Source organism: Ramlibacter paludis (assembly GCF_022012305.1).
Taxonomy (GTDB): Bacteria; Pseudomonadota; Gammaproteobacteria; order Burkholderiales; family Burkholderiaceae_C; genus Ramlibacter; species Ramlibacter paludis.
Genome location: NZ_JAKLTM010000004.1, coordinates 491567 through 666753 on the forward strand (window position 1 = coordinate 491567; position 175187 = coordinate 666753).

The window sequence follows — 175187 nt, forward strand, 5'->3', positions numbered from 1 at the left end:
GTTCCGCCGGATGTTCAACCAGCCGGCCGACCCGAACAACTGCTTCCTCGACCTGCAGGCCGGCGCCGGCGGCACGGAAGCGTGCGACTGGGCGTCGATGCTGATGCGCCAGTACCTGAAGTACGCCGAGCGCAAGGGCTTCAAGACGACCGTGGAAGACGAGACGCCGGGCGACACCGCGGGCATCAAGGGCGCGACGCTCAAGATCGAGGGCGAGTACGCCTTCGGCCTGCTGCGCACCGAGACCGGCGTGCACCGGCTGGTGCGCAAGTCGCCCTTCGACTCCTCGGGCGGCCGCCACACCAGCTTTGCCAGCGTGTTCGTCTACCCGGAGATCGACGACTCGATCGAGATCGACATCAACCCGGCGGACGTGCGGACCGACACCTACCGCGCTTCCGGCGCGGGTGGCCAGCACATCAACAAGACCGATTCGGCGGTGCGCCTGACGCACATCCCGACCGGCATCGTGGTGCAGTGCCAGGACAGCCGTTCGCAGCACTCGAACCGTGACGTGGCGTGGCGGCGCCTGCGCTCGCGCCTGTACGACTTCGAGATGCGCAAGCGGATGGAAGCGCAGCAGAAGCTGGAAGACAGCAAGACCGACGTCGGCTGGGGCCACCAGATCCGCAGCTACGTGCTGGACCAGAGCCGCATCAAGGACCTGCGCACCAACGTCGAAATCTCGAACACGCAGAAAGTGCTCGACGGCGACCTGGATGCCTTCATCGAAGCTTCGCTGAAGCAGGGCGTATGAAGGCCACGCGCGCCCTGGTGTTCGACATGGACGGCACCATGGTCGACTCCATGCCGGCCCATGCGCGTGCCTGGGAGCACTTCGCGCGCTCGCACGGCAACACCATGCCGGTCGCCGAGATCCTTCGCCGCACCACCGGGCGCAACGGCGTGGAGTGCATCCGCGAGCTGTTCGGCGCCGACACGCCCGAAGACCGGGCGCTGGAACTGATCGCGCAGAAGGAAGAGATCTACCGCGAAGCCTTCTCCCGCGAGTTCCGCGAGGTGAAGGGCTTCGGTGCCTTCGCCGCGCAGGCCCGCGCGCAAGGACTGAAGATCACCGTCGCCACCGCCGGCGACAAGCACAACATCGCCTACGTGCTGCGCCACCTCAAGCTGGCGCACGCGCCCGACGCCATCGTCGGCGGCGACGAAGGCCTGCCCGGCAAGCCCGAGCCCGCCCTCTTCCTCGAAGCGGCGCGCCGCGTCGGCATCGCGCCGGCCGAGTGCATCGTGTTCGAGGACGCACCTTTCGGCATCGAGGCGGCCAGGCGCGCGGGCATGCGCGCCGTCGCCATCTGCAGCACCCACAGCCCGGAACAACTGTCCGGGCCGCACGTCGTCGCGCAGGTGCGCGACTTCGAACAACTCACGAAAACGAACTTCCTGGAGAACCTGCATGCGTGAAGGCCAATCCAAAGTGATCTACCGCAGCGACTACCAGCCGCCGGCGTTCTGGATCGACGCCGTCGAACTGGTGTTCGACCTCGACCCGGCCAAGACCCGCGTGCTGAACCGCATGCGCATCCGCCGCAACCCGGACGTGCCGCCGCAGGCGCTGCGCCTGGACGGCGAGGAACTGAACCTGTCGCGCGTGCTGGTCGCCGGCCAGGGCACGTCCTTCAAGATGGAGGACAACCAGCTGGTGCTGGAGAACCTGCCGGAGGGCAACGAGCCCTTCGAGCTGGAGATCTTCACCACCTGCTATCCGGCCAAGAACACCAAGCTGATGGGCCTGTACGTCAGCAACGATTCCTTCTTCACGCAGTGCGAGGCCGAGGGCTTTCGCCGCATCACCTACTTCCTGGACCGTCCCGACGTGATGGCCAGCTACACGGTGACCCTGCGCGCCGACCCCAAGCGCTACCCGGTGCTGCTGTCCAACGGCAACCTGGTGGAGCAAGGCACGCTGGACGACGGCCGCCACTTCGCCCGCTGGGTCGACCCCTTCCGCAAGCCCAGCTACCTGTTCGCGCTGGTGGCCGGCCAGCTGGTGTGCCGCGAGCAGCGCATCACGGCCCGCAACGGCAAGGAACACCTGCTGCAGGTCTACGTGCGCGCCGGCGACCTGGACAAGACCGAGCACGCGATGAACTCGCTGATGGCCTCGGTGGCCTGGGACGAAGCCCGCTTCAACCTGCCGCTGGACCTGGAACGTTTCATGATCGTCGCCACCAGCGACTTCAACATGGGCGCGATGGAGAACAAGGGCCTGAACATCTTCAACACCAAGTACGTGTTGGCGAACCAGGCGACGGCCACCGACACCGACTACGCCAACATCGAGTCGGTGGTCGGCCACGAGTACTTCCACAACTGGACCGGCAACCGCATCACCTGCCGCGACTGGTTCCAGCTGTCGCTGAAGGAAGGCCTGACGGTCTTCCGCGACCAGGAGTTCAGCCAGGACCTGTCCGGTTCGCCCTCGGCCCGCGCCGTGAAGCGGATCGAAGACGTGCGCGTGCTGCGCACCGCGCAATTCCCGGAAGACGCCGGCCCGATGGCGCACCCGGTGCGACCCGACCAGTACCTGGAGATCAACAACTTCTACACGGTCACCATCTACGAGAAGGGTGCCGAGGTCGTGCGCATGATGCAGACCCTGGTTGGACGTGAAGGCTTTACCAAGGGCGTGTCGCTGTACTTCCAGCGCTTCGACGGCCAGGCCGTGACCTGCGACGACTTCGCGCAGGCGATCGCCGACGCCAACCCCGAGTCGCAGCTCGCGCAGAAGCTCGACCAGTTCAAGCGCTGGTACAGCCAGTCCGGCACGCCGCGCGTGAAGGTCACGACGGAGTTCGACGCCGGCACCGGCATGTACAAGGTGACGCTGGCCCAGAGCTGCGCGGCCACGCCGGGCCAGCCGGACAAGCTGCCCTTCGTGATCCCGGTGGGCCTGGGCCTGCTGGACGCGGAAGGCCGCGAGCTCACCGGCGGCATGCACGTGCTGACGCAGGCCAGCGAGACGCTGACCTTCCCCGGCTACACCAGCGAGCCGGTGCCTTCGCTGCTGCGCGGCTTCAGCGCGCCGGTGATCCTGGAGTACGACTACAGCGACCGCCAGCTGCTGACGCTGCTGGCCCACGACACCGACCCGTTCAACCGCTGGGAAGCGGGCCAGCGCCTGGCCACCAGCCGCGCCCTCGCCTTCGTGCGCGGCGACGGCGGCAAGGACAGCTGGCGCCTCGACGAGGCCTACCTCGACGCGATGCGCAGCGTGCTGCGCCATCCCGACCTGGATGCCGCCTTCAAGGAACTGGTGCTGACGCTGCCTGCCGAGACCTACATCGCGGAACAGCTGGACGTGGTGGACCCGCAGCGCATCCACGCGGTGCGCGAAGCGATGCGCGAGCAGCTCGCCACCGCGCTGCACGCCGACTGGGAGCGTGTCTTCGAAGGCAACCAGGTGCTGGGCGCCTACAGCCCCGATCCGGTCTCCAGCGGCCGCCGCGCCCTGGCCGGCCTAGCGCTGGCGCACCTGTGCATCGCCGCACGTTCGAGCGGCGACACGGTGTGGCCGGGCCGCGCCTACCAGCGCTTCAAGGACGCGTCGAACATGACCGACCGCTTCAACGCCCTGGCGGCGCTGGTGACAGCCGGTAGCGACCTGGCGCCGCAGGCGCTGCAGCGCTTCCACGCCATGTTCAAGGACGAACCACTGGTGCTGGACAAGTGGTTCGCGCTGCAGGCCGGCGCACCCGACCGCGGCGGCAACATCCTGCCGATCGTGAAGCAGCTGATGACGCATGCGGACTTCAACATCCGCAATCCGAACCGCGCGCGCAGCGTGATCTTCAGCTACTGCAGCGCCAACCCGGGCGGCTTCCACCGCGCCGACGCGGCCGGCTACGTGTACTGGAGCGACCGCGTGATCGAGCTCGACGCGATCAACCCGCAGGTGGCCGCCCGCCTGGCGCGCGCACTGGACCGCTGGAAGAAGCTGGCCGAGCCGCAGCGCAGCGCCGCGCGCGAAGCCATTGCCCGCGTCGCCGCCAAGCCCGACCTGAGCAACGACGTGCGCGAGGTCGTCACGCGCGCCCTGGCGGATTGATGCGGCCATGGCGGCACGGAAGAACGCCTTCTACGCCCAGTCGGGCGGCGTCACGGCCGTCATCAATGCCAGCGCCGCCGGCGTGATCGAAACGGCGCGGGCCAACAAGGACCGCATCGGCAAGGTCTACGCGGGCCGCAACGGCATCATCGGCGCCCTCACCGAGGACCTGATCGACACCGGCAAGGAAAGCGCCGCCGCCATCGCGCTGCTGCGCTTTACGCCGTCCGGCGCCTTCGGCTCCTGCCGCTACAAGCTCAAGTCGCTGGAGGCGAACCGGCGCGAGTACGAGCGGCTGATCGAGGTCTTCCGCGCGCACGACATCGGCTACTTCTTCTACAACGGCGGCGGCGACTCGGCCGACACCTGCTTCAAGGTGAGCCAGCTGTCGGAGAGCATGGGCTACCCGATCCAGGCGATCCACGTGCCCAAGACCGTGGACAACGACCTGCCGGTCACCGACTGCTGCCCGGGCTTCGGCTCGGTGGCGAAGTACGTGGCGGTGTCGGCGCTGGAAGCCTCCTTCGACGTGCGCTCCATGGCCAAGACCTCGACCAAGGTCTTCGTGCTGGAGGTGATGGGCCGGCACGCCGGCTGGATCGCCGCGGCCGGCGGGCTGATCGGGGACCACGGCATTCCGGTCGTCGTGCTGTTCCCCGAGATTCCCTTCGACGAGAAGAAGTTCACCGACCGTGTCGCCGCGCTCGTCCAGGAGCACGGCTTCTGCACCGTGGTCGTCTCCGAAGGCTGCCACCATCCGGACGGCACCTTCCTCGCCGAGCAAGGCAGCAAGGACGCCTTCGGCCATGCGCAGCTCGGTGGCGCGGCGCCCGTGGTGGCCGGCATGGTGAACCGCGCGCTGAAGTACAAATTCCATTGGGCGGTGGCCGATTACCTGCAGCGCGCCGCCCGCCACATCGCGTCGAAGACCGATGCGAAGCAAGCCTACGAGGTCGGCGCCGCCGCCGTGAAGCTCGCGCTCGAGGGCCACAACGCCGTGATGCCCACCATCGAGCGCACCAGCGACACGCCCTACAAGTACCGCATCGGCATGGCGAAACTGGCGGACGTCGCCAACGTCGAGAAGTTCATGCCGCGCGAGTTCATCAGCGACGACGGCTTCGGCATCACCGAAGCCTGCAAGCGCTACCTGCGCCCGCTGATCCAGGGCGAGGACTACCCGAAATTCAAGGACGGCCTGCCGGTCTTCGCGACGCTGAAGAACGTGGCCGTGGCCCGCAAACTCCCCGCTTTCGAACTGCACTGACCTTTCAATGAGCTCCAAGATCTCCCTGACGCGCTACCTCGTCGAGAAACAACGCGTCCACAACCGCATCCCCTCGGACCTGCGCCTGCTGATCGAAGTAGTGGCGCGCGCCTGCAAGGGCATCAGCCACGCCGTCACCAAGGGCGCGCTCGGCGAGGTGCTGGGCTCGGCCGGCACCGACAACGTGCAGGGCGAGGTGCAGAAGAAGCTGGACATCATCGCCAACGAGGTGCTGATCGAAGCCAACGAGTGGGGCGGCCACCTGGCGGCCATGGCCAGCGAGGAAATGGAAGGCATCTACGTGGTGCCCAACCGCTACCCGCAGGGCGAATACCTGCTGCTGTTCGACCCGCTCGACGGCTCCTCCAACATCGACGTCAACGTGAGCATCGGCACCATCTTCAGCGTGCTGAAGAAGACCGAGAACGGCCACGGCCATGGCGTGAGCGAGCAGGACTTCCTGCAGTGCGGCCACAAGCAGGTGGCGGCCGGCTACTGCATCTACGGCCCGCAGACCACGCTGGTGCTCACGGTGGGCGACGGCGTCGCGATGTTCACGCTGGACACCGAGCAAGGCTCCTTCGTCCTGACGCAGGAAGACGTGAGGATTCCGGAGGACACCAAGGAATTCGCGATCAACATGTCGAACATGCGCCACTGGGACGCCCCGGTGAAACGCTACATCGACGAGTGCCTGGCCGGCAAGGAAGGCCCGCGCGGCAAGGACTTCAACATGCGCTGGATCGCCTCGATGGTGGCCGACGTGCACCGCATCCTGAGCCGCGGCGGCGTCTTCCTCTATCCCTGGGACAAGCGCGAGCCGAACAAGCCGGGCAAGCTGCGCCTGCTGTACGAAGCCAATCCCATGGGCTGGCTGGTCGAACAGGCCGGCGGCCTGGCCACCAACGGCAGGCAGCGCATCCTGGACATCCAGCCGAAGCAGCTGCACGAGCGGGTCAGCGTGATCCTCGGGTCGAAGAACGAGGTGGAGCGGGTGACGGGCTACCACGGGCAATAGCCCCGCCCAGTTCGCTATAATGCGAGGCTTCGCCGGAGTAGCTCAGTCGGTAGAGCAGCTCATTCGTAATGAGAAGGTCGGGGGTTCGATTCCTCTCTCCGGCACCAGGATCACCAAGGGCCTGCAGGCAACTGCAGGCCCTTTTTCCTGGGACCCTTCAGCCTTGCGCAAGCCAGGCGGCCAGGGCCGCCGTCACCGCCTGCGGCTGTTCCATGGGGCTCATGTGCCCGCTGTCCTCGATCACCACCAGCCGGGCGCCCGGGCACAGCGCCTGCATCTGCTCGTGCCGCGCGAGGGGACTCCAGGCATCCTGGCGTCCGCAGGCCAGCAGGACCGGGCACCGCAGCCCCTCGAGGACCGGACGCACATCGGGCCGGGTGAGCAGCGCCTCGATCTGCGCCTCGAAGGTCGCGGGCGTCTGGCGCTCGATCATCGCCAGGATGTCCTCGAAGAGCGGCGAGTCCAGACGGGACCGGTGGACCATGCCGCGCGCCCATTCGGCGCCCATGCTGCGCATTCCTGACCGGCGCGCCTTCTCCAGCAGCGCAAGCCGGCCCGCGCGCTCCTGCTCGCCGGCTGCGCCCGGGGCGATGGGATCCATGCCGGTATCGAGCAGCGCCACGCGCTCCACCCGCTGCGGCGCGAGCCGCAGGATTTCGAGGGCGACCCGGCCGCCCATGGAGTGGCCCGCCAGCGCGAACCGAGGGCTAGTCGCCTGTGCGAGGACGCTCAGGGCCATCGCGTTGATGCTTCGCAGGTCCGAGTAGGAGGGAACGAAGGTGGTGACCGGCGCGAGACCCGCACGCTGGCGGGTCCACACCGCTTCGTCGCACAGCAGGCCGGGGAGCAGGACGAGGTGCTGCGCTGTCATGCGCGCCTACTGCGTCGCATCCGCATTCGCCGCCCGCAGCGGATCGGAGGCCTCCATCCAGTCCAGGTCGTTCTCCAGCGTGTGGAAGGCGTCGTCGCCGATGTCGCCGCTTTCGCGCATGGCCAGCAGCGCCTCGCGCGCGCCGCGCAAGGCCGCCCGGTAGGCTGCGTAGTAGTCGGCGCCGAAGGCGGCGTGCGGACCCTCCCCCTCCTCCCGATGGATCTGTCCCAGCCAGAGCTTCATCTCCTTGCGGACCAGGTCCGCCGCCGCCGATCGGCCCTCGGGCAGCTGCGCCAATGCGGCCTCCATGAGGCGGCGGCGCGCCGCGTGCTCCTCGCGCGCGACCGGGTCGCCGTCGTGCAGGTCCAGCGCGCGCAGCAGCATCTTCAGCGTGAGGCCCTGGATCAGGAGCGTTCCCAGCACCACCGAGAAGGCGGTCAGCACGATCAGGTCGCGCGCCGGAAAGCCCGCGGGCAGCGCCAGCGCCGCGGCCAGCGTGACGATCCCCCGCATGCCGGCCCAGGAGATCACCAGCCCGCTGCCCACGCTGGCCTGCAGCATGGGCCGCGGCGGATGGAAGCCGAAGCGGCGGTCGCGCCAGCGGATGCCGGCGTTGAAGGTCATGTGCCACACGATGCGCACCAGGATCACCGTGGCCAGCACCGCGGCCGCCACCAGCAGGTACTGCGTGCGCTGTGCCGGCGCCAGCTCCACCAGGATCGGCCGGATCTGCAGGCCGATGAAGATGAAGGCGAAGATGTTCAGCGCGAAGATCACCGTGGCCCACACCGCGTTGGTGGGCACGCGGATGCGCGCCGGCGTGCGGGCAGGCGCCGTGCGGCCCAGCGTCATCGCGAAGCACACGGTGGTGAGCACGCCCGAGAGCCCCACGTGTTCGGCCACCATCCAGACCGAGAAGGTCGCCACGAACTGCATGATGATCGCGGTGGGGATGTGCTGCACCCGCTCCAGCAGGCGCTGCACCACGATGCCCAGCACCGGGCCGGCCACCAGGCTGCCCAGCACGCCGAGCAGGAAGGTCGGCGCCACCGTCTGCAGCGAGAAGCTGCCCGCCGCCACGGCACCGACGGCCAGCCGGTAGATCAGGAGCGCGCTGGCGTCGTTCAGCAGGCTCTCGCCTTCCAGGATGCCCAGGATGCGCTGCGGCGGCCGCAGCGGACGCAGCACCGCAGTGGCTGCCACCGCATCGGGCGGCGCGACGATCGCGCCCAGCGCGATGGCCGCGGCCCAGGGCAGGCCCGGCACCAGTGCGTGCGCGACGACGGCCACGGCCGCCGTCGTGAGCAGCACCGCAACGACCACCAGGCTGACCAGCGGCGCCCAGTTGTCACGCAGGTCGCGCAGCGAAGCGTCGTAGCCGGCATCGACCAGGATGGGTGCGACGAAGAGCGCCAGCACCAGTTCCGGCGGCAGGGAGGGACTGGGGGCGCCCGGCACCAGCGCCAGCAGCGCGCCGCCGATCGCGAGGAAGACGGGATACGGCGCGCCTGCCCGCCGCGCGGCGGCAGCGAGCAGCACGGCCGCCACGAAGAGGACCACGATGTGTTCGAGCGCGCGCACCGCGCGAAGTATGCCGAAACCAGCGGCGCGATGGCGCCGCCCGCGCTCCTCAGGGTCAACCCGATCCCCCTCGTTCCGGGGGGGCCGCGCCAAGCCTGCAAATCCTACGGTTGAGTCATCGAACCACAACCTGGAGGCATCGTTGGGACTCTCGAACATTCGCTCCACGCGGCGCGCCCTGCTCTTGGCCGCCACGACGCCGTGGCTGGCCGCCCGCGCCGCCACCGGCGTGCGCATCGGCCAGGTGCTGCCGCTCACCGGCCCGCTCGGCGCCGTCGTGCAACCGATCGCCGAAGGCCAGAAGGCCTTGCTGGCCGGCGTGAACGCGCGCGGCGGCGTCCATGGCGCGCCCATCGAACTCGTCACGCTCGACGACGGCGCGCAGCCGGCCAAGACGGTCGAACACACGCGCACGCTGCTCGACGATCCTTCGCTCTCGGCCTTGTTCGGCTATGCCTTCGTGCCCGGCCTGGCGCAGGCGCTGCCGCTCGCGGATGCGCGCCGCGTGCCCCTGATCGGCGTCTACAACGGCGCCGACAACCTGCGCGGCCAGCCGGGCCTGTACACCACCACGGCGAGCCTGCGCGACGAGGTGACGGCCATGGTGCAGAACCTCGCGACGATCAACACGCGCCACCTCGCCGTGGCCTACCAGGACAACGAGCTGGGGCGCTACATGCTGCCGCAGGTGCAGGCGGTGGCCGACCAGGCGAAGGTGACGATCGCCGCGGCCGTGGCGCTGAAGCCGGACGGCTCCAACGCCGACGCCGCGTGGATGCAGGTCGCGAAGGCGCAGCCGCAGGCCATCCTGCTGCTGGCGGCAGGTGCAGCGGTGCTGGGTTTCATGAAAACGCGCTCGTCCGCCGCGCGAGTTCCGGTCTACGCGCTCTCGCTGGCGGGCACCACCGCGCTGGTGGAGAGCCTGGGACCAGCGGCGCGCGGCATGGCCTTCACGCAAGTGGTGCCCTACCCCATGCGGCAGACCACGCCGCTCACGCGCAACTTCGCGGCCGCGATGGCGGCGGCCCGGCTGGAGCCGACCTATGACCGCATGTGGGGCTACCTCAATGCGAGCATCCTGGTGGAGGTCCTGCGACGCAGCGGGCCGAAGCCCACGCCGGCGGCGGTGACGGCGGCCCTGGACCGCATGAACGACGTGGACATCGGCGGCTACCGCCTCGCCTATGGCGCGCAGCAGCGCCATGGCTCCAGCTTCGTCGAGATCACGATGGTGGACGGCAACGGGAAATACTTACGCTAAAAGGCCACGGGTCGCCGCGTTCGTCACCGCCGGACGCCCGTTCGTCCGCCGCGCGCTACCGCATGGCACCAAGGCGGCGCGAGCGGAACGGCGGCGCTTCCCAGCGGCAGGCGGGCTCGTTACATTCGCGCACACGCGCTGGGAGCCAGCGACGCTGGAGCAGAACAATGAGCAGTCCCAGGGCGAAACCCCGCCCCGGCCCGACATCGACGCCCGGTGTCGAAGTGCTGGAAAAGAACTCCGAAACCGCCTGGGGGCTGTTCCACGCCCTGCAGGAGGAGCAGTCCCGCGCGCCCCCGGGCGAAGTCACGCTGGTCGACGTGCTGGAACTGATCCGGCGCAACAACCGCATCTGCCCCAAGCCCTCGGTCTGGAAGAAGCTGTACGACTATCTTCCGAACAAGACGCCGCAGCTGGTCCCCTTCCCCGGCACCGCCCAGGAATGGACCATGACGCCGCCGCTGCAGAAGCGCGCCCGCCTGCGCCAGCACATCGAATGGGCAGCGGCGCAGGGCGTGCTGAAGCAGGTGCACAAGGCGCTGGCGGCGCTGCCCGAGGAGAAGTGGGACCACATGGCGGGCTGAAGCCCGCTCAGGAACGCCACATCCCCTGCTGCGCCATCTCGCCGACGATGCGCACCAGGTGACCCGCCACCGCCGTCACGGCGCGCGACGGCCCTTTTGCCTTGGAGAAGGCCATCGCCACGGTGCGCTGGAAAGGCGGTTCGACGATGCGCGCGGCCTGCAGCTTGCCCTCCTGGACCTCCTGCCACACCGCGTGCAGCGGCAGCACCGTGTACAGGCCCTCCTGCGCGCTCAGCTGCTTCTGCAGCGGCAATGAGTCGGCCTCGATCACCGGCGCCAGCGCGATGCGCGCTTGGCGCGCGCCCGCGTCGAGGGCCGTGCGCAGCCCATTGGGCGCCCCCGGCAGGATGAAAGGCAGGCCGTCCAGGCGGGCAAAGGGGACTTCCCCGCCACCCGTCACCGCGTCGCCCCGCGGACCGATCAGGTAGCTGTCCACGATGGCCAGGCTCTCCTCGCCTTCCGGCAGGTTCGGCGTGTAGCGGTACAGGATGGCGATGTCGACCCGGGCGTCGGTCAGCCACTCCTCCACCTGGCCGCTGGAGCCCTCCAGCACCTTCAGGTTGACCCCGGGCAGCAGCGAGCGGACTTCGGCAAACAGGCGGCCGGCAAGGATGGTGCCGATCGAAGGCAGGCTGCCCAGCGTGACGGTGCCGACCGGCTCGCGCAGGTCCGCGCGGATCTCCCGTTCCAGCGCCTGGGCGCGTTCCAGCAAATCCTTGACCCGCGGAAACAGGCGCTGCCCCGCGTCCGACAACTCCACGCCGCGGCCGGTGCGGTTGAACAGCCGCGCCCCGCATTCGCGCTCGAGGGCATTGACCTGCCGGCTCAGGAAGGACTGGTTGGTGTTGAGGAACAGCGCCGCCCGCGTCAGGCTGCCCAGTTCCCCGATGGCGACGAACGAGCGCCACTTCTGCAGGTCGGCCGCGATCTGCAGTTCGAATTCGGTGGCCCTGGCTTTGTGCATCAGGCCGGATTATCGAGCCGCCGCACCCAATCGGTGATGGCACGCGCGATGGCTTGCGGCTGTTCCGGCACCAGCGCATGGCCGGCGTTCGCGATCTCGCGCACCGTGACCTTGGCCCCGAGCGCGTCGGCCAGTTCGCCGCGCGTGGCGGGCGGTCGCCAAGGGTCCTGTGCGCCCTGCAGGTCGAGCAGCGGGGCGTTGCAGCGCGAGTACCAGTTCTCCCTGGGCGGCCGCTGGCTCGCTTCGCGGTAGGCCGTCCGCCACTGCGGGTACCAGCCTTGCAGCCAGCTGCGCGCATCGTTGCCCGGCGCGAACATGCAAACGCGCAATGCAGCAAGGCGCTCTTCCTCGGACCGCTGCGGATCGGAAGCGACCGCGAGCGCCTCGGCCATCCCCGCAGGAAACTCGCGCGCGGCCGCACCCAGCACCACGACGCCGCGCACCTGCTGCGGATGGCGCAGGTCGGTGACGCGCGCCACCCAGTGTCCGTAGGCGTGCCCGACCACGACGGCGGGGCCGGGCGCGAGCCGGGCGATCACGGCGGCAACATCATCGGCCAGCGTCTCCAGCGTCATCCCGGCCGGGGGCGGACTGCTGTGGCCCATGCCGCGCGGCTGCGGACGCAGCACCAGGAAGCCCTCGGCGGCCAGCAGTGCGGCCAACGCGTCGAAGTCCTCCGAATCGCGCAGCGACGAAGGCAGCAGCACGAGCGCGGGACCGCCGCCCTCGACGATGACGTCGATGCGGGCCTCGCCGAGCTGCACAAGCTCGCGGCGGCGCGGGGCTGCGCTCATTCGACCTTGGCGCCGGACGCCTTGACGATGCGCGCCCACTTGGGAATCTCGCTGCGGATGAGGGCCGCGAATTCCTCCGGCGTCGAGCTCGCGGGCTCGATGCCCAGCGCGACGAGCTGCCGCTTCATGCCGGCGTCGGCCATCGCCCGGCCCACGGCCGCATGCAGGCCGGCGACGACTTCGCGGGGTGTGCCCGCCGGCGCCAGCACGCCGAGCCAGTTGGAGACCTCATAGCCCGCGAGTCCCGCTTCGGCCAGCGTGGGCACTTGCGGCAAGGCCGCCATCCGCGTGCGCGAGGTGACGGCCAGCGCCCGCACCCGCCCGGACTTGATGTGCTCCTCGTACACCGTGAACGAGTCGAAGGTGGCATCGATGCGGCCGGCCAGCAGGTCGGTCAGCAACGGCGCGCTGCCCTTGTACGGCACGTGCACCATGTCGACGCCGGCCAGGCTCTCGAACAGCGCACCCGACAGATGGCTGGAACTGCCGTTGCCGGCCGAGCCGTAGCTGATCTGGCCCGGCCTGGCCTTGGCCAGTGCCACCAGTTCGGCGACGCTGTTGGCCCTCACCGTGGCCGGGACCACCAGCACGCGAGGCGTGATGTGCGTGAGCGCGATGGGCGCGAAGTCCTTCAACGGGTCGTAGCGCAGCTTCGGATAGAGGGCCGGATTGATCGCCTGCGTTCCCATCGTCGCGAACAGCAGGGTGTAGCCGTCGGGCGGCGCGCGCGCCACGATCTCCGCCGCCAGCGTGCCGCCGGCGCCGCCGCGGTTGTCGATGACGACCTGCTGTCCCAGCTGCTCGCCCAGGTGCTGGGCCAGCCCGCGCGCCATCAGGTCGGCCGCGCCGCCCGCCGGAAAGGGCACCACCAGGCGCAAGGGCCGGTCGGGAAAGGCGGCCCAGGCAGCGAACGGGACCGTGGCGGCCAGCGCCAGCAGGGCGCGGCGGCGCATCCGAATAGGCATGGCTGTCTCCTGGTTTGGTGCCACTCTAGCCCTCCGCGTGTGGCGCGCCTATGCATGGCGCCTGCATAGCAGCCTTGCACGAACGGCACATAGCCGGCGCGCAGCGCGGCTCCTAGACTGCAGGCCAGAACCCAGGAGACAAACCCACCATGCTGCGCACCCGCCGCCTTCTTTCCGCCGCCCTCGCCCTCTGCGCCAGCGGCTCCCTGCTCGCCCCCGCTGCCCATGCCCAGGCTTGGCCCGCCCATCCGATCAAGCTGATCGTTCCGTACGCGGCCGGAGGCCCCACCGACGCCATCGCCCGCCTGCTCGCGACGAAGATGGCCGCGACGCTGGGCCAGCCGGTGGTGGTGGACAACCGCGCCGGCGCCGGCGGCACCATCGGCGTCGATGCCACCGTCAAGGCGGCCGGCGACGGCTACACCTTCGCGCTGGTCGCGCCCGGCCCGCTGGCCGGCATGCCCAACCTGATGAAGGCGCCTTACGGGCTGGACGACATCCAGTACCTGACCCTCGTCGCCAAGATCCCCAGCGTGCTGGTGGTGAACAGCAAGTCGGGCATCGACTCGCTGGAAGCGCTGGTGAAGAAGGCCAAGGCCGAACCCGGCAAGCTGAGCTACAGCTCGGCCGGCCCGGGCACCACGCCGCACATCGGCATGGAAATCTTCAAGGACCAGGCCGGGGTGCACCTGCTGCACGTGCCGTACAAGGGCGCGGCGCCGGCCGTGACCGCGCTGCTGGCCGGCGAAGTGAACGTGACGATGGTCGACCTGCTGCCGGTGCTGCCGCACGTCAACGCCGGCACGCTCAAGGTCCTGGCCGTCGCCGCCACCACCCGCGCCCCGCAGCTGCCGAACACACCGACCACCGCGGAAAAGGGACTGCCCGGCGTGATCATGGAAACGACCTACGGCCTGATCGCCCCCAAGAGCCTGCCGCCTGCGATTGCCGCCAGGCTGCGCGACGCCGCGGTCGCCGCCGTCAATGCGCCCGAGATGAAGCAGCAGTTCCTGGCCCAGGGCGCGCTGCCGGTCACGTCCACCCCGGCCGACTACCAGAAGCTGATGCTGGCCGAATCGGACAAGTGGAAGAACATCATCGGCAAGGCGAAGATCACGCTCGAATGAAGATCGCCGCCGCCACGCTGGCGTCCTGTACGCAGGCGCTGGCCGACCCCCAATGGAAGTTCGCGCGCGCTCAGGTGCCGCGGCTGGAGGGCTGGGCGCTGCGCCTGCGGGACGAGGACGGCCACGAGGGCCTCGGCTACTGCCACGCCATCCCGGCCATCTCCACCCACGGCGCCGGCGCCGAAGCGGGGCTGGCGTTCCTGGCGCCGCGGCTGGTGGGCCGCCCGGTCGACGACGTGGCCGCGGCCATGGAGGAGATCGACGCCACCCTGGCCTACCAGCCGACGGTGAAGGCTGCCATCGACATGGCGCTGCACGACCTGCTGGCGCGCCGCCTCGGCGTGGGCGTGCACGTGCTGCTCGGGGGCAAGCTGCGCGATGCGGTGCCGCTGTCGCGCATCCTGCCGATCAAGGCGCCCGACGAGATGGCGGCCATCGCGGCCCGGCTCGCCGGCGAGGGCTACCGGCAGCTGAAGCTCAAGCTGTCGGGCGACACGGACACCGACGTGCAGCGGGTTGCCGCCGTGCGCGCCGCCGCGGGCGACGCCGTGGCCCTGACGCTGGACCCCAACCAGTCGTACAACGCCAAGCAGATGATGGTCGCCTTCGGCCGCATGGAGCGTTACGGCATCGCCCTGATCGAGCAGCCGGTGCCGGCCGCCGACTTCGCCGGCCTCGCGCTGCTCACGCGGACGCTGCCGGTGGCGATCGAGGCCGACGAGAGCGCGCAGAGCGTGCGCGACGTGTTCCGCCTGGTGACGGAGCGCGCTGCAGATGTGATCAACCTCAAGGTCACCAACCTGGGCGGCATCCGCCGCTTCCTGCAGGCCGTGCGCCTCTGCGAGGCAGGCGAAGTGGCCTGCCGCATGGGTGCGGCTTTCGGGCCGTCCCTGCTGCAGGCAATGAGCCTGCAATGCGCCAGCGTGATCCGCCGCCTGCCGCATGCCTGCGAGCTGTCGGAACACCTGCATCTGCTCGACGACCCTTTCACGCCGCTGCCGGTGCAAGATGGACAACTGCGGCTGCCCGAAGGGCCGGGCTGCGGCGTCACCTACAGGAACCTGGAACCCGCTTGAACAAGAAACTCCGCCACACCGCCGCCCTGCTGCTGGCCGCCTGCGCACTGGGCGCGGCGGCGCAGGACTATCCGAACCGGCCGCTGCGGCTGGTCGTGCCCTTCGCCCCCGGCGGCGGCGCCGACATCGTCGCGCGCGCCGTGGCCGCGCCGCTGGCCAAGCGCCTGGGCCAGCCGGTGGTGGTCGACAACAAACCGGGCGGCGGCGCCACGCTGGGCGCCGACCTCGTCGCCAAGGCGCCGGCCGACGGCTACACGCTGCTGTACACGACGCCGGGACCGCAGATGGCCAATCCCTACCTGATGGCCAAGCTGCCCTACGACCCCGCGCACGACCTGGTGCCCGTCTCCGAGGTGGCGATCGTGCCCAACGTGCTGGTCGTGAACAAGGACCTGCCGGTGCGCAACCTGAAGGAGTTCATCGCCTACGCCAAGGCGCATCCGGGCAAGGTCAATTTCGCCAGCGCCGGCCAGGGCGCGAGCAGCCACCTGGCCGGCGAGCTGTTCAAGCAATCGGCCGGCGTCTTCATCGTCCACATCCCCTACCGCGGCACCGGCCCGGCGCTGACCGACCTGCTGTCGGGGCAGGTGCAGATGGCCATCGACAGCATTGCCGTGTACAAGTCGCACATCGACAGCGGCGCGCTGCGCGCGCTCGGGGTCGCCACCGCGAAACGCTCGCCGCTGCTGCCCAGCGTGCCCGCCATCGCGGAGGCGCTCCCGGGATTCGAGGCGGCGCCGGTCAACTACATCTCGGTGCCGGCGAAGACGCCGCAGGCCGTGATCGACCGCCTGAACCGCGAGATCAATGCGGTGCTGCAGTCGCCCGAGCTGAAGGAGCAGCTGGCCGCCGGCGGCGTGCTGCCCCAGGGCAGCAGCCAGGCCGAGATGGCCGCCCTGATTCGCAGCGAGGCGGCCAAGTGGAAGAAAGTGATCGAAGTCTCCGGCGCGAAGCTGGACTGAAGACCAGGAAGAGGACCCTGCCATGAACGACCTGACCCAGCTCGAAGTGAGCATCGCAGACTTCGTCGCCACGCTGACGATGAACGCGCCGCCCGTCAATGCGCTGACCCGCACCCTCAACGACGAATTGACGCTGGCGCTGGACCGCATCAGCGAAATGGACGACGTGCGCGCGGTAGTGCTCACCGGCGCCGGCAAGGTGTTCTGCGCCGGCGCCGACCTGAAGGGCCGCGCCGAGGTCATCAAGGGCCCGGGCGACCTGCCGGCCCATTCGCGCCGCACCCGCGAGTGCTTCCACGCCATCCGCGAATGCGCGAAGCCGGTGGTGGTGGCGATCAACGGTGCCGCGCTCGGTTCCGGCCTGGCGATGGTGGCGTCCAGCGACATCCTTGTCGCCTCCGAGAAGGCATCGCTCGGCATGCCGGAGGTGGACGTCGGCTTGCTGGGCGGCGGCCGCCATGCGATGCGCCTGTTCAGCCACTCGCGGCTGCGGCGCATGGCCCTGACCGGCATGCGCGTCCCCGGTGCCGAGCTGTACCGCCTGGGCGTGGTGGAAGCCTGCGTCGCGCCGGAGGAACTGATGCCCACCGCCCTGGAGATCGCGCGCACCATCGCCGCCAAGAGCCCCATTGCCACGCGCATGTTCAAGCACACGCTCAACACCATCGAGGACATGAGCCTGCGCGACGGCTACCGCTACGAGCAGGACATGACGGCGCAGATCGGCAAGACCGAGGACGCCCGCGAAGCGCAGCGCGCCTTCGCCGAGAAGCGGGCCCCGGTCTTCACCGGGCGCTGAGCTGTCGCTCGGGTGATCGACAAGGCCCGCGGGAGCGGGTCCAATGGCTTCGTCGTCCCCAGGAGAGCCCATGTTCGCCGAACCGTCCCCCAAGTCCGCGGAGCTGCTGCAGCGCCTGCGCGCCTTCTACGACCAGCACATCTACCCGAACGAGGAGCGCTACCACCGCGAGACGGACGAATTCCGGCGCCAGGGCAACCCCTGGCAGGTGGTTCCCGTCATCGAGGAACTGAAGCCGAAAGCACGCGCGGCCGGCCTGTGGAACATGTTCCTGCCGCACCCGTACCAGGGTAACGGCGGCGTCTCCAACCTCGACTACGCGCCGCTGTGCGAAGTGATGGGCCGCGTGTCCTGGTCGGGCGAGGTCTTCAACTGCTCGGCGCCCGACACCGGCAACATGGAAACGCTGGAGCGCTACGGAACCGAGGCGCACAAGGAGCAGTGGCTCAAGCCCCTGCTGGCCGGCGAGATCCGTTCGGCCTTCCTGATGACGGAGCCCGCGGTGGCGTCGTCCGACGCCACCAACATCCAGTGCTCGATCCGCCGCGACGGCGACCACTACGTGATCAACGGCCGCAAGTGGTTCTCCTCGGGCGCCGGCAGCCCGCGCTGCAAGATCTTCATCGTGATGGGCAAGACCGACCCCGATGCGCCGCGCCACGCGCAGCAGTCGATGGTGCTGGTCCCGCGCGACACGCCGGGCGTCACGGTACTGCGGCACCTGTCGGTGTTCGGCTACGACGACGCGCCGCACGGCCACATGGAAGTCGCGCTGGAGAACGTGCGCGTGCCGGTGGAAAACATCCTGCTGGGCGAAGGCCGCGGCTTCGAGATCGCGCAGGGCCGCCTCGGCCCCGGGCGCATCCACCACTGCATGCGTTCCATCGGCGCCGCCGAGCGCGCGCTGGAGCTGATGTGCGACCGCCTGCAGAAGCGCATCGCCTTCGGCAAGCCGCTGGCCGAACAGTCGGTCTGGCACGAGCGCATCGCCGAGTCGCGCTGCATGATCGACCAGGCCCGCCTGCTGACGATGAACGCGGCGTGGAAGATGGACACCGTGGGCAACAAGGTCGCGCGCGCCGAGATCGCGATGATCAAGGTGGTCGCGCCCAACATGTCGTGCAAGGTCGTGGACTGGGCCATCCAGGCCCACGGCGGCGGCGGGGTCAGCCAGGACTTCTGGCTGGCCGAGGCCTATGCCCACCAGCGCACCGTGCGGCTGGTGGACGGCCCCGACGAAGTGCACCGCAACGCCATCGCCAAGCTGGAGCTGGCAAAGGCCAAGGCCAAGGCGCTGTGAGAGGAGCCGGCCCGCAAGGCCGGCCCCGCATCCCTCAGTCGACCGTGCAGCGGTAGCTCGCCGCCAGCTTCGCGTCGCCCGCGACGTAGCGCGGATAGGCCGGGTAGCGGCACATCGGGCGCGTCGCGCTCACGGTGTACGGCGGCAGCGCCTGCTTGGCACTCACCTCCGGCGCGTCCGGGGGCACGGCGTTCTTCTCCACCCAGTCGGTCGACAGCCGGATCAGGTCCACGTACTGCGGTTCCGGCGTGCGGGCCGGCAGGCTCTGGACGCCGCCGTTGTGGTCGCCGTTGGGCAGCATGTAGAAGCGCACGTGGCTGTCGACGTCCTTCTGGCCGAAGCGGCCGACCAGCGTGTCGTACCAGCGCATGACCGTGTGCGGGTTCGACGAATAGTCGGAACCCTGCGCCTTGATGATGAGGCGGCCGCCGCGCGCGAAGAAGCGGCTGAGGTCGGTGTTGGTCGAATCGATGAGCGCCGACGCGTCGACGATGCGGTCCTTGAACGCGGCCACCGAGAAGTTCACCAGGTTGAAGGCCGGGTCCTTGAGGATGCCGTAGCTCACGGTCGCGCCCGGCTGCCCCAGCGCCGGCTGCGCGGCCTGCGAAGGTTGCGGCGAGATGTTCAGCCAGCCGCCCTCGGATTCGCGGCCCGCTTCGTAGCCCGGGAATTCGGTCCAGCCGTTGGCCAGCGCGAAGCCGAAGCGGGTGGGCGCGTGCATCTGGTTCAGCGTGGCGATCTGGCTGTCCGACACGCAACTGTTGCCGGTGTCGGAGCCGCCGGCGCAACGGATGGCCGCGAAGGGCTGCGCCACCTTCTGCGGGTCGAAGCGCGCGGCGCAAGCCAGGTAGTTGCCGATGACGCCGTCGGTGAGGCCGTCCAGGCTGTCGCACTGGCGCAGCACTTCGGCGCCGATGGCGGCCTGCTTGGCCGGTGGGATCCAGCCCGCGCCGGACTGCACCGTGGCCAGCAGCGTCTTGTGCACCACGTGCGCCGTGTAGCCGATCAAGGGCGAGGTCGCGACCACGCCGTCGTAGTCCTCCGGATAGCGCTGCGCCACTTCCATGGCTTCGCGGCCGCCTTGCGACTGGCCCATGAAGTAGCTGACGCGCGGCCGCGATGCGTAGAGCGCCTGGATGATCGCGAAGGCGGCGTCGTGCGTCTTCTTCAGGCCCGCGTGCGCGAAGTTGACCCAGGCTTCCTGGTTGAGGGCCCACGTCGCGGTGTTGCCCGGATCCTGGTGGCCGGAATCGCCCCCGAACATCGCATAGCCGCTGGAAAGGGGATAAGGCGCGTCCGGCGGAAAGGCGCCGGAGATCGGCGAGCCCGACGTGCCCACCGCCGCCAGGTTGGCCGGGATGGACCCGTCGAGGCCGCCGCCGCCGACCTGGATGGTCTTCTGGTTCCACTGGGTGGGCACATTGAGCTGGAACTTGATCGGCGGCGCGGCCGGATCCACCGGCCGGATCGAGCCGAGGATGCGGCAGTATTCCGGCAGCGCGCGCGTGACGCTGGTGGCACCCACCTGTTCCGGCGCGGCGGCCACGACGCTGGCCGCGTCGATCGAAACGCCGCTGGTCGGCAGCGCGATCGCCGAAGCCGGCAGCGCGGTCCCGGCCAACGACGTGCAGGAAGTGGTCGGTGTCTTCATCGCGAGCGCGCTGGTGTCGACGAACGCGGGCTGGTCGATGCCCGCGCTCGCGCCGCCGCAGCCGCTGGCGGCCAGTGCAAGAAGGGCCGCCGCGGCCAGCGCCATCTGCTTCATCGTCATGCTGTCTCCTGGGTAGTGGAGCTGCGAATCTAGGAGCGCGGCGTCGTCCGGCCTAGGCGGGTTCCGTCAAGGCTGCTATGCAGGCGGCCCGCCTAGGCGGACGCGGCCGCGAGTCCGAGAATGCAGGGCATCCAGGAGATTCCCATGAGCACCGCCGCCGGCCCGCTGTCCCACGTCAAGGTCCTCGACCTGAGCCGCATCCTCGCGGCGCCCTGGGCCGGCCAGATCCTGGCCGACCTGGGCGCCGAGGTCATCAAGGTCGAGAGGCCGGGCGCCGGCGACGACACGCGCACCTGGGGCCCGCCCTTCCTGAAAGACGCCGAGGGCCGCGACACCAAGGAAGCCGGCTACTACCTCGCGGTGAACCGCGGCAAGCGTTCCATCACGGTGAGCCTGGAAAAGCCCGAGGGCCAGAAGATCGTGCGCGAGCTGGCCGCGCGCGCCGACATCGTGCTGGAGAACTACAAGGCCGGCACGCTGGCGCGCTACGGCCTGGACGAGGCCGCGCTGCGCAAGGTGAATCCGCGCCTCATCTACTGCTCGGTCACCGGCTTCGGCCAGACCGGACCACGCCGCGACCAGCCGGCCTACGACTTCCTGATCCAGGCCATGGGCGGCCTGATGAGCGTGACCGGCGAGAAGGACGGCAAGCCGGGCGGCGGTCCGCAGAAAGTGGGCGTGCCCATCGTCGACCTGATGACGGGCATGTACACGGCCGTCTCGGTGCTGGCCGCGCTGGCGCGCCGCAACGAGACCGGCGTCGGCGGCAACATCGACATCGCCATGCTCGACGTGCAGGTGGCCACGCTGGCCAACCAGGCGATGAACTACCTGGTCTCGGGCAAGGTGCCGCGACGCAACGGCAACGCGCATCCCAACATCCAGCCGCAGGACGTGTATTCCTGCGCCGATGGCGACGTGATCCTCGTCGTGGGCAACGACGGCCAGTTCGCGCGCCTGTGCCAGGTGTTCGCCAAGCAGGAGTGGGCCACCGACCCACGCTTCGCCACCAACGCCCAGCGCGTGCGCAACATCGGCGAGCTGTCGGCGCTGCTGCGCGACGAGTTCGCCGAATGGGAGCGCGAGAAGCTGATCGCCGCGCTCGACACGGCGGGAGTGCCCTGCGGCCCGATCAACACCGTGGCGGACGTGTTCAAGGAGCCGCAGGTGAAGGCGCGCGAGATGCTGCGCCACGTGCCCCATCCCGCCGGCGTGGACGTGCCGCTGGTGGCAAGCCCGATCCGCTTCGAGGGCGAAGCCTTGCCGATCCGCTCGGCCCCGCCGCTGCTGGGCGAGCACAGCGCCGCCATCCTGGCGGAACTCGGCTACGCCGGCGCCGACATCGAGGCCCTGCGCCAGGCGGAGGTGATCTGATGGCCGGCCCGCTGATCCTGCACTGGTCGCCCAAGTCGCCTTACGTGCGCAAGGTGATGATCTGCGCCCACGAGCTCGGCCTGATTCCGCGCCTGGAGCTGGTCCGCTCGGTCGCGGCGATGCTCAAGCCGAACCCGGCCATCATGGCCGTCAACCCGCTGTCGAAGATCCCGACGCTGGTGCGCGAGGACGGCAGCACGCTGTTCGACTCGGTGGTGATCTGCGAGTACCTCAACGACCTGGCCGGCGGGCCGCTGTTCCCGGCGCAGGGCGAAGCGCGCTGGCAGGCGCTGCGCTGGCACGCCTTCGGCGACGGCCTGCTGGATGCGCTGATCCTGTGGCGCAACGAGCGCGAGCGGGTCACGCCGCTGCAGCCGCTGCTGGACGCGTTCGAGCTGAAGGCGCGGGCGTCCTTGAAGGAGCTGGATGCGGAAGCGCAAGCGCTGGCGCAAGCGCCGTTCACCATTGGGTCGCTCACCGTCGCCTGCGCACTCGGCTACCTGGACTACCGCTTCGATGCCTTCGGCTGGCGCGCACAGGCCCCGCGGCTGGCGGCCTGGTTCGCGGGCGTGAGCACCCGGCCCTCGCTGCAGGCCACGGCCCCCGTCGACGGCTAGCGCTGCCGCGGGTCAGCGGTACAGCTGTTCCGCATTGGTACCCAGCACCTGCCGCACGACGGCATCGCTGCCGGACCAGTCCATGAACATGTCCAGCAGTTGCACCGTGTCCGGCGCCGGGGCCACGCGCAGGTGCGGCCAGTCGCTGCCCCACACCAGGCGCTCGGGGTTCGCGGCCACCAGTGCCTGCTGGAACGGGCGACCCGCTTCCCAGTCGCTTTCCTGCAGCAGGTTGCGGTAGGCGCACAGCTTCACCCACACCCGGCCAGACTCGAGCAGCGCCAGCAAGGTGCGAAAGCCCGGGTCGTCCACGCCCGCCTGCACGTCGAAGCCGCCCATGTGGTCGATGACGACCGGGACCGGCAGCGAGCGAATCTGCTGCGCGATCGCCGGCAGCGCGCGGCAATCGGTCCAGAGCTCGGCATGCAGTCCCGCATCGGCGAGCTGCGGGGCGAGCGCGCGCAGGTCCTCGAAGGACGCGCTGCCGGCGAAATTGGCGCCGGCGCCGCTGCGATGGCTGAAGCGCGCACCGCGCACGCCTTGCGCGCGCAAGCCCGCCAGGGGCAACGCGCTGCCGGGCCGCACCACCACCACGCCGCGCAGCGTGTCCTGCGCAGCCAGCGCGTGCAGCAGCAGCGAATGATCGTCGCCGTAGGCGCTCGGGTGGACCAGCACGCCGTGGGTGAGGCCCAGGCGCCGCAGCAGCGCCATGTACTGCGGCTCCATCGCCTCCGGCGGCGTGTAGCTGCGCTCGGCCGCCAGCGGGAAGCGTTCGTAGGGACCGAACAGGTGGGCGTGGCAGTCCCAGCCGCCCGACACGTTGGCTTCGCTCATGCCAGCTCGCCCTGCTGCGGCAGTGCGAAGGCCGGCCGAACGCCCTCGGGCAGCGGGATCTCGTGGCAGTTCAAGGTCATGGCGACCATCGTGTAGTAGCCGATGAGGGCGGTCAGTTCCACCACGGTGCGTTCGCCGAAGCGCGCGAGCGCCGCGGCATAGGTGGCGTCGGAAACGGACTTGTGGCGATTGAGTTCGACGGCATAGCGCCAGACCAGCGCGTCGTCCGCCGTGAGGCCGGGCGGCTCGACCTGCGCCAGCAGCGCATCGAGGATCGCGGGCTCTATGCCTGCCTTCTCGCCCTCGATGCGGTGCGCATACCACTCGAAGGGCGAGTTGCAGGCGCGGCCGGTCACGAGGATGGCGATCTCCGACAGGCGCGGCGGCAGCGAGGTGCCATAGCGCAGCAAGGCGCCCAGCGCCTGCCACTTGTCGGCCAGCTCGGCGTTGTGCAGCACCGCGCGCAGCGGCCCCTGGATCTTGCCGCGCGGGCCGGAGACGATCTTGTCGTAGACCGCCTTCTGGGCGGCGTCCATCTGGCCGGGGGATGGCAAGGTGATGCGGGGCATGGATCCATCATAGGCAGCGCCCCACGCCCCCGTGGCCGCCGTCCGGCAACCCTGCTATGCGGGAAGCTGCAAGGCGGCTAGCGCGCCTTCGCCGGCGCCCGCCCCGCGATCGCCGCATCCAGCAGCGCCGTCGCCATCGCCTTCGCCGCCCCCGCCGAGGCGACGTTCCCGTCCATCTGCGCCGACACCAGCGCGCCGTCGTAGAGCATCACCAGCTGCTGCACCAGCGTCGGCACGTTGCGCGCGCCCGCTTCCTTCGCCAGTTGCGTGAAGAGCGACCGGATGTAGCCACGGTAGTCGTCGCAGACCTGGCGCGTGCGCTCGCCGCCCGGCAACTCCGAATTCGCCATCAGGAAGGCACAGCCGCGAAAACCCGGCGTGGCGAAGGTGTCCGCCATGGCGTCGAAGACGGCCAGCAGCTGCTCGCGCGGTGCCTCGTGCTGCGCGATCTTGGCTTCGATGCGCCGGCGCCGGGCCTCGCCCTTGCCCTCCAGGTAGGCGCGCACCAGTTCTTCCTTGCTGCCGAAGGTGGCGTACAGCGAAGCCTTGGCGACGCCGGCATGGGCCAGCACGCGGTCGATGCCGACGCTGTTGATGCCCTCCCGGTAGAAAAGCTCGTCGGCGGCGGCAAGCAGGCGCTCGCGCACGGGCAGCCGCTCGGCCGTGGAGGCGTTGGGGGCCGGGTTCTCGGTTCGGGTCGCGGATCTCGTGGACATGGGCTTGACATTAACAGACAGGTCTGTATAGTGCAAATAGACAGACCTGTCTGTTCAAGGAAAGTTCCCGATGACCACGACCTGCCCCGCCGCCTCGCTGCCGCCCACAGTCACCACCTCCCTGGCCGCGCCGCCGCTCGCCGTGCCGCGTGCCAAGCCCGTCGCCAAACCCGCCGCCAAACCCGCCGGCTTTTACCTGCTGGCCTCGATCACCATCTCCTTCCTCGCCGGCTCCAGCGCGCCCACGCCGCTGTACCCGGTCTACCAGGCGCTGTGGGGCTTCTCGCCCGCCACCGTCACCGCCGTCTTCTCTTCCTATGTGCTGGTGCTGCTGGCCGCGCTGCTGGTGTTCGGGCGCCTGAGCGACCACATCGGCCGCAAGCCCGTGATCCTCGCTTCGGTCGCGCTGCAGCTCGTGGCGATGGCGGTGTTTGCCGGCGCGCAAGGCGTGGCCGCGCTGTACGCGGGCCGCATCCTGCAAGGCCTGGCCACCGGCGCCGCGATTGCCGCCGTAGGCGCCGGCATGCTGGACCTCGATCGCACCAAGGGCACGATCGCCAATGCGGTGGCGCCCGCCATGGGAACCGCGCTCGGCGGCTTCGTCTCCGGCCTGCTGGTGCACTACCTGCCCGCGCCCACGCACCTGGTGTACGCCGTGCTGGCGGCGCTCTACCTGCTGCAAGGCCTGGGCATCGCCCTGCTGCCCGAGCCCGGCCAGCGCCGCGCCGGCGCCTGGGCCTCGCTCAAGCCGCAGCTCGCGACGCCGGAAGCCGCGCGTGCGCCGCTGCGCATGGCCGTCCCTATCCTGGTGGCCGGCTGGGCGCTCGCCGGCTTCTACGCCTCGCTCGGCCCGGCCCTGATCCACCGCGTCTTCGGCTTCGACGCGTCGCTCGGCGGCGGCTTCGCCCTCTTCCTGCTGGCCGGCAGCGCAGGCATCGCCGTGCTCGTGCTGAAGGACCTGCAACCGCTGCGGCTGATGCAGATCGGCGCCGCCGCGCTCGCGACCGGCATGGCCGGCGTGCTGTGGGCGTTGTCCTCGCACCAGCCCGGCGGCTTCCTGGCGGCCGCCATCCTGGCCGGCATCGGCTTCGGCACCGGCTTCCAGGGCGGCGTGCGCAGCGTCGTCGCCACCGCCAGTCCGGCGCAACGGGCGGGCGTGCTGTCGGTCGTGTTCGTCGTCTCGTACATCGCGATGGGACTGCCCGCGGTGATCGCGGGAATCGTCGCCGCGCGCAGCGGCAACCTGGTCGCCACCGGCCTCGGCTTCGGCGGCTTCGTGCTCGCCCTCGCGCTGCTCGCGCTGCGCGCCACCACTGCTTCCCCGCCCGGCGCCGGCTCGCGCGTCCTCGAATGAAAGAGTCTTCCACCATGCAACTCGCCAACTCCACCGTCTTCATCACCGGCGCCAACCGCGGCATCGGTCTCGCCTTTGCCCGCGCGGCGCTGCAGCGCGGCGCCCGCAAGGTCTACGCCGGCGCGCGCGACCCGGACAGCGTCACGCTGGCCGGCGTCATCCCGGTGCGGCTGGACGTGAACAATCCCGATTCCGTCGCGGCCGCGGCACGCAAGGCCGGCGATGCGCAGATCGTGATCAACAACGCGGGCATCGCCCAGTTCGGCGGTTTTCTCGCGCCCAACGGCCTGCAGTCCGCGCACGCCCAGATGGAAACCAACTTCTTCGGCCCGCTGCGCATCGCACAAGCCTTCGCGCCCATCCTGCAGGCCAACGGCGGCGGCGCGCTGCTGAACGTGCTGTCGGTCGCGAGCTGGATCAGCCGGCCGCAACTCGCCGTCTATGCGGCCAGCAAGACGGCGGCCTGGAGCCTCACCAACGGCCTGCGCAACGAACTGCGGCCGCACGGCACGCAGGTGCTGGGACTGCACATGGGTTTCGTCGATACCGACCTCACCACCGGCATCGACGCGCCGAAGTCGAACGCCGACGACATCGTGCGGGCGGCGCTGGATGCGCTGGAGGCCGGGGCCGAGGAAGTGCTGGCCGACGAGATCACGCGGCAGGTGAAACGCGGCTTGTCCGGCGAGCCGGGGGTGTACCTGGCCGCGCCGTGAGAGCCGGGGTGCGCGGAGCGCAACCCGGCCTGCCTGGCTAGTAACCGCGCGCCAGGCCGGAATTGCGGCGCGGGTCGTTGGCGCCGTAATAGCGGTTGGCGCCGACCGGCTTGCCCTTGAGCGAAGGCGCGCCGACCAGGATGGCGGCGATGTGGTTGGCCGGCTGCGGATTGCCGAACTTGTGGCCCATGCCTTCCAGCAGCTTGCGCGTGTCGGGGCTCACCGCGAAGCGTTCCAGGTTGGTCGTTTCGGGCAGCCATTGCTGGTGGAAGCGCGGCGCGTCCACCGCCTCCTGCAGGTCCATGTCGTAGTCGATCACGTTCAGGATGGTGTGCAGCACCGCGGTGATGATCCGGCTGCCGCCCGGCGTGCCGACCACCATCACCGGCTTGCCGTTTTGCGTCACGATCGTCGGCGACATCGAACTCAAGGGCGTCTTGCCGGGCGCAATGGAGTTCGCCTGGCCCTGCACCAGCCCGTACAGGTTGGGCACGCCGACCTTGGCGGTGAAGTCGTCCATCTCGTCGTTCAGCAGCACGCCGGTGCCGGCGGCCGTGATCTTCGCGCCGAACCAGTCGTTGAGCGTGTAGGTCACCGAAACCGCGTTGCCGTCCTTGTCGACGATCGAATAGTGCGTGGTGTTGCTGCCCTCGTGCGGCGGCACGCCCGGCTTGATCTCGGCAGAGATGCCGGCCTTGTCGGGCGCGATCACCTGGCGCAGCGACGCGGCGTACGTCTTGGAAAGCAGGCGGTCCAGCGGGTTCTTCACGAAGTCCGGGTCGCCCAGGTAGCTATTGCGGTCCATGTAGGCATGCCGCATCGCTTCGATCTGGTAGTGCACCGCCTGCGCCGAGCGGTAGCCCAGGTCGCGCAGGGGATAGCCTTCCAGGATGTTGAGGATCTCGCAGATCACCACCCCGCCCGAGCTGGGCGGCGGCGCCGAGACGATGTGGAAGCCGCGGTAGTCGCACTCCACCGGCGCCAGCTCGCGCACCTTGTATTGATCGAAATCCGCCTGCGCCAGGATGCCGCCGCCCGCGCGGCTGGATGCCACGATCGCCGCCGCCACCGGCCCCTGGTAGAAGCCCGCCGCGCCCTGCTGCGCGATGCGGCGCAAGGTCCTGGCCAGGTCCTTCTGCACCAGGCGGTCGCCCACCGCATAGGGCTCGCCCTTCTTCAGGAAGATGGCCGCCGACGGCGCGTCCTTGCGGAAGCCCTCGGTGGCGGTGCCGAAGATGTCGATGTCGCCCTGGTCCAGCTGGAAGCCGCGTTCGGCCAGGCCGATGGCGGGCGCGAGGATGTCGCCGCGCTTCATCGTGCCGTACTTGGACAGCGCGTATTCCATGCCGGCCACCGAACCGGGCACGGCGACGGCGAGATAGCCCGAGGTCGATGCACCCTTGATGACGTTGCCGTCCTTGTCCAGGTACATGTCGGGCTTGGCCGCCAGCGGCGCCTTCTCGCGGAAGTCGATGAAGCTCTTGCGCCCGTCGGCCAGCTGGATGGTCATGAAGCCACCGCCGCCCAGGTTGCCCGCGGCCGGATAGACGACGGCCAATGCGTAGCCGACGGCCACAGCGGCATCGATCGCATTGCCGCCCTTCTTCAGCACGTTCACGCCGACGTCGCTCGCCAGGTGCTGGGCGGTGACGACCATGCCGTGCTCGGCGGCCACCGGCGCCTGCGACGCGGCGAAGCTGGAGAGGCAGAGCACCGCGGCGGCGATGCCCGCCAGCGGCTTCTTCAGGAACAGGAACGGGAGGTCCGGTGCGCGCATGGGAAGTCCTTTCGCGGAGGACCCATCATAGCCAGCGCCTAGAGAAGGTGGCGCGCGGCGAGCCAGTCGCGCACCAGCTGCGTCGCCTGCGCCAGCAGCTCGGGCTGGCCGGCGTAGTAGTGGTTGGCGCCCTGCACGGCGTGGAAGGTCTTGTCGGGCGAGACGGCGGCGGCGAACAGCATCTTGGGATGCGCGGGCGGCGCGCCGTCGTCGGCGCTGTTCTCGATCACCAGCAGCGGCGCGCGCACCCGCGCAGCGGCCGCGAGGCCGTCGCCGTTGGAGTCGTCCAGCGACCACTGCGACAGCCAGGAGCGCAAGGTCGTGAAGCGCGCCAGGCCTACCGGCCCCGAGTTCACGGTCTCGGGATTGCCGAGGTAGCACCACTGCGGCTTGCGATCATTGGGGTCGAGCGTGGGGTCGAGGAAGCGCGGGTCCGCCAGCGTGCGATGGACGATGAAGCCGCGCTCCACTTCGCCGGTGTTGCGCGCCATCAATTCGGCCAGCTGCGCCTTCGCCCAGGCGGTGATGCGCCGCATGCGCGCCAGCTGCGCGGCCCGGTAGCGGCCGATGTACGCGGCGCTGTAAGGCGCCTGGTTGGGGTTGCGCGGGTCGTAGAGATCGAGCTCGACCTCGCGCCGGTCGGGATCGGCCTCGTCGATCACCGAAGGATCGATGACCTCGGCCAGCAGGTGCGCGCGCGACAGGTGCGCGGCCTGGTAGACGATGGCGTCGGCCGGAATGAGGCCCGCGCCTTTCAGGTTGACCGGATCGCCCGCAGGCGTGTGCGTGATGCGCGGATCCTCGGCCTCCGCCTGGTAGCACATCGCGAGCGAGCCGCCGCCGCTCCAGCCGACCAGCACCACGTGCCGGTAAGCCCAGACCTCCTTCGCGTGGCGGATGTAGGCGCCCAGGTCGAGCAGGACCTTCTCGAGGATCAGCGCGGTGTCGTTGCGCTGGTAGCGGCTGCCAGCGCACAGCACGTGCGCGCCGGTGGCGGCCATGGCGCGCGGCACCGGCAGCAGTTGCAGCGTCGACGAGGGATGCATGAAGACCATCAGCGTGTCGCTGGCCTGGCCTTCCGGCCGGAAGCGTATGCCTTCCAGGTTCACCGCGCCCTGGCTGCCGGAGAACCCATAGGTTTCGGTGAAGGCGGCGGGCTCCTGGTACTGCAGGTGCACCCATTCGGCCTGGATGGGGAAGGTCGCGGTCATGCGGGAACTGTAATGGAGCCCTCCCTGCGGGTTGGAGCGGCAGCGGGAATTCGTGCAAGATGGCATGCAAGCGCGGCAAGGTTCGCGTCGTCTTGAAGGAGGTTCCGATGCCCGGTGAATCGAGCCATTGGTTTCGCGCGAAGCGTTACGGTTGGGGCTGGACGCCTTGCACCTGGCAGGGATGGGCCGTCGTGGCGGTCTTCCTGGCTCTGGTGGCCGGTGGCGTGGTGTTCCTCCTGCCGTCGCGCGGGCACTGGTTCTTCGCCGGCTATGTGGCGGCTCTCACTGCGCTCCTCACCGCGGTATGCCTCGCGAAGGGGGAGTCGCCGCGGTGGCGGTGGGGCAAGTGAGCGATGAAGACCGAGACCATCACCGTGCGTCCACCTGTCGATACCCGTGAGTTGCCGCGCACCCATCCCGAACCCTGGTTCGCGCAAACGCTCGCATCGCACGGAGGCGCGAACCTCAAGTTCCGCGTCATGCGAGGCACGGTTGCGGACTTCCACGTCCACACTTCCGGTCCCGAGTGCTTCTTCGTCCTGACCGGCACCGTCACGATCGACCTGGATTCGGAATCGGTCACCCTGAATCCAGGCCAATTTTTCGAAGTGCCCGCGGGCGTGCGGCATCGATCCCGCGTGGAGGGGGAAGCCACGTTGCTGGTGTTTGATGGGCTCGCGCCTTGAGGAGCAGGCCATGATGGATTTGCCTCCATCCCAATCATGATCCACCACCTCTCCGTAGGCGTCGCGGACCTCGCCAGATCCGCAAGCTTCTACGACGCGGCGCTCGGCGCTCTCGGCTATCGGCGGGTGTTCCAGGACGAGACCGCCATCGGCTACGGGCTCGAGGACGGCAAGGACAAGTTCTGCCTGAAGGCGAGACCGGGCGCCCGGCCGCCGGGTGCTGGCTTCCACCTGGCGTTTGCCGCCTCGTCGCGGGGCGAGGTCGACCGATTCCATGCAGCCGCAATCGCTGCCGGCGGCTCGGACAACGGCCCTCCGGGACCGCGCCCCGGCTACGGCAAACACTATTACGCGGCATTCGTCGTGGACCCGGACGGCCACCGCATTGAAGCCGTGATCAACACGCCGGTGTAAAGCCGCGCCGCGGGCGACCCCCTAGCCGATCGTCATGAGCGAAGCGTTGCCGCCGGCCGCCGCCGTATTCACGCTCAGCGAACGCTCCACCACCAGCCGCTCCAGCGGGATCGCCGTATCGCCCGGGTCCAGCCGCTCGGCGCCCACGATGGGGCCGACGCGCCGCGCCAGCTTCTGGCGCACCGCCGCCAGCTCCGCGACACCGCCATGCAGCAGCACCGCATCGAAGGCCACGTTAGGCGCGCTCCAGTCGCTGGCCAGCGCGACGCGCGACTGCACCTCCGAGGGCAGCCGGTGCAGCAGCAGCTGCGCGCTGGCCGGCCACACGGCGCGGCTGTCGACGGCCAGGACGGCCGCGAGCTGCAGCAGGCGGTCGGCATCGCTCTCGGCCAGGCACAGCACCGCCTGCCGCGGCACCAGGCTGTAGACGTTGCGCTCGCCGGTCGGGCCGGGCAAGGTCTCGGCGACACCGCTGCGCGACTGCGCCGCGAACCGGCGGCTCGCCACCAGCAGCGGCATGTCGCTCTTCTCGGCCCAGCGCTGCAAGGCCCGCAGCGCGGAAGGCGGCGTCTCGTCGGCGGGCGCATCCAGCACGCGCGCGAGCACGTCGTCCGGGGCCTGCGCCAGCAGGCGGTACAGGTACAAGGGTCCGCCGGCCTTGGGGCCCGTGCCCGACAGGCCTTCGCCGCCGAACGGCTGCACGCCGACCACCGCGCCGACCATGTTGCGGTTGACGTAGACGTTGCCGGCATGCGCCGCCGCCAGCACGCGTGCGATGGTCTCGTCGATGCGCGTGTGCAGGCCCAGCGTGAGGCCGTAGCCGGTGCCGTTGATGGCGCCCAGCAGGCCGTCGATCTCCTCGCGCTGGTAGCGCACGAAGTGCAGCACCGGCCCGAAGACCTCGCGTTCCAGTTCGGCGATGCTTTCGAGTTCGACCAGCGTCGGCGGCACGAAGGTGCCTTGCGCGGCCGCTTGCGCAACATGCGCGGCCACTTGGTGCACCTTGCGGCCCTTGGCCCGCATCTTCTCCAGGTGCGCCAGGATGTTGTCGCGCGCCTCGGCATCGATCACCGGACCGACGTCGACCGCGAGCCGGTCCGGGTTGCCGACCTGCAATTCGGCCATCGCGCCCAGCAGCATCTCCAGCACGCGGTCGGCCGCATCCTCCTGCACGCACAGCACGCGCAGCGCGGAGCAGCGCTGGCCCGCGCTGTCGAAGGCGGAATTCAGCACGTCGGCCACCGCCTGTTCGGCCAACGCGGAGGAGTCGACGATCATCGCGTTCTGGCCGCCGGTCTCGGCCACCAGCGGCACCGGCTTGCCGTTGGCGCCCACGCGTCCGGCCAGCGTGCGCTGCAGGATGCGGGCGACTTCGGTAGAGCCGGTGAACAGCACGCCTTGCACCCGCGCGTCCCCGACCAGCCGGGCGCCGACGATCTCGCCGCGGCCCGGCAACAGTTGCAGGGCGGCTCGCGGCACGCCCGCGTCCCAGAGGACACGCACCGCTTCGGCGGCGATCAGTGGCGTCTGCTCGGCGGGCTTGGCCAGCACGGCGTTGCCGGCGGCGAGCGCCGCGGCCACCTGGCCGATGAAGATCGCCAGCGGGAAGTTCCAGGGACTGATGCAGACCACGGGCCCCAGCGGCAGGTGTGTCGCGTTGTCGAAATGCTTGCGCACGCGGCCGGCGTAGTAACGCAGGAAGTCGACGGCTTCGCGCACTTCCGCGATCGCATTGGGCGCACTCTTGCCGGCTTCGCGGATCAGCACGCCCATCAGGCGCGGCATGCCGGCCTCGAGGCTGTCGGCGGCGGACTCCAGGATTCGCGCGCGTTCGGCCGGCGCGACCGCCGCCCAATGCGGCGCGGCTTCCTCGGCCGCGGCGAGCGCGCGGTCCACCTCGTCGACCGTCGCTTCGCGGACGTGGCCGACGATGTCGGCATGGTCGGCAGGATTGCGCACGGGAATCGCGCCATCCATGGAAGCGCCGGGAGGTGCAGTCCACGTTGCGTCCACGGAAGATCGCAGCTCGCCCGCGAGTTGCGCCAGCGCCGCTTCGTCGGCGAGGTCCAGGCCCCGCGAATTCATCCGCGTGCTTCCATACAACGCGCGCGGCAGCGGGATCAGCTTGTGCGGCAGCCCCACCTGCCCTTCCTGCCTGGCCATGCGCTCGACCTCTTCGACCGGATCGCGCACCAGCTCCGCCAATGGAATCGTCTGGTCGGCGATGCGATTGACGAAGGAGGTGTTGGCGCCGTTCTCCAGCAAGCGCCGCACCAGGTAGGCCAGCAGCGTCTCGTGCGTGCCCACCGGCGCGTAGATGCGGCAAGGCCGCCCCAGCTTGCCGGCCGCGGCCGCGCCCACCACCTGCTCGTACAGCGGCTCGCCCATGCCGTGCAGGCACTGGAACTCGTACTGCTGCGGCGTGTAGTTCTCCGGCACGGCGATTTCGTAGATGGCGGCCACGGTCTGCGCGTTGTGCGTCGCGAACTGCGGATACACCGCGTCCGGCGCCGCCAGCAGCTTGCGCGCGCAGGCGATGTAGGCGATGTCGGTGTACGGCTTGCGCGTGTAGACGGGGTAGCCGGATTGCCCATCGAGCTGCGCGCGCTTGATCTCGGAATCCCAGTAGGCGCCCTTGACCAGGCGCACCATCAGCCGCCGGCCGCTGCGCCGCGCGAGATCGATGAGGTAGTCGACGACTTGCGGGCAGCGCTTCTGGTAGGCCTGGATCACGAAGCCCAGGCCCATCCAGCCTTGCAGCTGCGGCTCGGCGGCCAGGCGCTCCAGCAGGTCGAGCGACAGCTCGAGCCGGTCGGCCTCTTCCGCGTCGATGTTCAGGCCGATGTCGTACTGCTTCGCCAGCGCGCACAGGCGCACCAGCACCGGATACAACTCGCCCATCACGCGTTCGTATTGCGAGCGGCTGTAGCGCGGATGCAGCGCCGACAGCTTGATGGAAATGCCGGGCCCTTCGAAGATCCCCCGCCCGGCGGACGCCTGGCCGATCGCATGGATCGCCTCCTCATAGGACTGCAGGTAGCGCTCGGCATCGCGCGCCGTCAGCGCCGCCTCGCCCAGCATGTCGAAGGAATAGCGGAAGCCCTCGGCTTCGCGCGGCGCCGCGTGGGCCAGCGCCTCGGCGATGGTTTCGCCGGTGACGAACTGCTCGCCCATCATCCGCATCGCCATGTCCACGCCCTTGCGGATCAGCGGCTCGCCGCCCATGCTCACCAGCCGGCCGATGGCCGCGGAGAGGCCGCTTTCGCTGTGGGTGGACACCAGCTTGCCGGTGATCAAGAGGCCCCAGGTGGCCGCATTGACGAACAGCGAAGGGCTCTTGCCCAGGTGGGTCTGCCACTGGCCTTGCGCGATCTTGTCGCGGATCAGCGCGTCACGCGTGGCGGCGTCGGGGATGCGCAGCAGCGCCTCGGCCAGGCACATGAGCGCGATGCCTTCCTGCGAGGACAGCGCGTATTCCTGCAACAGGTTCTGCACCAGCCCGGCCCGGCCCGCCGACGCCTTGCGTTCGCGCAGGGTGCGCGCGAGCTTCAGCGCGATCGCCTGGCTCATTTGCGCCAGCGCCGGCGAGAGGCGGGCCTGCTCCAGCAGGCCGGGGACGATTTCGGGTTCGGGCGGGCGGGTGGCCGCCGTGATGGCCTGCCGCAGCGGCGTGGGGAACGGGCTGGGGCGGTGGAAGTCGGCAAAAGGCATTTCGCCATCATTGCCGGTTGCCGCTAGGATATTGCTTTGTTTTTCCCGTCATTCGCCGAATGATTCGCTAGCCGATGGCCACCGACGACGCCCTGGACCGCATCGACCGCCGCATCCTGCAGGTGCTGCAGGAGGATGGCCGCATCTCCAACCTGAAGCTGGCCGAGGCCGTCACCCTGTCGCCCACCGCGGTGCTGGCGCGCGTGCAGCGGCTCACGCGCGAGGGCTACATCCTGGGCTACGAGGCCAAGCTCAATCCGGCGCTGCTCGGCGCGGGGCTGCTGGTGTTCGTCGAGGTGATGCTGGACCGCACCACCCCCAACGTGTTCGACCAGTTCAAGGCCGCGGTGCTGGTGCACCCGGAGATCCTGGAATGCCACATGGTGGCGGGCGGCTTCGACTACCTGTTGAAGACGCGCGTCGCCGACATGGAGGCCTACCGCAACTTCGCCGGCACCGTGCTGTGGCAGTTGCCGGGCGTGCGCGAGACGCGCACCTATGCGGTGATGGAGGAAGTGAAGGACTCGACGCGGCTGCACCTCGGGTGACAATCGCCGCATGACCCAGTACCGCATCGGCAGCAAGCAACCCCAGGTCCACGCCAGCGCCTTCGTGGCCAGGGAAGCCACGCTCGTGGGCGAAGTGATCGTCGGCGAGCAATCCAGCGTGTGGTTCGGCGCCGTCGCCCGCGGCGACAACGAGCCGATCCGGCTCGGCGCGCGCTGCAACGTCCAGGAGGGCGCCGTGCTGCATGCGGATCCGGGGTTTCCGCTGACGCTGGCCGACGACGTGTCGGTCGGGCATCAGGCGATGCTGCACGGCTGCACCGTGGGCCAGGGTTCGCTGGTGGGCATCCAGGCGGTCGTGATGAACGGCGCGGTGATCGGCAAGGAGAGCCTGGTCGGCGCGGGCGCGCTGGTCACCGAGGGGAAGGTGTTTCCGGACCGCTCGCTGATCCTCGGGTCGCCGGCGAAGCTGGTGCGGCAGCTGAGCGAGGAAGACGTGGCGCGCCTGTACAAGACCGCCGCCGGGTATGCACGGCGGGCGAAGCAGTACGGCGAGGAGATGGTGGAAGTGTCATCCCGGGCTTGACCCGGGATCCAGCAACGCCGCTCGACCGTTCGCGGGCCTGGATTGCGGGCCAAGCCCGCAATGGCATGCGCGGGGCGCTCAATCCGACCGCAGCGTCTCCATCAACGCCTTCGCCTTGTCCTGGTCGTACGACCCTTGCGCCTTGGCGAGCACCTGCCCATCACGGCCCAGCACGACCACCTGCGCGTGGTCGGTGTTGAACAGGCCCATGGCCTGCACCAGGCGGCCGGTGTCGGTGGAGACGGAGAGCAGGCGATCGGCGCGCAGCCCCGCCGGCAGCGGGCGCGCCGACGATTCCATGGTCAGGCCCACCGGCCCGGCCTCGGCCGGCACCACGCGCATCTTCAGCCAGGGAATGCTCGGGTCCTTGCGCAGGCCCATGCCTTCGATCCAGCTGCGGGCTTCTTCCTTCTGGTCCTGCTTGAACACCAGCAGCGCGAGCGTGCGCTCGGCCGGCAGTTCCTGCGGCAGGACCAGCGAACGCTGGTCGCGCGCCTTGGCGGCCAGCGGGGGCAGCTGGCCCATGAGGCCGCTCTCGCTGGGCGCCACCATGCCCATGGCCACGGCGGCCGAGGCCGCACCGATCCACAGCGCGAACGAACCCTGGGACGTGTATTTCATGATGGCTGCTCCCTGAAAGGCCATTGTGCACTTGCAGCAAAAACCCCGCTAGGCGCGCGGCGCAAATCGGAGGGAGCCGAGTCCCTAGAATCGCTGCTTCCGTGTTTCCAGCCGTCACGAGCGGCGAGCGAACGCGGCTCCAACGCCCATGTCCCTCTACCTCCTCATCGGCCGCTTCCTGCGCCGCCACTGGGCGGCCTATGCCTCCTCGGGGCTGATGCTCGCCGGCATCGCCGTGCTCATCGTCTGGATCCCCAGGCAGATCGGGCACATCGTCGACGGCCTCGCCGCGGGCACGATGCGCGGCCGCAGCCTGCTGGTCGAACTGGCCTGGCTCGTTGCGGCCGGGCTGGTCGTCTACTTCCTGCGCGTCGGCTGGCGCCTGAAGCTCTATGCGGCTGCGTACCGGCTGGGTGTCGAGTTGCGGGAACGCCTCTATTCCACGCTGTCGCGGCAAGGCGCCGCCTTCTACCAGCACCGCCGCACCGGCAACCTGATGGCGATGGCCACCAACGACATCGACGCGGTCGAGATGGCCGCGGGCGAGGCGATGCTGGCCGGCTTCGACGGAACGCTCACGCTGGTGCTGGTGGTGGCGACGATGTCGCTGGGCGTCGACTGGCGCCTGGCCGCCTTCGCCATCCTGCCTTTCCCGCTGATGGCACTGGCCTTCTGGTGGATCTCGCACCACGTGCACGAAGCCTCCCGTGAATCGCTGGAGCGCTTTGCCGCGCTCAACGACCACGTGCAGGAGACGCTGGCCGGCGTGCGCACGGTGCGGGCGCTCGGCCTGCTGGCGCACAGCGAGCAGCAGTTCCAGAAGCTGGCCAGCGGCGCGGCCGACTCCAGCTTCCTGGCGCAGAAATGGGAAGCGGCCTATGAGCCGGCCGTGGGCTTCACCTTCGCGACGGCCACGATGCTGGTGCTGGGCGTCGGCGGCTGGCTGGTCTGGCAGTCACAGCTGACCGTGGGCCAGCTCACCAGCTTCAGCATGTACCTGGGCCAGCTGATCTGGCCGATGTTCGCGGCCGGCTGGGTGCTCTCCTTATTGGAGCGCGGCAAGGCGGCCTGGGGCCGGCTGCAGCCGGTGCTCGACGCGCCGCTGGCGGTGGACGACCACGGCACCGTGGCCGCCGTCGTGCCGGGCGCCATCGAGATGCAGGACGTGCGCTTCCACTACCCGGGCCAGGTGGCGCGCGCGGCCCTGGACGGCGTGAGCCTCACGCTGCGCCCCGGCCGCACGCTGGGCCTGGTCGGCCCGACCGGCGCCGGCAAGTCGACGCTGCTGCGGCTGCTGCTGCGGCATCACGCACCGGACAGCGGCTCGCTGCGCTGGAGCGGCATCGCCCTGCCCGACTACACGCTGGACACCTTGCGTTCGGCCATTGCCTGGGTGCCGCAGGAGCCCTTCCTCTTCTCCGCCTCGGTGGCCGAGAACATCGCCCTTGCCCGCCCCGACGCCACGCGCGAAGAGATCGAGAACGCCGCGCGCCTCGCCGCCGTGCACGACGACATCCGCCGGCTGCCGCAAGGCTACGACACGCCGGTGGGCGAGCGGGGCGTCACGCTGTCGGGCGGCCAGCGCCAGCGCGTGGCCATTGCGCGAGCGCTGCTGGCCGACGCTCCGCTGCTGCTGCTGGACGACGCGCTGTCGGCCGTCGACGCGGATACGGAAGCGCGGATCCTGGCCCACCTGCGCGACGCGCGCGTGGGCCGCACCGTCATCATCGTCGGCCACCGCCTGAGCGCCGTGGCCGACGCCGACCACATCGTGGTGCTGCGCGAAGGCCATCTCGCCGAACAAGGCGACCATGCCGCGCTGCTGGCGCACGACGGCTGGTACGCCCGCCAATGGCGCTACCAGCAACTCGAAGCGAGCCTCGATGCCACCGAATGAAGTGAACACGGCGGACGCCCGCAAGCTGTTGCTGCGCGCCGGCGCCCCCGAGCGCCGGCACGTGCTGCACGGCATCGGCTGGCTGGTGGTGGCCGCGGCGCTGGAGGCGCTGGGCCCGCTGGCGGGCAAGTTCCTGATCGACACCTACCTGCTGCCGCGCAACGCCGACCTCCCGGCCATCGCGGGGCTGCTGGTCGGCGCGCTGGTGGCCGGCGTGGCCGCCAGCTGGATCCGCTACCTGCAGCTGGCGCGCCTGGCCGGCGTGGCGATGCGCTCGGTGCAGCGCATCCGCGAGCGCGTGTATGCGCACGTGCTGCGCCTGCCCATGTCCTTCTTCGACCACGCCATCACGGGCCAGCTGGTGAGCCGCGTGACCAACGACACCGAAGCGGTGAAGACGCTCTACGTGCAGGTCCTGTTCGTCATCCTGGACAGCCTGATCGTGCTGACGGGCGCCATGCTGGCGATGCTGTGGCTCGATTGGCGGCTGATGCTGATCGTCGCCGCGCTGGTGCCGGCGGTGATCATCATCGTGCGGCTGTACCAGCGGTTGTCGGCGCCGGCGGTCACGCGCACGCGCGCGCTGCGCAGCGACCTCAATGCGCACGTCGCCGAGTCGATCTCCGGCATGCCGGTGCTGCAGGCCGCCAATGCCGCGTCGCGCTTCCGCGCCCGCTTCGACAAATTGAACGAGGAGCACTTCCACTCGCGCACGCGCGAGCTGCGCGCCAACGCCTGGCTGTTGCGGCCGGTGCTGGACTTCCTGCACGTGGGCCTGCTGGCGGTGGTGCTGTGGGTGTTCGGCACGCGAGCCGGCAGCGGCGCGATGGGCGCGCTGGAGCTCGGCATCCTGTACGCCTTCATCAGTTACATCACGCGGGTCGTCGAGCCGCTGGTGCAGATCACCATGCAGTTCTCGCAGCTGCAGCAGGCGATGGTGGGGGCGGCACGGGTGCACGCGCTGCTGGAGGAAGCCGAGGCGCCGCTGGCGCAGGAACACGGGCGCGTCACGCGCGGCGCGATCTCGATCTCCGATTTGGACTTCGGCTACCAGGAAGGCCAGCGCGTGCTGCACGGTTTGAACCTGGAGATCGCGCCCGGCAGCTTCCTCGGCATCGTCGGGCCCACCGGCAGCGGCAAGAGCACCTTGCTGTCGCTGCTGCTGCGCTTCTACGTGGCGCCGCCGGGCAGCATCCGCATCGACAACGCGCCGCTGGAAGCCATCGGCGAGGATCACCTGCGCGCCAGCGTCGGGCTGGTGCCGCAGGAGCCCTTCCTGCTGGCGGGCACGGCGCGCGACAACATCGCGATGGGCCGCAACCTCACGCAGGCGCAGATCGAAACCGCGGCCAAGGCGGCGCACGCGCACGACCTGATCCTGCGGCTGGAACAGGGCTACGACACGCCGCTGGGCGAAGGCGGCGCGCGGCTGTCGGTGGGGCAGAAGCAGTTGCTCGCGATCGCGCGGGCGCTCGCCGGCCAGCCGCGCATCCTCTTCCTCGACGAGGCCACTTCGCACATCGATTCGGAAACGGAGCAGCGGGTGCAGCAGGCGCTGGACGCACTGCACGGCAAGGTGACGGTGGTGGCGATCGCGCATCGGCTGTCGACGGTGCGCGACGCGGACAACATCCTGGTGCTGCACCATGGACGGGCGGCGGAGATGGGCAGGCACGAGGAGCTGATGGGGATCGAGGACGGGCTGTACCAGCGGCTGTATCTGTTGCAGCAGCTGGAGGCGGAGGATGAAGAGGACGCGCCGCCCGCCGTCATCCCCGCGTAGGCGGGGACCCAGAGCGCCCTGGATTCCCGCCTTCGCGGGAATGACAAGCGTCTACGGCAAATTCTCGCGAAAGATCACCTGGCTGCGCACCTGCTCCGTCCCGCTGTGCGGCTCGCGCCCATCGCGCAGGTTGGCAAAGATGCGCACGCAATTCATCACCGCCCCCTGCGGGTTCTGCGTGATCACCGCATCCAGGGTTCCATCGATCAACAGCGCGCGTGTGTCCGGCGTCAGGCCATGCCCGATGAAGACCGGCTTGCGCGCCAGCTTCGCCTCGTGGATCGCCCGGCCTATGCCCTCCGCCCCACCGCCGATGTTGTAGATGCCGGCCAGGTCGCCATGCTGTTCGAACAGCGCCCGCGCCTGCCGGTAATTCTTCTCCGCATCGTCCTGCCCCTCGCGCGCGCCGACCACGTGCACGCCGGGATAGTCCTCCTGGAACAGGTGCAGGAAGCCCGCCTCGCGCTCCTCGTGCGCGCGGTAGCTCAGTGAGCCCGCGATCATCGCCACCTTTGCCGTCGTCCCCAGCGCCAGCGGCCCCATGAAGCGCGCGATCAGGTAGGCCGCGGTTCGCCCGGCCGCGCGGTTGTCGAGCCCGACGTACGCAGCCCGCTTGGAGTTCGACAGGTCCGAGATCAGCGTCACCGTCGGCACGCCTTGCGCCTCCAGCTCCGACACGGCTTCGCGCACCAGCGGATGCTCCAGCGCCATGAAGGCGATGCCGTCGCATTTCTTCCCATAGCGCAACAGCGCGCGCGCCAGCGCCTCGGGGTTGAAGCTCTCGATGTATTCGGCCTGGCAGCGCACGTTGAAGGGCGCCCAGTGGTCCTGCGAATAGCCGATCAGGTCGCCCAGCATGCGCAGGAAGCGGTTGCTGCCTTCGGGGATCAGGAAAGCCAGCTTCAGCGGCTTGGGCGCGAGCGCGTTGTACGCTTCGGGCTGCGTCACGTAGCCCAGGTCGGCGGCCGCGCGCATCACGCGCTGCACCGTCGCCGCGCGCACGCCGCTGCGCCCGTGTAGCACGCGGTCCACCGTCGCGAGCGAAACCTCGGCGCGTTCGGCGACTTCTTCCATGCGTGGCAGCGGCACCTCAAAACCCCTCAATTCACCGGTTTGACGCGCCGGCCCTTGGCACCTACTCTAGCGCCACTCGAGGCCAAGGGCAACGCACCCGCCTCAGAACACCTCAGAACCCGTCAAGCAACAGGAGACAAACCCGATGACCGCTTCCTTCACGCGCCGCTCCGTCCTGCGCAGCCTGGGCGCCCTGCCCGCCGCCGGCATCGCCACCGCGCTGCCCACCTTCGCGCACGCCGCCGAGTACTCGCTGAAGTACGGCAACAACCTGCCGGTGACGCACCCGCTGAACGTGCGCGCGCAGGAAGCGGCCGACCGCATCGCCAAGGAAAGCAAGGGCCGCGTCGAGGTCAAGATCTTCCCGAACAACCAGCTGGGGGGCGACACCGACATGCTGGCGCAGGTGCGCTCGGGCGGCATCGACTTCTTCACGCCTTCCGCGCTGGTGATCGCCACGCTGGTGCCGGTGGCCGCCATCAACGCCACGGGCTTCGCCTTCGGTGACTACGGCCAGGTCTGGAACGCCATGGACGGCAAGGTCGGCGCCCACGTGCGCGCCGCCATCGGCAAGATGAAGCTGCACGCCTTCGAGAAGATGTGGGACAACGGTTTCCGCCAGATGACGTCCAGCAAGGGCCCGATCACGAGCGCCAAGGACATGGACGGCCTGAAGATCCGCGTGCCGGTGAGCCCGCTGTCGGTGAGCATGTTCAAGGGCCTGGGCGCATCGCCGGCCAGCCTGCAGTTCAGCGAGGTCTATTCCGCGCTGCAGACCAAGATCGTCGACGCGCAGGAGAACCCGCTGCCCATCATCCAGGTGGCCAAGCTGTTCGAGGTGCAGAAGAACTGCTCGCTGTCCAACCACATCTGGGACGGCTTCTGGTTCATCGCCAACGGCCGCATGTGGGACAGCCTGCCGGCCGACCTGAAGCCCATCGTGTCGAATGCCATCAACGACGCCGGCATGAAGCAGCGCGAGGACATCAAGAAGCTCAACGAAACCCTCCAGGCCGACCTGGCCGCCAAGGGCCTGGTGTTCAACAAGGCCAATCCGGACAGCTTCCGCGCCAAGCTGCGCGAAGCCGGCTTCTACGCCGAGTGGAAGGGCCGCTTCGGCGACGAGGCCTGGGGCCTGCTGGAACAGTCGGTCGGCAAGCTGGCCTGAGCGCGCGATGTCGCCCTCGCTGACCCACGACCTGGCGCAGCCGCTCCCGGCCAGCCGGCACCCGCTGGGCGTGCTGGCCGCGCGGCTGGAGTCCGGCCTGGGCGCCGCCGTCGAAGCCGCCGCCGGCAGCCTGGTGCTGGTGGAGATCTTCGTGCTGCTGGCGGGCGTGATCGCCCGCTACGTCTTCCACAAGCCGCTGGTGTGGTCGGACGAGCTCGCGTCGGTGCTGTTCCTCTGGATGTCGATGCTGGGCGCCGTCGTCGCGCTGCGGCGCGGCGAGCACATGCGCATGACGGGCCTGGTGAACCGCGTCGGCCCGCACGCGCAGGCGCTGCTGGAAACGCTGGCGCTGACCGTGCCGCTCGCCTTCCTGGCGCTGGTGATGTGGCCCGCCTTCGAATACGCGCAGGAAGAGATGCCGGTCGTGAGCCCGGCGATGGAGATCAGCAACGCCTGGCGCGCGAGTGCCATTCCGGTCGGCATCGCGCTGATGGCGGTGATGGCGCTGCTGCGCCTCTTTCGCCAGCAGCCGCCCAAGCGCATCGCGCTGGCCGTCGCCGCGACCGCCGCCGTCACGCTGCTGTTCTGGCTGGCCGGTCCCCTGCTGGCGCCGCTGGGCAAGCTGAACCTGGTGCTGTTCTTCGTGATCGTGGTGGCGGCCTGTGTGTTCGGCGGCGTGCCCATCGCTTTCTCCTTCGCGCTGGCCACCTTCGGCTACCTCGCGCTCACCACGCGCACGCCGATGCTGGTGCTGGTGGGGCGCCTGGACGAAGGCATGTCGCACCTGATCCTGCTGGCGGTGCCGCTCTTCATCTTCCTGGGCGCGCTGATCGAGATGACCGGTATGGCCAAGGCGATGATCCAGTTCCTGGCCAGCCTGCTGGGCCACGTGCGCGGCGGCCTGTCGTACGTGCTGATCGGCGCGATGTACCTGGTGTCCGGCATCTCGGGCTCCAAGATCGCCGACATGGCCGCAATCGCGCCGGTGCTGTTCCCCGAGATGAAGCAGCGCGGCGCCAAGCCCGGTGACCTGGTGTCGCTGCTGGCAGCGACCGGCGCGCAGACCGAGACGATTCCGCCTTCCATCGTGCTGATCACCATCGGCTCGGTCACGGGCGTGTCGATCGCGGCGCTGTTCACCGGCGGGCTGCTGCCGGCGGTAGTGGTCGGCGTCTTTCTCTGCGCGGTGGTCTGGTGGCGCTATCGCCGCGAAGACCTGTCGCAGGTGCGCCGCTATGCCAAGGCCGAGATCGGCAAGTTCCTGCTGGTCGCGCTGCCGGCCATCGCCCTGCCCTTCGTGATCCGCGCCGCGGTGGTCGAAGGCGTGGCGACGGCCACCGAGGTGTCGACCATCGGCATCGCCTACGCGGTGCTGGTGGGCCTGTTCATCCATCGCCAGTTCGACCTCAAGCGCATCCCGACCATGCTGGTGGAGACCGCGTCCCTCACGGGCGCCATCATCTTCATCGTGGGCTGCGCCACCGCCATGGCCTGGGGCCTGACGCAGTCGGGCTTCTCGCAAGACCTGGCCAAGGCGATGCAGTCCGTGCCGGGCGGCGCGATCGGGTTCATGGGGATCTCCATCGTCGCCTTCGTAGTGCTGGGCTCGGTGCTGGAAGGCATTCCCGCCATCGTGCTGTTCGGCCCGCTGCTGTTCCCCATCGCCAAGGCGGTGGGCATCCACGAGGTGCATTACGCGATGGTCGTCATCTTCGCCATGGGCATCGGCCTGTTCAGCCCGCCGTTCGGCGTCGGCTACTACGGCGCCTGCGCCATCAGCAAGATCCACCCGGACGAGGGCCTCAAGCACATCGGCGGCTACATCGTCGCCCTGCTGCTGGGCCTGGCGGTCGTCGCCGCGGTTCCGTGGATCTCCATCGGTTTCCTCAAGTAAGGCTTTTTCCAATGAGCAGATTCTTCGGCGAGATCCGCCAGGTGGCCTACCTCGTGCCCGACATCGAGGCCGCGATGGACTACTGGGCCAACGTGCTGGGGGTCGGCCCCTGGTTCTACAACCCGCGGGTTCCCATCAAGAACTACACCTACCGCGGCGAGCGCTACGAGCCGCACAACTCGGTGGCGCTGGCCAATGCCGGTGGCTTGCAGGTGGAACTGCTGCAGACGCGCAACGACGTGCCCTCCATGTACCGCGACTTCATCCGCGCCGGCCACCAGGGCGCGCAGCACTTCGCCTACTGGACGGAGAACTTCGACGCCGACCTCAAGCGCGCCGAAGAGGCCGGCTTCGAGGTCTGCATGGGCGGCGAGGTCGGCGAGAACGGCCGCTTCGTCTACTTCGAGGACAAGAAGCATCCGGGCCTGCACCCGGGCACCGTGGTGGAGCTCTCCGAAGTGGCCGGCCCCAAGGGCAAGCTGTTCACGATGATCCGCGAGGCGGCCCGCAACTGGGACGGCAAGGACCCGGTGCGGCCCTTCCCCGACCTCTCCAGGCTCTGACGCGATGGCCGGCGAACGCTTTTCCGCGACCTACCTGATCGAAACACCGCTGGACGTCGCGCAGGTGGCCGAAGTGCTGGCGGGCGAGCAGTCCTGCGGCACCTTCGCGCGGGTCGAGGGCGAGACCGAAGCCTTGCGCGAGCGTGCGCGGGCCATCGTCGAGTCGATCGAACTCCTCGACGTCGCGCCGCAACCCAGCCTGCCGAACGGCTGGATGCAGCGTCGCGGCATGTTCGCCAAGCCGCAGACCTGGCAGCGCGCGCGCCTGAAGGTGAGCTTTCCGGTGGCCAACGTCGGTGCGAACCTGCCTACGCTGGCGGCCACCGTGTCGGGCAACCTGTTCGACCTGGGTGAAGTCACCGGCCTGCGGCTGGAGTCCGTCGACCTGCCGGCGAACTACCGCCGCCAGTTCGACTTCCCCACGCAAGGCATTGCCGGCACGCGCAAGTCCACCGGCGTGCAAGGCCGCCCGCTGATCGGCACCATCATCAAGCCCAACGTCGGCCTGTCGGCGGAAGAGACCGGCGAGCTGGTCGGCAAGCTGTGCGCGGCCGGCGTGGACTTCGTCAAGGACGACGAGTGCAGCGGCAACCCGGACCACGCGCCGCTCGTGCAGCGCGTGAAGGCGGTGATGAAGCGGGTGCGCGCCCACCAGGACCGCACCGGCAAGCACGTGATGGTGGCCTTCAACATCAGCGACGACCTCGATGCCATGCGCCGCCATGCGGACCTGGTGCAGGCCGAGGGCGGCAGCTGCGTGATGGCGAGCCTCAACTGGTGCGGCTACTCGGCGATCCAGTCGCTGCGCCGCCATACCCCGCTGGCCATCCACGGCCACCGCAACGGCTTCGGCGCGCTCTCGCGCCATCCCTTGCTGGGCTTCTCCTATCCGGCCTGGCAGACGCTGTGGCGGCTTGCCGGCGTCGACCACATGCACGTGCACGGCCTGCAGGGCAAGTTCGCGCAGGACGACGACGAGGTCGTCGAGGCCGCGCAGGTGTCGCTGCAGCCGCTGGCCGAGGGCCTGGACGACCGCGTGCTGCCCGCCTTCTCCAACGGCCAATGGGCCGGCACCGTGCGCGCCACCTGGGACAGCGTGCGCAGCAACGACCTGCTCTTCATGTCCGGCGGCGGCATCCTGGCGCATCCGGACGGCGCGGCCGCCGGCGTCTCCAGCCTGCAGCAAGCCTGGGACGCGGTGCAGAAGGGCGAGACCCTCACCGACCGTGCCGCCCGTTCGCCCGAGCTGCGCCACGCCATCGATTTCTTCGGCAAGAAGGCGGCATGAACGCGGGCCCGCGGATCGGCTGGTACGGCGACGACTTCACCGGCGCCACCGATACGCTGGCGGTGCTGACGCAGGCGGGCCTGCGCGCGATGCTGTTCCTGGGCGTGCCCTCCACCGGGCGGCAGGCCGCCGCCGAACACGCGCTCGGTGGCGCGCTGGCGGCCGTCGGCATCGCCGGCGCCGCGCGCTCCATGGACCCGGCCGCGATGGAACGCGAACTGGAGCCGGTGGGCGCGTACTTCGCGTCGCTGCGCGTCCCGGTGCTGCATTACAAGGTCTGCTCCACCTTCGACAGCGCGCCGGGGGTGGGCAACATCGCCGTTGCGGCGCGCGTGCTGCGCAAGCACGTGGCGAATGACTTCCTGCCCATCGTCGGCGGCCAGCCCAGCCTGGGACGTTACTGCGTCTTCAGCAACCTCTTTGCTGCCGCGGGACGCGGAGGCACCGTGGAGCGCATCGACCGGCACCCGACCATGCGCAACCATCCGAGCACGCCGATGGCCGAGGCGGACCTGCGCCAGCACCTGGCCTTGCAGGGCCTGGAGCCGGTGGCGGCGGTGCATTACCCCTCGTATGCGGTAGGCGTCAAGGCGGCGGCGGGCGCCGTGCTGCTGGACGTGGCCAGCGACGACGATCTTCCCGAAATCGGCCGCTTGCTCTGGGACGAGGCGCAACGCGAGCGCTTGCTCGCGATCGGCGCGAGCTCCGTTGCGCAGGCTTTGATCGCGCACTGGCGCTTGCCGGTGCAGGCGCAGCCGGCGTTGCCGCCCGCCCAAGGGCCCGTACTGGTTCTGGCCGGCAGCCTGTCGCCGGTGACGGCGCGCCAGGTGCAGGCGGCCACATCCTTCCAGCGCTTCCAGGTCAGTCCCGCCCAATTGCTCGACGAGGCCAGTTCCAGTGCGGCCGCGAGTTCGCTGGCGCGCGCGCTGCGGGAAGGCCGCAACGTGCTGGCCGTCACCGCGCCGCCGGAGGGAAGCGCCAAGGATTCAGCCGGCGGCGCCGAGATCGCACAGGCGAGTGCCCGCTTCCTGCGGCAGGTGCTGCGCCAGCATCCGCTGCGGCGCATCGGCATTGCGGGTGGGGATACCTCGAGCCTGGCGGTGCAGGGTTTGGGGGCGTGGGGCTTGTCGTATGCGGGGGCTCTGGGGCCGGGCGTGGCGCTGAGCCGGGTGCATCACGACGAGCCGGCGCTCGATGGGCTGGTGGTGATGCTCAAGGGCGGGCAGATGGGAAGCGAGGACGTGTTCGAGCAGCTGGCGCGGTGACCCCCCGGGCGCCCTGGATTCCCGCCTTCGCGGGAATGACGATTACGCGGCCACTTCCTCCGTCGTCGCCCGCCGCAGCTCCCGCCGCTCCGCGAAATCGAACCACCTTCCGCGGTGCACCGTCGCCGTGTTGTCCCACATCACCAGGTCGCCCACCTGCCAGTGATGCTGGTACACGAACTCGCGCTGCGTCGCGTGCTCGAGCAAGTCAGCGATCAGCATGCGCCCCTCGGCCACCGTCATGCCTTCGATCTCGCAGGCATGGATGCCGACGAACAGGATCTTGCGCCCCGTGCGCGGGTCCACCTGCACCAGCGGCCAGGTGGCCGGCGGGATGCTGGTGCGCTGTTCCTCGGTGTACTGCGTGTCGCCCAGCAGGAAGCGCGAGTGCAGCGCGTAGTGCACCGCCTGCAGGCCGGCGATCTGCTTCTTGCGCCACTCGGGCAGCGCGTCGTAGGCCATGCGCAGATCGGCGAACTCGGTCTCGCCGCCGAAGCCCGGCACCGTCACCGCCGACAGCATCGAGTACTTGGCGCGCGGCTTCTGGAACGAGCTGTCGCTGTGCCACAGCTGGTTGGCCACGTTGCCGACGATCTTGGCGTGCTCGCGGTCGGCCACTTCGCCGTCGGCCTTCACGTTGGAGATGTCGGCCAGCTCCGCGTACTTGAAGCGGTGCGGCCCGCCCTTCAGCTTGCGCAGGCCCAGGTCCAGCGGCCCCAGCGACTTGGCAAAGGCGATCTGCTGGTCCTGCGTGAGCGGCTGGCCGCGGAACACCAGCACGGCGTGCTGGTCCATCGCGTCTTCCACCGCCTTCACCTGCGCGGGTGACAGCGGCTGCGTGAGATCGATGCCGCTCGCTTCGGCGGCAAAGGGATGCAGGGGTTTCAGTTGCAGCATGCTCGAGCTCATGCCGTGCTCACTGCTTCTCGAAGCCGATCTGCTTCACCATCTGGCCCCAGCGGTCGTAGGCCACGTGCATCTCCTTCATCAGGTCTTCCGGCGACGTCGGCGAGGCTTCGTAGGCGCCCTTGGCGATGAAGTCCTTCACATCGGGCGAGTTCAGCGCCTGCACCAGCATCGCGTTGGCCTTCATCTGGATGTCGCGCGGCATGTTGGCCGGGCCGACGATGGCGATCCAGCTGGTGAGGTCCATGCCGGGCACGCCCTGCTCGGTGAAGGTCGGCACTTCGGGCGCGGCCAGCATGCGCTTGGGCGCGGCCACGGCGATCATGCGGATGCGGCCACCGGCGGCGTTCTGGATCGCGGTAGGCGCGGCGTCGAAGTAGGCCTGCACGCGGCCTTCCAGCAGGTCGCGCGCGGCGTCGGCGGTGCCCTTGTACGGAACGTGCGTGATCTCGATGCCCACTGCCTTCGCGAAGGCCATCGCATAGATATGCGAGGAGGTGCCGGTGCCGAAGGACGCAAAGTTGAGCTTGCCCGGATTCGCCTTGGCCCACGCCACCAGGTCCTTGACGGTGTGCACCGGCAGCGACTGGTGCACGGTCAGCACCAGCGGCCCGCGCGCGGCGAGCGTGATGGGCGTGAAGTCCTTGAACGGGTCGTAAGGCACGCTGGACAGCGTGTGAGGGTTCTGCGCGAACACCGACGACGGTGCGTACAGCAGCGTGTAGCCGTCGGCCGGCGCGCGCATCACTTCGCTGGCCGACAGCATCATGCTGGCGCCCGGCTTGTTGTCGACGATCACCTGCACGCCCGCGATTTCGGTGAGGCGGCGCGCGACCGATCGCGCCTGGCCATCGAGCGAACCACCCGCTGCAAGGCCGACCACGAGCCGGATCGGCCGGTTCGGATAGGTGCCTTGGGCCAGCGTCGCAAGCGGCGATGCGAGCGCGGCGCCGGCGGCCAAGGCGCCGAACTGGCGCCGGGAAATGCGTGAATCAGCCATTTTGTCTGTCTCCTGCGCGGGTAAACGCTTAGTTCGAGGTGAAAGTATTGCTTATTTTGAGCGCGACGTTCAAAATATGCAATATGCAGGCACCCGAAGACAACGGCAATTCCGCCCAACGGCCCGATACCGTCAGTGCGCTGGAGCGCGGCGTCGCGGTGCTGCGCTGCTTCACAGAAACGCGTCGCGTCCTGACTTCCACCGAGCTGTCGAAGCTGACCGGCGTGCCGCGGCCGACCGTCACCCGCCTGGCTTCCACGCTGGTCACGCTCGGCCTGCTGCAGCAGGAACCGGACGGCGACCGCTACATGCTGGGCCCCGGCGTCGTGTCGCTCGCCCGCGTCTTCCTTGCCGGACTCGACGTCCGTGCCGTCGCGCGTCCCCACATGCAGGCCCTGGCCGAAGCGGTGGGCGGCTCCGTCTACCTGGGCGTGCCCGACGGCCTGGACATCGTGCTCATCGAGGCCTGCCGCCCGCGCAGCACCATGCTGGCGCCGCGCCTGGACGTCGGCTCGCGCGTGCCCATGGCCAATTCCGCGCTCGGCCGCGCCTACCTCTGGGCCCTCCCGCGCGAGGAACGCCAGGCCATGATCGAATCGCTGCGGCTTTCGCGCGGCAGCGACTGGGCCGCGCTCGAAGGCGGCCTGCAGCGCTCGCTGGGCGAGGCCGACCGCCTGGGCTACTGCATCTCCGCCGGCGACTTCCACCGCGAGATCAACTCGGTCTCGGTGCCGCTGGTGGGCCCCAACGGCGAAATCATGTCGCTCAACTGCGGCACCGCCGCCTTCATCTACACCGAGGACCACCTGCGCCAGGTGATCGCGCCCCAGCTGGCGCAGATGGCGCAGGCGCTGGCCAAGGACCTGGGCGGCCACGTGCCCCAGCCGTCCTGACACTGAGAGAGACACACGCCATGAACGCCCCCGCGCGCAAGCTGCGCAGCAATTTCCCCCGCGGCTCCTACCTCTGGGCCGTGCGCAACGCCCAGTGGCAGGCCATGGGCATCCCGGAAGAGGACTGCGAGAAGCCCAAGATCGCGGTCGTCAACAGCAGCTCGGAGCTCGCCGCCTGCTACAGCCACCTCGACCAGGTGGCCAAGGTGGTCAAGGAAGCGATCCGCGCCGCCGGCGGCGTGCCCTTCGAGATCCGCACCGCCGCGCCCAGCGACTTCGTCACCGGCGCCGGCGCCCGCGGCGCCTACATGCTGGCATCGCGCGACCTGGTCACCAACGACATCGAGGTCGCGGTCGAAGGCGCGCAGCTCGATGGCATGGTCTGCCTCACCTCCTGCGACAAGACCGTTCCCGGCCAGCTGATGGCCGCGGCGCGCCTCAATGTCCCGACCATCCTGGTCCCCTGCGGCTACCAGGCCAGCGGCGAATACAAAGGCCAGCACGTCGACATCGAGGAAGTGTTCATCCACTCGATGCACGCGCAGATCGGCGGCGGCACTTCCACCGAGGACGTGGTCGGCATGAGCCGCTGCGCGATCCGCTCGCCCGGCGTCTGCTCGGGCCTGGGCACCGCGAACACCATGCACGTGGTCTGCGAAGCGCTGGGCATGGCGCTTCCGGGCAGCGCGCCGGTGGCCGCGCTGTCGCCGAAGATGTTCGACGATGCGAAGGCCGCGGGCGCCCGCATCGTGCAGATGGTGTGGGACGACCTCAAGCCGCGCGACATCCTGACGCCGGGCGCTTTCTCCAATGCGGTGAAGGCCGTGCTGTCCATCGGCGGCTCGCTCAACGCGGTGAAGCACCTGCAGGCCGTCGCCACCGAAGCGGAGAACGGCGTCGACGTCTACGGCCTGTTCGAGAAGCTCGGCCCGCAGACGCCGGTGCTGGCCGGCCTGCGCCCCATCGGCGAGCACCTGATCGAGGAATTCGAAGCCGCCGGCGGCTGCCGCGCGCTGATGAAGCAATTGCTGCCGCTGCTGTGCACGCAGGCCCTCACCGTCACCGGCCGCGACGTCGCCGCCAATGTGCACGACTTCGTCGTCGCCAACGACGAAGTGATCCGCCCCATCGAGCGACCCGTCGCGCCGCGCCCCGCCATCATCCTGCTGCGCGGCAACCTCGCGCCCGAAGGCAGCCTGATCAAGGTCGGCATCACCGAGCGCAAGGTGCGCAAGTTCACCGGCCCGGCGGTCTGCTTCGACACGTCGGACGCCGCCGTCGCCGCGCTCAAGGCCAGGTCCATCGCGCCCGGCTCGGTGATCGTGATGCGCGGCGCCGGCGCCTGCGGCGGCCCCGCCATGGGCGGCGGCGCCTCGCGCGTCGTGTTCGCCATCGACGGCGCCGGCATGGGCGACCAGGTCGCGATGCTCACCGACGGCCACCTCTCCGGCCTGGTCTGCAAGGGCCTCGTCGTCGCCGAAGTCGCGCCCGAAGCGGCGCTCGGCGGCCCGCTCGCGCTGGTGCACGACGGCGACACCGTCACCGTCGACCTGGACACGCGCCGGGTCGACCTCGAGATTCCCGACAGCGAACTGGCCGCGCGCCGTTCGCAGTGGCAGCAGCCCCAGCCACTCTTCGACCGCGGCTGGCTGCAGATCTACCGCCGCAACGTCGGCCCGCTGGCGCAAGGCGCCGTCCTCACCCGCCAAACCGTCAAGTGAACGCGAAATGACCGACAAGCAACTTCCCGCGATGCAGCGCCTCACGCGCACCGACGAACGCATCCTGCAATCCGACATCTTCGAGCGCGACGCCAAGGAGCCGCGCCAGGACCTGGGCACCGTGCACGAGCCCGGTCGCGACGTCACCGTGTACCGAGACTGCGACGTGCTGGTGGTGGGCGGCGGCCCCTCGGGCTGCGCCGCCGCTGCGGCCGCCGCGCGCGAAGGCGCCGACGTCGTGCTGCTGGAGCGCTACAACCACCTGGGCGGCCTGTCGACCGGCGGCCTGGTGATCTGGATCGACCGCATGACCGACTGGGAAGGCAAGCTGGTGATCCGCGGCTTCGCCGAGGAACTGTTCGACCGCCTGCCGGCCGACGCCGTCGCCGGCCCGGCGCCGGAAGACTGGGGCTCGCAGGACAAGGACAAGGCGCACCACTGGTCCTTCCGCACCGCGGCCTACCACGGCATCGTCACCTGGTCGCCCACCATCGATCCCGAGCGCCTGAAGCTGCTGTCGCAGGAGCTGCTGATCGAGCGCGGCGTCAAGCTGGTCTACCACTCGTGGGCCGCGATGCCCCTCATGGAGAACGGCAAGGTCGCCGGCGCCACCTTCGAGAGCAAGGAAGGCCGCATGGCGATCCGCGCCAAGGTGGTGATCGACGCCACCGGCGACGGCGACCTGTTCGCACGCGCCGGCGCCGCCTACGTCAACGACATCGAGGAAGCCGACGTGCACCACTGCATGAACACCGCCTGGCTGTTCGGCGGCGTCGACATGGCCAGGTGGATCGCCTTCCGCTCCGGCCAGCCGGAGGAGTTCACCGCCTTCATGGCCGGCGGGCGCGAGACCTGCGGCCTGTTCGAGCGGCCCTTCGTGTCCTGGCGCGACGACATCGCCCTCTTCATGGGCCCGCGCCAATCCGGCTACTCGGCGCTCGACGTCGACGACCTCACCGCGGTCGAAGTGCGCTCGCACCGCGCCATGGCCGCCCACCTCGAGTACTACCGCGCGCACGCGCCCGGCTTCGAGAATGCCTACATGATGCTGTCGGCGCCGCAGATCGGCGTGCGCCACGCGCGCCGCCTGAAGGGCGTGGACGCCGTGCTGCGCAGCCGCTGGAGCGAAGGCACGGCGCTGCCGGACGAAGTCGCGGTCACGCCGGCCGTCTCGCCCAAGTTCCCCAACATCTCGATTCCCTACGGCGCGCTGGTGCCGGAGAAGCTCGACGGCCTGCTGGCCGTGGGCCGCCACATCAGCTGCGACCGCAACTCGCACGGCTTCATGCGCGAGATCCCGCAGTGCTGGCTGACCGGCCAGGCGGCGGGCGTCGCCGCGGCCATCGCCGTCAAGCACGGCATCGAGGCGCGCAACGTCGACATCGACGAACTGCAGCAGGCGCTGCTGGCGCAAGGCGCCTACCTGCGTCCGCGCAAGGAGGCCGTAGCCGCCGCGGCCAAGGAGCAGGCATGCGCCTGACCGACGCCGAGAAAGCCATGCGCGACGGCGCCGAGGGCGCTGCCGTCGCCAAGGCGATGGACCTGTTGATCCGCTACGGCGAGGCGCTCGGCGCCGAGGCACTGGTGGAGACCCGCAACGTCTGCGGCACCGTCACCGCGACCACGCCCTTCCTGCGCGACTTCGCGATCCAGAAGGGCGGCCTCGACGCGGTGTTCAGCGAATTCAACCTCGACAGCCAGGACGTGGTCGTCACGCCCAAGGTCAAGGCCTTCAGCTCGCACCTGCAACTGGGCTTCGATCCGCACCATCCGGTGGAGATGGGCGTGAGCGAGGAGATCGTGCAGTTCTACAAGAAGAGCGAAGCCGCCGCCGCCAAGATGGGCGTGCAGATCCTGAACACCTGCACGCCTTACCAGGTCGGCAACGTGCCCACGCGCGGCGAGCACCTGGCGTGGATGGAATCGTCGGCCGTGGTGTTCGCCAACTCCGCGCTGGGCGCGCGCACCAACACCGAAGGCCGCGAAAGCACCAGCTGCGCGATGCTCACGCAGCGCATCCCCGACTGGGGCTTCCACCGCGACGAGGGCCGGCGCGGCACCCTGGGCGTGCACCTGGACATCCCGGTGGAGTCGGTCGAGGACTGGGGCCTGTTCGGCTACTGGATGGGCGACTGGGTGCAGGAGCGCGTGCCCGTGGTCACCGGCGTGCGGCAGGTGCCCAACCTGCCGAAGCTGAAGCACTTCGGCGCCGCGGCCTCGTCGTCGGGCGGCGTCGAGATGTACCACCTGGTGGGCGTCACGCCGGAAGCCAACACGCTGGAACAGGCCTTCGGCGGCAACAAGGCCAGCGAGGTGCGGCACTACGGCGCGCGCGAACGCGCGGCCACGCTGGAGCGCATCAACGCCAACGGCACGGACCGCAAGGTCGACTACGTGATGCTCGGCTGCCCGCACTACACGATCGAGCAGATCTGGGAAGCGGCGCAACTGCTGGAAGGCCGCAAGGTGCACGCGAACTCCGCGCTGTGGATCTTCACGCCGCGCGCGATCAAGGAGATCGCCACCCGCAACGGCTACACGGCGATCATCGAGGCGGCCGGCGGCAAGATCATGACCGACAGCTGCTCCGCGATGAGCCGCGCCGTGCCGCCGGGCACCCAGGTCGTCGCGCTCGATTCGGCCAAGCAGGCGCACTACCTGCCCGCCATCCTGGGCCTGCAGGCCTGGTTCGGCACCACCGCCCAATGCATAGACGCCGCCTGCACCGGCCAATGGAACGCAGCATGAACACCGCCACCGAAACCACCATCGTCATCCGCGGCCGCTGCGTCGTGCCCGGCGTCGCCGAGGGCGAGGCGCTGGTCACCACGCAGCCGATCTCCGGCTGGGGCGGCGTCGATCCGCGCAACGGCACCGTCATCGAGACGCGGCACGAACTGCGCGGCCAGAGCTTCGCCGGCAAGGTGCTGGTGTTCCCGGGCGCCAAGGGCTCGTCGGGCTGGTCGGCGCAGTTCCACGTGGCGCGCCTGATGGGCACCGCACCGGCGGCCTGGCTGTTCAACCAGATGACCACCAAGGTGGCGCTTGGCACCGTGGTGAGCCATGCACCGGCGATGACCGACTTCGACCGGGACCCGCTGGAGGTGATCCGCACCGGCGACTGGGTCAAGGTGGATGCCGACAACGGCATCGTGACGATCACCCGCAAATAAACGGAGACAAGCGATGAAGTCCTTCCTGGCAGCGCTCGCCGCCACCCTGGCCCTGTGCACCGCAAACGCCCAGCCCTATCCCAGCAAGCCGATCCGGCTCGTCGTCGGCTTCACCGCCGGCGGCGCCGCCGACGTGCTGGCGCGCACCATCGCCAAGGGCCTGTCCGCCGAACTCGGGCAGCAGGTGATCGTCGACAACAAGCCCGGCGCCGACGGCATCATCTCCGCGCAGGAAGTGATCAAGGCGCCGGCCGACGGCTACACCTTCCTGCTGGGAACCAACACCGCCATGGTGGCCGTGCCGGCGCTGCGCCCGAACGCGCCGTACGACCCGTTCAAGCAGTTCACGCCCTTGTCCTCCGCGGGCGAGTTCTCGATGTTCCTCGCGGTGTCGCCCACCGTGCCCGCGAAGACCCTCAACGAGTTCCTCGACACCGTGGCCGCCAACCCCGCCAAGTACAGCTCGGGTTCCAGCAACAGCGCCTCCGAGCTCGCCATGCTGCAACTGCTGGCCACGAAGAACGCCAAGGTGGTGAACGCGCGCTACAAGGGCGACACGCAGGCGCTGACCGACCTGGTGAGCGGCAACATCCAGATGATGTTCTCCACCGGCACGCTGATGCCCGGCATGGTGAAGGACGGCAAGGTCAAGGCGCTGGTGACCCTGCTGCCCAAGCGCAGCCCGCTGCTGCCCGACGTGCCCACCGCCGCCGAACTGGGCATCGCGAAGAACCTCACCATCACGCCCTGGGCCGGCTTCTTCGGCCCGCCCGGCCTGCCCGCCGACGTCACCGAGAAGCTCAGCGCCGGCCTGCGCGCCGCGCTGGCGCGGCCCGACGTGCGCGACCAGCTGGTCGGCCAGGGCTTCTCCGCCTACGGCATGACGCCGGCGGAGTTCACCGTGTTCTTCAAGCGCCAGTACGACGGCTTCGTCACCACCGTGCGCGAGAACAACGTCAAGTTCGAATGATTCCTTGCAGACGATAACGAAAGAGGAGACCCCAGAAGTGAAGTTGAAGAGAAACCTGACCCTGTCCGCGCTCGCGCTCGCCTGCGCCGCCGGCGCCCATGCCCAATCCAGCGTCACGATGTTCGGCATCGTCGACGTGAACCTGCAGTGGTTCAAGGCCGACAAGGACCGCCACGGCTTCGCCGTCGGCAACGGCGGCCTGTCGACCAGCCGCATCGGCTTCCGCGGCACCGAGGACCTGGGCGGCGGCCTGTATGCCGGCTTCTGGCTGGAAGCCAGCCTGAACCCCGACAACGGCACCGGCCGCACCACCAACACCAACAACCAGGTGAGCGGCGCGGGCATCGCCAACGCCGGCAGCGCCGGCATCGTGTTCGACCGCAACTCCTACGTCGCCCTCGGCGGCAACTGGGGCGAGGTGCGCCTGGGCCACGACTTCGTGCCCACGCACTACAACAGCATCTACTTCGACCCGTTCAACGCCAACGGCGTGGCGCGCGCGGGCAACTTCACCTTCTCGGCCGCCGGCACCGGCTCGCTGCCCACCAGCATTACCGCCAGCAACAGCGTCAGCTACTGGCTGCCCAAGGGCCTCGGCGGCTTCTACGGCATGGCGATGTACGCCACGGGCGAGAACCCGAGCGGCGCCGCCAATTCGGACGACGGCAAGGTCCTCGGCGCGCGCGTGGGCTGGACCAACGGCAAGTTCGACGTGGCCGGCGCCTTCACCAAGTCGGACTTCGTGCCCGGCCCGGCCATCGGCGAACTGCGCCACGCCAACGTCGGCGCGTCGTACAACTTCGGCTTCGCCCGCTTCTTCGCGCTGTACAACCGCGTGCGGGTCGGCATCACCGGCGGCGAGGTGAACAAGGATGCGTGGGAAGTCGGCGCGCACGTGCCGGTCGGCCCGGTGGGCCGCGTCCGCCTGACCTACGCGCACCTGAACGACCGCAGCGACGCCAGCCTGCTGAACGCCAACGGCAGCCAGCGCGCGACCAACGACGCCAGCCTGTGGGGCATCGGCTACGTGCACGACCTGTCGAAGCGCACCGCGCTCTACACCACCTACGCGCACATCAGCAACAAGGGCCAGGCGAGCTACACGGTCAGCGGCGGCCTGGCGGCCATCCCCGGCGGCGCTTCGAGCGGGCTGGAACTGGGCGTCAGGCACTCGTTCTGATGCGTGGACGGTGGGGTCAGGAAGACCCCATCGTCTTCCACACCGCGTCGAAGGCATCCACGAATGCCTTCTCCGCCACGCCCATCGGCCGGTAGCGGTTGCGCAGGATGCTCACCGTCATCTTCTCCGAGGACTGGAAGGGCCGCACCTCCAGGCCGGCCAGCAGGCCGCCGGCGATGGTGACCTGGTCCACCACCGCGATGCCGACCCCGGCCTGCGCGAACCAGCAGGCCGAGTTGGAGCTGGTGGTTTCGCAGTCCCGGTGCATCTTGTCGGCGGCGGCCCCGAAGGCCCGGCGCAGCGTCTGGCCGAAAGGCGTGCTCTCGGGCGAGGAGATCACGCGCTCGCCCGCCAGGTCGGCCGGGCGGATCAGCTTGCGGCGCGCCAGCGGATGCTCGGCGCGCATCACGCAGGCCAGCCCGCAGGGATAGGACTTCACCTTGGCCAGGTTCGGGTGCTCGTGCGGCAGCAGCGCGACGCCCAGCTGCGCGCTGCGATCGAGCAAGGCTTCGTTCAAACGATCCGGCGGGTAGACCGTCACGCTGCATTGCAGGCGTGGGATCGCGTCGTAGAGCTTCGCCACCGTGCGCGACATCAGGTAGGGCGCCAGGCTGGCCGAGCAGGCCAGGCGCAGCGAGGTTCGGGCCGGTTGCGACAGCGCGCGCGAGACATCGCGCACCTTCTCCACGCCGCGCCACAGCTGGTCGACCTCCGCGTAGAGCTGGTGCGCTTCCGGCGTCGGGATGAGGCGGCCCTTGACCCGCTCGAACAGCACCAGGCCGCTGGCCTTGGCGGCTTGCGCCAGCACCTTGCTGATGGCGGGCGGCGACACGTGCAGCAGCTCCGCCGCGGTGTTCACGCCGCCGGACATCATCACCGCCCGAAACACTTCCATCTGCCGCAGGTTCATTGGGGAATCCAGGTGTTAACCGCAGTTTAACTGTGGGGAAATTCTTTTCAATTGATGGGGAGGCGATGCGCTGCGAACATTCGCCGCATGACCCTGTCGACCGTCCACAACCCGGTGGGCTACCCGCCCAAGATCAACCGCAAGCAGCCCGCCCCGCGGCTCGACACGCTGGATGGCAAGACCGTCTACCTGGTCGACACCCGCTTCGACGACGGCGTCGAGCTGCTGAAGCAGGTGCAGGCCTGGTTCCAGCGCAGGATGCCCGGCGTGAAGACAAAGCTGGTGCAGATGGCCAGCTACTACGGCAAGGACGACCCCCAGCTGTGGACCGAGATCCGCGAGCAAGGCCACGCCGCCATCATCGGCGTGGGCCACTGCAGCACCTGCGCGCCGGCGACCTCGACCCACGCGATCACCCTGGAGACGCAGTACGGCGTACCCACGGTCGCCATCCACACCGACAAGTTCGTGAAGGTGGTGCAGTCGGTCACGCGCATGGGCGGGCTGCCGCAGGCGCCGCTGGTGTTCGTGCCGCAGCCGGTGATGGGCAAGAGCGAGGCCGAGCTGCGCGCCTACGTCGAGGGCGACGACCCGTACACCGGCAAGCCGGTGATGCAGGAGATCGTCGCCGGCCTCACGCAAGGCCTGGCCGCCGCCCGCGACGAGCCCTACGAGCGCAACACGCCGCGCCTGTGCACGCCCGACACCGAAGACAACCTGCGCGCCCTCTTCGAGCAAAACCGCTGGACCGACTTCCTGCCCATCGTGTTGCCGACCGAGGAGCGCGTGCAGGCCATGCTGCGCGGCACCCGCCGCAAGCCCGACGAGGTGGTCGGCCGCATGCAGCCCACCGAGAACCGCGGCCTGTGGGAATACACCGTGGAGAAGGTCGCCGTCAACGCGGTGATGGCCGGGGCGAAGCCGGAATACTTCCCCGTGATCCTGGCGCTGGCCGCCACCGGCATCTCGGCGCGCGGCAGCACCTCGAGTTCCGCCGCCGTGATGAGCGTGGTGAACGGCCCGATCCGCAACGAGATCGGCATGAACTGCGGCATCGGCGCCATGGGCCCGTACAACCACGCCAACGCCGCCATCGGCCGCGCCTACAGCCTGCTGTCGCAGAACCTGCAGGGCGGCTCGGTGCCGGGCGAGACCTTCATGGGCTCGATCGGCAACAACTACGTCTACAACGGCATCACCTTCGCCGAGAACGAAGAGCGTTCGCCGTGGGAGCCGCTGCATGTGCAGAAGGGCTTCCAGCCGGCCGACAGCACGGTCACGGTGTTCCACGGCTGCCGCTCCACCACCTTCGGCCTGGGGCTGCGCAAGGAATACTGGCGCGAGCACGTCAAGGACATGCTGCTGGGCACGGACGCGCTGACGCCGCCGGTGCTCGTGCTGGACCCGCTGACGGCGCGCCAGTTCATCGACCGCGGCGGCTTCGACACGAAGGCCAAGCTGATCCGCTGGCTGCACGAAACCGCGGAGATGCCGGCGGCGCGCTACTGGGACCTGCAGTTGATCCAGAACTACGTCTACACGCGCGCCACCTTCGGCGAATCACCCAAGGCGAAGTACCTGAACGTGGCGCACGACGCGCCGGTGCGCATCTTCGAGGAAGAGGACATCAACGTCGTCGTCACCGGCGGCGAGGCCAACGGGTACTGGCAGATGTACGGCGCGCGCCACAAGGCGACGGTGTCGGTCGACGCATGGCGCTGAACACGGACATCGCCATCATCGGCGCCGGCGCCGCGGGCCTCTCGGCCGCAGCGGCCGCCGCCGCGCAAGGCCTGCAGGTGCTGGTGATCGAGCGCATGGGCGCCGGCGGCCAGGTGATGAACGTCGAGAACATCGCCAACTGGCCGGGCCAGCCCGATGGGATCTCCGGCTTCGAGCTCGGGCCGCTGCTGCAGGAGCAGGCCGAGGAGGCCGGCGCGCAGTTCCTGCTGGACACGGTGCTGTCGGTCACGGCGGCGGACGGCGGCGTGCGGCTGCAGTGCGAGGGCGAGACGGTGCAGGCGCGCGCGCTGATCGTCGCGGCCGGCTCGGCGCGGCGCAAGCTGGAGGTACCGGGCGAAGAGCAGCTGGAAGGGCGCGGCGTCTCGCATTGCGCTTCCTGCGACGGGCCGCTGTTCCGCGGCCAGGCGGTGTGCGTGGTGGGCGGCGGCGATTCCGCCTTCGGCGAGGCCGCGGTGCTGGCCACGCATGCAGCGCACGTCACCCTCGTCTTTCGCGAGGCGCAGCCGCATGCACAGGCCTACCTGCAAGCGGCCTTGCAAGGCCTGCCCCATGTCACCCTGCTGCCCGGCGCCGAAGTGCTCGCCATCGAAGGCACGCCCAACGTCAGCGCGCTGCGCGTGCGCGTGAACGGCGAGGAGCGCGGCATTCCTTGCGAAGGCGTGTTCGTCTACGCCGGCCTGCGCGCCGACAGCGGCTTCCTCGCCGGCACGGTGGCGCGCGACGAGGAAGGGCGCATCCGCACCGACGACCAGTTCCGCACTTCCCTGCCCGGCGTGTTTGCCGCCGGCGACATCCGCAGCGGCGCGGGCCGGCTGCTGGCCGACGCCGCGCGCGACGGCATCGCGGCGGCGCAGCGCGCCGCGCGCCATCTGAACGAGAGACAGGAGACAAGAGCATGAACCACCGCCAGAAACTCAAGGCCCTGCTGGCCTTCGCGGCGCTGCCGCTGGCCGGCCGCGTGGCCGCGCAGGACTTCCCCATCGCGGGCAAGCCGATCCGCATCGTCGTGGGCTTCCCGGCCGGCGGCGGCACCGACACGCAGGCGCGCCAGGTCGGCCAGCAGCTCGGGCAGCTGCTGAACGTGCCGGTCGTCATCGACAACAAGCCGGGCGCCGGCACCATGCTGGCCGCGATGGAAGTGATGCGGGCCGCGCCCGACGGCCACACGCTGCTGTACACGCCGTCGTCCACGCTGGCGCAGCTGCCGCACACGCTGGGCGCCGTGAAGTACGACACCTTCAAGGACTTCACGCCGATCTCGCTGGGCGCACTCGGGCCGCTGGTGCTGGTCGTGCACAAGTCGGTCCCCGTGACGAGCGTGCGCGAGCTGGTGGCCTATGCCAAGGCGCATCCCGGCAAGCTGAACTACGTGTCGCAGGGCCTGGGCACCTCGTCGCACATGTACGGCGAGATCTTCTGCAAGCAGGCCGGCATCGACATGGTGCACGTGCCGTACAAGGGCGCCAACGACGTCGCCAAGGACTTCATCGCCGGCCGCGTGCACCTGCAGTTCGCCTCTTCCTCCGCCGCGGTGGCGCTGGCCAAGAGCGGCGAGATCCGCATGCTGGCGGTGGTGGGGCAGAAGCGCAGCAGCCTGTTCCCCGAGCTGCCCACGATGGGCGAGCAGGGCGTGAGCGGCGTCGACATCGACAGCTGGGTCGGCTACTTCGGCCCCGCCGGCATGGCGCCGCAGACGGTGGCGCGCCTGAACGAGGCGATCGGGCAGGTGCTGAAGACGGCGAAGCTGAAGGAGGAGTACCGGCAAGGCGGCGCCGAGGCGCAGCCCTCGAGCCCGGAGCAGTTCGCGGCCATCGTCAAGGACACCTACGGGCAGTGGGGCAGCATGTTGCAGAAGATCGGGTTCACCAAGTTGTAGGGGTGCGGCCAGCCGCGGTTCGGGCTTCGCCGCTCACCACGGCCTACGGCCTACGGGGGAGCCGGGGTTGCCACCCCGGCCTACGAAAGCCGTGCCCGTAGGCCGGGGTGGAAACCCCGGCTTGCCACGCGCTCCACGTAGGCCGTGGTGAGCGGCGCCAGCCCGAACCGCGGCTTCCCGATTACGCCAACCCCTTCCCCTCCAGCTCCCTGCGCGTCGCCGCAATGCACGCGCGCAGCTCCTCGAGCTCGCGCCGCACATCGGTGCTTTCATCCAACCCTGCCTCGATGCCGGCCGCCATGCGCATCACCGCACCCAGCCCCAGCGTGCCCGCCGAGCCCTTCACCTTGTGCATCTGCGCATGGATCTCGGTGGCCGATGGCGTACCGGCCAGCGCATCGCAACTCGCCAGGTAGGTCGCCAGCCCGCTGCGCACCAGCGCCCGCAGCTGCTCGTCGCCCATCATCGCGCGCAAGCCTTCCAGCGTCTCCGCATCGAGCAGCGTGACCTCCGCCGGCGCAGCCGTGGGCGCGGCCATGGCCGCCAGCGGGGCAGTCGCGGCCCCACGCTGCCCATACCGCACGATCGCCGCATCCAGCTGGTCCCACTCGATCGGCTTCATCAGGCAATCGTTCATGCCGGCGCCCAGGTAGCGGTCGCGCTCGCGCGCCATCACGTTCGCCGTGAGCGCCACGATCGGGATGTCCTTCTCCGGCCCCGGCAGGCGCCGGATGCGCCGCGTGGCCTCCACGCCATCCATCACCGGCATCTGGACGTCCATGAACACCAGGTCGAAGGGCTGCTGCTGCACCCGCGCCAGCGCCTGCGCGCCATCCTCGGCGAACACCAGTTCGTGGCCCTGGCTGCCCAGGCGCGCGGCCAGGATCTGCCGGTTGATGTCGACGTCTTCGGCAATGAGGATGCGGCGCGGCTCCACGACGCGCGCCTCGGCGCGGCGCGGCTGCTCAAGCGCCTCCACGTCGCCCGGCACCAGCGGCAGCTCGAACCAGAAGCAGCTGCCCACGCCCACGCGGCTCTCCACGCCGATGCGCCCTTCCATGGCCTCCACCAGCCGCTTGCAGATCGCGAGGCCCAGGCCGCTGCCGCCGTAGCGCCGCGAGATCGAACGGTCCTCCTGCGTGAAGGCTTCGAACAGGTGGTCGAGCTGGGCGCCGGCAATGCCCACGCCCGTGTCGCGCACCTCGTAGCGCAGGCGCTGCGCCGCGTCTTCCTCGTCCTCCACCTGGCGCACGGCGATGGTCACGCCGCCGTGGTGGGTGAACTTCACGGCATTGCTCACCAGGTTCATCAGCACCTGCGTCACGCGCGTGGGGTCGCCCTTCAACACCGGCGGCGAGTGCGGCTGCAGCTCCACGTCCAGCGCCAAGCCGCGCTCCACCGCCAGCGGGTGCACCAGCGAGCGCACCTGCTCCAGCAGGTCGGGCAGGGAGTAGTCGATGGCCTCCAGCTCCAGGCGGCCGCTCTCGATGCGCGAGAAATCGAGGATGTCGTTGATCACGCTGAGCAGGTGGCGCCCCGATGCGCGCATCGCCTCCACCCAGCGCCGGTGCGTGGGCGGCAGCTGCTCCGCCGCCAGCAGGTCGATCATGCCCAGCACGCCGGTCATGGGCGTGCGGATCTCGTGGCTCATCGCCGCCAGGAAGTCGCTGCGCGCCTCGCCCGCGCTGCGCAGGTCGGCGGCCAGCTGGCGCTGCTGCCCCAGCAGCATCGCGATCGGCAGGCTGGAGAACAGCACGGTCACCAGGTACAGCTGCACCAGCGCCACGCGCTGCTCCATGCTGTTGCCGCTGCCGACGATGGCCACCAGCGCGCCGCTGCCGGAAAGCACCGAGCCCAGGGCGGCGAGCGACACTGCCACCACGCCCGCCGTCACGCCCACCAGCCCGAAGCTGGAAGCCGTCACCATCACGATGGGAAAGCTGAGGAACACCAGGGCCGGATGCGCGTCCTGCAGCACCACGAACATCGCACCGGCCATGGCGGCGATGACCGCGATCGCGCGCGCCGGCGTCAGCATGTCGAGCGCGCGCCGGCGCGTGGTGGCCGTGGACCAGCCGAGGAGGACCGGGGTGGCCACGAGCAGGCCGAGGACGGACGCGCAGTACCAGATGCGCCACGCGTCGAGGAAGCCGGCTCCCTCGGTCCAGTGCAGCAGCGCGGCGCCGGCGCCGGAGCTGAGGGCCGGCACGGCCAGGAAGGCCAGCAGCATGATGCCGGCCTGCCGGCCGTTGAGGAAGCTCGGATTGGGGCCGCACAAGCGCCGCGTCAGCGCCGCCAGCACCAGCATCTCGAACGTGTCGCACAAGGCCAGCAGCAGCGACGGACCGTCGCCGAACAGGCGCAGCGCCAGCGCGTCCCCCAGCCAGAAGACGATCAGGAACACCGCCCAGCTCCGGCCGGGATGGCGCAGCAGCACCGTGACCCCGAAGGCGTTGGCGAACCACACCGGGGCATTGGTGCCGAAGAGCGACGTGGCCACCGACGCCAGCGCCAGGTAGGCGAAGCCCGCCCAGCACAAGGTGGCGAGGGGAGCGAGTGCCAGGCCGCGGATCGTGTTCTCCCTGTGGCCGGCGGAAGGGCCGGCCCAGCGGCTAATCTAGTGCAAAAGCCGCCGGGTGGGGTCAGATGTGCAGCGCACGCCCCAGCGCGCGCAGCGCCGACTCCTGCACGGCCTCGCCCAGCGTCGGGTGCGCGTGGATGATGCCGCCCACGTCTTCCAGCCGCGCGCCCATCTCGATCGCGTAGCTGAAGGCCGCGGCCAGTTCCGACACGCCGGTGCCCACCGCCTGCCAGCCCAGGATCAGGTGGTTGTCCTTGCGGGCCACCACGCGCACGAAGCCCTCGGTGCCTTCCAGGCTCATCGCGCGGCCGTTCGCCGCGAACGGGAACAGCGCGCTCTGGCAGGCGATGCCGGCCTTGCTGGCCTGCTCCCCGGTCTGGCCGACGGCCACCACTTCGGGATCGGTGAAGCACACCGCGGGAATCGCCAGCGGCGCGAAATGCTTGCGGTGGCCCGCGATGCATTCGGCGGCCACTTCGCCCTGCGCCATTGCGCGGTGCGCCAGCATCGGCTCGCCGGTGAGGTCGCCGATGGCCCAGACGTTGCGCATCGAAGTGCGGCACTGGTCGTCGACCTTCACGGCGTTGCCCGCCATGTCCAGTTGCAGCGACTCGAGGTTGAAGCCGCGCGTCTTCGGCCGCCGCCCCACGGCCACCAGCACCTGGTCGGCCGGCAGCACGAATTCGTCCGCTTGGCGGCTGCGCACGCGCAGGCCCTTGCCGCCCTCGGCCAGGCCTTCGGCGGTGCAGCCCAGGTGCAAGGTCACGCCCAGGCGCTTGAGCGCCGCCAGCACGGGCCGGCTCAGTTCCTCGTCATAGGTGGGCAGCACGCGGTCGGTCGCTTCGACGATGGCGACTTCGGCGCCCAGCTTGCGCCAGGCGAAGCCGAGTTCCAGCCCGATGTAGCCCGCGCCCACCACCACCAGGCGCTTGGGCACTTCGCTGAAGGCCAGCGCGCCGGTGGACGAGACGACGTTGCCGCCGAAAGGCACGGCCTTCAGTTCGACCGGCTCGGAACCCGTGGCCAGCAGCAGGTGCTCGCACTGGATGCGCAGGTCCTCGCCGCTCGCGGCCTTCACGTCCACGGTCTTGCCGTCGACGATGGTGGCCCAGCCGCGCACGACCTGCGCACCGTTCTTCTTCAGCAGCGCGCCCACGCCGCCGGTGAGGCGGTCGACGATGCCGTTCTTCCAGCCCATCGCCTGCCCGAGCTCGATGCGCGGCTTGTCGACGTGGATGCCCAGCGGCGAATTGCCGGCATAACGGCGCGTGGCGTCGAACTGCTCGGCGACGTGGATCAGCGCCTTCGACGGAATGCAGCCGACGTTGAGGCAGGTGCCGCCCAGGGCCTCGCCTTCGACCAGCATCGTCGGCACGCCCAGTTGCGCCGCTCGGATCGCGGCCACGTAGCCACCGGGGCCGCCGCCGACCACCAGCAAGGTGGTTTGTTTCGTCTGCATGCGGCTACTCCACGAACAACAGGGCCGGCGTTTCCAGCAGCGCCTTGACGGCCTGGATGAAACGCGCCGCGTCCATGCCGTCGACCACGCGGTGGTCGAAGGACGAGGACAGGTTCATGAGCTTGCGCGCCGCCACGTTGCCGTTGACGAACATGGGACGCTCGACGATGCGGTTGACGCCGACGATGGCGACTTCCGGATGGTTGATCACCGGCGTGGTGACCAGGCCGCCGAGCGCGCCCAGGCTGCTGATCGTGATGGTGGAACCGGCCAGCTCCTCGCGCGTCGCCTTGCCGGTGCGCGCGGCCTCGGCCAGGCGCGCGATCTCGCGACTCGCCGCCCATGGGTCCATCGCTTCGGCATGCCGCAGTACCGGCACCATCAGGCCGCCATCGGTCTGCGCGGCGATGCCCAGGTGCACCGGCGCGTGCCGCGTGACCACGCCGGCATCGTCGTCGAAGCGGGCGTTCATCATCGGAAAGTCCGCCACCGCCAGCACGACGGCGCGCGCCAGCAGCGGCAGCAGCGTGAGCTTGCCGCGCGTGGCGCCGTAGCGGTCGTTCAAGGTCTTGCGCAGTGCCTCGATCTCGGTGACGTCGATCTCCTCGACGTAGCTGAAGTGCGGGATGCGGCGCTTGGCCTCCTGCATCTTCTGCGCGATCTTGCGGCGCAGGCCGATCACCGGCAGCGCTTCCTCGCCCTGGCGCTGCACGTAGGTGGAGCTGCTCGCGGCCGTGCGCGGCTGGCCGCGCGAAGCGAGGTAGACGTCGAGGTCGGCGTGCGTGATGCGGCCCGCGGCGCCGCTGCCGTGCACGAACTGCAGTTCGATGCCGAGCTCCCAGGCGCGCTGTCGCACGGCCGGCGATGCCAGCGGCTTCTCGCCCGGCGCGCGCATGGGCGCCGGCGTCGCCACCGGCGGTTGTGCGCGCGGCGCGGCGACGACCACGGGCTCGGGCTTCGGCTCGGGCTTCGGCTCGGGCTTCGGCTCCGGTTTCGGCTCGGGTTTCGATTCAGTCTTCGCAGGGTGTGCAGCTTCGCTGCGCACCGGCGCCACCGGCGCTTCCTTGACGTTGCCCGCGCCTTCGACTTCCAGCCGGATCAGCTCCGCGCCGACCGGCATCAACTCGCCTGGCTTGCCGCCCAGGCTCACCACGGTGCCCGCCCGCGGCGACGGAATCTCCACCGTCGCCTTGTCCGTCATCACGTCGGCCAGCACCTGGTCCTCGGTCACCGTGTCGCCGGGCTTCACGCGCCATTCGACGAGTTCGACTTCCGCGATGCCCTCGCCGATGTCCGGCATCTTGATCGTGTAGTGCCCCATATGTGTTCCTTAGGCCGCCATCGCGCGCTTGAACGCGGCGCCAACCCGGTCCGGACCGGGGAAGTAGGCCCATTCCTGGGCGTGCGGATACGGCGTGTCCCAGCCGGTGACGCGCTCGATCGGCGCTTCGAGGTGGTAGAAGCAGTGCTCCTGCACCAGCGAAGTGAGCTCGCCGCCGAAGCCGCCGGTGCGCGTGGCCTCGTGCACGATCACGCAGCGGCCGGTCTTCTTCACCGACTCGAGGATGGTGTCCAGGTCCAGCGGCCAGAGCGAGCGCAGGTCGATGATCTCGGCGTCGATGCCGGTCTCCTCCGCCGCCTGCTGCGCCACCCAGGTCATCGTTCCGTAGGCGATCACGGTCAGCTGCGAGCCGGGACGGAACACCGCCGCCGACTCCAGCGGCACCGTGTAGTAGCCCTCGGGCACGTTGCCCATGGGATGCTTCGACCAGGGCACCACCGGCCGGTCGTGGCGGCCGTCGAAGGGGCCGTTGTACAGGCGCTTGGGCTCCAGGAAGATCACCGGGTCGTTGCACTCGATCGCCGAGATCAGCAGGCCCTTGGCGTCGTAGGGGTTGCTGGGCATCACGGTGCGCAGGCCGCAGACGTGCGTGAACAGCGCCTCCGGGCTCTGGCTGTGGGTCTGGCCGCCGTAGATGCCGCCGCCGCAGGGCATGCGCAGCGTCAGCGGGCAGGTGAAGTCGGCGGCCGAGCGGTAGCGCAGGCGCGCCGCCTCCGACACGATCTGGTCGGAGGCCGGATAGAAGTAGTCGGCGAACTGGATTTCCGCTACCGGCCGCAGGCCGTAGGCCGCCATGCCGACGGCCACGCCGACGATGCCGCCTTCGCTGATCGGCGTGTCGAAGCAGCGCGGCTTGCCGTACTTGGCCTGCAGGCCTTCGGTCACGCGGAACACGCCGCCGAAGTAGCCCACGTCCTGGCCGAAGACGACCACGTTGGGGTCGCGTTCCATCATCACGTCCATGGCGCTGCGCAGCGCCTGGATCATGGTCATGGGCTTGGTCGCCTGGTCGGCGGCGAGATGCTTGTCCTGGGTTTTCGTCAGCATGTTCTTCACACTCCCAGTTGCTGGCGCTGCGCGCGCAGGTGCGCGGGCATGGTTTCGTAGACGTCGTCGAACATGGTGGCGGCGCTGGCGAACGGGCCGTCCAGCATGGTGCCGTGGCGCTCGGCTTCCTTCTGCGCTGCCGCCACTTCCGCTTCCAGTTCCTTCTGCACCTGCTCGTGCTCCTGCTCGGACCAGGCGCCCAGGCCGATCAGGTGCGTCTTCAGCCGCACGATGGGGTCGCCGAGCGGGAAGCGTTCCCAGTCGTCGGCGGGACGGTACTTCGACGGGTCGTCCGAAGTCGAATGCGCGCCGGCGCGGTAGGTGACCCACTCGATCAGCGTCGGGCCCAGGTTCATGCGCGCGCGTTCCGCGGCCCACTGCGAGGCGGCGTAGACCGCGAGGAAGTCGTTGCCGTCGACACGCAGCGAGGCGATGCCGCAGCCGACGCCCTTGGCGGCGAAGGTGGTCGACTCGCCGCCGGCGATCGCCTGGAAGCTGGAGATCGCCCACTGGTTGTTGACCACGTTCAGCACCACCGGGGCGCGGTACACGTGGGCGAAAGTCAGCGCGGTGTGGAAGTCGGCTTCGGCCGTGGAGCCGTCACCGATCCAGCCCGAGGCGATGCGCGTGTCACCCTTGATCGCCGAAGCCATCGCCCAGCCGACGGCCTGGATGAACTGCGTGGCGAGGTTGCCGGAGATCGAGAAGAAGCCGGCGCGCTTGAAGGAATACATCACCGGCAGCTGGCGGCCCTTCATCGCATCGGCCGCATTGCTCATGAGCTGGTTCATCAGCTCCACCATCGTCACGTCGTCGCGGCCCAGCAGCAGGCCTTGCTGGCGGTAGGTGGGGAAGCACATGTCGCCCGGCTCCAGCGCCAGCGCGTGGGCGATGGCGATCGCCTCCTCGCCCAGGCACTGCATGTAGAAGGAGATCTTCTTCTGCCGCTGCGCGATCACCATGCGGGCGTCGAAGATGCGCGTCTTCATCATCGTGCGCAGGCCCTTGCGCAGCACGGGGGTGTCGAGCTGCGGCGCCCACGGTCCCACGGCGCGGCCGTCATGATCGAGCACGCGGATCAGGCCGTAGCTCAGGTCGCGGGTGTCGAAGTGGGGGGTGTCCACGGGCGGCCGGCGCATTTCGCCGGCGGCGGAGACGTGGAGATAGGAGAAATCCGTCGCGCAGCCGGGCCGCCCAGAGGGCTCCGGCACGTGCAAGCGCAAGGCTTGGTGCTGGCTCATTCGCAAAAGCTCCGCGCGATCGTGTCGCGCCAGGTTGCAAGGATGGAACGTCGGCAGCGGTAGCTTGCCTGCATTTCCAGTCGTCCGGGCGGGGGTAGTGCCCGAAATGCGAGTTTAGGCGAAGGAGCGGGGCTTACGGATGAGTGAGGACCCGAGCTTGGTCATCCCCGAATGACGAACTAGCGCCGCGGCGCCATGGGATAAGCCGGATCCGTATACCCCGGCGTCGACGGATGGCCCGGCCGCACCAGCGAGTCCACCAGCGCTTCGTCCTCGTCGTTCAGCGCGAACTCCAGCGCCGGCAGGTAGTCCTGCCACTGCTGCAAGGTCCGCGGCCCGGCAATGATGGCGCTCACCGCGCGGTTGGCGAGCACCCACGCGCAGGCAAAGGCGGCCAGCGTCGTGCCGCGCGCTTGCGCATGCATCATCAGGCGCTGCGCGATCTGCAGCGACTCCTGGCGGAACTCGGTTTCGTTGATGCGCTTGTCGCCGCGGCCCGCGCGCGTGTCGGCGCCGGGGGCCTGCCCGGGCGCGTACTTGCCGGTGAGCACGCCGCGCGCGATCGGGCTGTACGAGGTGACGCCGATGCCGTAGTGCGCGCAGGCCGGCAGGATCTCCACTTCCGGCATGCGATTGAGCAGGTTGTAGTAAGGCTGGCAGACCACCGGCTGCGGCATTCCGATCTCGCGCGCGGTGCGCACGGCCTCGGCAATGCGCCAGCCGCGGAAGTTGGAGATGCCCCAGTAGCGGATCTTGCCGTCGCGGAGCAACTGGTCCATCGCCCGCAGCGGCTCCTCGAGGTCCGCGCCCGCGTTGTCGCGGTGCATGTAGAGGATGTCGACGTGGTCGGTGCGCAGGCGCTTGAGGCTGGCCTCGGCCTCGCGCAGCATCCAGCTGCGCGAGAAGCCGGTCTCGTTGGGCCGCCCGGACATCTTGTTGCCCAGCTTGGTGGCCAGCACCCATTCGTGGCGCTGGCCCTGCAGCAGTTCGCCCACCATAGCTTCCGAAGCACCGGTGGTGTAGACGTCGGCCGTGTCGAGGTAGTTGACGCCATGCGCGCGCGCGTCCGCGACGATGGAGCGTGCCTCTTCCAGCGGCGTCTGGTCGCCGAACATCATGGCGCCCAGGCAGAGGGCGGAGACTTGCAGGGGGCTCTTGCCCAGCGAACGGTATTGCATGCGCATGATCCTACGCCAGCACAGCCGTACCTGTGCGCGGCCCGGCCGTGTTGGTGCTACGCTGTCCGGACCCATGCCCATGCGCCAGCCGATCCTGACCGTCCCAGCCACTGCCCAGCACCTGGTCGCCATCCGGGCCCACACGCGGCAAGTGGGCGAGCTGGTCGGGCTCGACCACATGCAGCAGACGCGCTTTTCCACGGCCGTCTCCGAGATCGCGCGCAACGCGGTGCAGCACGGCCGCGGCGGCTCGCTCACCTTCCTGGTCGGCGAGAGCCGCAGCGGAAGCGGCAACGGCCAGGCGCTGGTCGCGCAGGTGGCGGACCACGGCCCGGGCATCGCCGACCTCGACGCCGCCATGAACGGGGGTCCGGCCGTCAATGGCCGCCTGCCCATGGGCATCGTGGGCAGCCGCAGGCTAGTGGACCACCTCAGCATCGAAACGCCTTCCGTGGGCGGCACGGTGGTGCGGCTGGAGATGGCGCTGCCGCGCAGCGCGCGCCGCCTGAGCTCCGCCGACCTCGCCCAGCTGGCCGACCGGCTCTCGCGCGGCACGCAGCAGTCGCCGATCGACGTGCTGGAGCAGCAGAACCGCGAGCTCCTGAAGACCCACCAGGAGCTGCGCGCCAACCAGGCCGAACTCGAACGGGCGGACGAATTCAAGAACCAGTTCGTCACCACGCTGGCGCACGAGCTGCGCAATCCGCTCAACACGCTGACCATGACGCTGGATTTCCTGCGCCGCATGCCGGCGATGACACCCGAGCAGCTGGCCCACCGCGTGGCGGTGATGACGCGCCAGGCCACCCAGCTCACCCAGCTGGTGGACGACCTGATGGACGCGGCCCACGTCAGCCAGGGCAAGGTGGAGCTGCGCCTGCAGCGCATCGACCTGAACGAAGTGGTAGCGGAAGCACTGGAACTCTCCGGCGGCGCCGTCTCCGCCAAGGAACACCAGCTCACGCTGCACACGCTGCCCCGGCCGCTGTGGGTGGACGGCGACCCCAAGCGACTGAAGCAGGTCGTGTGCAACCTGGTGCAGAACTCCGCGCGCTACACCGCTCCGCACGGCGCCATCAGCGTGCAGCTGCGCCAGGACGGCGGCTGGGGCTTCGTGGACGTCGAGGACAACGGGGTCGGCATCGCCGCCGACATGCTGCCGCACGTGTTCGGCCTGTTCGTGCAGGCCCATGGCGGCGCCGGCGGCGCCGAAGGCGGCCTGGGCGTCGGCTTGAGCCTCGTGCGCCGGCTGGTGCAGGACCACGGCGGCACCGTGGTCGCCACCAGCGCCGGCGCCGGCCAGGGCAGCCGCTTCACCGTGGCGCTGCCGCTGGCCGGGGCGCCGGCGGGGACGCTGGCCTGACGCGGGCGGGAGCGGACGAAGCGTGGCTTTGCGCTCCCTGGCCTCCCTCCTGCCCACCCTGCTGCTGGCCACCGCCTGCGCGGCGCAGCCCGCGGCGGCCGTGCAGCGCGAGGGCGACGCGATCGTGTTCGACGGCCGCATCGACCTCGCCTCGGCCGCGCGCTTCCTGCAGCTGCTCGGCGCGCCCGGTGTGACGCGCATCGTGATCACCTCGCCCGGTGGCCTGGTCGCCCCGGCGCTCGACATGGCGCAGGCCATCCACGCGCGCGGCCTCGCGGTCGAAGTGCCGGCCACCTGCCTCTCCTCCTGCGCCAACTACGTGTTCCCGGCGGGACGCCGCAAGCTGCTGGGGCGGCCCGATGCGGTCGGCTGGCACGGCAACATGGCGCACGTGCTGTGGCTGCAGCAAAGCGGCCAGGCCAGCTGGTCGGACGCGGAACTGGCCCAGGCCCGGCTGCTCGCCCGGCGCGAAGCGGACTTCTACCGAGCCATCGGCGTCGACGGTTACGTGGCCTGGTTCGGCAAGCTGCCGCCCCATGCGGTCGACGAGTTCTATTACCTGGCGCCCGAGGACCTGGTGCGCTTCGGCATCGGCGACGTGACGGTGCGCGCCGGCGCCGCCTCGGGCGACCCCGCCCTGCGGCTCCTCGCGGTGGACTGGCCGGTGCTGCAGGCGCAGCGTCCCGCCGTGCGGCTGGACGACTGAGCATGGACTTCCCCCAGCGCGAACCCGAGCAGCAGATCGCGCAACTGCGCCAGGGCGCGCGCCGCACGCGGCGCATGCTGCGCACGCTGATCGTGCTGCTGCTCCTGCTGCTGTGGATGACCTTCGTGGAGAACGCCAACTACGAATACCGCCAGACCCTGGCGTCGGTGGCGCAGCGCGACGCCAACCTGGCCACCGCGGTGGAACACTACGTGGTGCGCGTCATGCGCACCACGCGCGCGGTGCACCAGTTCCTCAACGGCCAGGTGCGCGACGGCGTGTCGGAGATCGGCCTGAACGACATCCTGCGCGACCGGCTGCGCGCCAACGACGCCTTTGCCGACCTCGGCCTGTGCTTTCCCGACGGCCGCGCGCTCGCGGCCACCACCAATGGCGCGAGCGCCATCGACCGCGCCCTGTGCGACGGGGTGATGGCGCGCCTGCCCCGCGACGACGAAATCACGGTGTTCGCGCCGCGCGCCACCGCGCACGGGCCGCAGGTGCCGCTGGCCATGCGCCTGCGCGGCGACGGCGGCGGCAACTACGCCGTCGCGGTCGCGATGGTCTCGGCCCCGACGCTGCTGGGCATCATGCGTTCGGTGCGGCTGCACGACGCGACCACGGTGGCCCTGTCGGCGCCGGACGGCACCGTGCTGGCCGGCTGGGACTCGCGCATCGGCGCGCTGGCCGTGCCCGCGCAAACCGGCGGTCTGGGCGAGCTGGTCGGCAGCACCGGCGGCAGCGCGCGCATCGCGGGCCAGGCGGTCCTGGTGAGCTACCGCGTGCTGCCGGACTGGGGCATGCGCGTGTCCATCGCCTCCGCCCGGGAGGACGCGCTGGCCTCGTTCGCCGGGCGGCGCTTCTTCTACTTCGTGTTCTGCGCGGTGTGCACCTTCGGCCTGGTGGTCGTCTATTTCTCCCTGATGCGCCTGCACGGCCAGAGCAGCCGGCGCGCGGAATCGCTGATCCATGCGCAGGCCGAACTGCGGGCACTGAACAAGGACCTGGATGCGCAGGTGCGCGAACGCACCGGGCAGCTGGAACGCGCCGTGCACGACCTCGAAGTGTTTTCCTTCGCCATCGCCCACGACGTCCGGGCGCCGCTGGCGGCCATCGACGGCTTCGCCGAGGCGCTGGAGCCCGCGCTCGCCGCCGGCGGCAACGAGAAGCACCAGCACTACCTGCGCCGCATCCGCTCCAACGTCCTGCACATGGCCGACCTCACGCGCCAGCTGCTGGAACTGGGCAAGCTGACGCATGCGCCGCTGCAGCTGGCCGACGTCGACGTGGGCGCGCTGGCGCACGAGGTGCTGGCCGGGCTGCGCGAGCGCGATCCGCAGCGCGTGGTGGAGACCCGCATCGAGCCAGGCATGCAGGCGCGCGCGGACCGCGCGCTGCTGCTGCAGGTGTTGGAAAACCTGGTGGGCAACGCCTGGAAGTTCAGCGCCCGCACGGCGCACGCCCGCATCGAGGTCGGCTGCCTCGCGGAGGACGCGGGCGCGGAGGGCCGCACCTTCTTCGTCCGCGACAACGGCGCGGGCTTCGATGCCGAGGCGGCTGGCCAGTTGTTCCAGCCGTTCCGCCGGCTGCATGGCGCCGATGAATTTCCGGGCACGGGCATCGGGCTGGCGATGGTGCAGCGGATCGTCGCGCTGCACGGGGGGAAGATCTGGTTCGAGGCGAAGCCGGGCGCGGGAGCGACCTTCTTCTTCACGCTGCCGCGTGCCGGCGGCTGAGGCTCACGCGCTTCCCACGCGCTTCTGCGCGGTGACGATGGCCGTCGCCAGCCCGCGCAAGGAGATCGGCTTCGCGGCATAGGCATGGAAGCCCGCCTCCAGCCCCGCCGCCACATCGCCCGCCAGCGCGAACGCACTCAAGGCCACCGCCGGCACCTGCCCGTGCGGCTGTCCGAGGCCGCGCACCTTGCGGATCAATTCCAGGCCGTCCATGCCGGGCATGCCGATGTCGGAGACCAGGAAGTCGAAGCGCTGCCGCTGCACCGCCTCCAGCGCCTCGGCGCCGCTGGTGGCCAGTTGCACGTGCGCGCCCATGCTGGTGAGGGCGACCTTCGCGACCTCGCGCGCATCGGCTTCGTCGTCGACCAGCAGCACCTTGGCGCCCAGCAGGTCGAAGCCGGGATCCAGCGCCGCCATGCTGGCGCGATGGGCGCCCTCTTCGCTGGTTGCCGCCGACAGCGGCAGCGCGATCGTGACGGTCGTGCCCTTGCCGGGCCCCTCGCTCGCGATGGCGATGGCGCCGCCATGCAGTTCGACGATGCCGCGCGCGATGGCAAGCCCGAGGCCCAGGCCGCCGGTGCGGGCCGCGGCCATGCCGTCCTCCTGACGGAGGCGATCGAACACGTGCGGCAGGAAGGCTGCGGAGATGCCGCGGCCGCTGTCCGCCACGCGCAGCACCGCCCGCCCGTCCTCCACGGCCGAAGACAGGTCCACGCGGCCGCCGGCGGGCGTGAACTTGATCGCGTTGGTCAGCACGTTGGCCACGACCTGCGCGAGCCGGCGCTCGTCGCCTTCGACGAACACCGCTTCGCAGCGCCGCCAGTCCAGCGCCAGGCCTTTCGCCTGGGCCGCGGCCAGGTGCGAGGTGACGACTTCGCGGGCGACGCGCGCCAGGTCCAGCACCTCGTGGGCCACTTCCAGCCGGCCCGCGGTCATGGTGGTCAGGTCCAGCAGGTCGTCGATGAGGCCGGTCTGGATCTGCGCATTGCGCCGGATCACCTCACCCGCCTTCGCCACCATCGGGTCGACGTGGCCCTTGCGGGCCAGGATCTCCGCCCAGCCGTTGATGGCGCTGAGCGGCGAGCGCAGTTCGTGCGACACCGCGCCCAGGAAGTCGTCGCGCGTGCGCGCCAGCTGCTCCGCATCGGCGCGCGCGCGGCGTTCCTCCTCCAGCGCGCGCTCCTGCATCTGCGCCAGCATCACGCTCTCGTCCACGTCGACCAGGCTGCCCACCCAGCGCAGGACCGACGCGCCCTCGCCCGGGATCGGCGCAGCCTGCACGTCGGTCCAGCGCTGCTTGTGCGCGCCCGGCGCCAGCAGGCGGCAGCGCAGGCGCAGCGGCTCGCCGCTTTCCAGGCTCTGCTGCCAGGCCTGCGTGATGCGGCCGCGGTCGGTCGGGTCGGCAAAGCGCGCGAGGTCGGCCACGTTCAGCGGCACGTCGCTCAGCCACGGGCGGTTGACGTATTCGAGCCGCCCTTGCGCATCGGCCACCCAGATCACGTGCGGCAGCGACTCGGCCAGCGCGGCGAACTGGCGCTCGTTGCGCGCGAGCTGCTGCTGGTTCTCCTGCGCGCTGCGCGCCAGGCGCCGCAGCGCGCGCTCCACCGCGCCTGCGTCGCTTTCCAGCGGCAGCGGCGCCGAGGGCGGCGGCAGCGAGACGGAAGCCTCGGCCGCGGCGGCCTGCTGCGCGAGGCGGGTCATGGGGCGCGCCATGCGGCCGCTGGCGATCCAGGCGGCGGCCACCACGACCAGCGCCAGCACCAGCGCGATCAACCAGAAGCGGCCTGGGGAACCGCCCGCTTGCAGGGCTTGCCCGGCCAGCAGGCCGGCGCCCAGGCAGGCCAGCACCAGCACCAGCGCAGCGGCGACCACCAGGACGCGGCTGCGCAGTCGCAGCTTCTGGGGACTGCGGGCGGTGGGCCACTCGGAGCGGCTGGGGGCAAAGGGCAGGCTGGGAGGGGACGACACCGGGCGGAGTCTAGCCGCGCTTAAGCTCGGCCTTGCGTAACGGCCCGGAAGTAGACTGGGCTGCCATGAAACTCGTCACCTGGAACACCCAGTGGTGCTGCGGCATCGACGGCGTGGTCAGCCCCGCGCGCATCGCCGAAGGCGCCCGCGCGCTGGCCGACTTCGACGTGCTGTGCCTGCAGGAGATCGCTGTCAACCATCCGCAGCTGCGCGGGAATTCGGGCCAGGACCAGCCGGCCGCGCTGGCTGCCCTCCTGCCCGGTTTCCAGGTCTTCTTCGGCGCCGCGGTCGACGACTGCGACGAGCGCGCGGGCCGGCAGCGCTTCGGCAACCTGATTGCCACGCGGCTGCCGGTGCTGCGCGTGCAGCACCACCCCCTGCCCTGGCCGGCCGACGCCGGCGTGCGCAGCATGCCGCGCATGGCCACGGTGGTGACGCTGCGCGACCCGCAGCTGGGGCCGGTGCGCGTCATGACCACGCACCTGGAGTTCTATTCGAAGCCGCAGCGCATGGCGCAGGCGCGGGCCTTGCGCGCGCTGCACGCGGAATATTCGGCGCAGGCCGCGGCGCCGCCGGAACGCAGCAGCGACGGCTCGCCTTTCCAGTCCAAGGTGCACACCGCGCACGCCGTCGTCTGCGGCGACTTCAACCTGCAGGCGCAAGAGCCGGAGTACGCCGAGCTCACCGCCGCGGGCGCGCCGGGCCGGCTGTGGGATGGCTGGCGCCTGCTGCACGCCGGCGCGCCGCAGCCGCCGACCTTCATGGTGCATGACCGCACCTACGGGCCGGAGCCGGTCGCCTGCGACTTCGTGTTCGTCAGCGACAGCCTGAAGGACAGCGTGCGGCGCATCGCCATCGACGGCGACACGCAGGTGTCGGACCACCAGCCGGTGCTGCTGGAACTGGGCTGACCTAGCGCTGCAGCCAGGCCAGCGTGTCGCGCGCCGTTTCGGCCAGCGGCCGTCCCTTCAATCCCTGCGCGCGCGCAGCCGCGGACGTGACGGCCACGATGCCGAGGTCCAGGCCCTGGTGCCACAGCGGCCAGGCCGTCTGCGAGGCCTTGGCATCCTCCACACCGATCCAGCGCAGCTGCGTGCCGGCGGGCGCGACGCCCGCGACGATGGCATCCAGCATGTCGCCGAAGCCGAAGGGCGGCTGCACGGCCGAGACGTTGTAGGTTCCGGCCAGGCGCCGCCCCACCGCATCGATGGTGAAGCTGGCAAGGTCGCGCGCATCGACGTACTGGATCGCCGCCTCGCGCGGCCCCGGCGCTTCCACCACGCCGCCGGCCGCGATGCGCTTGACCCATTCCGGAAAACGCATCGTGTAGTCGTCGGGGCCGATGATGTAAGGCGGCCGCAGGATCAGCGGCTGCTCGAAGCGCTCGCGCACCGCCTGCTCGCACAGCACCTTGAGCGGACCGTAGTTGTCGGCGTTGATGGGGACGGTGGCCAGCGTCGCCGGGGCCAGGCCGTCCGTGGGCGCCAGTGGCGCGCTCTCGTCGCTGCCGGCGGGGATGTCCTCGGCATACACCGACCCCGTCGACACGAAGCAGTAATGCCCGCCGCGGCCGCCCAGCGCGTCGGCCACCGCGTGGATGTCGCCCGGCCGGTAGCCGCAGGTGTCGATGGTCGCGTCCCAGTCGCCTTGCGCCAGCGCCGCCAGGTCCTTGGCGCGATCGCCGTGCAGGTGGCGCGCGCCTTCGAGGCCGCTGAAGGGCTTGCCGCCCCGGTGGAACAGGTCGACCTGGTGGCCGCGGCGCAGCGCCTCGCGCGCCATGGCGAGACCGGCGAAACGCGTGCCGCCGATGAAGAGGAGGTTCATGGCGCGCAGTTTAAGCGCGCGCCTGCTACTGCAGCTTGCGCTCCGGACGCTGCAGCAGCGCGTCGAGCGTGCCCACCAGTTCGGCCAGGTCCGGCTCGGTCAGGTAGGCGTCGGCCCCGGCGGCGCGGCCCGCCTTGCGGTACGGCTCCTCCACCAGCACGGACGACACCTGCACGATCGGCAACGCCGGGTGGGCCCGCCGCATGCGCTCGCACAAGGCGAAGCCGTCCATGTCGGGCAGGTACACGTCCAGCACCGCGGCGGAGCAGGCGGGCGTGGCGAGCGCATCGGCCGCATGCGCGGCCTCCACCACCAGGAAGCCGGCCGCCTGCAGCCCGCGGCTGATGGCATAGCGCTTGGACGCGTTGTCGTCCACCACCAGCACGGTGAAGTTGCGCCTTTGCGCCGAGAACAAGGGATGGTCGCCGGCGCCCGCGGGCGGGTCGGCGGCGGAAGCGCGATCGGGCAACAGGTACAACAAAGGCATGGCGTCAGTGTCCCACGCTCGACAGCCAAGGTTCAGGCGCGGATGGCCCAGGACCCTGTAGGCCTCAACGCACAGCGGCCCACAGCAGGGACACGCCCGACACCGCCATCAAGCCATCGATAAGGTGCCGATAAGCAGGCGCGGAAAGGCGCAGCACGACGAACCGGCCGACGAAGGATCCCGCCATCAGCGTGGCGCCCACGCCGAGCCCGCGCGCCGCGACCTCCAGCGACAGCGCGCCGAAAGCCTGGAAGGTCGCGACCTTGGCCGCGTACATGCCGATCGAGGAAGCCGCCTCGGTGCCCAGGAAGGCGCCGCGCTCGAGGCCGTAGAACGTGAACAGCGGCACCGTCAGCGGACCGGTCGAAGCGACGATCCCCGTCAGCACGCCCAGCGGCGCGCCGAGCAGCATGAGGTGCGTGGCGGAGATCCGGAACTCGCGCCGCGCCAGCCAGCGCCGCACCGGGATCAGGGACAGGAAGAACGTTCCGAGCGCGGTCTCGGCGACCCCCGGCGGAATCGTGAGCAGCAGGCGCGCGCCGATCATCGCGCCCGGCACCGCCGTCACGCAGAAGGCGGCGCAGGCGCGCCAGTCGATCTCGCGCCGCCAGGCCAGCACGCGGCCCAGGTTGCCCATGATCGCCGCGATCGCCATGATCGGGATCGCCTGCCGCGGGCCGAACATCACGACCAGGACGGGCATCATCACCAGCGAGGAGCCGGTGCCGACAATGCCCCCGAGCGTGCCCGCGAACAAACCGCAGACGAGCAGGAGGAGGAAATCCATCGAGGCAGTCTAGCAGCGGCACCGCTGCTGGATCTGCCACGAGTGGCCGACGATGATGGTGGTAGCTCAGGGCGAGCGCGAGCCCTCGACCTGCACATCGACGCGCCGATCCGGCTGCAGGCAGGCGACCAGCGCCGGGGTCGGCTGGTTGCCGCGGCAGTGCGCGGTGGACGGCAGGGGCTGGGTCTCGCCGGCGCCGCTGGTGACGATCTTGGCGGCGTTCAGGCCGGCGCGCGCCAGGTAGGCCGCCACGGCGGCGGCGCGGCGGCGCGACAGGTCGCCGTTGTACGCACTGGGGCCGAGGCGGTCGGTATGGCCGATGACCCGGATGCTGTCGTAGGCGACACCGCGCATTTCACTCGCGAACGCGTCGAGCTCGCGGGTTCCCTGCGCACGGAGTTCCGAGCGATTGAAGTCGAACAGGGCGTCGGCGGAGAAGTGCACCGTGACCACGGGTGTCCGCGCGGCGGCAACCGGGGGCGGCGGCGGAGTCGGCGCAGGCGGCGGAGGCGGCGGCGGGGGCGGGCTGGGTGGCGCGACGTAAGCCGGCCGGGGCGCTGGCGCAGGCGCAGGTGCCGCGCCGAAACGGTAGACCACCCCCAGCGTCATGAGGTCGATGTCGCCGCGGTTGCCGACGCTGTCATGCACGCGGATGCGCTCGGCTTCGGCCCGCAGTTCCCAGGCTTCGGAGAGCCGCCAGGCCAGGCCCAGCCCGTACTCGAAGGCGGACTTGCGCTCGCTGGTGCTGGCGCCCGGATAAGGCATCACCACCGCCCCGGTGGAACTGAACGCTCCGCGTGCCCGCACGTAGGCGCCGCCGACGCGCCCCAGCAGCGAGAAGCGATCGGTGACCGGCAGGGTCCCGACCAGGTCGAGGTTGAGGCCCTGGAAGCGGACATCCCCGACCAGCGTCCCGGCCGGCGTGGTGGACGCGGTGAAACCCATCCGGCCCAGGTCGAAGTAGCCGCCCTCGACCGCGAAGTAGCGGTTCATCTGGTAGCCGCCGAACAGCTTGTAGCCGGTCTTGCGATCGCGCTCGTCGATGTTGTTGGTCAACAGGCTTTCATTGGCCAGGCCCTGGATGATGCGGTCCCGGTCGATGGTGGACGCGGCCTGCCCGATGCCGGCCCCCGCATACCAGCCCGTTCCCTGCGCCAGGCTGGGCGTGGCCAGCAATGCGCTGCCGGCCATGCAACCGAACGCGACGACGTTTCTGGAAATGATCGTCATGACTTTTCTTTCATGGATGGAAGGCTGCGCATCACGGCGCCGGCACATTGATCACGGTGTTCACGAGCGTCACCGAAGGACCGAGCGACAGCAGCCGGCCGTTGATCGTGGTCACCCCCAGCGCGCCTGCGGTCGAGACGGCCTGCCCCGCCTGGGAAATGATCGTGCCGACCATCGTCCCGCCGCCGCCTGCGTTGATGGTGGCGGCCGAGCCCACCTGCCAGAACACGTTCCTGGCCTGCGCGCCGTTGGTCAGGATCACGCTGCTCGGGAATGCCGCACCGGGGCCACCGACTGTCAGCGAGGTGGCCATCTGGAACACCCAGGTCGCATTCGCATTGCCGCCGGCGTCGAGCGTCAGGTCGCCGCCCTGGATGCGGAACGTGCCCGCCGCGGCGGTGTACACGCCGGGCGCCAGCGTCAGGTTCGCCAGGTTGCCCGCTCCCGGATCGGGTCCGCCCGGGAGGGCCGTGAGCTGGTTGTAGGCGACCAGGGCGTCGGCGCGCGCCAGGGTGGCGACCGCCAGCGTCGCCGCCGTGCCCTCGCTCGGGCAGCTCGGCGTCGGCGACGGCGGCGCGGTATAGATCAGCCCGTTGACGGCGCCGATGTTCAGCGGCGTCTCCGTGTACGTGCAGCCCGGCCCGGCATCATGGAAGCCGGTTGCCGTGGTGGACACGCCCGTGGTGCCGATGTCACCGTTGATGACGGTGAGGATGCCCTGGTTGGTCATGCCGGCGGAGCCGCCGAACACGCCGAAGGGGGCCGCCGCGCCGAGCGGGAACGGCTGGATCACCGCGCAGCTCACGGCGTTGAAGGTCCAGGCGAAGTCGTTCACCAGGGTGTTGCCGGGCACCGCCAGGTCCTTCACGCCCGTGCTGCCGCCGCGCAGGGTCGCGGTGTGGAGGCCGGCCACGAGCGGGGTCAGCGGCGTGAAGGTCGCGATTCGCCCGGTGGCGGCATCCAGCGCCACGGACGCCGGCACCACGCTGACGTTGCCCGGGCCGGTGACGGTGAAGTTCGCGGCCTGGATGGTGGACGGGTCCATGCGCAGGCCGGATGGCACTGCGAAAGTGGCGTTGATCGCGGCATTCAGGCAGACGTTGGCTGCGCCCGCCGCCGGATTGGTGCTCTGGACGGACACGTTGGCCGGCGGCAGCGCCGCCGCGGTGGTGAACGTCCACACGTAGTTGCTCGCCGCGGGCAGCGGCGCCTGGTTGCCCGCAAGCGCGTTGCCGGCGAGGTCCTGGGCCCCCGTGGTGATGGTGGCCGTGTAGGTCGCCCCTGCCTGCAGCGGCGCCGCCGGGACAAAGGCCGCGGTGCGGCTGGCGGTGGCGTAGGTGACGCTGCCGGCCGGGGCCGTGCAGGGGGCGGCACAAGCCAGCGTGAACGTGCCGGCGCTCATGCTGGCGGGCGCCATGTCCTCGGAGAACGTGGCGGTCACGGCGGTGTTCGTCGGCACTCCCGGAGTCGGGCCCGGGACGGTGGTGGCGGGGGCGGTGAGCGTCACGCGCGGCCGGGTCGTGTCGGGGGCGGCGCCGGTCGTGAAGCGCCACACGTAAGGGCTGACGAGTGCCAGTCCGGTGGCGCTGCTGCGCGCGCCGGTGACGGTGGCGGTGTAGGTCGTCAGCGGAGCCAGCGTGGCACCGGCGGGCAGCACGTAGGTGGCGATGCGGCCCGAGGCATCCAGGCTTGCCGAGCCGCCGGGGCTCACGCAGGGCGCTGCGCACGTCACCACGAAGGTGGCCGTGCCGCCCAGAGCTGCCATGGGCTCGCTGAACTGGGCGCTGATCACGGCGTTGTTGATGGCAACCCCCGTCGCGCCGTCCAGGGGAGCCGCCGCAATGACGGTGGGAGGTGCCGGCGGGGGACGGTCGAAGCCGAGGATGGGGTCACGCCCACCTCCGCCGCCGCAGCCCGCGATCGTGGCCGCCAGCAGCAAGGCTGCCAACCGTGCGCCGAGGTACTTGGATCCGGTTTCCATGTTGGTCCTTCCGAAACTTGCCTGCATCATTCCCAGGCGCGGCAGGACCGTCTGTACGCTAGGGTACATAGCGGCTTGTGCGGACCAACACGCGGACCCGGTGGCGAATCGCGGGCAGGCTGCCGCCGAGCATTCCTTTCACCATGAGCGCCGAGCGCATCCGCGCCGAAGTCGGCGCCTGCCCGGCCGTGGCTACCTGTCGCTTCTCGGTGGTGAACTCCAGCAGGGGAACTGCGTCAAGGAAGCAGCAGCCGCTCTGCTGGCCGGCCGGTCTACGGCGCTGGGCGGCGCCTCGCTGACCGTTCCTGGAGTTGCCGCAGCCACGGCGAAGCGGCCAGCGCTTCGAATACCGGCTTGAATTCGCGCGCGAGCTCGCCTCGGGCCAGCGGGGAAGCCACCGGCAACACCACGGTCAGGCCGAAGAGGGCCAGGCAGGACAAGTGCAGCACCATCGCCATGCCCTTGCGCGTGCGGCCGGCCGGCGGCGGCGCGGCCTTCCAGCGCGGGACCGGGGAATCGAGGGAATCAGCGGGAAGTGGACGGCGGCGCGGCTGCATGGCGGCCGCGATTGTGCATGGCAAATGGTCGAGGTCGCCGGGGAATGAGCGACAGGATGTATCCCGGCCCCGAGGTCCGGGCCGCCGCCGTCGGGCAAGTCGTGGCTAGGCCGGGATGGCGGCCGGCGCGAGAGGCCGCAGCTGGCCCGAAATCGTCGCGCCCTGGTGCATCTCCAGCGCGGCGTAATGGACGTCGCCCTGGATGCGGGCCTGCGGCTGCAATTCCAGCGATTCGCGGGCGTCGACGGTCCCCTTGACCGTCCCGGCGATGATCACGCGATCGGCCACGATGCCGCCTTCGACCACGGCGCCCTCCGAGATGACCAGCAGGCTGCCTTCGGAATCCGCCTGGATGGGTCCGTACACCTCACCGTCGACCCGCATGCCTTGCCCGAACTTCAGCCCGCCGTCGATGCGCGTGCCCTGCGCGATAAGGGTCCTGATTTCCGCCTGGTCTTTCTTGCCGAACATGGTGCTCCTCGATCCTCGGTGAATGTGCATGAGAGGAGCGAGAGCATGCTGGCGAAGCGCAAGCCTGCGGGCGCGACAGAGGTGCGACTTCGTGTCGGACACCTGCCCGCCCGCGTAGGTCCAGGCGCCCTGTCCTGCGCCGTCGTCCCGGCTTCCCGCCCGGACGGTCGCTACAGGATCTCGTCCGGCGCGAACGGCGCGATCACACGGGCGAGGATCTTCTGCAGCGTCGTCGCGCCAGGCTCGTCCGCCGCGTCGCCGAAGCCCGCCCCCGGGGGCGCCTGCCAGGCGAGCCGCTGGCCGCGCAGGACCACGCGGTACGAAGTCCGGTCCATCAGGCGCTGCACGGTTTCGGTGCCGGCCAGGGTGAACGACGCGCTGCGGATGACGAGCGCGACTTCGCTGTTCTTCGCCTGCGAGCGCAGGTCCAGGTTCATCGACCCGATCACCGCGATGCGGCCGTCGATCATCACCGCCTTCGAGTGCAGGCTGGCGCGCGAGGCGCCGCTCGACGAGCCGGCGCCTATCGACCCCATGCCGCCGTGCGCGCCGATTCCCGTCGCCGGCACCGCTTCGCCCGCGCGCAATTCGTGCAGTTCGACCCCGGCTGCCAGCAGTTCCCTGCGATACCGCGCGTACCCCGCATGCGCAGCGGGCGCGTCGTTGGACGCGAGCGAATTCGTCAGGACCCGCACGCGCACGCCCCGCGCCGCGAGTTTCCGCAAGCGATCGGTGATCAGCGCGCCCGGAACGAAGTAGGGCGACACGATCAGGACCTCGCGGCGCGCGCCGTCCACGAGATTCAGCAGGCCGTCGACGACGGTATCGCCGGCGTCCGCTTCGTCATCGTCGGGCGCGATCTTGCCCGGCTCGTCCGCCAGCAGGACGGAGGGCGACCACGTGAGCCGCACGGAGGGCAGGTCGAACGCGGGGCGTCCTTGCCGCGTGACGTCGACGCGCTCGATGCCGGGGAGAACCATGCCTGCGCCGATGGGCGCGGCAATGGGGGGCGGCGCGCCGGCTGGCTCCGCTTCGACGGGTGCTAGGCCCGGCTGCCGTGTCCGCCCGCGCTCCAGCCGGTCGAGTTCGTCCGGTCCGACGAGCGCCTGCATCGGATAGGCGAGTTCATCGTTCCAGAAGCGGTCGAAGCTCGCGGACATGTCGCGCACGATGCGGCCCGCCGCCAGCACGTCGAGGTCGATGAAGTTGCTGGTGGCATCGGCGCCGAAGTACGCGTCGCCCAGGTTGCGCCCGCCGGCGATCCCCATGGAGCCGTCCGCGAGGAACAGCTTGTTGTGCATGCGCTTGCCGATGCTGCCCTCGTCGAACAGGGAGCCGGCGAGATGGCCCAGCATGGACCCGCGCGTGCCCGTCATCGGGTTGAACAGCCGGATCTCGACCCGCGGCTCGAGCGCCAGCCGCAGGACCTGCGCGTCCTTGCCGACCGTGTTGAAGTCGTCGAGCAGGATGCGCACGCGCACGCCCCGGCGGGCGGCTCGCCCGAGCTCCTCGAGCAGGAGCTCGGTGCTGTGGTCGGCATGGATCGCGTAGTACTGCAGGTCCAGCGTGTGGCGGGCGGCACGGATCAGCGCGACGCGCGCGGCGTAGGCGGAGTCCACGTCGGCCAGCCACAGGAAGCCCGAATCGCTACGCGCATGCTCCGGTCGCAGCCGTTGCGCGACAAACTGCCCCATTTCCGTCTGCTCCGGCGCGGCCAGCGTGAAGGACGATGCGCGGTCGACGTTCGGCGGCAGGCTGGAACAGGCGGCCAGCACGCCGGCGGCCACGATCGCGAGGATGCGGTGCAACAGCCGGCAAGGGCGCGGTGGCGGGAAATGCATGGGCCGCCGACTGTAGCGCCGGATTCGCGGCGCGACTGCCCGGTAGCGTACAGTCCCGCGCGCGCCGGCTACAGCGCCGGAGGGCCCCCGGTGAATTTCACCGGCACGGCAGGACGACCGTCGGGATGTCCTCGACGTACTTCATCACCTGCCTTTGCGGCAGGTAGTGCAGCAGGAGGTCGGTTTCCTTCTTCACCACGGCGTAGCACTCGCAGCTCATGGCTTCGAGCCGCCCGCGGTCGAGCACGGTGATCAGGCCGCGGTCGTAGGAGATCACGCCCAGCTGCTCGAGCTTGGAAGCGGAACTGCTCACGCCGGAGCGTCGCACGCCGAGCATGTTGCTGATGAACTCCTGCGTCATGGTGAGCCGGTTTCCGGACAGCCGGTCCATCGACAGCAGCAGCCAGCGGCACAGCTGCTGGTCGATGGTGTGGTGGCGGTTGCAGACGGCCGTCTGCGCGACCTGCGTGATGAGTGCCTGGGTGTAGCGCAGCATGAGCTGGAGCAACTCGCCGTGGCGGTTGAATTCCTCGCGCACGCGCGCCTGCGGGAGTCGGTAGGCGTGGCCCGCGCTTTGCACGATGGAGCGGGACGGCGTGCTCTCGCCGCCCATGTAGAGCGTGATTCCCAGCAAACCCTCGTTGCCGACCACCGAGATCGCGGTGGACGCACCGTTCTCCATCAGGTACTGCATGGAGATGATCGAGTCGGTGGGGAAGTAGACGTGCCGCATGGGCCGCCCGCCCTCGTACATCAGGGCCCGCAAGGGCAGTTCCGCCAGTTCGAGATGGGGAAACAGGCGGCTTTGGACAGCAGGCGACAGGGCCGCGAGGAGGTGGTTGGCCGTGGGCCCGGGGTCGTGCCCGTGTGCGGATGGATTCGTGATGGTGGATCGATCCTATGCCTCTCCCCATTGCTGAGCTGTAGGAGAGCACCGGGTTCGGATCCCGGGGCGGCCTTCGCTCACTCCCCGGTTGCGTCCCCGCCGCCGAACAGGTCGCCGAGCTTCTTCGCCGCGCCGGGATCGGCGCTCGACGTCATCGGCCGGCCCTTGGGATATTCCTCCGCGATGCGGTCTTCCCAGTAGGTCGCGGGATTGGGCGCGGCGCACAGGCGGCGGAACACTTCCTGCGGCACGTGCTTGTACGCCAGCACCGACTTGTTCTCCCAATGCAGGTCGAGCTGGCGCGAGGCCGGGTCGTAGTCGGCCTTGCGGATGCGGCCGCTGGTGAAGGTCTTGGTGGGCATGGGGACAGTCTAGTATCGTCGGGGCCGTGATCAACCGCCGCCACTTCCACCTCCAGCTCGCCGCCCTCGCCGCCGCTGCCGCCCTGCCCAGCCATGCGGAGGACAGCGCCTGGGAGGCCCTGGAGCGCGAAGCCAAGGGACGCCTGGGCGTCGCCGTGCTGCGCGCCGGCGGCGGCCTCGAAGGCCACCGCCTGGAAGAGCGCTTTCCCATGTGCAGCACCTTCAAGTGGCTGGCCGCCGCGTACGTCCTGCACCGGGTGGAGATGAACCAGGAGCGGCTGGAGCGGCGCATCCGCTTCACGCGCGACCAGCTGAAGGCCTACTCGCCGGTCACCTCGCGGCACGTGGGCGGCGACGGGATGACGGTGCGAGACCTCTGCCACGCGGCCATCACCGAAAGCGACAACACGGCGGCCAACCTGCTGCTGGCCAGCTTCGGCGGTCCGCAGGCGCTGACGCGCTATGCGCGCTCGGCCGGCGACGACGCCACGCGCCTGGACCGCTGGGAGCCGGCGCTGAACGAAGCGAAGCCCGGCGATCCGCGCGACACCACGACGCCGCGCGCCATGGCCGGCGTGCTGCATGCGCACCTGATCGGCAACGCGCTGGCGCCGCCCGGCCGCGAGCAGCTGGCCAAATGGCTGCGCGCGTCCGAGACCAACCACCTGCGGCTGCGCGCGGACCTGCCGGATGGCTGGACCATGGGCAGCAAGACCGGCACCGGCGCGCACGGCACGACCAACGACGTGGGCATCTTCTGGCCGCCGAACCGGCCGCCCATCATCGTGGCGGCCTTCCTCACGCAGACCAAGGCGCCGGAGGCGGTGCGCAACCGGACGATCGCGCAGGTGGCGAAGCGCGTCACCTCGGCGCGCTAGCATTCGGTGCTGCGCACCGGCTGCTCCTGCCCCAGCCACTTGAGCGCCGCGACGCGGTCGTTGTAGAAGATGCGGTAGTTCCCTTCGCCGAAGGCCAGGCGGGCGAAGTAGGCCAGGCGGCTGTCGGGCACCACGATCGCGCGGCGCAGGCCCATGGCGCGCCGGTCCTCATCGAGCTTGCGCTGCAGGGCCGCCAGTTCCACGGCCGGCGGATTCAGCGCCAGCACGTCGAGCAGGACGCGCGGACGCCGCGCTTGCGCGGTGAGTTGCAGCACCTGCTCCTGCAGCTGGCGTAACAGGGCTTCGGAGGCATCGCCCCACAGTCGGGCGGCGATCACGTCGCCTGCCTGCTCGACCCAATGACCGGATTCGGACACGGCTCACTCCGCCTGCGCCGCCATCTTGATGGCACCTCGCGTGCCGGTGGCCTGCTCCCAGCCGGCGACCTGCGTGGGCGTGGCCGCCCAGTCCGTACCGTAGACCCGCGGGCCGTTGCGTAGCATGGCGAGCGCGGCGCGCGCGGCGGGCACGTGGCCTTCGTCGGCCAGCTCGGCGAAGCGGCCGTAGGCGGCGGACCAGCGGCCGAACTTGTGCAGCCGCACCGCTTCGCGGAAGCGCGCGTCCTGCGCCTCGCGCGAGGTCGGCGCGACGCCCGTTTGCAGCGCCGGCTCGATCCATTGGGCCTGGGCAGCAGCGCAGCAGGCAAGCAGGGCGGCGGCGAGGACGGTGCGCAGGGAAGCGATGCGGTGCATGGCGGTCTCCTTCAATGAGTGGAAGCAAGGTTAGGCAGGCACGCGCGCGGGCGAAGTGCGATTTCGTACGGGAAAGCGCAGGGAGTCGGGCCGCGTGCGCAACAAGCCGCGGTTCGGCTGCGCGCTCACCACGGCCTACCAACGGCCGCAGGCGCTGCCCTCGTAGGCCGTGGTGAGGAACGAACCGCGGCTGCCCCGGATCGCGAAAAAAAAAGCGCCGCAATCGCGGCGCCTGGGAAACGCCCGCGGGTGCGGGCGAGGAGACAACGGGTGCTTCAGCGGGCGGCGGCCACGCGGATCGGTTGCGGCATGTCGCTGCGGGCCAGGTACACCGAGCCGCTGTCTTCGCCGTTCAGCGCGGCGACGTGGTCGCGCTCGGCGGTGTAGTCGGCCGTGACGTCGGCGCGGCTGCGTTCGCTGCGGAAGCCGGCGAGCTGGTCATAGTCCGGCGCCCAGGCGCCGGTGCCCGCGGCGCGGGCCTGCTGCATCTCGGCCCGCACTTCGGCGCGGGTGAGCGTCGAGACGAACTGCGTCGGCTCCAGCGTGATGTCGTCGGCGAAGGCAGTGCCGGCGGCGGCAGCGGTGGCGAGGACGAAGGCGAAAGCGATGTTGCGGTTCATGGTGATTCCTTGGAAGGTGAATCGTTTGCTGGATCGTCGGCTGCGCATCCGACGCCATGAACTCTAGGCAAGGCCTTGCGCCATGCATGTGCGGGAACGCACCGCGACCTTCAAGTCGCGGCGCGGAATGCAACGGATTGGGTAGGGGCGCGGATGCGCGCCGCCTAAGGGAGTTTCCTAGCGCGTGTCGGCTTATTCGGCAGCGACGAGGTCGCCCATGGCAAACACGGAGACGGGGATGCGGCCGGCGAGTTGCTCGGCGCTGTGGGTCATCCAGCTGAGTTTCTTCAGTTCTTCCACCTTGGCCAGGCGCTCCTGTTCGAGCTCCTTGGGGGTGAGGTCAGCGGCGTCCTCGATCAGGGTCACGATGGTGTCGAGGTCGGCGGCCGGGGTCAGGTTCTTGGGCATCCCTCGAGTGTCGCCGTTTCCGAGTGAAAACGCACGCAGAGACCCGGAGAGACCGCAGGAATGAGTCGGCGGACTTGACAAGCGCGGTGGGGTCGCTCCGCGAACCCACCCTACGAGGAAGCGAGGTCGAACCAGGGCCGCGTACGGTCGTGCCAGGCGTCGACCGCAAGCACCTGGCCCGGCTGCAACTGCACCGGGTCGCCGAAGCCGTACACCGTGTGCTGCCAGTTCGACACGCGGCGCTGGCGCGCCGGATGGTTCTCGAACACCACGCCTTCGCCCAGCTCGATGCGGATCCACTGGATCACGCCGTAGCACGCGCCGGCCTGCGTCGCCGCCAGTTGCAGTCGCTTGCGCTCCGCCGGATAGCTGGAGCGGCCCTGGAAGTCGAAGCGGAAGGCCTCCACGGGCTGGCTCAGCAGGAGCGGTGACAGGTCTTCGCGGTACAGCGGCCGCTTGCGCGGGTGGATCGCATTGAACTCGCGCAGGTCGAAGCCGAAGGACTGGTCGACGTGCAGGTGCTTGCCCAGGTCCTCGCCGCCCACCAGCGCCACCATGATGCTGGCCGCCGAGGGCAGGATGCGCCCGCCGGGCTTCAAGAGGCGCGCCTTGGCGTCCTCGATGGCCGGCAGCACGAACTCGCCGATCAGTTCGCTGGAGAAGATCTCGTGCACCAGCAAGTCGGCTTTCGCCGGCAGGTCCGCGCCCACGCGTACCTCGGTCGAAGGCTTGGACAAGACGGTGACCCGGTCCTGCAGGCCGTTGCGCGCCACGATCTTCGCGGCCGTCTCGGCGACCAGGGGAACGGCTTCGCAAGTGACGACCTTTTCCGCCCCGAGCCGCGCCGCCATCATCGCCAGCAGGCCGGAGCCCGCTCCGATCTCGAACACCAGCTGGCCGGGCACGACGGCGGCGCGCAGGCCGTCGTGGAAGGCCTGGTTGCGCTCCTGCTCGTTCATCATCGGCACGTGCCACAGCGGCACCTGCTGCGACAGCACCCATTCGGCGCCCAGGCGCGCCGTGAGGTTGCCGGGATCGGCCCGCAGCACTTCGCGGCACAGCGCGATCGCGTCCTGGCCGCGGCCGATCTCCAGCAGGCGCACGGTCGCCTTCTTCAGCGTGGCGTCGTCGCGCGGATCGAGCGCCAGCGCGGCGCGGTCGTGCACCGCGCCCTGCGCGCCTTGCGCGGCGTCACCGCGCGCAGCCTGCCGGCGCGCCAGTTCGCTCGCCAGCGACGGATCGAGCGCGATGGCGCGGCGGGCGGAGGCCATGCCTTCCTCGAAGGCCTGCAGCTCGAACTGGCATTCCGCCAGGCTCGCCCAGCCGCCCGCGTCCCCCGCGAAGGATTCGGTGTAGGCCCCGAATGTCGTCGCAGCCTCGGTGAAGCGGCCCAGTTCCTTCTCGCACATGCCGATGTTGAACAGCAGGTCCGCATCCGGCTTCCGTGGATCGCGCAGCGCCTGCAGCAGTTCGAGCGCGCGCGCGAACGAGCGCGTCATCACGTGCATCATCGCCAGCGTGCGGCGCGCATCCGCGCGGCCCGGCTCGCGCGTGGCCAGCGCTTCGAGTTCGGCGATCGCCTCGGCCTGGCGGCCGTCGCGGAACCGGCGCTTGATGGCGTCGAGGCTCATGCGCGCGCTTGCGCGAACCACTCGCGCGCCAGCCGGTCCCAGAAGGTGGCGCCGCGGCCCAGGTTGTCGTCGTTGAAATCGTAGGCGGCGTTGTGCAGGTTGATGCCCGGCTTGCCGTCGGGCCCATTGCCGATGAAGCCGTAGGCGCCCGGCACCTGCTCCAGCATGAAGCCGAAGTCCTCCGCGGTCATGGCGGGCAGCACGTCGAAGTGTGCGTTGCCTGCGCCCACGACCTCGCCCATCACCCGGTTCATGAAGCGCGCTTCCTCGGGATGGTTCACCGTGGTCGGGTAGCCCGGCTTGATGATCACTTCGGCGCTCGCGCGGTGCGCCTGCGCCACGTGCGTGCTGATGCGCTCCATGCCCTCGACCAGCAGGTCGAGCGTGGCCTGCCCCAGCGTGCGGCAGGTGCCGTAGATCACGGCTTCGTTCGGGATGATGTTCTCCACCGTGCCGGATTCGATCTTGCCGACGGTCAGCACCGCGCTGTCGAGCGGATCGACGCTGCGCGAGACCAGCGTCTGCAGCTGGCCGACGATGCTGCAGGCCACCGGGATCGGGTCGACCGTGGTGTGAGGCTGCGCCGCATGGCCGCCCTTGCCGCGCACGCGGATCTCGAAGCGAATGGCGGACGCCATGATCGGCCCGATGCGCACGCCCATCTGGCCGGCCGGCAGCGCCGGCCAGTTGTGCAGCGCGAACACCGCCTGCACCGGGAAGCGTTCGAAGAGGCCGTCGTCCATCATCTTGCGCGCGCCGGCGCCGCCCTCTTCCCCAGGCTGGAAGATGAAGTGCACCGTGCCGTTGAAGTCGGGCTTCTGCGCGAGCAGCGTCGCGCCGCCCAGCAGCATGGTGGTGTGGCCATCGTGGCCGCAGGCATGCATCAGGCCCGGGCTGGCGCTGGCGTAGCCGAACTGGTTGAGCTCCTGCACCGGCAGTGCGTCCATGTCGGCCCGCAGGCCGATCGCGCGCTTGGGGTCGCCGGCATCGGGACCGGTGCCGCGCAGCGTGGCCACCACGCCGGTGCCGCCCATGCCGCGGTGGACGGGCAGGCCCAGCGCCTGCAGCCAGGCGGCCACCTGGCCCGCGGTGCGGGTCTCTTCGAACTTCAGCTCGGGATGGGTGTGGAGGTCGCGGCGAAACTGGATGAGCTTGCCGATGTAGGGGGTGACGTCTGGGGAGGCTTGCATGCACGCACCCGGCGGCGCGTGGAGTGCTCGCCGGGGACGACGATCTTAGCCGCTCAGGCCAGGCGCAAGCGCAGCCGCACCGTGCCTTCGGTCTCCGGAGAGGTCTCGAAGCCCTCGCTGCGGGCCAGCGCCAGCATGCCGGCGTTCTCCTGCAGGCATTGCCCCACCACCTCGGCGGTGCCGCGCGCGCGCAGGTAGGCGAGCAGCTTGCGCAGCAGCGCGCGGCCGAGGCCGCGCCGCTGCCAATCCGAAGCGACCTGGATCGCGAACTCCGCCACCACGTTGTCGGGGTCGCAGACGGCGCGCACTTCGCCGGCGATGCGCTCGCCGTCCAGCGCCACGAAGGTCATCTCGCGTTCGTAGTCGATCTGGCAATAGCGCGCGAGTTCGCTGGACGGCACCGAGCGGCGCGACAGGAAGAAGCGCAGGCGCAGGTCGGCGGGCTCGGCGCCGGCATAGAAAGCGGCAAGCCGTTCGCCGTCCTCGGGCCGGATCGGCCGCACCGGCAGCTTGCGGCCGCCCGCGTCGATGCTCCCCTCCAGCTCGGAGGGATAGGGCCGCAGCGCCAGCCGGTCCTGCGCGTCGGCGGCGGCATCCCGCAGGCGGATGCGCGCATCGATCGCCAGCACGCCGTCGGCATCCGCGAGCAAGGGGTTGATGTCCAGTTCGGCGATCCAGGGCAGGTCGACGGCCATCTGCGCCACGCGCAGCAGCGTGTCCACCACCGCCGCCTGGTTGGCCCCGGGCTGGCCGCGGTACCCGCCCAGCAGCCGGCCCGCCTGCGTGCGCGCCACCAGCTCGCGCGCGAGCGTCGCATTGAGCGGCGGCAGTTCCATGGCGGTGTCCTTGCGCACTTCCACCGCGGTGCCGCCGGCGCCAAACAGCACCAGCGGGCCGAACACCGGGTCGCTGGCGATGCCCACGATCAGTTCGCGCGCGTGCTTGCGCGTGGCCATGGGCTGCACCGTGAAGCCCGCGAAGCGCGCGGGCGGGCGGCAGCGGGCAATCGCCTGGCGCATCAGCATCGCCGCCTTGCGCAATGCGTCGCCCGACGCCAGGTTCAGCGCAACGCCGCCGACGTCGGACTTGTGCACGATGTCCGGCGACACGATCTTCAGCGCCACCGGGTAGCCGAGGTCGGCCGCCGCGTCCAGCGCCTCCTCCAGGTCGCAGGCCTTGCGCGTGCGCAGCACCGGGATGCCGTAGGCCGCCAGCAGCGCCATGGCCTGGTGCGCGTCCAGCCATTCCTGTCCGCCCGCCAGCGCGTCCTCCAGCACGTCGCGCACGGCCGCCCGGTCGGGCCGGATGGCGCCGGGATGCGCGTCGGGCAGCTGCAGCAAGGCGGCCTGGTTGCGGTGGTAGTGCACCAGCTGCAGCCAGGCCTCGACCGCTCGCTCCGGCGTCGCGTAGCAGGGCTGGCCGCCGCGGGCGAAGGCCTCGCGCGCGGCCTGCACCGCCGGCCCGCCCAGCCAGCACGCCAGCACCGGCTTGCGCGCTTCGCGCAGCAGCGGCAGGCAGGCTTCGGCGATCTCGGCTGCCGGAACGATCGCGGTCGGCGCATGCAGGAACAGCACGCCGTCCACTTCCGGCGCGGCCAGCAGCAGGCGCAGTGCATCGCCATAGCGGGCGACCGGCGCGTCGCCGATGATGTCCACCGGGTCGCCATGGGACCACCCCGGCGGCAGGCAAGCGTCGAGGGCTTGCAGCGTCGCGTCCGACAGCTCGGCCAGCGTGCCCTGGCGCAGCGCCAGCGCATCGGCAGCCAGCACGCCGGCACCGCCGCCGTTGGTGAGGATCGCCAGCCGCTCGCCCACCCAGGGCCGCGGATGCGACAGCGTCTGCGCCGCATCGAAGAGCGCATCCAGGCTGTCCACCCGCAGCATGCCGGCGCGCCGCACCGCGGCCTCGAAGACCGCGTCGGAGCCGGCCAGCGCGCCGGTGTGCGAGGCCGCGGCGCGCGCCCCCTCGGGCGCCCGGCCCGCCTTGACCAGGATCACGGGCTTGTTGCGCGCGGCCGCGCGGGCCGCCGACATGAACTTGCGCGCGTGCCGGGCCGATTCCATGTACATCAGGATGGCGCGCGTGCCGGCGTCGCTCGCCAGGTAGTCGAGTACGTCGCCGAAGTCCACGTCGGCGCTGTCGCCCAGCGAGATGAAGTGCGAGAAGCCGATGCCCTGGCCCTGCGCCCAGTCGAGCATCGCGGTGGCGAGCGCGCCGGATTGCGTCACGAAGGCGATCTCGCCAGGGGCGGCGCTGCACGGCGCGAAGCTGGCGTTCAGGCCCACCCCCGGGACCAGCGCGCCGATGCAATTGGGACCCAGGATGCGCAGCAGGAAGGGCTTCGCCGCGTCCAGCATCGCCTGCTCCAGCGTCGTGGCGCCGTCGGCGGTCTTCTCCTTCATGCCGGCACTGAGCACGATGGCGGCCCGCGTGCCCTTGCGGCCCAGCTCCGCGATGAGCCCGGGCACCGTGGCCGCGGGCGTGCAGATCACCGCCAGGTCGGGGGCGGCCGGCAGCGCCGCCACGCCGGGCAGCACCTCCATGCCGTCGACCTCGCCGCGATGCCGGTTGACGGCCCACAGCGGCCCCGCGAATCCGCCGGCGCGCAGGTTGCGCAACACGATGGCGCCCAGATTGCCCGGCCGCGCGGACACGCCGACGACGGCGACCGAACGGGGAGTGAAGAGGCGGTCGAGGTTGCGGATGCTCATGGCGGTTCCTGCGCGGAGACGGGATGGCCTGAGCGTAGGCCTCGCAAGTCCGGGGCGGTTGCGGCAGATCAATGCGCCCGCGCGCGGGCTGCCCAGAATCGAAGCTCCACAAAGCGCGAAGGGAAAGAACCATGGCCTCCAGGAATGCCACCGCAACCCGCACGCCCGCCGGCACGGCCACGCCGACGCCCGTCAACCGGCTCGCCGAGCTCGGGCAGCAGCAGATGGCCGTCTTCACCGACAGCAGCGCGGCACTGCTGCGCGGCTTCGAGGCGATGCGCAAGATCCAGGACCAAACCAGCCAGCAGATCCTGCGCCGGCATGCAGCCACGCCGCAGGCAGGCAAGGGCGCCACGCCGGGCTTCGACGTGATGGCGGCGCAGGCCGCGCTGCTGCAGCAGGATCTCGCCGACACTGTGCGCTGCTGGCAGGACCTGGTGGGAGAGGCGATCGAGATCCACACCGAATTGCTCGGCTGCAGCGCCCGCCTGGTGAACACCGAAGACGTGTTCGCCGCGGCGCGGTTCGTTCACGCCTGAAAGACCGCGGTTCCCGAGGCGGCCCGCTTACGCGGGCTCCAGCGCCATCATCCCGGCGGCCGTGTTCGAGATCGGGATGTGGTAGTTGCCGTGCACCTTGCGCACCGGCCCGGGCACGGCCGCGCGCGCAGCCAGCCACATCAGCAGTTCGATGCCTTGCGTGCCGGCCTTCTCCACCAGCTCGGGAATGCTGAACTGCGCGGCCCATTCGGGATCGTCCACCAGGCTGTCCATGAACTGCAGGTCGAACGGCTTGTTGATGAAGCCCGCGCGCGCGCCATCGAGCTGGTGGCTCAGGCCGCCGGTGCCGATCACGACCACCCGCTGGTCGCTGTCCCAGGAAGCGATCGCCTCGCCCACCGCCTTGCCGAGCGCGATGCAGCGGCGCGCGCTCGGCAGCGGGAACTGCACCGTGTTGATCGCGACCGGCACGGTGGCGACCGGGCAGCCCTGCGGCCAGAACAGCTTGAGCGGCAACGTGAAGGCATGGTCGACCAGCATCTCCTGGCAGCTGGTGATGTCGAATTCGCGCTCCACCAGGTGCTCGATGAGGTGCCAGGACAGCCCGGGCTCGCCGCGGAAGGGCGGCAGCGTCGGGATGCCCCAGCCCTCGTCGGCGTTGCGGTACTCGGCGGCCGCGCCCACGGCGAAGGTGGGCATCTTGTCCAGGAAGAAGTTCAGGCCGTGGTCGTTGTAGAAGACCACCGCCACGTCCGGCCGCACCGCATCGAGCCAGCGGTGCACCGGCGCGAAGCCGTCGAAGAAGGGCTTCCAGTAGGGCTCGCCCTGCACGCCGCGCGCCATCGCGCCGCCGAGGGCCGGCACGTGGGAGGTGGTCAAGCCGCCGACGATCGTTGCCATGTGCGTCTCCTCAGGCTTGCGGCCGCGCGGGCTGCTGGTTGTGGCGCACGAGCATCGCCTTGAATTCCTCCTTGGCCATGCCGGTCTGGGCCGCGCCGAGGTCCTGCACGTCGAGGCCGAAGATGCCCGCGAGCTTCGCCAGATAGTAGACGTTGCCGCCGGCCGCCAGCAGGCCGGCCACGTCGCGCTCGCGGACGGCGCGGGCCTGCGGCTCGTCGAGGCCATAGCGGCGCATGTAGCCATCCTCGTCCCGGCGGAAGGCTTCGCGGTTCTCCGCGCTGTTGAAGGAGAAGCACATCTTGTTGAGCGCGTAGCCCTTGCGGGCCTGCACGCCGTCGAACAAGGTGGTGCCGGGGATGGCCGCCGCGTCGCTCATGGTTCGTCCTCTGCAAAAAACCTGCGGCCAGTCTGCGGCGCACGCGGCACGCGCCGACTGACGCAGGTCAAACACCGGCGCGATCGGCGCTCCTGCATTCGACCACCACTCCAGCGAGGAATCTCCCGTGAGCAACAGAGGGCCGGCGCCCGTGGCACCGGCAGGACCGGGCACGCCGGCCTCACGGTTGCACCGCACGGGCCACCGGCGCGGTGGGGCGGGGAAAACCGTAGATGGTGTCGTTGAGGTGCCGCGCCACCGCGTCGATGTCTTCCGCGCTCCACGGCAGGCGGGCCTCGCCCTGCCAGCGCCGCACCTGCGCCCGCAACGAATCCCAGTCGCGCGCCTGGTGCAAGGTGCGCCAGTGCATCTGCTCCGTGTGGCATTCGATGCAATGGTTGGAATACAGCAGCCGTCCGCGCTCGGCGTCGGGCTCCTGCGCGACTGCGGCCCCTGCCAGCAGGAGGAGGCAGGACATGAGCAGCGGTTTCATCCCCGCCTGCAGGTGTGGATGCCGAGCACCTGGTAGGCCGGGCAGTAGCGGAACATCGCCGTCGCCAGCGGCACCACGCCCAAGTAGCCCCAGGCGCCGATCACCCCGGTGCCGGCCAGGAAGATCAGCACGAAGCCGAGCGCAAAGCGCAGCCACTGGTCGAGGCTGCCGACGTTTTCCTGGAAGACGGATTTCATGGCCTGCTCCTTGCGGGATCCTCGTGATGCTTTCCAGTATCGGCCGCCGCCGCCGGCGCGGGCGGCACGCCGAACTGCAGCAGCGAACGCAGCGGCGGCCAGGCGATCGCGGCGCCGAGGGCGAGCGCCGCCCCGCCTGTGATCCAGAAGAGCGCGCGCTGCGCCGGCTGGCGGCGGCCGTGCGGGCCGGTGTTCACCCATACCAACATCAGGTTGCCCGCAGTCAGCCCCACCACCGCCAGCGTGCGCGCCTGCTCGGCGTCGAGCGCCTGCAGCGCGCCGGCGTAGACGGCCAGCACCACGGCCAGCAGCAGGCCGCCTTCCAGTACGCCCTGCCGCAGCATGGTCCTTCCGAGCAAGGCCTCGCGCGCCGGCCGCGGCGGCCGCCGCATCAGGCCGTCCTGTTCGGCGACCCCCTCGAAGGCGAAGGAGCACATCGGGTCGATCACCATCTCGGTCAGCACCACGTGCGCCGGCAGCAGGATGGGCGGCAGCCCGAACAGCAGCGGCAGCAGCGCCAGCCCCGCGATCGGGACATGGACGGCAACGATGTAGGTCATCGCATGGCGCAGGTTGTCGAAGGTGCGCCGACCCGCGCGCACGCCGGCCACGATGCGCGCGAAGTCCTCGTCCAGCAGCACCAGCCCGGCGGCTTCGCGTGCGACGTCGGTGCCGCGCCGTCCCATCGCGATGCCGATGTGCGCGGCCTTCAGCGCCGGCGCATCGTTGACGCCGTCGCCCGTCATCACCACGGTCTCGCCGTTGGCCTGCAGTGCCTGCACCAGCGCCAGCTTCTGCTGCGGCAGCACGCGGGCGAAGACGCGCACGTCGCGCACCGCGGCACGCAGCGCCTGCGCATCCATGCGCGCGAGCTCGGCGCCCGTCAGCGCGCCGGCGCCGACGGGGATGCCGGCCTGCGCGGCGATGGCCAGCGCCGTCGCCACGTGGTCCCCGGTGATCATGACCACCGCGATGCCGGCTGCGCGCGCCTCGGCCACCGCGGCCGGCACGCCCGCGCGCAAGGGATCCTCGAAGGCAACCAGCCCCAGCAAGTCCAGCGGCAGGTCCTGCTGCTGCGCGGCGAGGCCGGCGGCCACCGCGCTGCCACGCGCCACGGCCAGCACCCGCAGGCCCTGGCCGGCCAGTGCTTCGGCCTCGCGCAGCAGCGCCGCCCGCGGCGCGGGCGCCAGGCGGCAGAGGTCGGCGATCGCTTCCACGGCGCCCTTGGCTGCCAGTTCGATGGAACCCTCCGGACGCCGCCAGGCATGCGACATGGCCGGCAGTTCCGGCGTCAGCGCGTACTCGCGGCACAGCTCCCAGTCCGCATGCAGCTGCGGGGCGGCGAGGCGCGCATCGCCTTCGGCCAGGAGCGCCTGGTCGAGCGGGTCCGCACTGCCGCGGCGCGATGCGAGCACTGCGTATTCGAGCAGGCTGCGCGCGGACGGCGGCAACGCATCCCCCGCGGTGAGATCCAAGTCGGCGCCGCCGCTCGCCAGCCGCCGCAGGCGCTGCCGGTTCTCCGTGAGCGTGCCGGTCTTGTCGACGCACAGCACCGTGGCTGCGCCCAGGGCCTCGATCACCGCGGGCCGGCGCGCCAGCACCTGCAGCCGCGCCATGCGCCAGCCGGCCAGGCCGATGAAGATCGCGAGCACCATCGGGATCTCTTCCGGCAGCATGGCCATCGCGAAGGCCAGCGCTGCCAGCACGCCTTGCAGCCAGTCGCCGCTGCGCAGGCCGTACCACAGCACCAGCGCGGCGCTGAGCGCGAGCGCCAGCACGCCGAACCAGCGCACCAGCCGGCCCACCTGGCGCTGCAGCGGCGTGGCCTGCGTCTCGATGCCGGCCAGCGAGCCGCCGATGCGGCCCATCTGCGTTCGCGCGCCGGTGCCGGTGACTTCCGCCACGCCATGGCCGCCGACCACCAGCGTGCCGGCAAAGACGTGCGGGGAATCGTCGCCACCGGGCACCGGCTCGCCCGCCGCCGGGCCCGTGCGCTTGCGCACCGGCGCCGACTCGCCGGTGAGCAGGGATTCGTCGACCTGCAGGGCGCTGGCTTCGCGCAGCAGCGCATCGGCGCCTATGCGCTCACCCTCGCCCACCAGCATCCAGTCGCCCGGGACCAGCTCCGTGGCCGGCATGCGCACCGTGGCGCCGTCGCGCAGCACGCGCACGTGCCGCACGGCCAGTTCGCGCAGGGCCTGCAGCGCGCGCTCGCCACGGTACTGCTGCAGCATCACCAGGCCGACCGAGACGACCGCGAAGAAGGAGAGCAGCAGGCCCTCGCCGAGGTCGCCGATCGCGAGGTAGAGCGCCGCGGCTGCCAGCAGCAGCAGGAACATCGGCTCGCCGGCCACTGCGGCCAGCACGTGGCGCAGGCTGTGGTCGCGCGCTTCCGCCGACTCGTTGCGGCCGAAGCGGGCGAGCCGCTCGCGGGCTTCATCCGTGGTCAATCCCTGCGCGGCGCTGTTCATCGACCCGACTGTAGGCAGGCCGCCGGGCCGCCGCTTGACCTGCATCAAGACCCGGACCGCGGCGGGGTCTAGAGTGGGCTGGCAATGGATTTCCCACCGCCCGCGACCGTCTCCAGCCAGCTGCGCCTGCGGCGGCTGGGCATCGACACCTACCAGGAGCCGGTGCTCTACATGCACCGCGACGACCCCGTTTGCCGCTCGGAAGGCTTCGAGGCCCAGTCGCGGGTGGAGATCAGCCTGGGCGAACGCAGCGTCATCGCGACGCTGAACGTCGTCCACGGCGGCTTCGTCGCGCTCGGCGAGGCCGCCGTGTCCGAAGCCGCCTGGCGCTCCTTGCGCGGCGAGGAAGGCACGCCCGTGCGGCTGCGCCATCCGCCGCCGCTGGAGTCGCTGGGCCACGTGCGGGCCAAGGTCTACGGCCGCAAGCTGACCGAAGGCGCACTGCGCGCGGTGATCGGCGACGTCGCCGCCGGCCGCTATTCGGAACTGCAGCTTGCCGCCTTCGTGACGGCCTGCGCCGGCGACCGGCTCGACCTGGAGGAGACCGCCTCCCTCACGCGCGCGATGGTCGATGCGGGCGAGCGCATCACCTGGGAGCCGGGCGTGGTGATGGACAAGCACTGCGTGGGCGGCCTGCCCGGCAACCGCACGACCATGGTGGTGGTGCCCATCGTCGCGGCCTGCGGGCTGCGCATGCCCAAGACTTCGTCGCGCGCGATCACTTCACCGGCCGGCACGGCCGACACCATGGAGACGCTTGCGCCCGTGGACCTCGACGTGGCCGCCATCCGTCGCACGGTGGAGCGCACCGGCGGCTGCATCGCCTGGGGCGGCTCGGTGCGCCTGAGCCCGGCCGACGACGTCCTGATCCGCGTGGAGCGGCCCCTGGACCTGGACAGCCAGGGGCAGCTGGTCGCCTCGATCCTGTCGAAGAAGGCGGCAGCCGGCGCCACCCACGTCCTCATCGACATGCCGGTGGGCACCACGGCCAAGGTGCGCAGCCCGCATGCCGCGCACGTGCTCACCCACCAGCTGAAGGAAACCGCGCGCGCGATCGGTCTCCAGCTGCACGTGGTGCACACCGACGGCTCGGCGCCCATAGGCCGCGGCATCGGCCCGGCGCTGGAGGCACGCGACGTGCTGGCGGTGCTGCGCCGCGAGCCGGGGGCGCCCCACGACCTCGCGCAGCGCGCGCTGCTGCTGGCCGGGCAGCTGCTGGAATTCGGCGGCGCCGCCGTGGCCGGCGCCGGCGGCGCGCTGGCCGCGCAGGTGCTGGCCGACGGCCGCGCCTGGCGCAAGTTCCAGGACATCTGCGAAGCCCAGGGCGGAATGCGCGAACTGCCCGTCGCGGCCTACCGGCATGTGGTGACCGCGCCGCGCAGCGGCTCCGTGCAGGCGATCGACAACCGCCGGCTTTCGCGCATCGCCAAGCTCGCGGGCGCGCCGCAGGCGCAGGCCGCCGGCATCGACCTGCACGTGCGCAACGGCGACTTCGTCGAACGCGGCCAGCCGCTGTTCACGCTGCATGCCGTCTCGCCCGGCGAACTCGCCTATACGCTCGCCTACGCGCAGGCTCAGATGGAAACCGTGCACATCATGGAGGACGCGTGAACCCGCTGGTGCTGAGCCTGCCGGGCGCCGCCCCGCTGGGCGCCGCACTGGCCGAACGCCTGCGCTGTCCCGCGGTCGGGATCGAGGTCCACCGCTTCCCCGACGGCGAGAGCGGCGTGCGCCTGCCCGTGCCGGTCGAAGGCATGCGCGTCGTGCTCGCGGCGCAGCTGGAACAACCGGACGGCGCGACCTGGCCCCTGCTCTTCGCCGCCGATGCGGCGCGCGAGCTCGGCGCGGTGCAGGTGGGCCTGGTCGTGCCCTACCTGCCTTACATGCGGCAGGACATGCGCTTTTGCGCCGGCGAAGCGATCACCTCGCGCAGCTACGCGAAGCTGCTGTCGCGGGCCGTCGACTTCCTGGTCACCGTCGACCCGCACCTGCACCGCTGGCGGCGCCTGGAAGACATCTACGACGTGCCCGCGCGCGTGGTCCCGGCGGCGCCCGCCATCGCCGGCTGGCTGGCGCGCGAGGCGCCCGGCTGCATCCTGGTGGGGCCCGATGCCGAGAGCGAGCAATGGGTCGCCGACGTTGCGGCACGGGCCGGCGTGCCCTTCGCCGTGCTGCGCAAGGAGCGCCTGGGCGACCACGACGTGCGCATCCAGCTGCCGTCCGGTGTGTCGCCCGCAGGCCGCCTTCCGGTGCTGCTCGACGACATCGTCTCCAGCGGCGGCACGCTGGTGGCCGCGGCCGCCGTGCTGCGCGAGTCCGGCTGGCGCGCGCCGCTGGCGGTGGCGACGCACGCGCTGATCGGGCCGGAGGGCGTGGAGGCGTTATGCCGGGCCGGCATCCGCCGCCTGGTCAGCTGCGACACCGTGCCGCATCCGAGCAATGCGATCGGCGTGCGCGGGCTGCTGGCCGAGGCCGTGGAGGAATTGCTCGCCTGAAGGCCGCGGCCTAGTGCGCCATCAGCACCGGCAAGGTCATCGCGTCCAGCACGCTGCGGCTGGCGCCGCCCAGCACCCACTCCCGCGCGCGGCTGTGGCCGTAACAGCCCATGACCAGCAGGTCGGCGCCGAGATCGAAGGTGCGCGAAAGCAGTGCCTCGCCGAACGACGCGGGTGCCGGTCCGCCGTGTTGCCAGTCGACCTCCACGCCGTGCCGGTGCAGGTAGCCGCGCAGGTCGAGCCCGGCGCCCTCCACCGCTGCCGCCGGCTCCTCGGACCAGCACAGCACGTGGACCTTCTTCGCCCGCTGCAGGAGGGGCAGCGCCGCCGCCACGGCCCGCGCCGCTTCGCGTGTTTCCTTCCACGCGATCGCCACCGTCTCGCCCAGGCGGCCGGTGCCGCCGACGTAAGGGACGACGATCGCCGGGCGGCCGCTGGCGATGATCACCGCCTCGGCGAAGTCGGGCGGCACCGAGGCCGCCAGCGGGTCGCCAGGATGGCGCTGGCCCAGCACCAGCAGGTCGGCGAACAAGGCCTGCTGCGCGACCACCGCCTCGATCGGGAACTCGATGGCTTCGCTCCAGGCCACCGGCGCGCCCGGCGTGCGCAAGGTCTCGTCGAACATCTTGTGGGTGCGCTCCCGGCGTTCGTCTTCGATCGCGGCCAGGGCCTCGGCCATCGAAGGCACCATCTCGGGCGCGTAGGGCAAGCCGACGAAGACGGGCGTGGTCGCATACAGCGCGGCCAGTGCCGCGCCCTGCTGCTCGGCAAGTTTGCGCGCAAAGGCCAGGCGGGCCGGCGCAGCGACGCCCGGGTCGAGATGCACGAGGATCTGCTGGTAGCTTGCGGTCATGGTCTTGCTCCGGAAGGGAAAGCTCAATCCATCGGCAGCACCGACGGGAAGTGATGGACGGTCGGCTGCGGCACCGGCCTTTCGTCCAGCCGGCTGCCGAAGTCGACCAGGTCCGCCGTCGCCGTGCCGTCCTCGATCCCGCCCGCCGTGAAGGCCCCGGCGCGGATCAGGCCATGCCCGAGGATGTGGGACAGCTCGCGGAACACGTTGGGGGCGCCGCCCGAATTCATCGTGCAGATCACGCCGGCCCGGGGCAGCTTCTCCCGGTACTGCGTGGCAAAGGTGCGCATCGGGCCGGCCAGCCGGTACGCCCAGACGGGCGTCATCAGGACGACGTTGCGGAACCGGCCCGGATCCGGGCCTTCATAGCGGATGGGCGGATGCCTGCGCAGCAGGGAGTCGAACACGCAGCGCCAGGTGGCGCGGGGCTCCACATCGGTGACCTCGCCCAGGGCGAAGTCGTGCTGGGACGCCAGCAGGCGCGCCGCGCGCCGGGTGACGCCGGTGTACGAATAGAAGACGACCAGGGTGCTGTCCATGTGCGTTCTCCTCAGCCTGTCGATGCAGTCTGGAGGAAAACGCCGGCGCCGGTTTGCGCCAGGTCAAGGACAGCGTGCGGTCAGCCGATGGGGACGTCGAACGAGCCGAACTGCTGCTGCGGCGTGCGCGTCTCGGGCAGCACGTAGACGTAGGCGCCGTACTTGCGCACGGTCGGCCAGACGACGCTGCTGTAGAACTTGGGCGGCACGTTGATGCAGCCGTTGGAGATCTTGTTGTCCTCGGGATCGGGCGTGGCCATGCGGTCGCCGCGGCGTTCGGCGGCCGACACGCTGTGCATGCTGTGCATGGACAGGGAATTCTTGTAGTCGATCCAGATGATGTTGGCGCCGTGGTTGTTCTTGCCCGGCTGCGCCAGGAACTTGCCGGCGGGCGTGTTCTTCTCTTCTTCCTTCAGCTTGGAGATCGGCTTGTTGCCCACGGGGTGGACGGCATCGCCGGGCGCCAGGCCGAGCAAGACCGGCGAGGTGCTGTTCGAGACCAGCTTGCCCTTGGGGTCGAACACGTAGACCTGCGCGGACTTCTTGTCGACGAGCACGAAGGCCCGGTTGCCGGCGTTGTGCGTGTACGAAACCCAGTTGGCCACGTGCTTCACGTCGGCCGACGGGGTGACGGCGCCGAAGTCGGCCAGCGGGCCGGGTTTCTGGGGCTTGGCGGCGGCCTTGGCCGCCGGCTGGGGCTTCTTCGCGGAGGTCTTCTTGGCGCTGGCCTTGGCGGCCTTGGCAGGCGCGGCGGGCTTGTCCGCCTTGGCTGCGGCTTCGGGGGTGGCGGCGAAGGACGGCGCCGCCAGGGCGGCCGCCAGCAAGGCCGGAACGAGGAAAGTCGTCTTCATGCACCGACCTTAAGGGCCCGGCCGGCCGCCCGGGTGCGACCACGGCGGCAGCGCTTGTAGGAGGGCCGCGTCCCGCTTCCCCCGCGATTTTCGACGGTTCGTCGCGCCGCCCTGCAGTTCGTCGCACTCCGCTCGCGGCCCGGCGGCCCCGTCCCTAAAGTCCACCCCATCGCGCCACGACCGGCGCAACAGGAGAGAGAAGATGACCACCACGACCGCCGCCACCACCCGCCAACCCGCCCTGCAGCCGCAGTTGTCCGCCATCGCCCGTTTCGGCACCGCCGTCACCGTGGCCGCCCTCCTGGCGAGCGCCTGGGTGCTTGCGGAGAGCGCCAGCCACCAGGCCGTGCGCAGCGCCGCGGCCGCCTTCTCGGGCGAGTCGCAGCAAGCCGGCGCCGCGCCGGTCCTACGCGCCGCCGCCGCCCAGGCCCACATCCAGCGCGGCCGCACCGGCGCATAAAGGCCGGATGCGCTCCGCGCTCGATTTCAGTTCCTGGCACTCGCTGCTCACCACCCTGCTCGGCCTGGCGGTCGTGACGCTGATCATGGTCGGCGTCCGGCTGCTGGTGATGCAGACGGTGCAGCGCCGGCGCGAACGCGAGAACCGGCAGATCAACGAGCGCCTGCGCACGCTCATCGCCGCCTACAAGACGCTCGGCGGCTCCTTCACCGGCAACCTGTCGGTCGACCCCAGCCACCTGAAGGACCTGGCCACGCCCGCGGCCGGCTCCGAGCGGCGCCGCCGCATCCGCGACGCGGTCGAAGCCGCCCTCTCCGACATCATCCTGCTGGGCACCGCGGACCAGGTGCGGCTGGCGGTTGCGGCGGCCAACGACCTAGTCGCCGGGCGCCACGTGGAAACCGGTGAGCTGGTGGTGGCCTTGCGCGAGTTCATCCGTGAAGCGCTGGACCTCGAACCGGTGGCCGGACTGGCCGTGCCGCGGCAGGGCCCTGCGCGCATCGCAGCGGGCGGCGCGCGCGGCGGCGTCCGCGCTTCAGGCGCGGAAGGCCGCAACGGCGGCGGTGGACGCGCCGGAGGTGGCGGAGGCGGCAGTTCCGGGCTGGGCGGCGGGATGGCGGTCGGCGGCCTCGGCATGGCCGCCCACCACGACGCCGATCAATAAGCGCCTACTCTTTCGGCGTCTTCGGTTCCTTGGGATCGGCCGCCAGTTCCTTGCGGCCCTCGCGCGCCAGCCGCGCCGTTTCCTCCAGCACCTTGTCTTCGGAAGCCGCGGGGATCGGTTCGTCCTCGCGCAACTTGGGGTCGTTCTCCGCTTCCTGGCTGCGCTGGTTTTCGGTCGGCATGACTCTTCTCCTGGAGTGGAGCCCCGATTGTTGGGGTCGCCTGCGCGACGCGCGTAGTCGGGGCCCCTTGCTCGGCGTCGGAGACGGACTACCGCGCGGGTTCACAATGCGGCCATCGCCACGGTCGAGGAGAGTCCATGCAGGCCAGGAAGATCGCATTGGGGTTCGTTGCCGTCGTCGCCGTTGCGGCGGCCGCCGGCTGGTTCAGCCTGGACAAGGAGACGCGCGGGGTGCTGGCCACGCTGCCGACCAACAAGGACCTGCTGTTCTGGAATCAGGACCAGCGCGACGCCGCCTTCCGCGCGCTCGACCACTTGACCCTGGTCGCCAAGAACCACGTCGTGCCGGCCGGCCCCGCGCCCTCGCCGCTGCCGCCCGGCCCGCCGCTGGCGCTGCCGGTCGACGTCGACGCCTTCATGGCCGGCCAGCGCAGCGCCGCCGTGCTGGTCGTGCACGACGGCAAGTTGCGGCTGGAACGCTACGGCCTCGGCTTCGATGCGAGCGGACGCTGGACCAGCTTCTCGGTGGCCAAGTCCGTCACGTCGATGCTGGTCGGTGCCGCGTTGAAGGACGGCTACATCCGGAGCATGGACGACAAGCTCACCGACTACATCCCCGAGATGAAGGGATCTGCGTATGAGGTCGTGACCGTTCGCCAGCTGCTGACGATGACCTCCGGCGTGCGCTGGATCGAGAACTACAGCGACCCCACCTCCGACGTGGCGCGCTTCAACAACCACAAGCCCGAAGACGGCGTGGACGCGCTCGTGAGTTACCTGCGCCAGCTGCCCCGCGCCGCGCCACCGGGCACCCGCTGGAACTACAGCACCGGCGAAACCAACCTGGTCGGCATCCTCGTCGCGCAGGCCACGAAGAAGCCGCTGGCCACCTACCTCTCGGAAAAGATCTGGGTGCCCGCGGGCATGGAGCAGCAGGCCACCTGGATCCTGAGCCGCACCGGCAAGGAGATCAGCGGCTGCTGCCTGCAGGCGACGCCGCGCGATTACGCCCGCTTCGGCCAGTTCGTGCTGGATGGCGCCAAGGTGAACGGGCAGAGCATCGTCCCCGACGGCTGGCTCACCGAGGCGACGACCTCGCGCGTCTCCATCGACCAGCCGGGCCGCGGCTACGGCTACCAGTGGTGGACCTGGGACGACGGCACCTTCCGCGCCATCGGCATCTTCGGCCAGGGCATCTTCCTCGACCCGAAGCGGCGCCTGGTGATCGTCACCAACGCCAACTGGGCCGGCGGCGCCCGCGACAGCGAAGCCGCGCGCAAGCGCGACGCGTTCTACAAGGCCGTGCAGAAGGCGGTGGACGACGAGGCGACGAAAGCGAAGTCCCCGTAGGCCGTGGTGACGCAGGAAGCGCGGCGCCCATGAAAAGGGCAATCGGGCCAGAATCGGCCGATGATTCCGTTGTCCGTCCTCGACCTCGCCCCCATTGCCGAAGGGCAAGACGCTTCCCAATCCTTTCGCAACACCCTTGCACTCGCCCAGCATGCCGAGCGGCTGGGCTATCGCCGTTACTGGCTGGCCGAACACCACGGCATGCCGGGGATCGCGAGCGCGGCGACCTCGGTGCTGATCGGCCACGTGGCCGGCGGCACGAAGACGATTCGCGTGGGCGCGGGCGGCATCATGCTGCCGAACCACTCGCCGCTGGTGATCGCCGAGCAGTTCGGCACGCTCGAGGCCCTGTACCCCGGCCGCATCGACCTGGGCCTGGGCCGCGCGCCGGGTTCCGACCAGGTGACCGCGCGCGCCTTGCGCCGCACGCTGCAGACCGATCCCGACGAATTCCCGCGCGACGTGGTGGAGCTGATGGACTTCCTGTCCGACGAGCCGCGCCAGTCCGTGCGCGCCGTGCCGGGCCGCGGCGCCAAGGTGCCGATCTGGATCCTGGGCTCCAGCCTGTTCGGCGCGCAGCTGGCGGCGATGCTGGGCCTGCCTTATGCCTTTGCTTCGCACTTCGCGCCGCAGCAGATGCTGGAGGCGATCGAGGTCTACCGCGCCAACTTCAAGCCCTCGGCGCAGCTGGCCAGGCCGTACGTGATGCTGGGCTTCAACGTGATCGCCGCGGACAGCGATGAAGAAGCGGCATTGCTGGCGACGTCGCTACAGCAGGCCTTCGTCAACCTGCGCAGCGGGCGGCCGGGCAAGCTGCCGCTGCCCAAGCCGGGTTACCTCGAGTCACTGGGGCCGCAGGAGCACGCGCTGCTGGCGAGCGTGTTGTCGTGTTCGGCGATCGGTTCGCCCGACACCGTGCGGCGCGGGCTGCAGGCTTTCGTGGAGAAGACCGGCGCGGACGAATTGATGGTCACGTCGCAGATCCACGACCACGCGGCGCGGATGCGGTCGTACGAGATCGCGGCGTCGGTCGCGTGAGGTTTCCCGTTCAGAACGGGGAATCGGTCTCGAAGTTCGGCGGCCGCCGGCCGCGCAGCGAGGCAATCCCCTCCTTCACGTCCGGCCCCGCGAACCCCATGAACTCCAGCGCCAGCGAGCTGTCGAAGCTCGGGCCGGCCATCCGCAGCCAGTTGTTCAGCGCGTACTTGGTCCAGCGGATCGCGGTCTGCGAACCTTTCGCCAGCTTCTCCGCCACCTCGAAGGCGCGCGGCAAAAGGTCGGCCTCGTCGACCGCCAGCGACACCAGGCCGATGCGCTCGGCCTCCTCGCCCGACACCGCTTCGCACAGCAGCAGGTAGTACTTGGCCTTGGCCATGCCGCACAGCAGCGGCCAGACGATGGCGGCGTGGTCGCCGGCGGCGACGCCCAGGCGCGTGTGGCCGTCGATGATGCGCGCCGTCTTCGCGGCGATCGAGACGTCGGCCAGCAAGCCGGCGACCAGTCCGGCGCCGACCGCCGGCCCGTGCATCGCGGACACCACCGGCTTGTTGCAGTTGATGACGCCGTAGACCAGGTCGCGCGCCTCGCGCCAGACGCGGGCGCGCACGTGGAAGTCGTTCGCCATTTCCTCCACCAGGCCCAGGTCGCCGCCGGCGGAGAAACCCTTGCCTTCGCCGCGGATGATGGCGACGCGCACCTCCGGGTCCTTGTCGATGTCGGCCCAGATCGTCGACAGCTCGGCGTGCATGCGATGGTCGGCCGTGGACAGCTTCTGGTTGGCGCTCTGCGCCGCGCCCATGACGATCTCGAGGATGCCGTGGTCGTGGCGCCGGAGGCTCAGGGCCCGGTAGTTGGCGTAGCGTGCTTCGTTGCTCATGGTGTCGTCCGGTTGTTGGAGGCCGTCGCCGATTCTCGGGCACGCGCGGACGCGGCGGCAAACAGGCCGTTGCGCAGCAGCGCGATGGCGTGGCCGCGCTGCTGGCTGCCTTCGGTGGCCGCTGACGTGATGGCCACGACGAGGTCCAGCGGCGGATACACCCAGGACAGCTGCCCGCCCCAGCCGCTGGCCATGAAGGTGCGGCGCGGCGCCTCGGTGGGCAGCACCCACCACATGTAGCCATAAGGCATGGAGACGGGCGGGCCGCCGGCGTTCTGCGGGCGCGTCGCGGCCGCCACGTAGTCGGCCGGCACCAGCTGTTGCCCATCCCACTCGCCGTTGCGCAGGAACAGCTGGCCGAGCTTGGCCAGGTCGATGGTGCGCAGCATCAAGGTCCGGCCGTAGCCCGGCTCCGCCATCGCCAGCGGCTGCACCAGCTTGCGGCGCGCGTAGTCGGCGATCGGCATGCCGGTGGCCTTCTCGATGACCGCGGCCAGCACCGGGATGGTGGGGTTGTCGTACGCGAACTGCGCGCCGGGATCGGCCGCGAAGGGACGCGCCCAGGCAAGCGGCGGCTGCATCGGCATCGTGCGCGGGTCGAAGCCGGACGTCATGGTCAAGAGATGCCGCACGGTGACGGCCGCCGCGCGCGGATCGGCATTGGCGGCGCGCCATTCGGGCACCAGGTCCAGCACCGGCTGGTCGAGGCTCGCGATGCGGCCCTCGGCCAGCGCGGCGCCCGTCAGCGCCGACAAGGCACTCTTCTGCACCGACTGCACGTCGCGCAGCCGCTCGCGCTGGCCGTCGCGGTAGTACTCGTAGGCCACGCGGCCGCGCAGCAGCACGACCACGCTTTCGACGTCGGTGAAGCGCTGCGCGAGCTGCGCGTCGACGGCCGTGAACGCTGCGGCGTCCAGCGCCTTTTCCTCCGCGCTCGACTCGCGCAGCTGCGCATGCGCCTGGGACGCAGCGAGCACGCAGGCCAGGACCGTGGACAGGCAACGATGCTTCACTTGCGGTTCTCCTTCTTCGCTTGCGCCGCCGCGGACGGCAGGCGCCCGCGCTTGACCAGCGCCTCGCGCAGCAGGAACTCCACCTGCGCATTCACGCTGCGCAGTTCCTGCGCAGCGAGCCGCTCGACCTCCTCCCACAGGACCGGGTCGATCCGCAGGGGAAAGGCCTTCTTGCCGGGACTCGCCATCGGACTCGCCACCCGCGCTTCAGGTGTAGAGCGTTCCGGTGTTGATGACCGGCTGGGTCTCGTTCTCCGAGCACAGCACCACGAGCAGGTTGGACACCATCGCGGCCTTGCGCTCGTCGTCCAGCGTGACGAGGTTGCGTTCCGACAAGCCGTTCAGCGCCGCCTCCACCATGCCGACCGCGCCGGCCACGATCTGGTGGCGCGCGCTGACGATGGCCGTGGCCTGTTGCCGGCGCAGCATCACCTGCGCGATCTCGGGCGCGTAGGCCAGGTGCGTGAGCTTGGCGTCCAGCACCTCGACGCCGGCGCTGGCAAAGCGCTGGTTCAGCTCGGAGCGCAGCGCTTCGGCGACGGCGTCGAGGCCGGCGCGCAGCGTGGTCTCGTCGGGCGCGAGGTCCTCGCCCGTGTCGTAGGCATAGAGCGTGGCGAGGTGGCGGATGGCCGCTTCGGCCTGGATGCTGACGAAGGCGGTGTAGTCGTCGATCTCGAAGACGGCCTGCGCGGTGTCGTGCACGCGCCAGACGACGGCGGCACCGATCTCCACCGGGTTGCCGCGCTTGTCGTTCACCTTCAGCCGCGCGGTGTTCAGGTTGCGCGCGCGCAGCGAGATCTTCTTGCCGGACTGGAAGGGATTGGTCCAGCGCAGGCCCTCGCTGCGGTCGGTGCCCATGTAGCGGCCGAACAGCGTGAGCACGATGCCTTCGTTGGGCTGCAGCATGTAGAGCCCCGGAATGGCCGCGACGCCGAGGACGATCATCGCGAGGCCCAGCAAGGGCGGGCCCGCGCGGCCCACCAGGACCAGCAGGCCGAGTCCCAGCAGCACGAGCGAAAGAATGGCGATGCCATAGCCGTTCAGCGAGCGGTAGCGGACCTCCGTGCGCACGGGGCGGGGCGGGGAAACAGCGTCGTTGGACATGGTCGGCTCCGGTAAAAGTGATATCACTCTAATATCGGAATCGCGGCCTGTCAAACGGCATCGCGGCGGCTGCGCGGTACAGTGCGGGCATGCGGCGCGACACCCGAGAGGCCTTGCACTGGCTGGCGGCGCCGGTCGCCGTGGCTGCGGCCACCGGCCTGTGCGCCTGGCTGGACGCGCGCATGTCGGTCGCCGGCCTGGCCCTGGTCTACCTGGTGGCCTGCATGCTGGCGGCGGCGCTGCTCGCACGCGGCCCGGCCGTGGTGGTGTCGGTGCTGGCGGTGTCCGCCCTCAACTATTTCTTCGTTCCACCGCGCTACAGCTTCGCCATCGACGACGCGGAGTACTGGTGGACGCTGGCCGTGCTGCTCGCCGCGTCGCTGGGCCTCAATGCCTTGCTGGCGGCCGTGCGAGCGGGCCGCGCCCGGGCCGAACTGGGCGAAGCGCGCGCGGCCGAACTGCATGCGCTGGGCGAAGCGCTCGCCGATTGCCGCGGCTACGAAGCCGTGGCCGAACGCGCGGCGCACTGGCTGCATGCAAGTCTCGGTCATGCGTGCGCGGTGTTCCTGCGCGAAGACGCGGGCCTGCGCCACTGGGGCGCGCCGGCGGACGGCGACTTCCACGCGGGCTCGGTCACCTGGGCGCTGGAGCACGGCCGGCCCCTGGGACGCGGCTGCGACGACTGGCCCGACCTGCCCTTGTGGTGCGCGCCTTTCGCGCCCCATGGCGCGGCCGGCGCCGTCCAGGTCCTGCTGCCCTTGCGACCGCGCCCGCCGCACGACGTGCAGCAGCACTGGCTGGCGCTGACCCGCCAGGTGGGCCTGTGCCTGGAACGCGAACGCGCCACCGCGAGCGCGCGCGCCGCGCAGGACAGCGCACAGGCCGAGGCGGCGCGCAACACCTTGCTCGCCTCGCTGTCGCACGACCTGCGCACGCCGCTGGCCGGCATCGTCGGCAGCGCGAGCGCGCTGCGCACGCAAGGCGATGCGCTGGCGCCGGCGCAGCGCCAGGCCCTGCTGGCCAACCTGGAGAACGAGGCCCGCGACATGACCCTGCTGGCCGACAACATCCTGCAGCTCGCGCGCCTGTCGCAGCCGCAGGTGCAGCTGCGCACCGAATGGGAATCGCTCGAGGAGATCCTGGGCACCGCGGTCGCGCGCATGCGGCGGCGCTGGGACGGCGCCCGGCTGCAATTGCGCGTGGCGCCGGGCCTGCCGCCGGTGCGCGCCGAAGCCTGCCTGTTCGCGCAGGTGATCGCCAACCTGCTGGACAACGCCCTGCGCCACGCCGGCGGCAGCGAGCCCGTCGTCGTCACGGCGGGCCGCAGCCGCGAAGGGCTGTTCGTCGCCGTGCGCGACCACGGGCCGGGCCTGGGCGACGCCGATGCGCAGCTGCTGTTCACGCGCTACCGGCAAGGGGACGGTGACGGCGGCGCGGCAGGCATCGGCCTGGCGATCTGCAAGCTGGTGGTGGAGGCGCACGGCGGCACGATCGCGGCGCGGCGCTGCGAGCCGGGCACCGAGTTCCGCATCGGCCTGCCGCTGGCGGCGCTGGAGGAAGAAGCGCATGGATAAGCCCGCCGTCCTGGTGGTGGAGGACGAGAGCGGCATCGCCAGCTTCGTGGCGGCCAGCCTGAGCGCCGCTGGCCTGCGGCCTCGCGTCGCGGCCACTGCGGCCCAGGCGCGGCAGGAAATCGCGTCTGCGGCCTGCGACCTCGTGATCGTCGACCTCGGCTTGCCGGACGAGGACGGCGTGGCGCTGATTGCCGACTGGCGCCGCAGCCGCAGCCTGCCGATCCTGGTGCTGTCGGCGCGCACGCAGGAGGAGCAGAAGATCGCGGCGCTGGATGCCGGCGCCGACGACTACCTCACCAAACCCTTCGGCGTCGGCGAACTGCTGGCGCGCGTGCGCGCCATGATGCGGCGCGCGGCACTGGCGCCGCAGCCTGCGCCGGCGTACCGGGTGGGCGAACTGGAATTCGACCGCGAAGCGCGCGCGCTGCGGCTGCGCGGCGCCGACGTGCATCTCACGCCGCGCGAATTCGCGCTGTTCGAGCGGCTCGCGCAGTCGCCCGGCAAGGTGGTCACGCACCGGAAGCTGCTGGCCGACGTGTGGGGGCCCGGGCAGGAAGACCAGTTGCACTACCTGCGGATCTACATGGGGCACCTGCGCGGGAAGCTGGAGGACGATCCGGCCGAGCCGCGCTACCTGCTGACGGAGCTCGGCGTCGGGTACCGGCTCGCCGACGAGTAGGGGCAGCCGCGGTTCGCCTGCGGGCTCACCACGGCCTACGGGAGCAAGAGAGGGTTTCGTAGGCCATGGTGAGGAACGAACCGCGGCTCCCCGCATTTATGCGGTTTTTATGGGCGACGGCGCACAACCGGGCCATCGCAACTTCCGGATCTCCCATGGACACCGCCCTGCCGGCCGCCGCCCAGCCCCGGCACCCACGCACCGCCGCCCTCACCCTCGCCGCGCTCGGCGTGGTGTTCGGCGACATCGGCACCAGCCCGCTCTACACCGTCAAGCAGATCTTCGCGCCCGAGACCGGCGTGCCGCTGGACGCCGCCACCATCGTCGGCGCGGTGTCGGTGGTGTTCTGGGCACTGATGCTCGTCGTGACCCTCAAGTACGTGGTGCTGATCCTGCGCGCCGGCAACCACGGCGAGGGCGGCATCATGGCCTTGCTGGCGCTGGCCTCGCAGACCGCGGCCGGCCGGCCGCGCCTTCGCTCGCGGCTGCTCTGGCTGGGCGCCTTCGGCGCCTGCCTCTTCTACGGCGACAGCGTGCTGACGCCGGCCATCTCCGTGATGAGCGCGGTCGAAGGCCTGGAGCTGGTGGCGCCTTCGCTGACGCCCTGGGTGCTGCCGCTCTCGCTCGCGGTGCTGGTGGGCCTGTTCGTCGCGCAAAGCCGCGGCACCGCTGCCGTCGGCCGCTGGTTCGGGCCGGTGATCGTCGCCTGGTTCCTCGCACTGGGCGTGGTCGGCGTCTTCCAGGTCGCGCAGGCGCCGCAGGTGCTGCAGGCGCTCGACCCGCGCCACGCCTGGCACTTCCTGGCCGCGCGCGGCGCCGGCGTGTTCCTGGCCGTGGGCGCGGTGGTGCTCGCGCTCACGGGCGCGGAAGCGCTCTATGCCGACATGGGCCACTTCGGCCGCCGCCCGATCCGGCTCGCCTGGAGCTTCCTCGTGCTGCCGGCACTGGCCTTGAACTACGCCGGCCAGGGCGCGCTGCTGCTGCGCGACCCCGCGGCACTGCAGAACCCGTTCTACCTGAGCTTCCCGCCGGCGCTGCTGCTGCCGGCCGTCGTGCTCGCCACCGCGGCGACCATCATCGCCTCGCAGGCCGTGATCTCCGGCGCCTTCTCGCTCACGCAGCAGGCGATCCAGCTCGGCTTCCTGCCGCGGCTGCGCATCATCCACACCTCGGTGCGCGAGCGCGGCCAGATCTACGTGCCGGCGGTCAACTGGCTGTTGCTGCTGGCGGTGGCGCTCGCCTGCGTCGGATTCGGTTCGTCGTCGGCGATGGCCTCGGCCTACGGCATCGCGGTGACCGGCACCATGCTGATCACCACCGTGCTCACCTGGTTCGTGGTGCGGCGCGCCTGGGGCTACCCGTGGTGGGTCGCGGCGGGCGCGACGGCGTTCTTCGTGGCGCTCGACACCTTGCTGTTCGTCTCCTGTTCGCTCAAGGTGCTGGAGGGCGGCTGGTTCCCGCTGGCGCTGGCCGCGGCGCTGCTGGTGGTGATGACCGCCTGGAAACGCGGGCGCGAGCTGCTGGGCGAAACGCTGCGCGCCGACCAGATGCCGCTGCGCGACTTCGTCGCCGGCCTCGCGGCCGACGCCGCGCTGGTGCGCGTGGACCGCACGGCGGTCTTCCTCTCGGCCGCGCGCGGCCCGGTGCCGCTCGCGCTGCTGCACAACATGAAGCACAACCTGGTCCTGCACCAACGCAACGTGGTGGTGACCGTTCGCTTCCAGGAAGAGCCGACGGTGGCGCCCTCGCAACGCGCCCGGGTCGAAGAGATCGGCGAAGGCTTCTGGCAGGTGGACTTGGCCTTCGGCTTCGCCGAGCAGCCGGACATCCCGGCCGCGCTGGCCCTGTGCGCGGCCCAGGGCCTGGCGCTGGATCCGTTCGCCACCTCGTTCTTCCTCAGCCGGGAGACCATCGTGCCGCGGCCGCGCGCGGCGATGGCGCGCTGGCGCCAGAACCTGTTCGAGACCCTGTCGCGCAACGCCGGGCGCGCGGTCGACTACTTCGGCATTCCGTACAACGGGGTGATCGAGCTGGGAACGCGGGTTCAGCTCTGAGCCAGCCGCGCGAGCTCCGCCACCTGCCAGCGAAACTCACCCTGGAAGGCGGAAGGATCCATCACGGCGGATCCGGAGTACGCATAGACGGCCGCATAGGCCGCGTAGCTCGCCGCTTCCAGCGCGCGTCCGGCCAGCGCATGGGCGACCGCGTTGGTGGCCGACACCGCGGCATGCGCGGCGCCGTCGATCGAACGCGAGCCCGGGTGGCTGCGCGCGACGGCTGACGCCGCATCGCGCGCAGCGGCGAGCGCTGCGTCGTCGCTGCGCCCTTCGACATACGCCTGCAGCGTGTCGACGGCGGCGATCGCGCGCTCGTCTTCCAGCAGGTGGCGCACGCGTTGCACGCAGCCCGAGCCGAACGCGAGGCGCAGCCGGGCCTGCGACGGGTCCGAGAGCTGCAGCGTTCGCGCCAGCGCTTCCAGTTCCTCGTTCACGCCCTCTCCTTCAACCCAGCATCGCGCCCTGGGTGGCGGCCGGAACCGTTCCGTTCACGTATTCTCGCCACACCCGCGGCATGATGCCGCCGTGCCGCCAGTAGGCGACGTCCTCCTCCGTATCCAGCCGCACGCCCAGGGGCACGGCCAGCATTTCCCCGCTGGCGCGCGTGAAGCGGGCCACGACCTCCCCGCCGACTCGCGCGTGCTGGGCGAGCCCGGAAATGTCGATGCGCTCCGTGCCGTCGAGTCCCAGCACTTCGGCGTTGACCCCGGGCCGGAACTGCAACGGCAACACGCCCATGCCGACCAGGTTGGTGCGATGGATGCGCTCGAAACTCTCCGCGATGACCACTTTCACCCCGAGCAGCGCCACGCCCTTGGCCGCCCAGTCGCGCGAGGAGCCGCAGCCGTAGTTCTTGCCGGCGATCACCGCCAGCGGCACGCCCCGCCGCAGGTACTGCACGGCCGCTTCGAACACGCGCATCTGCGTGCCTTCGGGCAGCAGCCGGGTGACGCCGCCTTCCACGCCCGGCACCATGCGGTTGCGCAGCCGGATGTTGGCGAAGGTCGCGCGCACCGCCACGTCGTGGTTGCCGCGCCGCGTCGTGTAGTTGTTGAAGTCCGGCTTCTGCACGCCCTTGGCGAGCAGGAAGTCCGCGGCCGGCGTTCCCAGGCTGATCGCGCCGGAGGGCGAGATGTGGTCGGTGGTCACCGAGTCGCCCAGGATCACCAGCGGCCGCATGCCGCGCAGGTCCGTCACGGGATCCGGCGCGCGCTTCAGGCCGTCGAAGTAAGGCGGGCGGCGGATGTAGGTGCTGGCGGGCTGCCAGCCGAAGCGCTGGCTGCTCTCGCCCGCCAGTCCGTCCCAGGCCGGACCGCCATCGAACAGGTCGGCGTACTTGCGGCGAAAGAGTTCCGGCTCATAGGCGCCGGCCACCGCGGCGGCGATTTCGTCGGAGGTCGGCCAGACGTCGCGCAGGTAGACCGGGCGGCCGTCGTCGGTGTGGGCGATCGGCTCGGTGGTGACGTCGATCGTGAGGGAACCGGCCAGCGCGTACGCCACGACCAGCGCCGGCGAGCCCAGGTACGACGCGCGCACATTGGGATGGATGCGCCCTTCGAAGTTCCGGTTGCCCGAGAGGACGGCCGTCACCACGAGCTTCTCGCGCTCGATCGCTTCCACGATGTTGTCCGGCAGCGGGCCGGAGCCGCCGTTGCAAGTGGTGCAGCCGAAACCTGCCACGTGGAAGCCCAGCGCATCCAGCGCGGGCTGCAGCCCGGCCTTCTCCAGCACGGCCGCCGTCACCTGGCTGCCCGGAACGAGCGAGGTCTTCACCCACGGCTTGGTCTTCAGGCCGAGGGCCACGGCCTTCTTCGCCACCAGGCCGGCGGCCATCATGTTGACCGGATTGGCGGTGTTGGTGCAGCTCGTGATCGCGGCAATGGCGACGGCGCCGTCGTGCAGCGCGAACTCCTCGCCCTTGACGGCGACGCGGCGCGCCGGATCGAGCGGGCGGCCCGCGATCTCCAGGTGGTGCTGGTGGAACGCCTGCGCCACCTGCGCCAGGTCCAGGTGGTCTTCGGGGTTGCGCGGCCCGGCGAGGCAGGGACGGATGGTGTCGAGGTCCAGCGCAACGACGGCGTCGAATCGCGGCGCCGGCGTGGACGCGTCGCGCCAGAGCTTCTGCGCGCGCGCGTAGGCCTCGACCAGGGCGACCTGCTCCGGCTCGCGGCCGGTGCGATGCAGGTACTCGGTGGTGGTGCGGTCGATCGGGAAGTAGACCGCCGTCGCGCCGTACTCCGGCGCCATGTTGGCGATCATGCCGCGGTCGCCCAGCGAAAGCGCCTCCAGGCCGGCGCCGAAGAATTCGACGAACTTGGCCACCACGCCCAGTTCGCGCAATTGCCGCGTGATGGCCAGCACCAGGTCGGTGGGCAGCACGCCCTCGCGCAGCCGGCCCCGCACCTCGAAGCCGATCACCTCCGGCAGTGCGAGCGCCACCGGTTTGCCGACCATCACGGCCTCGGCCTCGATGCCGCCCACGCCCCAGCCCAGCACGCCCAGGCCGTTGACCATGGGCGTGTGGCTGTCGGTGCCGACGCAGGTGTCGGGGATCGCGAGTTCGCCGCCTTCGACAGGCTCGGTCCACACCACCTTCGCGATGTGCTCCAGGTGGATCTGGTGCATGATGCCCTTGCCCGGCGGCACGATGCGCACGCCCTCGAAGCTGCTGCTGCACCAGCGCAGGAACGCGAAACGTTCGCCGTTGCGTTCGTACTCTTCTTCCAGGTTGATGCGGCGCGCGTCCGGGCTGGCCCAGCGGTCGACCTGCAGCGAGTGGTCGATGATGACGTCGACCGGAACCTTCGGCCGCACCTGGGCCGGGTCGCCGCCCGCATCGGCGACGGCGTCGCGGATGCCGGCCAGGTCGACGAGCATCACCTGCGCCAGGATGTCCTGGCCGTAGACGCGCACCGGATAGAAATTCAGGCCGCGGCCGGTGCGGCGCTGCAGCAGCGCATCCACCTCCGCCTGCGTGTCGATGCCGCGGGTGGCCTGCCGCAGCAGGTTCTCCAGCATGATGCGCAGCGAGAACGGCAGCTGGTCGACGCCGGGAACTTCGGCGATGGGGACGTAGTGGACGGTGCGGCCCGGCAGGGGCAGGCGCGCGAGTTGGGGTGAAAGCTTCATGGGGCGGGATCAGCTGGCGTAGTTGGAAGGAACGAAGACCACGCCATCCATCAGGCGGCGCGCGCTGCGGCTCATGGTGGCTTTCGCGACTTGCCACTCCCCGTCGATCTCCGAGGCCGAAGCCCCGACCGTGAGCGCGCCCGAGGGATGGCCGAAGCGCACCTCTTCCCGCGCGCCGGCGCCGCCCAGGACGCGCGCCACCACGGTGCCGGGGATCGCCGCCGCCACCGCGATCGCCACCGCGCCGGTGCCGGTCATCGCGTGGTGCAGCTTGCCCATCGAGAAGATGCGGGCGCACAGGTCGATGTCGTCCACAGCGACCCGCTTGCCGCTGGCAGCGACATAGGCCGCCGGCGAGGCGACGAAAGCCAGCTTGGGTGTGTGCGGGCGCTTCTCGGTGGCTTCCTCCGCCGTCTTCGCCAGGCCCATGGCGACGGTGGCGTGGGCGCGGATGGTTTCGCAGCGCGCCAGCACGGTGGCGTCGCCGTTGACGTCCGCCTGCAGTTCGGTGCCGCGGAAGCCCAGCGCGGCCGCGTCGACGAAGATCGTCGGGTTGCCCGCGTTGATGAGGGTGGCCTCGATGGCGCCCACGTCCGGCACCTGCAGCTGGTCGACCTTGCGACCGGTCGGGAACATCGCGCCGCCGTCGCCATCGTCCTCCGCACCCGGGTCCAGGAATTCCAGCCTGATCTCCGCCGCCGGGAAGGTCACCCCATCGAGCTCGAAGCTGCCGGTCTCCTGCACTTCGCCGCCGGCCATCGGAACGTAGGCAACGATCTTCTTGCCGATGTTGGCCTGCCAGATGCGGACCGTGGCCACGCCGTCGCGCGGCGCGTCGACCAGTCCGCGCGCGATGGCGAAGGGGCCGACCGCCGACGTGAGGTTGCCGCAGTTGCCGCTCCAGTCGATCACGGGCTTCTCGACCGACACCGCGCCGAACAGGTAATCGACGTCGCTGTCGCCGCGGCTGCTGCGGCTGGCCAGCACCACCTTGCTGGTGCTGGACGTCGCGCCGCCCATGCCGTCGATGTGCTGCCGGTAGCGGTCGGGGCTGCCGACGACGCGCAGCAGGAAGGCGTCGCGCAGGGCGGGGTTGTCGCGGGCTTCGGCCGGCAGGTCGGCCGGTTCGAAAAAGACGCCTTTGCTGGTGCCGCCGCGCATGTAGGTCGCGCGGACACCGATCTGCCTGGATGTCATGGGAGTTCGCTTCTTTCCTTCGGGTTTCCACCGGGCTTGCCGGTTGGCTTGAATGTATTTTAAGATCACATACGACAAACAGTCAAACCATTCGCGTTCCCACCCATGGCCTGCCCGAAGCCCGCCGACCCGCGACCTACACTATGTTGATGCGTGTGTCCCCCCCCGCCTCCGAGCTCACTCCGCTGCAGCAGCGCGTCGCGCGCGAGATCGTTTCCCTGGTGCGGCGCGAAAGCCGCAAGGCGGGAGACCACCTGCGTGAAGTGGAGCTGGCCGAGCGCATCGGCACCTCGCGCTCGCCGGTGCAGGTGGCGTTGCGCCACCTGGCCGCGCACGGGGTCGTGCAGCAGGACGTCAACCGCGGCTACTTCATGGTGCGCGACGCCAAGGACTGGGGCCCGGTGTCCGCGGACCTGGACTCGACACCCGACGACCCGCTGTACCTCGCCATCGTGGAAGCCAGGCGCACCGGCGCGCTGCCGCAGGAAGTGAGCGAGGCGGAGCTGATGCGGCGCTTCGGCGTCGTCCGCGGCACCCTGCGCAAGGTGCTGGCCCGGATTTCCGAGGAAGGCTGGGTGGAGCAGAACGTCGGGCAGGGCTGGACCTTCATGGCCATGATCGACACGCCCGACGCGTACGAGGAGAGCTACCTGTTCCGCCAGGCGATCGAGCCCACCGGGATGATGAGCCCCTCCTTCCGGATCGATCCGCCGGGCCTCGCCGAATTGCGGCGCGAGCAGCAGCGCATCGTCGACGGCGGCTACCGCACCATGACGGCCATCGAGCTGTTCGAGGCGAACAGCCGCTTCCATGAAACGCTGGCGCACTGGTCCGGCAATCGCTTCATCGAGCAGGCGGTGCGCCGCGTGAACCAGCAGCGGCGGCTGGTCGAATACCACCAGGCCTCGCAGCGCAAGCCGCGCCAGACCCAGGCGCAGGAGCACCTGCAGATCCTGGACGCGCTCGCCGCGCACGACGTGCTGCAGGCCGCCAGCCTGATGCGCGCCCACCTCGAAGGCGCGCGCCGGGCCAAGGTCCACCCCAAGTCCTAGACACTCCGCGGGCCTCCGCTCGCGGCCTTTCCACGTCCATCAATGGCGAAAGTGATATGAAAATGCAATCCATGAATTCGAGCCGGCGCCGCCTGCTGCTTGCCGCGGGCGCCTTCGGCCTGTGCGCGGCACCCGCATTCGCGCAAGGCACTTATCCCAGCAAGCCGGTGAAGATCACCGTGGCCTTCGCTCCCGGCGGCGGTTCCGACCTGATCGCGCGCCTGCTCGCATCGAAACTCGGCGACAAGCTGGGCCAGCCGGTGATCGTGGAGAACCGCCCCGGCGCCGGCGGCATGCTGGGCGCCGACGCGGTGCTGAAGCAGCCGGCCGATGGCTACAACCTGCTGCTCGCCGCGGCGAGCTACACCGTGAACCCCAGCGTGTACAAGCAGCCCTTCGACGCCATCAAGGACATGACGCCGATCGCCCAGCTGGCGCGCGGCCCCTTCGTGGTGGCCGTCAATCCGAACGTGCCGGTGAAGACGGTGCAGGAACTGGTCGAGTTCGCGAAGAAGAACCCGGGCAAGCTCAGTTACGCATCCGCCGGCAGCGGCAGCATCGTGCACATGGTGACCGAGTACTTCCTCGACGTGACCGGCGCGCAGATCACGCACATCCCGTACAAGGGCACCTCGCCCGCCCTCACCGACACCGTGGGCGGCCAGACGCAGCTGATCTTCGGCACCGTCGGCTCGACGCTGCCCTTCGTGAAGGCCGGCAAGCTGCGCGCGATCGCGGTGACCACGCCCGCGCGCCTGCCCGCGCTGCCCGACGTGCCCACCGTCGCCGAGTCCGGCTATCCCGCCTACCAGGTGACCAACTGGCACGGCATCATTGCCCCGAAGGGCCTGCCGCGCGACATCCAGCTGAAACTGAACAAGGCGATCCAGGAAGCGATGTTCGATCCCAAGATGGAAACGACCCTGGGCGACGACGGCCTGGTGCCGGCGAAAGGCACGCCGGAGGATTTCGGCACGCTGATGGCTTCCGAGGTCGCGCGCTGGGGCGCCGTGGCGAAGAAGCGCAACGTCAGGGCCGACTGAGCGCCCGGCTCACATCTGACGGAACAGGTGCAGGTAGCTCCGGCTCACCGGCAGCACCTCTTTCCGCCCCTTCAGGTGCACGCCGGCCGTCTCGTTCTCGCTGCGCGTGACGTGGCTGATCGCGCGCAGGTTCACCACCACCGAGCGGTGGACCTGCGCGAACTGCGCGGGGTCCAGCTGCGGCACCAGTGTCTTCAGCGGCACGCTGATCAGGGCTTCGGCCGGCTTGCCGTCCTCGCCGCGCCAGGCCACCAGCGTGTACTTCTCGTCCGAGCGCAGGAAGTCGATCTCGTCGACGTGGATCAGGCGCACGGTGCCGGCGGTGCTGGCGCGCAGCCAGCGCAGCGGCGCGGGGGCACTGCCGGCCTTGAGTTGCGCGGCCAGCTGCTGCAGCAGGTCCTCGGTCAGCGACGGCGGCTGCGCCTCGCGCAGGCGCGCCTGCAAGCGCGCCACCGTGGTCGCGAGCCGCGCCGCGTCGACCGGCTTCACCAGGTAGTCGAGCGCGCCCTGCTCGAAGGCCTGCAGCGCGTACTGCTCGAAGGCGGTGACGAAGACGACGTGGGCGCGGCCACCGATCTGGCGTGCCGCATCCACGCCCGACACGCCGGGCATGTGCACGTCGAGGAAGCAGATCGCCGGCCGCAAAGCTTCCACCTGTTCGACGGCCTCGCGGCCGTTGCGGGCCTGGGCGACGATCTCCAGTTCCGGCCAGGCCTGCGCAAGCATCTGCGCAAGCTCCTCGCGCAGCAGGGGTTCGTCGTCGGCGATCAATGCGGTCGCCCGTGCGGTCGTCATGCCTGGCTCCTTTGCGCGGGAATCTCGAATTCGGCGACGGCGCCGTGCGGCGAATTGGCGGCCAGGCGCACCTGCGCGTCGCCGAACGACAGCCGCAGCCGCTCGCGCAGGTTGGCGAGGCCGGTGCCCGTCCCGCTGCCGCCTTGCTCCAGGCCGACGCCCGTGTCGACCACGCGGGCGATGCAGCGCCCCTCGCGCACGGTCACGCTGACGTCGATGCGGCCGCCCTCTTCGCCCGGGTCGATGCCATGGCGCACCGCGTTTTCCACCAGCGTCAGCAGCGCCATCGGCGGGCAGCGCAGGTCCTGCGCTTCCTCGTCGGCGTGCACCGAGAACTGCAGGCGGTCCGGCATGCGCAAGTGCATCAGGTCGAGATAGGCCCGCACCAGGGCGATTTCGCGCGCCACCGTGCCGTCGGCGTCGCCGAGCCCCGGCATGGCGGCGCGCAGGTAGGCGATCAGGCTGTCCAGCACCGCCGGCGCCCGCGGCGAACCGGCCTTGACCAGCGCCCGCACGTTGGCGAGCGTGTTGAACAGGAAGTGCGGCTGCACCTGCGCCTGCAGCAGCCGCATGCGCGCGTCCACGGCCTGCCGCTCGAGCTCGCTGCGTTCCAGCTGGAAGGCCAGGGCCTGGTGCCGCGCCTGCGCCTCGCGCTGCCGCACCAGCGCGGCGAAGGCGATCCACGGGCCGAACAGCAGGCCGGGGCCCAGCAGGCCGTAGAAGCCGGCGCGCTGCGCCGGGTCGCCCATGATCTCGTGGACGCGGGCGCCGCTGTGGACGCCGAACGCCATCAGCACGCCGATCGGGATCGCGACCAGCACGCCCAGCAACTGCAGCACCCAGCGCGCCAGCCAGCGCGGCGGGTTGCGCGGCCACTGCTCGAAGACCGAGAACGCCAGCAAGGCGACCAGGGCGACCGTGGCCGTGCGCATCGTCCACACCGCGAAGGGCGTGCGCGAGCGGTCGAACACCAGCGCGAAGCCCAGCGCCACGAGCAGCGTGAATCCCAGGCGCGGCCACAAGGTCTTGCGCCAGCCTGGCAGAGAAAGGGTTTCCATGCCCGGCAGTGTGGCAGCCGGGCGCGGGCGCGCAAGCGCGGCCCGATGAAGGACGGATGGGCCGGACGAGTTGCGTCCGGCGCGGGCTATTTCGCGCCCATCTTCCCTTCCATCACCATGACCAGGTGCCGCTTGGCTTCTTCCAGCTGCGCCTTGTCGGCATCGTGCACCTTGCGGAAGAAGGCCGCGCACTCGGGCGAGTTGGCCGCTTCGGCATCCTTGATGTACTGGTCGTAGGCCAGCAGGGCCTGCGCCTTGTTCTGCATCAGCGTGATCCAGTCGTAGGCGAGGTCGCTCAGCGGATGGGGATCGGTGGGTTTCTCTTTCATGGCGGTGCCTTTCCTGGGGGCTTTCAGGATACGGCGCAGCCGCCGCGGCGGACGTAGGCGCGCAACTACAGGAAGCGTCGCGGCACGCCGCGGCACGGGGATGCATGCGCGCGCTAGCGTAGTTCCAACCAACGAAGGAATCCACCCATGGCCCAACAAGACGCAACCGTCCTCCTCGACGAAGACCACAACGCAGTGATGCGCCTGTTCGAGCAGTACAAGGCCGCGCACGATGGCAACCGCCAGGAAGTGCTGGCCTCCCAGATCTGCCAGGAACTGCTGGTGCACATGCAGATCGAGGAAGAGATCTTCTACCCGGCCTTCCAGGCGGCGACCGGCGACATGGCGCTGCTGAAGGACGCGCAGAAGGAGCACGCGGAGGCGCGCGAGATGATCGCGAAGATCCAGGCCGACCGCAAGAACGCCAAGCTGATGCTGGAGCTGGAAGACGCGATCCTGCACCACGTGAACGACGAGCGCGAAAAGATGTTCCCCGAGGCGCGCAAGGCGCAGGGCATGGACCTGATGGCGCTGGCCGACCAGCTCGAAGCGCGCAAGAGCGAGCTGATGGAAGACCACCCCGCCTGATCGTTCAGGCGGGCACGTCCTTCTCCAGCAGCGTGGCCTGCAGCTTGCCGGCCGCGTCGAAGGAGAACACGCGCCAGCGCGCCTTCTGCGCCGTCGAGCCGCTTTCCTGCGCGACCCGGAAGCCGGCGCGCAGCAGTTCCACCGCGGCCAGCTGCCCCACCTCGTCCGGCGGGGTGGCCAGGTTGGCCGGCGGCCGGATCGACACCAGCGCCTGGAACTCGCCGTAGAAAGCGTCGTCCGGGCTCTCGCGGCTCACGCGCACCTCGAAGACACCATTGCGGCCACGGAAGTAAGTGCCGCCCGGGTAGTTGTCGCTGTCCCGCTCCTCGCCGTCGGCCACCCCCAGCGCGCCGAACACGCGGCGCGCCACGTCCGGCAGCGGGTCGGGGGTCGAGAGGTAGAGCAAGGGCATGGGCGGCTTCTCCGGTCAGCAGTCGCAAGCGTAAGCGATGTAGGGCTCGTCGAGCGCGGGGGAGGTCGACTTGTGGACGGCGGGCGTGATCTCGCGCCCCAGCTCCTCGCTCCAGGCTTCGCCCCATTCGGCCAGCTTGGGATAGGCGTCGGCCACCTTGTCGGGATGGAAGAAGCCCGTCTTGTTGGGCCGGCATTCCAGGCGCGAGTCGCTCACGATGAAGGCATCGATGTCGCTCTTGCCCTTGCCGCGGCTGTCGAAGTGCTGGCCCTTCTTGTTCGGGTTGCTGGAGGTGTAGGTGGCCGCCGAGCCGCGCACGCCGACGGTCTTGCAGGCGATGCCCTGCTTCTGCGCCGTCTGGCACAACTCCTCCATGCAGGTCTCGAACTGGTCGCGGTTTTCGAAGCCCAGGGGATAGCCGCGCTCGTCCAGCGAAGAGAAGCAGGGCTGCACCGGCTTGGAGCTGGCAGCGGGCAGCGGCTTGTCCGCCGGTTTCGGCTGCGTCTTGGCCTGGCCCGCGCCGGCCTTGTCCGGCGGGGCGAAGCTCTTGCCGGCGGGCTTGGACGGCGGCTTGTCCGCCGCAGCGGCCGCGAGTTCGGCCCAGGTTTTCTTGGGAGGCGGGCTGGACATGGCGCCTCAGGGCGTGCCGCCGGCGGCGCGCACGCGGCGCTCCAGCGTGCGGATCTTTTCCTGCGGACTCAGCAGGCTGTTGGCCAGCACGGGAGCGGCCCACTCCTGCTTCTCGAAGCCCGGTCCGTACATCAGGTGAAGCACGATGTAGCTGCCCAGGTGGTCGTCGCGCTCCAGCCCGAAGGCCGCGGCGGACTCGCGCATGCGTTCGACGGCGGCGCAGCGCTGGGCGTCGTCGCGGCCGGCGAAGACCTGCGGAAAGCGCGCGTCCACATAGGCGGCCACCCGGCGGTTGCCGGCTTCGCGCGCGTGCTCGCTGAGCACCTGCATCTGCTGGACGCTGAGTCGCATGGACGGCACCTCCGCTGCGGGGCCAGTATAGTCAGGCGATCCCATCTTGCCCATACCGATGCGCTGCGAAGACATCGCCACCCATCCCGACTTCCGCCAGCTGTGCACCCTGGAGCGCATTGCGGTCGACCTGCGCTACGCGACCCTGGACAACTTCGTCGGGCGCAACCTCTATGGCGCCCTCGATTGCGGCTGGGTGCACCACCTGGCCGCCACCGGCCTGGAGCAGGCTGCCGCGCTGCTGGAACAGGAAGCGCCGGGACACCGGCTGCTCGTGCTCGATGCCGTGCGGCCGCACCGCGTGCAGATCCAGCTCTGGGACCACCTCGATGGCACCGACCTGCGCCAGTACGTGGCCGATCCGGCGCGCGGCTCCATCCATTCCTTCGGCATGGCCCTCGACGCCACCCTCATCGATCCGCAGGGCCGCGAGCTCGACATGGGGACCGGCTACGACGAGATGACCGAGCTGTCGCATCCGAAACTGGAGGCGGCGCACCTGGCCAGCGGCCAGCTGACCGCGCAGCAGGTGCGCAACCGCGAACTGCTGCGCAGGGTGATGACCCAAAGCGGCTTCAACGCGATCGACAACGAATGGTGGCACTTCGACATGGGTGACCGCCAGCACGTGCGCAGCACCTTCACCCGCGTCGACTGATCGCGGCGCGCCGGCGGTTGCCAAGCCGCCGCTTCGCAGGCACGATGGCAGCGCTGCCCTGCGCGAGACCGCGATGTCCTTCCTGTGGCCCCACTACTTCTGGCTGATGCCGGCGCTGCTGCTGTTGCCAGCGGCGTACGTGTGGCTCCTGCGCCGGCGCCACAAGCAGGCCGTGCGCTTCAGCAACCTGGGGATCGCGCGTGCCGCCAATGCCGGCCGCAGCTGGCGCCGCCACCTGCCCCCGGCCCTGCTCTTCCTCGCCTGTTCGGTGCTGGTGTTCGCCGCGGCGCGCCCGGTGGCGCGCGTGACGCTGCCCTGGTCGCGCAGTTCGGTCATCCTGGCCATCGACGTGTCGCTCAGCATGCGCGTGAACGACGTCAAGCCGACCCGGCTCGAGGCGGCGCAGCAGGCGGCCAAGGCCTTCCTGAAGGACCTGCCCAAGGGTGTCGAGGTCGGCTTGGTCACCTTCGCGGGCAGCAGCCAGGTGGCGCAGCGCCTCACGCTGGAGCGCGAGCCGCTGGTCGCCGCCATCGATGCCTTCCAGATGCAGATCGGCACCGCCGTGGGCAGCGCCATCGTGGTATCGCTGGCGGAGCTCTTCCCCGACCACGGCCTCGACGTCGGCGACATGACCTTCGGCAGCCGCAAGCAGTCGCGCAGCATCGACAACGCCGGCAAGCCGCCGCCCAAGCCGATCACGCCAGTTGCGCCGGGTTCGTACAAGTCGGCCGCCATCATCCTGCTGACCGACGGCCGGCGCACGACCGGCGTCGACACCTTGACGGCGGCGAAGCTCGCGGCCGATCGCGGCGTGCGGATCGACGTCGTCGGGCTCGGCACGGTGGATGGCGCGGCCGCCACGCCCGAAGGCCTGCCGATCTACATGCAGCTGGACGAGCCGACGCTGCGCGAAGTGGCGCGCATGACGGCGGGCGAATACCACCAGGCCGGCAGCGCCGAGAAGCTGCGCAGCGTCTACGAGCACCTCGGCTCGCGGCTGCAGGTGCAGACGCGCGAGCAGGAGGTGACGGGCTTGTTCGCGCTGGCTGCGCTGCTGCTGGCCGTCGCGGCCGGCACCCTGTCGGTGCTCTGGTTCGGGCGCTCGATCGGGGCCTGAGCCCCGTCAGAACAGCATGGGCTCCTGCGGCGGCGGTGCCGGGGGCGTGCGCGGCGGCAGCGGCGCCGGCGTGGCATCGAGCGCGCCCTCGTACATCTGGAAGAAGCCGGATGCGGCCGCCACGTCGCAATCGAGCCAGGCGTCGTAGTCCGACTCGTCCAGGACGATGGGCATGCGTTTCTCTTCGCCGGGCTTGTGGAAGCGCGAGTACAGGGGATGCGCGTCGCAGTTCATCGTGAGCATCGCGAAGGTCCACGACTTGCGGCCGTCGGGCGCGGTCCATTCGCGGTAGATGCCGGCAACGCCCATGGGCACCATTCCGGGCCGCGTCACGCCCCAGCGCACCGGCCGCCCGCCTTCGGGCGGGTAGTAGGGCTCGAACAGGACTTCGGCCGGCACGATGCAGCGCCAACCCCTCCTCCAGCTTTCACGGAAGCTCGCGAGCTGGTGCACCGTCTCGCTGCGCGCGTTGTAGGTGCGGCGGCCGTATGCCACCTCCTTGGCGAAGCCGGGGACCAGCCCGTAGTGCCCGGTCTCCACCACGCGCTGGTGGCCCGAGCCCGGATCGGCCTTGCGGATGAAGGGCGCCAGGCCCGTCGGCCAGATCTCGGGCGGCAGCTTCGGGTCCTCGCGGAAGACACCGAAGAAGTGGAGCAGGCGCTCCTGCGAGCTGACGGCGACGTAGTTGCTGCACACGGCCCGATTCTGCCTTGCCCCGCATGGGAAAATCCCGGCGTGCCCGAGAACGACTTCCGCCTGCCCTACCTGCAGGGCTATCCGCCCGAACTGCTGGAGCAGGTGCGCAAGCTCGTCACCGAAGGCCGCCTGGCCGAAGTCGTCGCCAAGCGGCACCCGGAGCCGCACGACATCCGCAGCGAGCGGGCGCTCTACGACTACGTCAACGACTTCAAGACGCGCTACCTGCGCAGCGCGCCGCCGCTGGCGAAAGTGGCCTACGACCCCAAGCTGCACATCCTGAAGAACGTGCTGGGCACCCACAGCACGGTGTCGCGCGTACAGGGCAACAAACTCAAGGCCAAGCGCGAGATCCGCATCGCCACGCTGTTCAAGGAGGCGCCGGCCGACTTCCTGCGCATGATCGTCGTGCACGAGCTCGCGCACCTCAAGGAGCGCGAGCACGACAAGGCCTTCTACGCCTTGTGCGCGCACATGGAGCCGGAGTACCACCAGCTGGAGTTCGACCTGCGCCTGTGGCTGACGGCGCAGGACCTGGCCTAGTCGCCTAGGCGGCCGTGTGCCGCGGCAGCACCAGCCGGAAGATGGTGGCGCCCTGCGCGGAGTCCACCTCGAGGTCGCCGCCGTGCGCCTGCGCGATGGCCTTGGCGATGAAGAGCCCCAGGCCCAGTCCCTGGCCGCGGCCGCCGTGGTGGCGGCCCGAACGGAACGGCTCGAAGAGCTGCGGCAGCACCTCGAGCGCAATGGCGCCTTCGTTGCGCACCTCCACGGACACGCGCTCGGCGTCGCCGGTCAGGCGCAGGTTCACCGGCGAGCCGGGCGTGCCGTGCTGCACGGCATTGGAGGCGAGGTTGGAAATCGCCTGCAGGATGCGCTGCTCGTCCCACGCACCCTCGCCGTCGACCTGGCATTCGAACGTGACCAGGCGGTCGGTCGCGATGCCCCGCACCTCCTCGATGATGTGCTGGCAGACCTTGCGCATGTCGGTGGGGGCGGGGTGGACGGAGATGCCTTGCCCTTCGCGCTCGCGCGACAGGTCCAGCAGGTCGCCGACGATGTGGCGGATGCGGCTCACGGCCCGCGTGACGTTCTCCGCCTGCTTCCTCACGGCCGGCGTCGCATCCGGCACGCGGCCCAGCATGTGCGCGGCCAGCTGGATGGTGTTGAGCGGGTCGCGGATGTCGTGGCCGACGATGGCGAGGATCCACTTCTCGAAATCGCGCGCCAGCTCCAGCTGCTCGCGGTCGTGCTGCTGCTGCGCGTCCTGCGCCTTGCGGCGCTGGTCCACGTCGACGCAGCTGCCGATGAAGCCCGCGAACGCACCGCTGTCGTCGGTGTAGGGCACGCCGCGGTCGAGGATCCAGCGGTGGCTGCCGTCCCGGCAGCGCAGGCGGTACTCCATCTCGAAGGCCTGGCGCCGCTCGAAGTGGTCCAGGTAGAGGGCCAGGCAGCGCTGGAAGTCCTCGGGATGCACGCCCTCGGCCCAGCCGTCACCCAGCTCCTGCGCCATGGTGCGGCCGGTGTAATCGAGCCAGGTCTGGTTGAAGTAGTCGCACTTGGCGTCCAGCCCCGCGCGCCAGACCATCACCGGCGCATGCTCGACGAGCAGGCGGTATTCGGTGGCGCCGAGTGCGCGGTCCATCGGACGACTATGCGCCATCGTGCTCGTCTTTGGCAAGCCGTTATGCAGCCGCAGCCGGCCGAGCGCTCCGCGCCCAGCGCCGCGCGAACCGCGCCGCCGGGCCGGGCGGGCGCAACGCATTCGTCACCGGTCCGCAGGTGGTCGACCGCTCGTTCCAGGTCATGGGCGAATGCGCCCGCGCGCAGTGGGACCGCTTCCGGCTGTGATCCGCTAGCCGGCCGCGGCCAGCAGGCTCGCGAAGCGGGCCATGTCGACGTTGCCGCCACTGAGCAGCACGCCGACCTTCCTGCCCTTCAGCTCGCCCTTCATGCGGCGCGCCGCGGCGAAGCCGAGGCAGCCCGTGGGCTCCACCACCAGCTTCATGCGCGAAGCCAGGAAGCCCATGCAGTCCACCAGCTCCGCGTCGCTGGCGGTGAGGATGTCCGTCACGTCGCGCTGGATGAGGGGAAAGGTGATCGCGCCCAGGTGCTGGGTCTGCGCGCCGTCGGCAATCGTCTTGGGCACCTCGATGTTGACGATGGCGCCCTTGCGGAAGGACTGCTGGCCGTCGTTGCCGGCTTCCGGTTCCACGCCGTAGATGCTGCAGTCGGGCGCCAGCGCGCGCAGCGCCAGCGCACTGCCCGAAAGCAGGCCGCCGCCACCGAGCGGTGCGAAGAAGGCGTCGAGCGGACCGACTTCCTCGACCAGCTCCTTGGCCGCCGTGCCCTGCCCCGCCAGCACGTCGGCGTGGTCGTAGGGCGGGATCAGCGTGAGGCCGTGCTTGTCGGCCAGCTCGCGGCCGATCTGTTCGCGGTCCTCGGTGTAGCGGTCGTAGAGGACGACCGTGCCGCCGTAGCCCTTGGTCGCAGCCACCTTCGCGGCGGGCGCGTCCTTCGGCATCACGATGGTGGCCGGGATGCCCAGGATGCGCGCCGACAGCGCGATTGCCTGCGCGTGGTTGCCCGAGGAAAAGGCCACCACGCCCAGCCGGCGCTGCTCGGGCGTGAACTTCGCCAGCGCGTTGAAGCCGCCGCGGAACTTGAAGGCGCCCATGCGCTGCAGGTTCTCGCACTTGAAGAAGACCTGCGCGCCGAACTGCTCGTCGACGGTGCGCGAGGTGAGCACCGGCGTCTTGTGGGCGTGGCCCTGGATGCGTTCGGAAGCGGCGACGACGTCGGCGTAGGTGGGTAGGGGGTTCATCGGGAAGGATTTTGCAGCTTTTAGCGCTGCACCTTCCAGATGCCTCCCGCCTCGAAGCGCTTCACCCCCGGATCCTGCACCTTGAAGTCGACCTCGACCTCGTCGCCCGCCTTGACCTCGTCGAAGTCGAAGATGTCGCCGTCGACGTGCACGAGGCCCGTGCGGCCCTCCTGGTCGCGCAGCTGCAGCGTCTCGTCGCCGCTGTCGACGCTCACCACGGTGTAGATGCCGGGCATGGCGCCGCCGGCCACGCCGTCGCGCCAGTCGAAGCGTCCCGGCGCCAGCGGACGGATCGGCCGCGCGATGGGGTGCGCGGGGCGCTGCGCCCAGGCACCGACGGTGCCCAGCATCGCCAACGTGGACAGGAAGATGCGTCGCTGCAGCATGGCGACGATGGTTCCCGGCGCGCGCCGCCCCGGGAATTGGACCAAGGTCCCATCCGCGCAGCGTTCCGGCCTTCGAACCATGGGAGCGGGCGATTCTGCTAGAAAGGGCACAACCGCCGCCACCTGCATGACCGACCTGCTTGCCTCCACCCTGCTTGCCGCCCTGCCCGGACTGAAGGTCGAACGCGCCGAGCTGGCGGGCATCCGGCTGGCCGGTCCCTTGCAGCTCACCCCGCAGGCCGTCGGCGAACTGCAGGCCGCCGCGTGGTCCCTGGCGCCGCTGGCCGAGGCCAACGGCGAGATCCGCGCGCGGATCACCGACGCGCAGCTGTTCTTCGATGCGGACGTGAACGTCCCCATCCGCCAGGGCCGCATCGATTTCGACGACGCCAGCGTGGCCCACGTGGGGCCGGATTCGCGCATGGGCGCGGCGCCCGAGGGCGTCTACGTGGATGCGGCGAACGGCCGCAGCTACCTGTACCGCTTTCCGCAGACGCCCATGCCCGGCGTCGAATACGAGAAGCGCGCCGCCTTGCTGGGCCCTTGGGTGTCCGACCGCGGCAAGCTGGACCTGCAGCCCTTTGCCGAGGCCCTGCTGCACCAGGGCCGCAGCAGCCCGGGCCTGGGCTTCAGCGAGCAGACGCTGAGGCTGCTGGCGCGCACGGCGCTGCAGGGCGAATTGCGGCTGGGCGACGGACCCTTCGCCGTGCCGGGCCTGCAAGGTGAGCTGTTCGGCCGCGCGGAAGGCAACAACACGATTCGCCCTTATTCCGCAGCGGTCGACCGCGGCGTGGCCTTCGAGCTGCCGGCCTTCGCACTGCGCAAGGCCGTGGTCACGGCGGAGGGCACGCAGCTCGCGTGCGACGAGATCACCGGTGCGCTGTCGCTGCAGTTCGTGTTGGAGGGTCCGCGGATCGGCTACGTGCTTGAGATTGCCAGCGTGAAGCTCAAAGGCCTGAGCTACGCGGCTCTGACGGCCGCGTAGTTGCGCAGCCGCGTCATGGAGGCACGACCCGCAGGTTGAGCTGCCTGGCCAGCGCGCGGTACTTGTCGGCGCTTTGTTCGACGAACTTGTCGAGCGCGGCGCCGCTCAGGGTGAAGGGGTACATGCCGGACTGCTCGCGCAATTGCGCGAAGCCGGGGCTGGCGGTGGCGCGGTCAATGGCAGCGACCCAGGCCCTGTAGTCGGCATCCGGGACGCCTGGACCGAGGTAGAGACCGCGGACGATGGGCCACACGAGGTCGAGCCCTTGCTCGCGTGCGGTCGGAGCGGACGCGAACGGCGCGGCCAACCTGCCCTCCGAAAGCACCGCAATGATGCGTACTGCGCCGGGCTCCTTCAGCAGCACCTGCCGCACTTCCGATGCGTCGCCTGCGAACACGTCGACGTGACCGCCCCGCAATGCGGCCAGCGCCTCGCCCCCGCCCTCGAAAGAGACGAAGCGCATGGAACGATGGTCGCGGCCCGCGCCTCGCACGAGCAAGGCGGCCTTGACCCAGTCCTGGCTGCCCACGGTGCCGCCCGCGCCGAACACGACCCGCCCCGCGTCCTTGCGCAGCGCCGCCAGCAGATCCTGCAGGGAGACGATGGGAGAGCCGTTGCGCACGGCAATGACACCGTAGTCCGTGCCGATCGCCGCCAGCCAGCGGACATCGCCGGGCTTGTGGGGGCCGAACTTGCCTTGCACGAGGTTCAACAGGGAGCCGCTGGAGAAAGCAACAAGGACATTGGGATCGGACATGTTCTGGCTGACCGCTCGGTCGAAGGCGACGGCACCTATGCCCCCCGGCATGTAGGTGATCCGCATGTCGGCCCCGCGCTCGGCACGTGCAGCCCGCAACATGTCCCTGGCAAGGTGGCAGGTCATGTCGAACCCTCCGCCTTGCTTGGCGGGGACGACACACTCCGCTGCCTCGGCGGCGGCAGATGCCGGTGCGCACGCGAGCAGCATCGCCGCAGCGGCGGCCGCTCGCAGGATGTCGAGGCCTTTCATCGTGGAGCCTCTGCAAAGGTCGGCGCGGTTGCGGCGAAACCGCGCGGCCACCAGATGGAAGCGGACAGGCCGCGCCCCGCTGCCCGGGGTTCCAGGCGAAGGACGCCTCCGTGGCGCTGGGCAATGGAGCGCGCGATCGCCAGTCCGAGGCCCGACCCGGACTTCGTGCTGTTGACGCCACGCCTGAAGCGCACGCCCAGGGTCTGCCGCTCCTCTTCGCTCAAGCCCGGACCGTTGTCTTCCACGTTCAGGCTCCAACCCAGTTGATCGGCTGCAGCGGACACGGTCACCCGCCCGCGTTCGGGGACGTAGACGATCGCATTGGCAACCAGGTTGGCGAGCGCTTCCCGCATCAGCGAGCGATCCGCGGTGGCCGGCTGGGAGGCAGCTTCCACGCCCAGGTCGATCTGGCGGGCCCGTGCCTGGGGCAACAGGTCGACCGCGACCTCCTGCACCAGCTCGCGCAAATCCAGGTCGCCCACGCGCAGCTGCACGGTATCGCTGCGCGCGAGCGTCAGCAGCTGCTGCGTGCTGCGGGTGGCGCGGGCGAGCTCCTCGCGCGCGGCCTCCACCGCCGAACGCACGCCTTGCTGGTCCTGCTCCCGCAAGGCGTAATCCATCTGCATCTGCAGGGTCGTCAGGTGGGTGCGCAACTGGTGGGACGCGTCGTCGAGGAAGGAGCGCTGTTGCGTCACCAGTTCGCGCGTCCTCGCCATGTGGTGGTTCACGGCCTGCACCAGGGGCCGCACGTCGGCGGGCAGGTCGGTATCCTCCAGCGGCGTCAGGTCGCTGCCCTTGCGGGCCGCGACCTCTTTCCCCAGCCTTGCGAGCGGACGCACCGCCAGCGACACCGCCGCCGTGGCGCACAGCATGGTCAAGGCAAGGATCACCGCGTCGCGTGCGGCAGCGCGAACGACGAACGAGCGCGTGAACTCCTGCCGCGATTGCGTGCTTTCGGCGACCTGGATCATCACGTACTTGGCCGCGGACTGCGCCACCGGCCGGTCCAGCTCCCTCAGGTAAGCCGCGACGCGAACCGGCTCCCGAAAATAGGTGGCGTCATAGAAGACCGGCGTGCCCGGATTCAACTTGTCCGGGGGCTCGGGCAGGTCCGCGCTCCCGAGTTCCACCAGGCCATCGGACGTCGCCACCCGGAAGTACACCTGCCCGCTGGCCGTCAGTTCGAAGAACTCGAACATGCGGTAAGGCAGTTCCACCGACAGGCCGCCGGACTGCGTGGAAATGTTGGAGTCGATCGACTTGACGGCGCCGAGCAAGGAACGGTCGTAAGCTGCGTTGGCCGCTGCCACGGCGTCCACGTCGGTGATCCTCAGTTCGACCAGGGTCACGATGGCGAGCATCGGCAGCAAGAGCAGGAAGATACCCCTGCGCAGGCTAAGGCGCTTCAGATGCTTCCAGCGCATAGCCTAGCCCCCGCAAGGTGACGATCTGCACCCCCGAGCCCTCCAGGCGCTTGCGCAGCCTGTGCACCATCACTTCGATGGCCTCGGGGTGGATGTCCTTGTCGTCGGAGAAGATGCGTTCGGTGATCTGCTGCTTGGACAAGGGCTCGCCGCTGCGCTGGACCAGCACGCGCAGGACCGCGTATTCCCGCGGCGTGAGCTGCAGCGGTGCCGAGCGCAGGGAGAATTTCTTGGTGGTCGTGTCGTAGACGAGGGGCCCGCAGGCGAAGCGGGAGCTCTCGACGCCGCGCGCCCTGCGCACCAGCGCATTCAGCCTGGCCTCCAGTTCGGCAAGCTCGAACGGCTTGGCCAGGAAGTCGTCCGCGCCTTCGTTGAGCGAGCGGACCTTGTCGGCCAGCGAGTCGCGGGCCGTCAGGATCAAGGTGGGCAGCCGGCTTCCCCCGGCGCGCAAGGCGCGCAGCACCTCGTAGCCATCCATGTCCGGCAACCCGAGGTCGAGGACCAGGGCGTCATGGTCGCCCTTGGCCAAGGCGCGCTCCGCCATCCGCCCGTTGTCCACCCACTCCACGACGATGCCCACGCGCTCGAGCGCCCGGCAGAGCCAGGTGCCCAGGGTGTGTTCGTCTTCGGCCAGGAGGACTCGCATGGTCTTTTGGTGCGTCGCCGTTGCTACGCCGCGGCACCCGGTCTCAATCCGGTTTGATCCTGGCGCGCTGCACGACGGTTTTCCAGCGATTCTGCTCCGCGGCGATGAACTGGGCGAACTGCGCCGGGCTGCCCCCGATCGGTTCGGCGGCGTCGCCGTGCAGCCGTTCCACCGCGGCGGGAATTTTCATGGCCTTCGCGATTTCGACGGCGAGCCGTTCGACGTTGGCCTGCGGCATCGACGCCGGCGCCAGCATGCCGTACCACTGCGTCATTTCGAACCCGGGGAAACCTTGCTCCGCCACCGTGGGAAGGTCGGGAAGCTGGGCCAGGCGGCGCGTCGAACCCGTCGCGATGCAGCGCACCTTGCCGGCCTTGATCTGCGGCAGGATGGCCGAGGCGCCCACCGCTGCCGCCTCGAGCCGGCCGGCAAGCAGGTCGGTGAGTTGGGGTCCGGTACCGCGGTAAGGCACGTGCAGGAGGAAGACCCCCGAGGCCATCTTCAGGTACTCGAAGGCCAGGTGCCCCGCGCTTCCATTGCCGGCGGACCCATAGCTCATCTGGCCCGGCCTGGCCTTGGCCAAGGCCAGGAATTCCTTCAGGTTGCGCGCCGGCACGTCGGGATTCACCACGTACAGGCTCGGCACCTTCGCCAGCAGGCTGACGGGCTTGAAGTCCTTGTTGGCGTCGTAAGGCAGCTTCTCGTACATGTAGGGGTTCACGGCCAAGGTGCCGATGTGCCCCAGGATCACGGTGTGCTGGTCGTCGGCGCGAGCGACCTCGCTCATGGCGATGTTGCCCGAGGCGCCGGGCTTGTTGTCGACGAAGACGTTCTGCCCGAGCGACTTCGACAGCTCGCCCGCGACCGAGCGAGCGATGATTTCGGAACTGCCCCCTGGGGCGAAAGGGACCACGAAGCGGATCGGCTTGCTCGGCCAGCCGGGCTGGGCCATGGCGAGCGAAGGGGCGCCGAGCGAGGCGGCAAGCGCGGAAGCACCTGCGAGGAAGTGCCGGCGGGTGGGAGTGGACATGGATTCTCGGATCGGTTGGAGATGGGCCGGCCCCGCGCATTCGCAGGGCCGGGAAACAGGGGACTGGGCGCCTTCAAGGCGCCAGCCACCGCATCAGTCGTAGGTGCACTCGAGCGCGCCGGCACGCGGATTGGCGAACTGCGTTCCGGGGCCCGGGCCTTCCGCCGGCAGGCCGTACGCCGCCTTCATGGCCGTGTTCGGCGTCGTGCGCAGGCCCTTGCTGTCGTAGATCCACGCATCCCAGTAGTTGGTGGGATAGACCTGGGGCACGCCAAGCGCCACGAGCAGCTGCTTCAGCTTCGGCTGGTCATCCGGGTTGTACGCATAGTGCATCCCGTAGCGCAGGTTGAAGTTCACGCCGTTGGCCGCGCGGGCATCCAGGTGATGCGGCATGAACGTCTTGACGCCATACGCCGGAATCACCGTGCGGGCCTGGTACACCATCCGCGACTCGGGGCCGCCCTGCCAGATCTCGAAGCCGGTCAGCTTGGCATCCTTGAGCGCCGCATTCAGGTTCTGCAGTGGCGAGCCGTAAGTGACGGTCGTGGTCACGCCGTTGCTGACCGACGTGACGACACGCGGCGTCGTCAGGTCCGGGCCACCCGCCCCACTGTCCGAAGTGAACCAGCTGAGGACCTTCCCGTCCTTCGTGCGCACCGTGAACAGGAAGCCGAAGGTCTCCGGGGTGCCGGTGCCGTTGCTGAATTCGTTGCATTCGACGCTGTGCACCCAGCGCACAGCCCTCACCTCGGCAAAGTCGCTGAGCTTGATGACTTCGCCGCCCTTGAGCCCCACGCACTGCGCTGCCGGAATGCCGTAGGTCGCCACCAGGGTCGTGCAGGCGGCGGGCGGTGCATACACCATCTTCCCCGTCTGCTTGGCCCACTCCGGCAGCTGGACGGAATGGTCGGGGTGCACGTGACCGAGCAGGATCACGTCGATCGACAGCGCCGTGGTGGGCGTGCCGCCCGGGCCGCTCTTGATCGCGGTGAGCGCGGTGGTGACGCTGCCCGCGCGCGGCGTGCTGCCCGAGTTGACCACTTCGCCATCGAGGAGCACCCCCTTGTCGCCGATCTGGTAGTGCCAGTTGGTGATGCCGAACCAGGTCATGCGCACGTTCTCCGGCGCATTCGCCAGGGGATCGGGAGGAGGCGGAGCCGAATTGCCGCCACCGCAGGCGGCAAGCAGGGTGACAAGCGCGAGTGCCGCCAGATGTCTCATCCAGTTTTTCAATGTCATGGTGTCCTCGGGTTGAAAGCTGTTCCTGGTGGCACGTGCGATGCGCGCTCCTGCAGGACGGGCGGACGATACGGAAACCGCGCTTTCAGTCGGCTTTCAAAACACACTAGGGATAACGCGGACCTGCGGCTGGAATCGGTGGCGCACGCTACGAGTCCCTGCGCAGCACCCGACCCATGAACCTGCTTCCTCGTCATCCAGCCTTTCGATCGTCGTTGGTGCTCGCCACCATTGCTGCCGCCCTGGCCACCGCATGCTCGGTGCAAGAGCCGGCGGCCGTATCGATCGCGAGTCCCACACCGGTCGTCACGCAACGCCCGCTGGCCGTGGCGCAACACGCGTCGCCCGCCCCGGCACCAGCGAGATTCCTTCTCACCGGGGTCGTCGCGATGGCGGGTCACCCGGGGCAGGGCATGGCCTTGGTGTCCGTCGATGGGCAACGCGAACAGGCGGTCCGCGCAGGGGCAGTCCTGGCCCAAGGGTGGACCTTGCACGAAGTGCATGAAGAGCTGGCTCTGCTGCTCTCGGCAGATGGCGGCCGCCAGGTGCTGCACGTGGAAGCGCGCGCGCCTGCTCCGACCGGGTCCGTCGGCCACCAACGGCAGGAGCCTTCCCTGCCCGCAGCCTCGCTCGCCAAACCGGCGGAAGTTCCCTCTGCGCTGGCAGTGGAACTGGCAAACCGTGAAATGAGCGCGCCCGCCAGCGATTGATTCGCCGCGGCCGCGCTTGCGGCGTCCATGCGTCGGAATCAACGCACACACCCTCGGCCTGCGCACTGCTGCCGCCCGAGTGCGCGGAGGGCTCAAATGACTCCAGAGCGGGAAGTTTCCGCATAGGAGTACCTCATGAAGAAGTTCATCTTGTCGGCCGTCGCCGTGGGCGCACTGGCCATCGGCGGCGTCGCGCAGGCCGACGTGATCGACAGCGTTGGCAACACCATCTCGCGCATCTTCGGCGTGCCTTACGACGCCAGGCCGGCCGGCTCCGCGCCCATCGTCAGCGGCGTCTACACGGACGCCTACGGCCATCGCTTCGGATACGACGCCGCGGGCCGGCAGGTTCCCCTCGACCAGTACGGCAGCTATCGCGACCAATGGGGCCGCACCGTCTACCTGGGCGCCAACAACCAGCCGCTGTACACCGAACAGAACGGCCAGCTGGTTCCCTACGGCCCCGTGTCCGGCCCGTACGCCTTGGGCCCGCAGTACGACCGCGACGGCGACGGCATCCCGGACGGCTACGACCGCTACCCGAACGACTCGCGCTATCGCTGACGCGCCCCGGCCGCTGCAAGGCTTGACACTTAGGTGCTAGCTGCAGCGGCCGAGTGTTGCGGATCCTCCGCAGATCGACGTCTCCCCCGCCTGAATCCCGCCGGACTCGCGCCGCGCGCGGCTATCCTCTGCGTCCAAACGAGAGGAGAAAAATCATGTTCATCTGGGGAGCCAAAGGGGTGGTGGCCGATCTGGGACACCAGGGCGACCGCCCGTGTCCGACCTGCGAGAAGGAGCGTCCCTTCCACCTGATGCTGCAGTACACGGCGCGGCACTTCTGGTACGTCTTCAAATGGGTCACCGGCAAGCAGTACGCCAGCGTGTGTGCCGTCTGCCAGCGGGGCCAGCGGCTCGACACCAAGACGATCGAGGCCAAGCTGCCCAAGCCGCCGATTCCCTTCGCCACGCGCGGAAGCTGGATGATCCTGGTGGGCCTGCTCGCCATCGCCGCCGTGTTCGGGGTGATCGACGACACCAGCCGCAGCTCGAGCCGCGAGACCTACCTGGCCACGCCGGCCAAGGGCGACCGGTACGTGGTGAACGTCGCCGGCCTGATGCAGTCGCCGCAGTCCAAGTACCTGTACACCATCCTGCGCGTGCGCGAGGTCAAGGCGGATGGCGTCGAATTCGATGCGGCGACCTGGTTCTACCCAGGCGCCTCGGGACCGAACAAGGACATGCGCGACGGCAAGCTGGACCAGCCGGGTTACTTCAGCCCGACGCCGATCGTCCTCTCGCGCGACAAGATCGCGCGCCTGCACGCGGACCACGCCATCCACTCCATCGACCGCGCACCCGGCCCGGGCCTGGGCTCCTGAGAATCCGGGCCGATCGCAGCACGCAGTCCGCGCGCTGCGAGAGCGCTGGCAACGGCGGTCACGAGCAGCATCGCGGCCAGGTGAAGGCCCACCGCGGCCAGCACCAGCAGCACGGAGCCTGACAGGGCGATCTCCTTGCCCGGCATGCCGCTCGCGCACAAGGGCAGCAGCGCCGGCACCAGCATCCAGCTGGCGCCGTGCGCCATGGCCACGATGAAGGCCCACACGCCGAGTCCCACATGATCGGCCGGGCGGCCGTGGACGTGCACCGCCACCACGGCCAGCAGCAAGACCACCGCCACGCCCTGCACGACCAGCGGACTGAACTCGCGCCCGAAGGCCAGCGCCAGCGGCACGGCGGCCGCCACGACCAGCACCGACAACGCATTGCCGACGGCGATCGGCACCAGCGCGCGCAGCAGGCACGTGCCTCCTTTGCGTTCACGCCACGCCACGATGCCCCAGCCCGCCAGCGGGTTCAGGCCATGCAGCGCCCCGGACGCCGCGACGGCGAGCCAGGGCCACAGTGCCTGCGAAGCCGCCACGTCCTCAGTCCGCGCAATGCGGGCAGGCCGCGGCCGGCACCGCCACCTTCTCGGGCGCGGGCTGGTACGTCTGTCCCGCCTCGTAGCGGTCGTGATGCCGCACCCACTCCATCTTGTAGAAGGTGTCGCGCTCGTTGCGCCCTTGCGGCGTGAGGTCCATCAGCGTGTAGGCGCCCATCATGGCTTCCACGCCGCGGCCGAAGGTGCTGTAGGTGTGGAAGACGGCGCCAGCGTCGTCGCGGGCGAACACGCTGATGCCCGGTGCTTCCTCCGCCGGGAAATAGCCCTTGCGGTAGTTGTAGTCGACCTCGCCGCCGGCGAGCTCCTCCGGCGTGAAGCTCACGCGGAAGTCGAAGTTGAAGTCGCTGCCGTTCGACGACACCCAGTCGAACTGCCAGCCCATGCGCTCGCGAAAGCGCTGGATGTCGGCCAGCGGCGCGCGCGAAACGGCGACGAAGCGGATGTCGCGATGCGCGAGGTGCACGTTCATGCCGTCCATGTGGTCTGCCATGTACGAGCAGCTGGGGCAGCCCTGCTCCCAGCCCGGGCCGAACATGAAGTGCTGCACCAGCAGCTGGCGCTTGCCTTCGAAGACCTCGGCGAGCGTGCGCGGGCCGGCCTGCGTCGCGAAGACGTAGTCCTTCTCGACGCGGCGCCACGGCAAGGCGCGGCGCTCGCTCGCGACCTGGTCGCGCAGGCGCGTGAGTTCCTTCTCGCGGGCCAGCAGCTTGCGGCGCTCTTCGGTCCAGAGCGAGTCGGAAGCGATGCGGTGCGGGGTCTGGGTGGTCATGGTGACTCCTGGTTGTGCATGCGGCGGCCCGACCCGGGCCGGGCCGCATGCGTTGCGAAAAAGGATGGGACTAGCGCGCGGACTTCGGCTTGCGCACAGCCCGCAGCTTGCCGCTGCCGCCGCCGCCGCAGTACAGGAGATCGGCGCCGTCGGACTCGAGTCCGCTCACGAAGGCACCCGCGGGCATCCGCAGGCGCTCCAGCACTTCGCCGCTGCGCGGCTCCACGCGGCGCAGCTCGCTCTCGTCGCCCTCCCGGGTGGCGTGCCAGAGCTCGCCGTCGACCCAGGTGACGCCGGTGACGAAGCGGTTGGATGCGATGGTGCGCTGGATGGCGCCGGTTTCCGGATCCACCTGGTGGATCTGGCGACCCCGGTAGTTGCCGACCCAGAGGCTGCCTTCGGCCCAGGTGAGGCCCGAGGCGCCGTCCGCGGCCGGCGCGGGAATCGAGGCCAGCGTCGCGCCGGTGGCCGGGTCGATCTTCTCGATGCGCCCGCCCGCGATCTGCCACAGGTGCTTGCCGTCGAAGGCGGTGCCGGCGTCGCAAGCGTGCGGCAGCGTGCGGACGACCTCGCCCGTGCCCGGCTCGATGGCCAGCAGCTGCTCGCCGGTCGCCGCCCAGACGTGGCGGCCGTCGTAGCTCACGCCCGCCACGCCCTTGCTGCCGCCGAAGGGGCCGTACTCGCGCACGACCTCGGCGGTCGGTGCGGGCTTTTCCGTTGTGGTGTTCATCGCAGGTCCTTCTTGCGCCGTTCCGCGGCGCGATGGAAAGGACTCTACGCGCCGGCCAGCGAAGCCGGGAGTAACAAGATTGTCGTGAAATCCACCAGCGGCGGCGCGACCCAGCGCTGCGCGCGCGAGCGCCCCACGCTGCGCACCTGGCCGGCGGCTTCCAGCTCGGAGAGGGCGCGCTGCACGGTGCGCTGGCTGGCGTCCAGCGCCAGCGCCAGCGCGGAGGTCGACCAGGCCGCGCCGTCGGACAGCAGCGCCAGCAACGAGGCTTGCTCGCCGGCGATCGGAGGTGCCAGCAGGACGACCTCGGCCGGCGCGCGCAAGCTGAAGCCGCGCGGCGTGGCTTCGATGGCCGCGATGCCTTTGAGAAGCGCACGCAGCCGGCCCAGTTCGACCCGCAGCCGCGCGCGATGGGTTTCGTCGGGCCGCCGGGTGCGGAAAGCCGTGGCGATCAAGGCATCGCGATCCGCGTCGTGCGGCCAGGCTTGCGCGAGCGACTGCGCCAGCGCGAACAGGATGGGCCGGCGTGCCAGCGGCACCCAGGAGCCGCCGGCCGCGACGCCGCGCCTGCAGGCGTCGAGCACCAGCGCACCCGAGGCCAGCAAGGCCTCGACCTCCTCCAGCTGCAAGGGCTGCTGCGAATCGCCCGCCACGCGCCTCGCCGCGGGGCGATCCAGTGCCGAGCGCGCCTCCGCCACTTCCGCGATCAAGGCGGGGATGCCCGAGCGATAGGCGGCCTGGTGCGCGCGTGCGAGCGCCGCCTTGGCGGGCGCACAGCGCAGTGAGCTTAAGGCGAGTTCGGCGGCAGCGAGTTCCGCGACGGCGGCTTTCGCGGGGGAAAGCTGGCGCACGTCCAGTTCCCGCAAGGTGTCCGCGGCTTCGGCGAGCCGCCCGAGCAGCAGCGCCCGCCGGGCGGCCACGAGGCGCGCGTGGGCGGCATTGGCCGCATCGCCATGCTGCTCCAGCGTCCTGGCCACCGCGATCAGTTCGCGCGGCGTGCCCGCGAGTTCGCGCAGTGCGAGCCGGACTTCCGCCTCCGCCAGCACGCAACGCGCGCGCGCGAGTTCATGGCGCGGGCCGAACGCGCGCGCTGCCCGCCGCAACAGGTCGCAGGCCTTGCCGTGCTCGCCCAGCTGCGCCATCGCGATGCCGCGCAGCGCCAGCGCCGGCGGGTCGTCGCGCAGCGCCACGCCCTTGAGCGCGCCCAGCGGGTCGCCCGCGGCAAGCGCGCGGGCAGATGCGGTGAGGAGTGAGTCGAGCACTGGCCCGCGAGACTACAGCAGCGGCGCGCCCTCTTCCTTTTCGTTGGCGATCAGGAAGGCCTGCATGCCGGCCACGATGCCGCCCATGCACTGGCCGGCGGTGCCGGGGAAGCGGCCGTCGCCGGCCAGCTTCTGCAGACTTTCCGCGATGCTCAGGATGCGCGCGCGGTCCGCGCCGGAGGTGTCCAGGCCGCCCGCCAACGCGAATCCGACCGCCTGGCCGCAGCCGTCGAGGGCTTCGTTCAGCATCTCCAATGTCAATGGCGTTCCCGCCGGGACCTGGTTCATTTTCGATTCCTCCCGATGCAAAACGCCAAGCCTAGCGCGCCCGGCGGAAATTGGGTTCTGACCCCAATTAAGCGGCGGGCGCCCAGCCGGCGGCGCGCGCCTCGGCCAGGGTGCGGTCCAGCGCCTCCCGCACCAGGGCCATCATGTCGTCGATCTGCGCGCGGGTGATGACGAGCGGTGGCGCGACGATCATGCGGTCGCCGACGGCGCGCATCACCAGGCCGTTGTCGAAGCAGTGCCGGCGGCAGACGAGGCCGATGCCGTGTTCCACCGCGAAGGCCTCGCCCGTGGGCGGATGGCGGCACAGCTGCACCGCAGCCATCAGGCCGCAGCTCTGGACCTCGGCCACGATGGGATGGTCACGTAGCGCCTCGAGCTTCTGCGCGAGGTAAGGGCCGGTGTCCTCGCGCACGCAGTCGACCAGGCCCTGCTGCGCGATCAGTTCCAGGTTGGCGAAGCCCACGGCGCAGGCCACCGGATGCCCGGAATAGGTGTAGCCATGCTCGAACTCGCCGCCGCGCTCGATCAGCACCTTGGCCACGCGTTCGCCCACCATGGTGCCGCCCAGGGGCACGTAGCCGCTGGTGATCCCCTTGGCGAAAGTCATCAGGTCGGGCCGCGTGCCGAAGGTCTCGCAGCCCCACCAGCGGCCGGTGCGGCCGAAGCCGGTGATCACCTCGTCGCTGATCAGGAGGATGCCGTAGCGGTCGCAGATGCGCTGGATCTCGGGCCAGTAGGTCGCGGGCGGGACGATCACGCCGCCCGCGCCTTGCACCGGCTCGCCGATGAAGGCCGCCACGCGCTCGGGGCCCACTTCCAGGATCTTCTCCTCCAGCCAGCGCGCGGCCACCAGCCCGAAGGCGTCGCGCGACAGCCCCTTGGCCACGCCCTCACGATGCGCCCAGGCATGCGGCTGGCCGATGTGCACGATGTCGGGAATCGGCAGGCCGCCCTGCGCATGCATCGCCGCCATGCCGCCCAGCGACGCCGCAGCCATCGTGGAGCCGTGGTACGCGTTGACGCGCGAGATGATCACCTTGCGCTGCGGCTCGCCCATCAGGTCCCAGTAGCGGCGCGCGAGCCGGATGTTGGTGTCGTTGGCTTCCGAGCCGGACCCGCTGAAGAACACATGGCGGAAGTGCGGCGGCGTGAGGGTGGCCAGGCGCTGCGCCAGCGCCGTCGCCGGCGGCGTCGTGGTCTGGAAGAAGGCGTTGTAGTAAGGCAGCGTGCGCATCTGCCGCGTCGCGGCTTCGATCAGCGCCTCCTGGCCGTAGCCCACGTTCACGCACCACAGGCCCGACATCGCATCGAGGATGCGCTTGCCCTCGCTGTCCCACACGTAGACGCCTTCGCCGCGCGTGATGACGCGCACGCCCTTGGCCGCCAGCGCTTGGTGGTCGGTGAAAGGATGCAACAGGTGGGCGGCGTCGGCCTCCTGCCACTCGCGGGTGGGGTGCTGCTCGAAAGGATGGAGTTCCACGCCGGCCCTTCAGACGTGCAGCAGCAGGTGCTCGCGCTCCCAGGGCGAGATCACCCGCATGAATTCCTCGTGCTCGAGGTCCTTGATCTCGGTGTAGACCGTCAGGAACTCCTGCCCGAGCACCTGGGCCAGGTCGGCGCAGCCGCGCAGCAGCGGCACCGCTTCGGCCAGGCTGCGCGGCAGCGCCTCGGCGCTCTGGTAGGCGTCGCCCGCGCACTCCTGCGTGGGCTCCAGCCGCTGCTCGATGCCCAGGTAGCCGCAGGCCATGGTCGCCGCCAGCGCGAGATAGGGATTGGCGTCGGCGCCGATCACCCGGTTCTCCACGCGGCGCGCCTGCGGCGTGGACACCGGCGAGCGGATGCCCACGGTGCGGTTGTCGATGCCCCACTCGGTGTTGATCGGCGCGGCGGTGAAGCGGGCGAGGCGCCGGTAGCTGTTCACGTACGGGGCGAACAACGCCATCGCCGCGGGCACGTACTTCTGCAGCCCGCCGATGTACCAGAAGAATTCGCGGCTGGGCGAACCGTCCTCGTTGCTGAACATGTTCTGCCCGGTCGCCTTGTCCACCAGGCTCTGGTGCACGTGCATCGCGCTGCCCGGCTCGCCGGCGATCGGCTTGGCCATGAAGGTGGCGTACATGTCGTGCCGCAGCGCCGCCTCGCGCACGATGCGCTTGAACAGGAACACCTCGTCGGCGATGTCCAGCGGCGCCGACGAATGCAGGAAGTTGATCTCCATCTGCCCGGCGCCCACCTCGTGGATCAGCGTGTCCACGCTCAGGTTCATCTTCTCGCAGTAGTCGTAGACATCCTCGAACAGGGGATCGAATTCGTTCACCGCGTCGATCGAATAGGCCTGGCGCGACGTCTCGGCCCGGCCGCTGCGGCCCACGGGCGTCTTCAGCGGCAGGTCCGGATCGGTGTTGCGCGCCACCAGGTAGAACTCGAGCTCCGGCGCGACGACCGGCGACCAGCCCTTGGCGTCGAACAGTTCGCAGACGCGGCGCAGCACCGAACGCGGCGCAAACGGCACGAGAACGCCATTGCGGTCATAGCAGTCGTGGATGACCTGCGCGGTGGGATCGGTGGCCCAGGGCACGATGCGCACGGTGCGCGGGTCGGCCACCAGGTGCATGTCGGAGTCGTGGCGGCTGATGACGTCGAAGAAGGGGCCGTCGCTGGGATATTCGCCGGTGACGCTCATCGCGACCACCACTTCGGGCAGCCGCATGCCGCGGTCTTCGGTGAACTTCTCGCGCGGCAGGATCTTGCCCCGGGCCACGCCCGTGAGGTCGGGCACCAGGCATTCGATTTCCGTCACCCGCCGCTCGTCGAGCCACTTCTCCAGCTCGGCGAACTGCGACTGCCGGCGCTCCTTGAGGATGCTCACGCGGTGGGCGGGATCGCTTTTGCGCATGACCCATGCTAGCCCTGCGGCAGGGATCCGGGTTGTAGGTCAAGGGCAAGTCCTGAGGCGCGAGCGTGAAACCTCGCACACGATCAGGGCTTCTGCAGCCTCATTCGACCTTGATGCCGGCCGCCTTGACGACCTGCCCGTAGCGGGCGAGGTCGCGCGCCATCTCGTCCTGGAAGCCGGCGGCGCTGCCCGGGGTGGGCTCGATGCCCAGGGTGCGCAGCTTCTCGCGCGCCTCCGGGTCCTCCAGCACCGCGTTCAGTTCGGCATTGAGCCGCGCGGCGATGGCCGCGGGCAGGCCCGCCGGCGCCAGCAGGCCGACCCACGAGTCCACCACGAAATCCGGCACGCCGGCCTCGGCAAAGGTCGGCACGTCCGGCAGCGACGAAGAGCGCTTCGCGCTGGACACGGCGATGGCGTGCAGCTTGCCGCTCTTCACGAAGCCGTGCGCACCGGCCACCGCGGTGTACACCAGGGGAATGCTGCCGCCCACCACGTCCGTCAGGGCCTGGCCGCCGCCCTTGTAAGGCACGTGCGTGAGATTGGCGCCGGTGCGCATCTTCAGCAGTTCGCCCGCGATGTGCGGGGTGCCGCCGGTGCCCGAGGTGCCGAAGGAGAGGCCGCCGGGCGTGGCCTTGGAGACCCGGACCAGGTCGGCAACGGTCTTCACCGGCGCGGCGGGATTCGCCACCAGGATCAGCGTGGCGTTGCCGATCTTGCCGATGGAGGAATAGTCCTTCAGCGGATCGAAAGGCACCTTGGCGAAGACATGCGGATTGATCACCATGGTGCCGTCGAAGGCCAGCGCCAGGGTGTAGCCGTCGGCGGGCGCGTCCTTCACCAGTGCCATGCCGATGTTGCCCGACGCGCCCGGCTTGTTGTCGACGATCACCTGCTGGCCGAGGCGCCGGCCGAGGAACTCGGCGACCACGCGGCCGCTGGTATCCGTCACGCCGCCGGGCGTGAAGGGCACGACCAGGCGGATGGGACGGGAGGGCCAGCGGTCCTGGGCGGAGGCCGGCACGGGGGCCAGGCCGAAGGCGGCCGCGGCCAGCGTGGCAAGCGCGAAGCAGCGCCGGGACGTGGGGGTCATGCTTGTCTCCTGCGGATCTTGTTCGTGGTGGGGGCAGCTTAGCAGGAGCCCTTGTCGAAAACGCCGGCCCTCGTTCGTCGTGGATGGCGGGCAGCGGCCATCCGGGCCGCGCCCCCTTGAAAGGACGATTCATGAAATTGCTGCTCACCTCGGCCGGCGTCAAGAACGCAAGCATCCACCAGGCGCTGCTCGACCTCCTGGGCAAGCCGATCGCCGACTGCCATGCGCTTTGCATCCCCACCTCCCTCTACGGCCACCCGCAGGGCACGCCGGAGGGCTCCTGGCGCTTCGTCAGCGGCCTGGAGCCGCGCTGCCCGATGGTGGAACTCGGATGGAAATCCGTGGGCCTGCTGGAACTCACCGCCTTGCCGCACATTCCACGGGAGCGCTGGACCGCCTGGGTGCGCAGCGCCGACATCCTGCTGGTCAACGGCGGCGATGCCGTGTTCCTCGCCCACTGGCTGCGGCAATCCGGCCTGGCGGACCTGCTGCCCTCGCTGCGCGACACGGTGTGGATGGGCCTCAGCGCCGGCAGCATGGCGCTGACGCCGCGCATGGGCGATGCCTTCGTGGAAATGAAGCCTTCCGTCACCGGCGACGACAAGGGGCTGGGCCTCGTCGATTTCTCCCTCTTCCCGCACCTGGACTTCCCGACCTTTCCGGAGAACGCCATGCCGTATGCGGAACGCTGGGCCGCGGCGCTGGGCAACCCGTCCTATGCCATCGACGACCAGACCGCGGTCCAGGTCGTCGACGGCCAGGCGAAGGTCATCTCCGAAGGGAACTGGAGGTACTTCGCGGGATGACGCCGCGCCGGCTTCACGCCTGCGCCGCCCTGACCTTGCCGGCCACCACCCGCACGCCGCTGGGCGCCGCGCGCCAGATCGCGAAGGCGGAAAGCAGCGAGAAGCCGATGGCGACCAGGAAGGCCAGCGTGTAGCTGCCGGTGCGGTCGTGCACGAAGCCCATGAACCACGGGCCCACGGCACCGCCGGCCAGGGCGCTGAGCATCAGCGTGCCGAAGATCGGTCCGTAATGCTTGCCCTCGAAGATCTCCGCGGGGATGGCGCCCACCACCGACGTCAGGCCGTAGCCGAGGACGCCTTGCGCCAGCACCATCGCATACAGCAGGACGACGCTAGTGTGCGCCTGCAGCGCCAGCAGCGCGGCATAGGTGATGACGAAGCCCAGGCTGCCGATCGCCCAGACGATCTCGCGGCCGATGCGGTCGGACAGCCAGCCGAGCCCGATCTGTCCCGGCACGCCGGCCAGGCTCACGGCCCCCAGCGCCCAGGCCGCCTGCGCCGGGCCGAAGCCGATCTCCGTGAGGTACTTGGTCTGGTGCACCTGCACGGCGTACCAGGAGAAGAGCCCGCCGAAGTAGGCCAGCGCGATCCACCAGAAGCGCGCCGTACCCATCGCGCGGCGCAGCGTCCAGTCGATGGCGGCCCAGGCGGGGTCGACCACGTTCGCGCGGCGGGCTTGCGTGGCGGCCGGCGTGTCCGCGTCGCCGTCGGGCGCCAGGCCCAGGTCCTGCGGCCGCTTGCGCAGCAGCAAATTCAGCGGCACCAGCACGACCAGCGTCAGCACGCCGAGCAGCGTGCAGCCGGCGCGCCAGCCGCTGCGTTCCACGAAAGCCTGCAGCGCCGGCAGCATCACGATCGAACCGAACCCCACGCCGGCAAAGGCGACGCTCATGGCGAGCGCGCGGCGCCGCACGAACCAGTTGGGCAGGAACAGCGCCTGGCCGGTGTAGCCGGTGAAGGTGGTGCCCGCGCCCACCAGCATGCCCAGCGTGAGGTAGACGTGCCAGGGCTGCGTGGAAAAGGTCGCGAGCAGCAGCCCCGCGGCGGTGGCCACGACGCCGATCTCCATGACGAAGCGCGGGCCGCGCCTGTCCATCAGCCGCCCGAGCAGCGGGCTCAGCACCGCCGACACGATGAAGCCGAAGGAGAACGCCCCCGCGGTGACGCCACGCTCCCAGCCGAACTCGTCGAGGATGGGCGGAAAGAGCAGCGAGAACGCCGTGCGCGCATTGACGCAGATCGCCATCGTCAGGAAGACGACGCCCACGACGATCCAGCCGTAGAAGAAGGGCAGCCGGCGGGCGAGCCGTTCGATCAAGTGCCGCGCTCCTGCACCTGGTCGAGCAGGCGTGCCAGTTCGCCGAGGTCGGCAGGCTTCACGAGGTAATGGTCGAAACCCGCCGCGCCGCCGCGCTGCCGGTCGTTCGCGCTGCCGTAGCCCGTGAGCGCGATGAAGGTCGCGGCCCTCGCCTGGGGTAGTTCGCGCAGGCGGCCCGCGAGCGCATAGCCGTCCATGCCGGGCAAGCCGATGTCGAGGATGAAGGCATCGAAGGCCTGGTCGCGCGCGGCCTCCAGCCCCTGCAGGGGATCGTGGGACACGCGCACCTCGTGCCCCAGGGTTTCCAGCAGCATGCCCAGCGTCGCGGCGGCGTCGCGGTTGTCGTCCACCACCAGGACCCGCAGCGTGCGCGCGGCCGCAGGCAGATGCGCCGGCGCATGCGCCGCCGACAGCGAGGGATCCACCGCTTCCAGCAGCGGCAGCGTCACGGCGAAAGCCGCGCCCAGCCCCCGGCCGGCGCTGGCGGCAAGCACACGGCCCCCATGCAGCTCCACCAGGTGCTTCACCAAGGCCAGCCCGAGGCCCAGCCCGCCCTGCGCCCGGTCGGGGGTGCGTTCGCCCTGCGTGAACAGCTCGAACACGTGCGGCAGCAGCTGCGGCTCGATGCCCATGCCGTTGTCCTCGACCCGGACCTCCACCTGCGCGCCGACCTCCATCGACAGCGACAGCGATCCGTTCGCGGGCGTGTACTTGGCCGCGTTGTTCAACAGGTTCGACACCACCTGGATCAGGCGCGCGCGGTCGCCCAGCACGTAGACGTCGCCGGACGCCATGCGCGTCGTCAGGCCGTGTCCGCGGGCCTCGATCAAGGGCCGCACCTGTTCGATCGCGTTCGCCAGCACCGCCTTCAATTCCACCGGCCGGTGCTCGAGCTCCACCAGCCCGCGCGTGACCCGCGAGACATCGAGCAGGTCGTCGACCAGTTCGGTCATGTGCCGCACCTGGCGCTCGATGATGTCGGCGCAGCGTTCGACCTTGGCGGGGTCGCCGGAGGCCGCCCGCAGCAGGTGGGCCGCGGTGCTGACGGGCGCCAGCGGGTTGCGCAGCTCGTGCGCGAGCATCGCCAGGAAATCGTCCTTGCGCCGGTTGGCGGCCAGCAGCTCGTCGCGCGTGCGCTTCTGTTCGTGGATGTCGGTGCAGGTGCCCATCCAGCGCACGATGGCGCCCTGCTCGTTGCGCACGGGCAGCGCGCGCCCGAGCACCCAGCGGTATTCGCCCGAGCGGTGCCGCAAGCGGTACTCGATCTCGTAGCTCTGCCCGGTGCGCAGGCTGTGGCGCCAGACCTCCCAGGCGCGCGGCTGGTCCTCGGGATGGAACATGCCGTTCCAGGCCTCGCCGTCGGTGGACCCCAGCGGCATGCCGGTGAACTCGTACCACTGGCGGTTGTAGTAGTCGTGGAAGCCGTCCGGCAGCGTGGACCACACCATCTGCGGCAGCGCATCGGCGATCGTGCGGAACTGCGATTCGCTCGCCCGCAGCTGCCGCTCGGCCAGCAGGCGGTCGGTCACGTCCTCGTGGATCAGCATGATTTCGGCGACCCGGCCCTGGCCGTCCGTGATGGGGCACGCCGTGGCTTCGACCCAGCGCGCCTGGCCGGGCTTGCCCAGCACCGCCGGGTCGTAGTGGATGGCCGGGATGCGCATGGCCTCGCCGGCGAAGGCGCGCCGCAGGTACGGCGTCACGCCCTTGGCCTCCAGCTGCGGGTCGGCCAGCATGTCGTATTCGCCCAGCACGAAGGCCAGCAGCGGATCGCCCTCGTGCGCACCCCACAAGTCCTGCCAGGCCCGGTTCACCATCACGGTGCGGCCATCCACCGACAGCAGCTGCACGCTGAACGGCGCTTGTTCGAAGAGGGTGCGGAATCGCTGTTCGGTGGGATCGGTCACGCCAGCATTGTGCCCACGGTGAATGCGCGCATGGCGCGCGCCCTGTCCTTCCGCCATACTCCGCCCCCAAATGAGCCCCCTTCCCACCAGCATGCAGAGATTGCCAACCGCCGTCCAGGGACTGGACGAGATCCTGTTCGGCGGCCTGTTCGCGGGAGGCGTCTACATCCTGGAGGGCCCGCCGGGCGTGGGCAAGACGACGCTGGCCAACCAGGTGGCCTACACCTTCGCCCGCAGCGACGTCCGCACGCTGTACGTGACGATGCTGTCCGAGTCGCACGCGCGCATGCTGCAGCACATGGAGGGGCAGGACTTCTTCGACCAGCAGCAGGTCAACGCGCGGGTGTTCTACATCAGCGGCTACCGGGAGCTCGAACAGGGCGGCCTCAAGGGAGTGGTCGACCTGCTGCGCGCCGAGCTGGTTCGCAACCGCGCCTCGCTGCTCGTGATCGACGGCCTGGTGGTGGACCGCGGCGTGCGGTCCGCCGACGAATCGGTGCGGCAGTTCGTGCACGAACTGCAGAGCCTGGTGAGCGTGATGTCCTGCACCTGCCTCGTGCTGACCAGCGGCGACGGCAACGCCCTCAGCGCGGAGCAGACCATGGTGGACGGGATCTTCACGTTCGAGGACCACGGCTTCCACTGGCGCGCCGAGCGCCGCATGCAGGTGCGCAAGTTCCGCGGCAGCCGGGTGATCCGCGGCAGCCACACCTTCTGCATCACGACCCGGGGCCTGCAGTTCTTCCCGCGGCTGGAGAGCCTGCCATTCGACGAAGGGCAGGCCGCGCCCGCTTCCGCGCCGGTGTCGACCGGGCTGCCCGCACTCGATGGCGTCCTACAGGCAGGCGGGCTCTTGTCCGGCACGGCCTCGGTGGTGGTCGGTCACAGTGGCGCAGGCAAGACGACCGTCGCGCTGGCCTTCGCCGCGCGCGCGACCTTGCAGGAACCCGGGCTGCTGCTGTCCTGCTCGGAATTCCCCGACGATCTCCGGCGCGTCGGGGCCAACCTGGGCCTGGCCATCGCGGAAGCGGTGGACACGGGCGCGCTGCGAATCGAGCGCCTCGGCCTCGACGACGAATCCATGGACGAAATGGGGCACAAGATCCTGCGCTTGATCGATGAATTCCAGGTGCGACGCTTGAGCGTCGACGGCCTGGCGGGCATGGCCGACACCCTGGCCTTCCCGGAACGCGGCTACCGCTTCCTGGGCCGCCTCGTCGCGGAGCTCCGGCGCCGGGGGGTCAGCTCGCTGTTCACGCTCGACCCCGCAGCCCTGTCCGTGGCCGCCGGCACCGCGCTGGCCGATGGCGTCGTCGGCTGGTTCGACAACGCCTTCACCTTCCCGCAGCCCCGACCGGAAGGCGGCGGCGCCGGCGCCCGCATGCTCGCCATCACGAAGGTGCGCGCGAGCCAGGCCAGCCAGCCCCTGGTCGACGTCGAGCTCGCGCACTCGCGCGGCCGGCCGCCGGGGCCATGACATGGTCGTCCCGATGCAACTGGTGCTGGTCGTCGAGGACGAATACGGCAACGCCGAAATCCTGCAGCTGCTGCTGGAGTCGGCCGGTTATCGCATCGCGATCGCCTCCAACGGCAAGGCCGCCCTCGAACTGCTGGAAGGCGAGAAGCCGGCGCTGATCCTGTCGGACTTCATGATGCCCACCATGAACGGCGGCGAGTTCGGGCATGCTGTGCGGCGCAATTCCGCCCTGGCACAGATTCCCTTCGTCTTCATGAGCGCCACCAGCGAGGACGTGGTGCGCGACGTCTTCCCGGACTACGACGCCTTCCTGCCCAAGCCGTTCCGCATGGAAGCGCTGCTGCCTCTCGTCGAGCGCTTCACCGCCAGCGGACGCACGCCGGCGCCGAGCAGCGAGGAAGTGGGCGAGTCCGTGCGCCAGTTGCTCAAGAGCATGCAGCTGCCGCCGGAGCAATAGGCAAGGCGATGGCCGACCGGCCGAGTTCGGGATTTCGCTGAATTGCCTTACGCAGGCGTGCCGCCCCCGCCCTTCGCATGCCGCCGGTGGTTGCACGTGCCATGGCTGATCGCCAGGTTCTCGATGTGGCTGCTGCCGCCTTCGCTCAGGGGCTTGATGTGTTCCAGCGTGGCGTCCCCGGGCGCGACGGGCTGGCCGCAGATCCAGCAAGGGACGACGCCGTGCAGCTGGCGGGCGACGGTGCGGTAGATCTTGGTGCGGGTGAGGGACAGGCTGGTCATGCGGCTGGCTGGCGGAAGTGCGCCAGCGTAGCAGCATCGCGCGTGCCACCGCCGTGGGCAGAAAGCTTTGCCGGCGTCATGTCGAAAACGGCGGGCGTCGATCGTCGTGGGGGAGGAGGGCCGCAGCGCGGCTCATCCGTTGTGTCCGTTCATTCAGGAGAACCTCATGGCTTACGTCGATGGATTCGTAGTTCCCGTCCCTACCGCCGGACAGGAGGCCTATCGCGCCTCCGCGGCCAAGGCCTGGGTGCTGTTCAAGGAGTGGGGCGCCACCCGCCACGTGGAGTGCTGGGGCGACGACGTGCCCGATGGCAAGCTCACGGACTTCAAGCGCTCGGTGCAGGCCAAGCCGGACGAGACCGTCGTGTTCTCGTGGATCGAGTACCCCTCGAAGGAGGTGCGCGACGAGGTCTACCGCAAGATGAAGGACGACCCGCGCATGAAGGACATGGACATGCCCTTCGACGGCAAGCGGATGATCTTCGGCGGCTTCCGGCCGATCTTCGACGAGCGGCCGTAATTGGGTTCTGACCCCAATTATTTTAGTCGCCCAAGGCCTTGCGCAGCGCCTCCACGCTGTACGGCTTGAGCAGCACCCTGAACTCGTCGCCGCGCATGCTGGCGGTCGCTTCCGAGTAGCCGGTGGTGAGCACCACCGGCAGGCCGGGCTGGCGGCGGCGGATCTCGCGGGCGAGCTCCAGGCCGTTCATGGGGCCGGGCATCATGATGTCGGAGAACACGACGTCGACGGCGCGCCCGTTGGCCAGGGCGCCCAGGGCCGCGGCGGGGCTCGCGGCATGCAGGACGGTGAAGCCGAGCTCCGACAGCATCTCGCGCGTGAGGGCGGCGACCTCGAGGTCGTCCTCCACCAGCAGCACGTTGCCGCCGGCGCGCGTCACGTCGGCCACCACGGGCGCGCTGGAAGCGGCCGCTGGCTCGTGCAAGGCACGCGGCAGCAGCACCGTGACGACCGTGCCCGCGCCGACCTGGCTGTCCACCGTGAGCCGGCCGCCGGATTGCTGCACGAAGCCGTAGACCTGCGGCAGCCCGAGGCCGGAGCCCTTGCCGACGTCCTTGGTGGTGAAGAAGGGTTCGAAGATGCGCGCCAGCACTTCCGGCGGCATGCCGCTGCCGGTGTCGGACACGGACAGCCGCACGAAGTTCTGCGCCGCGCCGTTGTCCCCGATTTCCACGCTGTTGCGGGCCGCGATCGTGATCGTGCCGGCAGCCGTCATGGCGTCGCGCGCATTCACGCACAGGTTCAACAAGGCCAGCTCGAACTCGCCGGCGTCGATCTCCACCGGCCACAGATCCGGCGCGATCTCCATGCGGATCTCGATGTCGCTGCGCAGCGGCCGCGCCAGCATGTCGCGCATGCCTTCGAGGCTGGCGGCGAGGTCCACCGATTCGGGGTGCAGCGGCCGCCGGCGCGAGAAGGAGAGCAGCTGGTGCGTCAAGCCGCTGCCGCGCGTGACGGCGCGGCGCATGCTGGCGTACACGCGCTGGCGCTGCTCCGGGGACACGTCGCGTTCCAGCACCTGCAGCCCGTTGGCGAACACCGCCAGCAGGTTGTTGAAGTCGTGGGCCACGCCGCCGGTGAGCTGGCCCAGCGACTCCATCTTCTGCGTATGGCGCAGTGCCTCCTCGGCGCGGCGCAGGCGCTCCTGGTCACGGTGGCGCTCGGAGACGTCGTAGACGAACTGGTAGGCCCCGATGCGCTCGCCGCCCGGGCCGCGCAGCGTGTTGTAGCGCATCTCGTAGAAGCGGCGGTCGCGCGCCGGGTCGCCGAATTCCGCGATCTCCACGAACTCCTCGCCGGCGAGCGCGCGCGACCACACGGACCGCACGGCCGCCTGGTGGGCCGGCTGGTCCGCCAGCAGTTCCAGCATGCTCGTGCCCACGCGCGGTCGCACTCCGTAGATCCGCTCGAACTCGCGCGCCGCCGACTGGTTGATGGCGAGCCAGCGATAGTCGAGGTCGGCCACCTGCACGAAGGCGTCCGTGCCCTCGACGATGTCGGCCAGCACCCTGCGCTCCGCCAGCGCCGCATCGACGCGGCGCTCCAGCGTTTCGTTCAGTTCACGCAGTGCGTTCTCGGCCAGCACGCGGGGCGTGGTCTCCCAGACCGCGCAGAACATGCCCTCCACGCCGCCCCGGTCGCCGCGCACCGGCGAATAGGAAAAGGTGAACCAGGTCTGCTCGTCGTAGCCCTTGCGGTTCATCACGAGCGGCAGGTCTTCGTGGTAGCTGGCCTGGCCGGCCATCGCCGCTTCGATCAGCGGGTGGATGTCGTCCCAGATCTCGGCCCAGATGTCGTGGAAGCGCGCGCCCAGCGAGCGCGGATGCTTGGCGCCCAGGATCTCGGCATAGGCGTCGTTGTAGAGGAAGCCCAGCTCGCTGCCCCAGGCGACGAACATCGGAAACTGCGAATGCAGCAGCAGGTCGACGACCGTCCGCAGCGCCTGCGGCCAGGCGGCGGGCGCACCCAGGGGCGAGCGCGACCAGTCGTGGGCGCGCATGAGGGCCCCGACGCGCCCCCCGCCCTGGAGGAAGGGGGCATCGACCACGGAATCGGGCTGGGTGAGGGGCGGCATCGCGATCTGCGAACCATAGCCACAGGGAACGGGATCCGCCCCCTCGCGCAGGGGGGCTTGCGCGGAAACCAACTCAGCCGCAGGACGGCTTGAGGGTCTGCCGCCCGGGAAAGGTCAGCGCATCAGCCCGTTGATGCCGTCGACCACCATCATGGAACCGGCGGCCACCAGCAGGATGTCGCCGGCCACCTGCACGTACTTGTGGCCCACCGGCACCGGCGGCAGCGTCACGATGATCTGCTTGGGAACCGGGTAGACCACCACGGTGGAAGGCAGCGGCTGGCCGACGTTCCACTGCTTCTTCGCCTGGCCGGGCGGCATGCAGCCGTTGTTCTTCTTCGCCAGGCCCGGCGGGCAGCTCTTGGCCGACGCGTAGTAGTGATGCACGGAGTCCCGGTTGCGGCTGTCGAAGAACGCGCCCTGCTTCGGCCCCTTGTCGGCATGCTTGCCGCCGCCGTGTTCCTTGCCCTTGTGGCTCTCCTCGCCCCCGCCGTGCTTGCCGCCACCGGCCCAGGGCGGCGGACCGGCGAATGCGGAGCCGGCGGCCACCAGCGTGGCCAGCACCAGCGCGAGCGTGCGGCGGGAATGAAGTTTCGGGTGCATGGAGTCCTCCGTCATGGCAGCACGGACACTACGCGCGAGCAGGGACCACCGTTGACGGCAAGGGCGTGAGCGGTCGTGGCGGCGGGACGGACGGCCCGCCGGCGTCTGTTCGGCGCCTCGGCGTCAGGCGCTGGCTGCGCCCTCTTCGTGACCCAGCAGGCCCACGATGCGGCTGGCCAGCTTCTCCATCGAGAAAGGCTTGGTGATCATGGCCATGCCGGGGGCGAGCAAGCCCTTGCCGAGGGTCGCGTTCTCGGCGTAGCCGGTCATGAACAGCACCTTGAGGCCGGGACGCGTGGCGACCGCGGCGTCGTAGACCTGGCGGCCGTTCATCACCGGCAGCCCGACGTCGGTGACCAGCAGGTCGATGCGCTGCCCGGTCTCGAGGATGCGCAGGGCATCGGCGCCATCGGCCGCTTCCAGCGTGCGATAACCCAGGCCAGCGAGCACGTCGATCACGAGCGCGCGCACCACGGCCTCGTCTTCCACCACCAGCACCACTTCGCCATGCAGGCTCTGGTGTTCCTCGCCCAGTTGCGGCACGGGCTCGGGCGCCTCCGCCTCGCCGCGATGCCGCGGCAGGTACAGGCGGGCCGTCGTGCCCTGCCCGGGTTCGCTGTACAGCCTGGCATGGCCGGCGGACTGCCGCGCGAAGCCGTAGATCATCGACAGCCCCAGCCCCGTCCCCTGGCCGATCGGCTTGGTGGTGAAGAAGGGATCGAAGGCCTTGGCCAGCACGTCGGGCGCCATGCCCACGCCCGTGTCGGTGACGCTGATGCAGACGTATTGCCCGGCCTGCACGTCGCGCTGCTGCTGCACGTACATGTCGTCCAGCCAGGCATTGGAAGTCTCGATGGTGAGCACGCCGCCATCGGGCATCGCGTCGCGGGCGTTGATGCACAGGTTGAGGATGGCGCTTTCGAGCTGGTGCGGATCGCACAGCGTCGTCCACAGTCCGCCGGCCAGCACCAGCTCCAGGCGGATCGTCTCGCCCAGCGTGCGGCGCAGCAGCTCCTCCATCGTGGCGACCAGCTGGTTGGCCTTCACCGGCCTGGGGTCCAGCGGCTGGCGCCGCGAGAAAGCCAGCAGGCGGTGGGTGAGGCCGGCCGCGCGCTCGGCGGAGTGCATCGCCCCGGCCATCAGCTTGTCGATGTTCTCCAGCTTGCCCAGCTGCAGGCGCAGCTTCAGCAGGTCCAGCGAACCCATGATGCCCTGCAGCAGGTTGTTGAAGTCGTGCGCGATGCCCCCCGTGAGCTGGCCCACCGCTTCCATCTTCTGCGCCTGGCGCAGCGCCTCCTCGGCGGCCTGGCGCTCGCGCGTCTCGTCCTGCAGCTGCTGCACGGCCGCCTGCAGGTCGTGCGTGCGCTCCTCGATCCGGGCTTCCAGGTTCGCATTCAGCGAACGCAGTTCCTTCTCGGCCTCCACCTTGTCGGTGACGTCGGAGCCCTCGACGAAGATGCCGGTGCAGGCGCCGCCCGCATCCAGGATCGGCTGGTAGACGAAGTCGACGTAGCGGGTTTCCATCGGCCCGCCGGGGGTCTGCTGCAGCTGCACCTCGACGGAACGCCCCACGTAGGGTTGGCGGCTTTCGTAGACGCGGTCGAGCAGGTCCACGAAGCCCTGGCCGGCCACTTCGGGCAGCGCCTCGGCGACGGTCCTGCCTTCCAGCTCGCGACGTCCCACCAGCGCCCGGTAGCTTTCGTTGACCAGCTGGAAGCGATGCTGCGGCCCGGCCAGCACGCCGAAGAAGCCGGGCGCCTTGTTGAAGATCGCGCGCAGCCGGTCGGCCTCGGCGGTGCGGCGTTCGACCTGCTCCGCGTTCGCGAGGCTGGCCGCGACCTGGCCCGCCACCAGCTGCACGAAAGCGATGTAGTCCGCGTCGAGCCGCCGGTAGGGACTCACGCCGCAAGCCAGGAAACCGGCGGGCGCGGCGGAACCGGGCCGCGAGATCGGCACGACCAGCGCCAGCGTGGCGGCGCGGTCCCAGCTTCCGGTCGGGACATCCGCGGAGTCCCGCAGCTCCACCGTGAAGGACCGCTCGCCGGTGATCACGCGCTCCGGCTGCCAGTGGCCGCCGGCCACGGCCTGCGCCGGCGCCAGTGCGCTGCCCGGCGCGACGCCGGCGGCGGTGGCGAGCTGCGCGCGGCCGGCATTGTCGAACGCGTAGACGACGGAGAAAGTGAGGTCGCGGGTCGAGCGCGCGAGCGCGTCGCGCGTGGCGTCGAGCACCGCGGCGCGCGTGTCGGCCGCGGCCAGGTCGCGCGCGAGTTCACGCAGGGTGCCCAGGCGCCGCTCGCTGATCACGCGGTCGGTCTCTTCCGAGACCGCGCAGAACAGGCCTTCGACCTGGCCCGTGTCGCCGATCAGGGGCGAATAGGAAAACGTGTGATAGGTCTCTTCGCGGTAACCGGAACGCTCCAGCACCAGCGGCAGCGCGCGGTCCCAGGTGGATTCGCCGCGTTCGTACACGGCTTCGATGCGGCCGCGTATGTCGTCCCAGATCTCCGCCCAGAGTTCCCGCGTCGGCATGGCCAGCGAACGCGGATGCTTGGCGCCCAGCGTCGGCCGGTACGCGTCGTTGTAGAAGAAGTGGACCTCCGGCCCCCAGCCGAGCCACATCTCGAACTTCGAGGTGAGCAGGATGCGCAGCGCCACCTTCAGCGCCTGCGGCCAGCGCTCGGGCGGGCCCAGGGGCGTGGCGGCCCAGTCGTGGCGGCGCATCAGCTGCGCCATCTCCCCGGTGCCCACGAAGATGTCGGCGTAAGGGGCGGGCTCTCCGGAGGTGGGCGGCATTCTGGTGGAAGGTTCCGCTGTCGCATGACAAGGACAGCGCGACCCACGAAACTACCTGTCGAGGTCGGCAGCGTCTGTAGGACGGAGCCGGGTTGCGCGGGGCCCGCCCGCAGCCCCGCGCCTTGCCCGCGCCTCAGGGGAAGGTGCCCGCCGCCACCTCGGTCAGCCGCTCCACGTCCAGGTACCTGGCCAGCGCCGAATTCACCGCCTGCGTGTCCAGCTTCTCGTAGGCCTCGGTCATGCGGCCGTACCAGGCCATGTCCCGGTCCCAGCGCAGGTTGCTGGCCAGCAGCCCGGCCAGGTTGGCGGGCTGCGCGAGCCAGTCGGCGCGGGCGCTGACGATGGCGCGGCGCGCGAAGGAGACTTCCAGCGCGCTGAAGCCGTTCTTTGCCCGTTGCTGCAGTTCGTCGCGGATCACTTCGCGCAGGCGGTCGCGGTTTTGCGGTGCGAAGCTGGCGTTGATGTTGATCGCCGCGGCGGTGCCCTCGGCGCGCGCGCTGGCCGGCACGAACAGCGAGGAACCCACGCCGTAGCTCAGGCCCTCCTGCTCGCGCACGCGCTTCCACAAGGCGGTGCCGCCGGGCCGCCCGCCCAGCAGCTGCACCGCCGCCGACAGGGCCGGGAAGTCGGGCGACTCCTCGGTCATGGCCAGCGGGATGCGCGCGGTGTAAGTGGCATTGGCTTTGTCCGGCACCATCACTTGCTGCCAGCGGTCCTTCACCTGCGCTGGGTACTCGAAGATCCAGGGCTGGCGCGGCTCGGCCGAACGCCAGTCGCCGAAGGCCTGCTGCAAGGCCGCGCGCACGGCTTGCGGATCGACCGGGCCGACGACCGCGATCTCGCCCAGGCCGGCGCCGCCGAAGCGCTGCCAGAAGGCACGCAGTTGCGCCGGCGTCGCAGCCTGCAGGAGGTCCGCGGTCCGCTGCAAGGTGCGCGCCTCGCGCGGGTCGCCTTCCGGATAGGTGGAGAACACGCGCTGCAGGCTGGTCGATGCGAGCGCCCCCGGATCCGACTGGCTGCCCTTGTTGGCGGCCAGCGCCGCCGCACGGATGCGCTCGAAGGCCGCCTCGGGAAAGTCCTGGGGCCGCAGCACGCGCGCCAGCAGCTGGAAGAAGGGCTGCACGTTGCGCGCCGGCAGCTCGAAGTTGGCGGTCATGCCGCCCGCGCCGCTGTTGATGCGCAGCGTGGCGTCCAGCGCCAACAGGTCGGTGCGCACCTGGTCGTTGGCCTGCAGCATCATCGGGCCGAGGAAGGTCGCCAGCACGGAACTGCCCTTGACCGTGTCGGCCGTGCCCCAGCGCAGGCGCATGGTGCCCGTCACGCGCGACTCCTTGGTCTGGCGCGGCAGCACCGCCAGGTGCAGGCCCGGCGCGCCGCCCACTTCGAGCCGCGCCTTGACGATGCGCGGCTCGATCGCTTCGGGCGTGAGCGGAAAGTCTTCGGCCGCGGCGGTCACCGTGCGGCCCCGGTAGTCACGCAGCACTTCGGCAGCGGCGACCAGCGCGGGAGCCGGCGCGCGCGCGGGCAAGGCCGCGTCCGGCAGGTAGAAGCCGACGGTGCGGTTGGAGGGCAGCATCCACGCCGCGGCAACGCGCTTCACGTCTTCCGGCGTCACCGCCTCGATCCAGTCGCGGTGCGCAAACAGCAGGCGCCAGTCGCCGGCGGCCACCGATCCCGTCAGCGCCAGGCTCAGTTGCTCGGGGTCGCGCAACTGCGCCTGCACGGATTGCAGCAGCTCGGAGCGCGCCTCGGCCACTTCGCGCGCGTCGGGCGCCAGCGTCTCGATCGTCTTCAGCAGGACGTCCTGCGCCGCGCGCGCCGCGGGTTCCGGCGTGGCGGTATCGCCGAGCACCGCGCCGGCCATGAGGAAGCCGGGGTCGACGCCGCCCGTGGCCCAGGCCCAGCGCGAGGCCGCCAGCTTCGTGTCGACCAGGGCCTTGTCCAGCGGACCCCGGGACCGCGAAAGCAGTTGCGCCAGCACCAGGGCCGCGGCGAAGTCGCGATCGGCGCCGGGCATCACGTGGTACAGCACCGCCACCTGCGGCGTGCCGCCGACGCGGCGCAGCACCACCTGCCGCTCGCCGTCCTGCACCGGCTCGCGCGTGTAGGCCGCGGGCAGCGGCGTGGCCGGCCGCGCGATGGCGCCGAAGACCTGCTCCACCTTCTGCAGCGCGGCCTTTTCGTCGAAGCGGCCGCCGATGACCAGCACCGCGTTGTCGGGCCGGTACCAGGTGCGGTAGAAGGCGCGCAGCTTCTCGATGGGCACGTTCTCCACGTCGCTGCGCGCGCCCAGCACGTCGCGGCCATAGCCGTGCCAGTGGAAGGCCGCGGCCCGCATGCGCGCGCCGAGGATGCGCGAGGGATCGTTTTCGGCGCGCTCGAGTTCGTTGCGCACCACCGTCATCTCGCTGTCCAGGTCGCGCTTCTCCAGCCGCGCCTTGGTCATGGACTCGGCCAGCCAGCGCAGCATCCAGTCGAGCGTTTCGGCGTCGCTGGAGAACTGCGCGAAGTAGTTGGTGCGCTCCCAGGAGGTGGTGCCGTTCCAGCGGGCGCCGCGGCGCGTCATCTCCTCCTTCGGGTCGGCGACGCTGTCGGTCGCCTTGAAGAGGAGGTGCTCCAGCAGGTGCGCGGCGCCGGTCTCGCCGTTGCCCTCGTGCTTGCTGCCCACGCGGTACACCAGGTTGACGGTGGTGGTCGGCTTCGACTGGTCGGCGTGCACCAGCACCGTCAGGCCGTTGGGCAAGGCGTATTCGCTGACGCCTTCGACCTCGCGAACCGGTTTGAGCTGTGCGTGCGCGGCCGCCGCGACCGCGAAGGCCGCCGCGGCCAGGATGAATCTACTTGTGCAATGCATGACGCGCCCCCTTTGTGCCCGCGACCTTAAGGGCGCGGACGGGGTGCGTCAAGGCAAGGGTCAGCGCAGCGCGGTGCGCGCGCGGGCGGGCGACACGAGCTCGGCCCAGGCGCGCCTGGACTTTTCGAGCAAGGTGGCGGGGCGCTGCACGCGGATGCGCGCGGCGCCGACCGCGACGGCGGCGGCGACGTCCTGCGCCTGCAGCACCGCCGGCGCGGCGATGCGGCGCGCCCGGGCGACGACGACCTGGCCGGCCAGCCACGCGAGCGGCGGCTGCACCAGCACCTCGCCTTCGAGCAGGTACAGGGTTGCGGGAACGTGCGGGTCGACCTCCAGGGCCTGGCCGGCACGCAGCGAAATGGAGCGGTCTTCCGTGTTCATGGGATGCAGTTTAGGATTCAAGCCACTTCACATTCAATTGAGTTTGGATTCAATGAACAAGGACGCCGGACTTCCCACCTTGCGCCAGCTGGAGCTGCTGCTGGCCCTGCCGGGCGCCTCCAGCATCGCGGCGGCCGGCGCCCGCATCGGCATGAGCGCTTCGGCCACCAGCCACGCGCTGCGGGCGCTCGAGTCCACGCTGGACTGCGAGGTGGTGGACCGGCTTGCGGCCGGCGTCGTGCTCACGCATGCCGGCGAGCAGGCACTGCCCGCCGCACGCGACGTGTTCGCCTCTCTGCAGCAGGTGCGCGCGCTGGCCGCGGCCTCGTCGGGACTGAAGACCGGGCGGCTGCGCATCGGCTCGATCGGCACCAGTTCCTCGCTGCGCTTGCTGCCGCCGCTGCTGGCGCAGTTCCGCAAGCGCTATCCGGGCATCGAGGTGCACGTGGCGGAGCGCGCGGACCCGGAGGTGGAACAGGACCTGCTGGCGCGCCGCATCGACATCGGCGTGGTCCTGCTGCCGCAGCCGAATTTCGACACCCAGGCGCTCGCCACCGACGAACTGCTGGCCGTGCTGCCGCGCGACCACCCGCTGGCGAAGGAGAAGACCGTGGCGGTGCGCGACCTGGCGAAGTATCCGCTGGTGCTGACGCAGGCCGGCTCGCAGGAGATGGTGATGCGCATGTTCGAGCGCGCCGGCGTGGTGCCCCATGTCGCGCACGAGCTGTCGCAGGTGATCACGATTTTGGAGTTCGTGGCGCGCGGCAACGGCGTGTCGGTGCTGGCCGCGCTGGCGCTGCCGGAGCAGCAAGAGGGGCTCGTGTTCCGGCCGCTGGCGCCGCGCACCACGCGCCGGATCGCGCTGGCCTGCATAGCCGAAAAGCGGCTGTCGCCGGCGGCGCTGGCGTTCTGGAAGATGGCGGGGAAGGCGGGGGCTTGAGGGGCATGGTGGGGTCGCTGGCGCGAACCCACCCTACGAGGAGAGACGGAGCGAAGGCCAGCGCGCCTGGTACGAGCGCGCTTTCGCTTCGAAGAGGGCGCGGTAGTCCGTCAACGGATTCGGTGCCAGGCGGCCCGCATACAGGTCTTCCAGCCCGTACGGCGCATCGAGCTCGAGGCCGGCGGCCGACGGCCGTACGGCGACGCAGGTTCCCAGCACCAGGAAGCGCGCGATGCCATCGCGCGCGTCGCGCAGGCGGGGATAAGGATGGCCGAAGTGGTCCTGGTACCAGAGGTGCACGCGGGCCTGGTTCTTCGCTTCCAGTTCCACGCCCAGGTCGGCCAGCTCGCGCTCGACGCGTGCCTGCACCGCGCGCTCGCCTTCTTGCGAGAGATCATCCGCGTCGAAGTAGAACAGGTCGTAGTCCTTGATCGCCGCGGCCGGGTCGCGGCCCGCCTGCAGGTTCCACACGGTCTGGAACAGGCAGCCGGCGACCAGCCAGCCGTCGGGCAGGTCCAGCCGCTGCCAGCGCGCGAGGATCGCGCGCACGTGCGGGTTGCGCTGGATGTCGGCGATGAAGCGTGCGTGCAGGTCGGGGCTATCCGGCATGGCCCCAGCCTATCGCATCCGGCTAGGAGCCGGACAGGATGCTGTGCGGCCCGCCGTCGTCGAAGATGTCGCGCGCCTGCGTGCGCGGCAGGTAGACCACGTCGCAGCCCTGCCGAGCCGCGGCAGTGATCGATGCCTGGTAGCCGAGCTTGGCCATCTCGCGCGAGAAGACCTTGACCTGGTTGTAGCTGTCCAGGTGTTCCGCGGCAATCAGGTCGCCTTCTGCATTGCCGATGCAGACCACGAAGGCGGGGCCGGACCCTTCGGCCCGCATCGCCTTGCGCAAGGCGGCAACCGCGCCTTCCAGGCCCGGTATCGCATCGAATCCGGGCAGCACGGCCCGGTGCGCCTCGCTTCTCATCTCATTCACGGTGTTCGTCATTCATGGGTGCGCCATGATCCCACGCGCGCGCCCGCGCACGTGTCCGAATGCAACCCGCGCAGGCGTCGGACAAGCGTCAGTGCCGCCCAGCCTGCAGCCACTGCAGGGCACCCTGCGCCGCCGCGCGCCCCGTCGCCATGCAGGCGGTGAGCAGGTAGCCGCCGGTCGGCGCTTCCCAGTCCAGCATCTCGCCGGCGCAGAACACGCCGGGCACGGCGCGCAGCATGCAGTGCGCATCGAGGGCCTCGAAGGGCACGCCGCCCGCGGTGCTGATCGCTTCGTCCAGCGGCCGCGGCCGCGCGAGCACGATCGGCAGCGCCTTGATGGCGGCAGCCAGCTGCGCCGGATCGTGCAGTTGCGCGGGCGTGAGCAGTTCGTGCAGCAGCGCCATTTTCAGGCCCTGCAGGCCGAGCCGGCTTTTCAGGTGGGTGGACAGGCTGCGCGGTCCCCGCGGATGGGAGACCTGCTCCAGCACCTGCGCCGGCGTGTGCTGCGGCAGCAGGTCGAGGTGCCAGGTGGCCTGGCCGTGGGCTGCGATCGCGTCGCGCAGGCGCGCGCTGAAGGCGTAGACCAGGCTGCCCTCGATGCCGGTGTCGGTGACGACGAACTCGCCCTGCTGGCGGTCGTGCGCGTCGGCGTCGAGGAAGGCCGCGACCGGCTTCACCGGCTGGCCGGCGAACCGCGAACGCAGGTGCTCGCTCCAGCCGCTGCGGCCTTCGCCCGTGGGCGCGATGTCGAAGCCGCAATTGGCCGGTTGCAAGGGCGCGATGTCCACGCCGCGTGCTGCGAGCCAGGGGACCCAGGCGCCATCGGAGCCCAGGCGCGCCCAGCTCGCACCGCCCAGGGCCAGCACCGTCGCATCGGCGTGGACGACGGTGGGGCCGGTCGGCGTCTCGAAGTTGAGTGCGCCTTCGGAGTTCCAGCCCGTCCACCGATGGCGCGCATGCATGCGCACGCCGGCGGCGCGCAGGCGATGCAGCCACGCACGCAGGAGCGGCGCGGCTTTCAGGTCCTGGGGGAAGACGCGGCCGGAGGTGCCGACGAAAGTCTCGATGCCGAGACCGGCGGCCCAGGCGCGCACGGCGGCGCCGTCGAACTGCGCCAGCGCGGGCCGCAAGGCCTCGCTGCGCTGCGCGTACCTTTGCAGGAAAGGGTCCGGCGCTTCCGAGTGCGTGAGGTTCAACCCGCCGCGCCCGGCCAGCAGGAACTTGCGGCCCACCGAAGGCATGGCGTCGTACAGGTCGACCTGTACGCCGCTCGCGGCCAGCACTTCCGCCGCCATCAGGCCGGCCGGACCGCCGCCGATGACGGCGACGCGCCGCGGCGCGGGGGAAGGCGGCGTGGGCATGGCCTGCCCGCTCAGTTCTTCTTGGCGGCGGCCTCGCGCTCCTTGAGGATCGCTTCCTTGTCTTCGCGGCTGTAGCTGATGGCGCCGCAGCTGGCGTTGTACGCGACCAGGCCCTGGTTCAGGGCTTCGAGGTCGGTGCGCAGGGCGGTGGCCGAGGCCTGCTGCGCGGCGACGCGCGCGTTGTGCTCCTTCACCTTGCGGTTGAAGCGGTCCATCTTGGCCTCGTTGCCTTCCACGGCCTTCGCCTCGGCCGTCATCTCTTCGGCCTGGGCCTTGATGGCGGTGTTCTCGGCACGGTTCGCCTCGCTGCGGGCGCTCAACGCGGTGCGGCGCGCGGCCAGGTCGGCCTCGGTGTTCATGCAGGTGCGCAATTCGTCCTTGCTCACCATCTTGCCGGCGGCGGATTGCGCTTGGGCGGAGAGGGAGGCGGCGGCCAGCACGAGGGCGGCGGAGAAGGAAAGGAACTTCATGGGTTCGTGGAGTGGGGTTGGAAAGGGCGGCACGGATCGCGCGCCGCCGCCAGGCCCGCAATGGTAAAGCACCCATGTAACCGCTTTGTAGCGGCCGCTCATTTCCGCCTAAGAGAACGCTAAGGGCGGCCTAAGGCCGCTTTCCTACAGTGCATCCACGGCCGGCGCACGACACGCAAGCAGTGCAGCAAGGGCCGGAACACAACGCAACCAAGGCACTGATTTCTCGAAAGGAAAACGCCATGAACCGCAAGCTCACCACCACCGCCCTCGTCCTCGCCGCCGCCTTCGCCGGCAGCGCCTTTGCCGAATCCCCCAACGCCGGCGTCGGCCGCGACACCTTCAGCGGCGCGCGCACCCGCGCCGACGTGCAGGCCGAACTGGTCGCCTACAAGCAGGCTGGCGTGAACCCGTGGTCGACGCAGTACAACCCGCTGCGCAGCTTCAAGAGCGCCACGACCCGTGCCGACGTCACGGCCGACTACCTCGCCTCGCGCGCCGAAGTCGCCGCGCTGAATTCCGAAGACAGCGGCTCGGCTTACCTGGCGCAAGCCCGCGTGACCGGCGTCCCGCCCACCAGGCTGGCCGGCCAGCCGCGCAACGCGCAGTGAGCAGGCGGAGGGACCTTCCCTCCTCCCTTGAAAGGCGGCCGGGGTTTCCCGGCCGCCTTTTTTTTGCGCGGGAAGCCGGGGTTGCGCACTTGTTCACGTTCGCCGCCCCGCATCTGCGCCGCGAGGTGCGCAAGCGCACATGGCTTTCGCCGGCCATTGCCTAGAGTTACCTCGTCGGATCCGCAGCACAAGACGCACCGACGATGACCCAACCACCCAGGAGATGACCGTGAACAACGCTTCCCGCCACCTGCAACCGCAAGTTTCCGCCGGCCTGCGCTTCGCCGCCGCCGTCGGTGTCTGCGCCGCCCTGGCACTGGCCTGGGTCGTCGCGGAACACGAGAGCCACCGCGCGGTGGACACGGCCACGGCCGCGTTCACCAATGGACCCGCCACCGGCACGCCGCAGGTGGTGGAAGTCGCGGGACGGAAAGTGGCCTCGGCCCGGCGCAGCTGAAATCGCCGGCTTCGACAGGAACGGCGGCCTGCGGGCCGCCGTTTTCTCTTAGAGTGGGCAGCTGGCATGTCCACTGCGTCCAACTCCCTCTTCTCCCCGCTGCGCCTCCCCGCTTTCCGCGGCCTCTGGGCCGGCAGCGCCATCTACTTCACCGGCAACGCCATGCAGGTCATGGCCGCCTCCTGGCTCATGGTCGAGCGCACGGGTTCGTCCTTCCTGGCCGCCCTGGTGCAGACCGCCGTCTTCCTGCCGATGTTCCTGCTGGCGCTGCCGGCGGGCGTGCTGGCCGACACCACCGACCGCCGCCGCCTGATCACGCGCGCCCTCGGCGTGCAGGTGGGCGTGACCGCCCTGCTCTCGCTGCTGGCCCTGCTCGGCTGGGCCGGGCCGGTCACGCTGCTGCTCTTCACCTTTGCCGCCGGCTGCTGCACGGCCTTGCTGTCGCCGGCCTGGAACACCAGCGTGGCCGACACCGTGCCGCGCGAGGACATGCCGCAGGCGATCACGGCCATGTCCATCGCCTGGAACAGCGCGCGGGCCTTGGGCCCGTCGATCGCCGGCTTCGTCTTTGCTTCGCTGGGCGCCGGCTGGGTGTTCGGCCTCGCCGTCGCCAGCGCGATCGTCATGATGCAGGCCGTGCGCCGCTGGCCGCCGGCGCCGCATGCCAAGTCCCCGCTGCCCGCCGAGCGCCTGTGGAGCGGCACCCTGGCCGGCCTGCGCTACGCGCGCCACTCGCCGATGATCCTGGCGCAGCTGCTGCGCACCATCGCGTACAGCGGCGCGGGTTCCGCCTTGTGGGCGCTGCTGCCGGCGATCGCCGCGCAGCAATTGCACCTGGGGGCGGCCGGCTTCGGCTTCCTCATGGGCTGCCTGGGAACGGGCGCGGTCGCCGCCGGGCTGGTGCTGGGCAAGCTGCGGGCCCGGCTCGGGCTGGAACGCCTGGTCGCCATCGGCTGCGTGGTCTTCGCGCTGGTGATGCTGGTCGCCGCCTTCGTCCACGTTCCGCTGGTGGTGTTCGTGTCGCTGGCGATCGGCGGCGCGGCCTGGATGGCGGTGATGGCCACCTTCAACACCGCCACGCAGACCAGCGCGCCGCCCTGGGTGCGCTCGCGCGCCGTGGCGCTGCACACCGTGAGCGCGCTCGGTTCCTTCGCGATCGGCTCGGCGTTCTGGGGCGCGGTGTCGGGCGTCGCCGGACTGCCCTTCGCGCTGACCGTGGCCGCCATCGCGATGCTGGCCGGCATCGTGCTGGCGCGCTGGCTGCCCTTGCGCGTGGGCGATGCGCAGGAGGTCACGCCGGTGACGCCGGTCGCGCTGTGGGACGACGTGTTCATCCACGAGCAGGCGCCGCTGCCCGACGACGGCCCGGTGTCGGTGGAGATCGGCTACCGCATCCGGCCCGGCGAGGCCGAGGAGTTCCTGCATGCGGTGAGCCAGCTGCGCGCATCGCGGCGCCGCGACGGGGCCACGCTCTGGCGCGTGTACCGCGACCTCGGCGATCCCTCGCGCTACGTCGAGCGCTTCCTGGTCGCCTCCTGGGCCGACTACCTGCACCAGCGCTCGCGGGCCACGCTGGCCGACCAGGAGCTGGATGCCCGCGTGCGCGAGTTCGTCCGCGAGGGCGAGCCCGTGACCACGCAGCACTACATCGCGGAGCGCTGACAGGCGGGGGTAGCACCGTCCGTCGGCTGGAAGCTTGACCTTGCCATCATGGCAAGGTTGAAAGTCGCGCCTGCCTTGAACGAAAAGGCTGCGCGCGCAGCCCCTTCGTTCAAGCCCGGGCCGCCCCGCGCGGCGAACAATTCCTTCCTCCTCATCGCAACCAGCTCACTGCCATGCCCAGCACCTACGCCCTTCGCATCCGTCCCAGCGTGCAAGCCGAATTCGCCGCCTCCCGCAGCGCCGAGGCGCGCGGCGAGTTCTACACGTCCTTCCTGCACCTGGAACGCGCCCACGTCCTCGGCCAGCCCGACACCGCGCTGCACGTCGCCGTGCACTGGCGCATGTTCCGCTTCGCCGTGCGCAACCGCCGCCCGGGCGAAGCCCTGGGCCAGCTCTGGCGCATGGCGGCCGCGGCCGTCTTCACGGCCTTCGGCCTCGTGCCCGAGGGCAACACCGGCGGCACCGACGTCAGCGGCCTGCGCCGGATGCCGGTTGCGCCCGACCTCAAGCGGGTGATGGCTGTCGCCCTGGCCGCATCGCTCACCGCCTGCGGCACGCCGCCCGACCTGGACCTGTCGCTGGCCAAGAAGTCGGCCGCCGGCATCTACCAGGTGGGCCTGGTGCCGCCGGCGCAGCCCGCGGCCATCAACCAGATGCACAGCTGGAAGGTCAAGCTGGCCACGCCCGAAGGCACGCCCGTGCGCGGCGCCAGCTTCGCGGTGGACGGGGGCATGCCGCAGCACGGCCACGGCCTGCCCACCCAGCCGCGCGTCACGCGCGAGCTGGAAGCCGGCACCTACCAGATCGACGGCATGAAGTTCAGCATGACCGGCTGGTGGGAGCTCAAGCTCGCGATCCAGGGGCCGCAGGGCGCCGACAAGGTGACCTTCAACACCGTGGTGGAGCGGCCGTGACCGCGCGCCTGGCTGCGGCGGCGGCCTTGCTCGCCGCGCTGCTGGTGTCGGCCTGGGCCGCGCAGGAAGCGCGCACGCCGCCGCGCGACAGCTGGTCGGCCAAGGAAGTCGCCGCCATCACGGCCATGCAGCTGAAGGAGGCCGGCGCGCGTCCGGCCGATCCGTCCAACGCCTACGAGCAGCGCACCGAGGCCGTCGCCTTCGGCCGCGCCCTCTTCAACGACCCGCGCCTGAGCGCCAACGGCCAGGTGGCCTGCGCCAGCTGCCACGCGGCCGACCGGCAGTTCCAGGACGGCCGCCAGTTCGGCCAGGGCGTAGGCACCGGCAAGCGCCGCACGATGCCGGTGATGGGCGCCGACCGCTCGCCCTTCCTCTTCTGGGACGGCCGCAAGGACAGCCTCTGGTCGCAGGCGCTCGGGCCGCTGGAGGATGCCGCCGAACACGGCGGCAACCGCGTGCGCTACGTGCAGCTCGTGGAAGCGCATTACCGCGACGCCTACCGCCAGGTCTTCGGCACGCTGCCGGCTTTAGGCGCGCTGCCGCGCGACGCCTCACCGAACGGCACGCCCGCCGAACGGGCCGCCTGGGCCGCGCTGCCGGAGAGCAGCCGCGACGCCGTGAACCGCGTGTTCGCCAACATGGGCAAGGCCATCGCCGCGTACGAAGCCCGGGTGAGTTACGGCGAGTCGCGCTTCGACCGCTATGCGCGAGCCACCGTGGCCGGCGACGCGCGCGGGCAGGAAGCCTTGTCGGCGCAGGAAGTGCGTGGGCTGCGCCTCTTCCTGGGCGCGGGCCAATGCGTGACCTGCCACAACGGGCCGCAGCTGAGCGACCACGCCTTCCACAACACGGGGGTGCCGCCCATCGATCCCGCGCATCCGGATCGCGGCCGCGCCGACGGCTTGCGCAAACTGGTCAAGGACGAATTCAACTGCCTGGGTCGCTACAGCGATGCGAAGCCGGAGCAGTGCGGCGAACTGCAGTTCCTGTCGGCCGAGGACGCTTCGCAGTTGGCGGCCTTCCGCACGCCGAGCCTGCGCAACGTGGCGGAACGCGCGCCGTACATGCATGCGGGCCAGTTCAAGAACCTGCAGCAAGTGGTGCAGCACTACGCCAGCGCGCCGAAGGCGGTGCTCGGGCACAGCGAGCTTGCACAGGCGGGAGAGAAGCACGCCGACCGGCAGGTGATCCGGCTGTCGGCCACCGACGTGCAGGACCTGGCGGCTTTCCTGGGCGCGCTGAGCGGGCCGGTCGTGCAGCCCTGAGGACCGGCGACCTGCCCATGAAGACGCGGCCCGGATCGGGCCGCGTCGTGATCAGTAGCGGTACGGGTTGTTGGGCGCGCGGTCGTAGCGGTTCGGCACGCCGTCGCGGTCGGCATCACGCCAGGCGCCATGGTGGCGGTGGTGGCGGTAGTAGCCACGCTGCTCGTAGTACACGGTTTGCGGCTGCACGTAGACGGCGCGCGGCTGGACGTACACCGGCTGCGGCTCCATGTACACCGGCTGCGGCTGCACGTACACGGGTTGCGGCTGCACGTAGCCGTAGGGCGCGTTCACGCCGATGGACAGGACCACGTCCGAGCGGGCCTGCGCCGCGGTGGTCGCGGCCAGCGCGCCGACCGCGACGACGGCGGCAAGAAGGGGCTTGGAGATGCGGTTCATGGAAGGCTCCTCGTTAAGGTGAGTGCATGGTGCATGCCCGTCCATGAACCGAACCTGAACGCGGTGAAACAGTCCAGTTACGAGTGCGCGAAAGCCGCAAGAGGTGGCGACGAGGCGTTACTTCCGTGAGGCAGGCTGTCAGGGGGCTCGCCGGTAGTGCATGGCAACAACACCGTTGTGGAGCGGCGTGGCCGAGACCAGCACGAGCCGGCGCGTGGCCGGCAGGCCGCTGTCGTACAGGGTCGGACCGTGGCCGGCGATCCTGGGATGCACGAGCAGCTTGTACTCGTCGATCAGGTCCAGCCGGTCCAGCGCCGCCGCGAGCTTGCCGCTCCCGAGGAGCACGCCGTCCGGGGTCGCGTCCTTGAGCTTCTGGATGCCAGTGCGCAAATCGCCCGCGATTAGGTGGCTGTTGGTCCACGGGAGGTCCTTGCGTGTCGAGGACACCACGTACTTCGGCTTGGCTTCCAGCTTGGTCGCCCACTCGCGAATCGCCGGCGGCGCCTCCACCTCGCCGCGCGCGACCGCCGGCCAGAAGCTTTCCATCATCTCGTACGTGACGCGGCCCCACAGCATCGCGCCGTTTTCGTCCAAGAGGCGCGTGAAGAAGGCGTGCGTCTCGTCGTCGACGACGCCTTCCCGGTGGTCGACGCAGCCGTCGAGGGTGACGTTGATGCTGAAGGTCAGGAGTCCCATGATTTCCCTTGTTCGTCGAGCGACCCGTGCGACTGCAGCTTCGCCTCCCTCATGGCTGCACTGCGAACCCGATCACGACTTGCTTCGGCTTCTGCTTGAATTCCGCCGCGACAGCCTCGGTGGCCAGCTTCACGATGGCCGGCAACTGGACATCCGCCGGGACCCGTTCGAAAGTTACGCTGACGGAAGTCAGCGTGCCATTGTTCCAGTTGAAACCCACGAACGACTTGACGCCGACCGCCTTCTCGAGGCGGGTCGAGACAGCTTGCGAATGCGCATAGCCTTCTCGCACCGTGTCGAATGCGTCGCAGCCGCTCAAACACAGCGCGAAGACGAGAGCCAAAGGCGAGAGCAGTTTCATCACCGAATCTTCCTGTGATGCGACGCCAGGCGTCGGAGACCATCAGATTGCCTGATCATCCATCAGCTCCAAGAGGTCGATTGCCGTCTTGGCCCGGGCATCGTCCCCGATGGCCAGTGGCGCGACGTGCCTGCGCATCGACTGGATGAAGGCCCTCAGCGTTTCCTGCACGGACCCGCCGAGGTAGGTCTCATGGCCTTCCTCGGGGCAGAAGGTGCCGCCGAGATCGATGAGAGCTTCCATGGTCGCCCGTTGGGCCCAAGGCTTGCCGTCCACCAGCAGCCGCTCTATTTCAGGGAGCACTCCCAGGACGACCGGATAGAACGTACCCGCATGGTTGTTGCCCATGGCCCAGAGAAACGCATCGTGCGCCTCGAACGCGGACGGTTCATCGCTCGCGCGCCAAAGCGCATCGAGCGCGGCCTCCACGCTGCCCGGGTCGTTGGACTCGGGCTGCGGGAAGTGGTCCAGGTGGAGTGGGTTCACGGCTGCGCTCAGGAGCGAACCGCCAGCAGGACCAGCGCGGGAACCATCGCGGACCCTGCCAGGGTTGCGGCAAAAACGATGCCGAGGATTGCGCCGCGCGGGAATCCGATCCGGTTTCCGTCCTGCGCGTAGGCGAATCGTCCGAAGTACCAGCCACCGAGCAGCAGGTGTGCCGCGAGACCGAAAGCCAGCGCCAACGGCAGCGGCGTCGAATTGCCGCCGAGGCGAGCGATCAGGGTCGCACCAACCGAGCCCACCAGAAGCAGGATGACGTACCCGAAGGCGCGGAGCCAGCTCAAGTTCGTTCGGCGATACAGCCTGGCAGCCAGCTTTACCAGGGCGGTCATCAGCGCGACTGACAAGGTGAGCGGAAGGAGCGTCAGGAGTGATTGCATGGCGTGATGGGGTGTCCTCTCAGGCATCGCTTGCGGCGACGTCCTTCTTGCGAGATTTTTTCGAGCGACCGAGATCCGCATTCGGCGGGATGTAAATGTACTTCTCCCCGCTCGTGCTCCGCCGGCGGCTGGGCCAGTTGCATCCGCCGAAGTCACAGCAGCTGGCCAGGTCGCAGGCGCTGGAAATCCATCGGCCGGAAGGCAAGTCACAGCCACCTGGCAAGTCGCATCCGCCGTCACACGGCGCATCGCAGCCGACGTCGCACGATCCCCGCTGGGAAATCGGAGGGCGGGAGCGGCAAACATGGCGCCGGTGAACGACACCGCAAAGATGCGTGCGTTGCCGGATCAGCACGAGGCCGGCAAGCACGCCGTGACGCCGCACAGCGCGGTAGCCCAGCGCAGAGCAACTGGCACGGCCGGTATGCGTGCGATAGGCGCAGGCGAAGCCCTTGTAGGGAGAGAGGTACTTCTGGTAGATGCGAATCGCGAGGAGGGCAAGCCGGCGCATATCGGGTGGAGGCTAACGCAACGTGTCAGCCCTGGTGTCCCACGAGCGCGAATTCATGCATCTCCTTCCAGCGGCCCGAAGAATTCTCCAGCAATTTCACGTAACCGCAATGCGTCGAGACGGGCCCGTTTCGCTCGATGTCGGCGCGAAGCTCGCGCTCCACGGATTCGGCTGCCAGGGCATCGCCGTCCGCCACGGTCAGGTGCGGAATGACCGACGTGTGAGTCCCCCCGTACGGCGGGTACTCGGGAAATGCGCGGGCAACCGCCAAGGTGAGCTCCTCGAATGGTTGCACGAAGGCGGGCGCCAGATAGGCGGTTGCGGGGAAGCGCTCCACTCGATGGAGAACGCACCGGAACGGCGAGAACCGCTTGAACAGGATGCCCAAGCGGCGGCGCACGCTTGAATCGACTAGCTCCGGCCCCATGAACGGAAACAGGATGGTGATATGCGCCGGCACCCCCAGGCTCGCCTGCGGATCGAATCTGCGGCGCAGGGCTCCAAATCGCGCCTCGGCTTCGGAGACGAAGATCACCAAGCCGGTCTGATGCATGAAGAGGTCTTGTCGGTTCGATTTCTCCCGCTGTTGACCTTCTTTGCGTTAGGTAGGAATGCCAACGAAAGCGAAGCAAGCTCCGTGTCCGTGTCGAA

The 175187-nt window shown here is 70.2% G+C and carries 172 protein-coding genes and 1 tRNA gene (1 of these 173 cut by a window edge); 74 read left to right on the forward strand and 99 right to left on the reverse strand.

Annotated elements, in window-relative coordinates; all coding sequences use genetic code 11:
• From prfB to LZ009_RS16140, 6 genes are all read left to right on the forward strand, one after another.
• Positions 1–757, forward strand: a protein-coding gene (gene prfB, locus LZ009_RS16115; RefSeq protein WP_275698968.1) for a peptide chain release factor 2 (it extends 348 nt beyond the left edge of the window). Within the gene, positions 1–757 belong to an annotated coding region that runs on past the window's edge; the region does not span the whole gene.
• Complete coding sequence (locus LZ009_RS16120) at positions 754–1422, forward strand: HAD family hydrolase (protein ID WP_275698969.1); 669 nt, start codon at positions 754–756, stop codon at positions 1420–1422. The genes prfB and LZ009_RS16120 overlap by 4 nt, the downstream gene beginning before the upstream one ends.
• Entirely contained in the window at positions 1415–4066 is a 2652-nt protein-coding gene (gene pepN / locus LZ009_RS16125; RefSeq protein ID WP_275698970.1) for an aminopeptidase N, read from the forward strand. Before LZ009_RS16120 ends, pepN begins: the two co-directional genes overlap by 8 nt.
• A 7-nt stretch (positions 4067–4073) precedes the next feature.
• A complete protein-coding gene (locus LZ009_RS16130) occupies positions 4074–5333 on the forward strand; it encodes a 6-phosphofructokinase (RefSeq protein ID WP_275698971.1) in 1260 nt (419 codons plus the stop codon).
• A 7-nt stretch (positions 5334–5340) separates the two neighbouring features.
• Positions 5341–6351: a class 1 fructose-bisphosphatase gene (locus tag LZ009_RS16135; RefSeq protein ID WP_275698972.1), complete on the forward strand. Its 1011-nt coding sequence runs from the start codon at positions 5341–5343 to the stop codon at positions 6349–6351.
• Between the two features lie 31 nt (positions 6352–6382).
• Positions 6383–6458 (forward strand) — tRNA-Thr (locus tag LZ009_RS16140).
• A 50-nt stretch (positions 6459–6508) separates the two neighbouring features.
• Here LZ009_RS16140 and LZ009_RS16145 read toward each other — a convergent pair.
• Together LZ009_RS16145 and LZ009_RS16150 are read right to left on the reverse strand one after the other, a co-directional pair.
• Positions 6509–7222, reverse strand: a complete 714-nt coding sequence (locus LZ009_RS16145) for an alpha/beta fold hydrolase (protein WP_275698973.1) — start codon at positions 7220–7222, stop codon at positions 6509–6511.
• Between the two features lie 6 nt (positions 7223–7228).
• Positions 7229–8803 carry a cation:proton antiporter gene (locus LZ009_RS16150; RefSeq protein ID WP_275698974.1) on the reverse strand — a complete coding sequence of 525 codons (1575 nt, stop codon included), beginning with the start codon at positions 8801–8803 and terminating at the stop codon, positions 7229–7231.
• Positions 8804–8945: 142 nt separating this feature from the next.
• On the opposite strand from LZ009_RS16150, the gene LZ009_RS16155 reads away from it, so the two are divergent.
• The gene (locus LZ009_RS16155; RefSeq protein ID WP_275698975.1) at positions 8946–10064 is read left to right on the forward strand and encodes an ABC transporter substrate-binding protein; all 1119 of its coding nucleotides are present in this window, start codon (positions 8946–8948) and stop codon (positions 10062–10064) included.
• A gap of 167 nt (positions 10065–10231) precedes the next feature.
• A complete protein-coding gene (locus tag LZ009_RS16160) occupies positions 10232–10648 on the forward strand; it encodes a hypothetical protein (RefSeq protein WP_275698976.1) in 417 nt (138 codons plus the stop codon).
• Positions 10649–10655: 7 nt separating this feature from the next.
• Here LZ009_RS16160 and LZ009_RS16165 read toward each other — a convergent pair whose 3' ends face one another.
• The 3 genes from LZ009_RS16165 to LZ009_RS16175 are packed head-to-tail and all read right to left on the reverse strand — an operon-like array spanning position 10656 to position 13371.
• The gene (locus tag LZ009_RS16165) at positions 10656–11612 is read right to left on the reverse strand and encodes a LysR family transcriptional regulator (protein ID WP_275698977.1); all 957 of its coding nucleotides are present in this window, start codon (positions 11610–11612) and stop codon (positions 10656–10658) included.
• Positions 11612–12406, reverse strand: a complete 795-nt coding sequence (locus tag LZ009_RS16170) for an alpha/beta fold hydrolase (RefSeq protein WP_275698978.1) — start codon at positions 12404–12406, stop codon at positions 11612–11614. Before LZ009_RS16170 ends, LZ009_RS16165 begins: the two co-directional genes overlap by 1 nt.
• A complete protein-coding gene (locus tag LZ009_RS16175) occupies positions 12403–13371 on the reverse strand; it encodes a Bug family tripartite tricarboxylate transporter substrate binding protein (protein WP_275698979.1) in 969 nt (322 codons plus the stop codon). The genes LZ009_RS16170 and LZ009_RS16175 overlap by 4 nt, the downstream gene beginning before the upstream one ends.
• 149 nt (positions 13372–13520) lie before the next feature.
• On the opposite strand from LZ009_RS16175, the gene LZ009_RS16180 reads away from it, so the two are divergent.
• The 5 genes from LZ009_RS16180 to LZ009_RS16200 all read left to right on the forward strand — a co-directional run bounded on the left by LZ009_RS16180 (position 13521) and on the right by LZ009_RS16200 (position 18635).
• Positions 13521–14498 (forward strand): Bug family tripartite tricarboxylate transporter substrate binding protein, encoded by a 978-nt coding sequence (locus LZ009_RS16180; RefSeq protein ID WP_275698980.1) that lies wholly within the window; start codon positions 13521–13523, stop codon positions 14496–14498.
• On the forward strand, positions 14495–15574 hold the full coding sequence (locus tag LZ009_RS16185) for a mandelate racemase/muconate lactonizing enzyme family protein (RefSeq protein WP_275698981.1): 1080 nt from the start codon (positions 14495–14497) through the stop codon (positions 15572–15574). The genes LZ009_RS16180 and LZ009_RS16185 overlap by 4 nt, the downstream gene beginning before the upstream one ends.
• Positions 15571–16536 carry a Bug family tripartite tricarboxylate transporter substrate binding protein gene (locus tag LZ009_RS16190; protein WP_275698982.1) on the forward strand — a complete coding sequence of 322 codons (966 nt, stop codon included), beginning with the start codon at positions 15571–15573 and terminating at the stop codon, positions 16534–16536. Before LZ009_RS16185 ends, LZ009_RS16190 begins: the two co-directional genes overlap by 4 nt.
• 22 nt (positions 16537–16558) lie before the next feature.
• Positions 16559–17335 (forward strand): enoyl-CoA hydratase/isomerase family protein, encoded by a 777-nt coding sequence (locus tag LZ009_RS16195; protein ID WP_275698983.1) that lies wholly within the window; start codon positions 16559–16561, stop codon positions 17333–17335.
• Positions 17336–17405: 70 nt separating this feature from the next.
• Complete coding sequence (locus LZ009_RS16200; protein WP_275698984.1) at positions 17406–18635, forward strand: acyl-CoA dehydrogenase family protein; 1230 nt, start codon at positions 17406–17408, stop codon at positions 18633–18635.
• Positions 18636–18669: 34 nt separating this feature from the next.
• Here LZ009_RS16200 and LZ009_RS16205 read toward each other — a convergent pair whose 3' ends face one another.
• Entirely contained in the window at positions 18670–20406 is a 1737-nt protein-coding gene (locus LZ009_RS16205) for a tannase/feruloyl esterase family alpha/beta hydrolase (RefSeq protein ID WP_275698985.1), read from the reverse strand.
• A 144-nt stretch (positions 20407–20550) separates the two neighbouring features.
• Here LZ009_RS16205 and LZ009_RS16210 point away from each other — a divergent pair, with 144 nt between their 5' ends.
• Together LZ009_RS16210 and LZ009_RS16215 are read left to right on the forward strand one after the other, a co-directional pair.
• The gene (locus LZ009_RS16210; RefSeq protein WP_275698986.1) at positions 20551–21780 is read left to right on the forward strand and encodes a CaiB/BaiF CoA transferase family protein; all 1230 of its coding nucleotides are present in this window, start codon (positions 20551–20553) and stop codon (positions 21778–21780) included.
• Positions 21780–22397 carry a glutathione S-transferase family protein gene (locus LZ009_RS16215; protein ID WP_275698987.1) on the forward strand — a complete coding sequence of 206 codons (618 nt, stop codon included), beginning with the start codon at positions 21780–21782 and terminating at the stop codon, positions 22395–22397. Before LZ009_RS16210 ends, LZ009_RS16215 begins: the two co-directional genes overlap by 1 nt.
• Positions 22398–22409: 12 nt before the next feature.
• On the opposite strand, the gene LZ009_RS16220 is transcribed toward LZ009_RS16215, so the two are convergent.
• The 3 genes from LZ009_RS16220 to LZ009_RS16230 form a co-directional block, all read right to left on the reverse strand.
• Positions 22410–23231, reverse strand: a complete 822-nt coding sequence (locus LZ009_RS16220) for an amidohydrolase family protein (protein WP_275698988.1) — start codon at positions 23229–23231, stop codon at positions 22410–22412.
• Positions 23228–23800 (reverse strand): carboxymuconolactone decarboxylase family protein, encoded by a 573-nt coding sequence (locus LZ009_RS16225; protein ID WP_275698989.1) that lies wholly within the window; start codon positions 23798–23800, stop codon positions 23228–23230. The genes LZ009_RS16220 and LZ009_RS16225 overlap by 4 nt, the downstream gene beginning before the upstream one ends.
• Positions 23801–23877: 77 nt before the next feature.
• Complete coding sequence (locus tag LZ009_RS16230) at positions 23878–24516, reverse strand: TetR/AcrR family transcriptional regulator (RefSeq protein WP_275698990.1); 639 nt, start codon at positions 24514–24516, stop codon at positions 23878–23880.
• A gap of 70 nt (positions 24517–24586) precedes the next feature.
• Here LZ009_RS16230 and LZ009_RS16235 point away from each other — a divergent pair, with 70 nt between their 5' ends.
• Both LZ009_RS16235 and LZ009_RS16240 read left to right on the forward strand, forming a co-directional pair.
• Positions 24587–25870 carry an MFS transporter gene (locus tag LZ009_RS16235; protein WP_275698991.1) on the forward strand — a complete coding sequence of 428 codons (1284 nt, stop codon included), beginning with the start codon at positions 24587–24589 and terminating at the stop codon, positions 25868–25870.
• A 14-nt stretch (positions 25871–25884) separates the two neighbouring features.
• Positions 25885–26586 (forward strand): SDR family oxidoreductase, encoded by a 702-nt coding sequence (locus tag LZ009_RS16240; protein ID WP_275698992.1) that lies wholly within the window; start codon positions 25885–25887, stop codon positions 26584–26586.
• Between the two features lie 37 nt (positions 26587–26623).
• On the opposite strand, the gene ggt is transcribed toward LZ009_RS16240, so the two are convergent.
• Positions 26624–28363, reverse strand: coding sequence for a gamma-glutamyltransferase (ggt, locus tag LZ009_RS16245; RefSeq protein WP_275698993.1), 1740 nt, complete (start codon positions 28361–28363; stop codon positions 26624–26626).
• A 38-nt stretch (positions 28364–28401) separates the two neighbouring features.
• Positions 28402–29574, reverse strand: coding sequence for an alpha/beta hydrolase family protein (locus LZ009_RS16250; RefSeq protein WP_275698994.1), 1173 nt, complete (start codon positions 29572–29574; stop codon positions 28402–28404).
• 107 nt (positions 29575–29681) lie between these two features.
• Here LZ009_RS16250 and LZ009_RS16255 point away from each other — a divergent pair, with 107 nt between their 5' ends.
• The 3 genes from LZ009_RS16255 to LZ009_RS16265 are packed head-to-tail and all read left to right on the forward strand — an operon-like array spanning position 29682 to position 30674.
• Positions 29682–29924, forward strand: coding sequence for a hypothetical protein (locus LZ009_RS16255; protein ID WP_275698995.1), 243 nt, complete (start codon positions 29682–29684; stop codon positions 29922–29924).
• Positions 29925–29927: 3 nt separating this feature from the next.
• The gene (locus tag LZ009_RS16260; RefSeq protein WP_275698996.1) at positions 29928–30260 is read left to right on the forward strand and encodes a cupin domain-containing protein; all 333 of its coding nucleotides are present in this window, start codon (positions 29928–29930) and stop codon (positions 30258–30260) included.
• Between the two features lie 36 nt (positions 30261–30296).
• The gene (locus LZ009_RS16265) at positions 30297–30674 is read left to right on the forward strand and encodes a VOC family protein (RefSeq protein ID WP_275698997.1); all 378 of its coding nucleotides are present in this window, start codon (positions 30297–30299) and stop codon (positions 30672–30674) included.
• Between the two features lie 21 nt (positions 30675–30695).
• Here the strand turns inward: LZ009_RS16265 and putA are convergent, their stop codons facing one another.
• Positions 30696–34415, reverse strand: coding sequence for a trifunctional transcriptional regulator/proline dehydrogenase/L-glutamate gamma-semialdehyde dehydrogenase (gene putA, locus LZ009_RS16270; RefSeq protein ID WP_346730755.1), 3720 nt, complete (start codon positions 34413–34415; stop codon positions 30696–30698).
• A gap of 44 nt (positions 34416–34459) precedes the next feature.
• Here putA and LZ009_RS16275 point away from each other — a divergent pair, with 44 nt between their 5' ends.
• Together LZ009_RS16275 and LZ009_RS16280 are read left to right on the forward strand one after the other, a co-directional pair.
• Positions 34460–34933 (forward strand): Lrp/AsnC ligand binding domain-containing protein, encoded by a 474-nt coding sequence (locus LZ009_RS16275; protein ID WP_275698999.1) that lies wholly within the window; start codon positions 34460–34462, stop codon positions 34931–34933.
• A gap of 10 nt (positions 34934–34943) precedes the next feature.
• Positions 34944–35477, forward strand: a complete 534-nt coding sequence (locus LZ009_RS16280) for a gamma carbonic anhydrase family protein (protein WP_275699000.1) — start codon at positions 34944–34946, stop codon at positions 35475–35477.
• Between the two features lie 78 nt (positions 35478–35555).
• Here LZ009_RS16280 and LZ009_RS16285 read toward each other — a convergent pair whose 3' ends face one another.
• Entirely contained in the window at positions 35556–36098 is a 543-nt protein-coding gene (locus LZ009_RS16285) for a hypothetical protein (protein ID WP_275699001.1), read from the reverse strand.
• 148 nt (positions 36099–36246) lie between these two features.
• Here LZ009_RS16285 and LZ009_RS16290 point away from each other — a divergent pair, with 148 nt between their 5' ends.
• Positions 36247–37995 carry an ABC transporter transmembrane domain-containing protein gene (locus LZ009_RS16290; RefSeq protein WP_275699002.1) on the forward strand — a complete coding sequence of 583 codons (1749 nt, stop codon included), beginning with the start codon at positions 36247–36249 and terminating at the stop codon, positions 37993–37995.
• Positions 37982–39778, forward strand: a complete 1797-nt coding sequence (locus tag LZ009_RS16295) for an ABC transporter ATP-binding protein (RefSeq protein WP_275699003.1) — start codon at positions 37982–37984, stop codon at positions 39776–39778. Before LZ009_RS16290 ends, LZ009_RS16295 begins: the two co-directional genes overlap by 14 nt.
• A gap of 51 nt (positions 39779–39829) precedes the next feature.
• Here LZ009_RS16295 and LZ009_RS16300 read toward each other — a convergent pair whose 3' ends face one another.
• Positions 39830–40852: a LacI family DNA-binding transcriptional regulator gene (locus tag LZ009_RS16300; RefSeq protein WP_275699004.1), complete on the reverse strand. Its 1023-nt coding sequence runs from the start codon at positions 40850–40852 to the stop codon at positions 39830–39832.
• 145 nt (positions 40853–40997) lie between these two features.
• Here LZ009_RS16300 and LZ009_RS16305 point away from each other — a divergent pair, with 145 nt between their 5' ends.
• The 5 genes from LZ009_RS16305 to LZ009_RS16325 are packed head-to-tail and all read left to right on the forward strand — an operon-like array spanning position 40998 to position 47030.
• Entirely contained in the window at positions 40998–42020 is a 1023-nt protein-coding gene (locus LZ009_RS16305) for a TRAP transporter substrate-binding protein (protein WP_275699005.1), read from the forward strand.
• A 7-nt stretch (positions 42021–42027) separates the two neighbouring features.
• A complete protein-coding gene (locus LZ009_RS16310; protein ID WP_275699006.1) occupies positions 42028–43914 on the forward strand; it encodes a TRAP transporter large permease in 1887 nt (628 codons plus the stop codon).
• Positions 43915–43925: 11 nt separating this feature from the next.
• The gene (locus LZ009_RS16315; protein WP_275699007.1) at positions 43926–44477 is read left to right on the forward strand and encodes a VOC family protein; all 552 of its coding nucleotides are present in this window, start codon (positions 43926–43928) and stop codon (positions 44475–44477) included.
• Positions 44478–44481: 4 nt separating this feature from the next.
• Positions 44482–45765 carry a ribulose-bisphosphate carboxylase large subunit family protein gene (locus LZ009_RS16320; RefSeq protein ID WP_275699008.1) on the forward strand — a complete coding sequence of 428 codons (1284 nt, stop codon included), beginning with the start codon at positions 44482–44484 and terminating at the stop codon, positions 45763–45765.
• Complete coding sequence (locus tag LZ009_RS16325) at positions 45762–47030, forward strand: four-carbon acid sugar kinase family protein (RefSeq protein ID WP_275699009.1); 1269 nt, start codon at positions 45762–45764, stop codon at positions 47028–47030. Before LZ009_RS16320 ends, LZ009_RS16325 begins: the two co-directional genes overlap by 4 nt.
• Positions 47031–47072: 42 nt before the next feature.
• Here LZ009_RS16325 and LZ009_RS16330 read toward each other — a convergent pair whose 3' ends face one another.
• Both LZ009_RS16330 and LZ009_RS16335 read right to left on the reverse strand, forming a co-directional pair.
• Positions 47073–47927 carry a TauD/TfdA dioxygenase family protein gene (locus LZ009_RS16330; RefSeq protein WP_275699010.1) on the reverse strand — a complete coding sequence of 285 codons (855 nt, stop codon included), beginning with the start codon at positions 47925–47927 and terminating at the stop codon, positions 47073–47075.
• 19 nt (positions 47928–47946) lie between these two features.
• Positions 47947–48936, reverse strand: a complete 990-nt coding sequence (locus LZ009_RS16335) for a Bug family tripartite tricarboxylate transporter substrate binding protein (protein ID WP_275699011.1) — start codon at positions 48934–48936, stop codon at positions 47947–47949.
• Positions 48937–49019: 83 nt separating this feature from the next.
• Here LZ009_RS16335 and LZ009_RS16340 point away from each other — a divergent pair, with 83 nt between their 5' ends.
• The 7 genes from LZ009_RS16340 to LZ009_RS16370 are packed head-to-tail and all read left to right on the forward strand — an operon-like array spanning position 49020 to position 56873.
• Positions 49020–49829 carry an IclR family transcriptional regulator gene (locus LZ009_RS16340; RefSeq protein ID WP_275699012.1) on the forward strand — a complete coding sequence of 270 codons (810 nt, stop codon included), beginning with the start codon at positions 49020–49022 and terminating at the stop codon, positions 49827–49829.
• Positions 49830–49849: 20 nt separating this feature from the next.
• Positions 49850–51550, forward strand: coding sequence for a dihydroxy-acid dehydratase (gene ilvD / locus LZ009_RS16345; protein WP_275699013.1), 1701 nt, complete (start codon positions 49850–49852; stop codon positions 51548–51550).
• Positions 51551–51557: 7 nt separating this feature from the next.
• Positions 51558–53030, forward strand: a complete 1473-nt coding sequence (locus LZ009_RS16350; protein WP_275699014.1) for an FAD-dependent oxidoreductase — start codon at positions 51558–51560, stop codon at positions 53028–53030.
• Positions 53021–54298, forward strand: a complete 1278-nt coding sequence (locus LZ009_RS16355; protein ID WP_275699015.1) for an aconitase X catalytic domain-containing protein — start codon at positions 53021–53023, stop codon at positions 54296–54298. The genes LZ009_RS16350 and LZ009_RS16355 overlap by 10 nt, the downstream gene beginning before the upstream one ends.
• The gene (locus LZ009_RS16360) at positions 54295–54723 is read left to right on the forward strand and encodes an aconitase X swivel domain-containing protein (protein WP_275699016.1); all 429 of its coding nucleotides are present in this window, start codon (positions 54295–54297) and stop codon (positions 54721–54723) included. Before LZ009_RS16355 ends, LZ009_RS16360 begins: the two co-directional genes overlap by 4 nt.
• Before the next feature lie 13 nt (positions 54724–54736).
• The gene (locus LZ009_RS16365; RefSeq protein ID WP_275699017.1) at positions 54737–55693 is read left to right on the forward strand and encodes a Bug family tripartite tricarboxylate transporter substrate binding protein; all 957 of its coding nucleotides are present in this window, start codon (positions 54737–54739) and stop codon (positions 55691–55693) included.
• A gap of 37 nt (positions 55694–55730) precedes the next feature.
• Positions 55731–56873, forward strand: coding sequence for a porin (locus LZ009_RS16370; RefSeq protein ID WP_275699018.1), 1143 nt, complete (start codon positions 55731–55733; stop codon positions 56871–56873).
• Positions 56874–56889: 16 nt separating this feature from the next.
• On the opposite strand, the gene LZ009_RS16375 is transcribed toward LZ009_RS16370, so the two are convergent.
• A complete protein-coding gene (locus LZ009_RS16375; protein WP_275699019.1) occupies positions 56890–57783 on the reverse strand; it encodes a LysR substrate-binding domain-containing protein in 894 nt (297 codons plus the stop codon).
• An 87-nt stretch (positions 57784–57870) separates the two neighbouring features.
• Here LZ009_RS16375 and LZ009_RS16380 point away from each other — a divergent pair, with 87 nt between their 5' ends.
• From LZ009_RS16380 to LZ009_RS16390, 3 genes are read left to right on the forward strand one after another with little or no spacing between them, the layout of a single operon-like run.
• On the forward strand, positions 57871–59505 hold the full coding sequence (locus LZ009_RS16380) for a UGSC family (seleno)protein (protein ID WP_275699020.1): 1635 nt from the start codon (positions 57871–57873) through the stop codon (positions 59503–59505).
• The gene (locus tag LZ009_RS16385; protein ID WP_275699021.1) at positions 59496–60425 is read left to right on the forward strand and encodes an NAD(P)/FAD-dependent oxidoreductase; all 930 of its coding nucleotides are present in this window, start codon (positions 59496–59498) and stop codon (positions 60423–60425) included. Before LZ009_RS16380 ends, LZ009_RS16385 begins: the two co-directional genes overlap by 10 nt.
• Complete coding sequence (locus LZ009_RS16390) at positions 60422–61402, forward strand: Bug family tripartite tricarboxylate transporter substrate binding protein (protein ID WP_275699022.1); 981 nt, start codon at positions 60422–60424, stop codon at positions 61400–61402. The genes LZ009_RS16385 and LZ009_RS16390 overlap by 4 nt, the downstream gene beginning before the upstream one ends.
• Before the next feature lie 181 nt (positions 61403–61583).
• Here the strand turns inward: LZ009_RS16390 and LZ009_RS16395 are convergent, their stop codons facing one another.
• From LZ009_RS16395 to LZ009_RS16420, 6 genes are all read right to left on the reverse strand, one after another.
• Entirely contained in the window at positions 61584–63941 is a 2358-nt protein-coding gene (locus LZ009_RS16395; protein WP_275699023.1) for a hybrid sensor histidine kinase/response regulator, read from the reverse strand.
• 103 nt (positions 63942–64044) lie between these two features.
• The gene (lpdA, locus tag LZ009_RS16400; RefSeq protein WP_275699024.1) at positions 64045–65442 is read right to left on the reverse strand and encodes a dihydrolipoyl dehydrogenase; all 1398 of its coding nucleotides are present in this window, start codon (positions 65440–65442) and stop codon (positions 64045–64047) included.
• A gap of 4 nt (positions 65443–65446) precedes the next feature.
• Positions 65447–66763, reverse strand: a complete 1317-nt coding sequence (locus LZ009_RS16405) for a dihydrolipoamide acetyltransferase family protein (RefSeq protein ID WP_275699025.1) — start codon at positions 66761–66763, stop codon at positions 65447–65449.
• A gap of 9 nt (positions 66764–66772) precedes the next feature.
• On the reverse strand, positions 66773–67831 hold the full coding sequence (locus LZ009_RS16410) for an alpha-ketoacid dehydrogenase subunit beta (protein ID WP_275699026.1): 1059 nt from the start codon (positions 67829–67831) through the stop codon (positions 66773–66775).
• A gap of 5 nt (positions 67832–67836) precedes the next feature.
• Positions 67837–69072, reverse strand: a complete 1236-nt coding sequence (locus LZ009_RS16415) for a 3-methyl-2-oxobutanoate dehydrogenase (2-methylpropanoyl-transferring) subunit alpha (RefSeq protein ID WP_275699027.1) — start codon at positions 69070–69072, stop codon at positions 67837–67839.
• Between the two features lie 179 nt (positions 69073–69251).
• The gene (locus LZ009_RS16420) at positions 69252–70250 is read right to left on the reverse strand and encodes an aldo/keto reductase (protein ID WP_275699028.1); all 999 of its coding nucleotides are present in this window, start codon (positions 70248–70250) and stop codon (positions 69252–69254) included.
• A gap of 79 nt (positions 70251–70329) precedes the next feature.
• Between LZ009_RS16420 and LZ009_RS16425 the strand changes: the two genes are divergently transcribed.
• Genes LZ009_RS16425 through LZ009_RS16435 form a run of 3 tightly spaced genes read left to right on the forward strand, consistent with a single transcriptional unit; the run spans position 70330 to position 74055 of the window.
• Positions 70330–71613 (forward strand): sensor histidine kinase, encoded by a 1284-nt coding sequence (locus LZ009_RS16425; RefSeq protein ID WP_275699029.1) that lies wholly within the window; start codon positions 70330–70332, stop codon positions 71611–71613.
• A gap of 22 nt (positions 71614–71635) precedes the next feature.
• The gene (locus LZ009_RS16430; protein ID WP_275699030.1) at positions 71636–72319 is read left to right on the forward strand and encodes a hypothetical protein; all 684 of its coding nucleotides are present in this window, start codon (positions 71636–71638) and stop codon (positions 72317–72319) included.
• Positions 72320–72321: 2 nt separating this feature from the next.
• On the forward strand, positions 72322–74055 hold the full coding sequence (locus LZ009_RS16435; RefSeq protein ID WP_275699031.1) for a sensor histidine kinase: 1734 nt from the start codon (positions 72322–72324) through the stop codon (positions 74053–74055).
• Positions 74056–74058: 3 nt separating this feature from the next.
• Here LZ009_RS16435 and LZ009_RS24315 read toward each other — a convergent pair whose 3' ends face one another.
• Positions 74059–76023 carry a hybrid sensor histidine kinase/response regulator gene (locus LZ009_RS24315; protein ID WP_275699032.1) on the reverse strand — a complete coding sequence of 655 codons (1965 nt, stop codon included), beginning with the start codon at positions 76021–76023 and terminating at the stop codon, positions 74059–74061.
• A 65-nt stretch (positions 76024–76088) separates the two neighbouring features.
• Here LZ009_RS24315 and LZ009_RS16445 point away from each other — a divergent pair, with 65 nt between their 5' ends.
• Complete coding sequence (locus LZ009_RS16445; protein WP_275699033.1) at positions 76089–76934, forward strand: endonuclease/exonuclease/phosphatase family protein; 846 nt, start codon at positions 76089–76091, stop codon at positions 76932–76934.
• Between the two features lies 1 nt (position 76935).
• On the opposite strand, the gene LZ009_RS16450 is transcribed toward LZ009_RS16445, so the two are convergent.
• From LZ009_RS16450 to LZ009_RS16495, 10 genes are all read right to left on the reverse strand, one after another.
• A complete protein-coding gene (locus tag LZ009_RS16450; RefSeq protein ID WP_275699034.1) occupies positions 76936–77847 on the reverse strand; it encodes a Rossmann-fold NAD(P)-binding domain-containing protein in 912 nt (303 codons plus the stop codon).
• A 25-nt stretch (positions 77848–77872) separates the two neighbouring features.
• Positions 77873–78334, reverse strand: coding sequence for a response regulator transcription factor (locus tag LZ009_RS16455; protein WP_275699035.1), 462 nt, complete (start codon positions 78332–78334; stop codon positions 77873–77875).
• Positions 78335–78398: 64 nt separating this feature from the next.
• Positions 78399–79121, reverse strand: a complete 723-nt coding sequence (locus tag LZ009_RS16460; protein ID WP_275699036.1) for a sulfite exporter TauE/SafE family protein — start codon at positions 79119–79121, stop codon at positions 78399–78401.
• Between the two features lie 66 nt (positions 79122–79187).
• Positions 79188–80351: an outer membrane beta-barrel protein gene (locus LZ009_RS16465; protein ID WP_275699037.1), complete on the reverse strand. Its 1164-nt coding sequence runs from the start codon at positions 80349–80351 to the stop codon at positions 79188–79190.
• 31 nt (positions 80352–80382) lie between these two features.
• Positions 80383–82332, reverse strand: coding sequence for an ice-binding family protein (locus LZ009_RS16470; RefSeq protein WP_275699038.1), 1950 nt, complete (start codon positions 82330–82332; stop codon positions 80383–80385).
• 272 nt (positions 82333–82604) lie between these two features.
• Positions 82605–82889 (reverse strand): hypothetical protein, encoded by a 285-nt coding sequence (locus tag LZ009_RS16475; RefSeq protein ID WP_275699039.1) that lies wholly within the window; start codon positions 82887–82889, stop codon positions 82605–82607.
• A 105-nt stretch (positions 82890–82994) separates the two neighbouring features.
• Positions 82995–83360: a bactofilin family protein gene (locus LZ009_RS16480; RefSeq protein WP_275699040.1), complete on the reverse strand. Its 366-nt coding sequence runs from the start codon at positions 83358–83360 to the stop codon at positions 82995–82997.
• Between the two features lie 170 nt (positions 83361–83530).
• The gene (locus LZ009_RS16485) at positions 83531–85201 is read right to left on the reverse strand and encodes a phospholipase D family protein (protein WP_275699041.1); all 1671 of its coding nucleotides are present in this window, start codon (positions 85199–85201) and stop codon (positions 83531–83533) included.
• Between the two features lie 97 nt (positions 85202–85298).
• Entirely contained in the window at positions 85299–85967 is a 669-nt protein-coding gene (locus LZ009_RS16490; RefSeq protein ID WP_346730753.1) for a Crp/Fnr family transcriptional regulator, read from the reverse strand.
• Positions 85968–86164: 197 nt separating this feature from the next.
• A complete protein-coding gene (locus tag LZ009_RS16495) occupies positions 86165–86449 on the reverse strand; it encodes a KTSC domain-containing protein (protein WP_275699042.1) in 285 nt (94 codons plus the stop codon).
• Positions 86450–86475: 26 nt separating this feature from the next.
• Here LZ009_RS16495 and bla point away from each other — a divergent pair, with 26 nt between their 5' ends.
• Complete coding sequence (gene bla, locus LZ009_RS16500; protein ID WP_275699043.1) at positions 86476–87327, forward strand: class A beta-lactamase; 852 nt, start codon at positions 86476–86478, stop codon at positions 87325–87327.
• Here bla and LZ009_RS16505 read toward each other — a convergent pair.
• The 7 genes from LZ009_RS16505 to LZ009_RS16535 form a co-directional block, all read right to left on the reverse strand.
• A complete protein-coding gene (locus tag LZ009_RS16505; protein WP_275699044.1) occupies positions 87324–87704 on the reverse strand; it encodes a hypothetical protein in 381 nt (126 codons plus the stop codon). The genes bla and LZ009_RS16505 overlap by 4 nt on opposite strands.
• Before the next feature lie 3 nt (positions 87705–87707).
• Positions 87708–88079 carry a hypothetical protein gene (locus LZ009_RS16510; RefSeq protein ID WP_275699045.1) on the reverse strand — a complete coding sequence of 124 codons (372 nt, stop codon included), beginning with the start codon at positions 88077–88079 and terminating at the stop codon, positions 87708–87710.
• Between the two features lie 275 nt (positions 88080–88354).
• The gene (locus LZ009_RS16515; RefSeq protein WP_275699046.1) at positions 88355–88699 is read right to left on the reverse strand and encodes a DUF4148 domain-containing protein; all 345 of its coding nucleotides are present in this window, start codon (positions 88697–88699) and stop codon (positions 88355–88357) included.
• A gap of 192 nt (positions 88700–88891) precedes the next feature.
• Complete coding sequence (locus LZ009_RS16520) at positions 88892–89107, reverse strand: hypothetical protein (RefSeq protein ID WP_275699047.1); 216 nt, start codon at positions 89105–89107, stop codon at positions 88892–88894.
• 110 nt (positions 89108–89217) lie between these two features.
• The gene (locus LZ009_RS16525) at positions 89218–90738 is read right to left on the reverse strand and encodes a tetratricopeptide repeat protein (RefSeq protein WP_275699048.1); all 1521 of its coding nucleotides are present in this window, start codon (positions 90736–90738) and stop codon (positions 89218–89220) included.
• Entirely contained in the window at positions 90735–91928 is a 1194-nt protein-coding gene (locus tag LZ009_RS16530) for a M20 aminoacylase family protein (RefSeq protein ID WP_275699049.1), read from the reverse strand. The genes LZ009_RS16525 and LZ009_RS16530 overlap by 4 nt, the downstream gene beginning before the upstream one ends.
• A gap of 53 nt (positions 91929–91981) precedes the next feature.
• Complete coding sequence (locus LZ009_RS16535) at positions 91982–94639, reverse strand: bifunctional acetate--CoA ligase family protein/GNAT family N-acetyltransferase (protein ID WP_275699050.1); 2658 nt, start codon at positions 94637–94639, stop codon at positions 91982–91984.
• Between the two features lie 131 nt (positions 94640–94770).
• Between LZ009_RS16535 and LZ009_RS16540 the strand changes: the two genes are divergently transcribed.
• A complete protein-coding gene (locus tag LZ009_RS16540) occupies positions 94771–95178 on the forward strand; it encodes a phasin family protein (protein ID WP_275699051.1) in 408 nt (135 codons plus the stop codon).
• Positions 95179–95205: 27 nt separating this feature from the next.
• Here the strand turns inward: LZ009_RS16540 and LZ009_RS16545 are convergent, their stop codons facing one another.
• The 5 genes from LZ009_RS16545 to LZ009_RS16565 form a co-directional block, all read right to left on the reverse strand.
• Entirely contained in the window at positions 95206–96039 is an 834-nt protein-coding gene (locus tag LZ009_RS16545; protein ID WP_275699052.1) for a class III extradiol dioxygenase family protein, read from the reverse strand.
• Positions 96040–96049: 10 nt separating this feature from the next.
• On the reverse strand, positions 96050–96415 hold the full coding sequence (locus LZ009_RS16550) for a protocatechuate 4,5-dioxygenase subunit alpha (protein WP_275699053.1): 366 nt from the start codon (positions 96413–96415) through the stop codon (positions 96050–96052).
• Positions 96416–96596: 181 nt separating this feature from the next.
• Complete coding sequence (locus LZ009_RS16555; protein WP_275699054.1) at positions 96597–96893, reverse strand: c-type cytochrome; 297 nt, start codon at positions 96891–96893, stop codon at positions 96597–96599.
• An 11-nt stretch (positions 96894–96904) separates the two neighbouring features.
• A complete protein-coding gene (locus tag LZ009_RS16560) occupies positions 96905–97105 on the reverse strand; it encodes a YgaP family membrane protein (RefSeq protein ID WP_275699055.1) in 201 nt (66 codons plus the stop codon).
• On the reverse strand, positions 97102–99576 hold the full coding sequence (locus LZ009_RS16565) for a cation-translocating P-type ATPase (protein ID WP_275699056.1): 2475 nt from the start codon (positions 99574–99576) through the stop codon (positions 97102–97104). Before LZ009_RS16565 ends, LZ009_RS16560 begins: the two co-directional genes overlap by 4 nt.
• 84 nt (positions 99577–99660) lie before the next feature.
• On the opposite strand from LZ009_RS16565, the gene LZ009_RS16570 reads away from it, so the two are divergent.
• Both LZ009_RS16570 and LZ009_RS16575 read left to right on the forward strand, forming a co-directional pair.
• Positions 99661–101187: a thymidine phosphorylase family protein gene (locus LZ009_RS16570; protein WP_275699057.1), complete on the forward strand. Its 1527-nt coding sequence runs from the start codon at positions 99661–99663 to the stop codon at positions 101185–101187.
• Complete coding sequence (locus tag LZ009_RS16575) at positions 101184–102071, forward strand: ribose-phosphate diphosphokinase (protein ID WP_275699058.1); 888 nt, start codon at positions 101184–101186, stop codon at positions 102069–102071. Before LZ009_RS16570 ends, LZ009_RS16575 begins: the two co-directional genes overlap by 4 nt.
• 10 nt (positions 102072–102081) lie before the next feature.
• Here LZ009_RS16575 and LZ009_RS16580 read toward each other — a convergent pair whose 3' ends face one another.
• From LZ009_RS16580 to LZ009_RS16590, 3 genes are all read right to left on the reverse strand, one after another.
• Positions 102082–102924: a universal stress protein gene (locus tag LZ009_RS16580; RefSeq protein ID WP_275699059.1), complete on the reverse strand. Its 843-nt coding sequence runs from the start codon at positions 102922–102924 to the stop codon at positions 102082–102084.
• A gap of 23 nt (positions 102925–102947) precedes the next feature.
• Complete coding sequence (locus tag LZ009_RS16585) at positions 102948–103463, reverse strand: flavodoxin family protein (protein ID WP_275699060.1); 516 nt, start codon at positions 103461–103463, stop codon at positions 102948–102950.
• Between the two features lie 80 nt (positions 103464–103543).
• On the reverse strand, positions 103544–104314 hold the full coding sequence (locus LZ009_RS16590) for a hypothetical protein (protein WP_275699061.1): 771 nt from the start codon (positions 104312–104314) through the stop codon (positions 103544–103546).
• A 202-nt stretch (positions 104315–104516) separates the two neighbouring features.
• On the opposite strand from LZ009_RS16590, the gene LZ009_RS16595 reads away from it, so the two are divergent.
• Positions 104517–104774 carry a hypothetical protein gene (locus tag LZ009_RS16595; RefSeq protein WP_275699062.1) on the forward strand — a complete coding sequence of 86 codons (258 nt, stop codon included), beginning with the start codon at positions 104517–104519 and terminating at the stop codon, positions 104772–104774.
• Between the two features lie 7 nt (positions 104775–104781).
• Positions 104782–105438 (forward strand): hypothetical protein, encoded by a 657-nt coding sequence (locus LZ009_RS16600; protein ID WP_275699063.1) that lies wholly within the window; start codon positions 104782–104784, stop codon positions 105436–105438.
• 4 nt (positions 105439–105442) lie between these two features.
• On the opposite strand, the gene LZ009_RS16605 is transcribed toward LZ009_RS16600, so the two are convergent.
• A complete protein-coding gene (locus LZ009_RS16605; protein ID WP_275699064.1) occupies positions 105443–105619 on the reverse strand; it encodes a hypothetical protein in 177 nt (58 codons plus the stop codon).
• Between the two features lie 137 nt (positions 105620–105756).
• On the opposite strand from LZ009_RS16605, the gene LZ009_RS16610 reads away from it, so the two are divergent.
• Both LZ009_RS16610 and LZ009_RS16615 read left to right on the forward strand, forming a co-directional pair.
• Positions 105757–106968 carry a serine hydrolase domain-containing protein gene (locus LZ009_RS16610; RefSeq protein WP_275699065.1) on the forward strand — a complete coding sequence of 404 codons (1212 nt, stop codon included), beginning with the start codon at positions 105757–105759 and terminating at the stop codon, positions 106966–106968.
• Positions 106969–107028: 60 nt separating this feature from the next.
• On the forward strand, positions 107029–108006 hold the full coding sequence (locus LZ009_RS16615; protein WP_275699066.1) for an LLM class flavin-dependent oxidoreductase: 978 nt from the start codon (positions 107029–107031) through the stop codon (positions 108004–108006).
• Positions 108007–108016: 10 nt separating this feature from the next.
• Here the strand turns inward: LZ009_RS16615 and LZ009_RS16620 are convergent, their stop codons facing one another.
• The 4 genes from LZ009_RS16620 to LZ009_RS16635 are packed head-to-tail and all read right to left on the reverse strand — an operon-like array spanning position 108017 to position 110961.
• A complete protein-coding gene (locus tag LZ009_RS16620) occupies positions 108017–108844 on the reverse strand; it encodes an enoyl-CoA hydratase/isomerase family protein (RefSeq protein WP_275699067.1) in 828 nt (275 codons plus the stop codon).
• Positions 108841–109857, reverse strand: coding sequence for a serine hydrolase domain-containing protein (locus tag LZ009_RS16625; protein ID WP_275699068.1), 1017 nt, complete (start codon positions 109855–109857; stop codon positions 108841–108843). The genes LZ009_RS16620 and LZ009_RS16625 overlap by 4 nt, the downstream gene beginning before the upstream one ends.
• On the reverse strand, positions 109854–110057 hold the full coding sequence (locus LZ009_RS16630; RefSeq protein ID WP_275699069.1) for a type II toxin-antitoxin system antitoxin: 204 nt from the start codon (positions 110055–110057) through the stop codon (positions 109854–109856). Before LZ009_RS16630 ends, LZ009_RS16625 begins: the two co-directional genes overlap by 4 nt.
• A gap of 7 nt (positions 110058–110064) precedes the next feature.
• Entirely contained in the window at positions 110065–110961 is an 897-nt protein-coding gene (locus tag LZ009_RS16635) for an SPFH domain-containing protein (RefSeq protein ID WP_275699070.1), read from the reverse strand.
• A gap of 89 nt (positions 110962–111050) precedes the next feature.
• On the opposite strand from LZ009_RS16635, the gene LZ009_RS16640 reads away from it, so the two are divergent.
• From LZ009_RS16640 to LZ009_RS16650, 3 genes are all read left to right on the forward strand, one after another.
• Positions 111051–112535: a DUF4118 domain-containing protein gene (locus LZ009_RS16640; RefSeq protein WP_275699071.1), complete on the forward strand. Its 1485-nt coding sequence runs from the start codon at positions 111051–111053 to the stop codon at positions 112533–112535.
• The gene (locus tag LZ009_RS16645) at positions 112528–113214 is read left to right on the forward strand and encodes a response regulator (RefSeq protein WP_275699072.1); all 687 of its coding nucleotides are present in this window, start codon (positions 112528–112530) and stop codon (positions 113212–113214) included. The genes LZ009_RS16640 and LZ009_RS16645 overlap by 8 nt, the downstream gene beginning before the upstream one ends.
• A gap of 155 nt (positions 113215–113369) precedes the next feature.
• Complete coding sequence (locus tag LZ009_RS16650; protein ID WP_275699073.1) at positions 113370–115268, forward strand: potassium transporter Kup; 1899 nt, start codon at positions 113370–113372, stop codon at positions 115266–115268.
• Here LZ009_RS16650 and LZ009_RS16655 read toward each other — a convergent pair.
• The 3 genes from LZ009_RS16655 to prpF are packed head-to-tail and all read right to left on the reverse strand — an operon-like array spanning position 115259 to position 119597.
• The gene (locus LZ009_RS16655) at positions 115259–115705 is read right to left on the reverse strand and encodes a hypothetical protein (RefSeq protein WP_275699074.1); all 447 of its coding nucleotides are present in this window, start codon (positions 115703–115705) and stop codon (positions 115259–115261) included. The two genes, LZ009_RS16650 and LZ009_RS16655, sit on opposite strands and share 10 nt — an antisense overlap.
• Before the next feature lie 10 nt (positions 115706–115715).
• Positions 115716–118400 carry an aconitate hydratase AcnA gene (acnA, locus tag LZ009_RS16660; RefSeq protein WP_275699075.1) on the reverse strand — a complete coding sequence of 895 codons (2685 nt, stop codon included), beginning with the start codon at positions 118398–118400 and terminating at the stop codon, positions 115716–115718.
• Positions 118401–118409: 9 nt separating this feature from the next.
• The gene (gene prpF / locus LZ009_RS16665) at positions 118410–119597 is read right to left on the reverse strand and encodes a 2-methylaconitate cis-trans isomerase PrpF (protein WP_275699076.1); all 1188 of its coding nucleotides are present in this window, start codon (positions 119595–119597) and stop codon (positions 118410–118412) included.
• A 149-nt stretch (positions 119598–119746) separates the two neighbouring features.
• On the opposite strand from prpF, the gene LZ009_RS16670 reads away from it, so the two are divergent.
• Both LZ009_RS16670 and LZ009_RS16675 read left to right on the forward strand, forming a co-directional pair.
• On the forward strand, positions 119747–120649 hold the full coding sequence (locus tag LZ009_RS16670; protein ID WP_275699077.1) for a GntR family transcriptional regulator: 903 nt from the start codon (positions 119747–119749) through the stop codon (positions 120647–120649).
• Between the two features lie 71 nt (positions 120650–120720).
• The gene (locus LZ009_RS16675) at positions 120721–121692 is read left to right on the forward strand and encodes a Bug family tripartite tricarboxylate transporter substrate binding protein (protein WP_275699078.1); all 972 of its coding nucleotides are present in this window, start codon (positions 120721–120723) and stop codon (positions 121690–121692) included.
• 9 nt (positions 121693–121701) lie between these two features.
• Here the strand turns inward: LZ009_RS16675 and LZ009_RS16680 are convergent, their stop codons facing one another.
• The 3 genes from LZ009_RS16680 to LZ009_RS16690 all read right to left on the reverse strand — a co-directional run bounded on the left by LZ009_RS16680 (position 121702) and on the right by LZ009_RS16690 (position 123874).
• Positions 121702–122487, reverse strand: coding sequence for a LytR/AlgR family response regulator transcription factor (locus LZ009_RS16680; protein WP_275699079.1), 786 nt, complete (start codon positions 122485–122487; stop codon positions 121702–121704).
• Positions 122484–123545: a sensor histidine kinase gene (locus LZ009_RS16685; RefSeq protein ID WP_275699080.1), complete on the reverse strand. Its 1062-nt coding sequence runs from the start codon at positions 123543–123545 to the stop codon at positions 122484–122486. The genes LZ009_RS16680 and LZ009_RS16685 overlap by 4 nt, the downstream gene beginning before the upstream one ends.
• 86 nt (positions 123546–123631) lie before the next feature.
• A complete protein-coding gene (locus LZ009_RS16690) occupies positions 123632–123874 on the reverse strand; it encodes a hypothetical protein (protein WP_275699081.1) in 243 nt (80 codons plus the stop codon).
• A gap of 147 nt (positions 123875–124021) precedes the next feature.
• Here LZ009_RS16690 and LZ009_RS16695 point away from each other — a divergent pair, with 147 nt between their 5' ends.
• A complete protein-coding gene (locus tag LZ009_RS16695; RefSeq protein WP_275699082.1) occupies positions 124022–124462 on the forward strand; it encodes a hemerythrin domain-containing protein in 441 nt (146 codons plus the stop codon).
• A 4-nt stretch (positions 124463–124466) separates the two neighbouring features.
• Here the strand turns inward: LZ009_RS16695 and LZ009_RS16700 are convergent, their stop codons facing one another.
• The 3 genes from LZ009_RS16700 to LZ009_RS16710 are packed head-to-tail and all read right to left on the reverse strand — an operon-like array spanning position 124467 to position 125855.
• Positions 124467–124874: a hypothetical protein gene (locus LZ009_RS16700; protein ID WP_275699083.1), complete on the reverse strand. Its 408-nt coding sequence runs from the start codon at positions 124872–124874 to the stop codon at positions 124467–124469.
• Positions 124875–124889: 15 nt separating this feature from the next.
• Positions 124890–125504 (reverse strand): hypothetical protein, encoded by a 615-nt coding sequence (locus LZ009_RS16705; protein WP_275699084.1) that lies wholly within the window; start codon positions 125502–125504, stop codon positions 124890–124892.
• 6 nt (positions 125505–125510) lie between these two features.
• Positions 125511–125855 carry a hypothetical protein gene (locus LZ009_RS16710; protein WP_275699085.1) on the reverse strand — a complete coding sequence of 115 codons (345 nt, stop codon included), beginning with the start codon at positions 125853–125855 and terminating at the stop codon, positions 125511–125513.
• A gap of 58 nt (positions 125856–125913) precedes the next feature.
• On the opposite strand from LZ009_RS16710, the gene LZ009_RS16715 reads away from it, so the two are divergent.
• Together LZ009_RS16715 and LZ009_RS16720 are read left to right on the forward strand one after the other, a co-directional pair.
• Positions 125914–126513: a M15 family metallopeptidase gene (locus LZ009_RS16715; protein ID WP_275699086.1), complete on the forward strand. Its 600-nt coding sequence runs from the start codon at positions 125914–125916 to the stop codon at positions 126511–126513.
• A gap of 73 nt (positions 126514–126586) precedes the next feature.
• Positions 126587–127630 carry a VWA domain-containing protein gene (locus tag LZ009_RS16720; RefSeq protein WP_275699087.1) on the forward strand — a complete coding sequence of 348 codons (1044 nt, stop codon included), beginning with the start codon at positions 126587–126589 and terminating at the stop codon, positions 127628–127630.
• A gap of 6 nt (positions 127631–127636) precedes the next feature.
• On the opposite strand, the gene LZ009_RS16725 is transcribed toward LZ009_RS16720, so the two are convergent.
• Positions 127637–128326 carry an SOS response-associated peptidase gene (locus LZ009_RS16725; protein ID WP_275699088.1) on the reverse strand — a complete coding sequence of 230 codons (690 nt, stop codon included), beginning with the start codon at positions 128324–128326 and terminating at the stop codon, positions 127637–127639.
• Between the two features lie 39 nt (positions 128327–128365).
• Here LZ009_RS16725 and LZ009_RS16730 point away from each other — a divergent pair, with 39 nt between their 5' ends.
• Entirely contained in the window at positions 128366–128869 is a 504-nt protein-coding gene (locus LZ009_RS16730; protein WP_275699089.1) for a M48 family metallopeptidase, read from the forward strand.
• A gap of 4 nt (positions 128870–128873) precedes the next feature.
• Here LZ009_RS16730 and LZ009_RS16735 read toward each other — a convergent pair whose 3' ends face one another.
• The 3 genes from LZ009_RS16735 to LZ009_RS16745 form a co-directional block, all read right to left on the reverse strand.
• On the reverse strand, positions 128874–129968 hold the full coding sequence (locus tag LZ009_RS16735; RefSeq protein ID WP_275699090.1) for a PAS domain-containing sensor histidine kinase: 1095 nt from the start codon (positions 129966–129968) through the stop codon (positions 128874–128876).
• Positions 129969–130178: 210 nt separating this feature from the next.
• A complete protein-coding gene (locus LZ009_RS16740; protein WP_275699091.1) occupies positions 130179–131147 on the reverse strand; it encodes a threo-3-hydroxy-L-aspartate ammonia-lyase in 969 nt (322 codons plus the stop codon).
• A gap of 20 nt (positions 131148–131167) precedes the next feature.
• Positions 131168–131533 (reverse strand): hypothetical protein, encoded by a 366-nt coding sequence (locus LZ009_RS16745; protein ID WP_275699092.1) that lies wholly within the window; start codon positions 131531–131533, stop codon positions 131168–131170.
• A gap of 127 nt (positions 131534–131660) precedes the next feature.
• Between LZ009_RS16745 and LZ009_RS16750 the strand changes: the two genes are divergently transcribed.
• On the forward strand, positions 131661–132518 hold the full coding sequence (locus LZ009_RS16750; protein WP_275699093.1) for a hypothetical protein: 858 nt from the start codon (positions 131661–131663) through the stop codon (positions 132516–132518).
• A gap of 13 nt (positions 132519–132531) precedes the next feature.
• Here LZ009_RS16750 and LZ009_RS16755 read toward each other — a convergent pair whose 3' ends face one another.
• From LZ009_RS16755 to LZ009_RS16775, 5 genes are all read right to left on the reverse strand, one after another.
• On the reverse strand, positions 132532–133527 hold the full coding sequence (locus LZ009_RS16755; RefSeq protein WP_275699094.1) for a tripartite tricarboxylate transporter substrate binding protein: 996 nt from the start codon (positions 133525–133527) through the stop codon (positions 132532–132534).
• Complete coding sequence (locus LZ009_RS16760) at positions 133524–134888, reverse strand: sensor histidine kinase (RefSeq protein WP_346730756.1); 1365 nt, start codon at positions 134886–134888, stop codon at positions 133524–133526. The genes LZ009_RS16755 and LZ009_RS16760 overlap by 4 nt, the downstream gene beginning before the upstream one ends.
• Before the next feature lie 34 nt (positions 134889–134922).
• Entirely contained in the window at positions 134923–135597 is a 675-nt protein-coding gene (locus LZ009_RS16765; RefSeq protein WP_275699096.1) for a response regulator, read from the reverse strand.
• Positions 135598–135640: 43 nt separating this feature from the next.
• Complete coding sequence (locus LZ009_RS16770; RefSeq protein WP_275699097.1) at positions 135641–136627, reverse strand: Bug family tripartite tricarboxylate transporter substrate binding protein; 987 nt, start codon at positions 136625–136627, stop codon at positions 135641–135643.
• Between the two features lie 93 nt (positions 136628–136720).
• Positions 136721–137866, reverse strand: coding sequence for an MBL fold metallo-hydrolase (locus LZ009_RS16775; RefSeq protein ID WP_275699098.1), 1146 nt, complete (start codon positions 137864–137866; stop codon positions 136721–136723).
• Between the two features lie 176 nt (positions 137867–138042).
• Here LZ009_RS16775 and LZ009_RS16780 point away from each other — a divergent pair, with 176 nt between their 5' ends.
• The 3 genes from LZ009_RS16780 (at position 138043) to LZ009_RS16790 (ending at position 139958) form a co-directional block, all read left to right on the forward strand.
• Positions 138043–138576 carry a hypothetical protein gene (locus LZ009_RS16780; protein ID WP_275699099.1) on the forward strand — a complete coding sequence of 178 codons (534 nt, stop codon included), beginning with the start codon at positions 138043–138045 and terminating at the stop codon, positions 138574–138576.
• A gap of 135 nt (positions 138577–138711) precedes the next feature.
• Positions 138712–139140: a hypothetical protein gene (locus tag LZ009_RS16785; RefSeq protein ID WP_275699100.1), complete on the forward strand. Its 429-nt coding sequence runs from the start codon at positions 138712–138714 to the stop codon at positions 139138–139140.
• A 155-nt stretch (positions 139141–139295) separates the two neighbouring features.
• Positions 139296–139958 carry a hypothetical protein gene (locus tag LZ009_RS16790; protein ID WP_275699101.1) on the forward strand — a complete coding sequence of 221 codons (663 nt, stop codon included), beginning with the start codon at positions 139296–139298 and terminating at the stop codon, positions 139956–139958.
• Here LZ009_RS16790 and LZ009_RS16795 read toward each other — a convergent pair.
• The 8 genes from LZ009_RS16795 to LZ009_RS16830 all read right to left on the reverse strand — a co-directional run bounded on the left by LZ009_RS16795 (position 139847) and on the right by LZ009_RS16830 (position 147559).
• Positions 139847–140503, reverse strand: coding sequence for a hypothetical protein (locus LZ009_RS16795; protein ID WP_275699102.1), 657 nt, complete (start codon positions 140501–140503; stop codon positions 139847–139849). The two genes, LZ009_RS16790 and LZ009_RS16795, sit on opposite strands and share 112 nt — an antisense overlap.
• Positions 140504–140507: 4 nt before the next feature.
• Positions 140508–141293, reverse strand: coding sequence for a DUF899 domain-containing protein (locus LZ009_RS16800; RefSeq protein ID WP_275699103.1), 786 nt, complete (start codon positions 141291–141293; stop codon positions 140508–140510).
• 70 nt (positions 141294–141363) lie between these two features.
• A complete protein-coding gene (locus LZ009_RS16805; protein ID WP_275699104.1) occupies positions 141364–142023 on the reverse strand; it encodes a Vgb family protein in 660 nt (219 codons plus the stop codon).
• 44 nt (positions 142024–142067) lie between these two features.
• On the reverse strand, positions 142068–143285 hold the full coding sequence (locus LZ009_RS16810; protein ID WP_275699105.1) for a helix-turn-helix domain-containing protein: 1218 nt from the start codon (positions 143283–143285) through the stop codon (positions 142068–142070).
• Positions 143286–143297: 12 nt separating this feature from the next.
• Positions 143298–143534 (reverse strand): hypothetical protein, encoded by a 237-nt coding sequence (locus LZ009_RS16815; protein ID WP_275699106.1) that lies wholly within the window; start codon positions 143532–143534, stop codon positions 143298–143300.
• 106 nt (positions 143535–143640) lie between these two features.
• Complete coding sequence (locus tag LZ009_RS16820; protein ID WP_275699107.1) at positions 143641–145053, reverse strand: aspartate aminotransferase family protein; 1413 nt, start codon at positions 145051–145053, stop codon at positions 143641–143643.
• A gap of 9 nt (positions 145054–145062) precedes the next feature.
• Complete coding sequence (locus LZ009_RS16825; protein WP_275699108.1) at positions 145063–146469, reverse strand: glutamine synthetase family protein; 1407 nt, start codon at positions 146467–146469, stop codon at positions 145063–145065.
• 100 nt (positions 146470–146569) lie between these two features.
• Positions 146570–147559, reverse strand: a complete 990-nt coding sequence (locus tag LZ009_RS16830) for a Bug family tripartite tricarboxylate transporter substrate binding protein (RefSeq protein ID WP_275699109.1) — start codon at positions 147557–147559, stop codon at positions 146570–146572.
• A gap of 131 nt (positions 147560–147690) precedes the next feature.
• On the opposite strand from LZ009_RS16830, the gene LZ009_RS16835 reads away from it, so the two are divergent.
• Positions 147691–148365: a Type 1 glutamine amidotransferase-like domain-containing protein gene (locus LZ009_RS16835; protein WP_275699110.1), complete on the forward strand. Its 675-nt coding sequence runs from the start codon at positions 147691–147693 to the stop codon at positions 148363–148365.
• Between the two features lie 13 nt (positions 148366–148378).
• On the opposite strand, the gene LZ009_RS16840 is transcribed toward LZ009_RS16835, so the two are convergent.
• Together LZ009_RS16840 and LZ009_RS16845 are read right to left on the reverse strand one after the other, a co-directional pair.
• Positions 148379–149683: an MFS transporter gene (locus tag LZ009_RS16840; protein WP_275699111.1), complete on the reverse strand. Its 1305-nt coding sequence runs from the start codon at positions 149681–149683 to the stop codon at positions 148379–148381.
• Positions 149680–151590, reverse strand: coding sequence for a PAS domain-containing hybrid sensor histidine kinase/response regulator (locus LZ009_RS16845; protein ID WP_275699112.1), 1911 nt, complete (start codon positions 151588–151590; stop codon positions 149680–149682). Before LZ009_RS16845 ends, LZ009_RS16840 begins: the two co-directional genes overlap by 4 nt.
• 100 nt (positions 151591–151690) lie before the next feature.
• Here LZ009_RS16845 and LZ009_RS16850 point away from each other — a divergent pair, with 100 nt between their 5' ends.
• Together LZ009_RS16850 and LZ009_RS16855 are read left to right on the forward strand one after the other, a co-directional pair.
• Positions 151691–153067 (forward strand): RAD55 family ATPase, encoded by a 1377-nt coding sequence (locus tag LZ009_RS16850; RefSeq protein ID WP_346730754.1) that lies wholly within the window; start codon positions 151691–151693, stop codon positions 153065–153067.
• 1 nt (position 153068) lies between these two features.
• The gene (locus LZ009_RS16855; protein WP_275699114.1) at positions 153069–153524 is read left to right on the forward strand and encodes a response regulator; all 456 of its coding nucleotides are present in this window, start codon (positions 153069–153071) and stop codon (positions 153522–153524) included.
• Between the two features lie 47 nt (positions 153525–153571).
• Here LZ009_RS16855 and LZ009_RS16860 read toward each other — a convergent pair whose 3' ends face one another.
• Entirely contained in the window at positions 153572–153805 is a 234-nt protein-coding gene (locus LZ009_RS16860; RefSeq protein WP_275699115.1) for an HNH endonuclease, read from the reverse strand.
• Between the two features lie 166 nt (positions 153806–153971).
• On the opposite strand from LZ009_RS16860, the gene LZ009_RS16865 reads away from it, so the two are divergent.
• Positions 153972–154325, forward strand: coding sequence for a DUF1428 domain-containing protein (locus tag LZ009_RS16865; RefSeq protein WP_275699116.1), 354 nt, complete (start codon positions 153972–153974; stop codon positions 154323–154325).
• A gap of 22 nt (positions 154326–154347) precedes the next feature.
• On the opposite strand, the gene LZ009_RS16870 is transcribed toward LZ009_RS16865, so the two are convergent.
• From LZ009_RS16870 to LZ009_RS16890, 5 genes are all read right to left on the reverse strand, one after another.
• Complete coding sequence (locus LZ009_RS16870) at positions 154348–156399, reverse strand: PAS domain-containing protein (protein WP_275699117.1); 2052 nt, start codon at positions 156397–156399, stop codon at positions 154348–154350.
• Between the two features lie 114 nt (positions 156400–156513).
• Positions 156514–157002, reverse strand: coding sequence for a DUF1236 domain-containing protein (locus LZ009_RS16875; protein ID WP_275699118.1), 489 nt, complete (start codon positions 157000–157002; stop codon positions 156514–156516).
• Positions 157003–157125: 123 nt separating this feature from the next.
• Positions 157126–159795: an ATP-binding protein gene (locus LZ009_RS16880; RefSeq protein ID WP_275699119.1), complete on the reverse strand. Its 2670-nt coding sequence runs from the start codon at positions 159793–159795 to the stop codon at positions 157126–157128.
• Between the two features lie 133 nt (positions 159796–159928).
• The gene (locus LZ009_RS16885) at positions 159929–162649 is read right to left on the reverse strand and encodes a M16 family metallopeptidase (protein ID WP_275699120.1); all 2721 of its coding nucleotides are present in this window, start codon (positions 162647–162649) and stop codon (positions 159929–159931) included.
• Positions 162650–162709: 60 nt separating this feature from the next.
• Positions 162710–163030, reverse strand: a complete 321-nt coding sequence (locus tag LZ009_RS16890; protein ID WP_275699121.1) for a hypothetical protein — start codon at positions 163028–163030, stop codon at positions 162710–162712.
• Between the two features lie 52 nt (positions 163031–163082).
• Here LZ009_RS16890 and LZ009_RS16895 point away from each other — a divergent pair, with 52 nt between their 5' ends.
• Positions 163083–163970: a LysR family transcriptional regulator gene (locus tag LZ009_RS16895; RefSeq protein WP_275699122.1), complete on the forward strand. Its 888-nt coding sequence runs from the start codon at positions 163083–163085 to the stop codon at positions 163968–163970.
• Positions 163971–164003: 33 nt separating this feature from the next.
• On the opposite strand, the gene LZ009_RS16900 is transcribed toward LZ009_RS16895, so the two are convergent.
• The 4 genes from LZ009_RS16900 to LZ009_RS16915 form a co-directional block, all read right to left on the reverse strand.
• Positions 164004–164579, reverse strand: coding sequence for a nucleotidyltransferase family protein (locus LZ009_RS16900; RefSeq protein ID WP_275699123.1), 576 nt, complete (start codon positions 164577–164579; stop codon positions 164004–164006).
• 22 nt (positions 164580–164601) lie between these two features.
• Positions 164602–164949 (reverse strand): hypothetical protein, encoded by a 348-nt coding sequence (locus tag LZ009_RS16905; RefSeq protein ID WP_275699124.1) that lies wholly within the window; start codon positions 164947–164949, stop codon positions 164602–164604.
• A gap of 88 nt (positions 164950–165037) precedes the next feature.
• A complete protein-coding gene (locus tag LZ009_RS16910) occupies positions 165038–166309 on the reverse strand; it encodes a BaiN/RdsA family NAD(P)/FAD-dependent oxidoreductase (protein WP_275699125.1) in 1272 nt (423 codons plus the stop codon).
• A gap of 11 nt (positions 166310–166320) precedes the next feature.
• A complete protein-coding gene (locus LZ009_RS16915) occupies positions 166321–166779 on the reverse strand; it encodes a hypothetical protein (protein ID WP_275699126.1) in 459 nt (152 codons plus the stop codon).
• A 242-nt stretch (positions 166780–167021) separates the two neighbouring features.
• Here LZ009_RS16915 and LZ009_RS16920 point away from each other — a divergent pair, with 242 nt between their 5' ends.
• The 5 genes from LZ009_RS16920 (at position 167022) to LZ009_RS16940 (ending at position 171688) form a co-directional block, all read left to right on the forward strand.
• Complete coding sequence (locus tag LZ009_RS16920; RefSeq protein ID WP_275699127.1) at positions 167022–167390, forward strand: DUF4148 domain-containing protein; 369 nt, start codon at positions 167022–167024, stop codon at positions 167388–167390.
• A 229-nt stretch (positions 167391–167619) separates the two neighbouring features.
• Positions 167620–167847: a hypothetical protein gene (locus tag LZ009_RS16925; protein WP_275699128.1), complete on the forward strand. Its 228-nt coding sequence runs from the start codon at positions 167620–167622 to the stop codon at positions 167845–167847.
• A gap of 66 nt (positions 167848–167913) precedes the next feature.
• Entirely contained in the window at positions 167914–169509 is a 1596-nt protein-coding gene (locus LZ009_RS16930) for an MFS transporter (protein ID WP_275699129.1), read from the forward strand.
• A 173-nt stretch (positions 169510–169682) separates the two neighbouring features.
• Positions 169683–170423 carry a DUF3703 domain-containing protein gene (locus LZ009_RS16935; RefSeq protein ID WP_275699130.1) on the forward strand — a complete coding sequence of 247 codons (741 nt, stop codon included), beginning with the start codon at positions 169683–169685 and terminating at the stop codon, positions 170421–170423.
• On the forward strand, positions 170420–171688 hold the full coding sequence (locus LZ009_RS16940; protein WP_275699131.1) for a cytochrome-c peroxidase: 1269 nt from the start codon (positions 170420–170422) through the stop codon (positions 171686–171688). The genes LZ009_RS16935 and LZ009_RS16940 overlap by 4 nt, the downstream gene beginning before the upstream one ends.
• 51 nt (positions 171689–171739) lie before the next feature.
• Here the strand turns inward: LZ009_RS16940 and LZ009_RS16945 are convergent, their stop codons facing one another.
• From LZ009_RS16945 to LZ009_RS16975, 7 genes are all read right to left on the reverse strand, one after another.
• On the reverse strand, positions 171740–172087 hold the full coding sequence (locus LZ009_RS16945; RefSeq protein ID WP_275699132.1) for a hypothetical protein: 348 nt from the start codon (positions 172085–172087) through the stop codon (positions 171740–171742).
• A 138-nt stretch (positions 172088–172225) separates the two neighbouring features.
• Positions 172226–172783 (reverse strand): dihydrofolate reductase family protein, encoded by a 558-nt coding sequence (locus tag LZ009_RS16950; protein WP_275699133.1) that lies wholly within the window; start codon positions 172781–172783, stop codon positions 172226–172228.
• 49 nt (positions 172784–172832) lie between these two features.
• Positions 172833–173144, reverse strand: coding sequence for a hypothetical protein (locus LZ009_RS16955; RefSeq protein ID WP_275699134.1), 312 nt, complete (start codon positions 173142–173144; stop codon positions 172833–172835).
• 42 nt (positions 173145–173186) lie between these two features.
• Positions 173187–173630: a hypothetical protein gene (locus tag LZ009_RS16960; protein WP_275699135.1), complete on the reverse strand. Its 444-nt coding sequence runs from the start codon at positions 173628–173630 to the stop codon at positions 173187–173189.
• 8 nt (positions 173631–173638) lie between these two features.
• A complete protein-coding gene (locus LZ009_RS16965; protein ID WP_275699136.1) occupies positions 173639–174025 on the reverse strand; it encodes a hypothetical protein in 387 nt (128 codons plus the stop codon).
• A gap of 19 nt (positions 174026–174044) precedes the next feature.
• Positions 174045–174536 (reverse strand): membrane protein insertion efficiency factor YidD, encoded by a 492-nt coding sequence (gene yidD / locus LZ009_RS16970; RefSeq protein WP_275699137.1) that lies wholly within the window; start codon positions 174534–174536, stop codon positions 174045–174047.
• Positions 174537–174561: 25 nt separating this feature from the next.
• Entirely contained in the window at positions 174562–175089 is a 528-nt protein-coding gene (locus tag LZ009_RS16975; protein ID WP_275699138.1) for a 2'-5' RNA ligase family protein, read from the reverse strand.
• Positions 175090–175187: the final 98 nt, after the last annotated feature.

Coding starts and splice junctions, on each gene's coding strand:
- LZ009_RS16120 (WP_275698969.1), top strand. CDS start 754: ATGAAGGCCACGCGCGCCCTGGTGTTCGACATGGACGGCACCATGGTC.
- pepN (WP_275698970.1), top strand. CDS start 1,415: ATGCGTGAAGGCCAATCCAAAGTGATCTACCGCAGCGACTACCAGCCG.
- LZ009_RS16130 (WP_275698971.1), top strand. CDS start 4,074: ATGGCGGCACGGAAGAACGCCTTCTACGCCCAGTCGGGCGGCGTCACG.
- LZ009_RS16135 (WP_275698972.1), top strand. CDS start 5,341: ATGAGCTCCAAGATCTCCCTGACGCGCTACCTCGTCGAGAAACAACGC.
- LZ009_RS16145 (WP_275698973.1), bottom strand. CDS start 7,222: ATGACAGCGCAGCACCTCGTCCTGCTCCCCGGCCTGCTGTGCGACGAA.
- LZ009_RS16160 (WP_275698976.1), top strand. CDS start 10,232: ATGAGCAGTCCCAGGGCGAAACCCCGCCCCGGCCCGACATCGACGCCC.
- LZ009_RS16165 (WP_275698977.1), bottom strand. CDS start 11,612: ATGCACAAAGCCAGGGCCACCGAATTCGAACTGCAGATCGCGGCCGAC.
- LZ009_RS16170 (WP_275698978.1), bottom strand. CDS start 12,406: ATGAGCGCAGCCCCGCGCCGCCGCGAGCTTGTGCAGCTCGGCGAGGCC.
- LZ009_RS16175 (WP_275698979.1), bottom strand. CDS start 13,371: ATGCCTATTCGGATGCGCCGCCGCGCCCTGCTGGCGCTGGCCGCCACG.
- LZ009_RS16180 (WP_275698980.1), top strand. CDS start 13,521: ATGCTGCGCACCCGCCGCCTTCTTTCCGCCGCCCTCGCCCTCTGCGCC.
- LZ009_RS16185 (WP_275698981.1), top strand. CDS start 14,495: ATGAAGATCGCCGCCGCCACGCTGGCGTCCTGTACGCAGGCGCTGGCC.
- LZ009_RS16195 (WP_275698983.1), top strand. CDS start 16,559: ATGAACGACCTGACCCAGCTCGAAGTGAGCATCGCAGACTTCGTCGCC.
- LZ009_RS16200 (WP_275698984.1), top strand. CDS start 17,406: ATGTTCGCCGAACCGTCCCCCAAGTCCGCGGAGCTGCTGCAGCGCCTG.
- LZ009_RS16205 (WP_275698985.1), bottom strand. CDS start 20,406: ATGACGATGAAGCAGATGGCGCTGGCCGCGGCGGCCCTTCTTGCACTG.
- LZ009_RS16210 (WP_275698986.1), top strand. CDS start 20,551: ATGAGCACCGCCGCCGGCCCGCTGTCCCACGTCAAGGTCCTCGACCTG.
- LZ009_RS16215 (WP_275698987.1), top strand. CDS start 21,780: ATGGCCGGCCCGCTGATCCTGCACTGGTCGCCCAAGTCGCCTTACGTG.
- LZ009_RS16220 (WP_275698988.1), bottom strand. CDS start 23,231: ATGAGCGAAGCCAACGTGTCGGGCGGCTGGGACTGCCACGCCCACCTG.
- LZ009_RS16225 (WP_275698989.1), bottom strand. CDS start 23,800: ATGCCCCGCATCACCTTGCCATCCCCCGGCCAGATGGACGCCGCCCAG.
- LZ009_RS16230 (WP_275698990.1), bottom strand. CDS start 24,516: ATGTCCACGAGATCCGCGACCCGAACCGAGAACCCGGCCCCCAACGCC.
- LZ009_RS16235 (WP_275698991.1), top strand. CDS start 24,587: ATGACCACGACCTGCCCCGCCGCCTCGCTGCCGCCCACAGTCACCACC.
- LZ009_RS16240 (WP_275698992.1), top strand. CDS start 25,885: ATGCAACTCGCCAACTCCACCGTCTTCATCACCGGCGCCAACCGCGGC.
- ggt (WP_275698993.1), bottom strand. CDS start 28,363: ATGCGCGCACCGGACCTCCCGTTCCTGTTCCTGAAGAAGCCGCTGGCG.
- LZ009_RS16250 (WP_275698994.1), bottom strand. CDS start 29,574: ATGACCGCGACCTTCCCCATCCAGGCCGAATGGGTGCACCTGCAGTAC.
- LZ009_RS16255 (WP_275698995.1), top strand. CDS start 29,682: ATGCCCGGTGAATCGAGCCATTGGTTTCGCGCGAAGCGTTACGGTTGG.
- LZ009_RS16260 (WP_275698996.1), top strand. CDS start 29,928: ATGAAGACCGAGACCATCACCGTGCGTCCACCTGTCGATACCCGTGAG.
- LZ009_RS16265 (WP_275698997.1), top strand. CDS start 30,297: ATGATCCACCACCTCTCCGTAGGCGTCGCGGACCTCGCCAGATCCGCA.
- LZ009_RS16275 (WP_275698999.1), top strand. CDS start 34,460: ATGGCCACCGACGACGCCCTGGACCGCATCGACCGCCGCATCCTGCAG.
- LZ009_RS16280 (WP_275699000.1), top strand. CDS start 34,944: ATGACCCAGTACCGCATCGGCAGCAAGCAACCCCAGGTCCACGCCAGC.
- LZ009_RS16285 (WP_275699001.1), bottom strand. CDS start 36,098: ATGAAATACACGTCCCAGGGTTCGTTCGCGCTGTGGATCGGTGCGGCC.
- LZ009_RS16290 (WP_275699002.1), top strand. CDS start 36,247: ATGTCCCTCTACCTCCTCATCGGCCGCTTCCTGCGCCGCCACTGGGCG.
- LZ009_RS16295 (WP_275699003.1), top strand. CDS start 37,982: ATGCCACCGAATGAAGTGAACACGGCGGACGCCCGCAAGCTGTTGCTG.
- LZ009_RS16300 (WP_275699004.1), bottom strand. CDS start 40,852: ATGGAAGAAGTCGCCGAACGCGCCGAGGTTTCGCTCGCGACGGTGGAC.
- LZ009_RS16305 (WP_275699005.1), top strand. CDS start 40,998: ATGACCGCTTCCTTCACGCGCCGCTCCGTCCTGCGCAGCCTGGGCGCC.
- LZ009_RS16310 (WP_275699006.1), top strand. CDS start 42,028: ATGTCGCCCTCGCTGACCCACGACCTGGCGCAGCCGCTCCCGGCCAGC.
- LZ009_RS16315 (WP_275699007.1), top strand. CDS start 43,926: ATGAGCAGATTCTTCGGCGAGATCCGCCAGGTGGCCTACCTCGTGCCC.
- LZ009_RS16320 (WP_275699008.1), top strand. CDS start 44,482: ATGGCCGGCGAACGCTTTTCCGCGACCTACCTGATCGAAACACCGCTG.
- LZ009_RS16325 (WP_275699009.1), top strand. CDS start 45,762: ATGAACGCGGGCCCGCGGATCGGCTGGTACGGCGACGACTTCACCGGC.
- LZ009_RS16330 (WP_275699010.1), bottom strand. CDS start 47,927: ATGCTGCAACTGAAACCCCTGCATCCCTTTGCCGCCGAAGCGAGCGGC.
- LZ009_RS16335 (WP_275699011.1), bottom strand. CDS start 48,936: ATGGCTGATTCACGCATTTCCCGGCGCCAGTTCGGCGCCTTGGCCGCC.
- LZ009_RS16340 (WP_275699012.1), top strand. CDS start 49,020: ATGCAGGCACCCGAAGACAACGGCAATTCCGCCCAACGGCCCGATACC.
- ilvD (WP_275699013.1), top strand. CDS start 49,850: ATGAACGCCCCCGCGCGCAAGCTGCGCAGCAATTTCCCCCGCGGCTCC.
- LZ009_RS16350 (WP_275699014.1), top strand. CDS start 51,558: ATGACCGACAAGCAACTTCCCGCGATGCAGCGCCTCACGCGCACCGAC.
- LZ009_RS16355 (WP_275699015.1), top strand. CDS start 53,021: ATGCGCCTGACCGACGCCGAGAAAGCCATGCGCGACGGCGCCGAGGGC.
- LZ009_RS16360 (WP_275699016.1), top strand. CDS start 54,295: ATGAACACCGCCACCGAAACCACCATCGTCATCCGCGGCCGCTGCGTC.
- LZ009_RS16365 (WP_275699017.1), top strand. CDS start 54,737: ATGAAGTCCTTCCTGGCAGCGCTCGCCGCCACCCTGGCCCTGTGCACC.
- LZ009_RS16375 (WP_275699019.1), bottom strand. CDS start 57,783: ATGAACCTGCGGCAGATGGAAGTGTTTCGGGCGGTGATGATGTCCGGC.
- LZ009_RS16380 (WP_275699020.1), top strand. CDS start 57,871: ATGACCCTGTCGACCGTCCACAACCCGGTGGGCTACCCGCCCAAGATC.
- LZ009_RS16385 (WP_275699021.1), top strand. CDS start 59,496: ATGGCGCTGAACACGGACATCGCCATCATCGGCGCCGGCGCCGCGGGC.
- LZ009_RS16390 (WP_275699022.1), top strand. CDS start 60,422: ATGAACCACCGCCAGAAACTCAAGGCCCTGCTGGCCTTCGCGGCGCTG.
- lpdA (WP_275699024.1), bottom strand. CDS start 65,442: ATGCAGACGAAACAAACCACCTTGCTGGTGGTCGGCGGCGGCCCCGGT.
- LZ009_RS16405 (WP_275699025.1), bottom strand. CDS start 66,763: ATGGGGCACTACACGATCAAGATGCCGGACATCGGCGAGGGCATCGCG.
- LZ009_RS16410 (WP_275699026.1), bottom strand. CDS start 67,831: ATGCTGACGAAAACCCAGGACAAGCATCTCGCCGCCGACCAGGCGACC.
- LZ009_RS16415 (WP_275699027.1), bottom strand. CDS start 69,072: ATGAGCCAGCACCAAGCCTTGCGCTTGCACGTGCCGGAGCCCTCTGGG.
- LZ009_RS16420 (WP_275699028.1), bottom strand. CDS start 70,250: ATGCAATACCGTTCGCTGGGCAAGAGCCCCCTGCAAGTCTCCGCCCTC.
- LZ009_RS16425 (WP_275699029.1), top strand. CDS start 70,330: ATGCGCCAGCCGATCCTGACCGTCCCAGCCACTGCCCAGCACCTGGTC.
- LZ009_RS16435 (WP_275699031.1), top strand. CDS start 72,322: ATGGACTTCCCCCAGCGCGAACCCGAGCAGCAGATCGCGCAACTGCGC.
- LZ009_RS16445 (WP_275699033.1), top strand. CDS start 76,089: ATGAAACTCGTCACCTGGAACACCCAGTGGTGCTGCGGCATCGACGGC.
- LZ009_RS16450 (WP_275699034.1), bottom strand. CDS start 77,847: ATGAACCTCCTCTTCATCGGCGGCACGCGTTTCGCCGGTCTCGCCATG.
- LZ009_RS16455 (WP_275699035.1), bottom strand. CDS start 78,334: ATGCCTTTGTTGTACCTGTTGCCCGATCGCGCTTCCGCCGCCGACCCG.
- LZ009_RS16460 (WP_275699036.1), bottom strand. CDS start 79,121: ATGGATTTCCTCCTCCTGCTCGTCTGCGGTTTGTTCGCGGGCACGCTC.
- LZ009_RS16465 (WP_275699037.1), bottom strand. CDS start 80,351: ATGACGATCATTTCCAGAAACGTCGTCGCGTTCGGTTGCATGGCCGGC.
- LZ009_RS16470 (WP_275699038.1), bottom strand. CDS start 82,332: ATGGAAACCGGATCCAAGTACCTCGGCGCACGGTTGGCAGCCTTGCTG.
- LZ009_RS16475 (WP_275699039.1), bottom strand. CDS start 82,889: ATGCAGCCGCGCCGCCGTCCACTTCCCGCTGATTCCCTCGATTCCCCG.
- LZ009_RS16480 (WP_275699040.1), bottom strand. CDS start 83,360: ATGTTCGGCAAGAAAGACCAGGCGGAAATCAGGACCCTTATCGCGCAG.
- LZ009_RS16485 (WP_275699041.1), bottom strand. CDS start 85,201: ATGCATTTCCCGCCACCGCGCCCTTGCCGGCTGTTGCACCGCATCCTC.
- LZ009_RS16495 (WP_275699042.1), bottom strand. CDS start 86,449: ATGCCCACCAAGACCTTCACCAGCGGCCGCATCCGCAAGGCCGACTAC.
- LZ009_RS16510 (WP_275699045.1), bottom strand. CDS start 88,079: ATGCACCGCATCGCTTCCCTGCGCACCGTCCTCGCCGCCGCCCTGCTT.
- LZ009_RS16515 (WP_275699046.1), bottom strand. CDS start 88,699: ATGAACCGCAACATCGCTTTCGCCTTCGTCCTCGCCACCGCTGCCGCC.
- LZ009_RS16520 (WP_275699047.1), bottom strand. CDS start 89,107: ATGCCCAAGAACCTGACCCCGGCCGCCGACCTCGACACCATCGTGACC.
- LZ009_RS16525 (WP_275699048.1), bottom strand. CDS start 90,738: ATGAGCCTCGACGCCATCAAGCGCCGGTTCCGCGACGGCCGCCAGGCC.
- LZ009_RS16530 (WP_275699049.1), bottom strand. CDS start 91,928: ATGCAAGCCTCCCCAGACGTCACCCCCTACATCGGCAAGCTCATCCAG.
- LZ009_RS16535 (WP_275699050.1), bottom strand. CDS start 94,639: ATGAGCATCCGCAACCTCGACCGCCTCTTCACTCCCCGTTCGGTCGCC.
- LZ009_RS16540 (WP_275699051.1), top strand. CDS start 94,771: ATGGCCTCCAGGAATGCCACCGCAACCCGCACGCCCGCCGGCACGGCC.
- LZ009_RS16545 (WP_275699052.1), bottom strand. CDS start 96,039: ATGGCAACGATCGTCGGCGGCTTGACCACCTCCCACGTGCCGGCCCTC.
- LZ009_RS16550 (WP_275699053.1), bottom strand. CDS start 96,415: ATGAGCGACGCGGCGGCCATCCCCGGCACCACCTTGTTCGACGGCGTG.
- LZ009_RS16555 (WP_275699054.1), bottom strand. CDS start 96,893: ATGTCCTGCCTCCTCCTGCTGGCAGGGGCCGCAGTCGCGCAGGAGCCC.
- LZ009_RS16560 (WP_275699055.1), bottom strand. CDS start 97,105: ATGAAATCCGTCTTCCAGGAAAACGTCGGCAGCCTCGACCAGTGGCTG.
- LZ009_RS16565 (WP_275699056.1), bottom strand. CDS start 99,576: ATGAACAGCGCCGCGCAGGGATTGACCACGGATGAAGCCCGCGAGCGG.
- LZ009_RS16570 (WP_275699057.1), top strand. CDS start 99,661: ATGGATTTCCCACCGCCCGCGACCGTCTCCAGCCAGCTGCGCCTGCGG.
- LZ009_RS16580 (WP_275699059.1), bottom strand. CDS start 102,924: ATGACCGCAAGCTACCAGCAGATCCTCGTGCATCTCGACCCGGGCGTC.
- LZ009_RS16585 (WP_275699060.1), bottom strand. CDS start 103,463: ATGGACAGCACCCTGGTCGTCTTCTATTCGTACACCGGCGTCACCCGG.
- LZ009_RS16590 (WP_275699061.1), bottom strand. CDS start 104,314: ATGAAGACGACTTTCCTCGTTCCGGCCTTGCTGGCGGCCGCCCTGGCG.
- LZ009_RS16595 (WP_275699062.1), top strand. CDS start 104,517: ATGACCACCACGACCGCCGCCACCACCCGCCAACCCGCCCTGCAGCCG.
- LZ009_RS16600 (WP_275699063.1), top strand. CDS start 104,782: ATGCGCTCCGCGCTCGATTTCAGTTCCTGGCACTCGCTGCTCACCACC.
- LZ009_RS16605 (WP_275699064.1), bottom strand. CDS start 105,619: ATGCCGACCGAAAACCAGCGCAGCCAGGAAGCGGAGAACGACCCCAAG.
- LZ009_RS16610 (WP_275699065.1), top strand. CDS start 105,757: ATGCAGGCCAGGAAGATCGCATTGGGGTTCGTTGCCGTCGTCGCCGTT.
- LZ009_RS16615 (WP_275699066.1), top strand. CDS start 107,029: ATGATTCCGTTGTCCGTCCTCGACCTCGCCCCCATTGCCGAAGGGCAA.
- LZ009_RS16620 (WP_275699067.1), bottom strand. CDS start 108,844: ATGAGCAACGAAGCACGCTACGCCAACTACCGGGCCCTGAGCCTCCGG.
- LZ009_RS16635 (WP_275699070.1), bottom strand. CDS start 110,961: ATGTCCAACGACGCTGTTTCCCCGCCCCGCCCCGTGCGCACGGAGGTC.
- LZ009_RS16640 (WP_275699071.1), top strand. CDS start 111,051: ATGCGGCGCGACACCCGAGAGGCCTTGCACTGGCTGGCGGCGCCGGTC.
- LZ009_RS16645 (WP_275699072.1), top strand. CDS start 112,528: ATGGATAAGCCCGCCGTCCTGGTGGTGGAGGACGAGAGCGGCATCGCC.
- LZ009_RS16650 (WP_275699073.1), top strand. CDS start 113,370: ATGGACACCGCCCTGCCGGCCGCCGCCCAGCCCCGGCACCCACGCACC.
- acnA (WP_275699075.1), bottom strand. CDS start 118,400: ATGAAGCTTTCACCCCAACTCGCGCGCCTGCCCCTGCCGGGCCGCACC.
- prpF (WP_275699076.1), bottom strand. CDS start 119,597: ATGACATCCAGGCAGATCGGTGTCCGCGCGACCTACATGCGCGGCGGC.
- LZ009_RS16670 (WP_275699077.1), top strand. CDS start 119,747: ATGCGTGTGTCCCCCCCCGCCTCCGAGCTCACTCCGCTGCAGCAGCGC.
- LZ009_RS16675 (WP_275699078.1), top strand. CDS start 120,721: ATGAATTCGAGCCGGCGCCGCCTGCTGCTTGCCGCGGGCGCCTTCGGC.
- LZ009_RS16680 (WP_275699079.1), bottom strand. CDS start 122,487: ATGACGACCGCACGGGCGACCGCATTGATCGCCGACGACGAACCCCTG.
- LZ009_RS16685 (WP_275699080.1), bottom strand. CDS start 123,545: ATGGAAACCCTTTCTCTGCCAGGCTGGCGCAAGACCTTGTGGCCGCGC.
- LZ009_RS16690 (WP_275699081.1), bottom strand. CDS start 123,874: ATGAAAGAGAAACCCACCGATCCCCATCCGCTGAGCGACCTCGCCTAC.
- LZ009_RS16695 (WP_275699082.1), top strand. CDS start 124,022: ATGGCCCAACAAGACGCAACCGTCCTCCTCGACGAAGACCACAACGCA.
- LZ009_RS16700 (WP_275699083.1), bottom strand. CDS start 124,874: ATGCCCTTGCTCTACCTCTCGACCCCCGACCCGCTGCCGGACGTGGCG.
- LZ009_RS16705 (WP_275699084.1), bottom strand. CDS start 125,504: ATGTCCAGCCCGCCTCCCAAGAAAACCTGGGCCGAACTCGCGGCCGCT.
- LZ009_RS16710 (WP_275699085.1), bottom strand. CDS start 125,855: ATGCGACTCAGCGTCCAGCAGATGCAGGTGCTCAGCGAGCACGCGCGC.
- LZ009_RS16715 (WP_275699086.1), top strand. CDS start 125,914: ATGCGCTGCGAAGACATCGCCACCCATCCCGACTTCCGCCAGCTGTGC.
- LZ009_RS16720 (WP_275699087.1), top strand. CDS start 126,587: ATGTCCTTCCTGTGGCCCCACTACTTCTGGCTGATGCCGGCGCTGCTG.
- LZ009_RS16735 (WP_275699090.1), bottom strand. CDS start 129,968: ATGGACCGCGCACTCGGCGCCACCGAATACCGCCTGCTCGTCGAGCAT.
- LZ009_RS16740 (WP_275699091.1), bottom strand. CDS start 131,147: ATGAACCCCCTACCCACCTACGCCGACGTCGTCGCCGCTTCCGAACGC.
- LZ009_RS16745 (WP_275699092.1), bottom strand. CDS start 131,533: ATGCTGCAGCGACGCATCTTCCTGTCCACGTTGGCGATGCTGGGCACC.
- LZ009_RS16750 (WP_275699093.1), top strand. CDS start 131,661: ATGACCGACCTGCTTGCCTCCACCCTGCTTGCCGCCCTGCCCGGACTG.
- LZ009_RS16755 (WP_275699094.1), bottom strand. CDS start 133,527: ATGAAAGGCCTCGACATCCTGCGAGCGGCCGCCGCTGCGGCGATGCTG.
- LZ009_RS16760 (WP_346730756.1), bottom strand. CDS start 134,888: ATGCTCGCCATCGTGACCCTGGTCGAACTGAGGATCACCGACGTGGAC.
- LZ009_RS16765 (WP_275699096.1), bottom strand. CDS start 135,597: ATGCGAGTCCTCCTGGCCGAAGACGAACACACCCTGGGCACCTGGCTC.
- LZ009_RS16770 (WP_275699097.1), bottom strand. CDS start 136,627: ATGTCCACTCCCACCCGCCGGCACTTCCTCGCAGGTGCTTCCGCGCTT.
- LZ009_RS16775 (WP_275699098.1), bottom strand. CDS start 137,866: ATGACATTGAAAAACTGGATGAGACATCTGGCGGCACTCGCGCTTGTC.
- LZ009_RS16780 (WP_275699099.1), top strand. CDS start 138,043: ATGAACCTGCTTCCTCGTCATCCAGCCTTTCGATCGTCGTTGGTGCTC.
- LZ009_RS16785 (WP_275699100.1), top strand. CDS start 138,712: ATGAAGAAGTTCATCTTGTCGGCCGTCGCCGTGGGCGCACTGGCCATC.
- LZ009_RS16790 (WP_275699101.1), top strand. CDS start 139,296: ATGTTCATCTGGGGAGCCAAAGGGGTGGTGGCCGATCTGGGACACCAG.
- LZ009_RS16800 (WP_275699103.1), bottom strand. CDS start 141,293: ATGACCACCCAGACCCCGCACCGCATCGCTTCCGACTCGCTCTGGACC.
- LZ009_RS16805 (WP_275699104.1), bottom strand. CDS start 142,023: ATGAACACCACAACGGAAAAGCCCGCACCGACCGCCGAGGTCGTGCGC.
- LZ009_RS16815 (WP_275699106.1), bottom strand. CDS start 143,534: ATGCTGAACGAAGCCCTCGACGGCTGCGGCCAGGCGGTCGGATTCGCG.
- LZ009_RS16825 (WP_275699108.1), bottom strand. CDS start 146,469: ATGCGCAAAAGCGATCCCGCCCACCGCGTGAGCATCCTCAAGGAGCGC.
- LZ009_RS16830 (WP_275699109.1), bottom strand. CDS start 147,559: ATGACCCCCACGTCCCGGCGCTGCTTCGCGCTTGCCACGCTGGCCGCG.
- LZ009_RS16835 (WP_275699110.1), top strand. CDS start 147,691: ATGAAATTGCTGCTCACCTCGGCCGGCGTCAAGAACGCAAGCATCCAC.
- LZ009_RS16855 (WP_275699114.1), top strand. CDS start 153,069: ATGGTCGTCCCGATGCAACTGGTGCTGGTCGTCGAGGACGAATACGGC.
- LZ009_RS16860 (WP_275699115.1), bottom strand. CDS start 153,805: ATGACCAGCCTGTCCCTCACCCGCACCAAGATCTACCGCACCGTCGCC.
- LZ009_RS16865 (WP_275699116.1), top strand. CDS start 153,972: ATGGCTTACGTCGATGGATTCGTAGTTCCCGTCCCTACCGCCGGACAG.
- LZ009_RS16870 (WP_275699117.1), bottom strand. CDS start 156,399: ATGCCGCCCCTCACCCAGCCCGATTCCGTGGTCGATGCCCCCTTCCTC.
- LZ009_RS16875 (WP_275699118.1), bottom strand. CDS start 157,002: ATGCACCCGAAACTTCATTCCCGCCGCACGCTCGCGCTGGTGCTGGCC.
- LZ009_RS16880 (WP_275699119.1), bottom strand. CDS start 159,795: ATGCCGCCCACCTCCGGAGAGCCCGCCCCTTACGCCGACATCTTCGTG.
- LZ009_RS16885 (WP_275699120.1), bottom strand. CDS start 162,649: ATGCATTGCACAAGTAGATTCATCCTGGCCGCGGCGGCCTTCGCGGTC.
- LZ009_RS16890 (WP_275699121.1), bottom strand. CDS start 163,030: ATGAACACGGAAGACCGCTCCATTTCGCTGCGTGCCGGCCAGGCCCTG.
- LZ009_RS16895 (WP_275699122.1), top strand. CDS start 163,083: ATGAACAAGGACGCCGGACTTCCCACCTTGCGCCAGCTGGAGCTGCTG.
- LZ009_RS16900 (WP_275699123.1), bottom strand. CDS start 164,579: ATGCCGGATAGCCCCGACCTGCACGCACGCTTCATCGCCGACATCCAG.
- LZ009_RS16910 (WP_275699125.1), bottom strand. CDS start 166,309: ATGCCCACGCCGCCTTCCCCCGCGCCGCGGCGCGTCGCCGTCATCGGC.
- LZ009_RS16915 (WP_275699126.1), bottom strand. CDS start 166,779: ATGAAGTTCCTTTCCTTCTCCGCCGCCCTCGTGCTGGCCGCCGCCTCC.
- LZ009_RS16920 (WP_275699127.1), top strand. CDS start 167,022: ATGAACCGCAAGCTCACCACCACCGCCCTCGTCCTCGCCGCCGCCTTC.
- LZ009_RS16930 (WP_275699129.1), top strand. CDS start 167,914: ATGTCCACTGCGTCCAACTCCCTCTTCTCCCCGCTGCGCCTCCCCGCT.
- LZ009_RS16935 (WP_275699130.1), top strand. CDS start 169,683: ATGCCCAGCACCTACGCCCTTCGCATCCGTCCCAGCGTGCAAGCCGAA.
- LZ009_RS16945 (WP_275699132.1), bottom strand. CDS start 172,087: ATGAACCGCATCTCCAAGCCCCTTCTTGCCGCCGTCGTCGCGGTCGGC.
- LZ009_RS16950 (WP_275699133.1), bottom strand. CDS start 172,783: ATGGGACTCCTGACCTTCAGCATCAACGTCACCCTCGACGGCTGCGTC.
- LZ009_RS16955 (WP_275699134.1), bottom strand. CDS start 173,144: ATGAAACTGCTCTCGCCTTTGGCTCTCGTCTTCGCGCTGTGTTTGAGC.
- LZ009_RS16965 (WP_275699136.1), bottom strand. CDS start 174,025: ATGCAATCACTCCTGACGCTCCTTCCGCTCACCTTGTCAGTCGCGCTG.
- yidD (WP_275699137.1), bottom strand. CDS start 174,536: ATGCGCCGGCTTGCCCTCCTCGCGATTCGCATCTACCAGAAGTACCTC.
- LZ009_RS16975 (WP_275699138.1), bottom strand. CDS start 175,089: ATGCATCAGACCGGCTTGGTGATCTTCGTCTCCGAAGCCGAGGCGCGA.